Genomic DNA, 173236 nt, shown 5'->3' on the forward strand with positions numbered 1-173236 from the left:
AGCCATAACCGCAGTGATAATTACCATTATATTGTTGCTCAGTAGGCGGATTGGTATTTGCGGTTTCAGCTAATACTACCGTCGGAGCTGCCAAAAACATTGATGCTAATGCAACTACTGCTACTTTACGCATTGCTCTTACTCCTAAACTCGGCGATTAATACCGACCTAATTAATACTACCTAAATATGTGTAATTCTTTGCTATGTGGATTACTATACCGTTACGGCTGCAAACTAGCGTCAGAGCGTGTAAAAGAACGTAAAGTCATAGATTCGCGCTATTTATTATCGTATTTTTCTCTTGGAGGAATTGACGAATGCATAAAATCTTATTAGTAGATGACGATCGCGAATTAACATCGCTATTGAAAGAACTGCTTGAAATGGAAGGCTTTAATGTTGTAATCGCCTCTGATGGCGAACAAGCACTTAAACTTTTGGATGCTTCTATCGACCTGTTATTACTGGATATTATGATGCCACGTAAAAACGGGATTGAGACACTCAAAGAGTTACGCCAAAATTTCCAGACACCTGTCATTATGTTAACGGCAAGAGGCAGTGATCTTGACCGAGTGCTCGGCTTAGAGCTTGGTGCTGATGACTATTTACCAAAACCTTTTAATGATAGAGAGCTTGTTGCTCGTATCAGAGCTATTTTACGTCGCTCTAACTGGAGCGAACAAAAACAGACTGATAGTAATACATCTCCAACATTACAGGTTGATAAACTACAACTTAACCCTGGCCGACAAGAGGCGAGTTTTGATAATGAGCCGTTAGAGTTAACGGGAACTGAGTTTACCTTACTTTATCTTCTTGCTCAGCATTTGGGCCAAGTCGTATCACGCGAACATCTCAGTCAAGAAGTGCTTGGTAAGCGCTTAACACCTTTTGATAGAGCGATTGATATGCATATTTCCAATTTACGCCGTAAATTACCAGAAAGAACAGATGGACAACCGTGGTTCAAGACGTTACGTGGCCGTGGTTATCTGATGGTTTCAATAACTTGATAAATATTCTTTATGATAAATAGTCTGTCAGCGCGTATTTTTGCAATATTCTGGCTGACGCTAGCATTAGTTCTTATGCTAGTTATGATGGTTCCAAAGCTGGACTCGCGCCAGCTTACCCCTCTTTTAGAGAGTGAGTACCGTCAAGGTGTTATGCTAGAACAACATATCGAAGCGGAATTAGCGCAAGATCCCGCTAACGATCTCCTTTGGTGGCGTCGATTAATTCGTGCCATTGATAAATGGGCCCCTCCTGGCCAGCGTTTAATTATCGTAACCAGTGAAGGACGTATTATCGGCGCTCAACGTAATGAAATGCAGGTTGTCAGAAACTTTATTGGCCAATCTGATAACGCCGATCATCCTAAAAAGAAAAAATATGGTCGTTCTGAGATGTTAGGGCCATTTTCAGTAAGGGATGGTGAAGATCATTATCAGCTTTATCTTGTACGTCCATCAAGTAGCCCTCAATCTGACTTTATCAACTTATTATTTGATAAACCGTTATTGCTACTCATATTCACTATGCTTATTAGCACACCGTTATTAGTGTGGCTTTCTTGGAGCTTGGCAAAACCGGCAAGACAACTTAAAAACGCAGCTGATGATGTTGCGAAAGGTAATTTACGCCCTCATCCAGAGCTAGAAACCGGCCCACAAGAGTTTTTAGCTGCTGGTACTAGTTTTAATCAGATGATAAGCGCACTCGAACGCATGGTTGAAGCACAGCAACGTTTAATTTCTGATATTTCTCATGAATTACGAACTCCATTAACACGCTTACAATTAGCCAGTGCATTGTTACGTCGCCGCAACGGAGAAAGTAAAGAATTAGAACGCATTGAAACTGAGACTCAACGCCTTGATGGGATGATTAATGACTTATTGGTGCTTTCACGTAATCAATATAAAAATGAGTTGTTACGAGAAACTGTAAAAGCAAATGAGTTGTGGGATGATATTTTAGATAACGCTAAATTTGAGGCTGAACAGAGTAATAAGACATTACAAGTGACAACACCTCCAGGTGCATGGCCTATTTACTGTAACCCTTACTCACTCGCTAGCGCATTTGAAAATATTGTTCGTAATGCCTTACGTTATTCAAATTCTCGCATTGAAGTTGCATTCACAGAGCAAAATCAAGGCATCACCATTATTGTTGATGACGATGGCCCAGGTGTTAGCCCTGAAGACAGAGAGCATATCTTCCGACCGTTTTATCGCACTGACGAAGCAAGAGATCGCGAATCAGGTGGTACAGGCTTAGGATTAGCGATTGTTGAGACAGCAGTAAGTCAACATCGAGGCCATGTTAAAGCCGATGACAGCCCATTAGGTGGGCTGAGAGTAGAGATTTGGTTGCCGAGGGGAAGTGCCGGTAATAAATAGCCAATAGCCTAGATAGAGTAATTAAACTGTTGTATCAAAATATCCTGCCATCTATTGAAGAATAGGTGGCATATTCTTTTTGTTAGCATCTAATGATGCAATTCAGAATGATCTGGCTGAATCGACCGCTATTCCGATATTTATATATCTACAATCAATGCTAAAATACCCAGCTATTACTTGACCGTCTGGTTTGAAGAGTCTACTCTCAGTGCGGTTTTTCGCATATTGTTAAAATGTGCTTATATAACAAAACTCTTATATTACAAAAAGATAAGGGTTTTTCGAGATAAGTTTTGGCGCTCTGGGGGCCGTAAACCCAGTGCGGTAGCTATGTATAATTATTACTAAAAATATGAAAATTAGTACTTCAGCACAAATAAAAAGTGGATTTATATATAAAATATTATTTATATTTCTAACAACATTAAATGCATTAATAGTTATTAAAATACTTCCTAGTGAACAACTAGGTGTTTGGTATGTATTTATGGCAATTCAAGCATTTATTTTAATATTAAATAATGCTTTAACTCCCAATATTACCCGACAATTTTCCATTGGTGTAGCAAAAGCTAATATAGATATAATTACCTACTGTAATTTAATAAGAAGAATATATATATATGTAGCTATAATTATAGCAATCTTATCTATATTAATCCTCTTTTTTTATTTAGAACCAACGTTACATATTTTTTCTAAAAAATTAATTTTTTTAGGGTGGGTATTCCTTATAATATCAATATTATTTGAGGTCTACTATTCACTATATGAATGTGCATTAAATGGCTCAGGATTATTTAAAGAAACCAATAAAATTAATTTTATTTCTAGAATAATACTGACCATTTTGACACTATTTATTTTATTAGAAAATCAAAAAGATGATATAAACTTAACTTTATTTTGTTTGTTTTATTTTTTATCTAATATATATAAAAGAATAAAAATAAAAAGACTATTTTTTTCAACTTTCAAAACTAGTAAAAACACCGCTCTAATAAAAGAAAGTATATATAATTACCATTCAAACAAAAAAATGCTATATTATCTTGTATATTTATCTTTTATATCAAGCGTAGGAGGCATACTTATTACAAAAAGTTCTTTATACATATTACCATATTACTCTAATCTTGAAAGCATAGCATCATATGGTTTAACTTATCAACTATTTGAAATGGGTTTTAATATTATTTTTATATTAACAACAATGCTAACCCCTATGCTTGTTAATTTATATTATCATCAATTTGAAAAAATAAAATCAATCTACTTTAAGCTTAAGTATTTCTCACTTTTAGCATATGTAATAGGTTGCATTTTTATATTTTATATGGCCACTCCATTATTAAACATATTAAAAGTAAATACTTTAATATTAAATCAAAAACAACTTTTCTTCCTATCTATAGTATTTATATTACAATTAAATCATAGTATATCAGGCCATATATTAACGATAGAAAATAAAATTCCTTTTGCTTATCCATCTTTTTTTAGTGGTTTAATTACACTTATTTTATCCTTAATTCTAATACCTATTTATCATATTGATGGTGCAATTTACTCTATATTAATTTCACAACTAATTTTCAACAATTGGTTTTGGCCTTTGAAATCTTATTTCTTTGTAAGAAAAAAACATGAAATTTAAAATAATACTTATATTTATAATATTTGAAATTATTAGCCTAACATACATTGTAATTGCAGGTGAATATAATGGAGACTACCTTCATCGCAATATAAAAAACCCTATTTATATAATACTTATTATTAATATTAGCATTATATTCTTATATCTCTTATATTATTTTTTTTGGCAATTACTTGATAATCTATGTAGTAGAATAAAAATAAAAAATTTCAACACACCTAATTTAAATATTTTATTTTTTATTTTATCTATTCTATACTTATTTTTTTACATCAGAACTGGTGTAGGTAAGCCTGGCAGTGAAAATATAGAATTAACGCTACTTGATAAAATCATTTTTCTTCCGATAATTATAAGTAAATTCAATTTTTTAATTTTTATTTATTCGGCTGCAAATAAATATAAAACAAAACTTTACTACCTCACATTAATAATATTTTTAGTTACAGAAATCCTTAGGGGAATTTCATTCCCTCTACTTATTATTGGAATTTTAGAATCTAAAACTATCTTTAATAAATTAAGAAAAATAAATCCAATAATAACAATAACCTTACTTATTTTATTTATTAATTTGATTTATAATTTAAAATATTATATAAGGCTAGATGATTCATACCAATATCTTAATATACTTACAACACTATCTATGTTTGTAGGTAGATTGAGCCTAACATCAAATTTGAGTTATTTAATTGAACATATTCCATCTATTAGCTATATGATTGAATCAAATTTTAATTACTCATCAATTAATGAGTTTTTAGAAAAGCTAACTCCGGCACCAAGTATATTTGGTATACACGAAAAGGTAATAGAGTTTGGGAAATTAATTTTTTATTATAACTTTAATCACTTAGGGAGTGCAACTGCTTCCTCCGTTATTGGGATTATAATGATTTTACCAGAACAAATTATAGCGATCGTTATAATATTAATTAGCTCAATAGTATTTATTAATATTATAACGAGATTATTATACTCATCTTATCAACAAAATTGTGTAGCATTCATAATTATGTTCTTGACTCTCTATCAGGGTTTTTGGGGACTACTGGCTAACTACATCTATGCACTTACATTTTACTTATTTATGTTATTAGTATTGAAAATATTTGGTGAAAAAAATGTATAACTATAAAATAGTAACATTATCCTTAAAAGATGCCTTGCAAAGGCGTGATAATTTCGAAAAAAATTTTTCACAACGTTCATCTTTAAAATTTAGTTTCTTTGACGGTATTTATGGAAAAGATATTCCGAATATAGAATTAGATAAAATTTACTGCTCATCATTAGCAAATGAGAAAATAAAAAGAGAATTAACAAAAGGTGAAATTGGCGCAACCTACTCTCATTACTTAATTTATAAAGAAGCATTAGAAGATAATGTTGACTATATTATTATCTTAGAGGATGACTCTTATATTAATGAAGACTTTGATTCAATAATTAAAGATCTAATGTATAAATTAAGTCCTGAAGAAAATTCAATAATTTTTATACAACAACATACTTTAAATGATAAAGTAATACTAAGCAAAAAACCCAGAATAGAATTTAATAATAAATATAGTTTATATAAACTATTAGGTAGCTCTCAATATTTTGTAGGCTCATATGGTTATATCGTAACAAAAAAAGCTCTAACTCAATTAGTTAATTCATATCTACCTATATATTGTGTTTGTGACCATTGGTATTTTATAAAAAAGAAATGTAATATAAATAACTTTTTTGCATTAAATAATTATCTAGTTTCCACAAATGAAGAAGAGGTAAGAAAAATAGACAGTTTTATAAATAAAGAAAGATCAATCTTAATTAAAAATAGGTCTATTTCAATCATTGCCAAAATGAAAATAAAAATAAAATATTATGCTCTTAGATTATTTAATAAGGATTGGGAATGATTTTAATTAAAAAAATATTTTTTTCAATAATTATTCTATTTAAGATTATTATTTCATTTTTGATTTATCCATTTTTCTCTAATAAGTATAAAAATACTATTCTTATTGGCACAAGAAATGGTGAACCGGGATACGACAATGGAGAAATTCTTTTCGAATACCTAAAAGAATCTGGCGAAAAAAATTATTTTTTAATTTATAAAAACATCTCATCTAAAATTGATGGGATTTTAAAGAAGAATAGCATTCATAGTATATTAAGAATAATAAGCGCTAAATATATATATATTACTCATTCTGAGTCTGATATTTTGAGTTATCTATGGAGAATTTTCAAATATAAAAAATATATTTTTATCCAACATGGTGTTATTGGTATAAAATGTCTTCCAGAATATCAGAAAAAAAAATACTTTAAATATATATCTAGTAATTTGTATGAAACAGAAGTTTTTATCAATCATTTCAAAATAGAAAAAAACAAAATAATTCAATCAGGTTTAGCTAGATTTGATAAATATTCTGTTAATAATCAAGATATTTGTGAAATAAACTCATGCTTGATTATGTTTACATGGAGAAAAAAAACAACTTACCATAATAATATTAATTACAATAAAATAGTTTCCATGTTAAGGAAAAATAACCCAAACATAAAAATATATATAACCAACCACAATATGTCTAAAAATTTGCCCAATGAAATAGAACATATAACTTACGTCAAAAACACTGAATTACCACACATAATAAAAAACACTGATTTATTAATCACTGATTATTCTAGTATATCATGGGACTATCTTTATCAAAATAAATGTATTTGGTTTTATCATTATGATCATAATAGATACATGGCTGACGAAGGAACTTATTGTAATTTTGCCTCATTTTTTGGTTACCAAACCCATGAGAATAATCTCACGGATATAGATAATATTATCGATGAAATAATTAAATTTAATAATATAAATAATACTATTTTTCTAAAGAAAAACTTCTTTTATTTACATAATGAAAAAAAACATATGAAGACACTTTTACAACAAGTTGAAAAATATGAATAACATATTAGTCATTGCGACAGCAGCGAGAGCGGGTGGAGCACTTAGCATCTTAAAGAAAACCATTTCAGATGCTAAAAAAACAACTGAAAAATATACCTTCTTAGTTGACCCATCAATCAAAAACACTTTAGATAAATCTGATAACATTGAATATATAGGAATAAATACAAAAAATTGGATTAAACGAATATATTTTGATATTTTTGGTTACTCAAAAATAATAAAAAATTCAACTTATAATATTTGTCTCAACTTACAGAACGTCCCAGTTCGAATAAAAAATATTAAACAATATGTTTACTACCATCAATCATTACCACTTATTAGATATAACTTTTTTAAAAAAGATAAAAAACTATGGCTTTATCAAAAATTTTATTTATTTTTTGTTAAAATAAATATCAGTTATGCATATAAGTTTATCGTACAAACCCAATGGATTTATAAAAACTTATATACAAAAATTAATTTTCCTTCAGAGAAAGTAGAAATAATTGAGCCTGTAATTAATATAAATAAAGATTTAATAAATACTAAACTTTACGACCCTAATAAGAATATATTATTTTATCCAGCAGCTCCTTATTTTTATAAAAATCATATTGTAATTATACATGCGTTATTAAAAATACCTGAATCTTATTTAAGAGAAAATAATTACTTATTGATTTTAACAATCACAGAAAATGAATATGTAGAAATATACAAAGAAAATATTCCTAGCTCTTTAAAAGAATTTATCAAGTTTTTAGGTAAAATTAACAATCAAGAAGTGCACCATTATCTCAATATAAGTAAGGCATTACTGTTTCCAAGCTATATTGAGACATTTGGGTTGCCTTTAATCGAAGCAATGAATCATGGTTGTTTTATCATTGCATCAGATTTAGAATATTCCTATGACACATTAAAAAAATATAATAATAAATCTCTATGTTCAAATGATAACATTGAAATGTGGGCTAATGAAATTAAAAGTTTAATAGAAAAAAACAAAATTCAATATATAGATAACTCTATAAATCTTAATAAAGATATTATAAACTTTATAATTAATGATAATAAGGATTAACATGTTTAACAATAAAATTTTACTAATCACTGGCGGTACAGGCTCCTTTGGCAATGCTGTCTTAAATCGCTTTTTAGAAACAGATATAAAAGAAATTCGTATATTTTCTCGCGATGAAAAAAAACAAGATGATATGCGTAAAAAATATAATAATCATAAATTAAAGTTTTATATTGGCGATGTTCGTGATTATTCAAGTATTTTAAATGCAACTCGTGGCGTTGATTTTATTTTTCATGCGGCCGCACTTAAACAAGTACCTTCATGTGAATTTCATCCAATTCAAGCCGTTAAAACAAATATTTTGGGTACGGAAAATGTTTTAGAAGCTGCGATAGCTAATAGTGTAAAAAGAGTCGTTTGTTTGAGCACAGATAAAGCGGTGTATCCGATCAATGCAATGGGTATATCCAAAGCAATGATGGAAAAAGTCATGGTTGCTAAATCTCGTAATTTAGATAGCAATAAAACCGTTATTTGTGGAACACGTTACGGTAATGTAATGGCTTCACGAGGTTCAGTTATTCCTTTATTTGTCGATTTAATGAGTGAAGGTAAAGCTATTACAATTACAGATCCTAATATGACTCGCTTTATGATGACATTAGAAGATGCCGTTGATCTTGTATTATATGCATTCCAAAACGGAAATAATGGCGATATTTTTGTTCAAAAAGCACCAGCAGCAACAATTGAAACATTAGCAATAGCATTAAAAGAACTCTTGAATACACCAGAACACCCAATAAATATTATTGGTACGCGCCATGGGGAAAAACTTTACGAAGCTCTTTTAAGTAGAGAAGAAATGTTAGCAGCTATTGATATGGGTGATTATTACCGTGTCCCACCAGATTTGCGTGATCTTAATTATGATAAATATGTTGAACAAGGCGATTCACGTATTTCTGAAATTGAGGACTATAATTCACATAATACGACTAGATTAGATGTAAATGAAATGAAAAAGCTATTATTAAAATTGCCTTTAATAAAAAACTTACACAATAATAAAATTTAAGGTCATTTGAATATGAAAATACTAGTTACTGGTGCTGATGGTTTTATTGGTAAAAATTTATGTGTTCGATTAGCAGAAAATAATTTCGAATTAATAAAAATAGACCGTAATAGTTCAAAACATGACTTAGAACTAGGCCTGATGAATGCAAACTTTATCTTTCATTTAGCTGGAATAAATAGACCTAAAAATGAATCAGAGTTTCATGAAGGTAATGCATCATTAACTGAAGAAATCACGCATTTCCTGATTGAAAATAAGAAAAAAACACCAATAATGCTGAGTTCATCAATTCAAGCAAATAATAATAATAAATATGGTGAAAGCAAGAAATTAGCAGAAACTCATATAAAAGCATATGGGTTAAAAACTCATGCAAACTATTATATTTATAGATTGCCGAATGTTTTTGGTAAATGGTGTAAACCAAATTACAACTCGTTTATTGCAACCTTTTGCCATAATATTGCAAATGATATTGATATTATCATAAACTCCCCAACAGCCAAAGTTTCACTAATTTATATTGACGATTTATGTAATGAATTAATCTCTCTATTAAATGGTAATAATAGAATTGGCTTTCAAAATATTTCACCTATTTATACAACTACCGTTGGTGAGGTTGCTGAATTACTTTATGCCTTTAAAAATAGTCGCAATACATTAGTTACAGAAAATGTAGGTGTTGGTTTTACTCGAGCACTATATTCCACTTGGCTAAGCTATCTTTCACCTCAGCAATTTACTTATTCAGTTCCTCATTATGAAGATCAAAGAGGTGTTTTTTGTGAAATGCTTAAAACACAAAACAGTGGCCAATTTTCTTTTTTTACCGCACACCCTGGTATTACTCGTGGGGGACATTATCACCATACTAAAACAGAAAAATTCTTAATTATTAAAGGAAAAGCTTTGTTTAAATTTGAGAATATTATTACAGGTGAAAAATACGAGTTAACTGTTTCTGACCATGATTATAAAATCGTAGAAACAGTACCAGGATGGTCTCATGACATTACAAATATTGCCGATAGTGAATTAATTGTTATGTTATGGGCAAATGAAATCTTTAATAAAGAATTTCCAGATACAATAGCGAGACCTTTGTAATGAAAAAATTAAAAGTTGTATCCGTTGTTGGTACTCGTCCAGAAATTATTCGTCTATCTAGAGTTTTAATAAAATTAGATCAATTTTGTGAACATATTATTGTTCATACTGGACAAAATTACGACTACGAACTAAATGAAGTTTTTTTCACAGATTTAGGTGTTAGAAAACCCGATCATTTCTTAAATGCTGCTGGCGCTAATGCTGCAGAAACGATTGGTAATGTGATTATAAAAGTTGATCAAGTCTTAGAAAAAGTCTCTCCAGAAGCTGTACTTATTTTAGGTGATACAAATTCTTGCATTTCAGCAATTCCAGCCAAAAGACGTAAAATACCTATTTTTCATATGGAAGCAGGTAATCGGTGTTTTGATCAGCGCGTACCGGAGGAAACAAATAGGCGTATCGTTGATCATACTGCTGATATCAATTTGACCTATAGTGACATTGCTCGTCAATATCTTCTATCAGAAGGCATACCTGCAGATAGAGTTATAAAAACAGGTAGTCCTATGTTTGAAGTACTTTCTCATTATATGGAACAAATTGATAAATCTAAGGTATTATCTCGATTAGGTTTAGAACCTGGAGCTTTTTTTGTTGTAAGTGCTCACCGAGAGGAAAATGTTGACTCGCCTAAGCATTTAATGAAATTAGTCAACATTTTAAATACTGTTGCTGAAAAATATAATTTACCAGTTATCGTGTCGACACATCCAAGAACTAGAAAAAGAATTGATGACCATGGAATTACTTTCCATAATAATATTCAATTATTAAAACCATTAGGTTTTCATGATTATAATCATCTACAAAAACATGCAAAAGCAGTTCTGTCTGACAGTGGAACTATCACAGAAGAATCATCAATTATGAACTTCCCGGCTCTTAATATCAGGGAAGCTCACGAAAGGCCAGAAGGCTTTGAGGAAGCATCAGTGATGATGGTCGGTTTAGAATGTGATCGAGTGCTTCAAGCATTAAATATACTCTCCTTACAACCAAAGGGTAATGAACGTTTATTACGCCAAGTAGCTGATTATAGTATGCCTAATGTTTCAGACAAAGTTGTAAGAATAATTCATTCTTATACTGACTATGTGAAAAGAGTTGTCTGGAAAGAATACTAATGCGATTAGCTCTTATCATTGACGATTACTTGCCCTACAGCACTCGAGTTGGGGCAAAAATGTTTCATGAATTAGCATTAGAGCTACAATCACTCGGACACCATATTACAATCATAACTCCAGATAAGGATCAACCATCTAATCTATATATTGATAAATTAGATGATATTACTATCTGGCGTTTTAAAAATGGTCCTATTAAGGATGTAAAAAAGATCCAAAGAGCAATTAATGAAACACTACTTTCTTACAATGCTTGGAAAGCTATTAAACATTTAATCAATAAGGATTCTTTTGATGGCATAATTTACTATTCTCCTTCTATATTTTGGGGAAAATTAGTTAATAAACTAAAGAAAAAATGCCAGTGTCCTTCTTATTTAATATTAAGGGATTTATTTCCTCAATGGATTGTTGATGCTGGTATTTTAAAGCAAGGTTCATTGATCGAACAGTACTTTCGATTTTTTGAACGTTACTCCTATAAACAAGCATCAATAATTGGCTTAATGTCTCAAAAAAATCTAGATTATTTTTATCAACATAATAAAAATAAAGGTTTGAAATGTGAAATTTTAAGAAATTGGGCAAATACTACTCAAACAAACATTGATACTAATGGATATATTTCAATACGTGAATCTTTAAACTTACAAAATAAAACTATTTTCTTTTATGGTGGAAACATTGGTCATGCCCAAGATATGGGTAATTTGATGCGACTAGTGAAGAAAATGAGTGTTTATCCTGATGCTCATTTTCTCTTTCTTGGACAAGGCGATGAAGTTGAATTAATTAAAACTTTATCTAATAAATGGAATTTAAATAATTTTAGCTATCTACCTTCAGTTGATCAGACTAAATTTAAATTAATTCTTAAAGAAATTGATATTGGTTTATTTTCATTAGCGTCACATCACTCTGCACATAATTTTCCAGGTAAATTATTAGGATATATGGCTAATCATATCCCTATATTAGGTAGCGTTAATGAAGGAAACGACTTACAAGAACTAGTAAATAAAGAAAATGCAGGTTTTATTCATATAAATGGCGAAGACGATAATTTATTTGAATCTGCTAAAAAGCTCCACCTTGATATAGAACTACGAAAAAAATGTGGAAATGATGCTTATAATCTGTTGTGTAAAGAGTTTTCAGTTACTTCTATTGCATCGACACTAATAGGTAGGTTGAGATCTTTAAAATGAAATATATTGATAATTCATCGTTAGAGAATTTATATAAAGAAGCAAAAAAATCAGAAAGGTTACGTTCTCATTTATTATTACATAAATCCCATGAAGACAAAGTACAACGCTTACTTATTGCTTTAGTAAACGATAGCTATGTTGAACCACATTATCACGAGTTACCTCATCAATGGGAAATGTTTATTATTTTGGAAGGGCAAATTGAAATTACACTATATAACCATTCTGGAGAAATAAAAGAAAAATTCTTAGCTGGAGAAAATACTAATATTTCGATTGTAAACTTAGAACCAAATGAAATACACGCTCTTAAATGCATCTCTCAAAAAGCATTAATGTTGGAAGTAAAAGAGGGGCCTTTTGATCCCAATTATGCTAAAAAATTCTTAATTTAATAGATCAATTTACTATCTATAATACACCTATAAAGTTAGGTTAATCTTAAAGGTCTATTTATGAAAATCACAATCTCAGGTACCGGCTATGTCGGTCTATCTAACGGAATACTCCTTTCCCAAAACAACAAAGTTGTTGCGTTAGATATCAATAAAGAAAAAGTTGAATTACTGAATAAAAAAATCTCTCCAATTACAGATAAAGAAATTGAAGAATTTTTAGCAACCAAAGAGCTTGATTTTACTGCAACCTTAGATAAAGAGTTCGCTTATAAAGATGCGGATTTTGTTATCATTGCAACACCTACCGATTACGATCCTAAAACAAATTACTTTAATACCTCCTCTGTAGAGTCTGTTATCCGTGATGTTTTAGAATATAATCCAAACACGACAATGATTATAAAATCAACCATTCCTGTTGGTTTTACGAAAGAAATGAGAGAAAAATATAATACGGATAATATTATTTTCTCTCCTGAATTCTTACGTGAAGGTCGTGCACTTTACGATAATTTATACCCATCGCGTATTGTTATTGGTGAACAATCAGAAAGAGCACAAAAATTTGCAGACCTTTTACAACAAGGTGCATTAAAGAAAGATATTGATGTTCTGTTCACTGACTCAACAGAAGCAGAAGCCATTAAATTATTTGCCAATACTTATTTAGCGCTACGTGTTGCTTACTTTAATGAACTTGATAGTTATGCTGAATCTTATGGTTTGAACTCAAAACAAATCATCGAAGGCGTCTGCTTAGATCCTCGTATCGGCAACCATTATAATAACCCATCATTCGGTTATGGCGGTTACTGCTTACCAAAAGATACTAAACAGCTGTTAGCAAACTACGACTCGGTGCCTAATAATATTATTAGTGCAATCGTCGAAGCTAACCGCACACGTAAAGACTTTATTGCCGACTCAATTATCGCTAAATCACCAAAAATCGTAGGTGTTTATCGTTTAATTATGAAATCTGGCTCTGATAATTTCCGTTCTTCTTCTATCCAAGGCATTATGAAACGCATTAAAGCCAAAGGGATTGAGGTGGTAATCTATGAGCCAGAGATGAAAGAAGAGACTTTCTTTAACTCAAAATTAATTCGTGATTTAAATGAGTTTAAAGCAATCTCTGATGTCATTATTACTAATAGAATGTCATCTGTACTAAACGACGTTGAAGAAAAAGTTTATACTCGTGACCTCTTTGGTAACGACTAAATCGATTTTATATGCTCAATATCGTCTTATTTGAACCCGAAATTCCACCGAATACGGGTAATATTATCCGCCTGTGTGCTAACACAGGCTTTCATCTTCATTTGATCCAACCTTTGGGTTTTACTTGGGATGATAAACGTCTTCGTCGTGCAGGACTTGATTATCGTGAATTTGCTGATATTAAACAGCATCACGATTACTATGCTTTTTTAGAAAGTGAAGGTTTAAACCCTGATAATGCACAATCACCAACGGGTGCGCGTGTATTTGCGTTAACGACAAAAGGTACACCAGCACATAGCAATGTAAGCTATCAAGATGGAGATTATCTCCTTTTTGGCCCTGAAACCCGTGGTTTGCCACCTTATGTGTTAGATAATATGCCAACACAGCAGAAAATCAGAGTTCCAATGCTTGCTGATAGTCGCAGTATGAACCTGTCAAATACCGTTGCAGTTGTGGTTTTTGAAGCATGGCGTCAACTTGGTTATCCTGGTGCGTTATTAAGAGACTGAAATGCAAAAAGCGCTGATCATAAATAATGAGCAAGCGCTTTTTTAATTTCAAATGACTAAAAACTTAATTTATTATTACATTGAGAGTTGTTTTATTTCAGCAACAACCTTCGTGAGATACCTACACCCTTCCCCTACATCCTTCAATACCAATGCGTGAGCACCAATCACTGCATTATCACCAATCTCTATCTCACCGCCGATAATCGAAGAATTACAACCAATATAAACGTGGTTGCCGACTCGAATATCTGCTTTACCATCCTTTTCTTTTACTCCGATGGTCACACCTTGCATTAACGTCACATTCTCACCTAATTGACAGTAATTAGTCAGCACAATACCGATAGGATGTGGTAATGAAAGGCCTTTTCCTATGCGCGTTCTTAATGAGATATCATTGCAATATTTACGATTGTTTTTAGCACCAATGTAAATGCCTAATTTTTTGAGAAAACGATTTTTAGAGAAATAAAAAAATTGAGCGACACGCCACCAAAACAGATAACGTGAACGTTGGCAGAAAAAGACGCGATGAAAAAGTCTTATCCAACTAAAAGGCTTGTTATCACCGATATATTCAGCGTGTAAACAAGCCTTAAGTTCAGAAAATGTAACTTCTGTTAATGCCATTAAATGCCATCACCACATTCAAAACCAGGTACTACACCATTAAAGTGTTGATCCATATCGAGTGAAGGTTTATCACTCGTCGGCTTACCAACAATGCGAGCAGGAACCCCTGCAACCGTGGTATGTGCAGGCACTGCATGTAATACGACAGATCCCGCACCAATTTTAGCACCGCGACCAATCTCAATATTGCCGAGTATTTTAGCACCCGCACCAATCATCACACCTTCACGCACTTTAGGATGACGATCACCACAGGTTTTACCTGTTCCGCCTAAAGTCACAGATTGTAAAATAGAAACATCATTCTCAACAACAGCTGTCTCACCAATTACAATGCCTGTTGCGTGATCAAGCATAATACCGTGGCCAATACGTGCAGCTGGGTGAATATCGACACCAAACGTAACAGAAATCTGGTTTTGTAGGTAAACAGCAAGCGCTTTGCGATCTTGTCCCCATAACCAATGTGCTATGCGATAAGCCTGCAACGCATGAAAGCCTTTTAAATAAAGCAACGGTGTGGAGTATTTATCAACTGCGGGGTCGCGTAAACGAACAGCTGAAATATCATAAGCCGCAGATTCGATCATGGAATCATCGCTACGATACGCTTCTTCAACAATCTCACGAACGGCAATCGCAGGCATTGTCTGTGTCGCCAGCTTATTCGCTAGCATATAACTTAAGGCGCTACCTAAGTTTTCATGTTTGAGTAATGTCGCATGGAAGAAACTCGCCAAAATCGGCTCGCAATCAGCCAAACATCTTGCTTCATTTTTAATATGATCCCAGACTCTTTTTAGTTCTTCTAGCGACATACTCACTCTCATTCTTTTTACATTGAAACCTAAGTAACAACTTAAGCTTCTTATGTTGAAAACCGAAACAGACACCTTAAACCAATGCGTTAAGTAGCGATTATTTAAAATAGACTTAGAACAGAGTGCTGTCTATTTCATCTTTTGTTGCGCGACCTAATAAAGATAGTGCCGCCTCTTTCGCGTCTTTATGTTGGTATAAAATTTGGTAGATCTGCTCAGTGATAGGCATTTCAACACCGACTTGTTCTGCTAAGGCGCGAACTTCTTTAGTGTTCCGATAACCTTCAACCACCTGCCCGATTTTCTCTTGGGCAGTATCAACATCAAGCCCTTGGCCTAACATCATACCAAATCGGCGATTACGGGATTGGTTATCGGTACAAGTTAAAACGAGATCGCCTAACCCGGCCATTCCCATAAACGTCGCAGCATCTGCACCTAATGCTTTACCTAAACGGCTCATTTCAGCAAGTCCGCGGGTAATTAGTGCTGTACGTGCATTCGCGCCAAACCCCATACCATCAGACATTCCAGCACCAATAGCAATCACGTTTTTTACCGCGCCACCTAATTGCACACCGATAAAGTCAGGATTTTTATACACACGGAAACTTTTACCACAATGGAACAACTGTTGAAGCTCTTCAGAAAACGTATTATCTGTTGATGCAACAGATATCGCAGTAGGCAGACCTGCTGCAAGCTCTTTGGCAAAAGTAGGACCAGATAAAACTGCGAGCGGGATTTCATTACCTAATACTTCACGCGCCACATCTTGTAACAAGCGACCAGTATGAGCCTCAAGTCCTTTTGTCGCCCAAACAACACGTGCATCCTGACGTAAAAAGGGTTTGATCTGCTGTAATACGTCACCAAAAACATGGCTTGGGATCACAACCAGAATATTACGGCTAGCTTCAATGGCTTTTTGCAAAGAAGCTTCCATGTATAAACTATCAGGAAAAGAAACATCGGGCAGAAATGCCTGATTACAACGTGCTTGTTCTAACGCCGCAACATGTTCAGCATCATGACCCCAAAGTACAACATCATGGCCATTGCGTGCTAAGGTAATCGCTAAAGCGGTGCCGTATGAACCGGCACCGATAACTGTCATAGAAGCGTTCATTAAGCTTCTTCAGCCCCTTCATTAGCAGCATCAGTTTGTTGCTGTTGTAAATAGTTCATAAACAACGCATCAAAGTTAACTGGTGCTAAGTTCAGTTGTGGGAAAGTACCACGGCTGACTAAGTTAGTGATACATTCACGAGCATAAGGGAACAGAACGTTAGGGCAATATGCGCCTAAGCAATGTGCTAATTGAGTGCCTTCAATACCTTCAACAGTAAAGATACCCGCTTGTTGTACTTCACACAGGAATGCAGTCTCGTTATCCATCGTTGCAGTCACAGTGACTCGCAAAATAACTTCATAGACGTTTTCAGCTAAAGTATTAGAAGATGTATCCAGATCTAATTTAACTTCTGGTTGCCACTCTTTTTGGAAAACTTGTGGAGCATTAGGCGCTTCAAAAGAGATATCTTTTGTATAGATACGTTGAATTTGAAAAGTCATCTCTTGGTTTTGCTGTTCTGACATAATAATCTTACCTTTTTATATCCTTATTAATTGAATAGCAGTAAGTATAGAACTCAATCTGCCTGCTCGTTATTTTTTACCTTTAGCCAGTGGTAAATTTTCACCACTCCAGCCAGAAAGACCCTCTTTTAAAATAAAGACTTTTTCAAAACCGAGTTTAATTAGGCTTTCAGCAGGTTTTGCACCTTCAATACCTGATGGTGAAACAACAATCACTGGCTGTGACTTATATTTCTCCAGCTCAGCAATATTATTACTTTTAATTTCAGAAGGCGTTAAATTGATAGAATCAATGATGTGTCCTTTACGGAATTCATCACGGCTACGGATATCAACACATACCGCATTCTCTTTATTTATCAAAGAAATCGCTTCTGTACGGGTAATATTTTTCGTCTTAGAAAAAAGTCCTTTAAAGGTCAATACAATGACCGCCACCAGCAGCGCAACCCAGATAAAGCTTAACAGGGTATGCCGGTTGAAAAATTGCATTACTTCTTGCAGCATAGGATGCAATCACTCTCGTTGGTTAAAAATAGTATCAAAGAGCCAAAGTATACCTTTGTCATGGCGCAATTACAGCCTATTCCTGCGTTTCTCTTTCAGTTTTTGCGGAAAGTTTCTCAACAATCATTTTTTTTATTGACGGATTTATGTACCATTAGCACCCGTTCCATAAAAAATGATGAATTTAAAAGGCCGTACCTTTTTACTCTACAGGAACCCTCTTCAGGCAAGCTATTAATAAATCAGCATCCCAAATAATGGCTATTTACGTATAAAATCACCTATATTGCGTAAGATTTATACCTGTCTGAGAAACAACAACTGTCTGTTATTTATTTAAAAGTATTGAGAACACGAGCATGTCGCAAACAAATCAAGTGCCTAAAATCGGATTCGTTTCATTAGGTTGCCCTAAAAATTTAGTGGACTCTGAACGTATCCTAACCGAACTGCGCACAGAAGGTTATCAAGTTGTTCCTACCTATAATGATGCTGATTTAGTCATCGTCAACACCTGTGGCTTTATTGACAGCGCAGTACAAGAATCGCTAGAAGCGATTGGTGAAGCACTCGATGAAAACGGTAAAGTGATTGTTACTGGTTGTTTAGGTGCAAAAGAGAACCAAATTCGTGAAGTGCACCCCAAAGTACTCGAAATCACAGGGCCTCATAGTTATGAGCAAGTTTTATCACATATTCATCACTATGTCCCTAAACCTGATCACAACCCGTTTCTCAGCCTTGTACCTGAACAAGGTGTCAAATTAACACCGCGTCATTACGCCTATTTAAAAATCTCTGAAGGCTGTAATCACCGCTGTACGTTCTGCATCATTCCATCAATGCGAGGCGATTTAGATAGTCGTCCAATTGGTGATGTATTAGGTGAAGCTAAAAGATTAGTTAATGCTGGAGTAAAAGAGTTGCTGGTTATCTCTCAAGATACCTCCGCTTACGGTGTTGATACGAAACATCAAACGGGTTTTTGGGATGGGATGCCAGTCAAAACCAGTATGGTGAGTCTATGTGAACAGCTTGCAAAATTGGGGATTTGGGTTCGTTTGCATTATGTTTATCCGTACCCACATGTCGATGATGTTATTCCTTTAATGGCTGAAGGCAAAATTTTGCCTTATTTAGATATTCCATTACAGCACGCAAGCCCGAAAATTTTAAAACTGATGAAGCGTCCAGGCTCTGTTGAACGAACTTTAGAGCGCGTAAAACGCTGGCGTGAAATTTGCCCTGAGTTAACCTTACGTTCTACTTTTATTGTTGGTTTCCCAGGTGAAACAGAAGAAGATTTCCAAATGTTATTGGATTTCCTCAGCGAAGCACGTTTAGACCGTGTTGGTTGCTTTAAATACAGCCCTGTTGATGGCGCGCAAGCAAATGAATTAGCCGATCAAGTACCTGAAGAAGTGAAAGAAGAGCGTTATCATCGCTTTATGCAATTACAGCAACAAATTTCGACTGAACGCCTGCAAGAGAAAATCGGCAAAGTGTTGCTTGTTATGATTGATGAAGTGGATGAAGAAGGTGCGATTGGTCGCAGTATGGCTGATGCACCTGAAATTGATGGTGCGGTTTATCTTAACGAGCAGTTTGACGTTGAACCAGGGCAAATCGTTCGTGTTCTGATTGAACATGCAGATGAATATGACCTTTGGGGTACTATCGTCGAATAATCGCTCTCGTGGACAGCGTGATATTTTATTGCGCTGTCACACGGATTGTCTCTTTTTTCCTCTTTCCCTCTATTATTGCTTTATAATCTCTTATTAATTGAATAGATTACCTGTTAGGTATTATCTGAAATTTCGGCTTTATTTCATGTTAGCTGGTCAGTTGTTTTGTGGCATGAAATAATCTTACAAACTGTTATGAAAGGTACGTTGGTCAGATGGCAGAGAAAATGGATCTTCAAAAAAAAACACCTCAGCCTTATCGTGTATTTTCTTTACCGTTAATCGCGTTGCTAATTAGCACAACTCTTTTTTCAGTTACCCCTGTTTTTGCCAACTCATTAACGGATAATCGCAATCAACTAAAAGATCTACAAACCACAATTGCAGAAAAAGAAAAACGAGTTCAAGAACAACAAAAACAACGTACAGCACTGCTTAATCAATTAAAAACACAAGAAACACAAATCTCTAATGCAGGTCGTTCTGTGCATGAAACACAAAACCGCTTACAAACTTTAAGTAAAGAGATCAAAACGATTACCGCGAATATTGCACGCCTACAAAAACAATATCATTCACAACAAGCGTTATTAGCCCGTCAAATGGATGCGGCTTATCGTCAAGGCAAACACCAAGGTATTGAACTCCTATTTCGTGGTGAAGAAGGTCAGCGTGAAGAGCGTATTTTAGCGTATTACAGCTATATTAATGATGCTCGTAAAGAAACAATGGCCGAACTGGCTCAAACATCCAAAGAACTGGAAGCAGAAAAAGCTGCACAACAAGCAAAACAGAACGAGCAAAAGCAAGTCTTAACTAAACAACAGCAAGAAAAACAAAAGCTTGATAACGCATTAATAGCTCGACAAAAAACACTGACCCAACTTGAATCCACCTTAAAAGCGGATCAAAAAAACTTAGCGACTATGCGAGCTAACGAAGCGCAATTAAGAAATAAAATCGCTCAAGCAGAACGAGAAGCCAAAGCCCGCGCAGAGCGTGAAGCCCGGGAAGCTGCGCGCATCGCCGCCAAACAACGAGAAGCCCAACAGCGCGGTTCAACCTATAAACCAACAGCTGAAGAACAATCATTGATGTCACGTACAGGCGGTTTAGGTAAACCTACGGGACAAGCAATTTGGCCAATCAGAGGCACTTTATTACACCGTTTTGGTGAATCTATTTCTGGCTCGGGAGAATTACGCTGGAAAGGCATTGTCATCCCCGCAACACAAGGTACCGAAGTCAAAGCAATTGCGGATGGGCGAGTGTTATTAGCGGATTGGCTTCAAGGTTATGGTTTAGTGGTTGTGGTTGAGCATGGTAAAGGTGATATGAGCCTTTACGGTTATAACCAAAGTGCTTTAGTGAATGTCGGTCAACAAGTTAAAGCGGGTCAACCTATTGCTTTAGTCGGTAACAGTGGTGGACAAGAGCGTTCAGCACTCTATTTTGAAATTAGACGTCAAGGGAAAGCGGTAAACCCAGTTCCTTGGCTTGGGAGGTAGGTTTGAAATTACTTGGCACATTACAACACAAGAGTGCTTTTTTACTTAGTTTAATGTTGCTAAGCCTGGTTGTGAGCACACCTGCATTTGCGGCCAAATTAGCTATTGTGATTGATGATTTTGGTTATCGTAAAAAAGAAGATAACCAAATTTTACAACTTCCAACTGCGGTTTCTATCGCCATTTTGCCTGATTCTCCTCATGGTAAAGAAGTGGCGAATAAAGCCCATGCACAAGGGCGGGAAATTCTCATTCATATGCCCATGGCGCCCATTAGCAAACAACCTCTAGAGCGCGACACCCTAAAACCGTCAATGGATCAGGCTGAAATTAACCGTATTATTCAAAATGCTATTAATAATGTTCCTTACGCTGTCGGTATGAATAACCATATGGGTAGTGCAATGACATCAGATAGGCAAGCGATGGATAGAGTGATAAAAGCACTTAATCACTCAAACCTCTATTTTTTAGATAGTGTAACCATTGGTAATACACAAGCTGCCATTGTCGCTAAAGCCGCGGGTGTTCCCTCTTTGCGTCGCCATGTTTTTCTCGATAACGTACAAACAGAAGCTGAGACTCGCCAACAACTTGCCCGAGCAATTGCTTTAGCGCGGAAAAATGGCTCAGCCATCGCTATTGGACACCCTCACCCTTCTACCGTCAGAGCATTGCAACAACAACTGCCTTTACTACCTGCTGATATTCAACTCGTCGCACCAAGTAGCTTATTAAAACCACAAACAGAAAAACCAGTACAGCCTGAACCACCCAAAGTGGTACCACCTACAAAATCACCGCAAGAGCCAAAACCCGCTTCATGGTTAAAACCCGCACAAGAAGCGATTATTTCGATAAAAAAAAGTACACTGATTAATACGTTATCCAATGGATTTAGCTCATCAGAAAAAAAGAAATTACCCAACCCTCCTAATCCTAATTCAATGGATGAAATTGAAAAGTAACGCAATAAAAAAGAGCCTTTCAAGGCTCTTTTTTGCTTAATGATCACTCATTACTGCCAATCTAAAATCACTTTACCTGATTGACCGGAACGCATGATATCAAAGCCTTTTTGGAATTCATCGATTGGGAATTGATGAGTAATAATCGGAGAGAGATCAAGGCCAGACTGAATAAGTGCCGCCATTTTGTACCATGTTTCAAACATCTCACGCCCATAGATACCTTTAATAAACAGCCCCTTAAAAATAACTTGCCCCCAATCAATTGCCATATCAGAAGGTGGGATACCCAACAGCGCAATACGACCACCATGATTCATGGTGTTTAACATGGTACGAAACGCAGGTGGTGCACCTGACATTTCTAACCCCACATCAAATCCTTCGGTCATACCCAATTCTTTCATAACATCTATTAGGTTTTCTTTGCTGACATTCACAGCTCTAGTGACACCCATTTTTTTCGCGAGATCAAGGCGATATTCATTAACATCAGTGATCACCACATGACGGGCTCCAACATGCTTACAAATGGCAGCCGCCATAATACCAATAGGGCCAGCACCGGAAACCAGCACATCTTCACCCACTAAATCAAAAGATAATGCGGTATGTACAGCATTACCAAAAGGATCAAAAATGGCTGCTAACTCATCAGGAATGTTATCTGGAATTTTAAACGCATTAAAAGCAGGAATAACTAGATATTCAGCGAAACAACCCGGACGGTTTACACCCACACCGATAGTATTACGACATAAATGCGTACGACCACCACGACAATTACGGCAATGACCACAAGTGATATGTCCTTCACCCGAGACACGATCACCAATATTAAAGCCTTTAACTTCTTGTCCTATCGCAACAATCTCGCCAATATATTCATGACCGACGACCATAGGAACAGGAATTGTTTTTTGTGACCACTCGTCCCAGTTATAAATATGAACATCCGTGCCACAAATCGCTGTTTTACGAATTTTGATCATCACATCATTATGACCAAGTTCAGGTACTGGAACATCAGTCATCCAGATACCTTCTTGTGCTTTTAATTTTGACAATGCTTTCATAGGAGAGCCTTATGCAATCACATTAAGTTGCTTACCAATTTTAATAAATGCAGCCACTGCCCGTTCAATTTGCTCTGGAGTATGCGCTGCCGACATTTGTGTACGAATACGTGCTTGCCCTTGCGGTACAACAGGATAAAAGAATCCCGTGACATAAATACCTTCATCAAGTAAACGAGTTGCAAATTCTTGCGCTAATTTAGCTTCACCTAACATCACGGGAATAATCGCGTGATCAGCACCCGCCAATGTAAAACCCGCCACACTCATTTTTTCACGGAAAAGTGAAGCGTTACGCCATAAACGAGCTCTAATCTCATCACCTGACTTCAGCATATCTAAAACGGCAATAGAGGCCGAAACAATCGCAGGTGCTAACGAGTTCGAGAATAGATAAGGACGAGATCGCTGGCGTAACCACTCAACGACGTCTTTGCGTGCCGCCGTATACCCCCCCGATGCACCACCTAGCGCTTTACCTAAAGTACCGGTGATAATGTCAACTCTATCCATCACATCACAATATTCATGTGTACCTCGTCCTTGTGCCCCCACAAAACCGACGGCATGCGAATCATCAACCATGACTAGGGCACCAAATTCATCCGCTAAATCACAGATACTTTTTAGATCAGCAATGACACCGTCCATTGAAAACACACCATCTGTCGCTATCATAATATGACGAGCATTCTCTGCTTTCGCTTTTTCAAGTTGTGCGCGAAGTTCAGCCATATTGTTATTCGCGTAACGATAGCGTTTTGCTTTGCATAAACGCACACCATCAATAATAGATGCATGATTTAAGGCATCAGAAATAATCGCATCTTCTGGCCCCATTAATGTTTCAAATAATCCCCCATTGGCATCAAAACAAGATGAATACAAAATGGCATCTTCCATACCTAAAAATTCAGCAATTTTATTTTCTAATGTTTTATGTGAATCTTGAGTACCACAGATAAAACGGACAGATGCCATACCAAACCCGTGGCTATCCATACCCGTTTTCGCCGCTTCAATCAGCTTGGGATGATTTGCTAAACCGAGATAATTATTAGCACAGAAATTAATAACATGGCTTCCGTCAGCAACGGCAATCTCAGCACGTTGTGAAGAAGTGATGATGCGCTCATTTTTAAAGAGGCCATCTTGACGAGTTTGTTCGAGTTGTTGATTAATTTGTTGATAGAAAGAGTGGGTGGACATACTTTCTCCTAAACAGAGACAAAAAGAAGCAATAGTTATAATTGACTATAATATAATCATATTGTTTCTTATTTTATGCCTTTACTCTATTAAAAACGACAAATGTAAATAAATAATGTTATTTGTGTAATTAAGATCACTAATATGCACTGCTTTTTTCGAGAATTTCAGTCTGTTGTTCCTTGATGAATACTACCGTTAACGCTGTTCAGTGTTATTATAGACTCAGAGCTAATTTTTAGATTTTATATGAAGGGGTAGCCATATGATTATCGTCACTGGCGGTGCAGGTTTTATCGGCAGCAATATTGTTAAAGCATTAAATGATGAAGGTTATACCGATATTTTGGTTGTTGATAACCTCAAAGATGGCACCAAGTTCGTAAATTTGGTCGATCTAAATATCACTGATTACATGGATAAAGAAGATTTTATTGCAAGCATTGTTGCTGGGGATGATTTCGGTGATATCGATGCTGTTTTCCATGAGGGTGCTTGCTCTTCTACCACTGAGTGGGATGGCAAATATATGATGGATAACAACTATCAATACTCTAAAGAGCTACTCCACTACTGTTTAGATCGCCAAATTCCGTTCTTATATGCCTCTTCTGCAGCCACTTATGGTGGCCGCACTGATAACTTTATTGAAGAGAGAAAGTACGAAGCACCTTTAAATGTCTACGGCTATTCAAAATTCTTATTCGATGAATATGTACGCCAGATTTTACCTGAAGCAGATTCAATGATTTGTGGCTTCCGTTATTTTAATGTTTATGGCCCTCGTGAAGGACATAAAGGTGGCATGGCGAGTGTTGCATTCCATTTAAATAACCAAGTAAATGCGGGTCAAAATCCAAAATTATTTGAAGGTAGTGAAACCTTCCAACGCGACTTTATTTATGTAGGTGATGTGGCTGCGGTTAATTTATGGTTCTGGCGCAATAATGTATCGGGTATTTTTAACTGTGGTACAGGTCGAGCTGAATCATTCCAAGCTGTTGCGGACGCAGTGATTGCTCATCATAAAGATAAAGATCTCTCTATCGAACATATTGAGTTCCCAGAGAAATTGAAAGGCCGTTACCAAGCCTTTACTCAAGCTGACCTAACGAATTTACGTAAAGCAGGATATACCGCACCGTTTAAAACGGTAGCAGAAGGCGTCGAGCTTTATATGCAATGGTTAAATCAAGGTAAGTAATCTCTGTTTATGAAAATCTTTGTGGTAGGGCCTTCATGGGTCGGGGATATGATGATGTCCCAAAGCCTTTATCGTACATTGAAAGCATTACATCCTGCGGCAACGATTGATGTGATGGCACCAGCGTGGTGCCGTCCATTATTAGAAAAAATGCCAGAGGTTGATAATGCAATCTCAATGCCATTAGGACATGGTGTGTTAGCCATTGGTGAACGTCGCCGTTTAGGAAAACAATTAAAAGAGAATGGTTATACTCACGCTTATGTATTACCAAACTCATTAAAATCAGCATTAGTGCCTTTCTTTGCCGATATTCCTAAACGCACAGGATGGCGTGGAGAAATGCGCTATGGGCTATTAAATGATTTGCGCCCTTTAGACAAAGACGCATTTCCTTTAATGGTTGAACGCTATGTTGCCCTGGCTTATGACAAACAAAAGGTGCAAAAAGCGACTGATTTACCTCAACCTCTGTTATGGCCTAAGTTATCAGTTACTGAAAATGATATCTCTACCACATTGACCCAATTTTCATTATCTACCCAACGCCCTGCGATTGGTTTTTGCCCCGGTGCTGAATTTGGTCCTGCAAAACGTTGGCCTCATTATCATTATGCTGCTTTAGCACAGAAACTGATTGAACTAGGTTATCAAATCTTCTTGTTTGGCTCTCAAAAAGATAAAGAAGCTGGTGAAGAGATAAAACAAGCTTTAACGCCAGAAGCCCGTGAAGCCTGTTTTAATCTTGCAGGTGAAACCAGCCTTGAACAAGCGGTGAATTTGATTGCATCTTGTAAAGCTGTCGTCAGTAATGACTCTGGTTTAATGCATGTGGCGGCGGCATTAGAGCGCCCGTTAGTTGCCCTTTATGGCCCAAGTAGCCCTGACTTTACGCCACCATTATCCCATAAAGCACGCGTGATCCGTTTGATTACGGGCTATCACAAAGTACGTAAAGGGAATGCAGAACAAGGTTATCACCAAAGCTTAATAGATATTCAGCCAGAGAAGGTTTTTGCTGAATTAGAAAATTTACTGTCAACGGAGCCATCAGCGTGAAGCGGGTATTAATCGTTAAAACCTCTTCCATGGGCGATGTGTTACATACATTGCCAGCATTAACTGATGCAATAAATGCGTATCCTGATATCCGTTTTGACTGGGCAGTTGAAGAGGGTTTTGCACAAATTCCAAGCTGGCATCAAGCGGTTGATACCGTTATTCCTGTGGCGATACGTCGTTGGCGTAAAAATTGGTTTAGTGCGCCTATTCGTGCAGAGCGCGCGCAATTTCGTCGCGCTATTCAAGCCCATCATTATGATGCTGTTATTGATGCGCAAGGTTTACTGAAAAGTGCATTTTTAGTGACTCGATACGCCAAAGGCACTAAACACGGCTATTCTCGTCAATGTGCCCGAGAGCCTTTAGCCAGTTTCTTTTACGATATTCGTCACGATGTCAGTAGAAAAATGCATGCGGTTGAACGTATTCGCCAGCTATTTGCACTAAGCTTGGGTTATTCCATACCACAATCTCAAGGTGATTATGGCATTGCACAACATTTTCTCTCACTTCCCCCTTTTGATGAGCGTCCTTATCTGGTCTTCTTGCACGCAACAACACGTGATGAAAAACATTGGCCGGAGTCTCATTGGCGAGCGTTAATCGCCTTACTTGCCGATTCAGGATTGCGGATTAAATTACCTTGGGGTGCCGAACATGAGCATCAACGTGCAATACGTCTAGCAAAAGATTTTGACTACGTTGATGTGTTACCGAAGATGTCTCTAGCCCAAGTGGCTCAAGTGATTGCGGGCGCCAAAAGTGTCGTATCTGTAGATACAGGGTTAAGCCATTTAACGGCTGCATTAGATAAACCCAATATCACCTTATTTGGCCCTACCGATCCCGGCCTAATAGGCGGTTACGGTAAAGCCCAAACCTCTATAAAAGCAGAAGGTGGGGATATTGGGGAGATAAGTGCGCAACAAGTTATCAATATTCTCGATATTTAGCCTTATCAACCCTAAAGTTATTAGTCTTTTAGGGTTTTATTGACGGCATTAAAAACTTCATCAACAGCAATAAGCTCCATTGAATCGGGTATTCCCTTATCTGGACTAGGCTTTTTATTGATAATGGTATGTAAATGAAGATCCTGATAAGGCCCCGTCCATTTTGGATCAGCTGTTACAAATAGGCTAACTGTAGGTATTTGTAACGCTATTGCTAAATGCAAAGGCCCAGTATCCCCAGTGACTAATACATCCATTATTTTTATTTGACTTAACAAATCAGGTAATGAAGTTTTACCTACTAGGTTTTCAATATTGTTATGATATTGCTCCGGCAACAATACAAAAAATGCTTCGGGTAATTCTAACTCTCTAGGTGAACCAATTAACTTAACCTGTAACGATGGGTCATTCTCAATAAGCTTTTGAGCTAACTCTACAAAGTATTTAATAGGCCATCTACGCTCTTGTGTTGATGCCCCCATCTGAAAACCAACGATATTGTTTTCATTCTTAATTAATTGCGTTATTTCACATGGAAGTTCCATTCTTGTATCAGAGCTATCTATTCCTAAATAGCGAATAATATTAAGTTTACTTTGAATAACATGGCAATTAGGAGGCTGATGCTCAGCAATAATCCATTTCTGAAACCATTTCGGAATAACATGAAAAGTATTACGTAAGATATACTGGCAACCTGCCATTACTGCAAATAGCACATCATAAGGAAGATGTGAATGCAGAATAATAGCTAATTCAGGTTTATATTTTTTTGCTTGTAACGCAATGGGAAGTAAATTTTTTATTTTATTATCCCAATAAACCACACTGTCTATTTGATCATAATTCTCAACTAATAACCTATTCTTCTCACTTGAAACCAAGGTGATATGTGCATCAGGATAGTGCGCTCGAATCGCTCTTATCGCGGGAGTATTAAACATAAAATCTCCCAGTGCTGTCGTGGAAAAAATAAGAATACTGTTAAATTGAATATCAGATGAAAATGTCTCTATTTTTTTCATCTTGCCAAAAAGTGGGTTATAAATATTTAGGAAGTTATGTACCCATTTTAATTTCTTCAACTTCATCTTATTTTGCCTGCACCTTACTTTGATAATATTCAGCTAATGTCATTCCCTGTACTTTATCTGATAAGAAATTAAACAACGTTTCTAAGTCGTGATATAGCCCTTCAATATCTTTTTCAGTACGAAATGTTGGGCTACCTCCCGGCATAAATTCAGATGAGTGCAACATAAATTCAATATGAGAATGACCTTGAGCTAACGATTTTTCAGCAACATCAATCATTTGCTGAGCATTACCACCTTTAGGGCGAAGCCAATTCACAGAAGGCGCTCGTTGCTTACCTCTTAATTTATCGTAACCCTGCTTAAATTTATTCATTAAAGGCGAATGCTTATATTGAATACTCATTGGCACTTCTAGCAACGTTGAATTACCTGTTTTAGTGATATCCTCTAGATCCATAAAATAAGCATGACTTGGGAAATCAGTATAATTGCTTCCCCCTGATTGTGCGGGATCGCCTTTAGTAAATCGCCAATCAACTTTAGGCGTGACAGAGCAATCAACTTGATAACCAAACTCAACCAAGAGTTGTGCATAAATCTCATTAAATGCCCAACGACCTGCACGATGACTTAACATTTTGGTTTGTAGTTTATCTTCAAGTAAGTGTGTCATTAATGCGATTTTTTCTCGCATTTGATCTGTGGGATATTCAATTAAATAAGGCTGATAATGTAAATCATCATCTGTTAAAGGAGTCAATGGCGGACTATTCCAGGCATGTAAGTGCATACCAACTTCACCCGTATTACGTGCAATAACATCACGAGCAAACTCAATATAGGCATCATCCATGGCCATTTCATAGTTAGTTAACCAAACCGGTTTAAAATGAAAACGTTCACAAAGTTGCTGAAAACGGGGAAGAAAGTGCGTATTTTGTGTAGTAATATCACGTTCATTCTCCCAAAGATTATCGCCTTCGGTATCTAATGTGATAATAAATGCTGGTTTAGTCATGCATTCCCCGCCAACTTATAGATTATAGGTTCACAATTGAATAAATCGTTCTATGTTACGCAGTAGAAAACATCAATTCAATCAATATAAATACAGTATGGTAGATGCATTCTGCGGATTTGTTTACAATTAACGTATCTCACTAAAGCTAAAGTAATTATGACTAATATAAATCAATCATTTAATAGAATACTGGTTATTAAACTCCAACATCATGGAGATATGTTATTAACGACGCCCGTTATATGCTCATTAAAATCAGCTTATCCTAATGCAACGATTGATGTTTTATTATACAAAGAAACATTACCTATGCTTGAGCACAACCCACTAATCAATAACATTTTTTATCTTGATCGCAATTGGAAGCATCAAGGTAAATTGACTCGATTAAAAAAAGAGTGGGAACTTGGCCGAACATTACAAAAACAACAGTATGACTTAGTGGTTAATTTAGCAGATCAGTGGAAAGCCGCTATTTTTACTTTAGTCACTAAAGCACAAATTCGTTTAGGCTTTGAGTTTGAAAAACGCAAAGACAGTCAATTTTGGAAAAAATGCCATAATATCATTGTCCCTACAGCAGATCATGAACAGCTACATACTGTCGAACAAAACTTGAGTATCCTTGCTCCACTTAATATTCCTATTATGTCGGATGTGACGATGTCTTATAGTGAAGCAGATAAACAGTGGTTAACTGAGACTATTGAAAAACAGCATCTCCCTAAAAACTATATCGTTATCCAACCAACATCTCGCTGGTTTTTCAAATGCTGGGATGAAGATAAAATGGCGACTTTAATTACACAACTTCAACAAAGTCATTATTCCGTTGTTTTAACCTCAGGCCCAGAACAAAAAGAATTAGAGATGATAAAAACTATTTTGGCACAATGTCCAAATAAAGAGACTATTACCGTTTTGGCAGGTCAAACTTCTTTGTCTCAACTCGCTATATTAATCGATAATGCTGAACTTTTTATTGGTGTTGATTCTGTTGCAATGCATATGGCAGCGGCATTAAAAACTCCTTTAGTGGCACTTTTTGGCCCTTCAAAACTTGAACTTTGGCATCCTTGGCAAGCGATAGGTGAAACAATATGGGCGGGTAATTATGGCGATATTCCACACCCAGATCATATCAAAACAGATACCCAACAACGCTATCTTTCCGCTATTCCTGTTGGTGTAGTTTACAATACAGCTATAAGGTATTTATCTTAATGAATCACCCATTACGACTCGCTATTGTTCGACAAAAATATCGCCCTGATGGAGGAGCAGAGCGTTTTATTGCCCGCGCATTAGATGCTTTGTCAAACAATGATCTTGAACTCAATGTGATCACTCGAGAATGGCAAGGTGATACCAATCCAGATTGGCATATTCACTTATGTAACCCTCGAAAATTAGGCAGGATTAGTCGAGAATCAGGTTTCGCTAAAGCAGCAAGAATATGTTGGCAAGAAAATCATTTTGATATCGTTCAAAGCCATGAACGTATTGCGGGTTGTGATATTTTCAGAGCAGGTGATGGCGTACATCGCCGATGGCTACTACAACGCCAACGTATATTACCCAAATGGAAAGGTCGTTGGCTATTTTATGATAGATACCATCGTTATGTGATGAATGCAGAAAAGCAGATGTATGCAGATCCTGCATTAAAGCAGGTTATTTGTAATTCACAGATGGTTAAAAATGAAATTATTGAGGATTTCGGCGTATCTGCCGATAAAATATCTGTCATTTATAACGCAATTGATCATAATACTTTTGTCCCCGCGACAAATTCTCAAAAATATACATTAAAGACACAATATAATATCCCACAAGATGTGCCTTGCTTTATTTATGTGGGATCTGGTTTTGAACGTAAAGGATTAGCTGCTGCTATCTCAGCTATAGCAAAAACATCAGCTATTTTGTTAGTTGTCGGAAGTGATAAAAATCAGCGTAAATATGAACAACTCGCGACCGAATTAAGTTGTGAGCAACGTATTTTCTTTTTAGGTATGCAGAAAAGAACGCTCGATTTTTATCAAATGGCGGATGCATTGCTTCTTCCTACTCTTTATGATCCTTTCCCTAATGTTATTCTTGAGGCATTATCGTGTGGTTTACCCGTGATCACCTCGACAAATTGTGGTGGCGCAGAGTTTATTCAAAATGGTAAAAATGGATTTGTTTGTGATGCATTGGATATTTCAGGATTAACTGATGCAATTGTACAGATCCCCAAAAATACAGCGTGGACTGAAATGTCACAAGTGGCGAGAGAGACTATTCTCCCTTACACACCACAACGATTATCAGGCGAGCTTATTTCACTTTATAAACGGATATTAGCCTTGTGAGTCAACAACATATACTTTTTATTATTGATGGATTACCCGGGGGGGGTGCTGAAAATGTCACACTCAGGCTAGCTAATGGTTTTCATCAAGCGGGATATCAAGTCACATTGCTATCCTTACATAATAAATTAGCGTATGAACTACCTGATTTTATTGATTATATTGTTGATCATGATAACTATCGTGGTATTTTCAGAAAATTGACTGAAATATCGCGTAGAGCAAAATCCCTTGATAATGTACTAATACAACTTTTTGCAAAGAAAGGACGTCCTGCGCTTGTTCTTTCCAATCTACACAAAACAGACCGTATTGTTTGTCGTTCCAAGCAACTAAAAACCTGTAATGTTTGGTACTGTATTCATGGTATTTACTCTCAATCTTATCTTGGTAACAAATCTGGATTTTCATATTGGTTAAAAAAAATCAAAATTCAACGCGTTTATAAAGATAAAAACCTCGTCTGCGTATCTAATGCAGTTAGAGATGATTTAATAAATGCCATTGGTATTCATGCCCACCAGCTAAAAACCATCTATAACCCTTTTAATATTAAAGAAATACAACAAAAAGCAACACAACCGAATGCATTTGCTCAACAAGACTATATTTTACATGTTGGACGATTACATGAAGTAAAAAGACAAGACAGATTAATTGAGGCCTTTGCTAAAGCAGATTTACCTTGTCAACTCATTATACTAGGTGAAGGTACTCCCATCGTTAAACAACGATTAGAAGCTCAAATTAAACAACTTAATTTAATGGAGAAAATCATACTTGCAGGTTTTACTCCCAACCCTCTTCCTGCAATCAAAAGCGCTAAAGTGGTTGCATTAAGCTCTGATAGTGAAGGGCTTCCTACTGTATTAATCGAAGCTTTAATTTGTGGAACGCCCATTGTCAGTACTCGATGCCCTGGCGGCGTCAGCGAAATTATGACTGATGCACTTTCTAATTACCTTTCTACGATGGATAGCGATTCACTTGCCGATAAACTACGCCTTGCGTATTATTCACCACCTCAAATATTGCCATCATCCTATGCAAAATTTGAACTAAACCATATTTTAAAGCAGTATATCGCTTTAATTCCTTAATCCGCGCCTACTTGTTTTACACACTTTCTACTACACAGTGTGATACTATAAGCGTTCGTCCAGATAAGTGAATTTGATAGCATGTTGTTGCGTTTATATCAGGTACTTCTTTACCTTATTCAACCTCTGATTTGGTTACGTCTTTTACTACGTAGCCGTAAAGCACCCGCCTACCGCAAACGGTGGGGAGAGCGCTATGGCTTTTGCAAAGGCAAAGTTGTGCCTCAAGGGATATTATTACATTCCGTTTCTGTCGGTGAAACACTCGCCGCCGTGCCACTTGTTCGCGCCCTTCGTCATCACTATCCCGATTTGCCTATCACTGTCACTACCATGACTCCGACAGGCTCAGAACGTGTACGCTCTGCGTTTGGTGATGATGTTTACCATGTCTATCTTCCTTATGATTTACCCGGTTCAGTTAACCGTTTTCTTAAAACGGTTGATCCCAAATTGGTTATCATTATGGAAACCGAATTGTGGCCTAATCTAATTTCAAAACTACATCAACGAAAAATTCCGTTAATTATCGCCAATGCCCGTTTATCAGAACGCTCAGCTGCTGGTTATCAGAAATTAGGTAGTTTTGTCAAAACGATGCTCCAAAAAATCACCTTAATTGCCGCTCAAAACCAAGAAGATGGTGAGCGTTTTATCGAATTAGGACTCAAACGTTCACATTTGCATGTGACAGGTAGCCTAAAATTTGATATTTCGGTTACCCCTGAATTAGCGGCAAGAGCTGTTGCTTTACGCCGTCAATGGGCTGCTCATCGTCCAGTTTGGATCGCAACAAGTACCCATGAAGGTGAAGAAACCATTATTTTAGAGACACATAAAAAGCTACTGACACAATTTCCACAACTTCTGTTAATTTTAGTACCTCGACACCCAGAGCGTTTTCCTAAAGCCGAACAACTAACACGCGAAGCAGGGTTAAAATATACCTTACGAAGTACTGATACTGTGCCTAATGCACAAACTCAAGTGGTTATTGGTGATACCATGGGTGAACTTATGTTGCTCTATGGCATTGCAGATCTGGCCTTTGTTGGAGGAAGTTTAGTCGAGCGTGGTGGTCATAATCCTTTAGAAGCCGCAGCACATGCGATCCCAGTGATCATGGGGCCTTATACTTTTAATTTTAAAAATATCTGTGCCAAGCTTGATCAAGCTGAAGGGTTAATTACGGTTACAAACAGTGAATCGATGGCAACAGCTATTGCCTCATTGCTTAATGATGAAGATTATCGCCGTTACTATGGTCGCCATGCTGTTGAAGTGCTTCATGAAAACCAAGGAGCATTACTGCGTTTACTTACCTTACTTTCACCTTATCTTCCCCCTCGGAGTCACTAATGAGCCAGAGTAAGCGCCTTTCTGTGGTGATGATCAGTAAAAATGTCGCTGATGTCATTGGTGAATGCTTAGACTCTGTACAATGGGCGGATGAAATTATTGTATTGGATTCAGGGAGTCAAGATGACACCTGTCGTATTGCAACAGAAAAAGGAGCGAAAGTCTTTGTAAACAGCGAGTGGCCAGGATTTGGTAAACAGCGCCAATTAGCACAACAATATGCCACGGGTGATTATATTTTTATGATCGATAGTGACGAACGTGTCACTGTTGAGCTAAAAACCAGTATCCTTGCGATATTACAACAACCTGAAGAAAATGTGGTTTATAACTGTGCTCGCCGTAACTTGTTTATGGGCCGATTTATGAAACACAGTGGTTGGTATCCCGATAAAGTCACGCGTTTATACGATCGAAAACGTTATCAATATAACAATAATTTGGTTCATGAATCGTTAGAAACGCAAGGCGCAACAGTTAAAACGTTGCAAGGTGATCTGTTACATCTTACCTGCCGTGATCTCATGGAGTTTCAGCAAAAACAGCTAAAATATGCTACCGAGTGGGCAAAAGAGCGCTATCAACAAGGTAAAACAACCCGTTACTGTTCTATCTTAAGCCATACATTAGGCGCTTTTTTTAAAACTTGGTTATTACGAATGGGCATTTTAGACGGGAAACAAGGATTAATACTGGCATTGGTTAATGCACAGTATACCTTTAATAAATACGCCTCTTTATGGGAACTCAGCCAGAAGACTGTAAATCATGAAAAATAAAGCTATCTACCCCGGAACATTCGATCCCATCACTTATGGACATATCGATATTTTAACCCGCGCTGCGGGTATGTTTGATACGGTTTTATTAGCGATTGCTGATAGTGCCCGTAAAAACCCAATGTTTACCTTAGAAGAACGGGTGAATTTAGCCCAAGATGTTACTCATCATTTACCTAATGTCGAAGTCGTTGGCTTTAGTGAATTAATGGCTAACTTTGCTAAAAAACAACAAGCCACGATCCTAATTCGCGGTGTTCGTAGTGTTTCTGATTTTGAATATGAATGGCAACTGGCGAACATGAACCGTCACTTTGCACCCGATCTCGACAGTGTGTTTTTACTGCCATCTCAAAACCTTTCATTTGTCTCTTCCTCTTTAATTAAAGATGTGGCACGCCATGACGGTGATGTCTCTACTTTCTTACCTGATGTCGTCACCACCGCAATGCTAAAAAAACTAGGCAAAATTTAGCACTCATTGTCGCCATGTTGGCAATGTCGGCAGAAAAATGTGCTACGTTGCCCTTGCTTAATACTTTCAATCGGTTGTCCACAAATCAAACAAGGCTTATCTTTACGCCCATAAACAAAGAGCTCTTGCGCAAAATAACCGGGCTTACCGTCTGATTGCAGAAAATCTTTAAGTGTTGTACCACCTTGCTCAATTGAGCGAGTTAGCACCCGTTTAATCGCGGTTACCAGCACAGCACACTCTTCAAGTGTTAAGCTATTGGCTTTTCTATCAGGCATAATACCCGATGAAAATAGCGCTTCGTTAGCATAAATATTGCCGACACCAACAACTAGCTTATTGTCCATTAACCAAGGCTTGATGGCTGTTTTTTTATTTTTGCACTGTTGATAGAGATATTCCGTATTAAATTCATCAAATAGCGGTTCTGGCCCTAAGTGGGCTAATACAGAGCTTGTGGCTAAATCTTCACACCATAGCCAAGCACCAAAGCGTCGCGGATCGGTATAGCGCAGCACTTTGCCATCTCGGAAAATTAAATCGATATGATCATGTTTCTCTTCAGGCTGTTCCTCTAATAAAATACGCACACTACCCGACATCCCCAAATGGATTATGATCCACCCAGTATTAAGCTCTATTAACAGATACTTAGCGCGACGTTTCACACTTAAAATAGGCTCATCCAATAAGGTTTTTATTTTTTCAGAGACCGGCCAGCGTAATTTGCTATTACGCACAATAGCATAGTGCAACACATTGCCTACAAGATGAGGTTCAATACCTCGGCGACTGGTTTCAACTTCCGGTAATTCAGGCACAGGTGGCTCCATGATTATCAGATAAGAGATACAGCGATAACATCATTTTTATTGTATGATCAGCTTCCCTAAAAGCATAAAGGACGATAGCAGATTATTATGATGGTGTTTAAAAACTGTAGTAAAAAATCCCTTTGGAATTTATCCATTGTTGGGCTTTACATTATATTGATCTACTTACCAGATATCACCCGTTATAAAAATATTGTAATGGGATTGATTGGTGCAACAGCACTGTGGTATCTGATACGTGACTTTAAGGCTATCTGTAAGATATTTAAAAATAATCTGTCATTCTCGTTGCTATTTTTATTGCTGGTAATTGGTTATTCCATCGTGATTTCTGTCGAGCCCAGCATCAGTATAAAAGAGATTAATAAGCCCATACTCAATGGCTTACTGCTTTTTGCCGTGACCTTTCCGATTGTGCTGTATAAAGAGAAACCTACTGATATTGCCAAGATGGTGATGGTGGCTTTTGCGATTGGGTTGTTGGTAATTATGGTTAAGGAGTTAGTGCAGTATTATTTGGAGTATAAAAGAAATATTTTACCATTTACAACGGAGAGCCAATCACAACATAGAGACATTTCCTACGCTCTTCTTTTTTTCTTTCCCATTATATTAGCTTTATGGGCGGTAAAAAAACGAAATTCTATTATTAATTGGTTATTGTTAACCATTATTAGTTTATCGTTTATTTTTATTATATTAGGAACCTTAGCACGAGGCGCATGGGTCGCTTTAGCTATAAGTACTTTACTGATTTTAGTTATTAATCGCCAATGGTTACTGATGATAATAAGTGCATTAACCTGTGCCTTATTATTTATTGGGGCAACAAATTTACCGACAAATCCCGTTATCAGTAAATTACTTCAACATAAATTAACTCAAACTAATAGTGGATTACGTTTTGATAACGGCACTCAAGGCTCAGCTTTAGATCTTATTTTAGAACACCCCATAAAAGGTTATGGCTATGGCAATCAGGTTTACCATAACATCTATAATGAACGTACTAAAGATTATCCAAATTGGGTATTTAAATATTCTATAGGACCCCATAACATCTTTTTAGCTTTTTGGTTTGCGGGCGGTATTTTGGGGCTATTTGGTATTCTTTATTTCTGCTCTTCGATTATTGCCCAAGGTATCCAGCTAATAAGAAAAAATCACGGGATTATTCGCCAAGCCTCTCTTGTATTACTGATGTCATTTTTAGGGGTCTATGTATTGAGAGGGTTATTTGAAAATGCGTATATTAATCAAGTGGGTATTTTAGTGGGATTAATGTTGGCATTGCGTCATGCTTTACGTAATAATCCATCAGCAACACCGCCAGATAAACAACAATAACTTATTGAATTAACGTCTCTATTGTTTTTAGAATAACCTCAGCCCGTTTATCCCAGTTGTAATAATTTTCAACAAGAGAACGGGCATGAGTTGTTTTTTCACTTGCCCGTTGCGGGTTATCTCTTAACTGTATTATCTGCTTTGCAAAACTTTGTGCATCACCACTATCTGCAAAACTTACCGCTCTTTCATCTACCACATCACGAATTGAGGGAAAATCTGAAATCACCACAGGCTTTTCCATAGCCATATATTCAAATAACTTGAGTGGTGAAGTATAACGGCTTCCAATGCTGGTTAACGTAAGCGGGAGTACACAGATATCGTGCTGAGCAATCGTATTAAAGCGTTTTTTGGGATCAATAAATCCCAAAAAATTGACCTTGTCTTTTACGTCCATTTCTTGAGCTAATAAGGTTAATCCACCAATCTGCTCCGGCGTTCCCCCTGCGATATTCAACCGTGCGTTATCCAGGTATTTCATTGCTCGCATCATGGTAGGGATCCCTTTCCATTTATGCAAACTGCCTAAATAGAGCACTTCCGTAATAGTTTTATTTACTGTAGAAGGCGCTATCTGATGATCAGCTACAGCATGTAAATCTACGCCATCAGGAACCACTGTTATTGGTGTAGAAACTTGATATTGCGAAACAATATCATCTCTTAATAATGAAGTAAGAACAAATATGCCTGTCGCTCGGCTGTAAACGAGTTTCTCCATTTTTAATAGTTTATGATATTTTGCACGATTCTTTTTTTTCTCAAATGAATGAGACTCTGCAAAAGATTGAGCGAAAATTTCATGACTTTCAAAAAAGAGAGGAATTTCTGGATGATTTTCACAAAGATAACACGCGAGTTTTAAGTTACGGGTAAATAAAGCATCAATATTATTTTGCTTTATCCAGCGAGCTATCTGTAATGAGAAAAGTTTTTGTGAATTAAATGGAAAATACCATTTACGACGAATATCTCTTAAAGCAACTAGGCTAGCATTAACATGTATTGAACGACCTAATATATCGCTATCTCGATATTGTCCTTTGGGTGTGACTAATGTCACTTGAGCGCCAGCTCGGGCAAATGCATCCACATTTTGCAATATTTGCAATGAAGCCACACGTAAATCAGGAACAGGATAAGGATCAAGATAGGCAATTTTCATTATTATGACGCCAATGCCTGTAATAAACGTTGCGCAGAATGTTGCCAAGTATAACGTGATTTTATACGCAGGCGTGCCTTCTCTCCCATGCTTTTACCTCTATCCGATAATGTACGAAGATGATTAATTGCCATCACAATTTCATCGGCATTTCCCGGTGCCACCAGTAATCCAGCAGAGCCTTCATTACCCACCACTTCAGGAATTCCCCCAATATGACTAGCAATGACAGGTTTTGCACACGCCATCGCTTCTGCAATCGTAATACCGAAGGCTTCATCTCCTGTACTCGGAAAAATACCCGCATCACTGGCTGCATAAAATTCCGGTAATGTATTATGTTCAACGGGGGGGTGGAAAATCACTTGTTCAGCAAGACCTTTGGCTGTCGCTTTGCTTTTCAATCGCTCAAGATCATCGCCGGCACCGATAATGAGCAATTTAACATCTTCACCTTTTAGCTTTTCAATGGCATCGATAGCCACACTTAAGCCTTTCCAACCCACTAACCGGCCAGCAAATGAAAGTAAAAAAGTAGACTCATTAATTCCTAATTGCTCACGCAACGACGTGGTCATAGGTCTAAATTTTTCAATATCCACACCATTATAAATCACACTAGGAAACTGCTTAAAATGGTGTTGGATTTGCCAAGCATTAAAGTGGCTACATGCAACCCATGCTGAAATTTTTTTACCTAATCTGCGATCGCCTTTAAAAAAACTGGTTCCTCCACTCATATAGCAAAAACGCGTTGAGGATGATTTAGGCATCATAGAAGGCCAAAAAAAATCAAATGGTTTTGTTAAAATCACCCAATCAAAATGTTGGCTGATCACCTCTTTTTTCGCATGTCGTGCAAAAGTATAACGCTCAACAATACGACGAAAACGCCCACCAAGATCAATCACGTTATCTCTTGGTGTATAAGGGTAAGTGTGAACCTGTATTTGGCGTCCTGCCAGATTGTGTCGGATATCACCATTGCCACCATAAAGATGAACTTCATGCCCAGCATCATGCAACTGCTTAGCCAGTTCCCAAACCGCTGTTTGGATCCCGCCATAAGACATGGTGATTGTGACATCAATTATACCGATCTTCATGGATTACTTTTCACCTTCATTCCATTAATGATATTACGCACTGCATTCCACACTTCTTCGACTGATATGTCAGCCATATTGTCTTCACGACGCGCATTTTCCAACGAGGTTGGATGTTGGATAACCTGACAACAAGAATGTTGTAATGGCGCTAAATAGCACCCAGGGTGATAGCTATGGTATAACGCCACCATTGGGATATCTAAAGCCCCTGCTAAATGTGTGGGTCCTGTATCTACCCCAACATAAAGCGATAAATTTGCCATAATTGCCGCATTTTGTCGCATTGAAACTCGACCAGCTAAGGCTAAACAGCGCTCTTCACCCATTTTTTTAGCTAAATCAATGGAAAGTTGTTCACTTTCTTTACTACCTAATAGCAAGAAATACGTACTCGCGTCATGGGTAATAATCTGCTTTGCTAATTGCAGAAAGTTATCCACAGGCCAATCTCTATAGGCTTTAGCTGGAAAACTTTGTAATTGAAAACCAATAATATTCTTATTAATTAATGAATTATCTATTAAAAACTGTTGTGCAAAATCCGCTTCTTCATCACTGATAAAGTAGCGTAACTGCCAACAACTCGGATAAATCCCTAATGCATTAATTAATAAGGCACGTTCTTTCTGTGCCACCATTAGTTTTTTAGGGCGTTCAACCCAAGTCACATCATTTTGCTGTAGTGACTTATTATCAGCAAAAGCCACTGTATGGTGAGATTGACGACGAGCATAACTCACCAGCGCACTATCATTGCCATATACTAGTGCTAAATCATAAGGTTTATGGGGTAACCAACCCGCCCAAACGGCTCTTTTTTTAGAAAAATGTCTAATACAATCAATATCGGGATTATGCTCAAGAATGCATGCGCTACGTTTATGTGCAAGCACATGAATATGAGCATTAGGCCAGCGCTGTTTTAATGCATGGATAACCGGCGTGATAAGTAATGTATCACCGAAACGGGCTATCGCTATAACCAATATATTATTTGGATCCATATGCTTTTTATTTAGCTTAAATGATACCTTTACTTCTCAGACTATACACTAAAAAGTATTACAAATATTCATCAATGGAATGAATACACTCAGTTGATAATAGATACTTTAAATCAATTCAAGGTGTAGCTCGGCAACATGTGGATCTATTCCTTAAAAAGATCTGGGCGCAGACATAAGTATATGACTTGCGCGAATAAACGTAGTCGGCAACGCTATCACTTCAAGTATGACAAGTAGAAATAATCGTTTCTTAACTTTATTATCAACATTAATCATACTGATTTATTTTTATCATTAATTGCCTGAATAAAGATCTTTTCCATTTTATCTAGCATATTATCTAAGCCAAATCGTAAAACAGCATGTTCAAGCGCAGCTTTCCCCATCTGCTCACGTAATTGTTCTGAACCCATTAATTTAGCTAAATAACTCGTCAGTATCTCTTGTTCCTGAGGAGGCAAAGTAAAACCCGTTTTACTATCAATCACAGCTTCACTAATCGCACCCACTGTTGTAGAAACAACAGGTAAACCACAGGCCATTGCTTGCATAATACCTTGAGGTACACCTTCGTTACCAAAAGAAGGTAATGCAAATAAATCCATCGCATTTAAACAATCAGGCACATCATCACGATTACCTAAAAAGAAAATACTTTGCGCTAATCCTGCCTTTTTAACCATCGGCTCTAAATTTTTACGCTGAGGTCCATCACCGACAAAAATTAATTGCCAATCGGGAAACTGCTGGTGTAACGATTTCCATGCTTCAACTAAATATTTATGTCCTTTCCATACTCGCATAGTCGCCACTATCCCTAACGTTGGTTTATTAGGGATACCTATTTTCTCTCTGGCATGCTGTTTATCCTGTGGAAAGAAACGTTGTAAATCAATACCAGTAGGTACGGATGTCATCTTTTCCAATGGAAATCGATTATGTTCATGCAATGTATAACGTAATTTCTCACCTGTTGTTACAATATGAGCACTAGATGAAAGATAAAGCCAGCGAGTGGGCAGTGAACGAGAAACATCGGTAGAAACATGTCGAGTACGGACAATAACCGGTGAATGGCGCAATGTGGCACAAGAAACAGCCACTAGCCATGCATCGGTAGAACTGTGGGTATTAATAACATCAAATTGGTGATGATGTAATTTCAGCCATTGACGAAGTGCTTTTAATGCAGAGGCACGTTTTTTTTCAACAGGTAATGTAAAAACCTCAATACCATAATCAGGTGCGGCTTTAGCAATTTTAGAGGTGGGACAACACACAAGTGCAACTTTATGTCCTCTACGGATCATGCCTTGAGCTTCTGTCAGTATACGAATTTCCTGACCACCCCACCCACAAGATGATTCTGTATGTAATATTGATAGCACTGACTTACTCATCCGCAATCCATTCACCTGATGATTCAAAAGAACTATAGTATAACTAAAGAGTAAACGAAGATCACAATAGCTTTACTTTGTTATACTTAGCAAACCTCATATAACAAAAAACCCGACACAAAGGTCGGGTTTTTTAAGAAAACTGAAATTATTTAATTTTAGCTTCTTTATAAAGCACATGTTGACGAACAACTGGATCGAATTTTTTCATTTCCAGTTTTTCTGGCATAGTGCGTTTGTTCTTCGTAGTGGTATAGAAGTGACCTGTACCAGCAGAAGAGACGAGTTTAATTTTCTCGCGAATACCTTTAGCCATTTTTCAGCTCCTTAGAACTTCTCACCACGGGCACGTAAATCTGCTAATACAGATTCGATGCCTTTCTTATCAATCACACGCATACCTTTAGCAGATACACGTAGAGTTACGAAACGTTTCTCAGACTCAACCCAGAAACGGTGAGAGTGCAGGTTTGGCAGAAAACGGCGTTTAGTCGCGTTTAATGCGTGAGAGCGGTTGTTTCCACTCACAGGACGCTTGCCGGTAACTTGGCAGACTCGGGACATGTCTATTCTCCAAAAATCTAATCAGCTCGAGCTTTAGTATCAGGTTTGACCGCCTCGTCAGGCTTTGGAGCCCATCTCAGCAACTTTTAACGATTGAAAAACTGTGTTAACACCTCAGAAAAAACTTGCTGAGATAGGCTCTTCTCGCCAAACCCAAGATCCTCAAAGGTGGCGTAGTATACGCCCAATGGCCTCAACGCTCAAGACCCGTACAAATAAAGATTGACAATAATTACAAAAATATTTGCTACAACCAACCACGCTCTGCAAAAGAAACACAGTTATCATGCCCTATTACAAGGTGATCGAGTACTTTTACGCCTACTAACTGACAAGCTGTAAAAATTTTTTCAGTTAATTGTTTATCGGCAAGGCTCGGTTCACAAATACCAGAAGGGTGATTATGAGCAAGAATAATAGATGTTGCATTCTTTTTTATTGATTGGCGAACAATTTCTCTAGGATGAACTTCGACTCGATTAATTGTACCTTTAAACATTTCATCAAAAGCAATCAATTGATTTTGATTATCAAGAAAAAGCACCACAAACACTTCTCGGTCTCGCCAATGCAGTAATTTTTGTAAGTAATGCTTTGTATCTTCAGAGGAAGATAGCACATTTCTATACATAAATTGTGTTGTGGAAAAGCGTTGCGCCATTTCATTAATTGCTTGTAGCTGGGTAAATTTACCGATCCCTACACCTTTAAAACGCCCTAACGTTTCATAATCAGCATTTAGAACATGATACAGAGAACCACACTCTTTTAGTAAAAAAGCCGCCAACTCTAATACTGATTTTTCATAGGTTCCTGTACGTAAAAAAAGCGCAAGCAACTCAATATCAGAGAGGGATCCCACGCCATAAAGCAACAATTTTTCTCTAGGTAAAAGCTCACTAACCGATTGATTTTCCATCCTTGGGCTCCTTATTGAGTAAAGGTTATAAAGTTAGTCATTGATTTTATTTATATTAATCACATTATTATTTTTCATTACTCTTCATAAAATGCCAATCATAAAACAACTGTTGTTTTATACAGTTCATTTACTATAAACTGCTTATATTGTATGAAAAAGACACCAACCAAAATTGTGCGAGATAACCCACAAAAATTTAATCAATAAAACATGAAGTTACATAGAATTCCGAATTCACGGATACCTTGTGGTAAAATTGCGGACAATTATTTATGTACTTAGGCATTTCATCATGACTACACTTCACAACAAAAAGATTATTCTTGGTATTAGTGGTGGTATTGCGGCCTATAAAGCACCTGAACTTGTTCGCCGTTTACGTGATAAAGGTGCTATTGTCCGTGTTGTAATGACACCCGCGGCACATGCTTTTGTCACACCATTATCATTACAAGCGGTTTCTGGCTTTCCTGTTGCAGATGACCTACTTGATCCCGCAGCAGAAGCAGCAATGGGACATATTGAATTAGGCAAATGGGCTGACTTCATTCTGCTAGCACCCGCGACAGCTGATCTTATTGCTCGTTTACGCGTCGGGATGGCAAATGATTTACTCACCACTCTCTGTTTAGCGAGTAGTGCCCCTATTGCTATTGCACCAGCAATGAATCAACAAATGTATAGAGCCACGATCACACAAGAAAATGTATCTACTTTAGAACAACGAGGCTACTTAATTTGGGGACCCGATTCTGGTAGCCAAGCTTGTGGTGATGTAGGGCCTGGGCGAATGTTAGATCCTTTAGAGCTTGTCTCTTTAGCTGAAAAACAACTTGCTTTACAACCACAAGACTTTGCAGGTAAAAAGATCACGATAACAGCAGGACCAACGCGTGAAGCATTAGATCCCGTACGTTTTATCAGTAATCATAGCTCTGGAAAAATGGGCTTTGCAATTGCACAAGCTGCTGCATTACGTGGTGCTGATGTCACTCTTATCGCAGGCCCTGTCACATTACCGACACCCGTTTGTGTTAAACGTATTGACGTTGAAAGCGCACAAGAAATGTATGAACAAGTGATGACGCTCGCGCCTTCACAAGATATTTTTATTGGTTGTGCGGCTGTTGCAGATTATCGCGCTAAACTTGTCGCCACTGAAAAAATAAAAAAACAAGGTGATGAAGTCACCATCACTATGGTAAAAAACCCCGACATTGTCGCCAGTGTTGGAAAAATGATTGAGCACCGCCCTTTTGTTGTTGGATTTGCAGCCGAAACCCAGAATGTGGAAGAATATGCCCGCAAAAAACGAGAACAGAAACAGCTCGATTTAATCTGTGCCAATGATGTTTCATTAGAAAATCAAGGCTTTAACAGTGACAATAATGCATTACACCTTATTTGGGCTAATGGAGAAACGCGTTTACCACACAGTAGTAAAGCACAACTTAGCCATCGCCTACTTGATGAGATAGCCAAACACTATGATGAAAAAAATTGATGTTAAAATTCTTGATGCTCGTATTGGTCAAGAATATCCACTTCCTGCTTATGCCACAACAGGCTCTGCTGGTTTAGATTTACGTGCTTGCCTTGATGCACCATTGATCCTTGAACCGGGGCAAACTGAATTATTACCGACAGGTCTTGCTGTACATATTGCCGATGAAGGTTTAGCAGCAATGGTGCTTCCTCGTTCAGGCTTAGGCCATAAACACGGTGTTGTATTAGGTAATTTAGTGGGATTGATTGATTCTGACTATCAAGGCCAACTGATGGTATCAGTTTGGAATCGTGGCCAAAAAGCGTTTACTATTGAACCCGGTGAGCGCATTGCTCAGATGATTATCGTGCCCGTTGTTCAAGCTGAATTTAATATTGTTGAAGATTTTACCGCAACGGAACGCGGTAGTGGTGGTTTTGGTCATTCCGGCCGCCAATAATAACGACGTCTTGCATTAATTATTTCAATGACGATATCACTCCCTTTGCACTGAAAATTTGAGTGCAAAGGTTTACTGATTTGTTTTGCTTTTAGCAGGGGCCTTATCAGTCATGGCAGAAAAAAAAGAAACCAAAAAGAAAAGAAATAGACGGGATGAAATCTTACAATCACTAGCTCAAATGTTAGAGTCAAGTGATGGTAGCCAACGCATTACAACGGCAAAACTTGCAGCCACTGTCGGTGTATCTGAAGCGGCACTCTATCGACATTTCCCAAGTAAAACCAAAATGTTTGATAGCCTGATTGAGTTTATCGAAGACAGCTTAGTCTCTCGTATTAATTTGATCTTAAAAGACGAGAAAGAAACGATAGCAAGAATTCGCTTAATTCTTATCTTGATCCTCGGTTTTGCTGAAAAAAATCCAGGCCTATCTCGTATTTTAACGGGTCATGCTTTGATGTTTGAGCAAGATAGATTACAAGGTCGTATAAATCAACTTTATGAGCGCATTGAAGTTCAACTTCGACAAGTTATCAAAGAGCGTAAAATTCGTGAAGGTAGTACTTTCTTACACGATGAAGCCTTGATCGCCTCACAATTACTCGCTTTTTGTGAAGGCATGCTAGCGCGCTTTGTACGCACTGAATTTCGTTATCACCCGACCCAAGAATTTGAAGCGCGTTGGCCATTAATATTGGCACAGTTACAATGAATTGATGGACTCGTGATTTAACTCAAGAATTTGAAATTGACAAATATGCCGTTTTTTTCTTATTTGTGTTAACATGCATCCTCTGGTACAGAAGTACCTCAATATATTTATCCGGAATGGCATTCGTGCAGTTCCTACATTGTGGCATTAGCAAATCGCTTTGCCCCTGCTGTAAAAGTCCTTTTATATTTCAACATCTGTGGTAATTATCACAGAAGATTCATTGTACTACTCACCCCGCCCATTATTGGGCGAGGGCTTTTTTTTATTTAGAATTAACCTTTCATTTATCGTATTTTGACTTTATTAATTAACGCCATAGCGCTCACGATAAGCTTTAACCGCAGGTAAATGTTCAGATAACGTCTCACTCTCGTTTAAATAGCTGATTAAATCATCTAAGGTAATAATTGAATACACCTGGCACTGATAATCACGTTTTAGCTCTTGTATGGCAGAAAGTTTTTCTCGTCCTTTTTCTTGTCTATCTAAGCTTAATAGCACAGCCGAAAGCGTTGCATCATGCTGTTTAATAATTTCCATTGATTCCCGAATAGCAGTACCTGCTGTGATAACATCATCCACAATGACAACATCACCCTTTAATGGGCTTCCTACTAATGTTCCTCCTTCACCATGATCTTTCGCCTCCTTGCGATTAAAGCAATAAGGAATATCAATGTCATGATGTTCAATTAATGCGACTGCCGTTGTGGTTGCAATAGGGATCCCCTTATAAGCAGGCCCAAACAACACATCACAAGGTACATTATTATCTAATAATGTTTGTGCATAAAATTGCCCCAGTAAAGCCAAATCACGCCCTGTATTAAATAAACCGGCATTAAAAAAGTAAGGACTCACTCGTCCTGATTTCAGTGTAAATTCACCAAATTTCAAAACATTTTTTGCTAATGCTAGTTCGATAAAGCGGCGTTGGTAGGCTTTCATTTTTTTCTCCTCTCTACGTTACTTGATGACAAAATTTAGGCATAAAAAAGGCGACTTCTCAGTCGCCTTAAATATAAAATCTATTGCTTAAGCGCCTCTTTTTGCGCTTCAAATATCTTCTCTAATCCCCCCTTCGCAAGGGCGAGTAAAGCAAGCAATTCTTCATGACTAAATGGCGCGCCTTCGGCCGTACCTTGAACTTCAATCATACGACCATCATCGATCATCACCACATTCATATCGGTTTCTGCTGCGGAATCTTCAACATATTCAAGATCGCATAATGGTTCACCATCAACAATCCCCACAGAGACTGCAGCTACCATTGATTTAAGCGGGCTTTTTTTCAGCTTACCTTCTTCAACCATTTTATTTAATGCATCAACTAATGCCACACAAGCACCAGAGATAGAAGCTGTACGAGTACCACCATCAGCTTGAATAACATCACAATCAATAGTAATGGTAAATTCACCCAATGCTTTTAAATCAACCGCAGCACGTAATGAGCGTGCAATTAAACGCTGGATTTCCATAGTACGGCCAGTTTGTTTACCACGAGCCGCTTCTCGTGCATTACGGCTATTGGTTGCGCGAGGAAGCATACCGTATTCTGCGGTTACCCAACCTTGCCCTTGTCCCTTAAGAAAACGTGGTACACCGTCTTCCACAGTGGCGTTACACAAGACTTTAGTATCACCAAACTCGACTAATACAGAACCTTCAGCATGTTTTGTATAATGACGAGTGATGGTAATAGGACGTACTTGGTTTGCTTGTCTGTCTGCTGGACGCATGGTGTTATCTCCGCTTTCTCTGACATATTGGGGGCGCATTATACGACCTAAAATCGCTTATGCCTATCCTGTATCGATGCCTAAGGTTATAATCGTACCATCTTTTACACTATTGAGACCCTATTATGATCCGTAGCATGACCGCTTTTGCCCGCCGAGACATCAAAAAAGACTGGGGTAGCGCTGCATGGGAACTGCGTTCCGTAAACCAACGTTACCTTGAAACTTATATTCGTTTGCCTGAGCAATTACGTAGTTTAGAGCCTGTTATTCGTGAACGTCTACGTAATCGCTTAACGCGTGGTAAAATTGAATGTAACTTACGCTTTGATCTTAATGCCCGCTTTCAAGGCGAACTTAATCTTGATGAAAATCTGGCAAAACAACTGATTGTTTCTGCCAACTGGGTAAAAAGTCATAGCCATGAAGGGACTATCAACCCCTTTGATATTTTACGTTGGCCGGGTGTGATTTCAGCACAAGAGCAAGATTTAGATGCGATTGGGACTGAACTTTTAGCCGAATTAGATTTAGCGATTGATGCTTTTATTGCTAGCCGTGAAACCGAAGGACAATCACTCAAAGCACTTATCGAACAACGTTTAGATGCGGTTAGTGCAGAAGTAGTGAAAGTAAGAGCCCAAATGCCAGAAATATTACTCTGGCAACGTGAGCGCTTAACAAGCAAATTAGAAGAGGCTCAAGTTCAAATCGACAATAATCGTTTAGAACAAGAACTCGTGATGTTAGCGCAACGTTTAGACGTCGCTGAAGAGCTAGATAGATTAGAAGCTCACGTTAAAGAAACACGCAAAATTCTTGTGAAAAAAGAAGCAGTAGGCCGTCGTCTTGATTTTATGATGCAAGAATTTAATCGTGAATCGAATACGTTAGCATCAAAATCAATTAATACAGAAGTCACCAATTCAGCCATTGAATTAAAAGTTTTAATTGAACAAATGCGCGAGCAGATCCAGAATATTGAATAATTTTCTCTTGTTTTCCAAAGCTTTCCAATATTAACCAAAGCCCTGATTTATCAGGGCTTTTTATTTCCAGCCTGTTCTTGTACGTTTCAATCTGTTTCATCCAAGTGGTGAGTTAACTGGTGAGTAATGCCTCGTTATACTTGCATCAAATGGTGAGTATTTGGAGGTCATGTGGCATCTATGACAGCAAAGCAGGTGGCCGCACTTGCAAAATCAGGTGAACCAATTAGAAAGTCCGACGGAAAAGGACTCTACTTTGTCGTTCCAGATTCAGGAGCGCCCTATTGGGCCCTTCGATATAGTGGCAATGGCAAACGTAAACAAATGACTCTGGGGCAGTACCCTGGTATGTCTTTGGCCGATGCAAGATCAGAAGCCGAAGTGTTTAAACGTGACTTAAGGCAAGGCGTAGATCCCCTCATTGCAAAACAGCGTCAAAAGTGGACGGGTATCATATCGGTCGATGATTTATTTGAGGATTGGTATAAAAACGATTTAGCGCCAAGGCTAAAGCATCCCAACATTCCAGCTCGAATATATAGAAAGGAAATTAAGCCCGTCATCGGCGAGTTTAAAATCCAGGAAGTAACGGCTCTGGATGTTCGAGAGATAATTCAAAGAGTTAGGGATAGTGGCCGTTTGACCATTGCCAATGACACGCTTGGTTACATGAAGCAACTTTTCAAGCACGCATTAAAGCTTGAGCTAACCGCTAATAATCCCGCTGCACCTTTCACAATAAACGATGCTGGAGGGCTCGAAAAAACTCGTAAGCGAGCATTAGAGCTCAATGAAATAGAGAAAATATTTAAAGTATTTCGTAGCCATCTAAACAGTTTTGGTAGAGAGAACTATTTGTTGTGCTGTCTCTTCTTGGTACTAGGTAATAGGAAGAGTGAACTGTGTGAGGCTCCCTGGTCAGAGTTCGACCTAGAGGAATCTGTCTGGCATATCCCAGAGTGGCGGGTAAAGACAGGCATCGCTATATCTATTCCCCTGCCAAGCCAAGCAATGACATGGCTCAGTGAGCTCAAAGTAAGATCGATGGGTTCTGAATACGTTTTTCCAGCCCGACGCCGAAGCAATCTATTGCATATGGGGCCTGACACCCTGAATAGCGCAATCTCAAAGTTGTTTGGACGAGAAGCTGGGAGGAAGATTCAGCCACCCAACGTGATGGGTGACATAGAGCATTTTACAGTACATGACTTACGGCGAACATTCAGGAGTCTAGCTGCATCAGTAGGAACACCAAATCACGTCGCTCGGCTTTGTATCAATCACCGACAAGGCGGTGTTGACGGTATATATGATCGGTATGAGTACTTTGAAGAAAGGAAAGCTGCTCACCAGAAGGTGGCCGATCTAGTTACACCTCTCATTCATCTGGAGTAATAAGTTATCCTTCATGGAACAGGCTAAATCTGACACAGCTTGTTCCAGCGGCTTAGTTTAGGCCAGATGTGCAACGTTCCCATATATCTTCTAGTTAACCGTGCAACGGCCCCACATACGCTCTCAGACCAACGAAAAAGTTCGCATACAAGTGATTTGGCCTTCATTTTGTTCAGTAAACGCCCCAAATTGGGCTTTGGTCGGTCCCTGTCGTGCAACCACCCCATAGGTTTAAGCGTTAATCGTGCAGCCAACCAATATATCCAAGGCTTAAACGTGCAACGTTCCCACATATGCCCTTGCAGTGGCGTTACATGTCACATTTTACATTCGTGACATGTAACGAAACATAAATATCTTTTTAAATTCATTTATATACGTTCAACCAGTAACACCAACCTAAGTCAAAATCTGGAAATTCCCTTCTGACTCTACAGACAACACATTTGTCCAAATCGGGCAGTTTGGCGTGCCAATATCGGCAGTTATCAGCGGGATAATGGCTCCGTTCACTAAGCACGGAGTTATTTTTATGAAGTTAAATGGCATTGAACTGCTCAATTTAGCTGTAGCACATGAGCTAAAAGAAGTTTGGGTCGTCAGGTTAGATCCACCCGATCAGCCCGGTAATCGAGGGCCCGATGGAGACCTGCTCTGGCCGGAGGTTTTGCTGTGCAAAAATTCTGACGATGCTACTCATTTGGCTGAGTACCTAAGCAAAGCAGCCTTTGATGATTTTTCTGATTTTATGGCCGCCGAAGAAGATGGGGAAATCCATTCAGTACCTCAGGATGCAGATCAGTACATAGTTGCGCTCTGTAAAAGCATTCAAAGGTACAGATACGCATGGCTGGTAGAGCCAAGCATCAAAAGCATCTCACAAATCACATTGCTCAAGGAGGCTTTTCAACATGATTAAAAAGTCATTGAGTTTGCTGGCCTTTGCATTAATTGCATACTCAAACATTACACTTGCTCAGGAAAGCGCCACTGTGGGCCAAAAATCCTCACAGGAAAAGCGCACCCAAAAAGAAACCACGTTGAACGATGAGACCAGTATGGAGTTACAACGCCAAAAGGGAGAGGAAGCAAGAAAAGGTGAGGAAAAACGAGACACGACTTCCACGTCAGTTCGAAATGCAAGCGAAGCTTCATCTAGGCAGCAATATCAAAATACTCGCCGTCTTTCAGTAAAAACAGCACCACTTTCTATGATCGTGGAGCTATTTGCCTATGTCGAAAAAGGCAAATCTATAAGAGGGAAAACAGCAAACCTCATCAGAAATTGTTCGCTCATTACAAACCCACAAGCGCCACAATTTCCAGAGCTAGAACCCAAACCCCTAGTTACAAGCGTTCAAGCCTGTATGGCCTGGAACAAAGAAAAAACACTGGGACAATGCAAGGTTGAGTTGCAGCAGGCAGCTTTCAACTGGGCGACCACTGGCATGCCTTCATCCATAAGAGTTCCATCTGAACGACTGAAAAGAGAAGGTGTTTGCTGGGCAGTCTACGGACTTGTAGCAGAAGCAACGCTGGATGAAATATCAAGCGGGATTTCGCTCAACGGAAGTGGCAAGTCAGCGATAAAAATGGCGCTTGCCAAGGCAATGAGTAAACAGCTCATACGTAATGACTTACCAGAAAAGGCCTTGAAGATAGTAGATAGACAATTTGGAAGGAACTGCGTAGTGCCATCTACACGAGGGTATCAGTATGAAGGAAAATACGAATGGTCTTGTGGCTCTTTTTCTGCTGATCCAAAAAATCTGTCAGCTTCAATCGGCGAGTTCACTGTCTTTGGCCGAGGAAACTCACTCTTTGGAGAGTCATGGGAGCTGGAGACATCATTAAATCACGACACTCTCTTTTCATTATCGACTACCAGAACTAACTCAAAAGAAGCATCAACGTCTAATGCTCATTATGCAAGTACCGACAACCGCTCATCCAAGTCCCGTAATCTTTCAATGAGAACTTCCGAGCGCTTACAAACTGAGGAAGCATCCAATCTCAGCAACTCCACGGAGGCAAGCTTCACAGTGTCTCAGCCAGGCATAAAAGGGGGTAATTAAAAATGAAATCTGTACTGTATGGCATCATCATTGCCTGCCCAATAACAGCCATCGTGATCTACTTTGCCTTAACTGGTAGGCAGGAAGTTCTCATCCAACAAAAAACACATGAAGTTCAACAACAAATTCGCTCGGAAGAGTTTCATCGTGACTTCTCCAAGGCTTGGTCTGAGTTTGATCTACCCAACCAGCATGATAAGGCCCTTCTCTCGTCGGAAAATGCTGAACGGAACGAGCGAATAAAGCAGCTCAAAAAACTTCGCTCTCAGTTGGAAGCGGCTAACGGTGAGTCAATGGATGACCTCAAAGGAGACTTAGCGGAGATGAGAAAAGCGTTAAAAGAAGCCGATAAAAATTAAATTAAAAGCCACATTCTCACCTTCTACCTATATGTTGTAGTAGTAAACGGAATGTGGCCTTCCAATTTTATCTACACTTCATTCTTTTCAGTAAATGAATGGTATGCGGCACAGTATGCGTCCCGATCTAATATTGCGTCTCTTATAAACGCAGGATATAGCTTCAGTGCAGCACAGTAAGACTCCCAGTATATGCCTTCTGTTCCTCTTGGATTCTCTGGCACACCACTCTTTACTATATCGAGAGCTTGTTCTGCGGTGAAAGTTATTCTATGACCTTCTAACTCTTCAACATTGGCAACGATCACGCGGCCATTTTCTACTAATTTTATAAATGGCTGTAAGGTTAAGCATATTGGCTCAAACTGGTCCCAACGCAACATTTCAATTCGCCCATCACTATTCTTAATAAAGCGACTGACATCCGTTTCAAACATGCAGCGCTCTGCTGATGAATAAGGCGCTGGAGGCTTATAGCCTAAAACTTGCTCCCTCCATTTTATGTAGTCGTTTTTACAATCACTGTAACTGAATTGCTGGCTGCGCCTTATTTTTAAGCACACATCTATATCACCAAATTTTTCACCACCTCTAGCCAAACTGCCGACTAATGCAGCCTCTTCTATTTCATAGTAGGAAGAGTAAAGCTCATTCCAATCATTCAGCCTTTCTAAAACACCTTGCAGCTTTTTGTAAGCAACTGCTTTGCTTACCTTAGATCTATAGTTCTTTGGCACGGCAATCCTCATATTATGGTCATTAGAAGCACCTTTACTCGAACATACACCAAAGCCGGATAAATTTTAAGCCACCATAAATGACAAAAAAGGCAGGTTAATCTGCCTTTTTAAAGTGGGATAGGAATGATTATTATTTTGTCTTATCCGGTTTTAGCGCTACAAGTTCCTCTAATGGACTAGGCCCTGTAAGGCTAAAATTAATCACCGCCGGATTATTGTAACGAACATCAGAGAGGTCCAGATATAATCCCTCTTGACTCTCTCCTGTTACATTCTCTAGGCAACGTCGAGATTCCAAGTCAAGAGCAGTCATATATTTCTGTTCATTACTTTGAGGACCGAGCGCCATGGTAATGAGACAGTCTTTTCCATGCTCAATCTTGTAAGTAACATTAATAGTGTCACCACTTGCTGGGAACTTAAAAACCATAAGTGAAGCGTCGTTAATTCCAGGCTTTGTCGCACACCCAGCCAAAGAGAGCATAGATGCGGTTGCCACTGCTAAGATTGCTTTTTTCATTTCAGTTTCCTCATTTATTTGAATGTAATTCTCAACGACCAATTGACTGGTTTTTGTCGCGGTCGATTCTTTTTTCACTGTGTTGTTGGTGCTGAATTGACGATGCAGCTTGGCGTTCTTTTTCTCTCGATTGAGCCTGGGATATGGATTTTTGATGTTCTGGGCGAGGTTGATATTGGCTGTACTCTTTCTTGGCAGAATGAGATAGCTTGTTATAGGTACTAACTATCAGCTTATCAGCCTCCTTCTGTTGGCCGCTTTGTTCCAACCGTTTGGCATTGCTTATCGCATCTGACATCAGTCCATGCCGCTGTTCTGTTTTGACCTCTAGTTGAAGGCGGGATAACTCAACACCTAGCGCCTTTGTCATTTTCCCAATATCTTTTTTTAGTTCCTGGGCAGCTTGTTGCTGCTTAGCGTTATCTGACTCAAAAAAGATTTTCTGGATAGCCTTTGCAGCCATCCACACCATGGCACCTGCTGCTTCAGTGAAAATATCGTTCTCCAGGTAACCTCTTTGATAGTTAGAGAGCGTTTTAGAGAGCCAGTTATCTTGATTTGGTTTTTCGTGCCCCATGCTTTCAACTTGCTTTATTAGCAACTGGACAGAATCAACAATTTTCATCTGCTGCTCAGATAGCTGTCGATACTGCTCATTCATATGAGCATGATCAAAAACGCTAGTTTTAATCTGCTCATCTTTAATAGGATGACTATTCATACTTTGCACAATTGACTTAGCCGCCGATTCAAGCTGCCCAACCAACTTGTTAGGGTCAGAGACATCAGCTTTGCTAAGTTCTTGATAGAGCGCCGCAACTTTCGCTTTTTCGTTCAATTCCATTCCAATTACCTCTTAATGATGATGTTTTACATGTAGATTTCCATTAACCCACTCTGCGCTAATGAAATTATTGGGCTCGGTAATGTGTTCAAAATGGCTAGCTGACGCCTCTATGTCTGCATGAAAGCGCTCGATATCAGCCTGATAAGTCCGCATTTCATCCACAAGACTGGACAGTTGAGAGTACAGATCAGGGGTGGGCTTTCTTCTGAAAATCTTTCTGAAAATACTGATAATCATTGAGTCCCCCTTTGATACCAAGAAGCAATAGGTTCGAAGTGATCTCCCCACTCCATGATCTTCAAAAAGTCATCGGTGTTATCGACTCTGGCGAGTCCACAATATGTTTTCGTGTATCGACCATCGAGGCACTTCAATACCGTGAAATGAAGAGGTTCACCAGATTCTGCTCTTGCAGCGGTTACACCTCGTCTTTGATGAATGTGAGCGTCATTTATTGGAAGTACCAGTCCGTTAACTTGAATCTCTGCCGCCATAGTGTCCTCATTTATCTTTACTCTCTTTGAGCTAATATTTTCTCAGGTGAGCAAGTTTTAGATGGCACGGCAAAGTGCCCAATTTGGACAAAAAAGAAAGGGGCCTGAGCCCCCTAAATAATGAATGGAGAAGTTGAATTCGATGATCTAGCGTTTGTGTTCGCCAGCTTCTATCTGTTCGCGAGAGAAGACTGTGGGACAACGTGACAGATCCGGTTTGCCATAGCCATTCACAGCCTCTGCCCTGCTACATATGTAGGCATCAAACCGACCTGCGGCTTGCATCATTTTTTCCTTGGCCTTCATTGATTCGCTTGCCTTTTCTAGGTAATCACAGGCAGGATAAGACCACGTTGCGAGTCCTGAATGGCCTGCCGCATATGTAGAGCAGGTTTCCCTCTCCGTGACTTTCTCTGTGTAACTTGCAATACCACTTCCTTTTTTCTGGAGTTGAGTCTGAATAGTTGAGTTGTGCTGGTACGGACCGGGATAGCTCCAATAGGGCACCTGATAGTTGTTGAATGCAGGAGAGTACACCGACATAAACCCACGAAGCCCCTCGCTTTCGCCAGCAATGTAATCAGCAATACGTTTCCAGTTACCGTCTGTCCATTTCAAACAATGGTAACCTCCATCCGCTTGACGAGGTTTAGCTCCCAGCGCGATAGCGAGCTCATCAATTTCGATGTCACTATCCTGGCTGCTATTATCTGTACCAAACGCTGCACACATACCACCCACGTGCATTACGGATATGACACTGGAGCGGCCTATGGCGTACGGTTTGATATCAAACGCATCAAAGTATCCAGTTCGTTGATAATTATAGAAGTTGGCAGCAATCATATTCATTGCTCCAGATCTGGATTGCATGTTTAACACATCACGAGACATTTTAAGCGCACTATCCCAACCAACTCGCGACGCCGCTGCCGCAATAAGGCTGCCCATCACATCATTATCATGAGCCGAGATAGTGTATTGAACAGATGAAACTGGAGTCCGCACTGCACAGTATTCGTAATATTCATTAAAGGCTAAATCCTTACGCGCTTGTGGAGCGGCTGTATTGTGCTTCACCAAGAATTTATCCAAGCTCAGTTCCTGACCGTTCTCCGTACACTCACTACCTCCGTTGATTAGACAACGCTCATAAAGCTCAACCGTGCTTTTGAAAGAGGCAACGTTGGTAAGCGCATAATGGTCGATAAAATCGTCTACTGAGAACAGTTGACCAGAATCATTGAAGCAATCATGGAATCCATACTTCATAGCCTTATCTGCTTCGTCGGAATAGCGATCTATTTTTGAAAAATTCACCTTCCTTTCTTTTTGGCGTCGCTCATCGTTGGCTGTACGAATGCGTTCTAGGGCTGCTGATTGATAACCCGGCTCTAGCAACGCCTCGGTCCAAGAGTTAAAGGTTTGCCACTCGGCACCTAAATTTGCCACCATCTTAGCTGCCGAGTTGAATGCCTCCTCACTGCCGAAGTCTTCCTGTCTGAATCCAACGAGTTTCATGTCGGCTAGTGCCGCTTGTGTGTCCGGATCTGTTTTTTCAATTTTCTGGACCGACGTATCTGTCTTAGTCTTGCCGGCGATGTTAGGCATGGTCGCGGAGCAACCTGCCAGTGCAGTCATTACAACTATTGACGTAAAAAGAACTTTCACTTTTAGATCTCCCTTTTGGTTCTGTATCCATTCCATTTTCAAATAAAAGGGCAGTCTAGCCAGTACGCCAAACTGCCCTTTTTGGACAATAGACCGCAATTATCTAGTTAGACTGCGTTCACTGTCGCCTCTTGATATACCTTTAGCCTGAGATTTACCTGTTGTCTGCGTTGACGAGCGTCCTGACTCTGGTTGTTGCCATAGCTTATCAATCAAGTGATCCAGCGGTTCCAGAGACTGGTAACGGCTTTCCTTAGCCGTCTGTTTTTGACCTGATCGTTGCTCTACAGCTCGAACCAGCCCTTCTTTTGAATCGGTATAGAGATACACGCGGTCCTTTGCTCTTGATATCTGCACATAGAACTGTTCCGTGTTCAATAAAGCTTCTCGGTTGGTTTCAGCGTGCACAAACACGTTCTGGGCTGTCTTACCTTGGGCAGCGTGAACAGTCATGGCGTAACCGTGATCCCAATGGGAATTAGCCAGCTTGGACATATCAAACTCACCAGTTTTACCATTTGAAAGTCTGAAGGTTACGTTCGTGCCTTCTATCTTCTCAACAGTGGCCGTGTCATTGTTCAATCGTCCAGTTGGCTTATCATTATCACGCCACACGATCTTCTCACCAACGGCCAAACCACTTTCAGTTAGGTTGAACATCTGGATATTCTTGGCCGCATAGCGTTCAGGGGAGAAGCGAATCAGCTCAACCTGCTCATTGGCCCCAAACTTCTTAAGCAAGATATCGTGATTGTCTCGATCAACAACCTGATAATACAGGCCCTTCTTGATGCCCTCACGCTTGAAGCTGCGCGCAAACCGGACGATTTGCCCATTTTGATACGATGTCACCACACGCCGTTCAGCTTCGGTTGCATCGACTGGTGATAGCTGGTTAGTACGCAGCTCTTCGCCCAGAGCACCTTCTTTTTTTAGGGCGTCACGAACTAATTCATTCGTGCGACGACGGCCCTCACGGCTTGGTTCGAGGATAATGCTTTTAGCTCGTTCCTCCCGTGCGAGAGCCATGTAGTCCTTCACAAGCTCTTGTCTGCGGACTTCACCACTTTTCTCATGGTCGATCTTTCCGCTTTTTTTACGAGAGACCATTTCCTTTATCGTGCTACCGCTCTCCTCTAATCGACTGAGAGCGTGAGAGGCATTCTTCATAAGGGAGAGATACACCGCATCCCGAGTACCTCGGTTCGTCTGCCGAACGATTTCTTCCAGATGGTAGGTTTCCATCCCATGGTTCTGTAGCTGCCGAAACGCTGCGCCAGCCTCAACTGAGGCGAGCTGCCGGACATCTCCCGTCAGAATGACGCGAGCACCAACTTGACCAGCCCGCTCTAGCAGGTCACGCATCAGCTTAGTTCCCACCATACTGGCCTCATCGACCACCCATAGCTGCGGATTTTTTTGCAGACCCTTGGTAAGCTCCTCCCACTCTCCCTGCAACTCTGTTCGTTCGTAACGGAGTTCGTCGAGCCGTTTTTGATAGAGCGGTGAATTTTCGGGAATACGAACCCCATTTTTTTCATCCACATACGGATTGGCGAGGGCTTTTTCGATTTGCTCTAACCGCTTATTAATTTTGTCGATCTGGGCACGAGTTTTCCGTTCTTGAACCCACTCGTTGCGGTTTTGTGCTAGAAAAGACTGAATCGTTCCAGACTGAATTCCAGCACCCTCTATCAGACTCTGACCAGCAGAATTCGTAGGTGTGAGCCCCCTCACGTCATACCCCATCTCCCTCGCTGTATCAGCTACGGTTCGTAAGACGGAGGTAGTTTTAGCCGTACCAGCGAACCCTTGCGCTCCGACGATCCGGTTCTCGGTAAGCAGAATGCCCTCCGTGGCTTTCCTTTGGTCAGCATTCCACTCATATCCAAGTTCATTCGCCTTCTCCTCGGCATTGGAAATGGCTACAGTCGCCTGCTCCCGGCTGCAAAATGCCTGAACGCGGTCGCGGCCAAGGTATTCCTCCTTGAGTACCTCATCCTCGATGTCGATGGCCGATTTCGACGTATATCCACGCACATCAATCTCTTGCTTGCTGACCTTATCAAAGGTTCTAACCGACTTCTCTATTAGCTGACCACTGCCGATTGCAGCATCAATCGCATTCTTTACATCAGAAAGTAGCACTCGCGATCCGGCATAACGGCTAGCCACTTTAACTAAATCGTGGTGCGTCCAAGATGTGTCACGCTCCCCAAGGTGTTCAGTCGCCCACATGACTGCTTCGTTGGCTAATTCAACCCGCGCCAAAATTGCCTCGGATTGCTGCTCCAGGGATGGGGTATTCTCCCGAGACAGAGCTATAACCCCTTCCAATTCTGCCAGCTTCTCTTCGCCCAATTCGGTATGCCAGCGATTCAGAAGCTCACCACGCTCAGCGGCGACTTTTCGATCCCGCGTGTCGAGCGTTGCAGTCTCCTTTTCCCCAGCCGTGGCCGTCTCGCGAGTCTTTCCCCTAGCCTCCAACGCATCTCCGATTGCCTCTGATCGTTTAGACAGTTCACGCACTGTATCTTTACTTACCCCTGCAATCTCCCAAGTCCCATCTTTACCCTGGTGCTCTAGTCGAAAGCCCAGTGAACCAACCTCTTGAGCGAGAAATTGACGGTAGACCAGACCAAGGTGCTTTTGGTCAATGAAGATTGGTTTATTCTCCGTTGAGCGCCACTGGCCGTCATTTCGCTGTGTTAAGTTCATTACCACGCAGTGTGTGTGAAGCTGAGGATCAAGGGCACGACTGGTTGTGTGTTTGAAAGTGGCTGCGACCAGCGAACCTGTTTTCTCGTATTCAACGGTATCCTTAGTACGGTTGCGATTCCTTGTGACAATATATTCGCTCTCTATATATTGAAGTACCGCTTGGACAGCCCGGTCATGGGCTTCGAGAAGCCGTTTGTCGCCTGCAACCTCTGCAAGAATAGAAACACTCTTAGGTGCCGAAAACGTAAGGTCGGTTCCTGGTTGGTGTTTCCATTCGCCGTCACGGAAAGTGCCAACCTGTTGACCGTCAGGGAGCCGTCCCTCCAAAAGTGATTTAAAGGTTTCTCTATCCACCTCACCAGCAAGGCCAAGAGTCTCAGAACCAGAACCTATCCATGTGGAAGGAGATAGCCCGTCTACATAGTAGTCATCATGCTCAAAGTAATGACCGGCAGCTCCGGCACTTTTAATAGAAGACGCAGACATCATGATTTTTTGCCTCCTTTTCCAAGCAGACCAAATACCAAATCATCATCCACTCCATCCGTTCCCAACACTGAATGTACTTCCTGTTCTATATCACTTAGGGCTGGTAATTGCCCTTTAGACACCTCAGTACCATGCTTATTGGAAAGTTCTTTCGGAACAAAGTTAGTATCAGCTTCCATTTTCATTGCTCTTGCAGCATTGAGCAGACGCATACCAACCGTCTCATTCTCATCACCTTGAATAAAACCGTCAGCGATCTTCGGAAGTCTCAAGAAAGGAATATCAATACGGGCTTTACTCTCCACGCCCCAAATTTTGGCAAAACAAGACAAATCAGGCAGGTCCATGATTTCACTGGGAAGAACAATTTTTCGGTTTTGGCGTTTAGAACTGACCCGAACACCGTCTCGAATGTCATCGGCGGAGTAGTTTAAGTCTTCATCAACTTCCTCACGCTCAGCTTCACCAAGTACTTTGGAGACCCATTCCGCAGTGTCGGCATTATTCAAACGGAAATGAAGCTGCGTGGAGCATAAGCCTAGTATGGTTCTAGAGGTGTTTTTCCCGAACTCTTCCTCTAATTGGTTTATTTCCTGAATACCCAAAACAACAGCGGCACCGAAGCCCCGCCCTTCAGCCATCAACATTGAAAGAGCAGGAATTTTTTTGAGGCTTGGTAGCTCATCGACAACAATCCAAAGAGTCCGCTCATTATTAACCCCGCGTGCCATCAACCCTTTGGCCGCAGCTTGTATCCAGGTCGAGATAAGCGGTTTCTGTATTTCTATTTCAGATTCTCGTACTGGTAAGAATAACCAACTATCATCGGAATTAGGTTCATCGCCTTCTGCTATCCAATCTCTTATAGAAAAGAACCCCTTTTTATTCTCTTCTTTCAACAGGCGAAGTGGACGAACACCATCTACGATGGTTGAACGAATACTTTCGAGAGTTCTCTCGTTATCTTCATTGAAATATGTCGCTGCTGGAGTACCTGCAACTAGTTCTTTGAGTAACTCAAGATCATTCCACGCTGTCGCCCGAAGAAGTGAAAGCAATGACTTCGGTCCGTCTAGATATAAATTCTGAAGTGCGGCAGAAACAACTGCTCTGGCTGCGGATGTGAAGAATTTATCAGAACCACTGTTACTATTAGAACTAGGTAAAAGTGTCTCAGATATCCAGTCTGCATCAAACGGTGAGGCCATTTCTTCCCATGGAGTCCATTGGTGTGAGCGGCTATCTGCCGGATTGAGTATGTGATCAATTCCGTCCCGGTAGAACATCTCTACGAACTCGCCTTTCTTGTCATATACCACGGCCCGGTCTCCACGAGCGCGAATAGCTTTAAGCAAATGAGTAAGTGCTGTAGATTTACCTGCCCCGGTGGTGCCACTAATCAAGGTATGCTTTTTTGAAAATCCTGTGGGTAAAGGGAAATCGCCGAGGGTTAAATCAGAAACACCATGCTTTTCTACGATTTCTCCTTTCAATTTTTCGGCTGAAACAAGTTTCGCACCTCGAATATATTTGTCTTCTTTGATCTCCTCACCTCTCTTAACTGCCTTCACAACAAGATAAACACCAATAGGCAAGTACAATACAAAGAGCGAAATGAAAGCCCATCCAAATGAACTGAGAAGATTAACAGCAGCTTCCTGGAATAGTGGTTCATTTATCACTACAGAGGATGGCAGAGAGTCGCGCCCATCTAGGGCAACACAGGTTCCTATAGTCACGCTTGAAAATGGTTGTACTAGTGCCTTCAATTGTGCCCAAAGATATGTACTAGCGTTTTGCAAAACACATTTATCGGCGTCTATCCAGAGGTATAACAGGCCACCGACAATCGCCAACAAAACACCAGGCAGAAAAATCCAAATTCCGCTGAATAACAACATCTGCTGGCTATGAAGCCATGTATCCGCACCCCGAACAAAGTCACCGACTCGACCTTTTCTAATCGTTGCCATTTTCAGCACCTCCAATGAAATACTCTCGCAAAGCATTTGTGCGGGCTGAAATGACCTGTTTAGCCTCAGCCATTTCATCCTCAGAGCAGGTCTTTTTAAGCAGAAAATCGGTGGTTGCTACGTTGATCGACAGCAGGTTAATTAACTGCTGATAAATCTCCTTCTGATCCACTTGTACGTTTCTGATTTCGTGCAGTGTTGAGTCATTATTTAACGCCTGCTCGATCAAAGACACCGCCGTTTTACTAACCGTTTGTCCCGATTCTTTAGCTAATTCCTTCAACAAAATATGAACTTGTCTCGGTGGATATATTTGTACGCGGTACGCCTTAGAAACTCCCATTGCAGTCCCCCTTATCCCTGATTCTCTTGTGTGTAACTCCCTTGCAACTCTGCATGTGCAGAGGCGCTGGGAGTCCCCTCAGAAGGCGCTACTGCGCCGGATGAGACAGACCACTCGCGGTGAGTGGGGTGTGGAGAAAAATCCGGGCAAAGCTCGGAGTTTTCTTGCTGTGAGATGGGGTCCCCGCTCGATAGAGCGGGGTGGATTGTTTCAACCATTCGCAGGAAAGAAATTGCCAATTTACGTGTCTCATACTCATGGTATTTCCTTGCCCTTAACATCAGGCTATTGGCGATCGATGTGATAGCTTGTTCTACAGATTTTGAATCCGATGCAGTCTCAAGAATTGAGAGAATTGAAGCGCCAGAACAATGCTGGCACTGCCGAGGATGGATTTTCATTCTTTATCTCCTGAGTGATGAATTTCAGGAGAGATTCTGGCCTTTAGATGTGTAAATCCCGGCACGCCAAACTGCCCAATTTGGACAAATCAGAAACTGGGTAAAAATAGGCAGGTATCATCCAAAAACCACCTTTTGATGGCTTTCTGATGTAGCGCAGCCACAACTTTCCTTGGTCGTCATCGAAAAGCAACCTATTGGTGGTGTTTTGGTGGTATTCAGCAGAGTTTAGGCCGTCTCAGTCCCTCAGAGTCATCGAAAAGCCACCTATTGGTGGTGTTTCGGTTGCATTCTGAAAGGTTAGGCCCCCCCCTAGACCTCAAAGTCATCAAAAATATCCCTACTGGTTGTTTTTTGTGTGTAACTGGGTATTAGTAGAAGTATGATCGAAACAATGAATGACTAAGGAGTGACTATATGGCTATGGCTGTACTTGAAATTCACGTTTTTAAAAGCAGTTTCCAGCCTGTAACCGCGCTTTTGAGGGAAGAAGGTCTTAATTGGTCCATGAAGCAACAACGTTCAGGAGAGATCCTAGCTTCATCTGGCATTCTTGAGGTAGCCTTAAATGCAAGTGCTTGGGCATCAATTGCCGCAGTACTGATAGCATTCATAAAAGCCAGGAATGGCCGTAAGGTAATCATCACAACTAAGGAACACAAAACCATTCATGTGGAAGGATTATCAGCTAAAGAACTTGAAAAACTCTTAGAGAAAACAGCTTGGATATCAGCTATCGATCCAAATTCTAAATAGAGTTCTGTAATTAGTGACGTGAAAAATAAATGATTTTGTTAAACGCTAAGCAACACTAAAAATGAGTTGCTTAGCCTACAATATTTTCTATTTTAACTACCGTCGCTTAAAGACCCCCTCATCTAACAGCCATTCAATATCATCAGAGAAAACTGGTGCTGTGATTAAACATTGTTTGCATATAGAACAAACAAGATGAGACAGTTCTGACTCAAGTATAGCTTGATTTGCGCCATAGCCAGGTACAAGCAAGTATTTAAGAGTCGCTCTTTGAACATCGGTTATTTCGTATGAATTATTCGCAGCGACATCCAAAATTAACAGTCTTCTGGCTATGTCTATTCTACTCGGAACAATTTCCAACCTATTTCCATTTTCTAAAACATAACCATGATCATTACATACAGACGCTATCCGATTTATTTCTTCGACCGGATAACCATCTTCTTTTAGTGCGAAAGTAACAGATTCTTTTGAGCCATCTTCACTCATTAGAATTGCGTGTTCAAACTCTACAGGAGTTAGAAACTCAATATTTTGTAACTCTCGTCGCAACCTTACTAAAATGCTTTTCACTTGGAAAAAAGAGGCAGTATCTTCAAATGACAACATATGAGCAAGGTCGCCACGTAATGATGCGTAATAACCTGCGCCATCAAGATATTCCACAAATCTAGCGGATGGATATTTCTCTAAAGTGAATGTTCTAGAGCTTTGTGTTTGGTCTACAACTTTATGAGAAACGCTTCCAGAATCACCCGCATAAAACTGTGATTGAATAAATAGCTTAGGCCTAGGCTCCCAGCCGTCTATTTTATATGGAAGTATAAAATCATATGCACGTGTCTTCTTTTTCCTTTTGCCATCTTCAACAATTTCTTCCTCGCCTATGGTTACATCATTAACGTTGAAGTCAGAGTTAGGGCGAAGGCCCATTCCTACGAGTTTTTCTCGAAGAATATCTTCTGTAATGTGACCACCAGAAGCAGACACACTCCCTCTGACTTTGAAGATTGTACAAGAGTTAAGAAGATATTTTCCTAGTGGTAACTCGCTCGGAAGCCTATTCAAGTCCATATAAGAGCGGCAAATTGCCCAAAACTGCATTGCTTCTTCATAATCTTCCAGGATAAGGCTTGTATACTCTTTAAGCAATATTCGTAGATAAAGTTTCAAGTCAAACACAGGCTCTGTTCTAACCGAGGAAGCATATTTTGTGTGAGAGCCGACAAAGCATGAGGCTAGAGATTTTGCAATAAAATCAGATTTTGTTGTTGATGGAATTTCATTCAACCGATACTTAATCACCTTTGATGACGAACCTCTCTTTGGAATCAGAGGTTTTATATCATCTTCTTTCAGCTTTATAAGAAAGTGATTTTTAAGGTTATTATCTGTAGCACCAGACGTCAAAAATAGCAGATTAAAAAATGATTCATAAAAATTAGCTATATTTTGTTCATCATCAATAAATGATTCACCAACAATTAGTTCATTGCTGGCACTTATTACTGCATCACACAAGTTCTCAATATTGCACGATTGATAGCTAGAGAAGTTATCAAGGTAACATGATATCGATTGGATACACTCGCAGAGAGAATTTATCTCAGTGTTGAATTTTTCACTATCTTTGATTCTCTCGAGCTTCGCAGTAAGCCATTGATCAAACTCCGCTAACTGCTCCGAAGTTTCAAGATTTTTAGTACGAAGCCGCATCCTTTATCCTTCTGTTAAAATTAGAACTAAATCTTGCTATAATAGCCCGAATAGAGAGGGTTTGACATGTTATCAATAATAGATTTAAAAATCAGCAAGTTAGAGAGAGATCTTGGGTTTGAGCCTCAGCATCACCTGCCTCTTCGTGAGAGGGAAGTCTGCGATGCTGTACAAGAACTGCGCGAAGCTGACACAACCCTCTTTGTTGGCGACAACTTGCCATATCTTAAAGAAATGGCGTTACACCGCTCTGGGATTGTGGACTTTTGTTACATTGATCCTCCGTACAATACAGGCTCGAAATTTCTATACAATGATTCTAGGAAATCTGATTCTAGTGGGCATTTTGGTACTCACTCGGGTTGGATGATGTTTATGCTGCCTCGTCTAGTTGCTGCTAGAGAGATATTAAAGGACTCAGGCGTTATAGCTATTAGTATTGATGACTATGAATGCGCCTACCTTAAGATACTTATGGATTGCATCTTTGGAGAGGAAAACTTCATCGGTAATGTAATCGTATGTAGATCGAAAAATGGTAAAGGAAGCAAAAAGAATCTTGCATCCGCCCATGAGTATTTGATGATTTATGGAAAATCGGACAAAGCATATCTTCGCGGCCAGGCTGATGCAACAAGCTACGATAAGCAAGATAAATTTGGTAAATATCGCGTCGATGGACTTTTCCGTAAGAAGGGGGAAGCTAGCCTAAAATCAGATAGACCAAATATGTTCTACCCACTTTATTATAATCCTGAAAGTGGGGAGGTTTCAGTTGATCCTGTTGATGGATGGAAGATCACCTATCCCGTAGATTCAAAAGGTATCGATAGACGCTGGCTCTGGGGAGCCGACACTGCGAGAGAAAGAGCTTGGCAGCTTTACGCTAGTAAAAATGGAGTTATTTACGTAAAAAATTACTCTGGAGATGCTGCGAAGGAAAAGAGAACGAAAGTTCGCTCTCTTTGGAGTGAGACGGACTTCTACACAGAGAGAGCTACAAATGAAATTAATAAGCTATTCGGCGGGAAGGTGTTTGATACGCCTAAACCACTTTCTTACATAAAAAAAATAATTGATGTTTGCTCATCTGATAATGCCCTTATCCTCGACTTTTTTGCTGGTTCGGGGACGACTGCTCACGCAGTTGCGGAACTGAATGAAACTGACAGCGCGAAAAGAAGATGTATTCTGATGGAATCTGACTGTGAAATTCCAGTCAAACATCTAGCAAGAAAAATGGGGTTTAATAAAATCTCAGACATTACAGAGAAAAGGCTCCATTTGGTCAGTGAGAAATATAGTAACTTCAGATTTCAAGTTATTGAATTACAAGAAAATATAAGGCGTGAAAATTACAGAGCCTAGCGAATAAAGGGCGATCATTTACCGCCCTTCAGCATTCTTTTCAACCGTTTGAGAAGTTCGAAGAATCCCCTTAGCCAGTATGGTAAGGGGAAAGGCTTTGCAAGGCCAGAGAGCTTAGCGGTTAGCCGAACGCCATAAAGGCGGAAGGCTATGCCGCCCTGAATATACTGAATATCCTAAAGATACTGCCAAAATCGGGCCGTTGTGGCACACAACCGGGCCACTATGGCACGCTATCGGGCCGCAGTGACACGCTATCGGGCCGTTGTGACACGTTTTTCTCAGCATCTTCTCAGCACAATAAATCCAATCAGGCCGCTGTGGCACGCATTATCCGAGTTGCGGTTTCGCATAACTCAATGCCCACCATCTTTAAACCCTCTCTATCTTCCTTCAACCGTCGTCGGCCATTGCGCAGATCCATGCTTGTAATATTCTGTCCATACACAGCTCGCAGTAGAGTGTCAGTGTACCAGCCACCACTTGGATTGTTTTGATGGGTTAACACATGACGAGCTACAGCTTGACTAACCCCATGTTGAAGTCGTGCTATAGGTCCAGGTGAGTAGTATAGATTGAGGTCTCGCTCTAGGAGCATTACTAGAGCAATGCCTAGTCTTACTCGCCAGAGGTGGCGCTCACCACCTGTAAGTGGGTTGTAACGCGTTTTAGGTGAAGGGATCACGTGATCGATCAGCCCACCAATAATCCGATCTCCTGACAGCTCAAACTCTGGCGTGACAATTTCAACTGTTGCACTTCTAAGGTCTTTTAACAACGACTGTAGACGAGACAAACTGTAGTTATGATCAGACAAAATTCGACGGACTTTGGCGGGGTCAACCAATAACTCAATACCCCCGTCAGAAATCTCTCTCTTACGCTCTGCTGTGTACATTATTGCCTCAACCACATCAGCATGTCGTTGCCCTAAGCGGCCATTGACGCGACAACGACCGAACGATGTTGTGATCCAATCGCCTTGCATTTCCCTTGGGCGTAACGACGGCTGATATAACATGACTCGCGCTTGTAATACTGTGCTGGTAGGCACGACTTCATTACCAGTCATTATCACCTCCAACAACTTTGCTTAAACGCGGCTTCCCATATTTCTCCTTCATCGTCGATTTTGAAGAGCCCCCATACGAAAGCTGCGCTGGTTGTAGCACACCCCCAGGACCCCTTTGGAACCATCGATCTTCTATCGGTGCGGAATAATTGATCTTTGGGAATGACAGTCGTACAAAGTTACGGCGGCAATTTTCATCGATGTTGAATTGTTTAGCCTGCTCTAGAGTCATTCCGATCAAATTCGCCTGAAATCGAGCGTTATCTGTCAGAACTGAGCTGCCCCTACTGGCTTGCTGAGCATCACCACCATTCAGTGCTCCAGCTTTGCTGGTGTGGTGAAGAAATAGCACTGTTGTTGAGTTCTCACGGCAAAGTTGCTCCATGTAGGCTAGCAGTCCAGCCATATGGCCGCCGTCATTCTCATCCAGTTTGTGAAAGCGCCGCAACGTATCAAAGATGACTAGCCGTGCATTACGAGTGACGTTGGCAAGCCAGCGCCGCCATTCTATCGTCATCACATCCACGCCACAGCCAACAAGGGGAGCGACATGTAGGTTAGTAAATACTGTTTCCTTCTCTATTTCTTTAAGGCGTTCACCGATGGAATAAAAACGCCCATTAAGCACATCGGATGGATCTTCACCTGTGAGGAATACAACTCGGCCAGCAGTTCGCTGCCATGCTGTGTCCATGCCAGAGAAATCAAGCATGTCAGGGCCACCTGATACTGTGATGGCAGCTTGTAATGCAAGCATCGTTTTCCCTGTCGCGCCAGGCGATACAAGTGCCCCCACAGTACCTGATTTGAAACCTGGCAATACAAAATCGAGCGGGGCAGGCTCATGTTCTACGGCGTGTCGCAGGTCGAGCCACGAAAAATTTTCCATGAATTCGCTCATGCAACACCTCCAGCTTTTGCAGCTTGGATAGAGGATGTCTTGATACGACGATTAATTTCAGCTTCTACGGCTAGATTTACACATGCGGTGGACAGTTTTGTTGCACGAGCAATGGATAAGCACACATAAGCACGATGAGAAGAATAGCCACTTGCAGCCGCCACATCGAGCATCAATGAAAATGGTTCCGACGAAACAATCTTGCGGAAATAAGAAGGGTGAATTTGTACGTTCATGACAAACCTCAACAGTATATGGTTGAGGCGCGGGTTCTCGCTGTTGCACGAGAGTCATGAGAGCATACTGATTTCTCAGGTAATGTCCGCCTCCCTGCGCCATATGGGGAGACTTGCGGCGGGAAACTATGGCCGCTGACCCAAATTAGTATGCTGTTTTTATATAGCGGCCAGCTACCGCAAGCGATTAAAAGCTGGATACAATGATTGCTGACACAATCTTGCCAAAAATTTTAATAATGTCCACTCCAAGCAGACTTGCGATTACTAAGCCAGCAATTACCATTTCAATTTTTGTAATTTGTGTGTACATAACAAATCTCCTCAAAATAACGGTTGTTGGTCACCAGGTTTAGGACGGGCAGCAATATGGCCCAGTCTGTGTCCACTTTTTGGATGCTCCCAATTTTTCTTTCCACAAACAGGGCAGCATTTACTGACAACTTTATCTCTCAAACCTGGCCCACTAAAAACTTCACTTTTACAATGTACACATTCAACAAAAAAAGCCTCGCCACTTTTTATTTCTTTACATGCTTTGTAAAAGCCAGAAATATCAAAGTCTTTTTCACTTCTTAACCACTCAGATGATTTTATAACAGCTTCTATGTGAGGCATTTTTTCACTCAGCTCACAGTAAACATGAATTGCTGCGGAATATTTTATCCAGGCTGACTTTGAGAGAATATCTTGCCCATAAGTTGCCCGACTACATTCCTTAATGGATAAGTCCTCCCTTATTTTTCTAATTTGCTTATAGGTAAAGGAGGTCTCTTCCATAACTATGGAAGTAGAAAACCCTTTTTTCACAAGATAATAGCCAAAAGCCCAGCGATTAAGGTGATGATTACCTGGCAGGAACGGTAGTGGTTTGAATACATCGGAACGCATAAAGCCCCCTGTTCAAAGTTTAAAACAATGAACAAGCGAGACCCCATGCCTTACTTGGTGTCCCAAACACAAATCATGAATGGGCTGTTTGATGTGCGAAAGAATAAATCCTTACGCTAATGAAAATGCTGTTTAAAGGCCAGCTACCGTTGTTTAAATAATATCAAGACGGGGGGAGTTGTCAACAACTCTAAAAACAAAATTAGTCAATCATTTCATTGGGTTAAGTTTGTTACGTCAGAACAAATTTCAATTACTGTAATTATCATAATTACGATAATACCGTAATTATCGTAATCCTAATCCTTTTTCCATTTTGTCCAAATTGGGCAGTTTGGCGTGCCAAATTATCAGGTAATAACCATCAAAATTCTCCATGCGAAAACGCATTTCTATTCAAATGGAGATACAACAAATGCAAGTTTTTAAATACACCGCCCTGTCAGTAGTTATTTCCCTATCGTCCGCCGCTGCTTTTGCTGGTACAGGGACAGGAACTTCTCAAATTTCAGCAACCCCGCCAGCTCTCTCTGTGGTTGAGATTCAACCATACACAATGACGTTGGAACGCCTGCCGGGAGCCGCCCCAACTGGCGGGTTCTCTTTAAAAAGTTGGGCGACTTACTTGGCGCAAAATCCGGAAGACACTGTACAGCCCGGTTGCTTGAAAGTCGCTGGAGATATGAATAAATCGATCGGGATTACCATCACTAACCTGTCAAATCCCACAGCGCCGGGTGGAGCAACCTTAAGCTTCTCTGGAACACCAAAAATCAACCTAACTACTTCAACTGTTGACTGCGCAGATGCGATTTCCAAAACAAGTACAGGCGTCGGTATAAACGCGGCACCAGTTGCAGCAACTACTTCTGCGTCAGGTGAACTCTACATCGCGTGGTCATACCGCCAACCAGCAACAGCAAGCAGCGGATACATGCAGCTCAGCACCTGGGAGGAAGGGATCTTTTCCGGAACGGTCGATATCACCGTCGATTACCAATAAATCCAAAGTGTCAGGGCCAGCAAATCGTTGGCCCTGACCATTGCTATTCACTGAGGTCCTCATGAAGCCCTTTACTAATTCAATCATGATGGTGACGCTAGCAGTTCTTCTATCAGCACCCGCGACTGCATTTCAACTTAAAGCCCATGACGTAGAGATCAGTCGTAAGTCAACGACTGAAATCCCAGTATCAAATACCCTAAATTCGTCAATAATAGTGAAAATCATCCCACCAGATGGGGTACAAGTATTTCCCCGACGCTTCCAACTGCTGCCAGGAGAGCGGCAAGTAGTAAAAGCTCGAGAGAGAGATGGGAAAGTCTTATCTCAAAACGCAAAGATGGCATTTTCCTATGCCGTACAAAGCGAAGAAAAACAAGGCGTTCACTCGAGAATCACGCTCAGACTCCCAGTTAGGGAGGTGTCCCGATGAAGAAAAAACTTTCACATGTGAAAGTTTTTGTCCCCACTGTCTTGGCCGCAGCTTTCACACTCACAGCTTCACCAACACGTGCGGATAACTACCTGATGAAGTTTGTCGTGAACGGACAAAACAAGGGGGAATACCTTGTTTCTCGTGAAGTAGATAGCGCCATTGCTGAACCAGGGCTATGGCATGCTGCTGGTGTAAACACAACAGCATCACTTCCCTTGGAAAGGTTAAACAATCTTGGTCATGCCAAAATTGTTTGGTCAGAACAAACCATCTACTTTTACCCACGCAAAAACGCAGCCAAAGCCAGAAAGGTCAAACCAGAGGTTACAATTGAGCCAAATGTATCCAATCTGGATGTAAAATCCTTTGACTACTTTCTCACCTATCAAAGCAAAGGTGATATTTCGGGTAGCATCACGGGAACAGGCCGCGTCGCAGATCTCGATGTTGATGTTAGAGCAGGGTTAGGAGGGCAAGAATCATATTTCTCCAGCCAGTGGCACGACGAGGAGAACAGCAATGTCAAAGACATTGAAGTCGGTCGTGTTCAGCGTTACGGGCTGGATGGTTTCTCACTCACGAATGAAAGTAGCCTTGCCACTGGATCATTTTCTAATGACCAAATTGAGCTTTATTGGCCTGTTGGAACACGGGTAGATGTATACCGTGACGGGACCTATTTACAATCCTTGGTTCTGGATAGTGAGCCGTTCTCTTACAAAATCGAGCTGAGTTACAGTAATAATCAATATAAATTCTATGCGGTTTTACCTGACGGTAGAACAGACACTAAAACAATCGAGAGAGCCATTTCAGGGCGGCTTGCTCCAGTAGGAGGCCTAAATTATCAAGTAGCTGTAGGCAAATCTCCAACCACTGATGAAAGCAAGTTAATTGGACGCTTGAGCTACGGGATGACCAATGAATTGTCACTTTTCGCTGGTCAGGATGAGCAGGAAAGACAGTATTTTTCCGCTTTATATTCAAGTGATAACTTTTCATTTGAGCCTGCTTGGTATGGCAGTAGTGGATACGCTCTGAGCGGTTCTTGGCAGGATGACAATCTTGCGATCTTTGGGCAATTAAGTGATTTAGACAACTATCAATTACGCTCTGTTAGTATTTCATCACGCTCTCTGTTCCAACCAACTATTCAGTATTCTTCCCGCACGCACGGCGGCTATGAAACTCAGGAAACGACGCTAAGCACGTATCACAGCACGCGCCTTGAGACACTGAATACATCACTTTCTTTATCTCCATACTATTCGAATAGTTTAGCCAATGGTGTCAGATCCAACATCTTTGGAGGGCGGATGCTTGCTAGCATGGAGGCGGGTTGGCAAGTTTTGGCGTCTTATGAGCACGAAAGTAAAGATATTAATGGTATTAGAGATATAGAACGTTTCAATGGAGAGATATCAAAACGATTCAGCTTGGGGCGTCTCACCTACCGCTATACGGCGAGCAATTTTGGTCATGGATGGGAAGGCCAGCAACAAAGCTTGCGTGCTGATCTTTGGAACTGGAAATTTGCAACTGTGTCTGCTTCGTTCAATCATTCGTCTGGTTGGGGTAACAACATTACTTTATCAGTCAGTGGTAGCTTTGGCCGCACGGGATTCTCAAGAACTCCTCAGCGAAATCAAGCTCAGTTGGAGCTATCAACCTGTGAAGATTTAAACCTTAACGGCATTTGTGAACCATCTGAGCCAGAAGTTGAAGGCATTAAAGCAACGGTCGCTGGGCGGGAAGTAGTAACACCAGCCATCATTGGTTCACTCACACCCTATCAAAGTTACACCATTCAGGTAGGTAGCGGCTTCAACTTGTCCCCTCGTTACAAAGCAGTTGAATCAACAAGATTAATTAGAGGCGGAGTAAATAGGTTGCGTTTACCGTTAACTGAAATTAGAGAAGTTGAAGGCCAGCTTGAGCGAGATGGAATTAGAGTTGCTCTTGTTGACACAGAAACGGGGAATGTTCTGGCAGAACAAACCACGGAATTTGGGGGATGGTATCTGTTTTATGCTCCATCTGGGCGCAAGGTCAAGGTTGTGGAAGAACCTGAGTTAAAACCGGCTAAAAACTTTCACATGTGAAAGTTTTCTAGTACCAAAAGTGACCGATTTGTCCAAAATGGGCACTTTGGCGTGCCAACTATGACTAGGTTTTGAGTAAAAATAGCTCTGTGTTAACCAACTTGGAGATTGGTCATGGCATATCATTTACATCTTAATTTTGAAAACAAAGAGTATTTTTTATCAGATGGCGCGTGGTCAACCAAAGAAACGATTCAGGGCCTTCTTCTGCCAATAGGTGCGTATCAACACGCCGATGAAAAAAGTGCATGGAATGCCGTCGATGAACTTAAACCTTTGGTAGATGAGATTCTTGATAAGGTTGAGATTGAGTGGAACGACTGGATGACTCAAAAGCCAACGATCATCTACAAGGAAGATGTTAAGTTATTGATAAGCAGGCTTAAAGAGGAATTTTATGTTAACTCATTCCACTCTTACTTAAACAATGGAAAATTTAGTGAACAACATAAGGAAAGGGCTAGTGAAGAGTTTTACGGGAATTTACCTCATCTCGAAGATGAAGGTTGGTTCAACTTCAGTTGAATCATGCTGAGGCACAAAAACTTTCACATGTGAAAGTTTTTTGTGCCTACTCCATCGTCAGCCGTCTGATTTATCGCCAGCGGCTGACGCCTCAGCCTTCTCATCAATATCTTTTATAATTTCCTTTGCTTTTTCATGAGCTTGCTGAACAACCTCCAGTTTCTCATGCTCAATGATTTCATCTAACGTTCTTGCCATAATGCTCTCCTTCTAAGTCCAAGCTATTATAAACTATAGATAATGAGTAACGAGAGGGATTATCTATGACACCGTTGATCTGGGGGATTTTGGGATTATTTGCCTTCTTTACAATAGTCACTATAGGTAGTCTGTACCTTTACAGTAAGCGGGATAAGCACTGAGCTAAATAACGCTCAATCTGTCCGTATTGGGCAGTTTGAGAGTCAATATACTGGAGGAACAAATGAGAAAATAACAGCAAGTAAAGTAAGTGAAGGGAAGAAAATGACTGAAAATCAACTTGCTGAAATGTTTGAGAACATCCGCTCATTAAAAGCCATGACAAAAGAGGTCATGACTATAAACGAGTGCGCACAATACACCGGGCTCTCCGTATCGTATCTCTACAAACTAACTCATAGAAAACTGATACCTTTTTTCAAACCGATGGGTAAACGTCTTTACTTCAAAAGAGCAGAAATAGATCAATGGTTGATGCGAAATAAGCAAGGGGGTATCTATGAAGCAAGCTAATAGATACGCTCCCCCGCGAGTAGACGAGCGTGGAGCACTTCTCTGCGCCTACCGTGAGTCCGAACGTTTTATAAAAGAGATCGAACGAGAGCGCATAACATCGATCAGCAGAACAACCTGGTGGAGACTAGAAAAAGCTGGTCAAGTCCCCAAAAGGAAAAGAGTTGGCGGCAGCACAGTCTGGCTGCTGTCGGACCTATTGGCATGGATGCAGAAGTAACAGAATAAAGGCAAGTCTTGCTGTATGATTGTGCTGAATGGTGCTCTAAGCTGGTGTTGTTTCGCTTTTGCCAAATGGTGAGTGAACTGGTAAGTGTGAACATTGAATCACGGCAAAAAATCAACCTAACCAATTGATTTTTAATAGAACACACTTTCTAATCCACGAGCAGATCCAAAATATTGAGTAAGATTTCTTAGCGGTTTACAGCCCATCATTAAGCCAGTAGATACCTTGTATTTACTGGCTTTTATCAAGAATAAAATTTAACTTTCTATTTAATAAATAAAAATCACTCACCCAACACCTTTCTAATAAACCCACTATTTTGATTAAGCATTTGTGTGGCTTGTTGTGCATTTACGTTTGCAAGGATCATTAAAATTGCCGTTTTACAGTGACGATGACATTGTGATAATGCTGCTTCAGCGATAGCTCTTTCACACTCTGTTGCTTGCATTACAATATGAATTTGACGTTCAACCAATTTGGCATTAGTCGCTTCAACATCCACCATTAAATTACCAAAAACTTTGCCAATTTTTATCATCGCACCTGTCGTGATCATATTTAAAATAAGTTTTTGTGCTGTACCCGCTTTCATTCGTGATGAACCCGTTATCACTTCAGCGCCCACAACCGGTGTAATCGCAATATCCGCAAGTTTAGCCATTGGGCTTTCAGGATTACAGCTAATCGCTCCCGTTATCGCTCCGAGTGATTTTGCATATTGCAAGGCCCCCATCACATACGGTGTTCGACCGCTTGCCGCAATACCCACTAAAATATCTTTATCGTTAAAATGAAGTTGGCGTAAATCCTCTTCACCTAATTGAGCATTATCTTCAGCATTCTCGACAGCTTGTAAAATCGCTTTATGCCCACCCGCAATTAAACCAATCACCATTTCATGAGGTATACCGTAGGTTGGCGGGCATTCACTGGCATCTAAGATCCCTAATCGTCCTGATGTGCCAGCACCACAATAAATCAGACGACCACCTTGAGTAAAAGCCGTGGCGACTTTATCAACGAGTTGAGCTATTTCAGGTAACACTTTTTCGACGGCTAATGGCACTTTTTTATCTTCATTATTAATGACTTTTAGCATATCTAATGTTGAAAGCGTGTCTATATTTTCACTGTTATGATTTCTACTTTCAGTGACAAGATTGCTAAGGTCAATCGCCATTATCGCTCTCCCAATATTGTTATTTATTTGATTAAGCCGAAGAAATAAACTGCTTTTATACCATTATTCTTGGTAAGATTTTCAAAATCATTACAAACGGTACTCTACATGACATTTATTAAATATATTTCGACCTTTATCAGTCTAATTACACTTTTTTTCTCTTTTTCTTTGCAGGCTAATTTTGAAGAACAAGACAAAATAAAATTTGAAAATACTCGCAAAGCAGCAGTAAACCATGATGCACAGGCTCAATATCAATTAGCTGAAATGTATCTCATGGGCACCGGGGTAGAAAAAAACCTACTAAATGCACAACTGTGGGCAAATGAAGCGATAAAAAGTGATTATGCTGATGCCTACGCACTACTTGCTGATATCTACTTATTTAATGCCGATCCTTATTTTAAAAATAATTATATCGAAGCAAAGAAATTAGCCACTCTCGCGGTAAATAAAGGGAGCCTAAGAGGTAAAATAAGTTTAGCAACCGCTCTCATTGCGCCATTATCTGGCGAAACAGATCACAAAAAAGCGATTGTATTATTAGAAGAAGTCGCAACGACTCATCAACAAGAACTTGTTTACGCTCCAATTTGGTTAGGAGTTATCTATAGTGGTGTTGGCAATGTGCCCGTAGATACGGAGAAAGCCAATATGTGGTTTGCAAAAGCTAATGAAATGACGTTTGAGGGATTTGCTCAAGCCATGGCCTCTTTTATGTTTTCTGGTCAATATCATATTATCGAGCCAAATAAACAAAAAGCTGATGAATTAATGAAACAAGCATGTGAAGAAGCAAAAAAAGTTGGCAATGAATTTTATTGCCAACAAGCGTTTAATTAACCCAAATTAAATCTTATAAATAATGCTAACTCAAAAAATAGAGGGTAATTATTACCCCCTATTTTCTCCCCTATCGGCCCTACCTAACATGCTTTTACAGCGCCATACGATATTCAATCACACCTGGCTTTTCAGCGACCCAATTATATAAGCGCTGACCACGTAAATTGGTTTCCTGTGTATGCCAATATAAGCGAGCGCAACCACGCTGTTTTGCTTGTTGGTTAACAAACTCAATAAGTTGCTTACCTACATGGCGGCCACGTGTGTCTGGTGAAACAAATAAATCTTCTAAATAACAAAAATCACTTTCAGCCCATGTTGAACGATGAAAAAGATAATGAACAAAACCCAATACTTTTTCACCGTCCATTGCAACAGCACAATAAACAGGCTCTTTTTCATCAAAAAAGCGCGCCCATGTCTTTAATGTTGTTTTTTCCGATAATGCAACGTTATAAAATGCTTGATAATTTAACCAATGTGGTAGCCATTGTGCATAATGCACTTGTTCAACTAATTGGATTGAAACCGTTATTGCTGTTGTGCTCATTGCTTCACTTCCTTCTACTCTTATAAACGCCATAAATAAGGTATCACCCTGTCTTCTATCGTTGTCATGGTACGTTTAACTTTGGTTCTTAATAAGGTACACTTTTTGTGTTTTTATAGGATCCACTTTATGAAACAGAAAAAAACAGCCTATTTTCCTAACCTTGTTTTAGAAGAAGGACCTATTGGTTCACAGGTTTATCACGCGATTAGAAACGCTATTTTAGAGGGACGTTTATCTTCGGGCAGTCGTCTACCATCTAGTCGTACATTAGCTGAAATGATGTCGATTTCTCGCAACTCCGTTATTGCAGGATTTGAACGTTTAATTGATGAAGGCTATTTATTTACTCGTCGTGGAGCGGGGACTTTTGTTGCAAACACAATCCCTGATGTCATTATTTCGGATAAGTGGAACAAAATACCCTATCCTCCCTTTTCACCTCAGCCACAAAGCCCATTAGACACCCTTAATCCTAATATGCAAAAAGCACACGCTTTTTGGCAACAATCACAACCCACTATCAATAGCAGTCCTATCTTTCATGTTGGTGTTGGATGTGTGGATCTTTTCCCTCATGAACTGTGGGGTAGATTATTAGGGCGGGTTTGGCGACAATCAAAAAAAGCACTCGCAACGTTTAATTCGCCAACAGGCTACACGCCATTAAAAGAGATGATATGCCAATATGTTCAATCAACTCGTGGGCTTTCTTGCCAATCTGAGCAAATCATTATTGTCAATGGTACGCAACAAGCGATTAATCTCACCACTAGAGTACTATTACAAGAGGGCGATACTGTTTGGTTAGATGATCCTGGTTATGACAGCGCACGAGGCATCTTCACGTCTTATGGTATAAAAACATACCCTATTAGTTCAGATATTAATGGAATGAATATTTCTCAAGGAATAACACAGTGTCCCGAAGCAAAACTCATTTTTACAACCCCGTCACATCAATTTCCTTTGGGCAATACGCTTTCACTTTCACGTCGTATCGCATTATTAGAGTGGGCATCGTCTAATAATGTGTGGATCTTTGAAGATGACTATAACAGTGAGTTTCGTTATCACACTAAACCCATTCAATCACTACAAGGGTTAGATAAATATCAGCGTGTTATTTATGCTGGCACATTCTCAAAAATGATGTATCCCGGGTTTCGTTTAGGCTTTTTAGTGGTTCCTTTATCTTTAGTTGATGCATTTAAAGCGGCTAAATACTACACCGACTCACATTCAGGTTTTTTAGAACAGGCGACATTAGCGCTATTTATTTCTCAAGGGCATTACGCCCGCCATGTGAGAAGGATAAGAAAAGCCTGCTATGAACGCTATCAAGTGTTAACTCATACCATAAAAACACATCTATCTCATGTTTTTCATGTTGAACCGACTGACTCAGGTATCCATATTGTCTGCTGGTTGCAGCCAGGTTATACAGAAGAATATATTGTAAAAAAAGCGCGAAATATTGGATTAGCCATACAACCTTTGTCTCGTTACTGTATTCAATCTTACTCTAGACAAGGTGTATTGTTAGGGTATGCGGCTCATAATACAAATGAAATTGAAAAGAGTATTCTTTTGCTTGCTCACGCTTTATCTAAATAAATAACATTTATTCTTATTGGTCATTTATGATATAAAAATCGAGTAAATTTTTTATTTACCCTATATTATTTTTAGGCGTGCAATAATAAACCCAAGCAGGGGGAACATTAAGCATGACTAATTTCTTTTCTAAATGAAAATAACGAGATAACGTTTTTTCATATCGAGTTGTATATTGAAATAAGACAAAACAGCCTTGTGTTTTTAATAACTCTTTATGTACTTGTTTTAAAACTCTTAAGCCAGTTTTCTTTGGTATAGATAAAAAAGGTAGCCCTGAAATAATCATATTATAATGACTATTCAATTTTTCTGCTGAAGCGGTATAAACCCTTAATCGATTATCGTCGATTTTATCTAACTCTGTTGCAAAACTGGGTTCTATTTCAAAAACATCTAATGAAGAATCCACCGACATTCTTTTTAATATTTGTTGGGTAATAACCCCTGTGCCAGCCCCCAACTCTGCAATTTGAATGTCCCGTTGCCAATTGAGTTTATCCAACATTTCATAACATAACCAACGAGATGAAGGCGCAATAGTACCCATAGTGGTTGGTGAAATCACAAACCGTTTTAAATACGAATAGTACGTAGATAATGGAATGACTGTTGATATATCCATTTCGCCTCCAAATACCACTTAATAAGCAGTAAAATAAAATTCAAATTCAAATTCAATGAGTAACCTTCACCAGTATTTTTTATTTATGAAAATAAATCATCTATTAAACAGTAGCATTTAGTATAAAGCTTGGAGTGGCCTCTAAGTAAATACGTTTTTCTTATATATTACACTATTTTACATTTTTCTATTTTTACTCTATTTTCTTAAACAAGAATATATTTTTATTTATCCTAAAAAACAAAATAAGCTATAACAGAATATTCTTACATTTTTATGGCGAGTCCATTTTCTTTTTTAACAACTCATTGATATTTGTTCGTTCTGTGGCTTTCTTTTGTTAACTCTACGCAGACTATAAGAAACACTTCTAATTCTTTGGTCAATAATCAATAAATTCACTTGCACCTACCTCTATATTTTGTCAGGTTAGTGTGAGGTCTCTCACTATTCCTACAGACAAAGACAGGGTAATTACAATGAAAAATGTTGGTTTTGTGGGCTGGCGTGGTATGGTCGGCTCCGTTTTAATGCAAAGAATGGTTGAAGAACGTGATTTTGATGGGATAAACCCTGTTTTCTTCACCACATCTCAGTTGGGTGAAGCAGCACCCGCTTATGGTAACCACCGTAGCACTCTGCAAGATGCTTATGATATTGATACCCTAGCATCACTCGATATTATTATCAGTTGCCAAGGTGGTGACTATACCAATGAAATCTACCCAAAACTGCGCCAAGCCGGTTGGCAAGGTTATTGGATTGATGCTGCATCCGCATTACGTATGAATGATGATGCCGTGATTATTCTCGATCCCGTTAACGGTCAACATATTCAAGATAGTTTAAATAAAGGGATTAAAGCGTTTGTTGGCGGTAATTGTACGGTCAGTTTAATGCTGATGTCATTAGGGGGTCTATTTACTAATAACTTAGTAGAATGGGCAAGTGTATCTACCTATCAAGCCGCTTCTGGAGCTGGCGCTCGTCATATGAGAGAGCTACTGTCACAAATGGGCTCTTTACATAATCAAGTAGTCAAAGAGCTCGAAAATCCAGCTTCTGCCATCTTAGATATTGAACGTAAAGTGACTAACTTTACGCGTAGCGGTACGATGCCAACAGATCAATTTGGTGTTCCTCTTGCGGGTAGCTTGATCCCTTGGATTGATAAACAACTAGAAAATGGTCAAAGCCGTGAAGAGTGGAAAGGACAAGCTGAAACGAACAAGATCCTAAACACAGGTTCAAATATTATCCCTGTTGATGGTCTTTGTGTTCGTATTGGTGCGTTACGTTGCCACAGCCAAGCATTCACTCTAAAACTAAAAAAAGATTTACCTGTTGCTGACATTGAACAATTACTGGCAAGTCATAACGATTGGGTAAAAGTCATTCCTAATGATCGTGAATTGACGATTAGAGAATTAACACCTGCAGCCGTAACAGGTACATTGAGCACACCTGTAGGACGTATTCGCAAACTGAATATGGGCCCTGAATTTATTTCAGCCTTTACTGTGGGTGACCAACTGTTATGGGGTGCCGCAGAGCCTTTACGTCGTATGTTGAATATTCTGCGTTAATATTAAATCTTTAGAATATTGACCATTTTTAGAAAATAGAAATGGTTGATATTCTTATTCTCAATCGTTATTCACTTCATTGCCCACATCCCATTCTTATTTTTTCATAAAACTATTTTTTAATTTTTCATATTTTATTTATTTTTAGTTTTATGACTCTTTATAAAATACGTTTTCTGCGATACTTTCAATAATAATGCTAAAGAATTCAGACAGAATATTCAGCATAATCTACCTATTTTTATTAAAAACAGAGTGTAAAAATTAATAAAGCATTTTTTAACAACTGAAAAATAATGACGACAAAAACCTAAATATAATAATTTCTAATATATTATTCATTTTATATAAATCACGGTAACTACTTATTATTTAAAAATAAATTTACTTTGTATTGCCATTTATTTAAGGTGATTTTTATTACTTTAATAAAAAGATGCATTATAAATATGACAACACAAACACAACCCAATAAAAAAGGTTTTTTAAACCGAGTAGAGCGCATTGGTAATATCATGCCTGATGTTACGATGTTGTTCGTTTACGCCTTAGTGATCTGCTGGATATTCTCATTTTTTCTCTCTTTTGTACATTTTGATTATTTCCATCCAGTGACTAAAGAGAAAATCGCCGTCATTAATATGTTTCAATATGAAGAAATTATATTATTTGTGACAAGTGCAGTGAAAAATTTCATTAGCTTTCCTCCACTTGGAATAACGATTGTTGCAACTTTAGGGATCGGCATTGCAGAAAGTAGTGGTTTTATTAAAACGGCGTTAAAAAAGATGCTTTCGTTTATTTCTCCTAAAATGCTAACGCCAACGGTTGTATTTGTTGGTATCGTTGCGCACTTAGCCTCGGATTCCGCTTACGTTATTCTAATGCCCGTCTCAGCGATGATGTTCTATGCTAGTGGTCGTCATCCTTTAGCTGGTATCGCAGCCTCATTTGCGGGTTTAGCGGGTGGATTTACCGCAAGTTATACACCGTCAATTATTGATCCCATAATGCAAAGCTTTACTCAAGAAGCGGCGCAAATTATGGCGCCAGGATATAGTGTTAACGTTTTATGTAACTATTTTTTTAGTGTGGGCGGAACATTTGGCGTTATTTTAACGTGTTGGTATATCACTGAAAAAATTGTCGAACCTTGGTTAAATAAAAACTGCCCTGTTTCCTCTGGTATTGACACCAAAGATGCAGAGCTCGGTGAAATCACACCGACAGAAAAACGAGCATTCCGTTTTGCGGGTTGGTCCGTCATTTTAATGGGGATTGGTTTATTTGCGCTGTTATTACCAGAAACCTCACCACTACGCTCACCCGAAGGCAGTTTAACCAGTCCTAAAGCCCCAATAATGCAAATTGTTGTGCCTTTACTGTTTATCTTCTTCTCTGTACCTGGATTAATCTATGGCTATATGACGCAGTCTTTTGCCTCCACAAAAGATATCGTCAAAGCAATGGAAAATATCACTAAATCGCTGATCCCATTTATCGTTTTTGCCTTTTTTGCAGCTCAGTTCCTTTACTCTTTCCAACATTCAAATTTAGGAACGTTATTAGCGTTATCGGGTGCAGAACTACTACGTACACTTAATATGCCTTCAGGTATGACTGTATTAGGGGTGATTTTGCTCACTGCGATTTTAAATATCATGATCACCTCAGCAACATCAAAATGGGCTGTCATTGCACCTGTTTTAGTACCAATGTTAATGGCTGTCGGTATTTCACCTGAATTAACGCAAGCCGCGTTTCGTGTCAGTGATTCCGCAATGAATGTGAGTACACCGATGTTCCCATTCTATCCACTCATTTTGATGTATTGCCAAAAATACTATAAAGGGGCAGGTATCGGCACACTGTGCTCAATGATGATCCCATTCACTATTGGCTTGCTTATTGTATTAACAACGACACTGTTTATTTTCTGGGGGCTCGATATTCCTCTGGGTTTTGACAGCGGATATACATGGCAACCCGCCTCTTAGCTCACACTTATAAAAATAACTAAATTAGGAACAACATGATAATGAACACCCTAGGTCAAAAATTAGAACAGCGTTTCTTCCGTTATCTGGCAATTGAAAGCCAAAGTGATGCATCTGCATCTGTGGTACCCAGCACACAAGGGCAACTTGAGTTAGCAAAATTACTAGCTAAAGAGTTAGAAACTTATGGATTAAAAGATATCTATATCGATTCTCATGCCATTTTATATGCCATGAGGCCAGGCAATAAGCCGAATGCACCGAAAGTGGGCTTTGTTGCCCACCTTGATACTGTTGATGTAGGTATTTCGCCAGACATTCACCCGCAAACACTGCGTTATGAGGGAAACGATCTCTGCTTAAATAAAGAGAAGGATATCTGGTTTAAAGCTCAAGAACACCCCGAAGCCACACCTTATATTGGTGAAGAGATTATCTTCAGTGATGGTACAAGTGTGTTAGGTGCTGATAATAAAGCGGCGATCACCGTGGTTATGGCGTTAATGGATAAACTTCAACACGCTGATTTTGATTGCGGTGATATCTATGTGGCGTTTGTACCTGATGAAGAAATTGGGTTACGTGGCTCTAAATTGATGGATTTATCTCGCTTCAATGTTGATTTTGCTTACACCATTGATTGCTGTGCATTAGGAGAAGTCGTGTATGAAACCTTTAATGCAGCGTCCATTAATGTGTCCGTAAAAGGTATTACGGCACACCCAATGTCCGCAAAAAACGTCTTATTAAACCCAATTCGTGTTGCTCATGATTTTATTGGCTGTTTTGACCGTTTTGATACACCAGAGCACACCGAGCATCGTGAAGGTTATTTCTATGTCACTGATTTAATCGCTAATCCTGATAATGCAGTGATTAAAATGGCTATTCGTGATTTCGACAAGAAAAGCTATGAAGCACGTAAACAATACATTGCACAATCTGTTGAATTACTACGTGCTCGCCACCCTCGTGCACAAATCGACTATGAAATTGTCGATGTGTATAGCAATATCAGCGACTCCATTGGGGAAGATCGCACTGCTATCGAACTTATTTTTGAAGCATTAAAACAATTAGACATTCAACCTAACGTGATCCCAATGCGAGGAGGAACAGATGGCTCTGCACTTTCAGCAAGAGGATTACTGACACCAAACTATTTCACTGGGGCATTGAATTTCCACTCTCGTTTTGAATTTTTGCCTATTAGCTCATTTGAAAAGAGCTATTTAGTGACCGAAATGCTGTGCCGTTTAATAGGACAACGCGGATAAGCGTTATTATTATCAACAAAAAAGCGGAGCCGTTTTTACGGCTCCGCTTTTTCTAATCTATCGAATCTAAAATTAGATATCAATATTGGCAGCTTTCAGCGCATTCTCTTCAATAAAGGCACGACGAGGTTCAACCGCATCCCCCATTAGCGTAGTAAATAGCTCATCCGTTGCAATTGCATCTTTAACGGTCACTTGCATCATACGACGTGTATCTGGATTCATCGTGGTTTCCCATAACTGCTCTGGGTTCATTTCACCAAGACCTTTATAACGCTGTACAGCAAGACCACGACGTGATTCTTTTGTTAACCACTCAAGTGCTTCTTCAAAGCTTGAAATCGCCTGACGGCGCTCTCCACGCTCAATAATCGCACCTTCTTCAATCAGGTTACCAATAATGTCACCTAAATGAGTAATACGTTGATATTCACTGCTGTGGATAAAGTCATAATCCAGTTTATAGTCTGTATCGATACCGTAAGTACGGATACGTAATACTGGCTCAAATAAACGATTTTCATCGTTTTGAGTGATGGTATAACTATAAGTACTGCTTTGCTCTTCCGTATTATTTAAACGGTTGACCAAGCCACTCATCCATTCTTCAACTTTAGTTTTGTCAGATAAATCTTCTTCTGTGAGTGTTGCGTGATACACCAAGCTGTTTAACATGCTCAGTGGATAAATACGCTCCATACGACGAATAATTTTATGTGCAGCATGGTAGTCAACAACCAGTTTTTCAAGTTGCTCACCGTGCATTGCTGGCGCATGTTCACTGATATAAAGTGCCGCACCATCAAGTGCTATCGACATCAGATACTCGTCCATCGCGTCATCATCTTTGATATATTGCTCTTGTTTCCCTTTCTTCACTTTGTAAAGCGGTGGTTGAGCAATAAAAATATGACCACGTTCAATAATTTCTGGCATTTGACGATAGAAGAATGTCAGTAATAGTGTACGAATATGAGAACCATCGACGTCAGCATCCGTCATAATGATAATGCTGTGATAACGCAACTTATCTGGGTTATATTCATCACGGCCAATACCACAACCTAATGCAGTGATTAACGTTGCGACTTCTTGAGATGCTAGCATTTTATCAAAACGCGCTTTCTCAACGTTTAAGATTTTACCTTTTAACGGAAGAATAGCCTGTGTTTTACGGTTACGTCCTTGTTTGGCAGAGCCTCCCGCAGAGTCCCCTTCCACTAAGTACAGTTCAGAGAAAGCAGGATCACGTTCCGAACAGTCTGCTAATTTACCCGGCAAACCACCTAAGTCTAATGCGCCTTTACGACGTGTCATCTCACGTGCTTTACGCGCAGCCTCACGAGCACGAGCGGCATCAATAATTTTACCGACAACAATTTTTGCATCGTTTGGATTTTCTAACAGATACTCGACCAGCTTCTCATTCATCAGCGTTTCTACTGCTGTTTTAACTTCTGAAGAAACTAGTTTATCTTTTGTTTGCGATGAGAATTTAGGATCAGGTACTTTAACAGAAACAACCGCAATCAAGCCTTCACGCGCATCATCACCCGTTGCACTAATTTTTGATTTCTTATTAAAGCCTTCTTTATCCATATAGTTATTTAGCGTACGTGTCATTGCCGTACGGAAACCAACTAAGTGGGTACCACCATCGCGTTGTGGAATATTATTGGTAAAGCAATAAACATTCTCTTGGAAACCATCATTCCACAACATCCCCACTTCAACACCGATGCCATCTTTTTCAGTTGAGAAATAAAATACATTTTGATGAATCGGTGTTTTGTTACGGCTTAAGTATTCAACGAATGCCTTAATACCGCCTTCATAGTGGAAATGATCTTCACGATTATCGCGTTTATCGATTAAACGGATAGAAACACCGGAGTTTAAGAATGACAACTCACGAAGACGTTTTGCTAAAATGTCATACTGGAATTCGGTCTCACCTTTAAAGGTTTCAAGACTTGGCCAGAAGCGAACAAATGTGCCAGATTTTTCAGTATCACCAATCACTTTTAAGCGATCATCAGGTACACCATGACGATAAATTTGCTGATGGATTTTTCCATCGCGATGAATCGTCAGTTCAAGTTTTTCAGACAACGCATTAACAACAGAAACCCCTACACCATGAAGTCCACCAGAGACTTTATAGGAGTTATCATCGAATTTACCCCCGGCATGCAGAACCGTCATAATGACTTCTGCTGCTGAAACACCCTCTTCTTGGTGAATGCCGGTTGGAATTCCACGACCATCATCTCGAACAGAGACGGAGTTATCTGAATGGATAGTGACAATTATCTCATCACAGAAACCCGCGAGGGCTTCGTCGATTGCGTTGTCGACCACCTCGAAGACCATGTGATGCAGACCGGTTCCATCATCTGTATCCCCGATGTACATCCCCGGGCGCTTACGCACCGCATCCAGCCCTTTTAATACTTTGATACTTGAGGAGTCATATGTATTCGACATCAACGTTTCTCGCTTTATTCCTATGGTTTAACCTCTATTTTGCCACGTTCTACGCTAAATAGCCTGCTATTTACATCTAGCATATCTTTCACTTGCCCTTGTGTTATCGCACTAACAAACACTTGAGCTTGCGTAGATTTTAGACGCTCGGCTAATAATTGACGCCGACTTGCATCTAATTCGGAAGCAAAATCATCGAGCAGATACAGGCATCTTTGCCCATTCTTACGAGTGAAATATTCACCTTGTGCCAATCTCAATGCACACATCAATAGCTTGAGCTGACCTCGTGACAACATATCTTCTACTGGCGTGCCGTTTGCTCTAATACGTAGATCCGCTTTATGAGCACCAAGAGAGGTGTATGCTAACATTTTATCACGTTCAAATTGACGTGTTAGCAATTCACCATAATCAGTTTCTTTATCCCATCCACGCTGAAAACTGACTTTCAGCGAAAATTCAGGTAGAAACAGACGACACGTTTCTTCAATATCTTTAGCGATATCTTCAGTATATTGAGCTCGCCATTCACTTATCTGTTGCGTTAATAAGATAAGCTCTTTATCCCAAGGCATCAGCTGTCGATAAGACGTTGCTTGCCTTAGTGCCGCATTACGTTGTTTTAAAACACGTTTTAAATCAGACCATGCGGCGAAAAATCGAGGTTCATTATGAAAACAACCCCAATCGATAAACGCGCGACGATATTTAGGCCCACCATTTAGCAAGGTAAAACCTTCTGGTGTAATTAATTGCATCGGTAACAATTTAGCTAATTCTGCAATTTTATGACCATCACTTCCGTCAATGCGTACCGTGCTATTACCTTCGCGATCTTTACTCAATCCAATCGCATAGCCACGGCTCTCGTCATTAAGCCCACTTAAGCGCCCATGAAGAATAAATTCATGTTCATCATGTTGGATCACGCGATTTGCTTGAGAACTACGAAATGCTCGTCCATGTCCTAAGGTATAAATCGCTTCAAGTATACTTGTTTTACCACTTCCGTTTGGCCCAACAAGAAAATTAAAGCCATCCGCTAATGGCAGATCCGCTTGTTCAATATTTCTAAAATGGCGGATCAATAAACGGGATAAAATCATCTTAGTGGCTATTATAAACGCATTGGCATAACAACATAAGCCGCGGCAGAACTTGCCACATTCTCAACTTGAACACTTGAAACAGCATCCGTTAGCAACAGCTTAACTTCTTCACATTTCAAGGTATTCAAGACATCAAGGAGATAACTGACATTAAAGCCAATTTCCATTTCTTCGCCTTGATACTGGACATCAACAATCTCTTCTGCTTCTTCTTGCTCTGGGTTGTTTGCTGTAATTTTCAATTGACCATTCGTGAGATTTATACGCACACCACGGAATTTCTCATTTGATAAAATTGCAGCACGAGAAAATGCCTGTTTAAGGATATCACAACCCGCAATCACTGTTTTGGTTGGGTTTTTCGGTAATACCCGACGATAGTCAGGAAAACGTCCATCAACCAATTTCGAGGTGAAAATAAAATCACCTACATGAGCACGTAGATTATTACTACCGATTTGCAGTTGCAGTGAGCTTTCACCACCACCGTCGAGTAAGCGCATCAATTCGATGACACCTTTACGAGGAACAATAACAGAATGCCCAGGTAAAGATTGTCCAATATCCATTGAACAAACCGCTAAACGGTGTCCATCTGTTGCCACTGTGCGTAATTCTGTATTTTCAGTTTCAAACAACATACCATTGAGGTAATAACGCACATCTTGATGCGCCATTGAAAATTGTGTGGACTCAATGAGGCGTTTTAATGTTGCTTGAGGCAAGGTAAATTCAACATCACTTTGCCAATCATCTAAGTTAGGAAAATCAGATGCAGGTAAGGTTGATAACGAAAAACGACTACGACCTGAACGCACTAAAAGGCGATCACCATCGAGCTCAACACTGATTTCAGCACCTTCTGGTAACCCACGCCAAATATCAAAAAACTTACGCGCAGGAACAGTTGTGGCGCCAATTTCATGAGATTGGCTAAGATTAACTCTTGCCACCATCTCCATTTCAAGGTCAGTTCCCGTTAATGATAAAGTGTTTTCAGTCACCTTAAGCAATAAATTACCTAAAATGGGTAAGGTAGGACGACCACCTAAAGGGCCACTCACTTGTTGTAGCGGCTTAAGAAGCTGTTCACGTTCAATGATAAATTTCATAGCGCTAGGATGATAATGTTCTGATTAAGTTAGAAAAATCTTCTTTGATATCGTGACTTTCTTCACGCAATTGCTCTATTTTTCGGCATGCATGAAGAACAGTTGTATGATCACGACCACCAAAGGCATCCCCGATTTCAGGCAAGCTGTGGTTTGTGAGTTCCTTTGCCAGCGCCATTGCCATTTGCCTCGGACGGGCAACCGATCGGGATCTCCGCTTTGACAGTAAATCAGCAACTTTAATTTTATAATATTCAGCAACTGTTTTTTGAATATTATCGATAGTGACTAATTTTTCCTGTAGAGCGAGCAAATCACGTAATGCTTCACGTACAAAGTCGATAGTAATCGCACGACCTGTAAAATTCGCGTTTGCAATCACTCGGTTTAATGCACCTTCAAGCTCACGGACGTTAGAACGAAGTCTTTTGGCAATAAAAAAGGCCACTTCGTCAGGTAACTGAATTTGGTTTTCATCCGCTTTTTTCATCAAAATCGCCACTCGAGTTTCAAGTTCAGGTGGCTCAATCGCCACCGTTAATCCCCAACCAAAGCGTGATTTTAATCTATCTTCAACACCGTTTATCTCTTTCGGATAACGGTCTGATGTTAAAATAATTTGCTGATTACCCTCTAACAATGCGTTAAAGGTATGAAAAAATTCTTCTTGTGAACGCTCTTTATTGGCAAAAAATTGAATATCATCAATCAATAGCGCATCCACAGAACGGTAATAGCGTTTAAAGTCTTCTATCGCATTATTTTGTAACGCTTTAACCATATCTTGAACGAAACGCTCAGAATGCATATAAACCACTTTTGCATTTGCTTTACGTTCCATAATGCTGTTACCTACAGCATGCAACAAGTGCGTTTTACCCAGCCCAGTTCCACCATATAAAAAAAGTGGGTTATAAGCACCACCAGGATTATCAGCAACTTGTCTCGCGGCAGCTCTTGCTAACTGGTTTGATTTACCTTCAACAAAGTTATCAAATTTATGTTTTGGGTTAACGTTCGAACGATAATTAAGCTCAGGCAGTTGAGATGCGGGTTGATTATCCCAGCTAGGGCGAACAGACTGACTATACGTGGGTGCCGTATTGACTGTCGGATGCACAACAGCTTTAGGAATACTTTCCGTTGTCCGTGTTGATACCGGTTTATTACCCACTTCAAAACGTAGGGAAGGGACTTCAGAACCACAAAAATCCACTAGTAATGCGTTGATATTATTAATGTATTTTTCTCTCACCCAATCTAAAACAAAACGATTAGGTGCATACAGCGCCAGCGTATTATCGCTTAGTTCTGCCTGCAAGGGACGTATCCACATACTAAATTCAGTGGCAGGTAACTCATCCTGCAATCGGGCAAGACAATGCTGCCAAAGCGAAAGTGACACGGCGAACTCCCCTAAAAAAACAAGACTAAAAAATAAACAGGAAAAATGCAGTTAAACACTGTGTGCCTAAATACAAAGTGCACAACACCGTTCCTCTTCAATTCTTAATAAGGAACAACTCTTGGTGACAACGATTTTTTTACATCGTGACTCACGATCGCAGACTGGCTATTCTGATCGTGACGGGGGATCATATCGCAAAATGAAACGAAGATCCTCTTTCTTTTGCACAGTTTTTATGGTTTTTATCCACAGGCTTGCCGATTTGTGATAATTCACCAAATGAAATATGCAAAGGCGTTCTAGTGTACTTGAGTCGCCCTATAAATAGCAATTGGGGATAACTTTCTCTTTGTATAAATCTCTCTTTCTTATGGTAAGTGATCAAATATCTCTCATTTGATCCACCAAAGATCCTTGCGCTTTCACCATGAGTCCGTATAATCTTGCACCCTGCGTGCTTGTACCAACAAAGTCACTTATTAAGACTCTCTTTTAGGTCGATAATAAGCGTACTCGTTGCGCATAAGTCAGGATTGATTATCGGGTTTGCTAAAAAAGACGACAAAAATCGGTACTTAAAGCGTCATCTTGATTGACGCATTTGAGTGATTTTATTACAATCCCGCATCTTTCCATCATTGATGCTGCGATTGAAGTACTGGTTTGTTTATTTATTGCACGCCTGTCTGTCAACGCATTTGCTGAATCAGTAATAATATTAAGTAGGTAGAAATCGCCATGAAACGCACTTTTCAACCGTCTGTACTGAAGCGCAACCGTAACCACGGCTTTCGCGCTCGTATGGCCACTAAAAATGGTCGTCAGGTTCTGGCTCGCCGTCGTGCGAAAGGCCGCTCTCGTCTGACCGTTTCTTCGAAATAATAAAAGCTAACCATTCCGTGGTTAAGCTCGCTTTTCCAAGGGAGTTACGTTTGTTAACTCCCAAGCATTTCAATTTTGTTTTCCAGCAACCACAACGCGCGAGTTCACCAGAAGTTACTATTTTGGGTCGCCAGAATGAGCTGGGGCATCCCCGCATCGGTCTAACTATCGCAAAGAAAAACGTTAAACGTGCTCATGAGCGTAATCGTATTAAACGATTAGCCCGTGAATACTTTCGTTTACATCAGCATGAATTACCGCCGATGGATTTTGTGTTATTAGTAAGAAAAGGGGTTGCTGAACTTGATAACCACCAATTGACGGAAGTGTTGGGTAAATTATGGCGTCGTCATTGTCGCTTGGCTCAAAAATCCTGATCTTGCTGATTAGGGGCTATCAACTGGGGATTAGTCCTCTGTTGGGGCCTCGTTGTCGTTTTAATCCTACGTGCTCTCATTATGGAATTGAGGCATTGCGCAGGTTTGGAATGATAAAAGGTAGTTGGTTAACAGTGAAACGCATATTAAAATGCCACCCTTTACACGAAGGTGGTGATGATCCTGTCCCACCTAGAAAAAACGACGATAACAGAGAAAATTAACGATGGATTCGCAACGCAATCTTCTATTCATCGCTTTGCTGTTCGTTTCTTTCCTGATCTGGCAGCAGTGGGAGGGTGATAAAGTTTCACAAAACACCACCACTACCACTCAGATCTCGCAACAAGCGGACATGCCGAGTAGTGATAGTCTTGCTGTAACTGGTAACAGCAATGAGCAGGCAAAATTGATTACCGTAAAAACTGATGTACTTGATCTTAGTATCAATACTCAGGGCGGTACAATCGATGAGGCTGATTTGTTAGCCTATCCCGCCGAGCTTAATTCACAGACACCTTTCCGTTTACTGGAAACTACACCTCAATTCCTGTATCAGGCTCAAAGTGGCTTAATCGGCCCTGATGGCCCAGATCAGAAATCTCGCCCAATTTATAGTGCTGATAAAAACGACTTCGTACTTGGTGAAAATCAAGATGAATTACGTGTACCTATGACTTTTGTGAATGAAGAAGGCGTAAAATTCGTCAAAACCTTCATTCTGAAAAAAGGCCAGTACGATATCGGTATTGAATACAAAATTGAGAATACAACAGATAAGACACTGACAATGAACTTCTATGGTCAGTTAAAACAATCTGTTAAATTGCCAGAAAGTCGCGATACGGGTAGCAGCAACTTTGCGCTACACACTTATCGTGGTGCGGCATACTCCTCAGACGAAACCAACTATAAAAAATATAGTTTTGGTGATATCGAAGATAAAAACTTATCTATAACCACAAATAATGGTTGGGTTGCGATGTTACAACAATACTTCGCAACAGCATGGATCCCATCTAAAGATAGTCAGAACAATAACTTCTACTCTATTACTTTAGAAAATAAATCTATTGCTCTGATTGGTTATAAATCAGCACCTGTCACTATTGCTCCCAATAGTACAGCGGATATCACTTCTACATTATGGGTTGGCCCTGAAATTCAGTCAGAAATGTCCGCTATCGCACCACATTTAGACCTATCTGTAGACTACGGTTGGTTATGGTTTATCTCTCAGCCACTGTTTAAACTGCTGAAATTCCTTCACAGCTTTATCGGTAACTGGGGCTTCTCCATCATCATGATCACCTTTATCGTTCGTGGTATCATGTACCCGCTGACCAAAGCGCAGTACACCTCCATGGCGAAAATGCGTTTATTGCAACCCAAACTGGCTGCACTGCGTGAACGTATTGGTGATGACAAACAACGTATGAGCCAAGAAATGATGGCGTTATACAAACAAGAGAAAGTGAATCCTCTGGGGGGTTGTTTACCACTAATTATCCAGATGCCAATCTTCCTTGCGTTGTATTACATGCTGATGGGCTCAGTTGAATTACGTCATGCGCCATTCATGTTATGGATCCAAGACTTGTCTGCACAAGATCCGTACTACATCCTGCCATTATTAATGGGTGTAACAATGTTCATCATTCAGAAACTGTCGCCAACAGCAGTGACTGATCCGATGCAACAAAAAATCATGACCTTTATGCCAGTTGTGTTTACCGTATTCTTCCTGTGGTTCCCATCAGGTCTGGTTCTGTACTATATCGTCAGTAACTTAGTGACCATCATCCAGCAGCAGTTAATTTACCGCGGCCTGGAAAAACGTGGCTTACACAGTAGAGACAAAAAATAAAGTCTCATGAGGAAAAACCTCTTCCTTGGTTACATTCAAAGGAAAGTGACATAAAATAGCGAAGGCGGTCTACAATGACCGCCTTCTGTTTTTATATTGATATGATTATTCTGATTAAGCGAGTACACCATGCATAGCACTGATACTATCGTCGCTCAGGCCACACCTCCGGGAAGAGGCGGTGTCGGTATCCTACGCGTTTCTGGCCCCAAAGCGGCCCTTGTGGCGCAAACTGTTTTAGGTAAGTTGCCTAAACCACGTTATGCCGATTACCTGCCATTTCGCAATGATGACAACTCAGTACTTGATCAGGGTATCGCTCTTTTCTTTCCTAACCCAAACTCATTTACGGGTGAAGATGTTTTAGAGCTACAAGGCCATGGTGGTCCGATTATTCTGGATTTATTACTAAAACGTATTTTGCAGATCCCAGGTGTGCGTATTGCAAACCCGGGGGAATTTTCTGAACGTGCTTTTTTAAATGACAAACTCGATTTAGCACAAGCAGAAGCGATTGCTGATCTAATTGATGCCAGCTCAGAACAAGCCGCCCGTTCAGCAATTAATTCTCTACAAGGTACATTTTCCTCTCATATTAACGAGATGGTGGAGTCATTAACTCATCTACGTATCTATGTTGAAGCAGCTATTGATTTCCCAGACGAAGAGATAGATTTTCTTTCTGACGGTATCATCGAAGGAAAACTTAACGCCGTTATTGCTGAATTAGATGATGTTCGCGCTCAAGCTCGCCAAGGTAGCTTATTACGCGAAGGGATGAAAGTCGTTATTGCAGGTCGCCCTAATGCAGGTAAATCGAGCCTATTAAACGCCTTAGCTGGCAGAGAAGCCGCCATTGTCACAGATATTGCGGGAACGACTCGTGATGTATTGCGCGAACATATTCATATTGATGGTATGCCATTGCATATTATCGATACTGCAGGCTTACGTGAAGCAAGTGATGAAGTTGAACGCATAGGTATTGAACGTGCTTGGAAAGAGATTGAGCAAGCAGACAGAGTACTATTTATGGTTGATAGCACCACAACCGATGCAACAGCGCCTGAAGATATCTGGCCTGAATTTATGGCTCGTTTACCAAATACCTTGCCTGTTACTGTTATTCGTAACAAATCCGATCTGACCGGTGAAAATGTCGAGATCACGGCACAAGGTAACTACCCAATGATCCGCTTATCCGCCCGTGATGGTATGGGTATCGAATTACTGCGCGATCACCTAAAAGAAGCGATGGGCTTTAATAGTAATACTGAAGGTGGTTTCTTGGCTCGTCGTCGCCACTTGCAAGCCTTAAATACCGCGGCAGAACATTTACGCCAAGGTCATGAACAATTGGTTTATGCAAAATCGGGTGAGTTATTAGCAGAAGAATTAAGACTTGCTCAACAAGCCTTAAGTGAAATCACGGGTGAATTTACTTCAGATGATTTATTAGGTCGTATTTTCTCTAGTTTCTGTATCGGGAAGTAACCTTCTATTTTCTACCACCTATAGCGTGTCATTTCTGCATTACCGGTTATAACAGGTAAGCTAAGATTTACACGCTACCATTTCTCTTAAAAATAACGCCGTCATTTCTGACTGTTTAGCCAAAAACGACTCATATTAATTATTAAAGAACAATAGTTCATATAAACAATTTCGCTTTTATGCTTTATATAAAATACCTTTTTATTCTTTCTTATTAATACCCAGATGATTTTATAAATTAATAGCAGAGACGCTTGAAAATACGTTCATTCAAATTTAATTACGCAATCGTTTACTTTTTATTTTTTCTATTTTTAATAAAAATCAATATCTAAAGTATGTATTAATACCTTTATTAATTGTGCTTTTTTATGATCTAAATATAGATTAGCAGTCCACCAGAATGATAAACTTCGCCTTTAGTTAACTGGGTAAATATCCCCCTTATATTTAAGAGTCTATCGTGAGAACGCTTTATTTTACTGCGCTGACAACAGGCATTCTTTCGGCCATTTGGGCATTTATTGCCAATCAATTTGGTTTATTAAGCTGGGCTGGTTTCTTAGGTTGTACTGCTTATTTCGCTTACCCTAAAGAAGGCATTAAAGGGTTAGTTGTCACTATAGCAACCATTATGAGTGGCATTATTTGGGCATTAGCGATTATTTATGGTAGCCAAGTATTTAATGATATCTCTATTTTTGGTTATGCCGTAACGGGTGTGATTGCCTTCGTGATGTGTATTCAAGCCAAAAGCGCTCTGCTTGCTTATATCCCAGGGACATTTATTGGAGCATGCACTCTATTTGCCGCTCAAGGGGATCTCCCTCAAACTATCCCTTCATTAATTGTCGGTGTTTTATTTGGTTATGCCATGAAAATGAGTGGACTTTGGATTGCAAATAAATCACAAAAAAATGTAATTTAATTCTTTTATCATATAAATAAAAAGCGGTACGCATTAATAAAGTATTGCTTTTTATTTTTCTTCTATTTTATTTTTCCATATATTACTAACAAACTTTGAAATTGTAGTTATTTATCTATTGAGTCAAAAAGGAGGTCCTCAACTTCAGTAAAAAGGAATATAGAAATGACATCCCCAAAATCGACAGATTACAACATTATCGTCATGTCCGACCCTCAACCTTGGCGACTGGATCTAGATAATAACGACCCCAATAATGACCAAGACCGTTGGGGATCTACCGTTAGAAAAGTCAGAGATAGCATCAAATTATTACACCATGAGAAATCATTTGCTTTTGGCATTATCAATGGTGATTTAACTGAATTCGGTCGTCGTTACCAACGAGAAAGTTTTCGTTCTCTTTTTGCCCCATCCCCATTAGGATTTAACACCTATGTCGGTCTTGGTAACCATGACTATCAAAATAATGTTGGTGATTGCGCTGAGCCTGGTAATTCTGATTACAGTATGAATGCCTGTGCTCGTGGCATGGTATTTGATATGCACTACCGTATTGAAGAATATCAACATTATGCAACTTCTGAAAACTTTAGAGCTGATAGTAGCGAATATTCCGGCAGTAAAGCCTATTCTTGGGAGTATGGTGATATTCATTTTGTACAATTACAAAACTATCCTACCTATCATGTCGTGCTTGATCACTGGGCTGCATCCACAATTACAGTCACCGATTCAATTGATTGGTTAGAAAAAGATTTAATTCAAGCAAGAAATCGTAATAAAACCATCGTGTTAAACTTTCATGATGGTAACCAACACTTTCCTGAAAACTCTTCACAAGAGGAACTCTCATTCTTTAAATACATGCTTGAGCATTATGGTGTGAAAGCTGTATTTGTTGGTCATACCCATTATGTTGGGCAGGATAATCGCTATGGAGGAAGTGAGATCTTTGGTGATATTCCTGTTTATAACAGTGGCGCTTTATTTAAAGGCGATTACTTATCTGTCGACATCCGGGGCTCTCAATTTTCTATTGCGGTTTATAACGGATTATCAGGGCAACCCGAATTAATCGAGCATTGGAATTAGTTCAAATAAGGAGCTTCAGTTATGCATTTAAACCCATTAAAAATCGCCATGAGTCCGTCATCATTACCCGCTACACAGCAATTACATTGTATCGATTATCAAGAATTACAAGATGGTATGTTAGATATGATTAATCGTAACAGTAATGTATTGCCTACAATTGTAGATAAATTTAATGAACAAGATCCACTCAATGCCCCCATTATTGTCGGACAAACAGTTATTGGACATATTATTGGCTTAGTACCTGTTGTTGGCGGTGTATTATCCAAAGTCACTTCAGCGCTCTTTAATATGATGAATAAAAATATGAAAGATAGATCTCTCGCTGACCAGATTATTGAACATGTCTCTCATATTATTGATGCAAAAATTACTGACAATAATGTCAAAATTATCAAGTTAACTACGGAAGGAATTTCTGATGTTTACCAACTATTTTCTGATACTCTCTCCCGTTATCTTGATCCTAACGCGAATTATTCTGAGCAACAAAAAAAAGACTTACAAGAACAAGTACTAAACCGTTTCGATGATGTTATTACGACGGTTATTTCTCAACAACCGCTAGTTTTAAATTTAGCACAATCAGCAGGACTCCCTTTTTACTGCCATTGTTGCGCACTTTTTGTTGCAGCACACTGCGATATTCTGACCAATAAAGATAGCCTAGGATTAAGTGATAATTACTTTAAAAGTAATTTAAGAACATTAAGAGAAAGTATAGATAAGTTCAATCGTGAAATTCATACTGCAATTTATCAGCAAACCTCTGGGATATTTAAAGATGATTACAATAAAAGTAATACTTTTTTATCTGGTATCTATACCTCCGGCCTCTCTTTTTATCAGACTTGGGTAAAACGAAGTTTTGCCATTGAGTTAAATACCCCATTTTCTCGCTGGAATAGCTTAGAGTTATATGGAAATGACTATAGTCATGATCCAAAAATCAGTTATTACAACGCTTATTTTGATATAGGAAAAGACATATTACACCGAACATCAATGTTGCAAAGTATCGAAACGTATTCCCATATTGATGCCATTATTCGCATTAAACACAACTATTTCAGCGTTGAAAAAGTGGCCGATAGTTTTCAATATGAAGGCTGTTATGGTGTGACGGGTGATAACCAAGATGTCGTGAAAACAAGAACATTCTTCACACCAGATAGTAATAAAGCCTATTTATCGCCCTCTCAAATTTTACCTTCTGTTCGCTATATTTCTGATACACCTTGGGGCACTTTACATTATATGGTGCTTGATGATGTAAATAATGATAGCTTTACTCTTGGACAAGGTAACAGAGAGAACAAATCCTATCTCAATATTCCAGGTTACTGTTTTAATGGTGTAAACCTTTATTTAAGCCGACATAATGGTAAACAATGCCATGATGATTCTGGCGCTTGGCTAACAGAGTCAGCACCAATATTTCGTTTTTATGATGGCTACGCATCTCTTTTATTAGAAACTGAAAACCATTTACCTGTACCGCAAAAAAGCTATGAGTTAGATTTAAATCATGGGTTTGATACAAAGTTAAGTAACGCCCAATCTGGTTATAGCGATATGCTGGTAGGTAAAAACTGTATTTTATTAAATCAAGAGGCCTATTTTTGCTTACCTTCAGAAGAACCCATAGGTAAAACAAATTCCGCCCAGAAGATGAAAATATTATTACAGTGTGCAGCTGAAAACGAACAACAATTATCAGTGTTTATAAGAACGGGTAACGCGATTAATGGTTCATTGATTGCCTCAAATGAGTTTTCTCTTGGGCTTAACCAAGACAATATTATTTATAATATAAAGCCGTTACTTAATCACCCTATCACAAATAATAAAGCCTATTTTCGTACCTATCAGCTTGAATTAAATTGTTTATTTACTCATGAGAATGAATCAAATCTTTATTTCTATTTACACTTTTCTAAACCGAATACGGTATTAGCAGATATTACTGTTATGTTCTAATAGTTGTTCCTAAAAAACACCTAAGTACGATGTAAACTTAGGTGTTTTAGACAATCCTCAATTTAATTCGAAATCTAATGAAACAATCAAAGGATTCAATAAGTTTTCGGGTTTAGGACCTATAGGTTTTACGCGTTTAACCGCAGCAATAGCCGCATTATCAAGGGAAGAAATACCCGAGGTACTTTCTATCTCAACCCTTGAAATCACACCTTCTGATGTGAGTGAAAAACTCACCACCACCTGACCTTCATGTTGCATACGACGTGCTTGTGATGGGTAACGTTTATGACGCTCTATTTCTCGACGCAGTGAGCTAATATAGTGATTATCAGATCCGCCTTGCCCTATCCCTTTCTCGCTTAATGCATGACTTCTTCCTGCTAACGAACTTGCCGTATGTTGCGTCAAGCTTTCTGCCGAGGCTTCTGATGTCGTTTGCGCTATTTGGCTTTCTAACTCACGCTGTTCTGTCGGCTCTACTTTTTCTTGCACCACCTGTTTTTTTACTGGTGTAATTGGTTTTGGTTTTAGAGGTATCGGCTTTTCTTTTATTTTTTCAGGGGGCTTTTTTTGTACTTCAACAAATTCACCTTGTTGAGCGCTCGGAAAAATAATGGCAGTGTCTTGAGGCTCAATTTTTTCAATCGGCTCAGGTATCACTGTAGATTGTTGGGGCGGTGAAAATACCACTTGGTAAACGGATAATGTATTTTCTTGTTGCTGATGAATATGGTGTGCACTTTCTGTCATAGAAAGTGAACGCAACACCCAACTTAATATGGCGATATAAACTAATGATATGCCTATTAGCCAATAATAAATATTAAACGGATGCCTGACAGAAAGTGCCAACATAAATAAAAGCTCCTTACTCTCTTTTAGTTAAAATTGTGCAGTCATACCTAATCGGAATGTTCTTCCGGGTGCAGGCATACCTGATCGCGTTAAAGGATCAATGTAGTATTCATTTAATAAATTACTGCCCGTTATTTCAAAAGATAAATTAGGGCTATATTGATAGTTAATATAAGCATCAACGGTAAAGACTTTTGCCCAACGCATTGGATTATTATTTTGACCGTACATTTCTCGTGGTAATTTTTCTTTTAGCCATTTTTCATCTTTATTTTCCACTTCTGATGAATAAAGCCAGCGACTACCAATTTCTAATTTATTATCTAACCAACGAGTACCTAAATGTAAATTAACCGAATATTTAGGTTGAATAGAGGTACGTAAAAAACCACCAGGATAACCACCCGTCATACACTCTTTAATACCCAAAAAATCAAATGGATCATAGTTACTAAAAGCATTTTTATCACATACTTTATTTTTATGGCTATAAACTAAAGCTGTATCCATAAAAATAAAGCCATTATCAAAGCGAGCTTGAACCTCTAACCCCTCTAATATTTGCTTTTCAAATTGCCTAATTTGCCAATTCGTATCTCTATCAAACACATTTTCAATATTGGTACGAAAATAATTAACTTTAATATCGGCATGGCGCTCCACATTTAGCCAATCTGTCAAATCGAAAACAACACCTAACTCAGTACTTTTTGCACGTTCGGGTTTTAATTTAAAACCGTAATAACGCGCTTTGGACCCAGAAAAACCACTGGTGTCTTCAAATAGATTAGGTAACCGTAGTTGCTCAGTATAACGTCCATAAATACGTAATATATCGTTGGCATATACCGTCGCAGACACTAAGGGTGAAAATGCGCCATGATGATAGCTGGGCTCTAGTGCAAAATTATCTTTATCATCATCAAGATAAATAGGTATTGAATTAAAAACGCCCATTTCATACTTATTAACTAGTTCACCTGTAATTGGATCAGGTACTTTTTCATTAATATCAACATAGCCACTTAAGAAGATGTTTTTACTTTTAGGTAACTCTCCATTTTCATCATAAAGTAAGACTGTATATTCAGTGACCATAAGACGTTTTTGAGAAGATTTTATGTTGAGATTTCCTTGTTTATCACGAAGAAAATCATCCTGCATCATATCAACTTGAACTCTTTTAACTCCATTACTATTAATTATCTTTTCTTTTATTTCTAATGGTAAGTTTTCATATTCAGGGTAAATAAACTTAGATTGTACAAACTCACGTATTTTTTTATAGCTTTCTGGATAACGTCGATCATTCTTTAGTTCTTCCGGTAAACCTTCTACATCAATACGGTGATAGGCTCTATATAATAAATATTCCTCAGCAGTTAAAGTTCGTCGATAAGGAAGAATAAAGCCTCTTATTGATGAGGTTTTCTCATAACCTTTTACGTTATTCCGTCGCTTATTATTTAAAAAAGTATCCGTTAAATGATAGTAATGATATTTGCCGCCAGCAGTAATGGCTAACCAAGAAAGTGGCTTCCAATCTGTGGAAAGGGCTAAATTAATTTCATGACGTTGCCCTGCTCGCCCTGAGGTAACAAAATCAAAACCGGCTGGTACTTCTAATTCATCACTGTCTAATTTTTCAAACTGATAATTACTGGAAAATGAAATAGAAAATTGAGGCGATAATTTAAATATAGAAGATAAATCGATACCATAGCGATTGTTCTCTTGATAAAGAGAAGATGTATCAATAAATCCTGTCTCATAACTGAGATCCCATTGTGTATTTCTATTAGAAAATGGATCCACTTGTTTTGGCTCCCTTGGTTTTCCTCCTCGTGTATTAGTATGACCTGTAGTTAAATTACCCCATAGCCTTAATAGTAAATCTGTTTTTTTATCTTCTGGTTTATATTGATAGGTTAATATTCCTGCCTGTTGTGTAATATTTCCCAGAGGCCACTGATTGACTAAATTTTTATCATAACGAACCCAACTTAAACGTGATGGCATAATATCGCCAAATAGTAAATCAGTGTATCGGTAATTAATAGAAAAACGGTGTATTAATTCAGGAAATAACGTTCCTTTAACTAAAAGAGAGCGACTACGATTAGAGGTATTAGGGACTTCATTATCAGGACGATAAATATGAGCAATAAAAGGTAAATAAGGCTCAAAATTTCTTGTTCCATCCCTTACATGAACGGATTCTAATAAGTCTTTATTATTCTCACTATATTTTTTGGCATTCCTTTTTCCTGCAAAGTAATTTCCTTTCTCTCGTAGAGCATAAGCAAATAATAAGTTAAATTTTTCTTCTTCAAATCCTACTCCAAGACGAAATGAATAATCTTGAAAATTTTGTACTTTACTTTTTTGAGGGGTTATTTCTAAAGCAGGATCAATAATGTAAGCATTTTGCTGATAAAACGTTGGATAATAGCGGTAATCTTCAATCATATTTGTATAAACTTCTTTATACCGTGTGGAGTTATTACTGATATCTCCTTTAAAATTGATACCAAAAGAATCGCCAATAGGTACAATATCTCGAATATCTAGGGTTTTTACTGCAATACCCCCACCAATACCCGTTTTCATATCAGGTGTTAATGAGGGACCTTTTTCAATATAGATACTGCTAATCAGATTAGAATCAATATAGTTACGATTAGATGCACCACTATAACCTCGATAAACGGTAATTGCCTGCTCTGTCCCATCCACAGTAACAGGTATTCTACCTTGCCCTTGAATACCACGAATATTAGGATCAAGCGCTCCCCCATTACGCGCTTCACCACTATAAACACCAATGGCGCTTTTTAGTAAATCAGCGGGAGAAACGCCTTGATAACGCTCTAATAGCTCTTTTCCTAAATAAACATTAGAAACATCTTTTTCATAAACGTGTGAATAACCCTGTTTATCTTTTTCTTTATTATCAGAAACTTGAATATGACCAAGATTGGTTTTATCTTCTTTGGCTTGCAGATAAAAGCAAGGAGAAAATAGTGATAGAGAAACGAAGATTGACACAATTTTCCGCTTTCTAAAAAGCATTACATGCATTATTTTACCTATTCAATTAATAAAGGAAGTCACTTATTTAATTAAAATTGTTTTTCTAATTTAAATAACACTTCATGTTGCTGATATTGATATAACCAATCCACATTGCTTAATCTTCGGGTATAACGTAATTCAATTGTGGGATAAAACCCTAAAACAAAAGGTGATTTGCTTTTAATATTGGTTGTAAAAATAATACTATTATCTTTTCTTCTCTTTTTTAATAAAGGATTATAGTTATTAAAATATTTAAATTGATACTGTAAAAAAAGAGAGATATGCCAATTAGCTGACAATGGATAATAAATACCAGTTTTTATACCATACAGATGATAATTTAATAAAGTGTTTTTTTTACGAACTAACTGATAATTTAATTGATTAACTAAGTGTATTTTATTATTAAAATAATAGTTATGGTAAGCACTATAACTAAATCGCTTACTATTTAAATTATTTAACGTTTTTTGATATTTCTTTATTTTATAATCCAAGCTTAAATTAATAGTTTGCTTTTTATTAATAAAATAAGAAAGCTGTGTTTCATTTCCCCATGCTTGATATTCATATTGTTCCCGTGATGATTTTATTTCGTAATAAGGTGTTATTGACCACTGATATTGAGGTTTTTGATAGCGATAACCCAGTTGTGTATATAATGCAAAAAAATTGGCGTTACGATGAGAGTGATAATCTATATATCTAGCATAAGTATAAGAAGAAAAAGTATAGTAAGAATAAATAATAAAAGGTTGATAAAAAGAAAAATAATGAGTAATTCCTGTAGATGCAATAGGTTTTGCACCTCTTAGCGTCGTTTTTCCTTGAGTGGATTGAGAGACAATTTTTTCAGATAAGTAAGGTGCATGATTAATATTATCGTCATAGAAAAAGCCAAGTTGATAGAAACGTTGGCCTTGAAAATAAGAGGCTAACTTAACCTTATAAAACTCAATAGACTGGATAATATCTTTAGATAAATCAATAATATTGCTCAGTTGATTAAGTTGTTGCTGTGCTTTTTTATATTCTCGTAAATGAAAGTAAAGTTGAATTAGCCCAGTTTGAGCTGGGATAAAATCGGCTTTTTGCTTAAGTTGTTGCTGATAATAAAATTCAGCGTTTAAAAAATCACCTCTGTTTTGTGCCAATAACGCCTTTGCGTAATTAACAAGTAATGCTTCATGTTGAGGTTGTTGTTGATAATAAAGCAGTAATCTTTCTGCTTTTTGCCACTGTTGTTGTTGCAAATAGTGATAAAGTTGCTGACCTACTTTAGCTGTACTCGTTGTTTCAAGATAATAAAGTAGTTTGTCGCGGCTCTCTTTTGCACTCCCATTAAATGAAAATAAAATAAGCAATAAAGCCAGTAACCCTCTAGTTAAGAGTTGATAATAATTCATGATATATCCTTATAAAAACAAAAGAACAATTCCTTTAAATCGGTTTAATTTAGATAAAAAAAACAGATAACCCTATACCAGATTATCTGTTGCTAACATTTAGCGTAATAACCACTAATACCACTTTTAAAGAATTAACCGATTGTTTTACCAAATAAATCTATAATATTATTTTTGAAAAAATCAAGAAGCATCCATGCTTGCTGTCATTTATTCACTGTCACTGCTATTTTTTATACCACCAAAACCAATATCTTTTTTATGATCTGTACTAAACACCACAATACCCGCTAAGGCTTCTGCACTTTCACCAAAAAAGGCACCTTCAACAACCCCGAATGTTGACCCTTCCTTTGCATCTGCAGAAAATGTCACTTGGTTATTTGCGGTATAAATATTTCCGCTTACTAAATCAACTGTACGTTGGCTATTAGTCAGCGAACCTGTAATTTCTTTTTGTGAGAAATTAACATCGAACGTACCTGAAAGTAGATTACTACCACTGTATCGACTAATACCCATTACCGTATAAGTGGCACTATCCGTTGGTAATGTGGTTGTAACATCTTTACCAACATAATAGGTTTGGTGTGTTGCATCCGTTGCTGATGTTGTTTTTGCCCAGTCACCAAAATAGACATTGGCATCCGTGATTTTGGCAAAGTGAAAGACCCCCATATCACGATGACTAGCAGGCGTACTTTCGTTAGGCTGAATAGTGTAAATTCCATTACTATCCGCCCCACCACTCATTCTTGGCGAAGTTAACGAAGCAAAACCAATTTTTTTACCATATCCAATCGTTCTAATACCAACACCCGGTTCTCCTCCAGCTGATTGATGAGGACCTCGATTAACTGCATCACTTTCACCAACAACCATCGTAGTCAGAGAACCACTTTGATTAAAGTGAATTTCAGCATGTACTGCATGAGAGCCCATTAATATAAATAATGCGCAGACTAATTTATTACGTTTTTTCATAATAACTTCCTTATTATTTATTTGAGGGTGTGGCTACTTATTATAAATAGAAATAACAAGTAGCCACTTACAGAAATATTAATATTTTATCTATCTTTCTAGCTTCACTTACGAATATAAAGTTTGCTGTGTTGTTCGTAGGTAATATTAAATAAATCTCTTTTATTGTAAATAACACATTTTAATTAGAGCGATTTTAATTAACCCTACTTATGTTATGATAATTAGATTAATTAAATGATTTACTTTAATTTTTTATTTAAATACATAAAAAACCAATAAGTATTTCATGTTTATTTTTGTGAACAGTCTCGCAATTAATTAAATCGCTTTATTTTAAAACCAATTAATATTAAATGAGTATTTATAATTTAATATATAATAAAATTATAAACATAATCACATCTAAAAATAAAAAAGACTCTTTTATTAATTAGGTTATATCTATTTCTTCAGAAACTATATTTATAAGAAGATCACGCTCTTTATTTTTAATATTATTATTCCAAATAATACCTATTTCCCATTGTGTATATAAACCAGAAAGTGGTAATAGTGTTACTTTTTGCTTATCACAGATAAATTCAGCACTATTAGGAACAAAAGCTACCCCCAAACCTGCTGCAACTAACGCCAATTGTGTTTGAATATCTTGTGATTGTTGTAATACTCGAGGCTTTATTTGATGATACTTTAAAAAAGCATGGATCTGCTGATAAAGCTTTTCTCCTTTTTCAGGCACAAGTTGAATAAGCCCAAGCGTATCAAAATAGTGTAATGGATTATCATCCACCTCTAATACCGTAATATTTTGTATTGGAACAGCTAACATTAGTCTCTCTTGTGCTAATTGGAGACCTTTTAATGGCTCAGAAATAGGCAAACGTGAAAAAGCTAAATCCAGTTCACTTAACAGTAATTTGTCTTCCATTATATTAGAGGGCATATCATCAATATGAACCGTTATATTAGGATATTTTTGCTTAAATTTAGCCAATAAAGGGGTGATAAAGCTTAATGATGACAAGCCAAACCCAGCATAAAGCTCGATCTTTTGAGGCTCAATTAATTGGCGAGCCTGTTTTTCTAAAAGACGAACTTCTCTTAATACTGATTGAGATTGATTAAGTAAATATTGTCCTTCAGGCGTGAGTTTTGCACCTTGGCGCCCACGTTGAAAAAGAGTAATACCCAATTGGGTTTCTAATGTTTTTATTTGTTTTGTGAGTGCAGGCTGACTAATACAAAGCCGTGATGATGCTTCGCCAAAATGTTCGGTTTCAGCCAATACAACAAAGGCATTCAATAAACGAGTGTCCATGATTAATCATTAATCCTACATTATTTTTCCTTTTATTATTCTATCATAGAATAAATAAATAAAATTAATAACCAACACCAACAACCTGATAAATCAAATGTTCTATCTTTCTTTGAAATTATTCTCTAGCTAAAACAAAAACAGCTAACAAAATGTGAGTTGTTTTTTTATTGAATTATGCTTTACCAAATCGTACCGAGATAGGATCTTGCTCATTACCCAATTTCGTTGTCAAAATAGAATACAGCTCAGGTCTTCTCCCTGTTAGCCAACGTCTTCCTGTGGAGTTTTCTAATAACGTCAAATCAATATCAGCAATCACCATATCATCAGTAATAGCGTTACTTTCTTTTACGACTCGCCCATAAGGATCAATAATCATCGCATTACCTGTGCGAATTTCTTCCTCATCTCGCCCAACTCCATTACTAAAGAGCACAAACATCCCGTTATCATGGGCTCTTGCTGGTAACCAACGCATTAACCAACCTCGTCCATGCTCTCCTTGAAAAGCATCTTGTAATGATTTTGGATCTTGGTGTCTGTTTTTCCAAAGAATCATAGGAATGGGCTTCATGCTATATGGGCTACGTGAATTTGTGCCCCCAGTTTGATGAGGCGCTAGCAAAATATCAGCACCTAATAATGCATTAGCTCGTGCATTTTCAACCAAATTATTATCCCAGCAAATGAGTATCCCTATTTTGACGCCCCAAGGGGTATCAAATACAGTGTATTGCTCACCATTATTGATGATTGGATGTTCAAAGGCATGTAATTTACGATGTTTATGTAATAAGCCATCAGGCATACAAACAACCCATGTATTATAAAGAGAGTTATCTTCATCCCGTTCGATTAACCCAACACCTATCGCCATCTGATGCTCTATCGCTTTTTGTTTTATTAATGCTAATGATCTACTATCCAAAATTCTTTCACTTAATGCATACACTGAGTGCTCCGATAATTTAGGAACATGCCAATACCCCGTAATACACATTTCAGGAAAAACTAAAACATTTACCTTTTCAGTCGCCGCTTTATCAATAAATTGATGAATTTTCGCTAGATTATTAGTTTTATCATTCGCTTTATGCTGAAACTGCACTGTCGCGACTCGCAATGTTTGGTATGTGTTCATACGTTTTCACCTATTAAACCTTATATTCTCTCGATATAAAAACGTATTTATTGCTCAAAATAAAATCACTTATTTTCTCTTTTTGATAACTTTTTGGAATCGATTGGGGTTACAGCAAGAAATAACAGGGTTCTACATCTCTGTTTCACGGAATAGATCCCTTATTTTCTGGCATCATAATGGCAATAAAGGAGTATTTATGTTTGCTAAGTCCCTATTTATAATTCTTTCATTATTAGGATTATCTGTTTCCTGTTTTGCAGGAAATGGGCTGGTGGACAGAACATGGAACACCACAGGACTCGATACACAAAGCTATCGACAAGCATTAAGACAACCTACTGCAAGCTCTCGGTATACTCTTTTTAATATCACCCCAGATATGCCCGTTCCAGGTGGTACAAACCGCTCTGATCCTCAAGGTATTCGTTATATCGCGATGAAATATGGCCCTTATGGCCAACCTGAACACTATAAAACCTACCAAATTATGTTTTCTCATTATTCAAATAGCAGTACAAAAAAAATTCGCTATTTAGGTGAGCTATATACCGTTGTCGGTGATATCTATTTAATCGATCCTTTTGCAACAACCAATGAATGGCAACGTGGTCGTAGCCAAATTGTTGAAGAGTATTATGAAATATTAGATACTCACGGCAATCGAACAGGTAAAGGATTACGCTTTCATAATTGGGATAAACCTATTCATATAACTAAGTGGTCATCCAATTAATATTCTCTTAATCAATTTTTACATTTGTTAATTCTCTCTTAATGTCGCTATTTTATATTAATTTAAAATAATTTCTGTCAATACTCTCAATATCGATGCGTTGATATCTATATTAATAAAAAAATTATAAATAGATATTTATTTAACCATCTTATCGTTGCTTCAATAAGTTAATACTTTTTTAATATAAATTTAATTATTTCTTAATATAAGAAATAAACTAAAATATAAATTCGCTTATGAAAATTATAGAATATTATTTCAAAAAATTTCGTACTATCGCATTACCTGATCGTATTTATTTAAAGAATAAATTCATTCGTAACTTAGGTTACCAGCCTAATTTTAAACTACCGACTTCACTAAATGAAAAAATCAATGCACGTATGTTGTTTGATAGAAATCCGATTTATACGCGCTTGGCAGATAAGATTAAAGTGAGAGACTATGTGATAGAAAAAATAGGCTCATCCTACCTTGTTCCTATTATTAAAACTTATTCACACCCTGATGAAATAGATATCTCTCAACTCCCTTCACGCTTTGTATTGAAATGCAATCATGACAGTGGAAGCACGGTGATCTGCCTCGATAAATCAACCTTTGATTTTGAAAAAGCAAAAAAAAAGCTCCATTTTCATTTAAAACGTAATCTCTATCCTGTTACACGAGAATGGCATTATAAAAATATTAAACCTCAAATTCTTTGTGAAGAATATATTGATTTGTTTGATACACAAAGCCCTATGATCCCTACAACCTGCCGTCTTCATTGTTTTCATGGTCATCCTCATTATGCTGAAATTGATATTTCTGATACCAAAGGGAATGAGTATATAAATGTGTATGATACAGACTGGCTACTACAACCCTTCACATTAGAAGATCCCAACACGCCAGAACCGGTTGAAAAACCAATCCAATTTGAAAAAATGTTGCAGTTAGCCACAAAAATGGCTGATAACTTTAATTATTGTCGTGTTGATTTTTTAATGTCTGAAAATAGACTTATCTTTAGCGAAATGACCTTTACTCCAAATGCAGGGCGGATTCCGATTAAGCCACAAGAATGGGATTACACACTAGGTAAACTGTGGTCATAAATATAAATAAAGTGAAAGATCAAATAGGTGTAATACGAGAATATAGAGTTATTACACCTATTTTAATGTGTTTCATGCTCATTAATCAGTTAGTCGTTGTGGATGAGTAAACACGGTTGCTCTTCCTCGACGACAAAAGCCCACCAGCGTCACATTATATTTATTAGCGACCTCAACAGCTAAAGAGGTTGCCGCAGAAACTGCAAATAATATTTCAGCACCACACATAGCCGCTTTTTGCACCATTTCATAACTGGCTCGACTAGAGACTAATACCGCCCCTTGACACCACTTCTCTTGCGCTTTCATGCCCAACAATTTATCAAGAGCCACATGACGTCCCACATCTTCACAACCACCTTGCATTTCACCCTCTGGTGATAACCAAACAGCAGCATGAGTACACCCAGTTAATTCACCAATTTCTTGTACTGTCGTCATCTGTTCTAACGCTTTATCAAGATTAGAAAGTGCAAATGTTTGTGTAAAAGGTAATGGCGTAATAGGACGGAAAACCTCTTCAAGTTGTTCTGTTCCACAAATACCACAACCTGTACGCCCAGTCATATTTCGGCGTCGCTCTTTTAATCCCATAAAACGTCGGCTTGATAATTCAATTTGAACTTCAATGCCTCCGTTACAACTTTCAACAATTTCGATACTGCGAATTTCATTAGAAGATTCTATAATGCCTTCGGATAAAGAAAATCCGACAGCAAACAACTCTAAATTTTTAGGGCTTGCCATCATAACAACGTGGGAAATTCCGTTGTACACTAATGCAACAGGAACTTCGAGTGCAATATAATCGCTTTCTTGTCTGTTAAGCGATCCTTTGTGTTGCACAATTGTTTGATCTACGCCAACGATTACACGTTTAGTTAACAATTTTGTCGATTTTGTTTCATCCATAAGATGAATTCCTAAATTTATTAATACATAATAACAATACGGGTAAAACGATTTTACACTACCTATCAGGCAATGAACCTGATCCTATTAGGGATAATAGGAATAAAAAAACAATCAGCTCCATTTTCGTGAAGAAAATCAGAGTCAGTAAAAGCAATGTATGATGAGGAGAGACCCCATGCAGGTCAGCAGAAGACAGTTCTTTAAGATCTGTGCTGGCGGTATGGCAGGTACTACAGCGGCAGCGCTCGGTTTTGCACCAGCAGTTGCGCTAGCAGGTTCGCGTCAGTATAAATTATTGAGAGCCCGCGAAACCCGCAATACCTGTACGTACTGTTCTGTCGGTTGTGGACTATTAATGTATAGTCTGGGCGATGGCGCAAAAAACGCAAAAGAAACGATATTCCATATTGAAGGTGACTCAGACCATCCAGTAAACCGCGGTGCATTATGCCCTAAAGGTGCTGGTCTTGTGGATTTCATCCACAGTGAAGGTCGTTTAAAATACCCAGAATACCGTGCACCCGGCTCGGATAAATGGGAAAAACTCTCATGGGAAGAAACGTTTGACAGAATTGCGCGCTTAATCAAAAAAGACCGCGATGCCAACTTCCAGAAACTTAATAAAGAAGGTGTAGAAGTCAACCGTTGGTTAACAACGGGTATGCTTTGCGCCTCAGCAGCAAGTAACGAAACAGGGTTTTTAACTCAGAAATTCACCCGAGCTCTTGGGATGCTTGCCGTCGATAACCAAGCGCGTGTCTGACACGGACCAACGGTAGCAAGTCTTGCTCCAACATTTGGTCGCGGTGCGATGACCAACCACTGGGTTGATATGAAAAATGCCAACCTTATCGTCGTCATGGGCGGTAATGCGGCAGAAGCGCATCCTGTGGGATTCCGCTGGGCAATGGAAGCTAAAATCCATAATAATGCCAAGCTCATTGTTATTGATCCACGCTTCACCCGTACAGCGGCTGTTGCGGATTTCTATACGCCTATTCGTTCTGGTACTGATATTACGTTCTTATCGGGCGTTATCTTATATCTGCTCGAAAATAAGAAATATCAAAAAGAGTACGTTGAAGCTTATACCAATGCGAGCTTAATTGTCCGCGAAGACTATCATTTTGATGATGGTTTATTCAGTGGATATGATGCTGAAAAACGTCAATACGATAAAACCACGTGGAATTACGAGATGGATGAAAATGGTTTCGCAAAACGCGACACCACATTACAACATCCTCGTTGTGTCTGGAATCTGTTAAAACAACATGTGAGTCGCTATACACCAGATGTTGTCACTCAGATTTGTGGTACACCAAAAGATGATTTCTTAAAAGTTTGTGAATATATCGCTGAAACAGCAGCGAAAGATAAAACAGCATCTTTCCTGTATGCATTAGGCTGGACTCAACACACTGTCGGTGCCCAAAACATTCGTACCATGGCAATGATCCAATTACTGTTAGGTAATATGGGTATGGCGGGTGGCGGTGTTAATGCGCTACGTGGTCACTCCAATATTCAAGGCTTAACTGACCTCGGTCTGTTATCTCAAAGCTTACCAGGTTATCTGACGTTGCCTTCTGAAAAGCAGACGTCATTAGAAACCTACCTAGCTGCGAATACGCCAAAAGCGACAGTACCAGGACAAGTAAACTACTGGGGCAATTATCCTAAATTCTTCGTCAGTATGATGAAGACATTCTATGGTGATAACGCTCAACGTGATAATGATTGGGGCTTCTCACTATTACCTAAGTGGGATAAACCTTACGATGTTCTGCAATATTTTGAGATGATGGATAAAGGTGAAGTCAACGGCTATATCTGCCAAGGCTTTAACCCTGTAGCCTCGTTCCCAAATAAGAACAAAGTGATCCGTTCATTATCAAAACTGAAATTCCTTATCACGATGGATCCGCTAAACACAGAAACATCTTGTTTCTGGCAGAACCACGGAGAAGAGAACGACGTTAAGACAGAAGATATTCAAACTGAAGTCTTCCGTTTACCAACAACCTGTTTCGCAGAAGAAGACGGCTCTATTGTTAACTCAGGTCGCTGGTTGCAGTGGCACTGGAAAGGGGGAGATGCCCCAGGCGTTGCCATCCCTGATGCTGAAATTTTATCGGGTATTTTCCATCGCTTACGCCAACTTTACAAAGAAGAAGGCGGTGCGATGCCAGAGCAAGTGTTGAATATGACTTGGGATTATTTTGATCCTGATAATCCAACACCAGCAGAAGTGGCACAAGAAAGTAATGGTAGAGCATTAGTCGATTTAAAAGATGCTGATGGCAATATCATTCTGAAAAAAGGCCAACTGCTTAGCTCATTTGCTCAGTTACGTGATGATGGTACAACGTCAAGTGGTTGTTGGATCTTCTCTGGTAGCTGGACAGAAAAAGGCAACCAAATGGCTAACCGTGATAACTCAGATCCATCGGGATTGGGTAATACATTAGGTTGGGCATGGGCATGGCCACTTAATCGTCGCATTATTTATAACCGCGCATCGGCAGACCCACAAGGTCAACCATGGGATCCTAAACGTCAGTTAATCGAATGGGATGGCAGTAAATGGACAGGTATTGATGTGCCTGACTATAGCAACGCTGCACCAGGTTCTGATGTGGGTCCATTTATCATGCAACCGGAAGGTATGGGACGTCTATTTGCTATCGATAAGATGGCAGAAGGTCCATTCCCTGAGCACTATGAACCCATTGAAACACCATTAGGGACTAACCCACTGCATCCAAATGTGGTTTCAAACCCGGCAGCGCGTGTCTTTAAAGATGACTGGAAAGAGATGGGTAAAGCAGAAGACTTCCCATATGTCGGAACAACTTATCGTCTGACAGAGCATTTCCACTTCTGGACTAAACACGCGCGCTTAAATGCGATTATTCAGCCACAACAATTTATTGAAATTGGTGAGCGTTTAGCCGCAGAAAAAGGGATTACACAAGGCGATACCGTTAAAGTCAGCTCAAAACGTGGTTATATCAAAGCCAAAGCAGTGGTCACTAAGCGTATTAAAACCCTTGATGTTGATGGGCGCAAAGTGGATACCATTGGTATTCCTATCCACTGGGGCTTTGAAGGTGTTGCAGTCAAAGGCTTTATTGCCAATACGTTGACACCATTTGTTGGTGATGCAAATACACAAACGCCTGAATTTAAAGCGTTCCTTGTTAATGTGGAAAAGGTGTAAGGAGATAAATTATGTCACTGCAATCCCAAGACATTATTCGTCGCTCTGCCACCAACTCCCTAACACCCGCACCTCATGTGCGGGATTACAAGGAAGAAGTGGCAAAACTTATCGACGTAACAACTTGTATCGGCTGTAAAGCCTGTCAGGTTGCTTGTTCTGAATGGAATGATATTCGCGATAAAATTGGCACTAACGTTGGTGTTTACGATAACCCAACTGACTTAACGGCAAAATCATGGACAGTCATGCGTTTTTCTGAAGTTGAAGAGAATGGCAAGCTGGAATGGTTGATCCGTAAAGACGGTTGTATGCACTGTGCCGATCCGGGCTGTTTAAAAGCGTGCCCTGCGGAAGGTGCTATCATTCAATACGCTAACGGTATTGTTGATTTCCAATCAGAACACTGTATTGGTTGTGGTTATTGTATTGCTGGTTGTCCTTTTGACGTGCCTCGCATTAATGAAGAAGATAACCGTGCTTACAAATGTACGTTATGTGTTGACCGTGTTGAAGTTGGCCAAGAGCCTGCGTGTGTGAAAACCTGTCCTACAGGAGCGATTCATTTTGGTTCGAAAGAAGCGATGATCAATCTTGCAAGCGAACGTGTTTCAGAACTACAAACGCGTGGCTATGACAACGCAGGTCTTTACGATCCACAAGGCGTAGGTGGTACACATGTGATGTATGTTCTCCATCATGCTGACAAACCAAACCTGTATCATGGTTTACCAGAAAATCCAGAAATTAGCTCAACCGTTAAGTTCTGGAAAGGTATCTGGAAACCATTAGCTGCTGTTGGTTTTGCCGCAACCTTCGCGGGTGCGATTTTCCATTATTTAGGTGTCGGTCCAAACCGTACAACTGAAGAAGATGAAGAAGAAGCACTCAAAGAGATGGAAGCATCTTCTAAAACACAGACCTCTGTGAATAAGGAGGAGCAGAAATGATGAAGAAGAAAGGTGATAAAATTCTTCGCCACACCGCATCAGAGCGTATAAACCACTGGGTCGTTGTGATTGTCTTTCTGTTCACAGCAATCAGCGGATTGGGTTTCTTCTTCCCATCTCTGAACTGGTTCATGAATATATTAGGTACACCAGAACTGTCACGCCTGTTACACCCATTTGTAGGTAGTGCGATGGCTATTCTCTTTATCTTTATGTTCTTCAGATATTTGAAGTATAACTTTATTGATAAAGATGACTTAGTCTGGGCTAAAAATATTCATAAAGTGCTGCAAAACGAAGAAGCTGGTGATATCGGTCACTATAACTTAGGTCAGAAAGGTATTTACTGGATGTTAAGTATTAGCCTTATCTTACTCACAGTCAGTGGCATTATCATTTGGCGCCCTTATTTCGCAGAATATTTCTCAATCCCAGTGATTCGAATTGCCTTATTAGTTCACTCATTATCAGCTATTTTACTGATAATCACCGTATTTGTTCATGCTTATGCGGCATTCTGGGTGAAAGGATCAATTCGTAGCATGATTGAAGGCTGGGTAACTCGTGGTTGGGCTAAAAAACACCATCCTCGTTGGTATCGTGAAATTCTCGAAGAAGAGAAAAAAGAAGCCGAAAAGCAGTCACAGAAATAATGCAATAGAGCACATTTCTGAACAAACGGAGGCTTGTTAGCCTCCGTTTTTTATTCAATTTACGTCCGTTTTAAAACGTAAAAAAACAATAAAATCACGCTATTATTACCTGCTGTCATGGCTTCGTGTTTGTATTTGATTTATCCTGAAGCCAAACCCTGTGGGTATTCACTATAAAATTTAAGATAATAGGAAGATAGAACGTTATGAGTATTCGCATCGTTCCTAAAGAGCAATTAGGCAAAGAGCAATCAGAAAAAGGCATTAGCTTTATTCCCCCCGTCTTATTCCCTAATCTGAAAAATCTCTACCAACGTCGTGCTGAACGTTTTCACGCACTCGCAAAAGAGAATCCTTTTGCAGACTACCTTGAATTCGCAGCTGAAATTGCTAAGGCACAAGAAAAAGCACTCCACGACAACCCATTGATTATTGATCTTGCACCACTTCTCACTCAGCAAGCGGGTATTGCACCTTTAGACAAAAGAACATTCAAGCGTAGTAAACATTGGCACGCCTTATTAGCCTCTATCATCGCTGAATTACGTCCAGTTGTACCTGAAAGCGTCACTATCACCTTAGAAAACCTGTCTAAAGCTTCTGAAACTGAATTAGAAGAGATGGCGACAGCATTACTTAATGATGAATATTCAAAAGTGTCTGCAGATAAATCGGTCTTTATCTGGTCTGCATTATCTCTTTACTGGGCACAATTGGCCTCTAATATTCCTGGTAAAGCGAAAACAGAATATGGTGAAAACCGCCAATTCTGTCCTGTTTGTAACAGTATGCCAGTGACAAGCATAGTACAAATCGGAACAACACAAGGCTTACGCTATTTACATTGTAATTTATGTGAAACCGAGTGGCATGTTGTGCGTATAAAATGCACCAACTGTGAACTAACAGGTCAATTAAATTACTGGTCATTAGACAGCGAAAATGCGCCTGTTAAAGCAGAAAGCTGTGGTGACTGTGGAAGCTATCTGAAAATTTTATATCAAGAAAAAGATGCGAATGTCGATGCGGTGGCTGATGATTTAGCCTCTATTGTTCTTGATGCAAAAATGGAAGAAGAAGGCTTTGCTCGTAGTAGCATTAACCCTTTCCTGTTCCCCAATGAATAATAATTAGGTACTAGTATGACAAATGATACGCGCTCACTTTACAGCCAACTACCGTCTATTGATAAGTTGTTGCATCAAGAAGAAATTCAGGCTTTAGTTGCTTCTTATGGTCAGACATTTATTACTGAGCATTTACGAAAGTTACAAGAAGAAGCGCGTATCACTATTCGCCAAAAAAATGGCCTACCACAATGGCACAACCATTGGGCTGATGAATTAAAAAATCGCATTACATTACAACGAAAATCTTCGATTAAACCTGTTTTCAATTTAACAGGTACCGTTTTACACACCAATCTAGGGCGTGCATTAATGGCAGAATCCGCCATCGAAGCCGTTAGCCAAGTTATGCGTTCACCAGCAACCTTAGAGTATTCTCTTGATGGTGCTTCAAGAGGACACCGTGATCGCGCTATCGCTGACTTGTTATGTGAATTAACAGGAGCAGAAGATGCCTGTATAGTAAATAACAACGCAGCGGCTGTTTTACTGATGCTTGCAACAGTGGCTCCAAATAAAGAAGTTGTTGTTTCTCGCGGTGAATTAGTGGAAATTGGCGGCGCTTTTCGTATCCCTGATGTGATGACACAAGCAGGTTGTACACTCAAAGAAGTGGGCACAACAAACCGTACTCACCTTAAAGATTATCGTAACGCTATCAATGAAAATACGGGATTGCTGATGAAAGTTCACACCAGCAATTACGCTATTCAAGGCTTTACCGCTGAAGTACATAGTGATGAGTTAGCTGCTTTAGGTCAAGAGATGAATTTACCTACTGCTATCGATTTAGGTAGTGGCTCAATGACTCATTTGGCTACCTTAGGCTTACCTTCAGAACCCATGCCTCAAGATTATCTGCAACAAGGTATCGACCTTGTCACCTTCTCTGGTGATAAATTATTAGGTGGACCTCAAGCGGGGATCATCTTAGGTAAAAAAGCGTGGATTGAAGCTATTCAACATCACCCTCTAAAGCGTGCGCTACGTGTTGATAAGATGACATTAGCGGCATTAGACGCCACATTACGCCTTTATCAGCAACCTGAAAAAATGGCTGTTGAAATTCCGACATTACGTTTGTTAACTCGGACACAAACAGAAATTCATGACATGGCGCAACGGTTATTACCCCATTTTCAGGCATATTATGGGGAAAATTACCATATCACGATATCCTCATGTGCATCTCAAATAGGCAGTGGTTCGTTACCTATTGAAAGTTTACCAAGTGCTGCACTGACCTTTGAAGCGAAAGATGGAAAAGGTAGCCAATTAGATGCATTAGCCGCACTTTGGCGTGATTTAGAAAAGCCTATTATAGGTCGAATTACGGATGGTCGCCTGTGGCTTGATCTGCGCTGTCTTGAGGATGAAAATGCATTAATACAGGCACTTTTACTATGATTTTTGCAACAGCAGGTCACGTAGACCACGGAAAAACCACACTTATACAAGCTATCACTGGGGTAAATACAACCCATTTACCCGAAGAGAAAAAACGAGGCATGACGATAGATTTAGGTTATGCCTATTGGCGCCAAGATGACGGAACGTCTATTGGTTTTGTCGATGTACCTGGCCATGAAAAATTTCTTTCAAATATGCTTGCTGGGGTTGGTGGGATCTCTCATGCATTATTAATTGTGGCTTGTGACGATGGGGTTATGACACAAACCATCGAACATATTTCTATCTTACACCTTGCTGGCTGTCCTCAAGTCACGGTTATTCTCACAAAAGCAGATCGTGTTACATCAGCTCGCATTGAAGAAGTTCGTGCACAAACAACCGATGTATTAGCAAATTTAGGTTGGCAACACCCTGATATTTTTGTCACTTCAGCGCCTTCTGGTGAAGGGATCCCAGCACTTCGTGACTATCTTGTTGAGCTTCATCAACAAGAGCAACAACACCCTCAATGGCATAAACGCTTCCGCTTAGCAATAGATCGCGTGTTTAGTATTAAAGGGGCGGGGTTAGTGGTTACAGGTACCGCTCTGGCAGGACAAATTTCTGTTGGTGATACATTTTGGTTAACAGGCGCTGATAAGCCGGCAAGAATAAGAGCGTTACATGCACAAAATCATCCCGTAGAAAGTGCAGGAGCAGGTCATCGTATCGCAATTAATATCACGGGAGATGTCAGCAAAGAAAATGTCTCTCGTGGCGATTGGTTGCTTTCTCAAAAGCCCAACTATCAAGCCCATAAAGTCTTAGTTAGTTTAATCGCAGATGAACCTTTAAAACATTGGCAACCGGTACATATTCACCATGGTACTCGTCATATTACGGGACGAGTTGCCCTCTTAAATGAAGCGAACGATACACCACAATTAGCCGAGCTTATTCTTGATGAACCACTTTGGCTGGTGGATAACGATAGACTGATTTTACGTGATATTAGTGCTCAACGTACATTAGCAGCGGCAAAAGTCTTACATTTGCATTCACCACGCAGAGGTAAACGACAACGTGAATTTTTAACTTGGCTACATCAACTGGATAAGGCGGACAGTGCTCGCGCTAATTTGGCGCTATGTTTACCGAAAGGTGAATTATCTCTCAATCAATTTGCTTGGGCCCAACAATTAACCGAAAATGCACTTGAGCAGTTATTAGAGACATTTGAGCTAGTCAACGTTGCGGGCATTATTCTTTCTAAAAATAATGCTGATAATGCAAAACAAAAATTACTTAATACTCTTGAGGAATATCACCAACAACATAATGATCAAATGGGAGTTGGACGCTCTCGTTTAAAACGGATGGCACTCCCAACGTATCATGATGAATTGGTATACCACTTAATTGAACAATTACGTAAAGAAGGTGCGATTAGCCAAAGTCGTGGTTGGCTTCACCTCCCGACTCATGGTCTTGCTTTTTCGTCAGAACAAGAGTCTTTATGGCAACATGCTAAAGTCTATTTTGAACAATCTGAGCCTTGGTGGGTACGTGATCTTGCAAACGAAATGAAAATCGATGAAAAAGAAATTCGTTCCTTATTACGCAAAGCAGCACAATTAGGTTTAATTATTCCGATTATTGCTGATCGCTACTATACACATACTTCTATAGAAAAGTTTGCTTCCATTATTGTGAAATACAATGAGAATAATGGCAGTGTCACCGCTGCGGACTTTCGTGATGAGTTATCTGTTGGACGTAAATTAGCAGTACAAATCTTAGAATATTTTGACCGCACTGGTTTTACTCGTCGCAAAAAAGATCTTCATATTTTACGAGATAAAGGGTTATTCTAAATATCCATATTAACTTAGGCTAAATAACTTTATTTAGCCTAAGTTAAGGTTATCACCTACAATATTTGTAAAATATCCCCTTTATTCTTTATCGCTATACTCGGAAGAGATATGAAAAAACTATTAGGAAGTGCTTATCTTGCACTCATTCTTATTGGCTCTCTGTTTATTGTTTTTGAGAAAGCAACGTTTATTTATACTGCACTACTCTCTGTAGGTGCTTATTTTATTATTTTTTCTATTTGCTTTATTTTATCAGCGCGTGTTTTATTTTCGGCTATTACCACCGGTACGCTTTTCCTTATCACTAAGTTTATTAACCAACTTAAAGTCCATTATTACAAAGAAACATTAATGTTCTCTGACTTTAACTTAGCCTTTGACAGTTCAAATTTAGGGACATTAGGGCATTATTGGGAAGCCGCTGTAGCATTAGTTGCAATGCTAATATGGCTTCTTATCAATATGTCTATTGCTTGGCGTTTTTCCAAAAAATCACGCCCAGCCTTACGTATAAGTAGCTTACTTTTCATCATCATTGGGTTTACCACAATCCATTTTACCGTAGAAAAATGGCAAGCTGAATGGGAAGGAACGCTTCCAGGAGGAAGAGGTACTGTCACTAATTTAATGATGTCAGGTTACCAAACAACATATCATCCGCCTTATTTTCAAGAAAGTGCTGACTACTTTCTTGAAAAGGCAAGCAAAACCGTATTACCTGAAACACAGGTTAAAATAAAACCTGATATTATCGTTTTATTACAAGAATCAACAGTTAATCCTTCCATTTATCAATTTGATAAAGATGCCACACTCCCTGATTTATTTATGTTCCAAAAAGATGAAGGAGTAAGTGCGCAAAGCCCTTTACGTGTACAAACCTTTGGTGGTGGTACTTGGCTTTCTGAATTTTCTGTATTAACAGGGTTAAATACGGATGATTTTGGTGCACGTAAAAACTCTGTATTCTATTTTGTTGTCGATAACCTGAATGAGAGTTTATTCCGTCAACTCAAAGCAGAAGGTTATTACACCGTCTTACTCACCCCATTTAATCGCAGTGCTTACCATGCAGGCTACGCTTATGAAAAAATGGGAATTGATGAAATCATTCAACCTCAAGAACTTGGCTACCCTGGGACATTAGAAGAAAATCTGTGGAAGATATCGACGCAAGATATGCTAGGTTACGTTGAAGAGGTATTGAAAAAAAGGACTGACAAACCATTGTTTATATTCTCATTAACCATGTATGAGCATGGTCCTTATGATGAATCACACAGAGATATGTACCAAATTACGGGTCAAACAGAAAGCAATAATGCACCAGGTAAATTTAGCCACTATATGGAAAAAATTATTACTAGTGATCCAGCAATTAAAGATTTCTCTAATTTTGTTGCTCAAAGAGAAAAACCAACAATGTTTCTTTATTTTGGTGATCATCAACCTAATATTGAATTAAATAATTACCAGTCACCATTTACTAATCCCGCACATATTACTCAATTCACATTAAGAGACAATCTAACTCAAGGTGCACCAATAACAACAGGTGAATTAACAGATATTAGCTTCTTAGGTGGAATGATACTGGAGCGTGCACGTTTACCATTATCTCCTTTCTATAAAGCCAATATTCAAATGCGACACTTATGTGAAGGGAAATTAAATGACTGTGAAGACGAAAAATTAATTAACAGTTATAAAAATTATATTTACGAAAAACTGAAAGTTGCTGGTGTCGCTGATGATTAATTTTTGTCACTTAAATAATGGATGATCGGGATTATAAATCTGATTAATATCAACGAATAAGAGGCTAATTATCTAGCCTCTTTTTTTATCTCAAAACATTGAATGCTATTATTTACGCGTTGCAACGATCACACTAGATGCTTTCACTAATGCTAAAACATCACTGCCTTTTGCCAACATCATCTCTTGCAAGCTCTCATTTGTAATAACCGCAGTCAACTCTAAGCCTTTCGCTGTTTCTAAGTGCACCGTTGAATTTACAGCGCCTTGTACGATTTGAGTTACTTTTCCTGCAAACTGATTACGTGCAGAAAAATTCAAACCACAATCAGGTAGTGCTAAAACAACCCATGGCGCTTTAATAATGGCAATTGCTTCGCCATCTTTTTTAATATTTAAACTGCCACAACTCTCTTTAGTAATAATGGTTGCCAGTTTTTCACCATGCGCTAACGATAAAACAACTTCGTTATTAACGGCACCTTCAATAATATCAATAACTTTACCAACTAACTGATTGCGTGCTGATACTTTCATTTATCCACCTCTATTATTCATGAGAAATTATATAAATAACGCTATGAAACCACTCAGATAACAGTACCATAAATACTATCCAATAAATTATTCTTAGATCATAGTTTAAAGTTTATTTATTATTTAAAAATACAGCGTTATAAATAGAACTAGTGAATTAATAGAAATAAATTCAGAGAGTTATATCTTGTTATTTTTATCATTATTACCATAAACGAAATAGATAACTTAAGAAACCTGTTAATTAAAAGTAATTTAAGCTATCTATTGTTTAAATTAAAAATACTTATTGCCCATTCTGAGCAAATGTCGCTAACAAATGTAAAGCTGAAGAATAATAATCCGTATCTTTACTCAAATCGACATCATCAATAGGGGTTTTCATCGTTAAATCTCTCACAGCCATCATACCTGGTGTGAGGTTATATTCAGCGCGCTCTTGACCATCAATACTGACCCAAGCAGGGGTTTTATAACGATCAAATTGCTGCCAATACTGCACAAAAGGTTGTAATGCTAATTCATCATGAGCCCAAGCTAAATAAAGAGGAATACGTATAGCATCAAAACTAAATCGTGCTGGCCATTTTTTACTAGGCTCTATCTTTCCATCAGGATATAAACTCACCCAGTCTGTTGGTAATTGATATTCACCAAATCGCATATTTCTAAGTAAAGATTGGCTATCATTAATTAATGCTTTCCAACGAACATCTTTGCTTGTACGGTAAAAATCTTTCCATGCTGGAAAAATAAAATAGGATGGATTAATAATAATTTCTTCTGGCGTTTTAAAGCCATTAATTCCGGGTAATAATACAGTATAGTTTTTTATTTTAACTAAAGTATGTTCTAAAATAGCATGTTGAATAGAATCCGAAGCTGAAAGATAACTTTCATCATTCCACTTTTCACCCGCTTTTAATAATGCCCAAGCAATTAAAATATCACCATCTGTTGCATTATTAGGATCCGGAGTATGTTCACTGTTTTCAGGTTCATAACGCCATTTAAACAGCCCTAAATCGCCTCGATAAAGAGAGGTCGCAGTCCAACGCCACAGTTTCTTAAATGTCTCATGATCATCACTCATTACCGCCATCAACATCCCATAGCCTTGACCTTCTGAGTGCGAGATATTGTTGTTAGCACTATCTATCACACGCCCATCATCCTTAATATAGCGCTCTTTAAACTGCTGCCATCCGGTTTGAGTATCTGCTGCTTGTATTGAGGGAGATACCATAAGCAACAAACCTAAAATAAAAAAAGTAAAAAATAGATAATTAAAACGAGATAAGTGTCTAAAAGACATTGCCTTTCTCTCCTGCTATTGCCGACCGTTATCATATTTCGGTCGGCACATTGCATGTTATTTCAAGGTAACTCAAAAGATAGCAACTATCTTTTGTTCTTCATTAATTTCGTCTTCTTCTATGACTTCTGTTTTGGGTAACAATGTTTTTTCACAAAAATCCTGCATCCAAGAAGCGAACTCTTCTTTTAAAACGGAATTATGTAAACCATATTCAACAAAGGCTTTCATATATCCCAGCTTATTACCACAGTCATGAGATTTACCCACTAAGGTGTAAGCTTCAGCCGTCTCTTTTTTCAATAATAAATCAATTGCATCAGTTAACTGAATTTCACCACCAACGCCAGCTGGTAAACCATCTAATAATTCCCAAATAGCAGAAGAGAAAACATAACGACCTACTACAGAAAGATTAGAAGGTGCATCTTCTGGATTTGGTTTTTCCACGATACGACGAATAGGAGCCCAATTACCTTGAGGACAGAAAATGCCTTCGCAATCCACAACACCATATTGTTGCACCTGGCTCATTGGCACAGGTTCAACCATGATTTGGCTACGTTCTGTTTTTTCAAAACGTTTTATCATTGCTGATAAATTGTCATGTTTAGGATCACAATAATGTGCATTCAATAAAACATCAGGGAGTAAAACAATAAATGGATTATCACCTATCACAGGACGAGCACAGCAAATAGCGTGGCCTAAGCCTAATGCATGACCTTGACGAATTTGTATAATTTTGACATTTTCAGGGCAAATTGAACGTACTTCATCTAATAATTTATTTTTAATACGCTGTTCAAGCATATTTTCTAATTCAAAGCTAGTATCAAAATGATCTGCAATTGAATTTTTAGAAGAGTGAGTGACTAAAATAATTTCCTCAACTCCTGCCTGAGCACACTCTTCAACAATATATTGAATTAAAGGGCGATCAACGATAGGTAGCATTTCTTTAGGAATTGATTTCGTTGCAGGTAACATACGAGTACCTAATCCAGCAACAGGGATAACCGCTTTCATCATAATAAAATCCTCTAATAGATATTTATCTAAAACTAATAATTAATATTATTTTAAAGTTACTCTTATATTTCATAAGGAGTGCAAGATATATTTTAAATATAGCTATCTCCCTCTTTATTAAAAAAGAGATAATATTATTTTATATATCTTTATTTAAAAAACTTTCTATTTAAAATCCAGAATAAAACCCATATTTATTACCACCCATTTCTTTAATGGAATAAAGTGTTTCATCTGCAGATTTTAATAATTCAGATAATGTTTTTCCATCTTTAGGATATTCTGCGATACCTAAACTAATGGAGGGCGTTAACATATAGTCTGAATTAATATTGATTGGCTTTTCCATCGATTTCCAAAGTGACTCTATTATTTCTAATAAAATAACTGAACAAGAACGTAATCCGTTAGGGAAAAGCACAGCAAACTCATCACCGCCAAGTCGACCACAATAGACTTCACTGTTTTCTAATTGTGATAATCGCTTTGATATTTCACACAATACTTTATCACCAGCATGATGCCCAAATTGATCATTAATTGCTTTGAATTTATCACAATCAATAATACCAAGACAAAATGATGATGGATGTGAAATATTTAATCGCTCATTTTCAATTTTTTCAACAATACTCAATCTATTTGATATTCCGGTTAATGAGTCAATATAGCTTTTACTAAACAACTCATTTCTTAATTCTACTTTATCAGTAATATCCAAGCTGATAAATACATAATGAGAAATTAAATTATCTTTATCAAATACAGGAATAATACTAATATCTTCCCATACATCTTGTTGAGATTCATTATTTCTCTTTGCTTCTAATCGATAAACGCCTTTATTATCATTATTACCATTTACACAATAATTGATTTGATTCTCATCAATTAAATAAAATAAGTTGTATTTTTTATCTTTTATATTTTCGAAATGAACATTATTAAACTCACAATATTTTTCATTAGCATAAACTATAACGCCATTAATATCAGTTACTAACATCATAAAAACATTATTAGTAAATTGCTTTATTAATAAGCATTTAGAATTATCATCATTAAATATCATTTCATTCATTTTTGACCTCCTATGCTCATCAATAAAGCATATATATTATTATTCGGCTGATGAGTTATGCGCATAGCGAAAAATAAAAACATCTTTAGCATCAGTGGGTTGACGATGTACTTGCATTTTTGCATTACCGCCTTGATGGGTTAACCAACCCTCATATAGCCCCTCTAATACGCCAGCACTTGCAACACGCCACTGAACATCATCTTGGCTTTGCGTAAAATGAGGCCATGCACAGTGCACTAATAAAAGCTCACTCATTGCAGGAGATATGGTGACAAAACCCCATTTGAATAACGTTAATACGCGATTAATATGTGATTCAAGTAATTGAATATTTTCACTTTCTGGCAAAGGATAGCGTAAGGCAATATCTTTACCAATATTTCTTAATTTACTTTCGGCGGTAGAAATATCATTGTCATTTAATACTTGAAAAAATAATAATTGAGTTAGATCTTGCCAGCCGCTTTCAAAAGGTAATTGTAAGATATCACTGTCATGCTTATTCATTGTTTGTTTCCTTAATTATTTAGACAGAAAGTCTGGAGTATATTTTAGGTGTAACCACATATTATCTTCAGCATAATCACCGGATGTATCATGCGATAAGCTGACACCTAACTCGGTTTCTTTGTTTAAATAATATTTCGCGTCTAAACCTAATCTGTAAGTAATATTTGTTTCGTCTTTTTCTTCATAACGAGATTTAATACGAGGATCGCTCGCGTTATGTTTATTTAGGACGTCCTGCATATAACTATGTGTTGGAAAATAATCACTGCCTTTTTGTTTGTAACTTTGTATACCTATCGCACCATTTAAGGACACTTCACCTTTTTCAAAACGGCGGGTATAAGCAACAGGTAATGAAACAGAAACATAATCTTGTGGACTAAAGTAACCGCCATGCCCTAATGAGAAGTTATTTTGGTTATTTCTAAAGTTCATATAATCAACATGCACACCAGCTTTCACCTCTTGCTGCTCATCTTTATAGAACTTAGCGTAAGATCCCATCCATGCTTTCACTTCATCATTACTCGCAACACTTTTACCTTCATAGTTATAAATCCCCCCTCCGACATAAGCGCCAACTTTGCCATCATCCCAAGCATATTGAGCTTTGGCACCATTACGTGTTACACGGCCCCAACTTTCACCCGTAGTAGGATCAGTGCGTCCCATATAAGAAAGTAGACTATCTTTGATAGCTCTGCGCTCTGCAGTCAGTGTTAATTGCCCATTTTGGCCAATTTTAGGTGAATATGTGAGACCACCGACAACCGTTGCCGTATCTTTACCTAATGGTGTTGAGCCAACATCAAAGCTGACATTCTTGTCAGATAAACGTAGTCCTAATTCAACACCAGAAGCACGTTGGCTACCGGCTTCATCGGCATTAATTTTGTTTTTCTCATCATGGTTATCGCTATTTTTAGCAAAACGTTCAGCATGTTGAAGCTGACCTGTACCAAAACGATTTGCTCTCTCACCCGAAACTGAGCCACTCGTCATAGAAACCGGGGTGACATTAAATTCCCAGCGGAACTCCTCTCCAGGAACACTTGAAATGCTGATTGGTGCAGAAATTTCTGTCACATTAGATAATCCTTTATCACCATTACGGTGACGTACAGCAACACCACCTTGCACCCACGGTGAGACTTTTTCTTCTAACTCACGAATAGAACGTTGAACAGAAGCCATCTCTTTACGTTCATAGATAGAACCTGCTATGGCTGTATTATCGCTCTCTAATACACGTAATTGGCCCGCAGAAGTATTCAATGTACTATCGTTGTTTTGCCATTGCGCACTACGTAGCAAGGTTAAGGCCTTACGGTTTTCACCGTTTAATTGCGCAATTTGCGCTGCTTGTAATAAATAAGCGGGTTGTGAAGAGGACGGAATTTGTTGCAATAACTGCTGTGCTTTTCGACCATCTTGTTGCGCTAATGCAACTTCAATTTGAGCCTGGATTAATTTGGTATCTTTTCCTTGCTCTTTTTCTAAATAAGAGAGAATTTTATTTGACTGTTCCGGCATGGATTGCGCTAAATAAACACGACTTAATGCCATTAATAAATCAGGATCGTTAGGGGATGATTTTAAGGCGACAACCAGCATGTCATAAGCTGCTTTAATTTCACCTTTTTCACGTAAGCTATCGGCTTGGGCAACTTTAGTCGCCACTTCTAAACGTTTCTTCTCAACAATCGGTGTTTCTTGTTGCAATACTGGATCGTTAATCAAGCTAGATGCTTGTGTATAACGACCTAATTCATTGAGAACATTGATATGCCCAGCATAGTTACCTACAGAGCCTTTAGTGCCTTTGGCAATATCATTTTCAACTAACTGCAACGCTTCATCGTTTAATCCACTACTTACTAATCGTTCAGCTAATTCACCTACATCATTTGGATAATCAGCAACTTGATTAATTAAAGGGCGCAAGGTATTACGTACTGCTACAAGATTGCCCGCTTGGCGATAATGGTCCGCTTGCGCAAGTTGACGATGAAAACGAGCACGCTGTAATAACTCTTTTTCAGCTTCTGTCTGTTGATTATGACTACTTAACAAGTTAAAAACTTTATCCCACTCTTTTTGCTCAACATAAAATAGAGAAGCGACGTAATCTGTGTCTCTTGTTTTGCGATTTTGCAATTGTGAAATAATATTTTTTGCACCAACACTATCGCCATCAGCAGCCATTAAACGAGCTAAATCAAGATAAACCCAGTTATTTTGTGGATTCTTACGTTGTGCTTGTGTCAGTAATTGTCTTGCTTGAACACGATTACCATTTTCTAACGCTTTTTGTGCTTCACGACGTAATGTCTCTGAAGGATCTGTATTTGCAGTAAGTTTTTGACGTAAAGAGGCTGATTGTTGAGCCAGTAATTGCTCTGCTTTCGTATTTTGCCCTTCCTGAACCAATAAATAGTAGTAAGCAGAAATCACTTTTTCATTACGACTATTTTGTTGATAAAGGCCGGCTAATAATTGGTGAGCAGCGGGTAAATTACCTTGTTTACGTAATAAATCAGCTTGTAGCAAATTAGCGGATAATCCTTTCTCACCTGAAGCGCCCGTTAAAGGTGCTAATTTATCAAGTGCCTGTTGAATATTTCCTTGTTTAGCCCGGTGTTGCGCATCACGTAATTGCGCATAGAAACCCGCATCTTCAGCTTGTTGCTTCCATTTACTGCCCTGCTCGCCACCTGATTGTGCAGCTTGATTTAATAAGCGCTGACCTGTTGATAAATCACCTGAACGTAATGCGGTATAACCTAACCCTGCTAATGCTTGCGCATCATTATTATCTGCTGCTAATGCTTGTTTAAAATAACCTTCAGCTTCTTTTAATTTACCTTTATTTAAAGCGGTATAACCTGCTTGACGAGCATTACCTTGTATAGCGCCTTGGAAATGTTCCGCAATCGCTTTATCATTCGGATTCGCTTGTAAGTAAGTTTTATATAACACGTCATCATCAGGGCGAACATTCAGCCATAGCAGTGCTTGACGAAGGCCTTTTTTTGCTGACTCATCACCCGAAATATGGCTTAAAATAGTTATCCCTTCACGACGTGTTTCTTCGTTGTAGGTGAGTGTCAGTCCTAATGCTCTTTGTGTTTCTTTATTATCAGGCATTAATGCTGCACGCTGTTTTAACCCAGTAATGGCTTGTGGCAACATTGTAGGTATACCAGCCATCGTCTGATAATATTCTAATGCCAGTGTTTCAGGTGGTTCACTGCTAACAAATAAACGTTGATACGCTTTTACTGCTTCTTCATGTTGCCCTTTTTTTGCCAATTCCCTGGCATAGCCTAATTGTTGATCATTAAATTGTGATGATCGGATGTTTTTTAATCCATTAATGCGCGGATCTTGCGGTGCGACTTGTGCAAGTTTTTCGCGCCAATAGGTCGCTTGTTTTTCATTCCCTTGCTGTGCTGTAAAGAATGCCATTAAATATAAAGCGTCTTGATTATTACTTTCCATAATCAACACTTTTTGTAGCGCTTCTACTGCACGCGCATCATGCGCTTTACCGTGCCAATAATTAGCTTGTTCAATAAGAGAGCTCACAATATTTGGATCAGTAGCTGTTGTATTTACATCATTTGCCGTAGCTTGTACTTGACTTGAAGCGCCTAAAATACAACCGGCATAAATAACTTTAACGATGATGTTAAGTGCGTGGTTTTTCATCCCATATCCTCCTATTTACCTGAACGATGCTGTGATATCTGATGTAAACGACGAGTTGAGCGACGCTGTAACCAGTAATAAGTCACTAAGCCCGTCAACGCACAAAAACCAACAGCTAAAAGACCAAGCAAATACACATGCCTAGAGCTATACCAAAGAAATTGTTGTAATAAAGGTAAGTCCCCTTGAGAAAAGTGTTCGCCTAAATGGAAACTTCTTACTGTGTCTTTACCACTAATCAGTGTGATGTCGCCTTTAATGGCTGCATTTATCTGAGCTAAATTTAAATCGTTGATGATGGTTTTTATCGAATCATTACCTTTAGCAGTCACTAACACGACAACCCTATCGCTCGCCCAAGGTGAGATAAAACTCACCATGCCACGCCAGTTTTTCATGGAAGCGAGATAATTAGTGGCATCACTACTTTGAGATAAATAATCACCCGCGATCCAGCCTTTTGCTTTATCAAGAAATGACTGTGATTTGATCTCGATATTTTTATTTAAAAAAGAGAATGCCTGTTGTGAAAAACGTGTAGGTAAAAAACCTTCACTGCTTAATGAACCAATCGCTAATATATCCTGTTGAGATAGATTATTTTTCTCTAGCGCCTTAGCCCCTAAGAACACAGAAGTATGAGAAACCGGTGTACCTGTGGCATAACCCGTTCTCGCCATTAAGTTGACTAAGGTATAAAGCTCTTCTGTTGTCGGATTTTCAGGTAATAGAAGTGTGGTTTGTGAAAAATCAGCACGACGACTAAATGGGAATGAAGCCCCAGAAAAATACGCTAAGTTCGGCATTCTTGAATAGTGCCAAGTATTTTTAAATTGCAGTGTTGATTGCGGATCAATTTGGCTAATCAAGCTACTGCCATCCGTTAAAATACAAGGAGAATCATCTGGCTCGCGTAAATCAAAATAAAATTGCAATTGATTCTGGCTATAAATTTGGCGAGGATTTAAATAAAGAGTGCTATTTTGTTGTTCACTCTCCATACCTAGCCATTGTCTTAGCATACCTAAAGGCTCTGAACGTGCTGGATATAACGCACCTAAGAATTGGTTATTCAAAGAAGCAATCAATGACGAGCGACGACTATTTAGCTTATCTGAATGAGGAAAAACATATTTCAACTCTAAAGGTAACGCATCACCATCCCACCAAAAAAGATCGGGAGAAACACGAAACGAAAACTGATTCGGTGCATGATTAATACCTTGGCGTGAGAAATCATCATTGCCATTAGCAATTTGACCCAATGTGACCGGTTTATCCGTGTTTAACCAACGTGGTGCATCGTAATCTTTTCGTACAGCCAATGTTTGAAAAGGAACGACCAAGTGATCATTTTGTGGCAATTTACCGTTGTTTAACGCCCATACCGCCTGGCGTAATGATTTCTCATTATCACCACTAATCAGTAATAATTTGAAAACAGGATCAACAGGGTTATCAACTATCGTTAACTGCCCACTATTCCCTGAAGGAAGAGTTATACCTGCGATAGTTTGTCCTGAATACCCAACTAAAATACCGTCACTTTCAGGTAATTGATTCATTAAAACCGGTAAATCAACTTGCTTAATATCATGGCTAAAACTACCAAACCATGATGCTGCAATCGCAGCTGTTGTTACCTCCGCATGGTCAGGTTTATCTGACAATATGATAGGTAACGAGGTCGCTGTCATTCTGTCGGGATCAAAGAACGGTAGGGGCAATCGTTCCAGACTATACCCGCCATTAATCCAACGACCTCGATAATCTAATGATGAATCAGGTGAAATAACGAGGCTAAGCCCTTCGGCTAATGGTGGCATGCATTGATTTTCATCCAATGCATCACGGCTAGCTAAACGAAAGCTGAGGTTATTTTCATTCGTCAACATCATTTCAGGGATTTCTAAAACATATTCATGTTCTTGCCCACCCTCTTCTAAAGGTAAAAATCCCATAGGTTGACCATTTAACATTAAATGGAGTGTTTGGTCAGACTGAACTAATCCTTGAGATGCCTTCACCTTCATCGTTAATGTGGCGTTATCAATAAATAAATCATTCGCCATATTAAAAGTCACACCAGAAAGTAATCTTCTTCCTGATAATACGATAGGCGATGGATTTCCCATCTGTGCCAATGTTAATTGCTCTTCGATATTACGAGCTTCAGATAATCTCGCATCTTCAATTCGAATGGGATTATTGACATTTTGTTGTACGGTTGATTGGATATAAGAAGTCGGGTCAGGCAAAATTTCACCACCGAGTTCTAACATACCCGTCGCTGCTTGAGATAAATTAATACTCGCAATCGCTATCGCAGTCAGGCTTAGCATTAATGTCAGTTTCTTTTTCATGCTTAGTCATCCCCGTTAATTGATTGCACAGAGAGTGAAGTTTTGGCTTTGGTTCTTGTTGCGGCTGCTTTTACTTTTTGGCGACGACCAAAGAACAATTCAAAAATACAACGAGTAATACCTGCTAACTCTTTAAAAGGTTTATCTTTATAATCTGCTTGATGGATCCATGCATCAGCACGACCAAAAATAATACGCACCAATTTACGACGAATATTTAAATTAATAGGTAAATATTCAAGGCGTAATTGATTATTTTCTAAACTTACTATTTCAACAGGAACTGAAACTTCATCGCGTTGAACATTGAGCGTGATTGAAGTGACATTGCGTTGGCGAAATTCCGCCATTTTATTCACTGCGATACGAACGCCCCCCATTGAAATATCTTCAGTGGTTGTGCTTAATTTCGCGCCATCATCAAAATACAATGTAATAGGAAGAGCAGCATTAATTCGGGTATGTTTACGAATTTGACGAGTCTCTTTACCGACAGCAATCGATGCAAGAATGATAAATAAGCTATAAGTTGCCCAAGTTAGGTTTAAAACAATAACTAGAGGATCAATACCTTGAAAATCATTTAATAGATAACGGATAACGACCCATGAAATACCCGTAATTAAAAGAAGAGCGGTAATAATTAAAGGGCGTACAGTGAGATAATCCATATAGCTCTTATCAAGTAAATCACCTTTATCTGTTACGTTAAATTTACCTAATTTTGGTGAAACTAAGCTGAGTAGCGTAGGTAAAACCAAACTAAAAGCCATGACGGTTTCATAAATTTCCCCCCAGAAAGAATAACGATATTTACCGATATTTTTTGAGTTTACATAAACCGACATGATTAAGTGTGGCAATGCATAGGCGAATATCATGCTGGCAGATGAAGCAATAATATTGAGGTTAAATAACATAAACAGTAATGGGGCAGTTAAAAAGATAATGCGAGGTAAACCGTACTGAAAATGGAGCATGGCATTGAGATAACATAAGCGCTGAGGAAATGTTAAACCACGACCTAACATTGGATTATCAACACGGAATATTTGTGTCATCCCTCTCGCCCAACGAATACGTTGATTAACGTGTAATGCTAAACGTTCTGTTGCAAGGCCTGCGGCTAAAGGAATATCAATAAATGCAGAGTTCCAACCTAGGCGTTGTAATTTCAACGCGGTGTGGGCATCTTCTGTTACTGTTTCAACTGCAATACCACCGATCTCTTCAAGTGCGCTACGGCGCATTACAGCGCATGAACCACAGAAGAAAGTCGCATTCCAGTTATCATTACCACGTTGAACAGGGCCATAGAAAAGGGCGCCTTCATGTGGTGCATCTTTTGCTGCACTTAAATTACGTTCAAAAGGGTCTGGAGAATAGAAATAGTGTGGTGTTTGAATAAGCGCTAATTTAGGATCTTCAAGAAAGCTACCAACTGTTGCTTGCAAGAAAATACGGGTTGAAATATGGTCACAATCAAAAACACAAATAAGTTCACCATCTGTTAATCCCATAGCATGATTTAAGTTACCTGCTTTGGCATGATCATGAACTTCACGTTCAATATAAGTTACCCCAACATCACCTGCGAATTGTTTAAATTCTTCACGACTACCATCATCCAAAATATACACTTTCATTTTATCTTGTGGGTAGTCAATAGCTTGAGCCGCTAAAACCGTATCACGTACCACATCTAAACTTTCGTTATACGTCGGTATATAAATATCAACTGTTGGCCATTGAGAAATATCTTTAGGTAAAGGCGCTATTTTTCTATTTAATGGCCATGATGTTTGAAAATATCCTAAGACTAAAATAACCCAAGAATAAATTTCAGCCATAAATAAACCGCTACCTAAAACAGCTTCGATGGTTGTATTAAAATTAAGGGTATTCGTTGCACGCCAGTAAAGATAACGTGTTGACATCAACAACGAGATAAAAACCATTGTTAACAATCGTTTTTTTGATTTTTTAAAGCCGACAACAAATAACAACAATATATTGATAATGCCGAATATATATTGTTGTTCGGCACTCATTGGCATAACAATAAGTGAAAACATTGTTATCAATAGAAAAGCCGTAATTAATGTTTTAAATACTTTATTCATAAACCCATACCTTTGTCATCGCCATAGATTTTTTCTTAAGAAAATAGTTATTCATCGATATAAATAAATATCGAAAAAAAACAAACCTAGCTTAAAAAATAAAATAACAATGGCTAAAGATTGACACTAGTCAATATTATTTATTTATACAAAGAGTGTTACTTATTTAAATTAGACAGAGGCAATAAATGAAAATATATCTTTTAGTGATATATTTTCATGCGCATAAACTCTATCCGTTTCTTTGTTATCAAATATTTTATTATCTGCTAACAAATTTTTCTTGCTCTTAATTAAATTGTCTTTCTTTGCTTTAACAACTAAAGCATCCTGGCGATAAGAAGGGTTTGAAGAAACCATAAGAGATTGTTTTTGTTCGTTTTTCATAGAAGAAGATGAACTTTCTGAAAACGTTTTATTACTTAAATTACCCATTTTATTGTTATCTTCATTACTTATAACTATTGGTTCTACTTTATTATCAACATCTTGTGTTGGAGAAGAAGAAAACTCTTGGAAAGCAAAGGCATCTTCCTGAAACTTATCTTTTAGATTACTAATGTCATCATACATAGTGTGGCCCCTTTAATAACAATACTCTAAACCTTGTTCAATAATTTGATGCTCATCTAAAATAAGAAAGTGAGTACTTTAGAGATAATATCCACAACAAGTTAAAAATATATCTTTATAAACTCAAATTTAAACTTTCATTAAAACATCAATTAATGAACATCAACTATGTAGGGTAAAACAATCTTATTTATATTAATTTATTAAATTACAAATAAACATCATTCGATTAGGAGTAATGATTATTTAAATTAAATTGTATAATTATTTTAATGAAAAATACAACATCAAAAAAAATATAAAAACTTAGCCACACCTTATTTTTGCTTTATAAAAATGAGTACTTTTACTTAACTTCATATTGATTATTATCATCAAAAAGAGTGTCTTTTTACTCTAAAAAAATAGGTTTAAAAGCCAGATAATAACTAAAGTCAACTAATAACAATTTGTATAAATTTTATAAAAATAAAATTCTAAAATAATTAAGTATTAATATTATTTCTTCTAAAAATTAAAGAACCTTTCAAGATCAATTAAAAAAAATCACCTTATTTCCATTCTAAAAATGACTAATAAATAATAAAAAAAAATAAAAATAATTATTTATTCATATTGATTAGCATCAAAATAGGTTTATTTTTTACTCTTAAAAAGAGAATTTATTGTTTTTTGTCATATTCTGATAGTTTTATTTTATAAAGAAAAAATAAAACACATCAGTATTCGTTAAGTTTTAGAAAAAAACATCTAAAAAAATACAAAAATAGATTATCAATCTATGAATAGTCTTATTATTTACTTATAGTAAATACTGCTAAGTATAACCTGTATTTCAGAATAATTAACTTAAGTAATATTTTACTACTAAAATAATATTGTTAACTTAGCTTAACAAACAGACAATCGTGATTTGGTTCAAATAATAAATGTAACAATGAAAATAAGCTAACAATTCAACATAACACATTGAATTAAAATAAAAATAAACAACCACTTAGTTATAAATACTAATAATTAGTATAAATACCAATCAAAGTGATTTTTTATATTAAAAATACTTAATTAACTATAGCTTTATACTAAACAGAGAGTATCATTTTAAGACCTTCTTTTTAGGTAAATACGTAAATAAAGGTACTCTTCAGATGCATTTTTTTAAGAGTAATCTTATGAATCTAAGTTGTATTTTTTTTATCTTTTAGCAAAAAAACATCAAATTAAGATGGTTTTTTGCAGCGATAATTCAAAATTGCGGAATCGCTTCACCTACTCACAGAATAACAAAAAGGCACTCTATCCTTCTTTACTTCTATGCTATCTTTATTAGATGAATCGAACGTATTCGCGATAATGGAAAAAAGATGGATTTAGAACAATTAAAGAAAGATTTTCGTACTGGTAAGAAAATAAAATTTATCTATTTTTGGGGGCACAAAAGTAAAACAGATGACGTCACAAAAAGTTGCTTTAGCCAATGGTATCCTGCACCGTTTATCTTAGATGATGTTCATTACGTTAGTGCTGAACACTATATGATGGCAGAGAAAGCAAAGCTTTTTAATGATATAGAAATACGAGAACGTATAATTACAACATCAAACCCAGGTACAGCTAAAGCACTTGGTCGAGAAGTAAAAGGATTTAACCAAGAAATTTGGGAACAACAACGTATGGCTATTGTTATTCGAGCTAATATTGCTAAATTTTCTCAAAATAATGCGCTAGGTAATTTTTTAATTTCGACAGGCAATCGTGTGCTTGTGGAAGCAAGCCCCGTTGATAAGATATGGGGAGTAGGTTTAAGTGAACAAGACAAAGAGATCGGTAATCCCCTTTTATGGAATGGATTAAATTTATTAGGCTTTGCTCTAATGAAAGTACGTCGTGTTTTAATTGAAGGCAGTCATCAATAGGTAAAAAACTCAACTGTCACCAATCACTGTTCTTATTTAACCTAGTGTATATAAACAGTAGAGATAACTTAAGTATTGACTGAAATAGAAATGGCCCGGTAACAACAACTTTATTGTTACTATAAATAATATTTACAGAATAATTAAGAGACTGATATGTATTATGGTTTTGATATGGGCGGCACAAAAATTGAGCTTGCCGTTTTTGATAAAGATCTTACTCAAGTATGGCAAAAGCGTGTTCCTACACCTAAAAATGACTATCAGGCATTATTGAATGTGTTTAAGGAGCTCACTTTAGAAGCCGATAAAGAATTAGGATGCAAAGGGAAAATCGGCGTAGGTGTGCCAGGCATTGTTAACGCAAAAGAAGGAACAGTATTTACCACCAACGTTCCCGCAGCCAAATACAAACCAATGGTTCATGATCTCGCACATATACTCAATAGACCCGTTAAAGTTGAAAATGATGCTAACTGTTTTGCCTTATCAGAAGCATGGGATCCTGAATTTCGTCACCACCCTTCAGTACTTGGCCTTATTTTAGGTACAGGAGTCGGGGGTGGCTTTGTTGTTGATGGAAAAGTTCTTTCCGGTAAAAATGGTATTGCTGGTGAAATTGGCCATATGAATTTAACGGTGGATGCAGATAACGTCATAGGTGACACCATGCCAAAAATTATCTGTGGTTGTGGCAAAAAAGCGTGTTTTGAGACTTATTTATCAGGCAGAGGCTTTGAACGTATGTATAAAGCCTTCAATAATGCCCCCAAAAGAGCCGTTGATATTGTTGAGCAATATTATGCTGGAGATAAAAAAACGGAAGAGCATGTTGATCGTTATATGAAAGTACTGGCAATTTACCTAAGCAATATTCTTACTGTACTTGACCCACATTTAATTGTTATTGGTGGTGGATTATCACAATTTAATGCATTGTATGACCAATTACCTAAATATCTTTCTCACTGTATTTATGGAAATGCACAAATTCCAGCAATAGAAAAAGCACGTCATGGTGATGCAGGTGGCGCCCGTGGAGCTGCTTGCCTTAATTTATTAGACTGATAAACAAAAAAGAGCCTTTCTTCTTTTATTAAAGGCTCTTCTATCAAAACGGTTTTATCTACGTCACTCGGTATTAAGGCGATCGTTATGGATAAGATATGGTTTAAAAAAAGATTAACTTTTCTTGGTGGATTAACTATCACATTAATCCTACTTCAGTTAATTGGCTCTCTCTTACCAATTTCACTTCTTCAATGGGGAATTATTCCAAGAACAGGTGAAGGATTAATAGGTATCTTCATCGCACCCTTTATTCATGGTTCTTGGTCTCATCTGTTTAGTAATCTACTCCCTCTTCTTATCCTTAGTTTTTTATCCATGACACAATCTTTACGAGAGTATGTTTTATCAAGCATATTTATTATTATCGTAAGTGGTTTATTAGTGTGGGTTTTTGGACGAAGTGCCATTCATGTTGGTGCAAGTGGCTGGATTTTTGGATTATGGTCTTTGTTGATTGCTCATGCGTTTACACGTCGTAAAATTATCGATATCGTGATAGCACTCTTTGTTCTATTCTATTATGGATCAATGGCCTATGGCTTAATTCCTGGTCAATTAGGTGTATCGACTGAATCACATATTGCAGGTGTGGTTGCGGGACTATTTTATGCATGGTGCGCAAAAAAATTAGTCCGACGAAAAAGCCAAATAATAGAAGTGGCTAAATAAAAAGCCACTTCTTGATAAAACAATTATTTGTGGCCGATTGGCAATATTGTTCTGCCATACATCTCATTTAATACTTCAGCCATTGCAAGGTAAAAAGCACTGGCGCCACAAATAATACCTTCAAAGCCAGCAATTTTTAAAATCAGTGCATTACTGGTGATATTTCCTATCGCCAGTAAGGCAAATAAAATTGTCAGACTTAAAAAGACAAATTGCAGTGCTCTATTGGCTTTTAATGTGCCAATAAACATGAAAAAGGTAAATATTCCCCACAATGCTAGAAAGACACCTAAAAAGACAGGAGTTGTGGGTTCACTCAACCCCATTACGGGTAATAACCAAATTCCCACTAATGTGACCCAAAAGAAGCCATAAGAGGTAAATGCGGTCGCGCCAAAAGTATTGCCTTTTTTAAACTCAAAAATTCCAGCAATAACCTGTGCGATCCCACCATAAAAAATTCCCATACTCATAATGACAGAGACAACAGGGAAAAAACCGGCATTATGTATGTTCAACAAAATCGTTGTCATACCAAAACCCATCAAACCTAATGGACCCGGATTGGCAATACGTTCGTTAGTCATAAAACCTAAAACCTCTAAAAATAATAGGGGAAAATTAAAAAAAATTTGAAGGCGCTGGATAATAAGAGGTAATACATTTAAAAACAATGATCCCGATGGGTATATTTTTGAATAACTGCCCACGTTGATACTAAGGGGAAATAACTAGTGGATTTAACTTAGAGAAAAGAAGTATTTAGTGATAGATGCTTATATCAATAAAAAATACAAAGAAAAATAACAGTCTATAATTTAAGAGGTAATATCAATCAGTTGATATATGAATACCGAAATTTACCTTAATATGCGGTTTTATACATGAAAATGAAATAAAATCTAACACAATAATTAGTTATATTATTAACCTATAAGCGAGCTTGTTATGAAAAAAATACTGGTATTATTAATTGGTAGTACGTTGGCTTTTGCATCTCAAGCAAATACGACACAACAAGGTGGTTTTCAAGGCTCAATTCAAGCACCAACAGAACAAGGTGGATTTAAAGGCCCTTCTATTAGTGAAACCACCGTTGCTAAAGCAAAAGATCTTTCGGATGACACTTGGGTTATCTTAACCGGTAAAATTACGAAAAAGATTGGTGATGAGTTGTATGTTTTTGAAGATAGTACCGGTGGTATCAATGTAGATATTGATAATAAAAGATGGCGCGGGCAAACAGTGACCCCTGATAATACCGTCAGAATTGAAGGTAAAGTAGATAAAGAGTGGACAAGTACAGAGATCGACGTAAAACAAATTACTATCATTAAATAATTATCATCAAATAATTTGTATCTAAACAAAATTAGCATCTCTTATTAAAAAAGCCAATTTATTGAATAAATTGGCTTTTTTCTTTTTATATTAAGTGCTTTTTTTTTCGAAAAAAATTAAAAAACATAAACATAGTATTATTTATATCTTTGTTTTATATAAATATTTTTTTACAAAACTCTACGTGTTTATACTTTTATTACATTGACCTTCCCGTAGGGGGAAACATTATTGTTATACCCATCAATTTAATGAAAGGAATGGACAATGAAAAAATTATTACTACCTTCGATTATTGCAATTTCAGTATTTACAAGCACCGCTTATGCATCTAATAATCATAATATTATTGAGGTTTATAAAACGGACAGTTGTGGATGCTGTGCTTTATGGGCTGATGGCATAAAAGAAGCTGGTTTTAACGTTAAGGTAAATATTGTTTCAGAAACGCAATTAATGGAAAAATATCAACAAGCAGGCGTACCAAATAATTTATTTAGTTGCCACTTAGCGACTTACCAAGGTAAAGACTTAGTTGGGCACATTCCTGTTGATAGTTTAAAAAATATCAATTTAGTGGATAAATCGAAATCTGGTATTGCGGTTGCAGGTATGCCAGCAGGTAGTTTAGGTATGTATGCGGGTGATTATAAAGAGCCTTACCAAGTGATTGCTTTTGATAAATCAGGTAATCAGTCACTGTTTAAGTCTTACAACTAATTTTGTTCTTACTATCGTGTCGTTTTAATAGCAATATAGCTCTCCGATAGCGTTATTTTTCTCTGCCTGTTTTCGATTTTACAGGCAGTACTTTATTTTTGGATAGTAAATAATGTTGGCACAATAGGATTAGCAGGTGAAGGCTTTAAAAAAATCATACAAATTAGCCCTAAAATAACAAACCACGTTATTAAATGAAATCCATCTATAAAAGAGGCGACATGAGATCCCCTTGCTATTAATGACACTATATATTGAACATTTTCTAATAAATCACTAGATAATTTCTGCTCTCCCGTTTGAATATAACCCCTCAATGAGTTGTGATGCGTATCATAAGATATTCGTAAATAGGTATTCATTAAAGCCCCAGCTAATGCAGGCATTAATACTCTAGCAATCGAAATATATGCACCAAGATGTAATGCTTCACTAGGCTTAATGTTTGTGACAAATGATGCAATCAACCCAATTAATAAAATACACTCCCCAATAGCCTGTAACATCATTAGCACAAAGAAATCATCTGCTCGCCACTGATAAGTCATTTGATGTCCGATTAAGCAAGCAATTCCAATAATCGTTATCCCTATTATCATCACTAATCGAGGCTCTAATCGACGAGCAATCATTATGGCAAAAGGGCTGAAAAGAAGATAAATAATAAAAGCTATATTACTCACATCACCTATTTGCTGAGCTTTTAAACCTGCCACAATACTTAAAAAGGATGGTATAAACAAAGAGTTAGGCAACATTAAAAAACCATATAAACAAGCAATAATAAAGCAGAGCCTTAAATTATAATTTTTGAACCAATTTAAATATCCAAAGCTTTTGCTATAAACTGACGCTCTAATAATAAAAGTGAGTATTAAGATACAACTAGTTAGTAAACAAGAAATAATCAGCCCTGAATCCCACCATCCTAGTAATTCACCTTGCACAATACCAATATACAATAAAATTAAACCTAAGCATTTTAATGTCATACCTCCCCAATCACTTTGTGCTAATAGTTCTTTATTGATAGAGGATATAGGCATACCTCGCCAAGCAAAAAACATAATAGCTAACGAAAATAACATTGAAACCCAATAGAGCCAGCGCCAATTTAAGATTTCGAATATTGAACCAGATATTCCTACTCCTGCATCCATTCCGACTGAAACTCGTAGGCTATAAGCCGCCATAACGATTAGCCAAACATTAGGATTTAAACTTCTTAATGCCAAAGATATTGTCATTGGCAAATAGACTCCCAAACAAAAACCAATCAAAAAATGTAGTATTAATAAAAAAGGGAGTCCAATAAAATCACCACTACTAGAGACAAAAATACAACAGAAAAAAAGTAACAAGCTTGAGCTAATTAATATTTTCTCAGCACCATAAATCACCATAAACCAAGGTACTAATGTCATACTGATTAACTGAGCAGAATTAATTGCTACGTTTAACCAAGAGCCTTGCACTATATCTAGAGCAAAAATACCGCGTAAATCAGCTAAAGAAATAGAAAACATACGAATAAAAAGTGTTGATAAAATAGCACCTGAAAAAACAGAAAGCACAATAAAGATTGGCCTATTTTCTTGTGCGCTAAATAAGAAATTAAGCCTCATGATCACCCTCTATAGATAAACTTTCTGTGTCTATTTTTACCTCGACAGACATACCAGCACGTAATTTAGCTAATAATTTATTATTACTATCAAAAGTGATGTAAACAGGAATACGTTGTACCACTTTAGTAAAATTACCACTGGCATTATCCGCTGGAATAAGTGCTGATTCACCACTACTTTGTGCGCCAATATAACGAACTTTCCCTTGAAACTCTTCATAAGGAAAAGCATCTATTTTGATTAAAACGCGTTGTTCTGGAATAACTTTTTTTATCTGAGTTTCTTTTAAATTAGCAATAATATAAATATGATTTAATGGTGTTAGCGTAACAACCTCTGTGCCAGAGGTTACTAGACTACCAATATTTACTTTTATTTTATTTAATTGAGCATCAAAAGGGGCTTCGATAGTGGTATAGGTGAGTTCAGTCTCTGTTTGTTGATATCTGGTTTGTGCAATATTTTTTTCTGTTAAACGGATCTGTTCTTGCGCTTTCAGTAACACTAATGACTGCTTAGCTTGCTCCCATTCATTTTTAGCAGCACTTTGTAATTTAATTAAACGTTGCAAATCAGACTGTGCATCAAGGTAGTTTTGTTTTGTTATTGCACCACTTTGAATCAAATCTTTTCGTAATAAAGGATTGCGCTTAGCCTGTTCCACATCAATTATCGTAGCTTCATAGCGATTACGTAATATTCCAATATTAAGTTCAGCAGCTTTTATCTCTTCTTTTAAATTATCAAGTTGTAATTGTGCTTTTTTCAACTCAGAAATAGCCGCTTCTTTATTGAGAATTTGCTCATTATTATTAATAGTAGCAATAACTTCACCTTTCTTAACATATTGATAATTTTCTTTTTTTACATCTAAAATAAAACCTGTCATCCGAGATTTTAATATTGTGGTATCCGTTTTAATGTAAGCATTATCTGTCGTTTGATAACGCGCATCGCTCCACCATTTATCCCAATCTATTATGGCTATTCCAATAAATGTAATCACACAAATGACAGCAACCCAAGGAGTATAAGTCATTATAAACTTTGTTATTTTCTCTTTATTTGATGGCATATTTTCCATTGTTAACTCCAAACCCCGATCTTTTGCTCTCTTAAATAGCAATCTAACATTGTTAGGTTTTTCAAATATGGTAAACTAACATTGTTAGATAGAAAAGGGGTAATGAGAATTATTTATGAAAACACCTAAAATTGATCGGCTGAAAGTATTAGATACCGCTCTTTCATTGCTAGAGACAGAAGGTATTGAAGGCCTAACAATGCGTAAACTCGCGGATGCGTTGCAGATTAAAGCGGCCTCTCTCTATTGGCATTTCGATAATAAACAAACCTTAATTGAAGGGATGGCAGATAGAATAGTCAGTGAGGTTGCAATAAATTTTGAATTTAAAAATAATTGGAAAGAAGATATTAAGCGTCTATCTTATGATTTAAGAAATGCATTTTTACGCCACAGAGATGGGGCGAGAGTATTTGCTGGTACTTATGTGATATCTGAAAATGTATTACGTATAAACAATACATTTATTAGCGCCATTATGCAGTCCGGCACTTCAGCTCAACTCGCAAGTAAAATAACAATGACCTTGCTCTATTTTATTTTAGGCTGCTGTATAGAACAGCAATCTGTCATGCTGATTGAGAAAGAAGAACTAGCCAATAAAAGAGAAGCTTTTGAACAATTAGTTCAAGATAAATTTCCTCAAACTTGGCAAGCGAGAGAGGTTCTGTTTGCTGATGATTTTACCTATCGTTTTGACTTTGGATTAGAGCATCTTATTTTAGGTTTTCAGCATCAAATAAATGGATCATGATAAAAAAATAGCCGCTTAAAATATGCGGCTATTTTTCTTACCTTATACAATCAAACAGGACCATAACTTATAGTCGTTGCAATACCAATTGCCGCCATACCAATCACTATCCAAATCATTAAAATAGGGAAAACAAATTTAACCCAACGAGTCCAAGGTACTTTACCGACAGCTAATACTGCCATTAATACACCTGATGTTGGTGTAATAATGTTAGTAAATCCATCACCTAATTTAAGAATTAAGACACCCGTTTGGCGAGTTAAATCTAAGATATCTAAAATAGGTACCATTATAGGCATCACAATAGATGCTTGCCCTGTACCCGATGTCACTAATAAATTGAATAATAAATTAAAGAAATAAAGTAACTGAGCGCCCCAAAAATGGGAGGTTTGCTGTAATGGAACGAGTGTAGCTTGAACAATAGAGTCTAGCACACGCCCTTCATCCAAAATAACAATAACCGCTCTTGCAATTCCAACAACTAATGCCCCATAAACTAAAGACTGGGCACCTTTCATAAAGGTTTTAATATAGTCGTTTGGCCCGATTTTAAACATCACAGCAACCACAACACTCATCATAATAAAGATGGCAGATAAGTGTTCAATACCCCATTTATATTCAAAAGCACCGTATAAAAATAGCCCAATAAATGCAATAAAGACCACAAGACTCAATTTCTGCATTAAAGAGAAAGTACCGTCCACGGTTTGATCTTTGTGATCATCATAATCAGGATCATCTGTAGCTAACCCATACATATAACTTTTAGTTGGATTATTCGCGATACGTCTTGCATACCAAACAATATAAGCAATAGTGACCACAATCAGAACTGAGAATAATACAATTCTAAAAATCACGCCTGAAAATAAAGGCACTTCAGCTAAGGTTTGTGCTGTACCTAAAATAGTTGGATCCAAAACACCAACAGCATTCCCTGCATAATATCCAAGGTAAACAACAGCAACACCCGTTATGGCATCTAATTTCATCGAACGTGAAAGGGCTATTCCTATTGGAATAAAGGCTATAACAGCATTTGCCGCCAATCCCAATGATGAAAGCATACCAAAGATAAATGCAACCGTAATAATCAGCGCTTGGTAATTACCCTTTGTTTTGACAATTAACGCATTGATCCCTGAATCAATAGCACGCGTTCTGTCATAAATAGCAATTGCACCACCAATCATAAATATCAGGAAAATAATACTTGCTGACTGCTTTAATCCAACAGGAATAGCGTAAAACACATCCATTAACGAAGCTGGATTTTGATCAACATAACCAAAACTACCTGGTACAACACGATTTAGCCCATTTACTGTTTCGCGTTCATAGGTTCCTGCAGGAATTAAATAAGTTGCTATTGCGGCTAAGATTACAATGCCAAAAATAATAATAAAGGCATCAGGCATAGCCCATTTTATTTTTTTATTCTTATCCATACATTCACCTTATTGAGACAGACGCTTTAAGATATTGGCAAATAACGCCGTTCTTTCGGTTAATGAAGGTAAATCAATATATTCTTTATCACTGTGCTGATATCCGCCAATAGGCCCTAACCCATCAACACTTGGTGTACCCACACCCGCAGTAAATGAAGCATCAGAGCCTCCTCCTGTCGAAATATCTTCAATATCAAGACTGAGTAAACGCGCTTCTTCTTTTATAATGTCAATTAAAGTTGCACTTTCTGGTGTTTTTACCATTGGAGGACGATTAATACCGCCATTAAGCGTGAGTTTAACGCCTTCTAAAACAGGCTTACTGCATACTTCTCTGACTAATTTATCTATTTCAACACCTTGCTCATCGGTTGAAATACGCACATCAATTTCAGCACGAGCATTAGGTGCTACCGTATTAACTGATGTGCCACCAGAGATCAAACCAACATTAATAGAAAGCCCTTCATCATGGCGAGACAGTGCATGTAATGCTTGAATTTTATAAGATAACTCTTGAATAGCACTAATTCCCGCTTCTGGTGCAATACCAGAGTGAGAAGCTTTGCCTTCAATTAAAAGTTCGTAAGTTCCCACACCTCGGCGAGCACTAACAATTGCCCCATTAGCACGAGCAGGCTCCATCACTAAGGCATAAGATTTATTATTTGCATACTGTTCAATCAAACCACGTGACGTTTTTGAACCAATCTCTTCATCACAATTTAAGAATATTTCAACATTTTTATAAGCGTTATTACCTGATTGTATTAGTGCATTAATAGCGTAATAAGTCAGAACATGACTGGCTTTCATATCAATAACACCAGGTCCATAAGCACGAGTACCGTCGATACTAAATGGGCGCTCAGCGACTGTACCTTTAGGGAAAACAGTATCAAGATGAGCAGCAATGAAAATTTGTGGATTTTTGGCTTCTTTATGAACTAAGCGATAATTATTACCCAGCTTTTCATTCTCAAAAACCTCGACGAGAAAACCTAATTGTTTATAACGTTGAATAAGTAAATTAGCCACAGCATCAACGCCCTCTTTATCATAAGAGCCACTTTCTGTGTTCACTAATTCTTTTAAAAATTCAACCATTTCATTGTATTGTGAATGAATTGTGTTTTGCATTTCTCTTACCTCTTGTAATTATAATTTGTCGTTTTTCTTAGCTTGTTTTTGAGCTTTTATTTCTCTTGAAAGAACTTGCTTATAAAACTGCAACAAAACGCCAAATACGATTATTAGCGTTAATTTGTAATTTTCATTATGGGTTAATAAATAAAACAACCTTAAACTTTACATATATTTAATATGATTGCATCTATTTTTTAAACTCATAACAACAATTAATCAAACTCACAATAAATTGGTTTTAAAAATAGATCGTTTTTAATAAGAGATCGGAGGAGATAGGGGAATTAACCTAAATATTGCTTGATTGTTTTAATAAAAAACTAGACAAACAAAACCAAATAAAAAAGAATTTAAATTTAACGTAATTTAAATCAATATAGATAAAATAAAGAATATCAATAATGATTATTGATATATATTTGATAATTAAATATAGGAAAAATGAAATGGTAAAATAAAAATAACGATAATTAACAATAAGTTAAATATTTTATTATAAATTTATTTAAAAAAATAAAATATTTTTTATTCTTTATGGAAAACAAATTATTCTTATAAAAAGTATATTTTTATAATTTTATTAAACTTAGTCAGTTGCTCTCTAAGTTAAGTATCACTCATTATTTATTTTTCATTTCTTTATTTTTATGCTAACTGTAAATTAGAATCCCTCTACTAATTTAATAAATTTTATTTATAACTATAGATCCAACGTACTGTAAATATAATAAAAAACCCAGTGTATCGGTTAAAATTTCACTGGGTTTAAGTATAATTAACAATAAATTCTTTATAAAAAGCTAATTTTTATTCAACCGTAACTGATTTTGCTAGGTTACGAGGTTGGTCCACATCCGTGCCTTTAATTAAAGCAACATGATAAGACAACAGCTGCAATGGTACAGTATAGAAAATTGGCGCAATAAGCTCTTCAACATGAGGCAAGGAAATCAGCTTCATCGTTTCATTTTCTTCAAAGCCAGCATCTTGATCAGCAAACACATACAGTAAGCCACCACGAGCCCGAACTTCTTCGATATTAGATTTTAATTTCTCTAATAACTCATTGTTTGGCGCAATAATGATAACGGGCATATCCGCATCAATTAATGCTAATGGGCCATGTTTTAATTCGCCAGCGGCATACGCTTCAGCATGAATATAAGAGATCTCTTTTAACTTTAAAGCACCTTCTACCGCAATCGGGTATTGGTCGCCACGACCTAAGAATAAAGCATGACTTTTTTCAGAGAAGTCTTCAGCTAACGCTTCAATCACTTTATCTTTCGATAACATGCTTTCAATACGGCTTGGTAATGCGTGTAATGCTATTGAAACATCATGTTCTAATGTCGCAACACCTTTAATCCGTCCCATATATGCCACCAGCATTAATAGAACGGTTAATTGTGTTGTGAATGCTTTTGTCGAGGCAACGCCGATTTCAGCACCTGCTTTAGTCATTAAGACAAATTCAGATTCACGGACTAAAGAAGAGCCAGCAACGTTACAAATCGCTAAAGAGGATAAATAACCTAATTCTTTGGATAAGCGTAAAGCGGCTAAAGTATCCGCAGTTTCACCTGATTGAGATAATGTGATCAGTAAGCTATTACGGCGAGTTGCTGGTTTACGATAGCGATATTCTGATGCGATTTCGACATCACAAGGAATTCCAGCTAAAGATTCAAACCAGTAACGAGAAACCATACCTGCATTATAAGACGTTCCACAAGCTACAATTTGAATGTGTTCAACTTTAGATAAGATCTCTTCAGCTTTAGGGCCTAGCTCACTCAGATCAATCGTTTCTGATTTTAAACGGCCGTCAAGCGTATTTTTAATCGCGAGAGGCTGTTCGTAGATCTCTTTTTGCATGTAGTGACGATAAACACCTTTATCACCCGCATCGTATTGAACGTTAGATTCAATCGTATCACGATCAACTTCATTGCCATTTACATCAAAAACATGAACGTGGCGACGGGTAATTTCAACAATATCCCCTTCTTCAAGGTAGATAAAACGACGAGTAACAGGTAATAGAGCCAATTGGTCAGAAGCAAGGAAATTTTCTCCCACACCAAGGCCAACCACCAGCGGACTACCAGAGCGAGCAGCGACTAATAATTCAGGTGTACGACTATCCATAATAACCGTACCGTAAGCACCGCGTAATTGAGGTATAACGCGTTGCACTACTTCACGTAATGTACCACCTTGACGCTGCTCCCAGTTCACTAGATGAGCAATGACTTCGGTATCAGTTTGTGAAGCAAACTGATACCCTTTTTTAATTAATTCTGCTTTCAGTTCTTGGTAGTTTTCGATAATGCCATTATGTACCACCGCAATCGTGCCAGATACATGAGGATGCGCATTATCTTCACAAGGTTCACCATGTGTTGCCCAACGAGTATGAGCAATACCTGTGCCACCAATGACTTGTGTTTTATCTGCTTCTTCAGCCAGCATTTGTACTTTGCCAGCTTCACGCAACCGCGTCATTTTGCAGTCATTATCAACAACGGCTAACCCCGCAGAATCATAACCGCGGTATTCTAAACGACGTAAGCCTTCAATTAATATTTCAGCGATATCGCGTTGTGCAACTGCACCTACTATTCCACACATTGTGTTATTCCTAAAACTGTGCGTTTTTTCGCACTTGGATGTCTATACCTGATTGGTTTATTCCCCAAGCCATTGTAGAAAGCGGGGATATTTTTTTGTTTTTAGAATAATAGCGTACAAGAAAAGGGCGCTAATGAAATATACGCCCTTCTCTTAAAATTATTGTTTTTTCTTCACTGGACGTTTCCATCCACTGATATGAGTTTGCTTAACTCGACTGATCACTAATTCATTTTCATTCACGTTTTTAGTGAGTGTTGTTCCTGCACCAATGGTTGCACCATTAGCAACAGTAACTGGCGCCACTAACTGAGTATCGGAACCAATAAAGACATCATCACCAATAACTGTTTTGAATTTATTCGCACCATCGTAGTTACAAGTGATAGTCCCAGCACCAATATTAACATTAGCACCTACTTCAGTATCACCTAAGTAAGTCAGATGACCGGCTTTAGAGCCAACACCTAAACTTGCTTTTTTCATCTCAACAAAGTTACCAACGTGAGCTTTATCCGCCAATTCACTACCCGGGCGAAGACGTGCAAATGGCCCCACAGTACACTCTTGTGCTAAATTTGCATCCTCGATCACCGTATATGGGCTGATAATAGAATCATCACCAATCACACAGTTTTTTAGAACACACCCTGTACCAATTTCAACGTTATTGCCTAAAGTGACATCGCCTTCAATAATCACGTTAGTATCAATCACGACGTCTTTACCGTGAGTTAGCGTACCACGTAAATCAAAACGCGCAGGATCAAGCAACATGACACCTTCGAGTAATAAGCGTTCTGCTTGTTCTGTTTGGTAAATCCGTTCTAATGCAGCCAGTTGTAAACGGTTATTCACCCCTTCCATTTCACTATGGCGACGAGGATGAGCCGTTTCAATTTTACGACCTTCTTTATGCGCTAACGCGATAATGTCAGTAATGTAATACTCTTTTTGTGCATTGTTATTATCGAGCTTACCTAACCAACGTTTTAAATCACCACCGTTTGCGACTAAAATGCCGGTATTGATTTCATTAATTTTGAGTTGTTCTTCAGACGCATCTTTTTGTTCGATAATGCCAATTACTTCACCATTTTCACGAACAATACGACCATAGCCAGTTGGATTATCTAAAATAACCGTTAATAAACCAATACCGCCTTCTGGTTTGACTTCAATTAAACGTTCTAATGTTTCTTTGGTGATAAGAGGAACATCACCATAAAGCATCAGGATATCTTCATCATCAGCAAAGAAAGGCGCGGCTTGCTGCATTGCGTGACCCGTTCCTAGTTGCTCTGCTTGTAGTACCCAATTAACAGGTTGTGAACCTAATTTTTCTTTCATTAGTTCACCACCATGTCCATAGACAAGGTGTGTTTGTTGAGCACCTAATGACTTAGCAGTATCAATCACATGTTGAACCATGGATTTACCCGCAAGTTTATGAAGAACTTTAGGTAACTGTGAATACATGCGGGTGCCTTTTCCCGCAGCAAGAATAACAACGCTTTTAGCTGAATTAGACATAATTAACCTGATAACTCCCGTAAAGAATGGCAAGTAAACCTGTTTATGCCAAATAATACTACATATTTCGTCACACAAAATATTTCATGACGCAAAAAAGCCAGTTAGCTAAGAACCAACTGGCTTTTTTATTCATAGACTGCCTATTTACATCAACGTCGAGTCAGTTCGATTACACGTAGTTTTGCAATCGCTTTGGCTAATTCTGCTGATGCTTGAGCATAATCAACATCACCATGAGAGGATTGAATGTGTTCTTCAGCTTTACGCTTAGATTCCAACGCTTTCGCTTCATCCAAATCACGACCACGGATAGCTGTATCTGCCAGTACAATGACGCCCGTCGGCTGAACTTCGAGAATACCACCTGAAAGGTAGATAACCTCTTCTTCGCCCGATGTTTTTACGACACGTACCATGCCCGGTTTTATGGCAGTTAATAACGGGGTATGCTGCGGATAAATACCGAGCTCACCTTCGCTACCAGTTACCTGAATTCGTTTGACTTCGCCGTCATATAACTGCTTTTCAGCGCTGACAACTTTCAGGTGGAACGATGTATCGGCCATATCAACCTCCCGTCAGCCGTATTAAAGCTTCTTAGCTTTTTCTACTGCTTCTTCGATAGTACCAACCATGTAGAACGCCTGCTCTGGCAGGTGGTCATAATCACCGTTCAGAATGCCTTTAAAGCCACGGATAGTGTCTTTCAGGGAAACGAACTTACCTGGTGATCCGGTAAATACTTCAGCAACGAAGAATGGCTGTGACAGGAAGCGCTGGATCTTACGCGCACGCGCAACAACCAGTTTATCTTCTTCTGACAGTTCATCCATACCTAAGATAGCGATGATGTCTTTCAGTTCCTGATAACGTTGCAGGATAGACTGAACACCACGAGCGACATCATAGTGCTCTTGGCCAACTACCAGTGGGTCTAATTGACGACTGGTTGAATCCAGTGGGTCAACCGCAGGGTAGATACCTAATGAAGCAATTTGACGGCTCAGTACAACTGTCGCATCTAAGTGAGCAAACGTTGTTGCTGGTGATGGGTCAGTTAAGTCATCCGCAGGTACGTATACAGCCTGTACAGAGGTGATTGAACCTGTTTTGGTTGAAGTGATACGTTCTTGCAGAACACCCATCTCTTCAGCCAATGTTGGCTGGTAACCTACCGCTGATGGCATACGACCTAACAGTGCTGATACTTCTGTACCGGCTAAGGTATAACGATAGATGTTATCGACGAATAACAGTACGTCACGGCCTTCATCACGGAATTTTTCAGCCATAGTCAGACCCGTCAGTGCTACACGCAGACGGTTTCCTGGTGGCTCATTCATCTGACCATAAACTAACGATACTTTGTCAAGAACGTTAGAATCTGTCATTTCATGATAGAAGTCATTACCCTCACGAGTACGCTCACCAACACCAGCAAATACAGAGTAACCTGAGTGCTCGATCGCGATATTACGGATCAATTCCATCATGTTAACTGTTTTACCAACACCCGCACCACCGAATAGACCTACTTTACCACCTTTAGCAAACGGACAGATTAAGTCCATTACTTTGATACCGGTTTCAAGCAGTTCTTGTGAGTTTGATAACTCTTCGTAGGTTGGTGCTTCACGGTGAATAGACCAACGTTCTTCAGTTGCAATATCACCTTTCATATCAATAGGTGTACCCAGAACGTTCATGATACGTCCCAGTGTTGCTTTACCTACTGGTACTTCAATTGGGTGGCCTAAGTTTTCAACTTTTAAGCCACGGCTTAAACCGTCTGATGTACCCATTGCGATACAACGAACGATACCACCGCCTAACTGTTGCTGAACTTCCAGCACCAGTTTTTCTTTACCATTCATAACCTCAAGAGCGTCATACACTTTAGGGACGCTATCCTGAGGGAATTCGGCGTCCACTACGGCGCCGATTACCTGGACAATCTTTCCAGTAGCCATCTTGAATCCTCTACGTAATTCGTAAACCTAGCTGTTATACCGCGGCTGCACCAGACACAATTTCTGTAAGTTCCTGAGTAATGCTTGCTTGGCGTGCTTTGTTGTACACCAATTGCAGCTCTTTAATCAGGTTACCACCGTTATCTGTAGCGGCTTTCATCGCGACCATTCGGGCGGCCTGCTCACTCGCTAAGTTCTCTACGACGCTCTGGTAAACCTGCGATTCGATATAACGACGCAGTAAAGTATCCAGTAACGCCTTAGGATCAGGTTCGTACAGATAATCCCAAGATTTTTCTTTCAGCTCTTCATCATCACCTGGTGGTAATGGTAAAACCTGAAGAATTTTAGGCTCTTGAGCCATGGTATTGATGAACTTATTTGCCACCACATACAGTTTATCTAAACGACCTTCGTCATAAGCCTGCAACATGATATTGACTGGACCGATAAGGTCTGACAGTTTTGGATCATCGCCCATGCCGGTTACTTGACCAACAACATTTCCGCCCACAGAGCCGAAGAATGAAGCGGCTTTAGAACCCACTAGAGCTAAATCTACCTGTACACCTTTTTCAGACCACTCTTTCATGTCTGCCAGCAGTTTTTTGAACAAGTTAATGTTCAAACCACCACACAAACCACGGTCGGTCGAAACAACCAGGTACCCGACACGTTTAACTTCACGCTCTTCGAGGTATGGATGTTTGTATTCCAGATTCCCTAACGCAAGGTGACCAATCACACTGCGCATGGTTTCTGCATAAGGACGGCTGGCTGCCATGCGTTCCTGCGTTTTACGCATTTTCGACGCGGCGACCATCTCCATCGCTTTAGTGATCTTCTGTGTGTTTTGCACACTGGCGATCTTCGAACGTATCTCTTTTGCGCCGGCCATTTCTGCTTCTCCTCATGAACCAGACGGCCTAATGTTTAACTATTAGGCCGAATAGTTATTACCAGGACTGAGTCGCTTTGAAGTTTTCTAGCACGCCTTTCAGCTTCGCTTCGATTTCTTCGTTATAAGAACCAGTCTGGTTGATTTCTTTCAATAAATCAGCATGTTCACGAGAAGCATAAGCTAATAAAGCCGCTTCAAATGGCACAACTTTTGAAATTTCAACATCTTCCAGATAACCACGCTCTGCTGCATACAGTGATAAAGACTGTTGTGCGACAGACATTGGCTCGTACTGTTTCTGTTTTAGCAATTCAGTCACTTTCTGACCGTGGTTCAATTGTTTACGGGTAGCATCATCCAGATCAGAAGCGAACTGTGAGAATGCTGCCAGCTCACGATACTGCGCAAGTGCAGTACGGATACCACCAGAAAGTTTCTTCATGATCTTAGTCTGAGCTGCACCACCTACACGAGATACGGAGATCCCTGGGTTAACAGCTGGACGGATACCTGCGTTAAACAGGTTAGATTCTAAGAAGATCTGACCATCGGTAATAGAGATTACGTTCGTAGGAACGAATGCAGAAACGTCCCCTGCTTGCGTTTCGATAATTGGTAACGCAGTCAGAGAGCCGGTTTTACCTTTAACTTCACCATTAGTGAAAGCTTCTACGTACTCAGCATTCACACGAGCAGCACGCTCAAGTAAACGGGAGTGCAGATAGAAAACGTCACCTGGATATGCTTCACGTCCTGGTGGGCGACGAAGTAACAGTGAAATTTGACGATATGCGACAGCCTGTTTAGACAGGTCATCATAAATAATCAGAGCATCTTCACCACGGTCACGGAAGTATTCACCCATTGCGCAACCTGAATAAGGCGCGAGGTATTGCAACGCTGCTGATTCTGATGCAGAAGCAACAACAACAATGGTATTTTCTAGCGCGCCATGTTCTTCTAGTTTACGAACAACGTTCGAAATAGTAGAGGCTTTCTGACCAATAGCGACATAAATACATTTAATGCCAGAATCACGTTGGTTGATAATCGCATCGACAGCCAGAGCAGTTTTACCTGTTTGACGGTCACCGATGATCAATTCACGCTGACCACGACCGATTGGGATCATGGCATCGACGGATTTGTAACCTGTTTGTACAGGCTGATCAACGGATTGACGGTCGATAACACCAGGAGCAATCATCTCAACAGGTGAGAAACCATCATGCTCTACTGCACCTTTACCATCAATCGGCTCACCCAGTGTGTTTACCACACGGCCAAGCAGACCACGCCCTACAGGCACTTCCAGAATACGACCTGTACATTTAACTTTCATGCCTTCTGCTAAGTCAGCATAAGGACCCATCACAACCGCACCAACAGAGTCGCGCTCTAAGTTCAGTGCGATAGCGAAACGGTTACCCGGCAGTGCGATCATCTCACCCTGCATAACTTCGGCTAAACCGTGGATACGAATGATACCGTCACTGACGGAAACAATCGTACCTTCATTGTGAGCTTCACTCACTACATTGAACTGAGCAATGCGCTGCTTGATCAGTTCGCTGATTTCAGTGGAATTCAGTTGCATATGCTCCAGTCCCCTTAAGACTGCAAGACGTCAGTTAATCGCTCTAAACGGCCACGAATACTGCCATCGATGACGAGGTCACCGGCGCGTATAATCATGCCTGCGATAACAGACTTATCAATTTTGCAATTCAGCTTCACTTTGCGTGATAGACGTTTTTCCATCGCTGCAGAAATGTTAGCTAGCTGCTGTTTAGTTAGCTCAATGGCAGATGTTACTTCAACGTCAACCGTTGACTCGAGTACTGCGCGCAATTGAATAAATTGGCTCAATACTTCAGGCAACGTTGATAAACGGCCATTCTCAGCCATAACACGAATTAAATTCTGAGCATGTTCATCTAATTGATCGCCACAGAGGTCGGCGAAGATGTTAGCCAGTTTTTCTGATGCTAAAGAACCAGAAAGTAATTCGGTTACCTGCTCATTGCGTGCTACTTCAGCGGTGAACGCCAGCATAACCTGCCATTTATCGACAGCCTGGTTTTCCACAGCAAAGTCAAAAGCTGCTTTGGCGTAGGGGCGAGCTACAGTTGCTATTTCAGACATGCCCCTCCCTCCTTACAGTTCAGCGACCAGTTTATCAACGATGTCGCTATTAGCAGCTTCATCCACGGAACGTTCAATAATTTTCTCGGCACCTGCGATAGCCAGCATTGCGACTTGTTTACGAAGTTCTTCACGAGCACGTTTACGCTCTGCATCCAGTTCGGATTGAGCTTGCGCTACGATCTTACTACGTTCTAGCTCTGCTTCCGCTTTAGCTTCTTCAATCATTTGAGTGCGCTGTTTATTCGCTGACTCAATAATTGCTTGCGCTTCTGCTTTTGCTTTTGCTAGTTGATCGCCTGCATCGGCTTTCGCTAAATCTAAGTCCTTTTTCGCACGTTCTGCAGATGATAAACCGTCAGCAATTTCTTTTTGACGTTTTTCAATGGCCGCCATAATTGGTGGCCATACGAATTTCATACAGAACAAAACAAACAGGACAAATGCGATGGCCTGGCCGAGGATTGTTGCATTTAAATTCACAGCACAATACCTCTTTCTTGGTTATTAACTAACTTGATGCTTTTACTGCTCATTGCCATCATTAGGCAACAGCAAACATCACGTAAAGGCCCAGACCCACAGCAATCATTGGGATGGCGTCAACCAGACCCATAACGATAAAGAACTGTGTACGCAGAAGAGGGATCAGATCAGGCTGACGAGCAGCACCTTCTAAAAATTTGCCTCCGAGGATTCCGATACCGATTGCAGCACCGATTGCAGCTAAACCCATCATAATAGCGGCAGCCATGTACAGCAGATCCATACTCAGGTTTTCCATGACAGTCTCCAGTTTGTTTCAGTTATTTCTTCAAAGAGTTAATAATTAATGTTCTTCAGATGCCATCGACAGATAAACAATCGTTAGAACCATGAAAATAAAGGCTTGTAACGTAATAATCAATATGTGGAATATCGCCCAAGGAAGGCTTAATAACCACTGTGACCACCACGGTAACAGACCAGCAATAAGAATAAAGATCAGTTCACCTGCATACATGTTACCAAACAGTCGAAGACCGAGTGAAACAGGTTTTGATAGCAGGCTTACCCCTTCCAAGATTAAGTTGATAGGAATAAAAATAGGGTGATTAAAAGGCTGTAACGTCAGCTCTTTAGTAAACCCTTTAATGCCTTTCATCTTAATGCTATAGAAAAGGATCAGGATAAATACACCAATTGCCATCGAAAGAGTAATACTCACGTCCGCAGTTGGAACGATGCGTAACGCTGGTAACCCTAAGATGTGTTCACCGATATAAGGGATGAAGTCGATTGGTAATAAATCCAGGGCATTCATTAACAGCACCCAAACGAACACAGTCAATGCCAAAGGTGCAATGACCTTGCTCTTTCCGTGATACATATCACGAACGCTGCTATCAACGAAACCGATGATCATTTCTACTGCAGTCTGGAATTTTCCCGGTACGCCACTGGTTGCTCTTACTGCTACTTTTCTAAACAGCCATAGGAATAATGCTCCCATTAATACTGAAAAGAAAAGTGAGTCAATATTTAACACCCAGAATGATGGCGCATTTTCAGCATGGGGATTGACCAACTCGAAAGTACGTAGGTCCAACTGAAGGTTATTCAGGTGGTGACCTATGTAGTCTCTAGTGGTTAATGCTTCTCCTGATGCAGACATGATGCCAATTACCCTTTTGTTGTTAAAAACGCTAACCGTTAATGACGGCTGGTGCAACGACCTGCATAACAAGCACCGCTAAGTAGGTCATGACCAGTGGTGCAAATGCCGCTTTAAACACTCCTAAAGCAACAATCAGCAAGGCTATTGATAATATAACCTTCAACCCTTCACTGAAAGCAAAAAGCCAGTTTATGCGAACTGGAGCTTCTTCTTCGTTGACTTTTTGTAAGCGCATTAACAATAAAAAAGCAATATTGGGTAACCAACATGCTATTCCGCCTAAAAAAGCCGAAAAACTCCAGTCTGTACTCTTTAAGTAGAAAACCGCACTGAGAATAACAAAAGTCATAAACTGCAAAAATAACAGTTTCAGTGCAACTTTCCCGTTGTAGAGGGAGACAGACATGACGTTTGTATTCTCCAGACTAGCTATCGTAAAAGGTATTACTGAATGATGTATCAAACTGTCTTTGCTATAAAGTGTCAAGTGACAAAAACGAGCAAATTATACGGGGCGTGGCAATGAATTCAATCAATAAGTAGCGAAAAAGTGAAGATTAATTTAAATTTCTTACCAAGGTTCCATTTATGAAAAATGATTAAGGACAAAAAGAGTAAAAATAATAGAGCCGAATAAAATAAATAGCGTGATATATATCACAAATATAAAAGTATAAATAAAACTTATTTCATAAAATATACAACTGAGTTAACAATTAACTTCCTTTTTATGAAAAATTTAGTACGAATTGAAAAAAAATTGACTCATTTTCAATTAAATAAATTCAATATTTTTATAATGCACAGAATTATTAATTTATTTTGGAAATAAAATAAGAAAAACTCAGGCTACAAAGCGAATTAACACGAAAGATAATAAAATGTTAATTTATTGTTTTATTAAAGTAAAATTCAATGCTTCTTATAATTCCCCATAAAACAAATGGCGATAACATTGTAAATGTTATCGCCAGAGCACAAAAAATGAAAAAAAGGTCAATAAGACACACAAAGGTTGACTAAATAATCACCAAATGTCTTTGTTCATTCAATTCAGGAATGGATAAACTGATCACTTTCTTAGGTGCCTTTAAGCCACTATCAGCAAGTTCATCCAACTCTTCTTGATGAATTTGTCCTTTTAATGCATAAAAATACCCTTGTTCTTCAGCCACTAAATGAGAACACCAAGAAAGCATGTCTTTCATAGATGCAAATGCACGACTGATAACACCATCAAAAGGTTTCTCAGGTTGGTATTCTTCAACACGATATTGAATAGGCTCGATGTTATGAAGCCCTAATTCATGTTGAACTTGCTTCATAAAGCGAACGCGCTTACCTAAGCTATCCAATAAGACAAAGTGATGATCGGGACGCATTATCGCCAAAGGAATACCGGGTAATCCTGGCCCGGTACCTACATCAATAAATCTTTCGCCTTCAAGGTATTGGCTAACCACAATACTATCCAATATATGGCGGATTAGCATTTGCTGTGGATCTCTTACTGAGGTCAGGTTATACGCTTTATTCCACTTATCAAGCATCATCACATAACCCGTTAACTTTTCAGCTTGAATATCTGTTAGCTCAATATTGGCTTGCTTAGCCAGCTTTTTTAGCCGATTAAGTAAGTCACTCATGATGCGCTCCTGCGTAATAAGCCTTGTTTTTTTAACCATACTAATAAAATAGAGATGGCGGCGGGAGTTACACCTGAGATCCTTGATGCTTGACCGATAGATGTCGGTTTATGATCGTTAAGTTTGGCAATAACTTCGTTAGATAACCCACTCACTTGCTTGTAGTCGAGATCTATCGGCAGTGCCGCATTTTCATTACGTAGCTTTTTTTCGATCTCTTCTTGTTGGCGGTTAATATAACCTTCGTATTTTACTTGGATCTCAACTTGCTCTGCCGCTTGTGGTCTTGAATCATCAATACCCGGTGCAAAACGAGTGATATTTTTTAGTATGTCATACGTCATTTCAGGACGACGCAATAAATCTTCACCATTCGCTTCTTTAGATAACGGTGTGTTTAGTAATTTATTGATTTCAGAAAGGTTATCAGCTTGAGGGTGAACCCATATATTTCTTAAACGCTGACGTTCTTTTTCAACAAGCTCAACTTTTTCACTAAATTGTGCCCAACGGTTATCATCAACCATGCCTAATTCACGAGCTATTTCTGTCAGACGTAAATCAGCATTATCTTCACGTAACATCAAGCGATATTCCGCACGAGACGTAAACATACGGTATGGTTCTTTTGTACCAAGAGTACAAAGATCATCAACCAATACACCAATGTAAGCTTGATCACGACGTGGGAACCAACCATCTTGATCATAGGCATAACGTGCAGCATTAAGGCCTGCTAACATCCCTTGAGCAGCCGCTTCTTCATAGCCTGTTGTGCCATTAATTTGGCCAGCAAAGAATAACCCATTGATAAATTTGCTTTCTAAAGTTTGTTTTAGATCTCGGGGATCGAAAAAGTCATATTCAATAGCATAACCCGGTCTAATGATCTTCGCATTTTCCATACCCTTCATAGAATTTACGATTTGCATTTGAACATCAAAAGGTAAGCTTGTTGAAATACCATTTGGGTAAATTTCGTTACTGGTTAAACCTTCTGGCTCTAAAAAGATCTGATGCGAATTACGATCAGCAAATCGCATCACTTTATCTTCAATAGATGGGCAATAACGAGGCCCTATTCCTTCGATGACTCCAGCATACATTGGGCTACGATCGAGGTTATTACGAATAACGTCGTGAGTTTTTTCGTTAGTGTATGTGATATGGCAAGGTATTTGCTCCGGATGTTGATCCACATTACCTAAAAACGAAAAAACAGGCATCGGTGTATCACCTAATTGAACAGCCAATTGGCTAAAATCAATGGTTCTAGCATCAATACGTGGTGGTGTTCCTGTTTTTAATCGACCGACACGTAAAGGTAATTCGCGTAATCGGTGTGATAGCGATACTGAAGGTGGATCTCCTGCTCGTCCACCACTGTAGTTTTCTAAACCAATGTGGATTTTTCCATCAAGGAAAGTTCCTACAGTTAAAACAACTGATTTAGCACGGAATTTTAATCCCATACGGGTAACTGCACCCGTTACTTGGTCATTTTCAACAATCAGATCTTCTACTGGTTGTTGGAAGATCATCAAATTAGGTTGATTTTCAAGTGTTGTACGAACTGCTTGGCGGTAAAGAACACGGTCTGCTTGTGCTCTTGTGGCTCTTACAGCGGGCCCCTTACTTGCATTAAGGGTTCTAAATTGAATACCAGCATGGTCAATAGCGGTTGCCATTAATCCACCCATGGCATCGATCTCTTTTACCAGATGCCCTTTACCAATCCCACCAATAGCTGGGTTACAAGACATTTGGCCCAAAGTATCAATATTGTGGGTCAGTAATAGGGTTTGACGCCCCATACGAGCTGCTGCCATAGCGGCTTCTGTACCGGCGTGACCACCACCAATGACGATGACGTCAAAGTGTTCTGGATAAAACATGTGTGAACCTTAAATGTTACGAATGCTGAATGTGTTGCATTGGGAAAACGAATTCTACTCAACTTTTTGACAGATACAAGCGAGCTGATCCGCAGGTAATTATTTAAAGATCTTTTTATTTAAAGATCTCTTTATTAGATCTTTTATTAAGGAAGCGATCCTCTGTGGATAAGTGGATTTTCTATTTAAAGATCATAAAAGTGTAAAGGATCATATACTGTGAATGATCCGTGATCTATCTGCTGATAAGCTGGGATCAAAATGACGACTTATGCACAGGTCATTTCTTGATAGAGGCTTATACAATGGATAACTACGGGTTAACCCCTGCTTTTAGGCAGAGTTATCCACATCTGTTTGCTGTTTTTTTGTGCAAATTAAAGTAAATTTTTCCAAGAAGCTATCCATTCTTCAGCTGGATCTTCCGGAATGTCATACTTTTGAATATCAATTTCGAGACGATCACCAAGGCGAGTAGCCCCTTTCTCTATTAATTTTTGATCCAATGTTCTGATCGCACCACAGAAAGTGTCGTATTCACTACTTCCTATACCGATAGCACCAAAAGAGACATTGCTAAGATCAATAGCGTTTGCCGAAATCTCATCAGCAAAAGGCTGTAGGTTGTCAGGAATATCGCCTGCACCATGTGTGGAGGTAACCACCAGCCAGATCCCTTGATTTGGAAGATCATTGAGTGAAGGGCCATGGTGCACATCAGTCTCAAAACCTTCTTCAGATAAGATCTCTGCAAGATGTTCTGCGACATATTCAGCACTACCCATGGTACTGCCACTAATTAGAGTGACTTTTTTCATTAATGATCTCCTTATGTTCAAGACGCGCTATTGTACGCTGTGAATCACTTGGGATCTACCTGTGGATAATGTGGTTATAAAAAAAAATAAGAATTTATCCTTATGGCTTGATCGTCCTCATTATCGGGTTTTGCAGAGAGATCAATGTTTCGGTTGATTGAATTTCATCAATTGTCTGAATTTTGTTGATAAGTACATCTTGTAGCGCTTCTATACTTTTACACATTACCTTAATAAAAATACTGTATTGCCCTGTTGTGTAGTACACCTCTACTACTTCATCTAACTTATCTAACTTGTCTAATGCTGTGTGGTAATCTTTTGCACTTTTTAAAATGATGCCAATAAAACAGCAGACATCAAAACCTAATTGCTTTGCACTAATATCGACACGTGTTCCCGTAATAATTCCCGCTTGCTTCATTTTTTCTACACGAACATGAATTGTGCCCGGGCTTACTTCGAATTTTTTGGCTAATTCAGCGTAAGGTGTTCTCGCATTCGCCATTAATGCGTGAAGTATGTCACGATCGAGATTGTCGATCTGATAAATATTGTCCATAAACTCCTCCTATTTTTAACGATAATACATTTTTATAACGTTATTTTTAACGATTTAAAACAAGCAAGGCTATTTTTAATGAAGTATATTGAATTTAGTACCCATTTTGTTGCTTAATCTATATCAGCGAAACACAACATCACCACTAGGGACATAAAAATGGAAAAATCATTCATTCAGACTCAACAGCAAATTAGCTTTGTTAAATCATATTTTTCTCGCCTGCTGGAAAAAGAATTAGGACTGATTGAAGTTCAAGGACCGATCTTAAGTCGCCTTGGTGATGGAACTCAAGATAACTTATCTGGGCATGAGAAGGCGGTACAAGTTAAAGTCAAATCTTTACCAGATTCTACCTTTGAAGTCGTTCATTCATTAGCTAAATGGAAGCGTAAAACGTTAGGTCGTTTTGGATTTAGTTCTGGTCAGGGGCTTTATACACATATGAAAGCGTTGCGACCAGACGAAGATCGCTTAACTCAGATCCACTCAGTGTATGTTGATCAGTGGGACTGGGAAAAAGTGATGGAAGCTAAGGATCGTACTGTTCCTTATCTTAAGCAGACAGTGGGTAAAATTTATCAGGCAATAAAAGAAACTGAAAAAGCCGTCAGCGAAGAATTTGGTCTGGTACCGTTCCTACCAGATCAAATTCAATTTATCCACACTGAAGAGTTATTGCGCCGTTATCCTGACCTTGATGCTAAAGGTCGTGAAAAAGCGATAGCAAAAGAATATGGTGCCGTTTTCTTAATTGGTATTGGTGGCAAACTTTCAAGTGGCGAATCTCATGATGTTAGAGCGCCTGATTATGATGACTGGACGACACCAAACGAAGAGGGATTTGAAGGTTTAAACGGTGACATTTTAGTCTGGAACCCTGTATTACAAGATGCGTTTGAGTTGTCATCAATGGGTATCCGTGTTGATCCTGAAACATTAATGCGCCAGTTAACTCTGACAGATGATACTAAGCGCTTAGAGCTTGATTGGCACAAAGCATTAATGCATGGCGATATGCCACAAACTATTGGTGGTGGTATCGGTCAATCGCGTTTAGTAATGCTACTTCTGCAAAAAGAGCATATTGGACAAGTGCAGTGCGGTGTGTGGGAAAAAGATACCCGTTTAGCTTTCGCTGATATGCTGTAATTATTGACGCCAGCGTCGAAGTAAACGACTTTTTAATCCAGTATCAAAACGCCATATATGGTCAAATATTTTCATGATGCTGGGTTTACCGTAATTGGATAGGGTAACCGCATGGAAGCGATTGTGCTGTTGCTGTTGGCTTTTTTTGATTTTGTTGATTAGGTTTTCGGGTAACCTTTGGGCGACAAAGTCAGAAATAACAACAGCATCAGCATCTTTCCATGCAGGGCTATTTAGTTTTTCTGCAACATCATCCAAACAGGCACTTAAATCCGTGCCCCCTCTAAATGATTGATTTAAAAATTTGATAAGATCTTGTAGACCGTTAGATGAGGATAACTGGTAATGTACCGTTTCCGTTGAAAATAGCATCACATGACACGAACGATTGTCAGCAAGCGCTATTTTCATCAATGCTAACCCAAAAGCTTTTGCGCACTGTTCATTAAAACCTCCCATTGAACCCGATGTATCAATACACACGATAAATGGTCCTCTAGGCCTTTCTTCATCATGATGATGAGTTACTGGGCGCAAGACAGTACGCTCTTGCCAATTATCACCTTGTAATCGGTAAGTATTAAGTTGTTTTTCCACCAGCTTTCGATAAAACTCATACTCTATTTCATTAATACCTAATAAAGCGAGCTCGGCTGGGAGTAAGCGTAAGATATCGTCACTAAGCCCAATACCGTTAACTTGCTCTGGTGTCGTATCAGGTGCTTTTTCAACGATTGTTATGGGCTCAAAGATAACACTCTCTTCAGGGAGTGATTTCGCTGTTTTGCTTCGGCCTAACAAACTTGCGAGTTTATGTAATTCAGGTTGTTGATCAAGAAAATCGCTATAGCGCTGAATTATTTTTTCATCAAAAGGGGTTTTTGTTAAAACACCTTTACTCATATCCCATAAACGCCCTGCTGCACGCTCATTTTCTGAGAAGGTGTTACTTAAGCTTCCACTTAATGCTAAACGTTCTTGTAGTTCTGCGAGGAGTTGCTCTTGTTCTTGGTCAAATAAGGCTTTGTGTAATGCCGTGACTTGGAAAATTAAACTTATCCGCCAGTGTTGGATAAACAAAGCTTGCTGAGCTGGAGAAAACGGTTTGTTTGTTTTTATAAGCTGGGAGGCTTCTTCAATAAAAGAGGAGTCTAATTTATTTAATTCAGCAAGAATATGTTCAACTTGCTGATTAAATATCGCATTACCTAAGGATTGTGTTTGTTGATAAAGAGCAAACTCATCAGCAACCATTGTGGGGACTAATGTTTCCTTAACTCTTTGTTGTAAGCTTTTTTTCCATTGATGGATATCTTTAAGTAATGCTTTTTTTAATCTTGGGTGCTTTTCAAAAAAAACAGCTAATTGAGGAGAGGCTAATATAGCAATAATAACTTCTTCTATAAGTTGTCCTTCATTTATAGCTAAAAGCATATCTAATGTCGAAAGTGTCAGCATAATATCATCACTTTATTTGGCTTTTTAATTGAGAGAGTTTTTCATTTAGCTGAACAAAACTTTGCTCGATGGAGATAAGCCAATCATTATCAATAAATAAATTTGGTTGGTGATGATTAAATTTTTCTTGTTCACCATAAATTTCTTGAGTCAGATCTTTTACTTTATCTTGCCACTCATTGTTATTCTCAATAAGGGGCGTAGGTGCTGTTTCTTGTTGTTGGTAAAGAGAAGTTGTGCGTCGACTTACATCTAAAATTTCTAATATGCCATCTGGGCGAATTTGAGCATTAATAGATTGAGGAAAACCAATACCATTTAAACGTGCAGACAATTCTTCTCCTTTGGATAAGAAGTTTTCTAATGCTTTGTGTTCAAATGTAATAAAGTTAACTTGAATACTATGAATATGCAGAGGTATGTGTAAAAACAGCGTATATTTATCTGCCTGCATTTTTTCTGGCAGATTAAAATGAACATTACGGCCAAATATTCCACTTTGTTTTTCAAAACGAAAAGCTTGTTGATCTTGTTTGCTTCTCGTTGATTGCATCCACTCAGCCCACAAACCCTCTGTTTTTCTGATCAATTCTAGCTGGTGGTAAGCTTGTTCTGTTAAAAGGTTGTGTAACAGTTTATCTAATAATGCAAATGATGCTTGATCGTGCCAAAGACAATCTTTTAATAAAATAAGATCTAATGGAGAAATAGTACTACGACCATTAAAGAATGCACTGGCTTGTAAAAGACGAACCGCTTTTTTCCAACGTCTATCAGAAACATAAGGAGCAGTATCACTTTTATCTAAAGACTCACGAAGTTGATAAATTAAATCGAATAAATGGTCATCTAATGTGATTTTTTCTAATTCTGATTGCCAGCGTGAAAATTCTTCTGTGGTAATTTGAATATGGGCCGGAATATGAAAAGAACCAACTTCTTTATTAACGAGTAAAGCACGAAAGTTTTTCTTATCTTGCACTTTTGTTAGCCAAATTCGGATTAGCATTCGGTCATAAAGTGCTTCAAGACTACTATCTGCATCAGGTAATTCATTCGAAGCTGAAACTAATAAGCGCATGGGGATGCAAACTTCAGTTTCTCCATTTCTAAATTTACGTTCATTTATGGCTGTTAATAACGTATTGAGAATAGCAGGCCCCGCTTTCCATATTTCATCAAGAAAGACTACTTCAGCATCAGGTAAATAGCCATCAACTAAACGTTGGTATTTACCTTCATCTTTTAAAGCTTGAATAGATAAAGGGCCAAAAATTTCTTCCGGTGTGGAAAAACGTGTCATTAAATATTCAAATGCTTTTGCCTCTTTAAAAGCTTCTTTCATCCTTCTTGCTATTAAGCTTTTAGCAATTCCAGGAGGACCTAGTAAAAAAACACTTTCACCACTCAGTGCGGCAAGTAAACAAAGACGGATAGCAGACTGTCGCTCATAAAGGCCAGTCTCAAGGTATTGGCTAAGTTGTGAAATCCGTTCTGCTAGTTGCATAAACACTCCTAATAGTGGGTACTTATTTTCATTATTCCCCGAAAATATCAGAAAAGGATCGCTGACATATAGTCAAACATTCTATTAGCACACAAATTGTTTATAACAAAAATCGATTCAGCTTCCTACTGCTTATTTTTGGTTCTTTTTTGTTTTACTAGCGAAACGTTTCGATGGTGATCACATTTTTCCATTAATGTTACTGAGATGATCGGTTTAAAATATTGCATGTTATTTATGCTATACATTTAGAATTTATTATTGAGAGTAAGGAAAAATCATGGAAGCGAAGAAACTTGTGATTTTAGGTAGTGTTAATGCTGATCATATTCTTAATGTTGCCCACTTTCCGCTTCCTGGTGAAACCATTTCAGGTAATCAATTTCAACTGGTATTCGGCGGTAAAGGAGCGAATCAAGCAGTCGCTGCTGGGCGTTGTGGGGCTAATATTTCATTTCTTGCTTGTTTGGGAAATGATGATATTGGCCAAAAAGCTAAGGCCCAATTAATTACTGACAACATTAAAACTCATAGTATTGAGTTAATTGATGATGAATCAACCGGTGTTGCCCTGATTTTTGTTAATCAGCAGGGAGAAAATGTCATTGGTATTCATGCTGGTGCTAATGGTCGGTTAGATACACATTATGTGCAACGTCATGGCGGTATTATAAAAGAAGCCGATGCGTTATTAATGCAATTAGAATCACCTCTTGATTCGGTGTTAAAAGCAGCTGAAATTGCAAAACAAGAAAATGTGCAGGTAATATTAAATCCGGCTCCTGCTCAAGCACTACCTGATGAATTACTTTCATTGGTGGATATTATTACGCCCAATGAAACCGAGACTGAATATTTGACTGGAATTAAAGTCGTTGATGATGAAAGTGCACAGCAAGCAGCAGAGGTTTTACATAATAAAGGAATTAAAACAGTGCTTATTACATTAGGCAGTCGTGGTGTTTGGGTGAGTGAACAAAATAATAGGGGTTGTATTGTTCCAGCTTTTAAAGTGAAAGCCGTAGATACCATAGCTGCTGGTGATACCTTTAATGGGGCTTTAATAACTGCTTTATTAGAAGGACAGCCTATGATGACAGCGATTAAATTTGCTCATGCTGCGGCTGCAATTGCTGTGACTCGTTCTGGTGCTCAGCCTTCTGTACCTTGGCGTCATGAAGTTGATACTTTTTTATCTACATCGTTATCGTGATCTTCTTTATAAAGCAGAAATAAAAAGAGAGCTTAAGCTCTCTTTTCTATTTTAGTCTGAATAAAAGTAATTAGCTTTTTTTCTTTTTATTTGTGAGGTTATCGCCATCATGTTTATCAAGGAGTAAAAACACGAAGGAGGATAGTAACGTAATAATGCCTACGGTAATAAAAGTATAGTGGAAGTTATCTACAGTCGAGCCTACATTTTCAGTATCAAAATATCCTAAGATAGATGCGCTAACGGCAATACCAAAACTAATCGCTAATTGTTGAGTGACAGCTAAAACACTATTTCCTGAACTTGCATTATTATCTGTTAAGTCTGCCAATGAAATTGTATTCATTGATGTAAATTGTATCGACATGACCACACCTAATAAAAAGAGCGGAATAACAAGATAGTAAATAGACATGTCAGGAGATTGAAGTGAAAATTGAGCGATCATCAAACCAATAATAATAGTGATAGCAAAGAGCGTTCGGCGATAGCTAAATTTCACTAAGATCTTGGTGACAAATGATTTGGCTAAAATAGAGCCCAGAGCCATTGGCGCCATCATCATACCGGAAACAATAGCTGGGTAACCAAAACCGACTTGCAACATAAGCGGCATTAAAAAAGGAATACAGCCAGTCCCTAGTCTTGTTGCGATATTTCCTGCAATACCAACAGAGAAGGTCCGTGTTTTAAATATATTTAATGGAATAAGTGGTTGCTGGTGGCGTCTTGCATGATTGATATATAAACCAAGTAAAGAAAAACCACCTAAAATAACGGCTATAGGGATGTAGCGAGAGATATTTTTATCACCAAAAAGATCAAGACTAACGGAAAGCATCACTAAGCCAAAACCAAAGAAAATAAAACCAAGTAAATCAAACTTACGTTTTGGCATGGTGAAATTAGGCATATGCTTTATGGCATAGAAAATACCTAATAGGCCAATAGGAATATTAATAATAAATATCCAATGCCAAGAGGCATAAGTGACCAGTATCCCGCCTAAGAGAGGTCCTATTATTGGACCAACAAGCCCTGGCATCGTAACAAAGTTTAAAATAGGCAATAATTCACTACGTGGATAGGCTCTTAATAAAGCAAGTCGTGCAACAGGCATCATCATTGCCCCTCCTATTCCTTGTATAATTCGTGAAATAACAAGAAAAGAGAGGTTAGGAGAAAGTGCACATAATAAAGAACCTGCAGAAAATAAAGAAACTGCAATAATAAAAATTTGGCGAGTTCCAAATCTGTCGGCTAGCCATCCACTAACTGGAATTAATAATGCCACAGTTAATGTGTAGCTAATAATGGCAGATTGCATGGCGAGCGGTGAGTGATTAAGGCTCTTGGCTATATCAGGTAATGCCGTATTAAGAATGGTTGCATCGAGAGCTTGCATAAAAAAAGCCATTGCAGCTATCCAAGGCAACCCAGACATATTTTTGGCGGATTTCAACATGAAGCATATACCGTCTGTTCTATATTTTGATTATCGCTTCATTATAAACAGAAAACCTACAATTTTTGTATTAAAACTATTCAATCACTCGTTAATAAGATTAAACAGAGATCGCGTGCTTTATTGCCATCACCATCAATAATAGCTTGAACAATCTGGTTATGTGTTTCTGGCTGAACAGTTTCATTACCCACAATAAGATCGAAATACTTTTTATAAGCAGAAAGAAATAATGAGCCAAAAGAGGCAAAGAATGGATTGCCACTGGCTTGATAAATAAGATAGTGAAATTGAGTATCGATATCTAACCAATGTTGCCTATCAAAATTATCATCAAGCAATTGCATTTCTCTGCCGAATAAAGCAAGAGACTGTTTTTGGCTTTCGGTTGCATTAAATGCAGCTAAATAACAAGCTTGAGGTTCTATAGCTAAACGAACATGATGAAAGTAGTGGCTGACTTTATTAAATTCACCACTGTCTATCCACCAATTAAGAAGATCATTATCTAATAAGTTCCAGTTCTGCATTGGTGTTACTCGAGTGCCTATTCTTGGGCGAGGTAAAAGCATTCCTTTTGCCGCAAGCATTTTTATCGCTTCTCGAATAACGGTTCTACTAACAGAGAGTAATTCTGCTAATTCTATTTCTCCTGGTAACAAAGATTCAGGTTCGTAATGACTAGAAAGAATTTGTTTACCTAATTTTTCAGCAACAATATAAGAAAGGTTTTTTTGAGAAGCTGAACGTTGGTCGCTAAATTGCATAATAAAGGTTACCTATACCATAATTTATCTTCTATCTTACGTGAGTCAGCTATAGAAAGCTGTTCGGATTTTACGCTATTAGCATAGAAATAGAGCGTTTTTCCGTGTTTTGCTGAAAAAAAAAGCGAACGAAAAATTATTTTAAAAAAACACTTGCGCTAATCCGAGATCTCCCTATAATGCGCATCCACTGACCGACGATGAGCTGACAACAGCCACGAAGGACAGCGAAGAGAAAAGAAAAAAGTTTGAAAAAACTCTTGACTCTTCAGAGGAATAACGTAATATACGCCTCCTCGCAACAACGCAGAAGACCGGAAACGGCAGCGAATGTTGCACTGCTCTTTAACAAATTATCAGACAATCTGTGTGGGCACTCGCAGAGACGATATCTTCTAAAATATTAGATGTATCAAGTCTTGAAGAGTGAACAACAAAAGTAAATTCATTTATGAATAGCTAAGTTTTCGATTTCTTTGAGCATCAAACACTTTTAATTGAAGAGTTTGATCATGGCTCAGATTGAACGCTGGCGGCAGGCCTAACACATGCAAGTCGAGCGGTAACAGGAGAAAGCTTGCTTTCTTGCTGACGAGCGGCGGACGGGTGAGTAATGTATGGGGATCTGCCCGATAGAGGGGGATAACTACTGGAAACGGTGGCTAATACCGCATGACGTCTACGGACCAAAGCAGGGGCTCTTCGGACCTTGCGCTATCGGATGAACCCATATGGGATTAGCTAGTAGGTGAGGTAATGGCTCACCTAGGCGACGATCTCTAGCTGGTCTGAGAGGATGATCAGCCACACTGGGACTGAGACACGGCCCAGACTCCTACGGGAGGCAGCAGTGGGGAATATTGCACAATGGGCGCAAGCCTGATGCAGCCATGCCGCGTGTATGAAGAAGGCCTTAGGGTTGTAAAGTACTTTCAGCGGGGAGGAAGGTGATAAAGTTAATACCTTTATCAATTGACGTTACCCGCAGAAGAAGCACCGGCTAACTCCGTGCCAGCAGCCGCGGTAATACGGAGGGTGCAAGCGTTAATCGGAATTACTGGGCGTAAAGCGCACGCAGGCGGTCAATTAAGTCAGATGTGAAAGCCCCGAGCTTAACTTGGGAATTGCATCTGAAACTGGTTGGCTAGAGTCTTGTAGAGGGGGGTAGAATTCCACGTGTAGCGGTGAAATGCGTAGAGATGTGGAGGAATACCGGTGGCGAAGGCGGCCCCCTGGACAAAGACTGACGCTCAGGTGCGAAAGCGTGGGGAGCAAACAGGATTAGATACCCTGGTAGTCCACGCTGTAAACGATGTCGATTTAGAGGTTGTGGTCTTGAACCGTGGCTTCTGGAGCTAACGCGTTAAATCGACCGCCTGGGGAGTACGGCCGCAAGGTTAAAACTCAAATGAATTGACGGGGGCCCGCACAAGCGGTGGAGCATGTGGTTTAATTCGATGCAACGCGAAGAACCTTACCTACTCTTGACATCCAGCGAATCCTTTAGAGATAGAGGAGTGCCTTCGGGAACGCTGAGACAGGTGCTGCATGGCTGTCGTCAGCTCGTGTTGTGAAATGTTGGGTTAAGTCCCGCAACGAGCGCAACCCTTATCCTTTGTTGCCAGCGCGTAATGGCGGGAACTCAAAGGAGACTGCCGGTGATAAACCGGAGGAAGGTGGGGATGACGTCAAGTCATCATGGCCCTTACGAGTAGGGCTACACACGTGCTACAATGGCAGATACAAAGAGAAGCGACCTCGCGAGAGCAAGCGGAACTCATAAAGTCTGTCGTAGTCCGGATTGGAGTCTGCAACTCGACTCCATGAAGTCGGAATCGCTAGTAATCGTAGATCAGAATGCTACGGTGAATACGTTCCCGGGCCTTGTACACACCGCCCGTCACACCATGGGAGTGGGTTGCAAAAGAAGTAGGTAGCTTAACCTTCGGGAGGGCGCTTACCACTTTGTGATTCATGACTGGGGTGAAGTCGTAACAAGGTAACCGTAGGGGAACCTGCGGTTGGATCACCTCCTTACCTAAGAGATACGTGTTATGTGCAGTGCTCACACAGATTGTCTGATGAAGAA

155 protein-coding genes and 1 rRNA gene (1 of these 156 running past the window's edge) are annotated in these 173236 nt (G+C 38.6%); 73 read left to right on the top strand and 83 right to left on the bottom strand.

Features of this window, described 5'->3' with window-relative positions; translation table 11 throughout:
- Nucleotides 1–133, bottom strand: the 5' portion of a protein-coding gene (gene cpxP, locus GWI97_RS01560) for a cell-envelope stress modulator CpxP (RefSeq protein WP_036933324.1). 401 nt of this gene lie to the left of the window's left edge; only the first 133 of its 534 coding nucleotides appear in the window; the start codon lies at nt 131–133; its stop codon lies beyond the left edge, outside the window.
- A gap of 186 nt (nt 134–319) precedes the next feature.
- On the opposite strand from cpxP, the gene cpxR reads away from it, so the two are divergent.
- The 14 genes from cpxR (at nt 320) to trmL (ending at nt 14740) form a co-directional block, all read left to right on the top strand.
- Nucleotides 320–1018 carry an envelope stress response regulator transcription factor CpxR gene (gene cpxR / locus GWI97_RS01565; protein WP_023583423.1) on the top strand — a complete coding sequence of 233 codons (699 nt, stop codon included), beginning with the start codon at nt 320–322 and terminating at the stop codon, nt 1016–1018.
- Between the two features lie 12 nt (nt 1019–1030).
- Nucleotides 1031–2410, top strand: a complete 1380-nt coding sequence (gene cpxA / locus GWI97_RS01570) for an envelope stress sensor histidine kinase CpxA (RefSeq protein WP_036933327.1) — start codon at nt 1031–1033, stop codon at nt 2408–2410.
- A gap of 490 nt (nt 2411–2900) precedes the next feature.
- On the top strand, nt 2901–4070 hold the full coding sequence (locus tag GWI97_RS01575) for a hypothetical protein (protein WP_161709925.1): 1170 nt from the start codon (nt 2901–2903) through the stop codon (nt 4068–4070).
- The gene (gene wzy / locus GWI97_RS01580; protein ID WP_161709924.1) at nt 4060–5208 is read left to right on the top strand and encodes an oligosaccharide repeat unit polymerase; all 1149 of its coding nucleotides are present in this window, start codon (nt 4060–4062) and stop codon (nt 5206–5208) included. The genes GWI97_RS01575 and wzy overlap by 11 nt, the downstream gene beginning before the upstream one ends.
- The gene (locus GWI97_RS01585) at nt 5201–5986 is read left to right on the top strand and encodes a glycosyltransferase family 25 protein (RefSeq protein ID WP_161709923.1); all 786 of its coding nucleotides are present in this window, start codon (nt 5201–5203) and stop codon (nt 5984–5986) included. The genes wzy and GWI97_RS01585 overlap by 8 nt, the downstream gene beginning before the upstream one ends.
- Nucleotides 5983–7053 (top strand): CDP-glycerol glycerophosphotransferase family protein, encoded by a 1071-nt coding sequence (locus tag GWI97_RS01590; protein WP_161709922.1) that lies wholly within the window; start codon nt 5983–5985, stop codon nt 7051–7053. The genes GWI97_RS01585 and GWI97_RS01590 overlap by 4 nt, the downstream gene beginning before the upstream one ends.
- Entirely contained in the window at nt 7046–8125 is a 1080-nt protein-coding gene (locus tag GWI97_RS01595) for a glycosyltransferase (protein ID WP_161709921.1), read from the top strand. The genes GWI97_RS01590 and GWI97_RS01595 overlap by 8 nt, the downstream gene beginning before the upstream one ends.
- A gap of 1 nt (nt 8126) precedes the next feature.
- Nucleotides 8127–9146: a polysaccharide biosynthesis protein gene (locus GWI97_RS01600; protein ID WP_161709920.1), complete on the top strand. Its 1020-nt coding sequence runs from the start codon at nt 8127–8129 to the stop codon at nt 9144–9146.
- 12 nt (nt 9147–9158) lie between these two features.
- Entirely contained in the window at nt 9159–10259 is a 1101-nt protein-coding gene (wbjC, locus tag GWI97_RS01605; RefSeq protein WP_161709919.1) for a UDP-2-acetamido-2,6-beta-L-arabino-hexul-4-ose reductase, read from the top strand.
- The gene (gene wecB, locus GWI97_RS01610; RefSeq protein ID WP_161709918.1) at nt 10259–11389 is read left to right on the top strand and encodes a non-hydrolyzing UDP-N-acetylglucosamine 2-epimerase; all 1131 of its coding nucleotides are present in this window, start codon (nt 10259–10261) and stop codon (nt 11387–11389) included. Before wbjC ends, wecB begins: the two co-directional genes overlap by 1 nt.
- On the top strand, nt 11389–12600 hold the full coding sequence (locus GWI97_RS01615) for a glycosyltransferase family 4 protein (protein ID WP_161709917.1): 1212 nt from the start codon (nt 11389–11391) through the stop codon (nt 12598–12600). The genes wecB and GWI97_RS01615 overlap by 1 nt, the downstream gene beginning before the upstream one ends.
- Nucleotides 12597–12998 carry a WbuC family cupin fold metalloprotein gene (locus GWI97_RS01620; protein WP_161751813.1) on the top strand — a complete coding sequence of 134 codons (402 nt, stop codon included), beginning with the start codon at nt 12597–12599 and terminating at the stop codon, nt 12996–12998. The genes GWI97_RS01615 and GWI97_RS01620 overlap by 4 nt, the downstream gene beginning before the upstream one ends.
- 60 nt (nt 12999–13058) lie before the next feature.
- Entirely contained in the window at nt 13059–14225 is a 1167-nt protein-coding gene (locus GWI97_RS01625; protein ID WP_036933347.1) for a nucleotide sugar dehydrogenase, read from the top strand.
- Between the two features lie 11 nt (nt 14226–14236).
- Nucleotides 14237–14740: a tRNA (uridine(34)/cytosine(34)/5-carboxymethylaminomethyluridine(34)-2'-O)-methyltransferase TrmL gene (gene trmL, locus GWI97_RS01630; RefSeq protein WP_036933349.1), complete on the top strand. Its 504-nt coding sequence runs from the start codon at nt 14237–14239 to the stop codon at nt 14738–14740.
- A gap of 75 nt (nt 14741–14815) precedes the next feature.
- Here the strand turns inward: trmL and GWI97_RS01635 are convergent, their stop codons facing one another.
- From GWI97_RS01635 to GWI97_RS01655, 5 genes are all read right to left on the bottom strand, one after another.
- A complete protein-coding gene (locus GWI97_RS01635) occupies nt 14816–15373 on the bottom strand; it encodes a serine acetyltransferase (RefSeq protein WP_087803810.1) in 558 nt (185 codons plus the stop codon).
- The gene (cysE, locus tag GWI97_RS01640; RefSeq protein WP_036933352.1) at nt 15373–16194 is read right to left on the bottom strand and encodes a serine O-acetyltransferase; all 822 of its coding nucleotides are present in this window, start codon (nt 16192–16194) and stop codon (nt 15373–15375) included. The genes GWI97_RS01635 and cysE overlap by 1 nt, the downstream gene beginning before the upstream one ends.
- 115 nt (nt 16195–16309) lie before the next feature.
- Complete coding sequence (gene gpsA / locus GWI97_RS01645) at nt 16310–17326, bottom strand: NAD(P)H-dependent glycerol-3-phosphate dehydrogenase (RefSeq protein WP_036933354.1); 1017 nt, start codon at nt 17324–17326, stop codon at nt 16310–16312.
- On the bottom strand, nt 17326–17796 hold the full coding sequence (secB, locus tag GWI97_RS01650) for a protein-export chaperone SecB (RefSeq protein WP_006534205.1): 471 nt from the start codon (nt 17794–17796) through the stop codon (nt 17326–17328). Before secB ends, gpsA begins: the two co-directional genes overlap by 1 nt.
- 69 nt (nt 17797–17865) lie before the next feature.
- Nucleotides 17866–18303, bottom strand: a complete 438-nt coding sequence (locus GWI97_RS01655; protein WP_087803811.1) for a rhodanese-like domain-containing protein — start codon at nt 18301–18303, stop codon at nt 17866–17868.
- Between the two features lie 359 nt (nt 18304–18662).
- Between GWI97_RS01655 and rimO the strand changes: the two genes are divergently transcribed.
- From rimO to GWI97_RS01670, 3 genes are all read left to right on the top strand, one after another.
- Nucleotides 18663–19991 carry a 30S ribosomal protein S12 methylthiotransferase RimO gene (rimO, locus tag GWI97_RS01660; RefSeq protein WP_036933359.1) on the top strand — a complete coding sequence of 443 codons (1329 nt, stop codon included), beginning with the start codon at nt 18663–18665 and terminating at the stop codon, nt 19989–19991.
- Nucleotides 19992–20206: 215 nt separating this feature from the next.
- Nucleotides 20207–21499: a murein hydrolase activator EnvC gene (envC, locus tag GWI97_RS01665; RefSeq protein WP_103005215.1), complete on the top strand. Its 1293-nt coding sequence runs from the start codon at nt 20207–20209 to the stop codon at nt 21497–21499.
- A 53-nt stretch (nt 21500–21552) separates the two neighbouring features.
- Entirely contained in the window at nt 21553–22467 is a 915-nt protein-coding gene (locus GWI97_RS01670) for a divergent polysaccharide deacetylase family protein (protein WP_226905437.1), read from the top strand.
- Nucleotides 22468–22517: 50 nt separating this feature from the next.
- Here GWI97_RS01670 and tdh read toward each other — a convergent pair whose 3' ends face one another.
- A complete protein-coding gene (gene tdh / locus GWI97_RS01675) occupies nt 22518–23543 on the bottom strand; it encodes an L-threonine 3-dehydrogenase (protein ID WP_023583402.1) in 1026 nt (341 codons plus the stop codon).
- A 9-nt stretch (nt 23544–23552) separates the two neighbouring features.
- Nucleotides 23553–24752, bottom strand: coding sequence for a glycine C-acetyltransferase (locus GWI97_RS01680; RefSeq protein ID WP_161751814.1), 1200 nt, complete (start codon nt 24750–24752; stop codon nt 23553–23555).
- 265 nt (nt 24753–25017) lie between these two features.
- Between GWI97_RS01680 and rfaD the strand changes: the two genes are divergently transcribed.
- Genes rfaD through rfaC form a run of 3 tightly spaced genes read left to right on the top strand, consistent with a single transcriptional unit; the run spans nt 25018 to nt 27971 of the window.
- A complete protein-coding gene (gene rfaD, locus GWI97_RS01685) occupies nt 25018–25956 on the top strand; it encodes an ADP-glyceromanno-heptose 6-epimerase (RefSeq protein ID WP_036933367.1) in 939 nt (312 codons plus the stop codon).
- A gap of 9 nt (nt 25957–25965) precedes the next feature.
- Nucleotides 25966–27015 carry an ADP-heptose--LPS heptosyltransferase RfaF gene (gene rfaF / locus GWI97_RS01690; protein ID WP_036933368.1) on the top strand — a complete coding sequence of 350 codons (1050 nt, stop codon included), beginning with the start codon at nt 25966–25968 and terminating at the stop codon, nt 27013–27015.
- Entirely contained in the window at nt 27012–27971 is a 960-nt protein-coding gene (rfaC, locus tag GWI97_RS01695; protein WP_072024189.1) for a lipopolysaccharide heptosyltransferase RfaC, read from the top strand. The genes rfaF and rfaC overlap by 4 nt, the downstream gene beginning before the upstream one ends.
- A 20-nt stretch (nt 27972–27991) precedes the next feature.
- On the opposite strand, the gene GWI97_RS01700 is transcribed toward rfaC, so the two are convergent.
- Together GWI97_RS01700 and GWI97_RS01705 are read right to left on the bottom strand one after the other, a co-directional pair.
- Nucleotides 27992–29065, bottom strand: a complete 1074-nt coding sequence (locus GWI97_RS01700) for a glycosyltransferase family 9 protein (protein WP_036933371.1) — start codon at nt 29063–29065, stop codon at nt 27992–27994.
- Between the two features lies 1 nt (nt 29066).
- Entirely contained in the window at nt 29067–30029 is a 963-nt protein-coding gene (locus tag GWI97_RS01705) for a polysaccharide deacetylase family protein (RefSeq protein ID WP_036933373.1), read from the bottom strand.
- A 159-nt stretch (nt 30030–30188) separates the two neighbouring features.
- Between GWI97_RS01705 and rfaQ the strand changes: the two genes are divergently transcribed.
- The 6 genes from rfaQ to coaD all read left to right on the top strand — a co-directional run bounded on the left by rfaQ (nt 30189) and on the right by coaD (nt 36102).
- Nucleotides 30189–31256, top strand: coding sequence for a putative lipopolysaccharide heptosyltransferase III (gene rfaQ / locus GWI97_RS01710; RefSeq protein WP_036933375.1), 1068 nt, complete (start codon nt 30189–30191; stop codon nt 31254–31256).
- A complete protein-coding gene (locus GWI97_RS01715; RefSeq protein WP_036933377.1) occupies nt 31256–32389 on the top strand; it encodes a glycosyltransferase family 4 protein in 1134 nt (377 codons plus the stop codon). The genes rfaQ and GWI97_RS01715 overlap by 1 nt, the downstream gene beginning before the upstream one ends.
- Entirely contained in the window at nt 32386–33489 is a 1104-nt protein-coding gene (locus tag GWI97_RS01720; protein ID WP_036933379.1) for a glycosyltransferase, read from the top strand. Before GWI97_RS01715 ends, GWI97_RS01720 begins: the two co-directional genes overlap by 4 nt.
- An 81-nt stretch (nt 33490–33570) precedes the next feature.
- Nucleotides 33571–34848, top strand: coding sequence for a lipid IV(A) 3-deoxy-D-manno-octulosonic acid transferase (waaA, locus tag GWI97_RS01725; protein WP_036933380.1), 1278 nt, complete (start codon nt 33571–33573; stop codon nt 34846–34848).
- Nucleotides 34848–35627 carry a glycosyltransferase family 2 protein gene (locus GWI97_RS01730; RefSeq protein WP_087803797.1) on the top strand — a complete coding sequence of 260 codons (780 nt, stop codon included), beginning with the start codon at nt 34848–34850 and terminating at the stop codon, nt 35625–35627. The genes waaA and GWI97_RS01730 overlap by 1 nt, the downstream gene beginning before the upstream one ends.
- Nucleotides 35617–36102 carry a pantetheine-phosphate adenylyltransferase gene (coaD, locus tag GWI97_RS01735; RefSeq protein ID WP_036933382.1) on the top strand — a complete coding sequence of 162 codons (486 nt, stop codon included), beginning with the start codon at nt 35617–35619 and terminating at the stop codon, nt 36100–36102. Before GWI97_RS01730 ends, coaD begins: the two co-directional genes overlap by 11 nt.
- On the opposite strand, the gene mutM is transcribed toward coaD, so the two are convergent.
- On the bottom strand, nt 36099–36923 hold the full coding sequence (gene mutM, locus GWI97_RS01740; protein WP_036933383.1) for a bifunctional DNA-formamidopyrimidine glycosylase/DNA-(apurinic or apyrimidinic site) lyase: 825 nt from the start codon (nt 36921–36923) through the stop codon (nt 36099–36101). The two genes, coaD and mutM, sit on opposite strands and share 4 nt — an antisense overlap.
- Before the next feature lie 99 nt (nt 36924–37022).
- Here mutM and rfaL point away from each other — a divergent pair, with 99 nt between their 5' ends.
- Nucleotides 37023–38282, top strand: a complete 1260-nt coding sequence (gene rfaL, locus GWI97_RS01745; RefSeq protein ID WP_161749722.1) for an O-antigen ligase RfaL — start codon at nt 37023–37025, stop codon at nt 38280–38282.
- Nucleotide 38283: 1 nt separating this feature from the next.
- Here the strand turns inward: rfaL and GWI97_RS01750 are convergent, their stop codons facing one another.
- The 7 genes from GWI97_RS01750 to radC form a co-directional block, all read right to left on the bottom strand.
- Nucleotides 38284–39453 (bottom strand): glycosyltransferase family 4 protein, encoded by a 1170-nt coding sequence (locus GWI97_RS01750; protein ID WP_161681032.1) that lies wholly within the window; start codon nt 39451–39453, stop codon nt 38284–38286.
- Nucleotides 39453–40556, bottom strand: coding sequence for a glycosyltransferase family 4 protein (locus GWI97_RS01755; RefSeq protein ID WP_087803795.1), 1104 nt, complete (start codon nt 40554–40556; stop codon nt 39453–39455). The genes GWI97_RS01750 and GWI97_RS01755 overlap by 1 nt, the downstream gene beginning before the upstream one ends.
- Complete coding sequence (locus tag GWI97_RS01760; RefSeq protein ID WP_103005210.1) at nt 40553–41563, bottom strand: glycosyltransferase family 9 protein; 1011 nt, start codon at nt 41561–41563, stop codon at nt 40553–40555. The genes GWI97_RS01755 and GWI97_RS01760 overlap by 4 nt, the downstream gene beginning before the upstream one ends.
- A 275-nt stretch (nt 41564–41838) precedes the next feature.
- The gene (locus GWI97_RS01765; protein ID WP_103005209.1) at nt 41839–42966 is read right to left on the bottom strand and encodes a glycosyltransferase family 4 protein; all 1128 of its coding nucleotides are present in this window, start codon (nt 42964–42966) and stop codon (nt 41839–41841) included.
- A 148-nt stretch (nt 42967–43114) separates the two neighbouring features.
- Nucleotides 43115–43282: a 50S ribosomal protein L33 gene (rpmG, locus tag GWI97_RS01770; RefSeq protein WP_006534250.1), complete on the bottom strand. Its 168-nt coding sequence runs from the start codon at nt 43280–43282 to the stop codon at nt 43115–43117.
- 11 nt (nt 43283–43293) lie between these two features.
- Nucleotides 43294–43530: a 50S ribosomal protein L28 gene (gene rpmB, locus GWI97_RS01775; RefSeq protein WP_036914542.1), complete on the bottom strand. Its 237-nt coding sequence runs from the start codon at nt 43528–43530 to the stop codon at nt 43294–43296.
- A 247-nt stretch (nt 43531–43777) separates the two neighbouring features.
- Complete coding sequence (gene radC, locus GWI97_RS01780; protein WP_036933390.1) at nt 43778–44449, bottom strand: RadC family protein; 672 nt, start codon at nt 44447–44449, stop codon at nt 43778–43780.
- 295 nt (nt 44450–44744) lie between these two features.
- On the opposite strand from radC, the gene coaBC reads away from it, so the two are divergent.
- The 3 genes from coaBC (at nt 44745) to slmA (ending at nt 47113) form a co-directional block, all read left to right on the top strand.
- Nucleotides 44745–45956, top strand: a complete 1212-nt coding sequence (coaBC, locus tag GWI97_RS01785; protein WP_036933391.1) for a bifunctional phosphopantothenoylcysteine decarboxylase/phosphopantothenate--cysteine ligase CoaBC — start codon at nt 44745–44747, stop codon at nt 45954–45956.
- The gene (gene dut / locus GWI97_RS01790) at nt 45940–46398 is read left to right on the top strand and encodes a dUTP diphosphatase (protein WP_036933392.1); all 459 of its coding nucleotides are present in this window, start codon (nt 45940–45942) and stop codon (nt 46396–46398) included. The genes coaBC and dut overlap by 17 nt, the downstream gene beginning before the upstream one ends.
- Nucleotides 46399–46510: 112 nt before the next feature.
- A complete protein-coding gene (gene slmA, locus GWI97_RS01795; protein WP_036933393.1) occupies nt 46511–47113 on the top strand; it encodes a nucleoid occlusion factor SlmA in 603 nt (200 codons plus the stop codon).
- Nucleotides 47114–47419: 306 nt separating this feature from the next.
- On the opposite strand, the gene pyrE is transcribed toward slmA, so the two are convergent.
- Both pyrE and rph read right to left on the bottom strand, forming a co-directional pair.
- Nucleotides 47420–48064 carry an orotate phosphoribosyltransferase gene (gene pyrE / locus GWI97_RS01800; protein ID WP_036933394.1) on the bottom strand — a complete coding sequence of 215 codons (645 nt, stop codon included), beginning with the start codon at nt 48062–48064 and terminating at the stop codon, nt 47420–47422.
- Nucleotides 48065–48144: 80 nt separating this feature from the next.
- The gene (gene rph, locus GWI97_RS01805) at nt 48145–48861 is read right to left on the bottom strand and encodes a ribonuclease PH (protein ID WP_036933396.1); all 717 of its coding nucleotides are present in this window, start codon (nt 48859–48861) and stop codon (nt 48145–48147) included.
- 125 nt (nt 48862–48986) lie between these two features.
- Between rph and GWI97_RS01810 the strand changes: the two genes are divergently transcribed.
- From GWI97_RS01810 to GWI97_RS01830, 5 genes are all read left to right on the top strand, one after another.
- The gene (locus tag GWI97_RS01810; protein WP_036933397.1) at nt 48987–49850 is read left to right on the top strand and encodes a YicC/YloC family endoribonuclease; all 864 of its coding nucleotides are present in this window, start codon (nt 48987–48989) and stop codon (nt 49848–49850) included.
- 180 nt (nt 49851–50030) lie between these two features.
- On the top strand, nt 50031–51245 hold the full coding sequence (locus GWI97_RS01815) for a site-specific integrase (RefSeq protein ID WP_202609390.1): 1215 nt from the start codon (nt 50031–50033) through the stop codon (nt 51243–51245).
- Nucleotides 51246–51777: 532 nt separating this feature from the next.
- The gene (locus tag GWI97_RS01820; protein WP_060780120.1) at nt 51778–52164 is read left to right on the top strand and encodes a hypothetical protein; all 387 of its coding nucleotides are present in this window, start codon (nt 51778–51780) and stop codon (nt 52162–52164) included.
- Nucleotides 52157–53320 carry a hypothetical protein gene (locus GWI97_RS01825; protein WP_096875210.1) on the top strand — a complete coding sequence of 388 codons (1164 nt, stop codon included), beginning with the start codon at nt 52157–52159 and terminating at the stop codon, nt 53318–53320. The genes GWI97_RS01820 and GWI97_RS01825 overlap by 8 nt, the downstream gene beginning before the upstream one ends.
- A 2-nt stretch (nt 53321–53322) precedes the next feature.
- Nucleotides 53323–53679, top strand: coding sequence for a hypothetical protein (locus tag GWI97_RS01830; protein WP_096875211.1), 357 nt, complete (start codon nt 53323–53325; stop codon nt 53677–53679).
- Between the two features lie 71 nt (nt 53680–53750).
- Here the strand turns inward: GWI97_RS01830 and GWI97_RS01835 are convergent, their stop codons facing one another.
- The 9 genes from GWI97_RS01835 to GWI97_RS01875 all read right to left on the bottom strand — a co-directional run bounded on the left by GWI97_RS01835 (nt 53751) and on the right by GWI97_RS01875 (nt 63878).
- On the bottom strand, nt 53751–54416 hold the full coding sequence (locus GWI97_RS01835; RefSeq protein ID WP_141396079.1) for a hypothetical protein: 666 nt from the start codon (nt 54414–54416) through the stop codon (nt 53751–53753).
- Nucleotides 54417–54549: 133 nt separating this feature from the next.
- Entirely contained in the window at nt 54550–54939 is a 390-nt protein-coding gene (locus GWI97_RS18160) for an ABC transporter substrate-binding protein (RefSeq protein WP_096875213.1), read from the bottom strand.
- A gap of 31 nt (nt 54940–54970) precedes the next feature.
- Nucleotides 54971–55783: a hypothetical protein gene (locus GWI97_RS01840; protein WP_096875214.1), complete on the bottom strand. Its 813-nt coding sequence runs from the start codon at nt 55781–55783 to the stop codon at nt 54971–54973.
- A gap of 12 nt (nt 55784–55795) precedes the next feature.
- Nucleotides 55796–55939: a hypothetical protein gene (locus GWI97_RS18165; protein ID WP_202609391.1), complete on the bottom strand. Its 144-nt coding sequence runs from the start codon at nt 55937–55939 to the stop codon at nt 55796–55798.
- 488 nt (nt 55940–56427) lie between these two features.
- Entirely contained in the window at nt 56428–57951 is a 1524-nt protein-coding gene (locus GWI97_RS01855; protein ID WP_202609392.1) for a hypothetical protein, read from the bottom strand.
- A 99-nt stretch (nt 57952–58050) separates the two neighbouring features.
- A complete protein-coding gene (gene mobF, locus GWI97_RS01860) occupies nt 58051–61161 on the bottom strand; it encodes a MobF family relaxase (RefSeq protein WP_161751816.1) in 3111 nt (1036 codons plus the stop codon).
- Entirely contained in the window at nt 61158–63134 is a 1977-nt protein-coding gene (locus GWI97_RS01865) for a type IV secretion system DNA-binding domain-containing protein (RefSeq protein WP_096875219.1), read from the bottom strand. Before GWI97_RS01865 ends, mobF begins: the two co-directional genes overlap by 4 nt.
- Nucleotides 63121–63477: a hypothetical protein gene (locus GWI97_RS01870; RefSeq protein WP_010377289.1), complete on the bottom strand. Its 357-nt coding sequence runs from the start codon at nt 63475–63477 to the stop codon at nt 63121–63123. Before GWI97_RS01870 ends, GWI97_RS01865 begins: the two co-directional genes overlap by 14 nt.
- An 11-nt stretch (nt 63478–63488) precedes the next feature.
- Nucleotides 63489–63878, bottom strand: a complete 390-nt coding sequence (locus GWI97_RS01875; protein ID WP_113608687.1) for a hypothetical protein — start codon at nt 63876–63878, stop codon at nt 63489–63491.
- Nucleotides 63879–64295: 417 nt separating this feature from the next.
- Between GWI97_RS01875 and GWI97_RS01880 the strand changes: the two genes are divergently transcribed.
- Nucleotides 64296–64634 (top strand): hypothetical protein, encoded by a 339-nt coding sequence (locus GWI97_RS01880; protein ID WP_109402161.1) that lies wholly within the window; start codon nt 64296–64298, stop codon nt 64632–64634.
- A gap of 96 nt (nt 64635–64730) precedes the next feature.
- On the opposite strand, the gene GWI97_RS01885 is transcribed toward GWI97_RS01880, so the two are convergent.
- Nucleotides 64731–66353, bottom strand: coding sequence for a hypothetical protein (locus tag GWI97_RS01885; RefSeq protein WP_161751817.1), 1623 nt, complete (start codon nt 66351–66353; stop codon nt 64731–64733).
- Between the two features lie 66 nt (nt 66354–66419).
- Here GWI97_RS01885 and GWI97_RS01890 point away from each other — a divergent pair, with 66 nt between their 5' ends.
- Nucleotides 66420–67721, top strand: a complete 1302-nt coding sequence (locus tag GWI97_RS01890) for a site-specific DNA-methyltransferase (RefSeq protein WP_109402163.1) — start codon at nt 66420–66422, stop codon at nt 67719–67721.
- Between the two features lie 310 nt (nt 67722–68031).
- Here the strand turns inward: GWI97_RS01890 and GWI97_RS01895 are convergent, their stop codons facing one another.
- The 5 genes from GWI97_RS01895 to GWI97_RS01910 all read right to left on the bottom strand — a co-directional run bounded on the left by GWI97_RS01895 (nt 68032) and on the right by GWI97_RS01910 (nt 70821).
- A complete protein-coding gene (locus GWI97_RS01895) occupies nt 68032–68796 on the bottom strand; it encodes a hypothetical protein (protein WP_039508500.1) in 765 nt (254 codons plus the stop codon).
- Nucleotides 68783–69694: a helicase RepA family protein gene (locus GWI97_RS01900; RefSeq protein WP_227003155.1), complete on the bottom strand. Its 912-nt coding sequence runs from the start codon at nt 69692–69694 to the stop codon at nt 68783–68785. Before GWI97_RS01900 ends, GWI97_RS01895 begins: the two co-directional genes overlap by 14 nt.
- A complete protein-coding gene (locus tag GWI97_RS01905) occupies nt 69691–69930 on the bottom strand; it encodes a hypothetical protein (protein ID WP_161751818.1) in 240 nt (79 codons plus the stop codon). Before GWI97_RS01905 ends, GWI97_RS01900 begins: the two co-directional genes overlap by 4 nt.
- 187 nt (nt 69931–70117) lie before the next feature.
- Entirely contained in the window at nt 70118–70243 is a 126-nt protein-coding gene (locus tag GWI97_RS18465; protein WP_272927548.1) for a hypothetical protein, read from the bottom strand.
- Nucleotides 70244–70254: 11 nt separating this feature from the next.
- Entirely contained in the window at nt 70255–70821 is a 567-nt protein-coding gene (locus GWI97_RS01910) for a hypothetical protein (RefSeq protein WP_161751819.1), read from the bottom strand.
- A gap of 376 nt (nt 70822–71197) precedes the next feature.
- Here GWI97_RS01910 and GWI97_RS01915 point away from each other — a divergent pair, with 376 nt between their 5' ends.
- The 3 genes from GWI97_RS01915 (at nt 71198) to GWI97_RS01930 (ending at nt 74887) form a co-directional block, all read left to right on the top strand.
- Nucleotides 71198–71824, top strand: coding sequence for a hypothetical protein (locus GWI97_RS01915; protein WP_202609393.1), 627 nt, complete (start codon nt 71198–71200; stop codon nt 71822–71824).
- Nucleotides 71825–72253: 429 nt separating this feature from the next.
- Complete coding sequence (locus tag GWI97_RS01925) at nt 72254–74362, top strand: hypothetical protein (RefSeq protein WP_161751821.1); 2109 nt, start codon at nt 72254–72256, stop codon at nt 74360–74362.
- A 114-nt stretch (nt 74363–74476) separates the two neighbouring features.
- The gene (locus tag GWI97_RS01930; RefSeq protein WP_161751822.1) at nt 74477–74887 is read left to right on the top strand and encodes a hypothetical protein; all 411 of its coding nucleotides are present in this window, start codon (nt 74477–74479) and stop codon (nt 74885–74887) included.
- 57 nt (nt 74888–74944) lie between these two features.
- On the opposite strand, the gene GWI97_RS18170 is transcribed toward GWI97_RS01930, so the two are convergent.
- On the bottom strand, nt 74945–75085 hold the full coding sequence (locus GWI97_RS18170) for a hypothetical protein (RefSeq protein ID WP_202609394.1): 141 nt from the start codon (nt 75083–75085) through the stop codon (nt 74945–74947).
- A 267-nt stretch (nt 75086–75352) separates the two neighbouring features.
- On the opposite strand from GWI97_RS18170, the gene GWI97_RS01935 reads away from it, so the two are divergent.
- Together GWI97_RS01935 and GWI97_RS01940 are read left to right on the top strand one after the other, a co-directional pair.
- Nucleotides 75353–75601 carry a helix-turn-helix transcriptional regulator gene (locus tag GWI97_RS01935; protein ID WP_024703479.1) on the top strand — a complete coding sequence of 83 codons (249 nt, stop codon included), beginning with the start codon at nt 75353–75355 and terminating at the stop codon, nt 75599–75601.
- Nucleotides 75588–75821: a helix-turn-helix transcriptional regulator gene (locus tag GWI97_RS01940; protein ID WP_115389827.1), complete on the top strand. Its 234-nt coding sequence runs from the start codon at nt 75588–75590 to the stop codon at nt 75819–75821. The genes GWI97_RS01935 and GWI97_RS01940 overlap by 14 nt, the downstream gene beginning before the upstream one ends.
- 292 nt (nt 75822–76113) lie before the next feature.
- On the opposite strand, the gene murQ is transcribed toward GWI97_RS01940, so the two are convergent.
- Nucleotides 76114–77013, bottom strand: a complete 900-nt coding sequence (murQ, locus tag GWI97_RS01945; RefSeq protein WP_087803793.1) for an N-acetylmuramic acid 6-phosphate etherase — start codon at nt 77011–77013, stop codon at nt 76114–76116.
- Nucleotides 77014–77121: 108 nt separating this feature from the next.
- Here murQ and GWI97_RS01950 point away from each other — a divergent pair, with 108 nt between their 5' ends.
- A complete protein-coding gene (locus tag GWI97_RS01950; RefSeq protein ID WP_036933401.1) occupies nt 77122–77859 on the top strand; it encodes a tetratricopeptide repeat protein in 738 nt (245 codons plus the stop codon).
- 94 nt (nt 77860–77953) lie between these two features.
- On the opposite strand, the gene GWI97_RS01955 is transcribed toward GWI97_RS01950, so the two are convergent.
- Nucleotides 77954–78412 carry a GNAT family N-acetyltransferase gene (locus GWI97_RS01955; protein ID WP_036933403.1) on the bottom strand — a complete coding sequence of 153 codons (459 nt, stop codon included), beginning with the start codon at nt 78410–78412 and terminating at the stop codon, nt 77954–77956.
- 129 nt (nt 78413–78541) lie between these two features.
- Between GWI97_RS01955 and pdxR the strand changes: the two genes are divergently transcribed.
- A complete protein-coding gene (pdxR, locus tag GWI97_RS01960) occupies nt 78542–80029 on the top strand; it encodes a MocR-like pyridoxine biosynthesis transcription factor PdxR (protein WP_161751823.1) in 1488 nt (495 codons plus the stop codon).
- Between the two features lie 55 nt (nt 80030–80084).
- Here pdxR and GWI97_RS01965 read toward each other — a convergent pair whose 3' ends face one another.
- Nucleotides 80085–80654, bottom strand: coding sequence for a class I SAM-dependent methyltransferase (locus GWI97_RS01965; protein ID WP_036933408.1), 570 nt, complete (start codon nt 80652–80654; stop codon nt 80085–80087).
- A 479-nt stretch (nt 80655–81133) separates the two neighbouring features.
- Between GWI97_RS01965 and asd the strand changes: the two genes are divergently transcribed.
- From asd to pepT, 3 genes are all read left to right on the top strand, one after another.
- On the top strand, nt 81134–82240 hold the full coding sequence (gene asd / locus GWI97_RS01970; protein ID WP_036933409.1) for an aspartate-semialdehyde dehydrogenase: 1107 nt from the start codon (nt 81134–81136) through the stop codon (nt 82238–82240).
- 449 nt (nt 82241–82689) lie between these two features.
- Complete coding sequence (locus tag GWI97_RS01975) at nt 82690–84237, top strand: AbgT family transporter (protein ID WP_036933412.1); 1548 nt, start codon at nt 82690–82692, stop codon at nt 84235–84237.
- Between the two features lie 38 nt (nt 84238–84275).
- Nucleotides 84276–85514 (top strand): peptidase T, encoded by a 1239-nt coding sequence (gene pepT, locus GWI97_RS01980; protein WP_192940847.1) that lies wholly within the window; start codon nt 84276–84278, stop codon nt 85512–85514.
- A 72-nt stretch (nt 85515–85586) separates the two neighbouring features.
- Here the strand turns inward: pepT and gyrB are convergent, their stop codons facing one another.
- The 4 genes from gyrB to dnaA are packed head-to-tail and all read right to left on the bottom strand — an operon-like array spanning nt 85587 to nt 91630.
- Complete coding sequence (gene gyrB, locus GWI97_RS01985; protein ID WP_036933417.1) at nt 85587–88001, bottom strand: DNA topoisomerase (ATP-hydrolyzing) subunit B; 2415 nt, start codon at nt 87999–88001, stop codon at nt 85587–85589.
- A gap of 20 nt (nt 88002–88021) precedes the next feature.
- A complete protein-coding gene (gene recF, locus GWI97_RS01990) occupies nt 88022–89110 on the bottom strand; it encodes a DNA replication/repair protein RecF (protein ID WP_036933420.1) in 1089 nt (362 codons plus the stop codon).
- 11 nt (nt 89111–89121) lie between these two features.
- Nucleotides 89122–90225: a DNA polymerase III subunit beta gene (gene dnaN, locus GWI97_RS01995; RefSeq protein ID WP_036933421.1), complete on the bottom strand. Its 1104-nt coding sequence runs from the start codon at nt 90223–90225 to the stop codon at nt 89122–89124.
- A 4-nt stretch (nt 90226–90229) separates the two neighbouring features.
- Nucleotides 90230–91630 (bottom strand): chromosomal replication initiator protein DnaA, encoded by a 1401-nt coding sequence (gene dnaA / locus GWI97_RS02000; protein ID WP_036933423.1) that lies wholly within the window; start codon nt 91628–91630, stop codon nt 90230–90232.
- 741 nt (nt 91631–92371) lie between these two features.
- Here dnaA and rpmH point away from each other — a divergent pair.
- From rpmH to GWI97_RS02040, 8 genes are all read left to right on the top strand, one after another.
- Nucleotides 92372–92515, top strand: a complete 144-nt coding sequence (rpmH, locus tag GWI97_RS02005; protein WP_036933424.1) for a 50S ribosomal protein L34 — start codon at nt 92372–92374, stop codon at nt 92513–92515.
- A gap of 17 nt (nt 92516–92532) precedes the next feature.
- Entirely contained in the window at nt 92533–92892 is a 360-nt protein-coding gene (gene rnpA / locus GWI97_RS02010; RefSeq protein ID WP_071788569.1) for a ribonuclease P protein component, read from the top strand.
- Nucleotides 92856–93116, top strand: a complete 261-nt coding sequence (gene yidD / locus GWI97_RS02015) for a membrane protein insertion efficiency factor YidD (RefSeq protein WP_012368639.1) — start codon at nt 92856–92858, stop codon at nt 93114–93116. Before rnpA ends, yidD begins: the two co-directional genes overlap by 37 nt.
- A gap of 2 nt (nt 93117–93118) precedes the next feature.
- Entirely contained in the window at nt 93119–94759 is a 1641-nt protein-coding gene (yidC, locus tag GWI97_RS02020) for a membrane protein insertase YidC (RefSeq protein WP_036933427.1), read from the top strand.
- A 129-nt stretch (nt 94760–94888) separates the two neighbouring features.
- Nucleotides 94889–96253, top strand: a complete 1365-nt coding sequence (gene mnmE, locus GWI97_RS02025; RefSeq protein WP_036933429.1) for a tRNA uridine-5-carboxymethylaminomethyl(34) synthesis GTPase MnmE — start codon at nt 94889–94891, stop codon at nt 96251–96253.
- Between the two features lie 463 nt (nt 96254–96716).
- Nucleotides 96717–97181 carry a DUF1097 domain-containing protein gene (locus GWI97_RS02030; protein ID WP_082239428.1) on the top strand — a complete coding sequence of 155 codons (465 nt, stop codon included), beginning with the start codon at nt 96717–96719 and terminating at the stop codon, nt 97179–97181.
- Between the two features lie 165 nt (nt 97182–97346).
- A complete protein-coding gene (locus GWI97_RS02035) occupies nt 97347–98276 on the top strand; it encodes a metallophosphoesterase (protein WP_036933432.1) in 930 nt (309 codons plus the stop codon).
- A 21-nt stretch (nt 98277–98297) separates the two neighbouring features.
- Nucleotides 98298–100259, top strand: a complete 1962-nt coding sequence (locus GWI97_RS02040; protein WP_082239429.1) for an insecticidal delta-endotoxin Cry8Ea1 family protein — start codon at nt 98298–98300, stop codon at nt 100257–100259.
- A gap of 57 nt (nt 100260–100316) precedes the next feature.
- Here GWI97_RS02040 and GWI97_RS02045 read toward each other — a convergent pair whose 3' ends face one another.
- The 6 genes from GWI97_RS02045 to GWI97_RS02070 all read right to left on the bottom strand — a co-directional run bounded on the left by GWI97_RS02045 (nt 100317) and on the right by GWI97_RS02070 (nt 109050).
- A complete protein-coding gene (locus GWI97_RS02045; protein WP_036933433.1) occupies nt 100317–101117 on the bottom strand; it encodes an energy transducer TonB in 801 nt (266 codons plus the stop codon).
- A gap of 27 nt (nt 101118–101144) precedes the next feature.
- A complete protein-coding gene (locus GWI97_RS02050; RefSeq protein WP_036933435.1) occupies nt 101145–104198 on the bottom strand; it encodes a TonB-dependent receptor domain-containing protein in 3054 nt (1017 codons plus the stop codon).
- A 41-nt stretch (nt 104199–104239) separates the two neighbouring features.
- Complete coding sequence (locus GWI97_RS02055; protein ID WP_036933438.1) at nt 104240–105601, bottom strand: surface lipoprotein assembly modifier; 1362 nt, start codon at nt 105599–105601, stop codon at nt 104240–104242.
- A 210-nt stretch (nt 105602–105811) separates the two neighbouring features.
- Nucleotides 105812–106585: a Slam-dependent surface lipoprotein gene (locus GWI97_RS02060; protein WP_036933439.1), complete on the bottom strand. Its 774-nt coding sequence runs from the start codon at nt 106583–106585 to the stop codon at nt 105812–105814.
- Nucleotides 106586–107018: 433 nt separating this feature from the next.
- On the bottom strand, nt 107019–107906 hold the full coding sequence (locus GWI97_RS02065) for a LysR family transcriptional regulator (RefSeq protein ID WP_036933441.1): 888 nt from the start codon (nt 107904–107906) through the stop codon (nt 107019–107021).
- A gap of 175 nt (nt 107907–108081) precedes the next feature.
- The gene (locus GWI97_RS02070) at nt 108082–109050 is read right to left on the bottom strand and encodes a nitrilase family protein (RefSeq protein ID WP_036933443.1); all 969 of its coding nucleotides are present in this window, start codon (nt 109048–109050) and stop codon (nt 108082–108084) included.
- Between the two features lie 199 nt (nt 109051–109249).
- On the opposite strand from GWI97_RS02070, the gene umoA reads away from it, so the two are divergent.
- Nucleotides 109250–109786 (top strand): UmoA family flagellar biogenesis regulator, encoded by a 537-nt coding sequence (gene umoA, locus GWI97_RS02075; RefSeq protein ID WP_036933445.1) that lies wholly within the window; start codon nt 109250–109252, stop codon nt 109784–109786.
- Between the two features lie 239 nt (nt 109787–110025).
- On the top strand, nt 110026–110889 hold the full coding sequence (locus GWI97_RS02080) for an ATP-grasp fold amidoligase family protein (protein ID WP_036933448.1): 864 nt from the start codon (nt 110026–110028) through the stop codon (nt 110887–110889).
- Nucleotides 110890–110970: 81 nt separating this feature from the next.
- On the opposite strand, the gene fdhD is transcribed toward GWI97_RS02080, so the two are convergent.
- Nucleotides 110971–111801, bottom strand: a complete 831-nt coding sequence (fdhD, locus tag GWI97_RS02085) for a formate dehydrogenase accessory sulfurtransferase FdhD (protein WP_036933450.1) — start codon at nt 111799–111801, stop codon at nt 110971–110973.
- A 178-nt stretch (nt 111802–111979) separates the two neighbouring features.
- On the opposite strand from fdhD, the gene fdnG reads away from it, so the two are divergent.
- From fdnG to GWI97_RS02120, 7 genes are all read left to right on the top strand, one after another.
- Complete coding sequence (gene fdnG, locus GWI97_RS02090) at nt 111980–115027, top strand: formate dehydrogenase-N subunit alpha (protein WP_103005194.1); 3048 nt, start codon at nt 111980–111982, stop codon at nt 115025–115027.
- 11 nt (nt 115028–115038) lie between these two features.
- A complete protein-coding gene (gene fdxH / locus GWI97_RS02095; RefSeq protein WP_036933457.1) occupies nt 115039–115977 on the top strand; it encodes a formate dehydrogenase subunit beta in 939 nt (312 codons plus the stop codon).
- Nucleotides 115974–116630 carry a formate dehydrogenase cytochrome b556 subunit gene (gene fdoI, locus GWI97_RS02100; RefSeq protein ID WP_023583347.1) on the top strand — a complete coding sequence of 219 codons (657 nt, stop codon included), beginning with the start codon at nt 115974–115976 and terminating at the stop codon, nt 116628–116630. The genes fdxH and fdoI overlap by 4 nt, the downstream gene beginning before the upstream one ends.
- Before the next feature lie 206 nt (nt 116631–116836).
- A complete protein-coding gene (gene fdhE, locus GWI97_RS02105) occupies nt 116837–117757 on the top strand; it encodes a formate dehydrogenase accessory protein FdhE (protein WP_087803791.1) in 921 nt (306 codons plus the stop codon).
- Nucleotides 117758–117772: 15 nt separating this feature from the next.
- Entirely contained in the window at nt 117773–119164 is a 1392-nt protein-coding gene (selA, locus tag GWI97_RS02110) for an L-seryl-tRNA(Sec) selenium transferase (RefSeq protein ID WP_036933467.1), read from the top strand.
- Nucleotides 119161–121023 (top strand): selenocysteine-specific translation elongation factor, encoded by a 1863-nt coding sequence (gene selB, locus GWI97_RS02115; RefSeq protein WP_103005193.1) that lies wholly within the window; start codon nt 119161–119163, stop codon nt 121021–121023. Before selA ends, selB begins: the two co-directional genes overlap by 4 nt.
- Nucleotides 121024–121134: 111 nt before the next feature.
- A complete protein-coding gene (locus GWI97_RS02120; RefSeq protein WP_123822464.1) occupies nt 121135–122784 on the top strand; it encodes an LTA synthase family protein in 1650 nt (549 codons plus the stop codon).
- A 108-nt stretch (nt 122785–122892) separates the two neighbouring features.
- Here GWI97_RS02120 and GWI97_RS02125 read toward each other — a convergent pair whose 3' ends face one another.
- The 9 genes from GWI97_RS02125 to GWI97_RS02165 form a co-directional block, all read right to left on the bottom strand.
- Nucleotides 122893–123321 carry a TOBE domain-containing protein gene (locus GWI97_RS02125; RefSeq protein WP_036933472.1) on the bottom strand — a complete coding sequence of 143 codons (429 nt, stop codon included), beginning with the start codon at nt 123319–123321 and terminating at the stop codon, nt 122893–122895.
- Nucleotides 123322–123607: 286 nt separating this feature from the next.
- Nucleotides 123608–124636, bottom strand: coding sequence for a glycosyl hydrolase family 8 (locus tag GWI97_RS02130; RefSeq protein WP_036933473.1), 1029 nt, complete (start codon nt 124634–124636; stop codon nt 123608–123610).
- 72 nt (nt 124637–124708) lie between these two features.
- Nucleotides 124709–125668: a UTP--glucose-1-phosphate uridylyltransferase GalU gene (galU, locus tag GWI97_RS02135; protein WP_052038416.1), complete on the bottom strand. Its 960-nt coding sequence runs from the start codon at nt 125666–125668 to the stop codon at nt 124709–124711.
- Nucleotides 125669–125837: 169 nt separating this feature from the next.
- A complete protein-coding gene (locus GWI97_RS02140) occupies nt 125838–126749 on the bottom strand; it encodes a sensor domain-containing diguanylate cyclase (RefSeq protein ID WP_036933475.1) in 912 nt (303 codons plus the stop codon).
- Nucleotides 126750–126788: 39 nt separating this feature from the next.
- Nucleotides 126789–127259, bottom strand: coding sequence for a cellulose biosynthesis protein BcsD (bcsD, locus tag GWI97_RS02145; RefSeq protein ID WP_036933477.1), 471 nt, complete (start codon nt 127257–127259; stop codon nt 126789–126791).
- 15 nt (nt 127260–127274) lie between these two features.
- Nucleotides 127275–130973: a cellulose biosynthesis protein BcsC gene (locus GWI97_RS02150; protein WP_036933478.1), complete on the bottom strand. Its 3699-nt coding sequence runs from the start codon at nt 130971–130973 to the stop codon at nt 127275–127277.
- A gap of 11 nt (nt 130974–130984) precedes the next feature.
- The gene (gene bcsB / locus GWI97_RS02155) at nt 130985–133336 is read right to left on the bottom strand and encodes a cellulose biosynthesis cyclic di-GMP-binding regulatory protein BcsB (RefSeq protein WP_036933480.1); all 2352 of its coding nucleotides are present in this window, start codon (nt 133334–133336) and stop codon (nt 130985–130987) included.
- A 2-nt stretch (nt 133337–133338) separates the two neighbouring features.
- On the bottom strand, nt 133339–135459 hold the full coding sequence (gene bcsA / locus GWI97_RS02160) for a UDP-forming cellulose synthase catalytic subunit (protein WP_052038417.1): 2121 nt from the start codon (nt 135457–135459) through the stop codon (nt 133339–133341).
- Nucleotides 135460–135630: 171 nt separating this feature from the next.
- Nucleotides 135631–136032, bottom strand: a complete 402-nt coding sequence (locus GWI97_RS02165) for a hypothetical protein (RefSeq protein WP_036933482.1) — start codon at nt 136030–136032, stop codon at nt 135631–135633.
- Between the two features lie 1364 nt (nt 136033–137396).
- On the opposite strand from GWI97_RS02165, the gene GWI97_RS02170 reads away from it, so the two are divergent.
- The 3 genes from GWI97_RS02170 to GWI97_RS02180 all read left to right on the top strand — a co-directional run bounded on the left by GWI97_RS02170 (nt 137397) and on the right by GWI97_RS02180 (nt 139688).
- Complete coding sequence (locus GWI97_RS02170; RefSeq protein WP_036933484.1) at nt 137397–137948, top strand: NADAR family protein; 552 nt, start codon at nt 137397–137399, stop codon at nt 137946–137948.
- Nucleotides 137949–138104: 156 nt separating this feature from the next.
- A complete protein-coding gene (nagK, locus tag GWI97_RS02175) occupies nt 138105–139016 on the top strand; it encodes an N-acetylglucosamine kinase (protein ID WP_036933486.1) in 912 nt (303 codons plus the stop codon).
- A gap of 87 nt (nt 139017–139103) precedes the next feature.
- Nucleotides 139104–139688, top strand: a complete 585-nt coding sequence (locus GWI97_RS02180; protein WP_036933488.1) for a rhomboid family intramembrane serine protease — start codon at nt 139104–139106, stop codon at nt 139686–139688.
- A 23-nt stretch (nt 139689–139711) separates the two neighbouring features.
- Here GWI97_RS02180 and satP read toward each other — a convergent pair whose 3' ends face one another.
- Nucleotides 139712–140275: an acetate uptake transporter gene (gene satP, locus GWI97_RS02185; RefSeq protein ID WP_036933489.1), complete on the bottom strand. Its 564-nt coding sequence runs from the start codon at nt 140273–140275 to the stop codon at nt 139712–139714.
- 346 nt (nt 140276–140621) lie between these two features.
- On the opposite strand from satP, the gene GWI97_RS02190 reads away from it, so the two are divergent.
- Complete coding sequence (locus GWI97_RS02190; protein WP_373364701.1) at nt 140622–141029, top strand: YgiW/YdeI family stress tolerance OB fold protein; 408 nt, start codon at nt 140622–140624, stop codon at nt 141027–141029.
- A gap of 267 nt (nt 141030–141296) precedes the next feature.
- On the top strand, nt 141297–141749 hold the full coding sequence (locus GWI97_RS02195; protein ID WP_036933494.1) for a DUF411 domain-containing protein: 453 nt from the start codon (nt 141297–141299) through the stop codon (nt 141747–141749).
- 92 nt (nt 141750–141841) lie between these two features.
- Here the strand turns inward: GWI97_RS02195 and GWI97_RS02200 are convergent, their stop codons facing one another.
- Both GWI97_RS02200 and GWI97_RS02205 read right to left on the bottom strand, forming a co-directional pair.
- Nucleotides 141842–143374, bottom strand: a complete 1533-nt coding sequence (locus GWI97_RS02200) for an MFS transporter (protein ID WP_161751824.1) — start codon at nt 143372–143374, stop codon at nt 141842–141844.
- The gene (locus GWI97_RS02205; protein WP_082239430.1) at nt 143364–144461 is read right to left on the bottom strand and encodes an HlyD family secretion protein; all 1098 of its coding nucleotides are present in this window, start codon (nt 144459–144461) and stop codon (nt 143364–143366) included. Before GWI97_RS02205 ends, GWI97_RS02200 begins: the two co-directional genes overlap by 11 nt.
- A 115-nt stretch (nt 144462–144576) precedes the next feature.
- On the opposite strand from GWI97_RS02205, the gene GWI97_RS02210 reads away from it, so the two are divergent.
- A complete protein-coding gene (locus GWI97_RS02210) occupies nt 144577–145215 on the top strand; it encodes a TetR/AcrR family transcriptional regulator C-terminal domain-containing protein (protein WP_036933498.1) in 639 nt (212 codons plus the stop codon).
- A gap of 50 nt (nt 145216–145265) precedes the next feature.
- On the opposite strand, the gene GWI97_RS02215 is transcribed toward GWI97_RS02210, so the two are convergent.
- The 17 genes from GWI97_RS02215 to asnC all read right to left on the bottom strand — a co-directional run bounded on the left by GWI97_RS02215 (nt 145266) and on the right by asnC (nt 163585).
- Nucleotides 145266–146672 (bottom strand): YfcC family protein, encoded by a 1407-nt coding sequence (locus GWI97_RS02215; RefSeq protein WP_036933501.1) that lies wholly within the window; start codon nt 146670–146672, stop codon nt 145266–145268.
- Nucleotides 146673–146681: 9 nt separating this feature from the next.
- Nucleotides 146682–147815: a M20 family metallopeptidase gene (locus GWI97_RS02220; protein ID WP_036933503.1), complete on the bottom strand. Its 1134-nt coding sequence runs from the start codon at nt 147813–147815 to the stop codon at nt 146682–146684.
- Nucleotides 147816–148628: 813 nt separating this feature from the next.
- Nucleotides 148629–150455, bottom strand: a complete 1827-nt coding sequence (glmS, locus tag GWI97_RS02225) for a glutamine--fructose-6-phosphate transaminase (isomerizing) (protein ID WP_036933505.1) — start codon at nt 150453–150455, stop codon at nt 148629–148631.
- Nucleotides 150456–150614: 159 nt separating this feature from the next.
- A complete protein-coding gene (gene glmU, locus GWI97_RS02230; protein WP_036933507.1) occupies nt 150615–151988 on the bottom strand; it encodes a bifunctional UDP-N-acetylglucosamine diphosphorylase/glucosamine-1-phosphate N-acetyltransferase GlmU in 1374 nt (457 codons plus the stop codon).
- A 152-nt stretch (nt 151989–152140) separates the two neighbouring features.
- Entirely contained in the window at nt 152141–152557 is a 417-nt protein-coding gene (locus GWI97_RS02235) for a F0F1 ATP synthase subunit epsilon (RefSeq protein WP_006534340.1), read from the bottom strand.
- Between the two features lie 21 nt (nt 152558–152578).
- Nucleotides 152579–153961, bottom strand: a complete 1383-nt coding sequence (gene atpD, locus GWI97_RS02240; protein WP_023583323.1) for a F0F1 ATP synthase subunit beta — start codon at nt 153959–153961, stop codon at nt 152579–152581.
- A 34-nt stretch (nt 153962–153995) separates the two neighbouring features.
- On the bottom strand, nt 153996–154859 hold the full coding sequence (atpG, locus tag GWI97_RS02245) for a F0F1 ATP synthase subunit gamma (RefSeq protein WP_036933511.1): 864 nt from the start codon (nt 154857–154859) through the stop codon (nt 153996–153998).
- Nucleotides 154860–154917: 58 nt separating this feature from the next.
- Nucleotides 154918–156459, bottom strand: coding sequence for a F0F1 ATP synthase subunit alpha (gene atpA, locus GWI97_RS02250; RefSeq protein WP_036933514.1), 1542 nt, complete (start codon nt 156457–156459; stop codon nt 154918–154920).
- A 14-nt stretch (nt 156460–156473) separates the two neighbouring features.
- Nucleotides 156474–157007 (bottom strand): F0F1 ATP synthase subunit delta, encoded by a 534-nt coding sequence (atpH, locus tag GWI97_RS02255; protein WP_036933515.1) that lies wholly within the window; start codon nt 157005–157007, stop codon nt 156474–156476.
- A 12-nt stretch (nt 157008–157019) separates the two neighbouring features.
- Nucleotides 157020–157490 (bottom strand): F0F1 ATP synthase subunit B, encoded by a 471-nt coding sequence (gene atpF, locus GWI97_RS02260; RefSeq protein WP_036933518.1) that lies wholly within the window; start codon nt 157488–157490, stop codon nt 157020–157022.
- Between the two features lie 61 nt (nt 157491–157551).
- Complete coding sequence (atpE, locus tag GWI97_RS02265; protein ID WP_004246596.1) at nt 157552–157791, bottom strand: F0F1 ATP synthase subunit C; 240 nt, start codon at nt 157789–157791, stop codon at nt 157552–157554.
- Nucleotides 157792–157836: 45 nt separating this feature from the next.
- A complete protein-coding gene (gene atpB / locus GWI97_RS02270; RefSeq protein ID WP_023583322.1) occupies nt 157837–158661 on the bottom strand; it encodes a F0F1 ATP synthase subunit A in 825 nt (274 codons plus the stop codon).
- A 31-nt stretch (nt 158662–158692) separates the two neighbouring features.
- The gene (gene atpI / locus GWI97_RS02275; protein ID WP_036933520.1) at nt 158693–159070 is read right to left on the bottom strand and encodes a F0F1 ATP synthase subunit I; all 378 of its coding nucleotides are present in this window, start codon (nt 159068–159070) and stop codon (nt 158693–158695) included.
- Between the two features lie 613 nt (nt 159071–159683).
- On the bottom strand, nt 159684–160310 hold the full coding sequence (rsmG, locus tag GWI97_RS02280; RefSeq protein WP_036933523.1) for a 16S rRNA (guanine(527)-N(7))-methyltransferase RsmG: 627 nt from the start codon (nt 160308–160310) through the stop codon (nt 159684–159686).
- Complete coding sequence (mnmG, locus tag GWI97_RS02285) at nt 160307–162205, bottom strand: tRNA uridine-5-carboxymethylaminomethyl(34) synthesis enzyme MnmG (protein WP_161751825.1); 1899 nt, start codon at nt 162203–162205, stop codon at nt 160307–160309. The genes rsmG and mnmG overlap by 4 nt, the downstream gene beginning before the upstream one ends.
- Before the next feature lie 377 nt (nt 162206–162582).
- A complete protein-coding gene (gene mioC, locus GWI97_RS02290; protein ID WP_087803786.1) occupies nt 162583–163023 on the bottom strand; it encodes an FMN-binding protein MioC in 441 nt (146 codons plus the stop codon).
- A 100-nt stretch (nt 163024–163123) separates the two neighbouring features.
- On the bottom strand, nt 163124–163585 hold the full coding sequence (gene asnC, locus GWI97_RS02295) for a transcriptional regulator AsnC (RefSeq protein WP_036933532.1): 462 nt from the start codon (nt 163583–163585) through the stop codon (nt 163124–163126).
- Between the two features lie 159 nt (nt 163586–163744).
- On the opposite strand from asnC, the gene asnA reads away from it, so the two are divergent.
- Nucleotides 163745–164737, top strand: coding sequence for an aspartate--ammonia ligase (gene asnA, locus GWI97_RS02300; RefSeq protein WP_036933533.1), 993 nt, complete (start codon nt 163745–163747; stop codon nt 164735–164737).
- Here asnA and viaA read toward each other — a convergent pair whose 3' ends face one another.
- Together viaA and ravA are read right to left on the bottom strand one after the other, a co-directional pair.
- Entirely contained in the window at nt 164738–166195 is a 1458-nt protein-coding gene (gene viaA, locus GWI97_RS02305) for an ATPase RavA stimulator ViaA (RefSeq protein ID WP_036933535.1), read from the bottom strand.
- A gap of 7 nt (nt 166196–166202) precedes the next feature.
- Nucleotides 166203–167702: an ATPase RavA gene (gene ravA / locus GWI97_RS02310; RefSeq protein ID WP_036933537.1), complete on the bottom strand. Its 1500-nt coding sequence runs from the start codon at nt 167700–167702 to the stop codon at nt 166203–166205.
- 280 nt (nt 167703–167982) lie between these two features.
- On the opposite strand from ravA, the gene rbsK reads away from it, so the two are divergent.
- The gene (rbsK, locus tag GWI97_RS02315) at nt 167983–168915 is read left to right on the top strand and encodes a ribokinase (protein ID WP_036933539.1); all 933 of its coding nucleotides are present in this window, start codon (nt 167983–167985) and stop codon (nt 168913–168915) included.
- A 70-nt stretch (nt 168916–168985) separates the two neighbouring features.
- Here rbsK and mdtD read toward each other — a convergent pair whose 3' ends face one another.
- On the bottom strand, nt 168986–170380 hold the full coding sequence (gene mdtD / locus GWI97_RS02320) for a multidrug transporter subunit MdtD (protein WP_036933541.1): 1395 nt from the start codon (nt 170378–170380) through the stop codon (nt 168986–168988).
- A gap of 80 nt (nt 170381–170460) precedes the next feature.
- Nucleotides 170461–171147: a FadR/GntR family transcriptional regulator gene (locus tag GWI97_RS02325; RefSeq protein WP_036933543.1), complete on the bottom strand. Its 687-nt coding sequence runs from the start codon at nt 171145–171147 to the stop codon at nt 170461–170463.
- Between the two features lie 494 nt (nt 171148–171641).
- On the opposite strand from GWI97_RS02325, the gene GWI97_RS02330 reads away from it, so the two are divergent.
- A 16S ribosomal RNA gene (locus tag GWI97_RS02330) occupies nt 171642–173184 on the top strand.
- The last annotated feature ends 52 nt before the right edge of the window (nt 173185–173236 follow it).

Source organism: Proteus sp. G2300, assembly GCF_009915965.1.
In the GTDB taxonomy this organism is placed as follows: domain Bacteria; phylum Pseudomonadota; class Gammaproteobacteria; order Enterobacterales; family Enterobacteriaceae; genus Proteus; species Proteus vulgaris.

Bases quoted from the DNA above. Each gene is read 5' to 3' on its own strand.
- cpxR (WP_023583423.1), top strand. From the start codon at position 320: ATGCATAAAATCTTATTAGTAGATGACGATCGCGAATTAACATCGCTA.
- cpxA (WP_036933327.1), top strand. From the start codon at position 1,031: ATGATAAATAGTCTGTCAGCGCGTATTTTTGCAATATTCTGGCTGACG.
- GWI97_RS01575 (WP_161709925.1), top strand. From the start codon at position 2,901: ATGGCAATTCAAGCATTTATTTTAATATTAAATAATGCTTTAACTCCC.
- wzy (WP_161709924.1), top strand. From the start codon at position 4,060: ATGAAATTTAAAATAATACTTATATTTATAATATTTGAAATTATTAGC.
- GWI97_RS01585 (WP_161709923.1), top strand. From the start codon at position 5,201: ATGTATAACTATAAAATAGTAACATTATCCTTAAAAGATGCCTTGCAA.
- GWI97_RS01590 (WP_161709922.1), top strand. From the start codon at position 5,983: ATGATTTTAATTAAAAAAATATTTTTTTCAATAATTATTCTATTTAAG.
- GWI97_RS01595 (WP_161709921.1), top strand. From the start codon at position 7,046: ATGAATAACATATTAGTCATTGCGACAGCAGCGAGAGCGGGTGGAGCA.
- GWI97_RS01600 (WP_161709920.1), top strand. From the start codon at position 8,127: ATGTTTAACAATAAAATTTTACTAATCACTGGCGGTACAGGCTCCTTT.
- wbjC (WP_161709919.1), top strand. From the start codon at position 9,159: ATGAAAATACTAGTTACTGGTGCTGATGGTTTTATTGGTAAAAATTTA.
- wecB (WP_161709918.1), top strand. From the start codon at position 10,259: ATGAAAAAATTAAAAGTTGTATCCGTTGTTGGTACTCGTCCAGAAATT.
- GWI97_RS01615 (WP_161709917.1), top strand. From the start codon at position 11,389: ATGCGATTAGCTCTTATCATTGACGATTACTTGCCCTACAGCACTCGA.
- GWI97_RS01620 (WP_161751813.1), top strand. From the start codon at position 12,597: ATGAAATATATTGATAATTCATCGTTAGAGAATTTATATAAAGAAGCA.
- GWI97_RS01625 (WP_036933347.1), top strand. From the start codon at position 13,059: ATGAAAATCACAATCTCAGGTACCGGCTATGTCGGTCTATCTAACGGA.
- trmL (WP_036933349.1), top strand. From the start codon at position 14,237: ATGCTCAATATCGTCTTATTTGAACCCGAAATTCCACCGAATACGGGT.
- GWI97_RS01635 (WP_087803810.1), bottom strand. From the start codon at position 15,373: ATGGCATTAACAGAAGTTACATTTTCTGAACTTAAGGCTTGTTTACAC.
- cysE (WP_036933352.1), bottom strand. From the start codon at position 16,194: ATGTCGCTAGAAGAACTAAAAAGAGTCTGGGATCATATTAAAAATGAA.
- gpsA (WP_036933354.1), bottom strand. From the start codon at position 17,326: ATGAACGCTTCTATGACAGTTATCGGTGCCGGTTCATACGGCACCGCT.
- secB (WP_006534205.1), bottom strand. From the start codon at position 17,796: ATGTCAGAACAGCAAAACCAAGAGATGACTTTTCAAATTCAACGTATC.
- GWI97_RS01655 (WP_087803811.1), bottom strand. From the start codon at position 18,303: ATGCTGCAAGAAGTAATGCAATTTTTCAACCGGCATACCCTGTTAAGC.
- rimO (WP_036933359.1), top strand. From the start codon at position 18,663: ATGTCGCAAACAAATCAAGTGCCTAAAATCGGATTCGTTTCATTAGGT.
- envC (WP_103005215.1), top strand. From the start codon at position 20,207: ATGGCAGAGAAAATGGATCTTCAAAAAAAAACACCTCAGCCTTATCGT.
- GWI97_RS01670 (WP_226905437.1), top strand. From the start codon at position 21,553: ATGTTGCTAAGCCTGGTTGTGAGCACACCTGCATTTGCGGCCAAATTA.
- tdh (WP_023583402.1), bottom strand. From the start codon at position 23,543: ATGAAAGCATTGTCAAAATTAAAAGCACAAGAAGGTATCTGGATGACT.
- GWI97_RS01680 (WP_161751814.1), bottom strand. From the start codon at position 24,752: ATGTCCACCCACTCTTTCTATCAACAAATTAATCAACAACTCGAACAA.
- rfaD (WP_036933367.1), top strand. From the start codon at position 25,018: ATGATTATCGTCACTGGCGGTGCAGGTTTTATCGGCAGCAATATTGTT.
- rfaF (WP_036933368.1), top strand. From the start codon at position 25,966: ATGAAAATCTTTGTGGTAGGGCCTTCATGGGTCGGGGATATGATGATG.
- GWI97_RS01700 (WP_036933371.1), bottom strand. From the start codon at position 29,065: ATGAAGTTGAAGAAATTAAAATGGGTACATAACTTCCTAAATATTTAT.
- GWI97_RS01705 (WP_036933373.1), bottom strand. From the start codon at position 30,029: ATGACTAAACCAGCATTTATTATCACATTAGATACCGAAGGCGATAAT.
- rfaQ (WP_036933375.1), top strand. From the start codon at position 30,189: ATGACTAATATAAATCAATCATTTAATAGAATACTGGTTATTAAACTC.
- GWI97_RS01715 (WP_036933377.1), top strand. From the start codon at position 31,256: ATGAATCACCCATTACGACTCGCTATTGTTCGACAAAAATATCGCCCT.
- waaA (WP_036933380.1), top strand. From the start codon at position 33,571: ATGTTGTTGCGTTTATATCAGGTACTTCTTTACCTTATTCAACCTCTG.
- GWI97_RS01730 (WP_087803797.1), top strand. From the start codon at position 34,848: ATGAGCCAGAGTAAGCGCCTTTCTGTGGTGATGATCAGTAAAAATGTC.
- coaD (WP_036933382.1), top strand. From the start codon at position 35,617: ATGAAAAATAAAGCTATCTACCCCGGAACATTCGATCCCATCACTTAT.
- rfaL (WP_161749722.1), top strand. From the start codon at position 37,023: ATGATGGTGTTTAAAAACTGTAGTAAAAAATCCCTTTGGAATTTATCC.
- GWI97_RS01755 (WP_087803795.1), bottom strand. From the start codon at position 40,556: ATGAAGATCGGTATAATTGATGTCACAATCACCATGTCTTATGGCGGG.
- GWI97_RS01760 (WP_103005210.1), bottom strand. From the start codon at position 41,563: ATGGATCCAAATAATATATTGGTTATAGCGATAGCCCGTTTCGGTGAT.
- GWI97_RS01765 (WP_103005209.1), bottom strand. From the start codon at position 42,966: ATGAGTAAGTCAGTGCTATCAATATTACATACAGAATCATCTTGTGGG.
- rpmG (WP_006534250.1), bottom strand. From the start codon at position 43,282: ATGGCTAAAGGTATTCGCGAGAAAATTAAACTCGTCTCTTCTGCTGGT.
- rpmB (WP_036914542.1), bottom strand. From the start codon at position 43,530: ATGTCCCGAGTCTGCCAAGTTACCGGCAAGCGTCCTGTGAGTGGAAAC.
- radC (WP_036933390.1), bottom strand. From the start codon at position 44,449: ATGGAAAATCAATCGGTTAGTGAGCTTTTACCTAGAGAAAAATTGTTG.
- coaBC (WP_036933391.1), top strand. From the start codon at position 44,745: ATGACTACACTTCACAACAAAAAGATTATTCTTGGTATTAGTGGTGGT.
- dut (WP_036933392.1), top strand. From the start codon at position 45,940: ATGATGAAAAAAATTGATGTTAAAATTCTTGATGCTCGTATTGGTCAA.
- slmA (WP_036933393.1), top strand. From the start codon at position 46,511: ATGGCAGAAAAAAAAGAAACCAAAAAGAAAAGAAATAGACGGGATGAA.
- pyrE (WP_036933394.1), bottom strand. From the start codon at position 48,064: ATGAAAGCCTACCAACGCCGCTTTATCGAACTAGCATTAGCAAAAAAT.
- rph (WP_036933396.1), bottom strand. From the start codon at position 48,861: ATGCGTCCAGCAGACAGACAAGCAAACCAAGTACGTCCTATTACCATC.
- GWI97_RS01810 (WP_036933397.1), top strand. From the start codon at position 48,987: ATGATCCGTAGCATGACCGCTTTTGCCCGCCGAGACATCAAAAAAGAC.
- GWI97_RS01815 (WP_202609390.1), top strand. From the start codon at position 50,031: ATGACAGCAAAGCAGGTGGCCGCACTTGCAAAATCAGGTGAACCAATT.
- GWI97_RS01820 (WP_060780120.1), top strand. From the start codon at position 51,778: ATGAAGTTAAATGGCATTGAACTGCTCAATTTAGCTGTAGCACATGAG.
- GWI97_RS01825 (WP_096875210.1), top strand. From the start codon at position 52,157: ATGATTAAAAAGTCATTGAGTTTGCTGGCCTTTGCATTAATTGCATAC.
- GWI97_RS01830 (WP_096875211.1), top strand. From the start codon at position 53,323: ATGAAATCTGTACTGTATGGCATCATCATTGCCTGCCCAATAACAGCC.
- GWI97_RS18160 (WP_096875213.1), bottom strand. From the start codon at position 54,939: ATGAAAAAAGCAATCTTAGCAGTGGCAACCGCATCTATGCTCTCTTTG.
- GWI97_RS01840 (WP_096875214.1), bottom strand. From the start codon at position 55,783: ATGGAATTGAACGAAAAAGCGAAAGTTGCGGCGCTCTATCAAGAACTT.
- GWI97_RS18165 (WP_202609391.1), bottom strand. From the start codon at position 55,939: ATGCGGACTTATCAGGCTGATATCGAGCGCTTTCATGCAGACATAGAG.
- mobF (WP_161751816.1), bottom strand. From the start codon at position 61,161: ATGATGTCTGCGTCTTCTATTAAAAGTGCCGGAGCTGCCGGTCATTAC.
- GWI97_RS01865 (WP_096875219.1), bottom strand. From the start codon at position 63,134: ATGGCAACGATTAGAAAAGGTCGAGTCGGTGACTTTGTTCGGGGTGCG.
- GWI97_RS01870 (WP_010377289.1), bottom strand. From the start codon at position 63,477: ATGGGAGTTTCTAAGGCGTACCGCGTACAAATATATCCACCGAGACAA.
- GWI97_RS01875 (WP_113608687.1), bottom strand. From the start codon at position 63,878: ATGAAAATCCATCCTCGGCAGTGCCAGCATTGTTCTGGCGCTTCAATT.
- GWI97_RS01880 (WP_109402161.1), top strand. From the start codon at position 64,296: ATGGCTATGGCTGTACTTGAAATTCACGTTTTTAAAAGCAGTTTCCAG.
- GWI97_RS01885 (WP_161751817.1), bottom strand. From the start codon at position 66,353: ATGCGGCTTCGTACTAAAAATCTTGAAACTTCGGAGCAGTTAGCGGAG.
- GWI97_RS01890 (WP_109402163.1), top strand. From the start codon at position 66,420: ATGTTATCAATAATAGATTTAAAAATCAGCAAGTTAGAGAGAGATCTT.
- GWI97_RS01900 (WP_227003155.1), bottom strand. From the start codon at position 69,694: ATGAGCGAATTCATGGAAAATTTTTCGTGGCTCGACCTGCGACACGCC.
- GWI97_RS01905 (WP_161751818.1), bottom strand. From the start codon at position 69,930: ATGAACGTACAAATTCACCCTTCTTATTTCCGCAAGATTGTTTCGTCG.
- GWI97_RS18465 (WP_272927548.1), bottom strand. From the start codon at position 70,243: ATGTACACACAAATTACAAAAATTGAAATGGTAATTGCTGGCTTAGTA.
- GWI97_RS01910 (WP_161751819.1), bottom strand. From the start codon at position 70,821: ATGCGTTCCGATGTATTCAAACCACTACCGTTCCTGCCAGGTAATCAT.
- GWI97_RS01915 (WP_202609393.1), top strand. From the start codon at position 71,198: ATGCGAAAACGCATTTCTATTCAAATGGAGATACAACAAATGCAAGTT.
- GWI97_RS01925 (WP_161751821.1), top strand. From the start codon at position 72,254: ATGAAGAAAAAACTTTCACATGTGAAAGTTTTTGTCCCCACTGTCTTG.
- GWI97_RS01930 (WP_161751822.1), top strand. From the start codon at position 74,477: ATGGCATATCATTTACATCTTAATTTTGAAAACAAAGAGTATTTTTTA.
- GWI97_RS18170 (WP_202609394.1), bottom strand. From the start codon at position 75,085: ATGGCAAGAACGTTAGATGAAATCATTGAGCATGAGAAACTGGAGGTT.
- GWI97_RS01935 (WP_024703479.1), top strand. From the start codon at position 75,353: ATGACTGAAAATCAACTTGCTGAAATGTTTGAGAACATCCGCTCATTA.
- GWI97_RS01940 (WP_115389827.1), top strand. From the start codon at position 75,588: ATGAAGCAAGCTAATAGATACGCTCCCCCGCGAGTAGACGAGCGTGGA.
- murQ (WP_087803793.1), bottom strand. From the start codon at position 77,013: ATGGCGATTGACCTTAGCAATCTTGTCACTGAAAGTAGAAATCATAAC.
- GWI97_RS01950 (WP_036933401.1), top strand. From the start codon at position 77,122: ATGACATTTATTAAATATATTTCGACCTTTATCAGTCTAATTACACTT.
- GWI97_RS01955 (WP_036933403.1), bottom strand. From the start codon at position 78,412: ATGAGCACAACAGCAATAACGGTTTCAATCCAATTAGTTGAACAAGTG.
- pdxR (WP_161751823.1), top strand. From the start codon at position 78,542: ATGAAACAGAAAAAAACAGCCTATTTTCCTAACCTTGTTTTAGAAGAA.
- GWI97_RS01965 (WP_036933408.1), bottom strand. From the start codon at position 80,654: ATGGATATATCAACAGTCATTCCATTATCTACGTACTATTCGTATTTA.
- asd (WP_036933409.1), top strand. From the start codon at position 81,134: ATGAAAAATGTTGGTTTTGTGGGCTGGCGTGGTATGGTCGGCTCCGTT.
- GWI97_RS01975 (WP_036933412.1), top strand. From the start codon at position 82,690: ATGACAACACAAACACAACCCAATAAAAAAGGTTTTTTAAACCGAGTA.
- gyrB (WP_036933417.1), bottom strand. From the start codon at position 88,001: ATGTCGAATACATATGACTCCTCAAGTATCAAAGTATTAAAAGGGCTG.
- recF (WP_036933420.1), bottom strand. From the start codon at position 89,110: ATGATTTTATCCCGTTTATTGATCCGCCATTTTAGAAATATTGAACAA.
- dnaN (WP_036933421.1), bottom strand. From the start codon at position 90,225: ATGAAATTTATCATTGAACGTGAACAGCTTCTTAAGCCGCTACAACAA.
- rpmH (WP_036933424.1), top strand. From the start codon at position 92,372: ATGAAACGCACTTTTCAACCGTCTGTACTGAAGCGCAACCGTAACCAC.
- yidD (WP_012368639.1), top strand. From the start codon at position 92,856: ATGGCGTCGTCATTGTCGCTTGGCTCAAAAATCCTGATCTTGCTGATT.
- yidC (WP_036933427.1), top strand. From the start codon at position 93,119: ATGGATTCGCAACGCAATCTTCTATTCATCGCTTTGCTGTTCGTTTCT.
- mnmE (WP_036933429.1), top strand. From the start codon at position 94,889: ATGCATAGCACTGATACTATCGTCGCTCAGGCCACACCTCCGGGAAGA.
- GWI97_RS02035 (WP_036933432.1), top strand. From the start codon at position 97,347: ATGACATCCCCAAAATCGACAGATTACAACATTATCGTCATGTCCGAC.
- GWI97_RS02040 (WP_082239429.1), top strand. From the start codon at position 98,298: ATGCATTTAAACCCATTAAAAATCGCCATGAGTCCGTCATCATTACCC.
- GWI97_RS02045 (WP_036933433.1), bottom strand. From the start codon at position 101,117: ATGTTGGCACTTTCTGTCAGGCATCCGTTTAATATTTATTATTGGCTA.
- GWI97_RS02050 (WP_036933435.1), bottom strand. From the start codon at position 104,198: ATGCATGTAATGCTTTTTAGAAAGCGGAAAATTGTGTCAATCTTCGTT.
- GWI97_RS02055 (WP_036933438.1), bottom strand. From the start codon at position 105,601: ATGAATTATTATCAACTCTTAACTAGAGGGTTACTGGCTTTATTGCTT.
- GWI97_RS02060 (WP_036933439.1), bottom strand. From the start codon at position 106,585: ATGAAAAAACGTAATAAATTAGTCTGCGCATTATTTATATTAATGGGC.
- GWI97_RS02065 (WP_036933441.1), bottom strand. From the start codon at position 107,906: ATGGACACTCGTTTATTGAATGCCTTTGTTGTATTGGCTGAAACCGAA.
- GWI97_RS02070 (WP_036933443.1), bottom strand. From the start codon at position 109,050: ATGAACACATACCAAACATTGCGAGTCGCGACAGTGCAGTTTCAGCAT.
- umoA (WP_036933445.1), top strand. From the start codon at position 109,250: ATGTTTGCTAAGTCCCTATTTATAATTCTTTCATTATTAGGATTATCT.
- GWI97_RS02080 (WP_036933448.1), top strand. From the start codon at position 110,026: ATGAAAATTATAGAATATTATTTCAAAAAATTTCGTACTATCGCATTA.
- fdhD (WP_036933450.1), bottom strand. From the start codon at position 111,801: ATGGATGAAACAAAATCGACAAAATTGTTAACTAAACGTGTAATCGTT.
- fdxH (WP_036933457.1), top strand. From the start codon at position 115,039: ATGTCACTGCAATCCCAAGACATTATTCGTCGCTCTGCCACCAACTCC.
- fdoI (WP_023583347.1), top strand. From the start codon at position 115,974: ATGATGAAGAAGAAAGGTGATAAAATTCTTCGCCACACCGCATCAGAG.
- fdhE (WP_087803791.1), top strand. From the start codon at position 116,837: ATGAGTATTCGCATCGTTCCTAAAGAGCAATTAGGCAAAGAGCAATCA.
- selA (WP_036933467.1), top strand. From the start codon at position 117,773: ATGACAAATGATACGCGCTCACTTTACAGCCAACTACCGTCTATTGAT.
- selB (WP_103005193.1), top strand. From the start codon at position 119,161: ATGATTTTTGCAACAGCAGGTCACGTAGACCACGGAAAAACCACACTT.
- GWI97_RS02120 (WP_123822464.1), top strand. From the start codon at position 121,135: ATGAAAAAACTATTAGGAAGTGCTTATCTTGCACTCATTCTTATTGGC.
- GWI97_RS02125 (WP_036933472.1), bottom strand. From the start codon at position 123,321: ATGAAAGTATCAGCACGCAATCAGTTAGTTGGTAAAGTTATTGATATT.
- GWI97_RS02130 (WP_036933473.1), bottom strand. From the start codon at position 124,636: ATGTCTTTTAGACACTTATCTCGTTTTAATTATCTATTTTTTACTTTT.
- galU (WP_052038416.1), bottom strand. From the start codon at position 125,668: ATGATGAAAGCGGTTATCCCTGTTGCTGGATTAGGTACTCGTATGTTA.
- GWI97_RS02140 (WP_036933475.1), bottom strand. From the start codon at position 126,749: ATGAATGAAATGATATTTAATGATGATAATTCTAAATGCTTATTAATA.
- bcsD (WP_036933477.1), bottom strand. From the start codon at position 127,259: ATGAATAAGCATGACAGTGATATCTTACAATTACCTTTTGAAAGCGGC.
- GWI97_RS02150 (WP_036933478.1), bottom strand. From the start codon at position 130,973: ATGAAAAACCACGCACTTAACATCATCGTTAAAGTTATTTATGCCGGT.
- bcsB (WP_036933480.1), bottom strand. From the start codon at position 133,336: ATGAAAAAGAAACTGACATTAATGCTAAGCCTGACTGCGATAGCGATT.
- bcsA (WP_052038417.1), bottom strand. From the start codon at position 135,459: ATGAATAAAGTATTTAAAACATTAATTACGGCTTTTCTATTGATAACA.
- GWI97_RS02165 (WP_036933482.1), bottom strand. From the start codon at position 136,032: ATGTATGATGACATTAGTAATCTAAAAGATAAGTTTCAGGAAGATGCC.
- GWI97_RS02170 (WP_036933484.1), top strand. From the start codon at position 137,397: ATGGATTTAGAACAATTAAAGAAAGATTTTCGTACTGGTAAGAAAATA.
- nagK (WP_036933486.1), top strand. From the start codon at position 138,105: ATGTATTATGGTTTTGATATGGGCGGCACAAAAATTGAGCTTGCCGTT.
- GWI97_RS02180 (WP_036933488.1), top strand. From the start codon at position 139,104: ATGGATAAGATATGGTTTAAAAAAAGATTAACTTTTCTTGGTGGATTA.
- satP (WP_036933489.1), bottom strand. From the start codon at position 140,275: ATGACTAACGAACGTATTGCCAATCCGGGTCCATTAGGTTTGATGGGT.
- GWI97_RS02195 (WP_036933494.1), top strand. From the start codon at position 141,297: ATGAAAAAATTATTACTACCTTCGATTATTGCAATTTCAGTATTTACA.
- GWI97_RS02200 (WP_161751824.1), bottom strand. From the start codon at position 143,374: ATGAGGCTTAATTTCTTATTTAGCGCACAAGAAAATAGGCCAATCTTT.
- GWI97_RS02205 (WP_082239430.1), bottom strand. From the start codon at position 144,461: ATGGAAAATATGCCATCAAATAAAGAGAAAATAACAAAGTTTATAATG.
- GWI97_RS02210 (WP_036933498.1), top strand. From the start codon at position 144,577: ATGAAAACACCTAAAATTGATCGGCTGAAAGTATTAGATACCGCTCTT.
- GWI97_RS02215 (WP_036933501.1), bottom strand. From the start codon at position 146,672: ATGGATAAGAATAAAAAAATAAAATGGGCTATGCCTGATGCCTTTATT.
- GWI97_RS02220 (WP_036933503.1), bottom strand. From the start codon at position 147,815: ATGCAAAACACAATTCATTCACAATACAATGAAATGGTTGAATTTTTA.
- glmS (WP_036933505.1), bottom strand. From the start codon at position 150,455: ATGTGTGGAATAGTAGGTGCAGTTGCACAACGCGATATCGCTGAAATA.
- glmU (WP_036933507.1), bottom strand. From the start codon at position 151,988: ATGTCTAATTCAGCTAAAAGCGTTGTTATTCTTGCTGCGGGAAAAGGC.
- GWI97_RS02235 (WP_006534340.1), bottom strand. From the start codon at position 152,557: ATGGCCGATACATCGTTCCACCTGAAAGTTGTCAGCGCTGAAAAGCAG.
- atpD (WP_023583323.1), bottom strand. From the start codon at position 153,961: ATGGCTACTGGAAAGATTGTCCAGGTAATCGGCGCCGTAGTGGACGCC.
- atpG (WP_036933511.1), bottom strand. From the start codon at position 154,859: ATGGCCGGCGCAAAAGAGATACGTTCGAAGATCGCCAGTGTGCAAAAC.
- atpA (WP_036933514.1), bottom strand. From the start codon at position 156,459: ATGCAACTGAATTCCACTGAAATCAGCGAACTGATCAAGCAGCGCATT.
- atpH (WP_036933515.1), bottom strand. From the start codon at position 157,007: ATGTCTGAAATAGCAACTGTAGCTCGCCCCTACGCCAAAGCAGCTTTT.
- atpE (WP_004246596.1), bottom strand. From the start codon at position 157,791: ATGGAAAACCTGAGTATGGATCTGCTGTACATGGCTGCCGCTATTATG.
- atpB (WP_023583322.1), bottom strand. From the start codon at position 158,661: ATGTCTGCATCAGGAGAAGCATTAACCACTAGAGACTACATAGGTCAC.
- atpI (WP_036933520.1), bottom strand. From the start codon at position 159,070: ATGTCTGTCTCCCTCTACAACGGGAAAGTTGCACTGAAACTGTTATTT.
- rsmG (WP_036933523.1), bottom strand. From the start codon at position 160,310: ATGAGTGACTTACTTAATCGGCTAAAAAAGCTGGCTAAGCAAGCCAAT.
- mnmG (WP_161751825.1), bottom strand. From the start codon at position 162,205: ATGTTTTATCCAGAACACTTTGACGTCATCGTCATTGGTGGTGGTCAC.
- mioC (WP_087803786.1), bottom strand. From the start codon at position 163,023: ATGAAAAAAGTCACTCTAATTAGTGGCAGTACCATGGGTAGTGCTGAA.
- asnC (WP_036933532.1), bottom strand. From the start codon at position 163,585: ATGGACAATATTTATCAGATCGACAATCTCGATCGTGACATACTTCAC.
- asnA (WP_036933533.1), top strand. From the start codon at position 163,745: ATGGAAAAATCATTCATTCAGACTCAACAGCAAATTAGCTTTGTTAAA.
- viaA (WP_036933535.1), bottom strand. From the start codon at position 166,195: ATGCTGACACTTTCGACATTAGATATGCTTTTAGCTATAAATGAAGGA.
- ravA (WP_036933537.1), bottom strand. From the start codon at position 167,702: ATGCAACTAGCAGAACGGATTTCACAACTTAGCCAATACCTTGAGACT.
- rbsK (WP_036933539.1), top strand. From the start codon at position 167,983: ATGGAAGCGAAGAAACTTGTGATTTTAGGTAGTGTTAATGCTGATCAT.
- mdtD (WP_036933541.1), bottom strand. From the start codon at position 170,380: ATGTTGAAATCCGCCAAAAATATGTCTGGGTTGCCTTGGATAGCTGCA.
- GWI97_RS02325 (WP_036933543.1), bottom strand. From the start codon at position 171,147: ATGCAATTTAGCGACCAACGTTCAGCTTCTCAAAAAAACCTTTCTTAT.